Raw genomic sequence first — 230,686 nt, 5'->3', positions numbered from 1 at the left:
GCAGATCCATGAAAGCTTCTTTGTCTCTATGAATGGATGATTTGCTAGGGCTCCAGCGATTGGGCCTGGTTTTGATTGAGGTGACCCGAAGTCACTCCTGGTGGAGGTAGCGCTGCGCAGTCTCAACGGTCATTTCAGCCCCGTTGCCAGGAGCGGTTGGTGCTTGATACATGCCCTGGCTGATACGCACGGGGTTTACGAAATATTCGTGCTGGTTGTCCACGTATTCGATCATTCGGCCCTGCGTGGTGCAGGAGACGGCTGCGTAGTCGAACATGGCGAAGTGACAGACCATCTCGCACAGTCCGACCCCGCCAGCGTGGGGGCAGACTATCTTGTGGAACTTGCGAGCCAGCAGGTATTCCAGAACTATCTCCTGGGGGCCCGCCACTCTGGTGGCGTCGATCTGCATGATACCGAAGGCATTGGCCTGTAGGAATTGCTTGAACATGATGCGGTTCTGCATCTGTTCGCCGGTTGCCACGGGGATGGGATTGATGGCCCTGGCAATGGTTGCGTGGCCGATGATGTCGTCGGGGCTGGTGGGCTCTTCGACCCATGCCAGGTCGAAGTCATGGAAATGGTTGATCCAATCAATGGCTTGCGGGACGTCCCAGACCTGGTTGGCATCGATGGCCAGACGCACGTCGGGGCCGATGGCATCCCTGGCCAATCCCAGACGGCGTATGTCATCATCGAGGTTCTGGCCTACCTTGAGCTTGATTTGCTTAAAGCCCTTTTCCTTTGTCTCTCGTTTGGCAATCTCCACCATCTTTTCGTCGCTGTAGCCGAGCCAGCCTGGTGCTGTCGAATAACCGGGATATCCGTGCTGGCGAATGTCCTCGATGCGCTCCTGCTTGCCGGATTGCCCATCCTTGAGGATGTCTATGGCCTCCTCGGGACGCAGGGCATCGGAGAGGTATCTGAAGTCCAGGGTGCTGACCAGGTCTTCAGGGTCCATTTCAGCCAGCAGCAACCACAAAGGTTTCCTCGCTCTTTTGGCCTTCATGTCCCAAAGGGCGCTCAGCAGTGCGCCGATGGCCATATGCTCGACTCCCTTTTCGGGTCCCAGCCAGCGCAGCTGCGAGTCATGGACCAGTAGGTCCCAGGCCAGGCCCATGCTGTCCAGCAGACGTTCAACCTCCAGGCCACACAGAGTCTTTCCTATGGAATCTATGGCTCTGCATACAACATCATTGCCTCGTCCGATGGTGAAGACCAGACCGCACCCTTTGATGCCATCGTCAGCCGAGGTGTGTATTTCCACATAGGCGGCCGAATAGTCCGGGTCCTTGTTCATGGCATCCGATCCTGACAAGGTCAGAGAAGTGGGAAAACGAAAGTCATACGTTTTCACCGCAGTGATAGTACTCATCGTGGCTCCTTTGCCAATCTAGTGAACATAGACGTCAGTATAGGCGCAGAAATAGAAATTTGAAAATTAAAAATGTAAAAATTCTAAACTCGACATGAATGTGATCGCCGCTTCATTGGTTACGATTGTTGGGTACTGGAAAGGATGCACATGGCCAGACAGGAACCCGGCAATCCGCACGTCGGCGCTATAGCCGAGCAGCTCGGCATCTCGGCTTCGACCGTTTCCAAGGTGATCAACGGTCGACCGGGCGTGGCGGCAAAAACCCGTCGGAGGGTCGAAAAGGCTTTGGCTGATCAGGGCTATGCACATCCGCTCGTCAGTACCAAAATCGCCCAGACCATTGAACTGGTGGTGGATTATATCGCCAACAATGGCACCATCGAGATGATACGTTATGCCTCGAAGTGGGCTTTGGATGCCGGTCTGGCTCTGACTGTGACGCAGACCGATCACCAGCGGCGTGCCGAGGAATGTCTGAGGGGGATCATTGATCGCAACCCGCTGGGTGTGATTACCCAGATGTCCTCCATAGACCAGAAGGGCAAGAATGTGCTCAAAGCAAGAGGCATTCCCTTGGTGGCGGTCGATCCGGTGGACCTGGTCAACGATGAGGACATGAGCATAACGCTTGACAATTGGACTGGAGGATACCAGGCCGCCAAATGCCTTCTGGATGCCGGGCATCGGCGCATTGGCGTTATAGCCGGACCGGCGAATGTGCAATCCGCGCAGGCCAGACTAGCTGGATACCGAGCAGCATTGGCAGCCATTGGTGCCAGCCTGCCGTCTAGCATGGTTCTGCAGGGAGACTATTTGCCCGACAGAGGGTACCAAGCCGCCTGTGATCTGCTGGACCGTGCTCATCCTCCGACCGCGATCCTGGCCTGCAATGACTTGACAGCCGTCAATATCTACAGAGCGGCGCGTGAACGTGGACTGGAGCCCGGTCAGGACCTGTCTGTGGTCGGATTCGACAACGTCTATCCATCCTCCTACCTGATGCCTGCCCTTACCACGGTGGATCAGCCATTTGATCTGATGGCCAGGATGGCCGTGGGAATGATTCTCGATGCACGACAGGGCAAGGAGTTCCAGCGGCATGTGGTCATGCCGACCCGTCTGGTCAGCCGACACAGTGTGGTCAATCTGACCCATGCCAGTCATTTGCGATCGAGAAGTCGGGTTCAAGAGGCCGCACAATAGCCCAAACTATTCCCCGATTCGCTCAATGCGTACTCACTTCATGACTGCCTGCTGATGGATACACTCGTACTTCGGCAATCGCAGGGGCGGGTTTCGTCCCTGCCGCACCGGTCGAGAAAGAGGTAGCCACAGTGAGCAGGTACGCGATGGAAACTGCACGTTGGATCCGTCATGCCACCATGGACGACTTTGAGGCGATCATGCCTGTCTACGCCTACGCCAGAAAGCGGATGGCCGAGACCGGTAACCCCCGTCAGTGGGGGGACAAGTACCCTCTGCCTGAACGCATCCGCGAGGACATCGCCGGGGGCCACACCATGCTCTTGGTCGATGATGCAGCTGGTATGGATCAGATTCCTGAGGATCCCGTCTACCCTGAACCGGAGTTGGACGAGCACAAGGGCAGCCATGAGCGCATCATCGGCGTTTTTGCTCTCTTCCATGACCCGGAACCAGATTATAAGGTCATTGATGGCAGCTGGCTGGACGACCGGCCCTATACCACCATCCATCGGGTGGCCGCCTCGGGACTGGGGCGTCACGCGGCCGGGGACCTGCTCGATTGGAGCATGCGCCGGTACGAGAACATCCGCGCCGATACGGGACTGAAGAACTACGCCATGCAGCACATCCTGGAGACCCATGGCTTCACCCGCTGCGGCAACATCATCATGCCTGAAAACAAGGAGATCGAGAACGTGCGGGTGGCCTATCAGCTGCACAATCGTCCCCTTGACCTGGCTGAGCGCGAAAGGGCCGCTAAGCGCTTGGTTGCCGTCTGAGGGCGGGTTCCGACCGTCGCAGCGCCGTCGCACAATGGAGCCATGACATTGAGTGCAGCACCTGCATGGCAGTTCTCCGGGCCTGAGGGCCAAAAGCATTACGAACAAGCTCTTCGGGCCTATCCAGGCCAGATCATCGTCGACTTGAGGACCTTGAAGGCCAATATGGCCACTCTGGTGAATCTGGTTCATTCCACGAACCCTGGTGCTGCAGTCATGGGTGTGGTCAAGGCCGATGCCTACGGCCACGGGCTCATCCCCGCCGCTCTGGCGGCCTTGTCCGGCGGGGCCACCTGGCTGGGCACTGCCCAGCCCAGCGAGGCCCTGCGTCTGCGGCGAGCAGGCATCGGCCCCGACCGCTGCCGGATACTGTCCTGGATGTTCAATGGGGACTGCGCGCCCTTCGACCAGCTGATCCAAGCTGACATCGATCTGGGCGTCGGTTCCTTGGAGACTATGGACAAGGTGGCGCAGGCGGCAGACCAGTTCGGCAGACCTGCCCGCGTCCACATCAAGGTGGACACCGGCTTCGGACGCAACGGCTTCACTCCTGAAACCTTCGGAGACGCCCTGCACGAGCTCTCCCGTCTTGCCGCCCAGGGTCTGTTGGAGCCTGTGGGGCTTTTCAGCCATCTGGCTGTGGCCGACATGCCTGGGGTGGACGAGTTCGTGTCGTCCACTGACGAGCAAATCGCCCTCTTCGAAGAGTTCTATGACAGGATGACGACCGCAGGCATGAAGCCTGAAATCCGGCATCTTGCCAACACCGCTGCCACGCTCAGCCGCCCGGGGATACGTTATGACCTGACCCGTCCTGGCATCGGCCTGTATGGGTACGAGCCTGATCCTTCCATGGGGATTTCGGCGGATTATGGTCTGCGTCCGGCAATGACCCTTCAAGCACAGCTGGGCACTGTCAAGGATATGCCGGCCGGTCACGGCATCTCCTACGGGCGCACTTATCTGACGAAGAACCCGACAAGCACGGCCATCATGCCCTTGGGATATGCCGACGGGATCCATCGGTCAGCCTCGGGCTTTGACCGCGAGGGCGCTATGGGCCGAGAGCATCTGGGAGGTCCCGTCCGTCTGATGACTCGCCAAGGGCCCAGGTTGGTTCGTGTCGCTGGAAGAGTCTGCATGGACCAGTGTGTACTGGATCTAGAAGGCATGGCTTCCGACTTGGGAGTGGACGAGGGCGATACCGTTGTTCTCTTTGGGCCAGGCCAAGGGGAGGAACAGGCTGAGCCAACCGCTGATGACTGGGCCCGGGCCGCCGACACCATCAGCTATGAGATTTTCACCTGCCTGCGTAGTAGGATTCCACGGCTCTACTTGGGTGTGCATGAGGTGGTCGAACCCTCCGACCTGCACCTGATTGCCCCTGAATCCATTCTTTGAGACCACTATCACAGGTAGAACCTGGGCTTGGGGCCTTGTCAAGGGGCAATATAAGTGGTGAGATGAGGTTATGACTACATATACAGGAAATGAACCCAGCAATATCTCATACACAGCCGTAGCTGACATCACCGGAGGCCGCGAGGGCCATGCGGACAGCCAGGAGCCCGATCTTTCCCTGGACTTGGATACACCCAAGGCTATGGGAGGCAAGGGCCAGGGCACCAACCCCGAGCAACTCTTCGCCATCGGCTGGGGTGCCTGCTTCCAGGGAGCCATGGGACTGGCCGGAAAGGAGCTGCGCGTGCCAGCCACCAAGCTGGCCCAGAGCAAGGTGCGCACTCACATCTCCCTTGGCGACCAGGGCGAGTCCTTTGGCATCAAGGCTCTGATCGAGGTCTGCCTGCCCGGCGTCGATCGTGATCTGGCCACCCGTCTGGTGGAGCGGACCCAGGAGCTTTGCCCCTATTCCAAGGCCACAGCGGGCAATGTGCCCACTGAAGTGGTGGTCGTGGATAATCTGGACTGAACGGAGCGGGCGCGCCAGATGGGCACTGATGAGGAGGGCGGATCCCGCCTGCTGGCCGAGGGCTATTCCGCCCGGGATCAGGAACGGTGGGCGCCAGAGCCTCCAAAGACCAGCAGCAGGACCGCCTTTGAACGTGACCGGGCGCGTCTGGTCCATTCTTCGGCGTTGCGTCGACTGGGGGCCAAGACGCAGATTCTGGTGGCCGGCACTGACGACTTTGCCCGTACGCGCCTGACCCACACCTTGGAGGTGGCCCAGATCGGCCGGCAGATCGGTACCATGTTGGGTTGCGACCCCGACGTGGTGGACTGTGCCTGTCTGGCCCATGACCTGGGTCATCCGCCCTTCGGCCACAACGGCGAACGTGCCCTGTCCTCGCTGGCCTCAGACATAGGGGGATTCGAGGGCAATGCGCAGACCCTTCGACTGCTGACCAGGCTGGAGCCCAAGGTTTTCCACCCGGACGGACGCTCGGCAGGGGTCAACCTGACCAGGGCCGCCCTGGACGCTGCGGTCAAATATCCATGGACCCTGGCTGAGGCCTCGGCTCATCCCAAGGGGGAGAGGACTGCCAAGTTCTGCGTCTACCCGGACGACCAGGAAGTCTTTCGCTGGCTCAAGCAGGGAGCACCGCAGGCCAGCACGCCTATGGAGTGCCAGGTTATGGACTTGGCTGATGACATCGCCTACAGCGTTCACGACGTGGAGGATGCCATAGTGGTTGGCTCCTTCGTGCCTGAGCGGCTGGCTGAGCCCAGGATCATCGATGGCGTGGTCCGAGCCGCCCGATCCTGGTATGGCGACCGCTGGGATGCTGACCAGCTGGTCCGAGCCTTGGAGACCGTCCGTGGCATGTTGCCGACAGGCTTCGATGGGTCACGCCGGGCCTTGGCTACTTTGAAGAACACCACCAGTTACCTGATCGGCCGTTTTGCCGACTCTGTGGAGGCGGCCACCCGAAGCCGCCACGGCCAAGGTCCGCTGACCAGGTACTCGGCTGGGCTGGTCATTCCTCCTCGGACCTCCTATGAGATTGTGGCCTTGAAGGGGATTGCTGTCTACTTCGTCATGGCTCCCCGTGAGAAGGAGCCCTTCCATGCAGAGCAGCTGAAAATCGTGACCGACCTGGTTGAGGTCATGATGGCCGACTCGCCAGACCCCTCTGATGCCTTGGAGGACGTCTTCCTGGAGGATTGGCGCCAGGCGGGTTCGGATGGGGAGCGCCTGCGGGTGGCTATCGACCAGGTGGCCTCCCTGACCGACGGTTCGGCGCTGGCCCTGCATTCCTTGGTCTGCCCATAGGCCTGCCGTATTTATGCCGGGCGCAACACATCCCCCTGGGCCGGTAGGCTGGGTGTCATGTCCGGAATGATCAAGAAGGAAGACATCGAGAAGGTCAGAGCCAAGGCCGATCTGTATGAGATCGTATCTGAAAGCGTGACTCTGAAGCCTTCAGGTTCCGGCACTTACATGGGTCTGTGCCCCTTCCACGACGAGAAGTCTCCTTCTTTTTCAGTGCGTCCCTCCATGGGGGTCTGGCACTGCTTCGGCTGCGGACTGGGTGGCGACGTCTTCACCTACGTGGAGCAGGAGGAGAACGTCGAGTTCGGCGATGCCGTCGAGATTCTGGCAGACAAGTATCAGATCGAGCTGCATTACGAGAACTCCCGCCAGGACAAGCGTCGCGGGTCCAAACGTTCCCGCTTGCTGGAGGCCAACGAGGAGGCCCAGCGTTTCTTCGTTTCGCAGATCATGAGCAAGGAGGCGCTGGCGGCGCGCAAGCTCTTGGCAGGCAGGACCTTCTCCCAGGCTGACAGCGCGCATTTCGGCTGCGGATACGCCCCACGAGGATGGGACAACCTGGTTCGTCACCTGTCCACCAAGGGTTTCACCCAGCAGGAGATGCTGGATGCCGGACTGGCCAGGCAGGGGCAGAGGGGAGTATACGACTACTTCCGGGGCAGGGTCACCTGGCCCATCAGGGATTCCACTGGCCGTACCCTGGGCTTCGGCGCTCGCAAGCTCTACGAGGACGACGGCATCAACGCCAAGTACATCAACACACCGGACACTCAGCTCTACCGCAAGAACCAGGTGCTCTACGGCATCGACCTGGCCAAGGACGCCATCGTCAAAAAGCGGCAGGTGGTCATTGTGGAGGGCTATACCGACGTCATGGCCTGCCACCTTGCCGGTGTCGATACGGCTGTAGCCACCTGCGGAACTGCTTTCGGCGAGGACCATGCCAAGATCGTCCGTCGGCTCATCTCCGACGATGCCTTAGGGGCTATCCAGCTGGTAGGACCGGTCCAAGGCTCCCGGGTGGTCTTCACTTTCGACGGGGATGCAGCCGGGCAGAAGGCCGCCCTGCATGCTTTCGGCCTTGACGGGAGCTTTCTGACGCAGACCTTCGTGGCGGTGGCCCGGGAGAATTTGGATCCCTGTGATCTGCGCATCCAGTATGGTGATGAGGCTGTGCGTTCTCTGGTCGAGCATGCCCGGCCGCTGTACGATTTCGTCATCGACACGGCCGTAGCCATGTTCGATACCCAGTACACCACCGGGCAGATGGGCGCGGTCAAGGCTGTGGCGCCCATCCTGGCCCAGATCAGGGATCGCTCCCTGGTAGGGGCCTATACCCGCAAGACCGCCAGAAAAATCGGCGTGGATTTGGATCTGCTGCGCCAGGAGGTCAACAGGGCCCGCCGCAAGCTGCATGTGAAAGACCAGGACGCCTATGCGGTCCGCACTCCTCACCGCGGTGCGGGTGAATCGGAGGGTCGCGCGGGCCATGGCAGTGACAATGCCATGCAACGTCGTAGGATACAGCGTGAGGATGCTCTCCGACAGGGTTATCATCACATCGATGATTCTGTTTTCATTTGCGAGCAGCAGTTCATGGGCGTGCTTATCCAGATTCCCAGAGCAATCGGTTCAGATGCCTTTGCTCAGCTGAGTCCGGACAGTTTCGAGGTTCCGATTTTCCGCTCGCTCTATCGGGCTGTGCAGGCCGCCGGAGGACTGCCTGACATGAAGACGCCCCAAGGACTGTGGATGCATAATTTGACCAAGGCGGGCGGGCCCATGCTGGAGTCGGCCATCAACGAGCTGGCTGTCATGCCTTTGCCGCTGAATTTGGATAAGCAGGAGGATAGGCGACCGGGCAATAAGGAAGGCGATCAGGGCGCAGACTCCGATGACGCGGATGTTCAGCTGAAGCAACCCAGCCCGGAGGAACGTCAGTACGCCTCCGAGCTGCTGGCAAGGTTGCTGGATGCCACTTACATGCGGCTGATTGCCTCGGCCAGGCACCGGATGAATCAGTTGCCAGACGGTCAGGAGAAGTTCGACCTTCTTGGTCAGCTCACCCAGTACGAGACCCAGCGCAGCGAATTGCGCACCCAGGTCTTCGGCAACACCGAGTGAACTGGTGGTCAGATAAGTTGGTCCTCCATGTCCTTGTCGAAGTTTCAGTTGTAGACAGGGATGAGGAGGACTTGGGGTAGGTGTGGCTCCCTGTTAGGCGGGGAAGGAGATCTGGGAGTTGATGCAGGTCATCACAGTGACAATGATCGCGGTAATGATGCCACCCAGATATGGATTTCTGGTGTGTCGGTAGATCGCCCGTGTCACCAGAGGCATGACGGCTAGTGGAACCAAGGGTGTCAGCATCCAGTCGGGTATCTGCGTGTTGTTGCCAAAAAGACCATTGACCTCAGTGATGAAGAAATACCCATATCCAACTACTGCTATCAGTAGTGCTGGCAGCATGTTGAAGAACGCCAGCAGACCTATGTTGGCTGCTGAGTTCCTCCCGAACGAGGTGGAGTAATTCAGACTATTGATGAAGACCGATGTGGTTCCGTAAGCTACAAGGAAGAATGGCAGTAGCTAGAACTATGACGAACTCATTTTTGGCGTGAGGCAGAGCTAGGAAAGCGTCTCCCGTTCAAATAACCGGTAATGCCCTACTGATATAGTATTACTGGTAAGGCATGACAATGTGTTTCTTGTATTTACCTTGGCTCTGTGGCACATTCTCAAGTACCGAGTGGATGGGCGGAATACGCCGTAGTATTAGGCTTGAATATACAACGTCGAAGGACGGCTTTGCATTACAGCCAAGAGTTCGTCGCCTATAATGCCAACCTTTCCCGGTTCGCATACCAACAGTTGGAGCATGGCCAGTCGCGACCCGGGAGTCCAGCCAATCCCAGTTTGATCAACATCATGGCAGTTGCCCAAGTGCTTAATGTGAGTCTGGATGAGCTGTTGCCTGATCCGTGGCCTGATCTTCATGCCAAGTAATTTGGGTGGCACCATTGTCTAGACAAGCCCTGCCGATAGGGTGAATGCATGAACATGGAGCATCAAATGGAAGAAAGTCGTGCCGGGTCGACTGACAAAGCCCGGTCTGCTGTGAGTGGCCGACCGCTCGCGGTCTTTTGGGACATGGACGGAACCTTGATCGATTCAGAGCCCTACTGGCATCAGGCGGAGGTTGATCTAGTGCGCGAGCATGGGGGAGACTGGAATGCCGACATGGGTTGGCAGGTTTCCGGCAAACCTCTGCCCACCGTGGCAAGGTTGATGCGGGAGCGTGGTCTTGACCTTCCTGAGGATCAGATTCCAGATTTGTTGATTGATGGGGTCATTGCCATGGAGGAGCGTCACATGCCTTGGATTGAAGGTGTTCGCACTATCCTGACAGACCTGGTTGGGGCCGGCATTCCCTCGATTCTGGTCACTACTTCGCCACGCCGCATGGCCCAGGCAGTGGTTGCCAAGGCGCCCGAGGGGGCTTTTGCCGACTATGTTTGCGGGGACGATGGGCTGGCGCAGAAGCCCGACCCTGCGCCCTATCTGCATGCGGCCAGTCTGGTTGGCATCAACAGCCCTGATTTGATGACCTCCTGCTTGGCTTTCGAGGATACCTTGACCGGCATCACTTCGGCTGTGGCATCAGGAGCCACCACTGTGGCCTATACCGGCACCAACCCGGTCGACACCTCATCAGGCCCTCAGTTCGCTTCCATGAAGAGCTATGTTGGAGTCACCCTGGATGATCTGTCTGCACTAATCGCCAAGCGACTCGGACGATTGGGGTCGTCGGCTGCGCAGACCTGCTGACTCGATCTGACTACTGCAGGGGGCGGTATTTTCGGCTGGAGCCGCGTGAAGTGGCTACCGGATACCTTTCGGCCGTCCTCTGCAGTTTATCCATGATAATTTGATCCATGTCCAGATTCAGTCGATCCGCCAGCTGGATGCAATAGGTGAGCACGTCAGCCAGCTCGTCGGTTACGTGGCCTTCATCTCCGTCCCTGGGATCGTCCCCCCACTGATAGCATTCCAAGAGCTCGGCAGCTTCGATGCAAATTGATTTGGCCAGGTTGGCGGGCGTGTGGAATTGATCCCAGTCGCGCTCGTGTACAAAATTCATCACCGCTGTTTCTGTATCCTTGCTGATCATGATTTCGAGCCTATCAGCCGGCCCTCCTGCCATTAGATTGGTATGGGTTCGTGGCATAGTGAAAAACATGGATTCATCAAGCGCGCCGCAGCCTGTTGTGATGACTCTGCCCTATGGCGATTTCAGAGATGAGGATTTTTCCAAGGCTATTGCAGAGTACAAGCAGGCGAAAGCTGTTGGCAGTCAGGGCAGTCATTTGGAGGAGAGGCTGCTTGAGGAGCTGTTCCTACGCTATCCCACTGTATATATTGTCTCTGCTGATGAAAGGGACAGCAGCAAAAAGCATGGCGGTGGACCCCCTTACGTGGTTTACGTCGGGGAAACCAATGACATTCGTTCTCGGACCAGGCAGCACATCGAGCTGGATCCACGAACCCGCACGGATTGGGAACGCCTGGTGCGATTCATGCGCAATCACCAAGACAGGGTCTGCCAGTACATCATCGGTGATCGCCACTTCAACAAGTCCCTGACCCTGGATATGGAAAATCGGTTGATGGGGTATATGCAGAGCGTCGATGCAGTCAAGCTGGTTATGAACCGTAGAACTAACGCTCAAGACATGTATTACACCAGCGATGAATTCGACAGCATCTTTTCCAAGGCTTGGCAGATCCTGCATGAAATGGAGCCTGATCTGTTTCCGGAAGAGAAGGCAATCTTGGACTCTGCCCTGTTCAAGGCCTCGCCCTTCCGCAAGCTCACCGACGAACAACGGCGAGCTGAAGAAGCTGTTCTGCATGTGCTGGAGTCGGTCATTATTCAAAACCCCGGCGAGGGTTTCCACTCGATGACAGAATCGATAGGCCCGGTTCGGATCGACGATAAAGCCCATACTCGAGTCATAGTCGTTCAGGGCATGTCAGGAACTGGCAAGACCGTTTTGCTTAGCCATCTCTTCTATCAGATATGTGCCAGATATGGCATCTATGGGAACTTGGACGGTAAGGACGATAACCGTTCGGCAAATGCCAGACAGCGTTCCTACATCATTGTCAACCAGGCCGAGCAGGCCAATGTCTACAACCAAATGGCTCTGAAGCTGGGACTGCAGAAGAAGCGCGGCCAGTGCGTTGTTGGCGCTGTCCAGTTCATCAACCGGTTCAGCAAGCACACCCATAGAAATGGCCGGTCCACAGGCAGGGCGGCAGACCCCATGAATAGCGTCGAGGCGAAGGCGGATGTGGTGCTGGTTGACGAGGCGCACCTGCTGCTGACGCAAGGGTCGCAGAGCTACTCCGGAAGCAACCAGCTTTACGACATTCTGCGGCGGGCAAAAGTAGCCATCGTGGTCTTCGACCCGGAACAGGTCTTGCGCGGATCCCAGTTCGTAGATGCTCAGGAAAGTCGGCTTCTGGGATTGACGGGTTCTGAGCATGACAAGACCTTCTCGCAACCCATGGTTATCCGCGAAAAGTCAAGGGACGGTCAGCATGCACGCGAGGATATCTTCCAGGTCAGTCATGTTCATTTGGATCACCAGATGCGTATCCAAGCTGATCCCGCAACCTGCGCCTGGCTGGATCGGATGACAGCCAGGGATGGCACCATTGGCCCACTGCATCCGGATCCTTGGGAGCATCCTTATGAGATCAAGGTTTTCACTTCGCCTAAGGCTTTGAGAAAGTTCATTCGCCGAAAGGACCAGGAGCAAAGAGGCGAGGGCTCCTTGGGGCTTTGCCGACTCCTAGCCACCTATGACTGGCCTTACAGCAGCCAGAATCACCCGGACCCACAGGATCCCTCCCGTTATTGGCAGGTTGTACTACACCAGCAGGATTCGGGCCGATGGGTGTGGGCCGAAGAGGGTCAGGACGGGGATGGTGAATTTGCCATGCCTTGGAATTACGAACTGTATGAGGAGCAGGGAAACTCTGCTGCAAATCACCGGATCGCCTGGGCCGAACTGCCCTTCACCATTGATGAGGTCGGCTCCATCTTCACCATCCAAGGTTTTGACCTCAACTATGCGGGAGTCATCATCGGGCCCTCGGTCACCTACAGGAATGGAAAGGTCGAATTCGAACCGAAGCTCAGTTGCAACACACTGGCGACCAATCGGCGGTCGGAGCAGGAGATGGACCCTGTGGATAATCTTCGGCACGAGTTCAACGTGTTGCTCAAACGAGGGGTGCACGGATTGGGGTTATTCGCGGTGGACCCCGAGCTTCGGGATCGACTGGCCTGGGCAGTGGGTGGATTCGCCACCTCCGGTCCCGACCCAGCCTAACGCGCCTACATCGTTTCAAGGCCAATCAGGGGTATCATGTCCTGGGCCATGGTCCATGGCCCAGGACATATCCATGAGAAAGGCGTAGGCGAGTATATGACGACGCGCAAGATCATCCTGGACTGCGATCCAGGTCATGACGATGCGGTGGCTATCCTTCTGGCAGTAGGTGATCCGCGGATCGACCTGATCGGAGTGACTACGGTTGGCGGCAACCAGAGTCTGGACAAGGTTACCTACAATGCGAGGGCTGTGCTGGAGAAGGCTCATGCGCGCCAGGTGCCGGTCCACGCCGGATGTGATAGGCCGCTGGTGCGTCCACAGGAGGTGGCCGCCTCCATCCATGGCCAGACTGGTCTGGACGGTGTCGAGCTGCCTGAACCTACCAGGCCCCTGGATCCTGGCCACGCCGTCGATTGGATCATCGAGACCATCATGCGCGAGGAGCCAGGCACAGTGACCCTGGTCCCCACCGGACCCCTGACCAACATCGCCATGGCCGTCCGCAAGGAACCCCGCATTGTCGACCGCGTCCGTGAGGTCGTGCTCATGGGTGGCGGCTACCATGTGGGCAACTGGAGTGCTGTCGCTGAATTCAACATCAAGGTGGATCCCGAGGCCGCGCACATAGTCTTCAACGAGCCCTGGCCGGTCACCATGGTGGGGCTGGATCTGACTCATCAGGCCCTGTGCACCCCCGAGGTCCAGCAGCGCATCGAGGGCATCGGCACCGATCTGGCCCACTTTGTAAGCGGGCTGATGGACTTCTTCCGCAAGTCCTACCAGGATAACCAGGACTTCGTGGACCCGCCTGTGCATGATCCATGCACTGTGGCCTATCTGATCGACCCCTCTATTGTGAGCACCCGTCGTTGCCCGGTTGATGTCGAGCTGCGCGGGGACCTGACCTGCGGGATGACCGTGGCTGATCTGCGCGGCCCTGAACCGTCAGCTGAGGACTGCCACACCCAGGTGGCTGTCAAACTGGACTTCCAGGGATTCTGGGACCTGGTGGTCAAGGCCATCACAGCGATTGGATGAGATCAATGAAGACTTCGAACACGGCCGCACCCAAGACTGACAAGCCCACCACCACAACCGCTGGCGGTTCAGGCTCTTCCATCGTCGCCTTGATGACTGCTTTGATGGCCGCCGTCTTCGCCTTCCAGCTCAACGCCTCCATGCTCTCGCCGGCTCTGACGACCATGGGGAACGAGCTCAACGCCAGTAGCTCCAGCATCGGCCTGACCCAGACGGTGTTCTTCACCTCCTGCGCGGTCTTCTCCCTCTTCCTGCCTCGGCTGGGCGATCTTACCGGCCGCAAGAAGGTGCTGCTGGGCATGCTGAGCCTGACGGCGCTGGGATGCTTGGTCTCCGCTCTGGCGCCGAATGTGACGGTGCTCATGATTGGTCGTGTCATTCAGGGAGTGGCCGGTCCGGTCGTGCCTATGACCCTGATCATGCTGCACGCCGAGGTGACTGATGAGGCCCGATACGCCAGGCTCATGGCCGTTTTGACGGCGGTCAACGGCGGCATCGGCGGCGTGGATGCCATCTTAGGCGGGTGGCTGGCTGGCACTTTCGGTTTCCGCTCAGTCTTCTGGTTCATGGTGGCCATTGCTGTGGTCGCCGTACTCCTGGTGGCCCTCTTCGCCCGCGAGAGCTATGCAGACGATCGCCCCCGCATGGACTGGGCAGGTGTGGTCTTCCTCTGCATCGCCTTCCTGGCCGCATACCTGGCTATCAATGAGGTCGAGAAGCTTGCCCAGGCGCGCTGGCTACTGGTGGTTGTCGAGATCCTGGTGGCCGCGGTCTTCTTCGCGATCTTCTGGAAAGTTGAAAGCACAACGTCAGCACCCATGGTCACCACCACCTATCTCAGACAGCGGCGCACCTGGGGACTTCTGCTGACGACTCTCACCACCATGGTCGGTGTCTTCGCCATCATGAACGGGATCGTTCCGGCCCTTGCCCAGGATGGCGAGGTAGGTGTCGGCTTGAAGGCCAGCATCGTCTCCTTTGCGACGCTGACCCCCTATGCCTTGGTCGGTCTGGTCTTTGGTCCGGTTGCCGGGATGCTGGCCTCACGCTTTGGCTACATCAAGGTCCTGAGAGTCGGTCAGCTAGTAAGCGTGCTGGGACTGGTCTTCGGCATCTACGTCTGTCTGGTTCCCAGCATCTGGAGTCTGGTGCTCCTCTCCCTGATCCTGGGTGTCTCCTATGCAGGGACGGCCAATATCATGCTCAATGGGTTGGGCGTGGTCCTGTCTCCTGCGGACAATACCGGGTACCTGCCGGGACTCAACGCCGGAGCCTTCAATCTGGGCTCAGGCCTAAGCTATGCGGTCCTCTACGCATTCATGAGCGGCCTGGCGGCGTCTGGGGGAGCCCGCGCTGGATATGTTGCCGCCATGATCGGAGGCGGAGTGCTGGTGCTGATCGCCCTGGCCCTGTCCTACCTGATTCCCGATCCGGAACGAATGGATGACAAGTAATATTGCCATCTGACAGGGGTCCTGCGGGTGCAACCTATTCGCAGGACCCCTGTTCATGTTTAATGGGCATCCGACTCTGTGACTATCCGACAAGGGTCAAAAGTCGGGGCCAGACAGACTAGCCGTCAGTAGCGCCGAGTGTCCCGACCCCGGGTTCAGGAGCGGAAAATAGCGTCAGCAGAGGCCCTGTAAGCCATGGGCGGGCGCGTAAACTAAGTGGGGAATTCGTTCGCCGGAGGTGACCATGCAACATCGGGTGATCGGACTGCTGAAAAACGAGACCGTCCTGGTCGTCGCGGCAGTCATCGCTCTCGTATCCTGCATTCTCATTCCTCCCGACCGACAGTATCTGGGCTACATCCACGTCAATACCCTTACCCAGCTGGGTTCCCTGATGATGGTGGTCTGCGGATTTCAGCGGATTGGGGTCTTCCATGCCATTGGTGCCGGCCTGCTGAGTCGCGTCCGCTCGGTGCGGGGCCTGGCCTTGGTCCTGGTTTCCCTGCCTTTCTTCTCCAGTATGTTCATCACGAACGATGTAGCCCTGGTTACTTTCGTGCCCTTCGCCGTTGCTGTGCTCATCATGGCCGGTCTGGAAAGCCATGCCCTGCTGATCGTCACCCTGATGACCCTGGGCGCCAATGTGGGCAGCATGCTGACGCCGATTGGCAATGCTCACAACTTATACCTCAAGGCCCGCTCCGAGATGCCTACTGGGGAGTTTCTCCTCCTTATGGCGCCTTATGCTCTGGTGGCGGCCCTGATGCTCTTCCTGTGCTGCTGGTTCGCTTTCAGGAATCAGCATTTGGACAAGTTCGAGGGCATGGATGCACAAGAGATTCGTCACAGCATACTAGCGCCGAGGGAGGAGGGGATACAGCCCCAGGTCAAGGAGATGCAGCGGTCCAGCGGATGGCGCATCGCCATCTACCTTCTTCTCTTTCTTGTCTGTCTGCTCGGTGTGGCCAAGCTTATTCCCCAGTGGACCATGGTCCTGGTGGTGGCGGTGACCTTCTTGATCTGCGATAGGCGGGTATTTCTGCATGTGGATTGGGGGCTGCTGCTGACCTTCGTGGCTTTCTTCATTTTCATAGGCAATGCCAGGAGGATTCCCCAGTTTTATAACCTGGTCAGCGGCCTGGTCAATATCCACCCTTTGATTACCTCGGTCCTGTGCAGCCAGGTCATCAGCAATGTGCCCACAGCCCTCCTGGTCTCAGGTTTTTCGACAGCCTGGCGCTCAATCATTCTGGGCACCAACCTGGGCGGACTCGGAACCCTGGTCGCTTCAATGGCCTCGCTGATCTCCTACAAAGCTGTGGTCAAGCAGTACCCTGACAAGAAAGGCGATTACCTGAAGATCTATACATCACTTAATCTGCTTTTCCTGGTTGTTTTGGTTGGCATGGCCCTGCTGCTGGAGTAGACTACCCACCATCAACCAGGAATGGTGCCGCTGACATTGAGAGGGAGGCAGCAACGGTGGAACCGGACCCGTGCGCGTCTAAGTCCAAGGACTCAGGGATATTGACCAGACGGAACCTTGGGATTCTGGTCGGAATCATGGCTTTGGCTATCATGTCGCGGTTTGACTCCATCATCTCTCCTTCCGTGGCGGCCATTCAGGCATCCTTTCCTCGCGCTGATCCTTCCACCGTTGAGTCGGTGGTTTCCATTGGCTCTTCGGCGGCCATAGTTTCTGCCCTTTTATTTGGTCAGCTCTTGACCAGAATGAGTTTCAGAACCGCTGCCTGTATCAGTTGTCTGTGTGTCGCCCTGGGCGGCTTGATGCCCCTTTTGGTGCATAGCAGTGTAAGCCAGCTGCTCTTGTTTGCCTTGGTTGTCGGATTCGGCGTGGGCATCGCCACTACAGTTCTTCCGAGCCTGTCGGCCAGGTTCTTCCGCGGGAAGCAGTTGGCGGCGCTGATGGGGCTGGTCCTGGCTGTTCAGGACGGCTCTTCCATGCTGGTCCTTGCCTTGGGCGGTGTCCTGGCCAAGGGAGGGTGGCTGCACAACTATTGGCTTTATTTCCTGGCCTTGCCTGCCCTGGTTTTGGTCATCTTCATGGTCCCCGGAGTCGGTGCCGTCGAGGAGGAGTCGGAAAAGGCCACAGAGCCTCAAACATCCCCCTTGCAGAAGGGCAGACAATGCTGGTGGGCTACCATTTCTTGCATTCTCATCGGTTTTCTGAGCATTTTCCTGGTCGCGGTCCTGTACAACAAGCTCGCAGTCTACATAGCCAAGTACGGTTTGGGCGGCACCAGTGCAGCAGGGGTGGCCTTGATGTTCAACACGGGTTCCTCGGTCGTGATCGGGCTTAGTATCAACGGCATCAAGCGGGTCTGCCGGCAATGGACGATTCCGGTCGCCTTCCTGCTGATGGCCCTGGGCGCCCTGCTCTTCCTGACCACCCGCTCCTTCACGCTGGTCTGCCTATCGGCCTTCTTGGTCGGTTCGGGCAGTGCCATCAATATGGCCACCTGCCCCTTCCTCCTGTCCAACCTGACCCCGCACAGACGCTATCCCTTGGTCATGGGGGTTTTCTCGGCCACCACCAGCCTTGGTTTTACGGCATCCACCTGGGCTTTCAAGGCTTTCTCATCAGCCTTTGGACTGGACCCGGTAACCGGCAGTTTCATGGGCATGCTGATCATCGCTCTGCTGGCCGCTGTCATTCTCTCGCTTGTTCGCTTCCAGAGCTGTGTCGAATCCCGCTTCATTGAGCAATAAGTCACCCCGTAAGCTATACAAGTCAGAAGTGTAGGTTCTTCGCCTAATCATCGCGACAGGTAGGGGTTGCCGGTGATGACGAACCTCCGTAGGGTCTCCTTGGCGTGGGATATGCCAATTCGGGGGGTTGCCGTGATGGTCTCGTCCCGGTCCAGACTGGCGGCTGCCAGGCGGATGGGCGGTTTTCTGAGGTCATGGCCGTAGTTTCGCTTGTCGATGTCCAAGGCCTGACAGAGCTTGGCAGGACCGTTGGTCAGTTCCCGGTCCGGGTGATGGCCGTGCCTGTGGCTGCGCAGAAGGTCCAGACCCTGCACTGGCTGGCAGGCTCGAATCAGCACGCCGGCACCGAATCCGTCCTCCTGGCAGGAGATGTTCATGCAGTAGTGCATTCCATAAGTGAAGTAGACATACATGTGTCCGCTGGGCCCGAAGAGGGCAGCATTGCGAGCTGACTGCCCGTGATAGGCATGGCTGGCCGGATCATTCTGGTCGTAGGCTTCAGTCTCCACGATCCGAACCCTGGCTTGTTCACCTTCCGACTCATAGTCCCGGATGATCAGGCAACCCAGAAGCATCCGGGCGGCCTCATCCACAGGGCGGCCCAAAAAGTCAGGGAAGATCAGGTGATCGTCCTGGCTCGAACCGGCCTTCATTCTGTTTGGTCCTTACGGACCCAGACCGCGCGCTGACCGCGTGATTCTGGCTGAATGCAGACGAAATTGTCCTGGTGGGGCAGGGCGGCGACCTGTGGATGGTCGTGATCGTAGGGCCCCTGGGCTTGGGCGCCGCCGGCATCTCCGACCTGGGCAAAGAAATCTTCGGAGGCATCCTTGAACCAGGTCCACTCCTCCGGCAGGTCCTCCTCGTAGAAGATCGCCTCCACAGGGCAGACAGGCTCGCAGGCACCACAGTCGATGCATTCATTGGGGTTGATGTACAGGTTCCTGGGGCCCTCGTAGATGCAGTCCACCGGGCACTCGTCCACGCAGGCCTTGTCTTTGACATCCACGCAGGGCTGGGCAATCACGTATGTCATTGCTTCATTCTCCTTTTTGAATTGTTGTCCGCTTTCGATACTTTCAGGAAGCATCCTTTTGGCGAGGTCAGAGGTTTCAGCAGTACACGGGCCTTTCTATCCCTGGTCGCGCTGTTGCTGCTCTCCACGAATCCCTGGACCATGCCCCGATGGATTGTGCAGATAATTGGATGGCTGCTGACGCTGTCCAGGAAGGGGCATGAGGTCAGATACAGACTTGCTGAATCCGACCCCGTCCTTACCGGTGCAAAACCCAAGGTGTTCAGAACATCCAACAGCGTCTGAGTCATGCTCGACGGCACACTCTTTTCTGCATGCTCCCGCCTCTGCTGGGCCAGGGTCCGACCCCAGGCCAGACCTGCTTTCAGAGCAGCCGCATTCCTGCTCCGAGTATCGGGGCAGGCAGTCTCGAGAGCAGTGCAAAGCGAGGAGATCATATCCTCCCTGGCGTGGTTCATGGATGTGGGGGAGTAGATGACAGCCGGTCTGCCTCGACCGACTGATTGACCATCACCGTCTCTTGTTTGGCGGACTGCCTCGCCCTGTTTGACCAGATGCTCAAGATGGAAACGAGCAGTCGTCGGATGGATGCCGAAGGCTGCTCCGATTTGCTGGGCGGTTAGACCTGTACCGGTCCGTTCGGCTGACGTATGCAGGTAATCCAAGATTGTGGAGCGAATCTCTTCCCCGCTTCTTCGCCTGGAGGGGGTTTGGTCCCGTCGCTTGCGGGCTTGAATTTCCTGACTCATCGATTAAATTGTATAACTATCAAATCAATTATCAACCCAGGACAAGGCGGACAGATCCATGCAGAGCGACCAGAAGATGCGCAAGTCCGGAGGCAAAACAGCCTTACCCAGGTCCAGGATGGCCCTTCTCATAGGCGCAGGTCTGGCTGCACTGCTTGGCCTTATAGCGGCGCTGATTCGTGCGGATCTGATCCACCCTTCAGACAGGGTGCCCTTGGCTGATCTGCATGGTGGGCTCATGGTCTATGGGTTTTTGGGCGCTGCCATCGGTCTTGAGAGGGCAGTGGCTTATCGCAGTGGCGGATCCAAAAAACCCTCCTGGGGATTTCTTGCTCCCGCCTTGGGCTTGCTGGGGTCCCTGCTCTGCCTGCTTTCGCTGATGGTTTCAAGCCCCGCTGCTGCCCCGGCATGGGTCAGAGTGGAGCTTTTTGGCGGCATTCCGTGGACTTTGTCCATGTTTGTTCTGACAGCCATGTATCTGGCTATCTGGCGGCGGCAACCTTCTGCAGAGGTGCTCATACAGGTCCTCGGATCCCTGGTTGGCCTGGTCGGAGCTTTTGGATGGGTTGCAGGATTGGATGCCTCGGTTCTGGCTCCAACCTGGCTCTTTTTCCTGATTCTGACCATCGTCGGGGAGCGGGTGGAGCTGGCCAGGGCGGTCTTCTCGGATGTCCGCCTCGAATCGGGAATTCTGGGTCTGAGCCTCCTGACCGTCCTGATGCTGCCTGTTCAAGCCATGGCACCTTCGGTCGGTTATCCGCTTCTGGGATTGTCCCTGGGCCTGCTCCTCCTGGTTATGGCCAGTCACGACGTAGCCAAGGGCACCTTCCGTCACGGCGGTCTGCCAGGATTCATGGGCACCTGCATGCTGTCGGCCTACGCCTGGGGACTTCTGGCTGCCCTCATCTGGATGGTGGCACCTCTGGATTCCAGCAACTACTGCGGCGATATGGCGCTGCATGCTTTGGCTGTGGGATTCATCATGACCATGGTCATCGCCCATGTCTGCATGATCGTCCCCTCGGTCATTCGCAGGCCTCTGCCTTTTCATCCCCTCCTCTGGGGTGCTTGGGCGCTCATGCAGGTTGGCTTGCTAATCAGGCTCCTTGGAGCCATCCGGCTCTACACGCCCTTATGGAAGGCGGGGAACCTGCTGAATGTCTTGGGAATCCTCTCCATGATGCTGACCGTGGTTTACCTGGCTGCTCGTGGCAAGCAGGTCCTGGCTTCCAAACGCTACCGTCGTCGCCAGCCCAAGGATTCGCATACCGAACTTGTTGGGACCTTGGCCCTGCGGGCGGACCTTGTTGCCACCTCGGCTACTGTGCTGATCTTGGTGGCAGCGGTGGTCTTGATGGCTCTGCGGCCGGCGCTGGCTGTCTCCGTCGGGGCAACGCCCAACACTGGAGAGGTTCAGGACGCATCTGCGAAGAGCATCCAGCCGACGGGACACACTAGAAGAGCTTCAATCAGGGTAAAGGGGATGGCCTTTGTGCCGGATACCATCGCCATCGATGCAGGCGACCGGCTGGTTGTAGATTTTCGGAACACCGGAGATCAGCGGCACGACTTGGTTTTCGCCAATGGCAAGAGCACAGGATCCGTGCCTGTAGGCCAGAGCGTCTCGGTCGATGTGGGAGTCCTGGGCGGCGACACATTAGGATGGTGCTCGCTGGCAGGACACCGTCAGATGGGCATGGAGCTCAAGGTCAAGACCAAGGGTGGAACGACTACCGAGCAAATGCAGTCCTCCGCTCGGAAGATGACCAGCAACCAGGCCCCTTCAGCAGCCAAACTCAAGGCGCAGGCTGAGAAGAGCGAACCTGCCAAGGCCACTCTTCCACCCTTGGATGACCAGGGGAGGGCTGGAACAAGAAAATACACTTTGAATGTCAAGGAACGCAGGGAGCAGGTTGCAGCAGGGCTTGAGCGCACGGTCTGGAGCTTCGATGACGCGGGCGATCCGCGGGATAAGGGATCGAGGCCCTTGGCTCAGGGTCCGGTGCTCAGAGGCCGGGTGGGAGACACCTTTGAAGTAACCATCAGAAACAAGGGAAGCATGAGCCATTCCATTGACTTTCATGCCGGCCCGGCTGTTCCCCAGACCATGATGCGCAACATAGAACCAGGCAAGGAACTCCTGTACACCTTTACCGCTGATCGGGCTGGCATATGGATGTACCACTGCAGCAGCGACCCCATGTCAAACCATATAGCCAACGGCATGTATGGAGCTGTGGTCGTGGATGATGGCACCCTGTCACCAGTGGCTGCGGAATATGTTCTGGTCCAGTCCGAGATTTATCTGGGGTCCAATGGAGGGACTGCCGATGCTGAAAAAGTGGCGGCCATGACCCCGGATATCATGACCTTCAACGGACGGGCCTTTCAATATGATGCACACCCTCTCAAGCTGGAGAAGGGGCAAAGGGTCCGCATCTGGGTTCTGGATGCCGGCCCCAACCAGCCGCTGTCCTTCCATATCGTGGGAACCCAGTTCGATACGGTCTGGACTGAAGGCCGTTATCTGATAGGCGGAGGTTCAGGAGGGAATTCCGCTGACTCATCAGCCGGAGCACAGGTCCTGCCCTTGCTGCCGGCCCAAGGCGGCTTCGTAGAGCTCAAGGTCGATCAGCCTGGCGACTATTCCATAGTCAACCACGTCATGAGTCTGGCCGAAAAGGGCGCCCACGGCATCCTGCGGGTGTCGTGAAGCGATCAAGCGACGTGCATTGCTTTTAGCCAGATGGTTGCCAAGTTTCGGAACTGATCCGATCCTTGGACTAATTGGAGAGGTAGTTCCTGCCTGGTCGCCTGTGCTGTGCCTTTCTGATTGTCTGCCGTCTCCAAGCAGGAAGGTTGAGACGCAAAAGCATCCATGGAATCGCAGGCGGATAGGAAAGTTGTGGACTGGGTCCGAGCGATCAATCCTGCAGCTGGAGGCCCTTGCCGTCCATCTGGTAAGTTGTGTATGCCGATGCCACCCAAGAAGAAAGTAAAGATGGCTGCTGTGACCTTCTGTTTGTTCGACATGCCCGGTCCGCTGACATACTGGGTCTGAAGTTGCCAAGGCTGAATTTGGGTCGGTCCATTGGCGCCGTTGGGTTGAGGTGTATATGCGGTTTGCCCGTAGGAGTTTTGTGGTCCTCGTTGAGTGCTCGAAGCCTGCCAGGGTTGATCCGCATTCGGGTACCCGTTGGCAGCTGTTGAATGATTCCCCTGCGGGGAAGCAGTCTCGTAGCTTTGACTGGAAGGCTCTTGGCCCTATCCCTTATAGTCGGAGTAATTCTGGCTCGCCTGAGCTTGGTCTTGATTGTCGCTTGGTTGCTGATCCATTGGTTGATGCCGATCGTTCATGGCTGTCTTTCTTGTCCATATTGCTTCTGCAACTGCGATCGTCGCGAGCCGTACATGGGTAACGCATGCTGCTATGGCAAGATGGACAAGAACACGAAGAACCCTTGCTCCTTAGGTAGAAGCAGGGAGGGCTAGTGGTGACCCCGGAGAGATTCGAACTCTCGACCTACAGATTAGAAGTCAGTTGCTCTATCCAGCTGAGCTACGGGGCCAAACCCTTTCATTGTACCCGCTTTGATCCACCGGCGGGTCAAATCTATGAAGCCTGGTCGGCGAGGGCATCCGAGATGGTCTGAGCCATAGCAGGAACGGTCATGCCATACCTTTCCATCAGGGTGGCTTGGGGAACCCGGTCGTTGAACTCCTTGGTCGCTCCGAAGGCCAGGGTGCGAACGTGAGCAGGTCCGTAATATGCAGCCACTGCCTGTCCCCAGCCGCCGTCCAGCTGACCGTCCTCGATGGTGGCCACCAGGGAGTGGGTGCTGGCCAGAGCATTTAGGGTCTGCTCATCCAAGCGGTCATAGCGATGTGGGTCCACCAGTGTGGGCTTTAGCCCCATGGACTTTTCCAAGGAATCTGCAAGGTCGCGGCCTAGTGGCAACGCATCGCCGAGAGCCAGCACGGCTACGGTCTTACCCTCTTGCAGGATGCGATAGCGATCCCAGGGAGCAGGGTCCGACCCGCATTCAGCATCGGTCTTCGAGGGATCTGAAACCGGCGCTGTCGGCTTCCCGGCCCGTTCTGTAGCCAGTGTGCGCTCGCCGGGCACCCTGATTACCACCGGCTGCCGAGCCGGGCCAGTGGCCCAGGCCAGCATGTCCAGAAACTCGGCCCCGCTGGTCGGAGCCAGGCAGGTCAGTCCGGGGATGCCCCGCATCATGACCATGTCGGCCGTGCCTGAATGCGTGGCATCGGTTTTGGCAATGCCGGTGGAAAAGACCAGCAGGGTCACAGCGCTGCCGTTCAAGGCCATCTCCTGTTCGATCTGGTCGTAGGCCCTCTGGAAGAAGGTGGCCGAGGTGGCGACAATGGGAGTGCCTCCGGCCTTGGCGATGCCCGCGGCATAGGCTATCGCGTGGGATTCGGTGATGCCCACGTCCCGGTAGTGGTTCCCAGCCCGCTTGCGGAAGTCAGGATCGATGCCATTGGACAGCGGCGTGGCAGGGGAGATGACCGTTAGACCTGGCTCTTGTGGGAACCTGGACTCCAAGGCCTGCATGGCCATTCTTCCGTAAGTCTTTCGTGAATTGGGCAGGCGGTCCAAGGAGTCCAAGCCGTCCTGCCAGTGGTTGGCCTCCACCGGGCCTTCGGCGGGCAAATCGGGCAGGGAAGTCATATGAGCTGTGTGCCTATCGCCCTGTGCCACGGAAGTCGGGCCAATCTGCCCCTGACTGCCCTGTCCCAGCCCCAAGCCCTTGCGGGTGTGAATATGGACCACCACCGGATGATCGATGTCCTTGACCCGACGGAAGGCTTCGATTAGGTCCTCAATACGGTTGCCCTCCTCCACGTAGCAGTAGTCCAGTCCAAGGGCACGGAAGGGATTGTCTGAGCTGCGTCCCCCGCTGGCACGGAGGGCTGCCAGGCTCTTGTAGAGTCCTCCGTGGTTCTCGGCGATGGACATTTCGTTGTCATTGACCACGATAATCAGGTTGCCGCCCTGTTCAGCAGCCCAGTCCAGCCCTTCGAAGGCCGGCCCGCTGCTCAGGGAGCCGTCCCCGATGAAGGCGATGATGTTGGCCTTGCCACCGGTCGCATCCCGCTGGGCGGCCATCCCACAGGCCAGGCCGATCGAGGTGCCGGTGTGCCCCAGCATGAAATCGTCGTAGGGGCTCTCCTTGGGCGAGGTGAATCCGGACAAATCCTCCTGAGACTCAGGGTCCGTGTAGGCCTGGCGCCGACCGGTCAGGATCTTGTGGGTATAGGCCTGGTGAGATACATCGAAGATCAGATGATCATGAGGCATATCGAAGACGTAGTGCAGGGCGATGATGGGCTCAATGGTGGCCAGGTTGGAACCCAGGTGGCCGCCGTGACGTCGACAGAAGCGGATCAGCAGCTGACGGATCTCGTCGGCCAGTTGATTCAGCTCTTCCAAGGAGAGAACCTTCAGATCCTTTGGGGAGTCGATGCTGTCCAGAAGCTTGCCCATAACCCTCCTGTCTGTTTCTGTCATGCAATCCAATGATTCTAGGTCTGGAGCGGCGGTTTGGAGACGCTGAGAACACGATGTTCACCAGGCCCGGCCCTTACATCCATAGGACCGTCACGATTGGCTGGCTTCTCCCCTGCCTTGCGTAGTATCAAATATGCATGAACATTGGAGGGCCGATGGCTGACAATACACATGAAGGGGCACGCGTCGCAGTGATCATGGGATCATCGAGCGACTGGGAGACGATGAAGGAAGCCTGCCGGATGCTGGACCGGTTCGCTATCGTCTACACCAAGGAGGTAATCTCCGCCCATCGCACACCTGGGCGCATGGCGGAGTTCGCGCATCAGGCCCGAGGCCAGGGCATTGGGGTCATCATTGCCGGCGCCGGTGGAGCAGCCCATCTGCCGGGTATGGTGGCGGCCCAGACCACGCTGCCTGTCATCGGGGTGCCGGTGAAGTCCCACGCTTTGAGCGGGGTTGATTCGCTCCTGTCCATCGTGCAGATGCCTGCCGGAATTCCTGTGGCGACCACGGCCATAGGGGCATCCGGGGCTACCAATGCCGGCCTGCTGGCGGCTTCAATTCTCTCCATTAATGATTCAAGACTGGCCCAGGCCCTGGATGACTACCGTGCCGAGCTGGCCCGATCCGTGGAGGCGTCCAATGCCCAGCTTGTCTGAAGAGACCAAGGGGAGGATTGATCACCTGGAGCCGGGGTCCGTCATCGGGATCGTGGGCGGCGGCCAGCTGGGGCGGATGATGGCCCTGAGCGCCCGCTACCACGGATTCCGCATCGGTGTGTTGGATCCCACGCCTGATGCTCCCGCGGCTCAGGTTGCTGACTTCCAGGAGACAGCCGACTATGGCGACCTGGATGCCCTCAAGCGGCTTGCTGAACGCAGCGATGTGCTCACCTACGAGTTCGAGAATGTGGATGCCGATGCGCTGGACCAGGTGAGGGATCGTGTGGCCATCCCTCAGGGGACTGATTTGCTCAGGGTCACCCAGGACCGGGTTCACGAGAAGACCTTCATAAACCGCCATGGCATTGATACCGCCCCCTGGAGGCAGGTTGACAGTCTTGACCAGCTGGATTCAGCCTTGGAGGAGTTGGGAATGCCCGCTGTGCTCAAGACGCGAACCGGTGGCTATGACGGCCACGGCCAGGCGGTCCTGCGCACCAAGGAGGATCTTCAGGCCTTGCAGGCGCGGATGAAGGGCCGGGACTTCCCGCCCTCCGTGCTGGAGGGGTTCGTGGACTTTGCTTTCGAGGCCTCCATACTGGTCTCAGGCAACGGGAAGGACTATGTCACTTTCCCCATGGTGCGCAACGAGCACCGTCACAACATCCTGCACATGACTCTGGCACCGGCACAGGTCGAGCCTGAAATGGCCGACCGTGCGCGTGACATGGCTCTGACTTTGGCTGACGGCTTCAAGCTGGCCGGCACCTTGGCCCTTGAGCTTTTTGTCATGCCCGATGGCGGTCTGGTAGTCAATGAGTTGGCCCCGCGCCCCCATAACTCCGGTCATTACACCATTGAGGCCTGCTCCATGGACCAGTTCGATGCCCACGTCCGGGGCATCGCCGGGTGGCCCCTGCCCAATCCTCGCCTGCTCAGCCCGGCGGTCATGGTCAATGTTCTGGGCCAGCATGTGGCCCCAGTCAGGAGGTTGCTTGGTGAGCACCCCGAATGGTACCTGCATGATTATGGCAAGGCCGAAGTGCGCACCGACCGCAAGATGGGGCATCTGACGGTGCTGACCGACGATCTGGAGAAGACGGCCAAGGATCTGGAGGCCACAGGCTGCTGGTCCGACCTGGACTGAACCGAATCCTCACATCTGTCCCGGCAATCCGGATGTAGGCTTGGTGGAGCCCAAGGAGTGTGTCTAATCATGAACGCTGGCTCATCCGTCGGCCGCCGGACGCGGCAGAAGAATGCTATCTGGAGAATTCTTCAGTCCCAGAACGACTTCGTATCAGCCAAGGAGCTGCACAGGCTTCTTCGCGATTCGGGCCAGCGAATCGGCTTGGCCACTGTTTATCGGCAGCTGGGCTCTCTGCATATGTCCGGCAGCCTGGACTGCATTGAGCATGGGGGCATTCGCCTTTACCGGGTCTGCCTGGCCCAACGGAAACACCATCACCATCTGGTTTGTGAACGCTGCGGCAGGACCGTGGAGATTAGCCCGCCGGACGATGGCTGGCTGAAGGCAGTGGCAGCTGAGCATGGCTTTACGGTCTCCTCGCACACCTTGGAGGTCTATGGCCTGTGCAGCAGCTGTCAGGGCCACTCTGGTCAGGCGGACGTCAGTGATCCTCCCGGCCCTTGGGCATGATGGTCTTGATGGCATCCCAGGCCTGCGAAGCCTTGAGATTGGGCAGGTAGGCCTGGACTACAGCCAGTCCGATTTGGGCCAGCTGAGCCGGGTCGGGATAGCAGATATAGACCGGGTGCTCGCTGGGCTGGAACTTCTTCTTGAAGAAGAAGAGCGAACGGAAGCCATAGGCCGGTTCCATCAGGTCGGCCACCATATGCAGGGCATGTTGCAGGAAGGCGGTCTGATCTTCACTGCTGTCCATGCCGGCCAGGGGAGCGGCCGACAGGCTCATGAATTCCGCCGTGCCCTGGTCGCGCAGCCGTTCGGCCATCCGTGCGATCAGGAACTCCATGATTCCATTGGGGCTGTCGGTTCTGTGCCTCATGAAGTCCAGGGTCCAGCCGATCACCTGGCCCTGGCGATAGGTAGGCATCCAGCTGGTCACGGCCAGTACTTTGCCTTGGTCGTCCACGGCGTAGAGGATGGCCATGCGCGGGTCCCTCAGCTCATCCAGGCCACCCAGGGTGAACTTCATCTCAGGAAGCGCCTTGAGCTCGGCCCACTGCTCCGAGATGTCCACAATCTGCGACTGGACGTCCCAGGAGGCGTCGTTGAATGTGGTCAGCACGTCGGTGATCTTGTCGCGCTTGGCCTTGTTGATGGCTGTGCGAATGTCCTGCCATTTCTTGCCCTTGGTCTGCCAAAGGCTGGGGGTGACCACCATCTCCGAGCCGACTGTCAGGGTGGACCAGCCCCTGGCTGCCAGCAGATCACGCTGGGGCTTGTGGACGCTGTAGAAGACCGGTGACCAGGAATGGGCGTTGCAGAAACGGGTGAATTCGTCCAGATCATCCGCATACTCCTCAGGATCGCCGAAGGGACCAGTGGTGGTCAGGGCTATGCTGTGCAGGAGTCGGTAGGCGATGGCTGAACGGCCGCTCTGGGAGAACCAGTAGCTGTTGCCCTCCCAAGTGGTCATGAAGGACATGCTCTCGCCTCCGTACTCGACCAGTCGATCGGCCTCCTGGCGTTCGCTGCCGTTCTGGATGACCGAGCTGCGCATCCAGGAGAGCAGGACTACCAGGACCACCAGCCAGAAGATCAGCCCGACTCCGTGGCTAACGATTATCCCCGTCGGAGTACGTGGTACCAGGGCCGGACGGAAGCGCGAGGCCACACCATTGGGCAGGTAAAGCTCGGGCAGTTGGGAGAGCGCCCTGCTGGTGGTGGGCCAGGGATGGAAGGAGCCGGGACTGACTGCGGTGAAGGCCAGATAGCCCACGGCTGTGGCCAGGAAGGCCAGACCGATGGCTGCCCAGCCTGCCTGTAGGCGTGAGGCCTTGGTCCGTACCAGGAAGATGCGCAGGTTGCGCGCCAAGAAACAGTTGAGAATCAGCGGAGGAAGAGTGATGATCAGCAGAGAGGGAATAGCACCGTGACGGATGGCCTGGGGCAGGCCGTCGCCGATGGTCAGCGGGAAAACCAGGTAGTAGAGCACAGCCAGGACGATGGTCAAGCCGTTCAGGACCAGACTGGTGACAGCGGCAACCCGGCGGCCATGGTAGATGCCCCAGGCCACCACCAGCAAGACCAGGGTGGGCATGATCAAGGACGAGACGCTGGTGGGTGCTCGACCGGCGACCAGGCCATACTGGGCATAGCAGCTGGCCTGGTTGTTCTTGGCCAGGCAGCGGGACAGGGCGGCGCTGCCGCCAGGGTCCGAACCCAGGAACATACCCAGCGGGGTGAAGAATCCTGCACGGATTTTGGAGGAGACGGTGACCAGTGGGCCAAGAGCCAGAACCGTGGAGACGGCTCCCAGCAGGTGGCGGGTCTCGTATGAGCCGCTATGGCCATGCGGATTGGCGTCCTTGACCGGTCCGTGCCAGAGGTGGCCGGTCAGGTGGCCGATGAGCGCTGCCGCCAGGGCGCAGTAGTAGCCGGGGTTGCCGGTATATAAAACCATCAGTATCAAGGCCGTGTAGCCTATGGTGGCGATCCTGCGCCGCCAGAGGAAGTCGCTGAAGGGGATGGATGCCATCAGGGATCCGACCACCAGGATGATGGGGCTGAGTGTCATGGGCACCCGGATGAACCAGGCCCAATGGTCCTGAAGGGCATTGATCAGGGTGCAGATGACCAGCCCGATAGCCGCGCCGCCTACAGCGCTGATGACTGAGGTGATCACGGTGCGTCTGCGACCCAGTCGGGTCTCGGCGATGCATAGCATAACTAGGACCAGGGCCACATCTATAACCAGTTGCAGAGGACCGGGGGTGATGACTAGGGATACCAGCAGCCGTGCGAACTGGACCAGGAGCGAGGGACGCCCCTGGCCATGAACGGGATGTGGTGCCTGGTGAATGATCAGCTCGGACAAGGGCAGGCCCAGCCGTGTCCTGCCGGGGATGCGCAACAGCCAGATCAGCAGCCAGCTGATCAGGTTGAGCAGGACCAGTCCGAGGCTGAAAGCCAGCGCAAAGGCGTGACGTCTGATCCATCGGGTCAGGTCCCGCAAAAGTACGGTCTTGGCCGAAGGCTCCATCAGTCCGGATCCCTTATTCGTTGTCTCCATGATTGCGGCGGCTCTTTCTGCTTATATGCTTGAACGCTTTGGTCTGTCGGCGGTTCAGTCGATGCTGGTTTCGATAATGTTCGGAAAATCTGCAAGCGGCCGGGACATTGGCCCTAGTCCCATGGCTTCGCCCATCCACTCCAGCCCGGGTTCCCAGGCGGTCTTGACTGTGTGCCAGTCATGGCCCGAGCCCTGGGTGACGACGGCCTGCACCTTCATGCCTGCCTGGGTGGCGGCCTTGGCAATGACCATCATATTGTGCTGGGACTCCTTATCGTTGGATCCGGCTGCAGTGAACAGGCGCTGGCGGGAGGGTGCCCGCTCCAGCATGGCCCTGGCTGGGACCTGGGCCAGAAAGCGTCTTTTGTCGCCGCCGAAGTAGTCGCGGATCATCTGCTCTTGCCGACCCTGGGTCGGTTCTAGCTCTCCGTCGGCCGGGAGCATGTTCCCGTAGACGTCGGGATGCCGTGCCCCAAGCTGGGTAGAGCAGGTCCCGCCCTGGGAGAATCCGCCTATGGCCCATTGTTGGGGCTGGTCGGCGACGGGCAGCTCTGTGCGGATCCAGGCAGGTACGTCCTTGCTTAGGTAGGTTTCCGCCTTCCCGTAGACCGGGGAGTCCACGCACAGGCTGTTGTGGGAGGAGGACCCGTTCTGGTCGGGGGAGACCACCACTGGCGCCAGGCCCTCGTGCCGGGCAGCATAGGCATCCATCATGGCCGGAATGGCTCCAGCCGTGAAGAGCCGGTCGGGGCTGCCGGGCTGGCCGGCCAGAAGAACGAATACAGGTAGTGCAGGCGGTCTGTCGCTCAAGGCGGCGGGCGGCAGGTAGACATCAGCTGGCCGGGCCGCGAACCGGGAGCGCCCGTTGGGGATGAGCATGCTGTAGGAGCGGCCGGCACTCGGATGCGAGGGCAGTTCGCCCTTAGATGCCAGGGATCGCCACTGGGCCACGCTCATGGCCGGTCTGGCTGCCTTGTGGTCTCGGTAATCAGGGTAGAGGGAGACGCTGAACAGGGACCCCAGGGTGGTGAATTCGCCGTAGATGATATCCACGCGAAGCCCGGTGGAAAGCAGACAAAGCAGGACGGTCAGTGCGGCCAGGATCCGGCGCCACCCCCGGGCGGTGATCAGGATGCAGACGGCGAACCCCACGGCAAGAAAGCCCAAGGCCACGCTGATGATAACCATCCAACCCAGGGAGACACCGAAGAGCATGAAGACATCGGAGACCAGCCAGGTGGCCAGCAGTCCCAAGGCTCCTATGCCCAGGGCAATGGCCGCCTGCCGCAGCAGGGTCCGCCAGCGTCCGTGTGTCAGTCCGGTCAGCGTCAGCACGATCAGGGCCAAGGCCGTCAATGCAAACAGTGACGCAGGCAGCCACCCCTGGGTCAGATGGACCTTTGCCAGCCATGCACCCATGCCATTCCTTCCAAGGAAAATACATCCGCAGTTCAGTATAAGGAGTGTTCGGGCTCACGGAGACTATTTAGGCAGGCATTCATTCTTGACAGGACCGAATCCCCGGATCCCGGTCACGGGTTCGTCTATGGTAGATTTATTGATAATCAATCTCAGTAATGTTCGGCAGGTACGGCAACAGGCCCATATCGCGCCGCCGCCAGGAAGGAATCCCCATCCATGCACACCAGCTGTACACGCTTCCGTCGGACTCGAACCTTGGCCGCAGGCCTGCTGGTCGGACTGACCCTGCTGACATGTCTGACTGGCTGCGGGAAGAGCGAATCATCCTCGTCAGCTGCAAAGTCCAGCACTCTGCAAGTGGTGACCAGCATCAATCAGTGGCAGTCCCTGGCCGTGGACCTGGGAGGCGACCAGGCTCGGGTGGATACTATTCTGAGCAACACCTCCACTGATGCCCATGACTATGAGCCGACAACGGCAGACATCGCCCGGATCAGCCGCGCAGATCTGGTCATAGTCAACGGGGCCGGAATTGACGACTGGGCAGCCAAGGCCGCTGAAACCGGGCAGGCCCGGCTGGTGGACATATCCAAGGCATCAGGGCACAAGGCCGGAGACAATCCCCATCTCTGGTTTTCCTCCCAGAGCAGGAGAGCGGCTGCCAAGGCTGTGCATGAGGCCTACCGGCAGCTGCGCCCAGGTCGCGGGACCGACTTTGACAAGGCCTACCAGGACTGGCAGGGTCGACAGGCCCGGCTGGACGATCTGATTGTCAAAGCGCGCAAGCAGACCCAGGGCCGGCACTATGCGGCCACGGAATCGGCTGCCTACTATCTCTGTCATGATCTGGGCATGGAGGATCTGACCCCAGAGGGGTACCTGCGGGCGGCCGCCAACGAAAGCGAACCCTCGCCGGAGGACCTGGTGGCCTTCCGCCATTTGCTGGTATCCAGCCAGTTGGACATGTTGGTGCTCAACACCCAGGAAGTCAACCGAACATCCAAGGATCTGGCCATTGAGGCCCGTAAAGTCCATGTGCCGGTGTTCGAAGTCAGCGAGCAGCGCCCCGATAAGTACCGGAACCTGGAGGATTGGATCAGCGCCCTGGTCCAGCAGGTGCCGGGCGCCAAGGCCTGACGGGTCCACTTCCTCTTCATGTTCGCTAAGGGGTGTTTTCACGGGGCTTGTCGCCCTTGATGGGAACAATGGCACAGGTATCGGTAAAGGCCCATGGGGCCCAGTCGCCAAAGTCAGGAGTAAGCGGTGAAGGATCGTAAGCGTCAGCCCGGCCGGTGGACATCCTGGGTGCAGAACATGACCGGACGTCTTCGGGTGCGTGGGTGGATCTACCTGCTCGCCTTCATCCTGATTGACTTCCTGTCAGTGGGCATCCTGCAGTGGGGGGTCTCCCTGAACAGCTCCCGGGTAGAGCTTTCCAACCCGCTGATCGGCTTCTGGGGCTTCATCTCGGCCATGTGGACCCAGCGTCGGTTCGTCCTGGTGCTCAACATGCTGGCTGTGGGCCTGGTCTATCTGGCTCTGGCCTACCTGACCAATCGATTCTGGGCGGCATCAGGGCTGATCCTGGCCATCTGCGCGGTCATTGCAGTCATCGAACGTTTCAAGGTGCGTGCACGGTATGAGGCCGTTCTGCCCTCGGATTTGGATTTCCTCCATGCCGATGCGGCCAACCTGCTCACCTTCCTGCCGGCACGGTCCCTGCTTATGATCGGGTTGGGAGTCGTGGCCCTGGTCATTCTCGGAGTGCTCTGCTGGTTGGTGACACGGATGGATGCCCGTCGCGGCCGTCCGGTGGCCACTGGCAACAAGCCCCTGGGCGCAGGACTGCGCACGGTGGGGGTCCTGGTCCCGATCCTGGTGGTGGCACTGTTCATGTCCACTGTGGGCACCTATGGCAGCCCCGCCTATCGCTTCTCGCAGTTCATGGGCGACATACCCTCCATGTGGGACTCGGTCTATGACGCCCAGCGTAACGGGGTCTTCGTGTCCTTCTCTCGGCAACTGCGGCCCAAGGTCATGGACCAGCCCGCAGGATACAGCCGTGCCACCATGCAGTCTCTAGCCCGCCGCTACCAGCGTTCTGCGGACCGCATCAACCGTGACCGCAAGTCCTATATGAATGAGTCGAGCCTGGTCTACATCCTCTCTGAGTCGTTCTCTGATCCCACGCGGGTGCCAGGCGTCGCACTCAACCAGGACCCCATGCCCCACATCAGATCCATCAAGGAGGGCACAACCAGCGGACTCATGCTCTCCTCAGGCTACGGCGGCGGCACGGCCAATCTGGAGTTCCAGGCCATGACTGGCTTGTCCATGGCCAACTTCGATCCCTCGCTGACATCCCCCTATCAGCAGGTCATCCCTCACTTGAGCTGGATACCCACGGTCAACCAGGCCTGGGGATCGCCATCCAAGTCTCTGGCCTTCCATCCCTATGAGTCCTCCATGTATTCCAGGGCCGAAAACTATAAGAAGTTCGGCTTCTCGCACTTCTACTCGCTGACCGGCCCTGACCAGATAGCCCACCAGGACCGCATCGACCGCAGCCAGTATGTGGGGGATCGCTCCGCCTATGATTCCGCCCTGGAGCAGATGGGTGACGACAAGGGCAACCAGTTCGTCGAGGTCATCACCATGCAGAACCACATGCCCTACAACGACTGGTATGACGACAACAACTTCTCGGTCGACTCCTCCGACCCCGACAGGCCTCTAGGCGACGATGAGATGCAATCCATCCGCACCTACGCCAAGGGGGTCAGTCTGACCGATCAGGCCACTGCCGATTTCCTGAACAGTCTGGACTCCCAGAGCAAGCCGGTCACTGTGGTCTTCTACGGGGATCACCTGCCAGGCATCTATGGCACGGCCAGCTGGGACGAGCGCAACTCCCTGGCCCTGCATCTGACCGACTACTTCATCTGGTCCAACAAGGCCTCGGATTCCTCGGGAGCACAGGTCAGCAACAGCGCCTACTCCTCGCCCAACTTCTTCCAGGCCCAGGCGGCCGAGCACATGGGTGCCAAGGTTTCGCCTTTCACAGCCTTCCTGACCGAGCTGCATGAAAAGATCAGCGCCATTGAGCCTCCGGTGGCCAACCAGATCCAGGACTGGAACAGGATCCCGGCAGGGCAGACCAACTATCTGGATGCCCAGGGCCAGCCCATGAACGCCCGTGATTTCGACCGGGCCACCCGGCAGCTCCTGAACGACTACAAACTGATTCAGTACGACATCATGGCAGGCAAGCACTACCTGCAGGGAACCGGCTTCACCACCACGCCGACCCGCCGTTCGGATGCCGCCCGGCAGAAGGCCAAGGAGCAAGCCCGCCAGAAGGAGCAAAACCAGGATAAGGACAGCGAGGGCTCGACCAGTTCGGCCAATTAGGCTTCCAGGCCGTGGTGGCCGATGTCGTGCCGATAGAAGAGGCCGGGCATCGACAATCCATCCAGCCGGTCATAGACTCGGCGGGCTGCCTGGGCCAGGTCGTCGCCTTGGGCCACAACCAGGGCGGTCCTTCCCGAAGAGGATGTCAGACCAGTTGAAGCCGAGCCGGACACTCCGGCATAGTAGGCTCTGAGGTCAGGCTCCGGAGCAATCAAGGGCACGGGCACCCCTGTCTTGGGATTGCTGGGATAGCCCTGGGCTGCCAGGACCACACCCAGGCGGCTGTGGGAGCTGTCCCAGGTGAATTGAGGCTCTCCGCCCTCCATCAGCGTGCGGATGGCCGTGCCCAAATCGCTGGTCAGGGCAGGCAGGACTACCTCTGTTTCCGGGTCTCCCAGTCGTGCGTTGAATTCGATGACCTGAGGGCCCTGGTCGGTGACCATCAATCCCGTGTAGAGAACCCCGGTGAAAGGACTGCCTTCCTGGGCCAGGGCACGGACGGTGGGGGCGACGATGGCATCCAAAGCCTTTTGGGTCAGTTCCGGTCCGAACTGGGGCAGAGGGGAGTAGGCTCCCATGCCGCCGGTGTTGGGGCCCCGATCCCCGTCATAGGCGGGCTTGTGGTCCTGGGACAGTGGCATGGGCCAGAACCGCTCGCCCCGGACGAAGCACATGAGCGAGCACTCCTGACCCACCAGCTGATCCTCGATGACCACCTGGGCTCCGGCCTGCCCGAATTTATGATCGATGAAGATGGCATCCAGGGCCTGCATGGCCTGGTCAAGGTCGGCGGCCACCGTCACGCCCTTGCCGGCTGCCAGCCCGTCAGCTTTGATGACCACCGGTGCGCCGTGCGAGCGCACATAGGCCTTGGCTGTTTCCAGGTCATGGAAGACCGCATAGTCGGCGGTGGGGATCCCATGCCTGCGCATCAGGTCCTTGGCAAAGCCCTTGGATCCCTCGATGCGGGCCGCAGCCTTGGTGGGTCCAAAGGCGGGGATGCCGGCAGCTTGCAGTTCGTCGACCAACCCAGCCGTCAAAGGAGCCTCGGGTCCGACGAAGACCCAGTCGATTCCCAGTTCGCGTATTGCGGCGATCAGTTTTTCAGGCTGCGAGGAATCCTCTTGCAACAGGCTGATGCCGTCCGGCTCCATGCCCGGGTTGCCCGGGGCACACCAGACCCGATCCACTCCTGGCCCAGCCAGCAGGGTGGTGGCGATGACGTGCTCCCTGGCTCCCGACCCGATGACCAGTACCTTGTCCGCCATGATGGGCTCCTCTCGTTATTACTGACGACCGTCTTCGTTAAGGATGACCTGCTGGCCGTTTTGAGCACGTGTCACCCGTCCGATCAGGGTGTAGGACTCCTGCTCCTCATCCAGGACTGCACGGGCCTGGTCCAGCTGGTCAGGGGAGACGACCAGAACCATTCCAATGCCCATGTTGAAGATGTTGTACATCTCCAGATGGTCGACCCTGCCCATCTCCTCGATCATCGTAAAGATGGGCGGCACCTTCCAGGCATTCAGGTTGAAGCTGGCCGCCAGCCCCTCGGGCAGAATCCGGGGCACCTTCTCCACGAAGCCGCCTCCGGTGATGTGTGCAGCGCCCCTGAGCAGGCTGGAGGTGAAGAGCGGGCGCAGGGCCTTAACGTAGATTCGGGTGGGTGTCAGCAGTTCCTCTCCCAGGGTCCGTCCGGCAAGCTGGTAGGGCCGATCCTCCAGCTTCATGCCTCCCTGGTCCAGCAGGGCCTGGCGAATCAGGGAGAATCCGTTGGAGTGGACTCCTGAGGAGGGCAGGCCGATCAGCTGGTCGCCCTCTTTGATGGCCGAACCGTCCACCAGGGACTCCCGTTCGACCACACCCACGGTGAATCCGGCCAGGTCGTACTCGTCAGGCTGGTACATGTCAGGCATCTCTGCGGTCTCCCCGCCTACCAGGGCGGCCCCGGCCTGGACACAGCCGTCGGCCACGCCCTTGACCACCTGCTCCAGCAGAGCCGGGTCGTTGTGTCCGCAGGCGATGTAGTCCAGGAAGATCAGCGGTTCGGCCCCCTGGGCGATGATGTCATTGACGCACATGGCCACGCAGTCCTGACCGATGGTGTCATGGCGGCCGGCTTCCCGGGCCACCATCAGCTTGGTACCCACGCCGTCAGTGCCCGAAACCAGAACCGGATGGCGGTAATTGAGCGCAGACAGGTCGAAGTCGCCGCCGAAGCCGCCAATGTCTCCGGCGCCCGGCCTATGGGTTCTGGCCGTGTGGGAACGGATTCTGTCGATCAGTTCATATCCGGCCTCCACCGATACCCCGGCCTGCTCATATGCCTTCGGCATGGATGCCCCTTTCTCTGCGCTGCCTGTTCTGCTCTTCGCTAATGCTCATTGGTCTGTTTTCTGCCCCGACCCTGCAGGCATGTCAAGCCCGTAGGATCCCTTGGAGGCCTCCAGACGGGCCCGGTCCTCTGGGGTCAGCGAGGCCAGGAAACCCTGCTCATAGTCGTCAAGTCGCGTGGGATAATCACCGTTGAAGTAGGCTACGCAGAGCCCTTGGTAGGGTGCGTCACGGCCCAGACCGATGGAATCCACCAGACCGTCCAGACTCAGATAGGCCAGGGAGTCGGCCCCGATGGCTTCCCTGATTTGCTCCACGGACTTCTTGGCGGCGATCAGTTCGGAGGTCCGTTGGATGTCGATGCCGTAGTAGCAGGGATACCGCAGGGGCGGGGAGGCAATGCGCATGTGCACCTCGCTCGCCCCGGCCTCCCGAAGTAGACGGACGATTCTGCGCGAGGTGGTGCCTCGAACTATGGAATCGTCGATGACCACCACCCGTTTGCCGGCTACGACGCCTCGTACAGCGGCCAGTTTCATCCTGACACCCTGTTCGCGCATGGCCTGGCTGGGCTGGATGAAGGTGCGTGCCACATACTGGTTCTTGATCAGCCCCATCTCGTTGGGCAGTCCGGCCGTCTCGGCATAGCCTGAGGCTGCGGACAAGGAGGAATTGGGCACTCCGATGACCATATCGGCGTCCACCGGGGCTTCGCGGGCCAGCCTGGCACCCATCCGCTTGCGGGCCGAGTGGACGTTGACTCCATAAATATTGGAGTCGGGCCTGGCGAAGTAGATGAATTCCATGGAGCAGATGGACAGGCAGGTCTGATCGGTATAGCGCTCGATGCTGTAACCCGAGTCGTCCACTCGGACGATTTCGCCGGGGCCGATGTCACGCACCAGCGTGGCGCCGACCAAATCCAGTGCGCAGGTCTCCGAAGCCAGGACGTAGGCCCCTCCTGGCAGCTGGCCCAACGAGAGGGGACGGAAGCCGTTGGGATCCATGGCTCCAATCATGGCATCCTCGGTCATGAGCAGATAGGCGAAGCCGCCATGGACCTGGCGCAGGGCCTGTTTGAGCGCTGCCATGAAGTCCTTTTCAGGACTGCGCCGGATCAGGTGCATGAGCACCTCGGTGTCGGAGTTGGAGTGGAAGATGGCCCCTTGATCCTCCAACTCCGCCTTGAGGCTGTCGCAGTTGGTCAGGTTGCCGTTGTGTGCCAGGGCTATGTCCCCGTCATGAAAGCGGAAGACGAAGGGCTGGATGTTCTCGATGGACCCTGAGCCGGTCGTGGCGTAGCGGACATGGCCAATGGCCCGGTCTCCGGTCAGCGGCGTCAGGCTGGACTCGTCCGGGAAGACCTGAGTCAGTAGGCCCAGGCCCCGCCGTCCGATCAGATGTCCCTGGTCGTTGGAAACGATGCCGGCACCCTCCTGGCCGCGGTGCTGCAGGGCGTGCAGGCCGAAGTAGGTCAGCCGGGCGGCATCGGGGTGGCCCCAGACTCCGAAGATACCGCACTCCTCGTGAATGCCTTCAAGCTCCAACGACATGGTCTATGTCCTTTCCCCTAGGCGGCAAAGTAGTCTACTCCCGACTGGAAGAGCGGCTGCGGGCGGCCTCCGGGCACGTTGAGATACAGGTCGGGGCCGCTGCGTTCCGTGTGGCCCATCTTGCCCAGCACCCGGCCGTCCGGACTGGTGATGGCCTCGACGGCCATGTCGGATCCATTGGGGTTGACCAGCGGGTCCATGGAGGGACGGCCCTGCTCATCTACATACTGGGCGGCCACCTGCCCCCGGTCGATCAGGGTACGCAGGAGGCCAGGCTCGGCCACGAACCGCCCTTCGCCATGGCTGATGGGCATGGTGTGGATGTCGCCCACCCGGCAGGCGCTCAGCCAAGGGGAGCGTGTGGAGCTGATCCGAGTATGGACAAGACGGCTCTGATGGCGGCCGATGGTGTTGGCGGTCAGGGTGGGATCTTCGGGCGACCCAGTGACGATTTTGCCATAAGGGACCAGACCCAGTTTGATCAGCGCCTGGAAGCCGTTGCAGACGCCCAGAACCAGCCCGTCCCGGTCCTGCAAAAGCTCTTGGAGGGCATCGGCGACCTGGTCCGAACGCAGGAAGGATGCCACCAGTTTGGCCGAACCGTCGGGCTCGTCGCCACCGGAGAAGCCTCCGGGCAGCATCAGTATCTGGCTGCTGTGGATGGCCTGGGCCAGGCGGCGGGAACTTTCGGTTACGTCCTCGGCGTTCAGGTTGCGGATGACCACAGTCTCCACCTGGGCTCCAGCGTCCCGGAAGGCCCGTGCAGAGTCGAACTCGCAGTTGGTGCCGGGGAAGACGGGCATGACCACTCTGGGTCGGGCGGTCTTGGCGGTCCCTTTGGTTCTACGCGTTGCTGGCCTGCCATGCTCACGGTCGGTGCGGCCGATGGTCGGCACCGGGCCGCCTTGGCCTCGGTATGGGAAGATGGATTCCAGACCCCTGGCACGGATTTCCTCAAGCTCAGCCAGGTCCAGATCCTCACTGCCACAGCGCAGGTGGTAATCCTCCCGTGTGCGCCCCAGCAGCTGCAAATGCAGACCGGAATCCTGAATGAACAGGGGCTCTGGGCCTGAGGTCTCCAGGATGAAGCTCCCATAGGCCGGACGGAAGAGCGCAGATATGGCAGTGTTTGATGCCAGATTCAGCCCGATTCTGTTGCCCAGGCACATCTCCATCAATGACTGGGCGATGCATCCGTAGCCCGGAGTGGCTGCAGCATCCACCAGGCCCTGGCTGATCAGCGCCTCCACCTGGTCCATGACGGCCCTCAGGTTCTCCGGATCGGGCAGCAATCCGTCCTCCTGATATTCGGGCGTCAAAAGGTAGACCTGCCGGTTCGGAGCCTTGAACTCGGGAGAGACCGCATCCTTGGCTCGCCCCAGGGCCACGGCAAAGCTGATCAGGGTGGGAGGCACGTCCAGGTCCTCGAAGCTGCCGGACATGGAGTCCTTGCCGCCTATGGCACCCACGGAAAGATCCAGCTGGGCCTGGAGGGCACCCAGGACGCCGGCCACTGGCAGGCCCCAGCGTCGGGGGTCGTCGCCGGGCTTGGGGTAGTACTCCTGCAGACTCAGGTGAGCCCGGGAACGGCTGAAGCCAGAGGCCACCAGCTTGGCCAGGCTCTCGACCACTGCCAGATAGGCGCCGGTGTAAGGGTCCTGACTGCTGATCCAGGGGTTGAATCCCCAGGCCATGGCTGAGGCGGTGGTGGTGTGTCCATCCACCGGCAGCTTGGCCACCATGGCCTGGGCCGGAGTCAGCTGTCGGGTTCCGCCGAAGGGCATGAGGACGGTGCCTGCGCCGATGGTGGAGTCGAACTGCTCGGCCAGACCCTGCTGGGAGCAGACGTTGATGTCTGCAAGCAGGGCCCTCATGCGCGCGTCCAGGCTGCCCTGGACCTCGAATGGGGCATGGTAGGGGGCTGGAACCGCCACCTGGGCATCGGCCTCGTGAGGGGCGCCGTTGGAAGCCAGGAAGGATCGGGGGATGTCCACGATGGTCTCTGATCGCCAGGTCATCCGCAGACGGGGTTCTTCGGTGACTTCGGCGATGACGGTGGCCTCGAGGTCCTCCTGCCGGGCGTAGTCGATGAAGGCGGGCGCGTCTTCGGCGGCCAGGGCCACGGCCATGCGCTCCTGGCTCTCGGAGATGGCGATTTCGGTTCCATCCAACCCCTTGTACTTGAGCGGCACCCGGTCCAGGTCCACGTTCAGTCCGTCGGCAAGCTCGCCTACGGCCACGGCGACGCCGCCGGCTCCGAAGTCGTTGCAGCGTTCAATCAGCCTGGCTGCCTCCGGGCGGCGGAAGAGGCGCTGAAGCTTGCGCTCCTCAGGGGCATCGCCCTTCTGCACCTCGGCCCCGCAACGTTCCAGGCTCTCTTCGTTCTGGGACTTGGATGCTCCGGTGGCACCGCCGATTCCATCGCGGCCGGTTCTTCCGCCCACCAGGATGATCAGATCGCCGGGTGCAGGCCGACGGCGGATCACATGGTCGGCCGGGGTGGCTGCCACCACTGCGCCCACCTCCATCCGCTTGGCTGCATAGCCGGGGTGGTAGATCTCCCGAACCTGTCCGGTGGCCAGCCCGATCTGATTGCCATAAGAGGAGTAGCCGTCGGCCGCCTGACGGACTATCCGGCTCTGGGGTAGCTTGCCCGGCAGGGTCTGATTCAGGGGCTGGCGGGGATCCGCTGCCCCGCTGACCCTCATGGCCTGGTAGACGTAACCTCTTCCGGAAAGAGGATCGCGGATGGCTCCGCCGATGCAGGTGGCGGCACCGCCGAAAGGCTCGATCTCGGTGGGGTGATTATGCGTTTCGTTTTTGAAGAGAAAGAGCCAGTCCTGATCCTGGCCGTCCACGTCGACCTTGGTCCGGATAGTGCAGGCGTTGACCTCTTCGGACTGGTCCACATCGTTCAGGATGCCTCGCTTCTGTAAGTACTTGGCTCCGATGGTGGCCATGTCCATCAGGCATTCCGGTCGGTCCTGGCGGCCCAGCTCTTCGCGGATTGCCCGGTAACGTTCCAGCGTGGCGCGGGCTCGGGGATTGTCTGCCTTAATTCGCTCCAGCTTGGTATTGAAGGTGGTGTGCCGGCAGTGGTCGGACCAGTAGGTGTCGATCACTTTGAGCTCGGTCAGCGTGGGGTCTCGCTTTTCCTGACGGTAGTGGTCCTGGCAGAAGCGGACATCCGGCAGATCCATGGCCAGATCCAGCTTGTCGATCAGCGCTTCGAGTCCAGGATTGGCCAAATCGCGAAATCCGTCCAACACGGGCACTGGATCAGGATCCTCGTCAGGCATGGCCAGGGTCTTGGGCTGCTCCAGCCCTACCACCCGTGAGTCGACTGGATTGACCAGGTAATTGCGGACGGCTTTGATCTGCTCGGCATCCAAATCGCCTTCTAGCAGATAGACGGTGGCCGTGGCAACCAAGGGGCGGGCGCCCTGCCCGACCAGCTGAACACATTGGGCTGCGGAATCGGCTCGCTGATCGAACTGACCAGGCAGGGGGGCCACGGCGAAAAGCTTGGGGGAATCCAGCGGCGGCAGGTTCTCGTCACCCTTCATACGCAGGGCCTGCTCCAGTCGGGTGGCCACCAGATCGGTCTGGGGCTGGGCGAAGACCGTGGGCAGGCAACGTTTGAAGAGGTCTTCGTCGATTCCCTCCAGATCGTAACGGTTGATTATGCGCAGGCCGGTCAGCCCTTGCACGCCCGGCAGGGTGCGCAGCTGTTCGGCAAGCCTGTCGGCGGCCTGGTCGAAGCCACGCTTTTTCTCGGTATAGACACGGAAGAGCACAATGGATCCTTTCGCGATGGACTGGTTGGGGACCAATGAAAAACCCGGAGGCGATATGCTCGCTTCCGGGTCGACCGATTCAGCTGTTCGATTGGCTTTCGCGCTCCTCCAATTCGGTAAGCCCATCCAGAATGGTTTGATAAGCCGGAATGATGCTGCCCAGGTCCCTGCGGAAGATGTCCTTGTCCAAGTGGGTGACATGGCCGTCATGATTGTTGCCAATCGCCCAGAGCCTGCAGGTGTCGGGGGTGATCTCGTCGCCGAGAAGGATGATGCCCGAACTGGTCTTGCCCATTTCGATCTTGAAGTCCACCAGCTCCACGTTGATGGCGCGGAAGATGCCGGTCAGCGCCCCGTTGATCTCCCGGGTCTTAGCGGCGATGATGTCCAGATCCTGCTCAGTGGCCAATCCCAGGGCCAGAATGTCGTCCCTGTTGATAAACGGATCATCCAGAGGATCGGACTTGTAGAAGAATTCCAGCACAGGCTGCTTTAAGGCGGTGCCTTCCGCAACCCCGTACCGTTGGGCGAAGGAGCCAGCGGCCCGGTTGCGCATGACAATCTCCAGGGGGAACATGTCCAGCCGACGGTTGAGCTGTTCGGTGTCCGAGATGCTGCGTACGAAGTGGCTGGGTATGCCCCGGCGGGCCAACAGGGAGAATATCACCGTGGTGATCCTGTTGTTCAGTCTGGCCTTGCCTTCGATATTGGCCTTCTTGGCCCCGTTCCCCGCGGTGGCCTGGTCAGTGTACTCAACCCAGAGTATGTCTGGATCATCCGTCTCGTACAGTTTCTTGGCTTTGCCTTGATAGCGCATTCCCAACTTTTCCACTGTTCGCCTTCCTCGAGTTTGTTGCGAATTGGAAACTTCTGCACTGCTTGGGACACGACCACCATAGCAAGCCCGGGTTACATCCCCGCGCCCACCCGGGGTTTCAGATCTTTGACCACGGCTTCGGCACGTTCGGTGGCGGTCTGCAGGTCAGGACCCAGGGCCAGGACCACGCCCATGCGACGCTGACCATGTACTTCCGGCTTGGAGAAGATGCGCAGATCAGTGCCTGGGTGATCCAGGGCCTGCGGCAAACCTTGGAAGCTGACCGGTCCCTGGCCCTTGACCAGGATGGGACGGCTGACCGCGCATGTCCCCTCCGGCAGACTCAGGGCCAGATCCTCCTGGTGGACTGGAACGCCCAGGACGGCTCGGGCGTGAAGGTCGAACTCGGTCAGCCGCTGGGAGATCATGGTCACCATGCCGGTGTCGTGGGGGCGCGGCGCTACCTCGTTGAAGAGCAGCGAACCGTCGCGCAGAACAAAGATCTCCACTCCGTAAATACCCCAACCGGTCTCGCCGCTTTGGCGGGCCAGGGAGGTCATGGCCTCAACCAGCCGGGTGGCCATGTTCCTGGCCTGCTGCAAGATCTCGGGATTGAGCTCCGCCGGTTGCCAGGAGAGCCGGTAGTCCCCGTCCTCCTGCCGTTGGCCTATGGGCGTGCAGGTGGCAACGCCGGCAGAGGAAGCCACGGTCAGAACGGTCAGCTCATGGGCCAGGGGGGCCAGAGCCTCCACGATGACTTCGGCTTTGCCTTGATGTTTGGTGGCTGCCCGGCCCTGGGTCAACGCAGAATTCCAGGCTTGCGGCAAGTCCTCCTTGTTCCGTACCAGGGTCTGTCCGTGGCCGGAGGAGCTCATCAGTGGTTTGACCATGCATGGGTAGCCAACCTGGTCCGCCGCGCTGGCCAGTTCTTCGGGGGAGTCGGCGAATCGGTAGGGGGTAGTAGGCAGGCCCACCTGCTCGTGAGCGAAGACGCGCAGAGCCCGGCGGTCCATGCACATGGCCGCCAGGGGGGCGGCAGGCACCACCTGGATGCCCCGGGCCGCGGCACCGACCAGGCGGTCTGTGGCGATGGCCTCCACTTCAGGCACGATCAAATCGGGCTGGACCTTGTCGATCAGGTCCTCCAGGGCCTGCGGATCGCTCATCTTCACCTGATAGCCGGCATGAGCCACCTGGGTGGCCGGTGCGCCGGGATATGAGTCCGCCGCACCCACCCAAGCTCCCAGCCGCATAAGGCTGATGGCAATCTCGCGGCCGAGTTCGCCGGCCCCTAAGAGAAGGACTCGTGTGGGTCTTGGACCCAGAGGAGAGCCGAACGGTCGCTCCCCAGGATTGATAGTATTGATAATCCGCTGCTGACCGGATGCGCTCATACCCATATTCTGCCACCGACCCGTAGACCAAGCAGGTGAATTATCGATACATGCCTATAAACGACATCTATAGAGGCCTGCTTGTCCACTGGCCGCCGGGACGATTACCATGTCATCCAGTCGACCAGGGAAGGCGGGAACGTGAGCGAGCGGACACCGGCGGTGCGGATGGAGCACCTGACCAAGACCTATCACAGCGACGACGACGAAGACAAGACGGCCCTGGCCGATATCGATCTGACCGTCGAGACTGGGGATATTTTTGGCATCATCGGACTGAGCGGGGCGGGCAAGTCCACCCTGGTCCGCTGCATCAACGGGCTGGAGGATTATGACTCAGGCAGCGTCAAGGTTCGTGGCCGCGAGGTCAAGGATCTGGCTCCGGCCGAGCTGAGGGACTTGAGGCGTCGTACGGGCATGATCTTCCAGCACTTCAACCTGATGCCCTCCAGGACGGTGGCTGACAATGTCGGCCTTCCTTTGCGGGGGAGCGGTCGCGACCGTGCATCTCGACGGGTCCGGGTGTCCGAGCTTCTGGAATTGGTGGGACTGACCGAGCTGGCTGACCATTATCCCGCTGAGCTCTCCGGCGGCCAGCAGCAACGGGTGGCCATCGCCCGAGCCCTGGCCAACGAGCCGGATATCCTGCTCAGCGACGAGGCCACCAGCGCACTGGACCCGACCACCACGCGCTCCATTCTTCAACTGCTGCGTGATTTGCATGACCAACTGGACATCACTGTGGTCATGATCACCCACGAGATGTCGGTCATCAGGCAGATCTGCAACCGGGTGGCGGTCATCGATAAGGGCGTCATCGTGGAGCAGGGCAGGGTCTTCGACGTCTTTGCAGACCCCAAGGCCCAGCTGACCAAGTCCTTCGTTGCCACCACCTCCAACCTGGACAAGGTCAAGGATCTGATGGCCGCCGATTCGCCTCTGGTGGCCCTTGAACCCGGGCAGATCCTCATGCGCATGTCCTATGTCTCCAAGGAGGTCTCCGAGGCCCTGGTCTCCACCATCAGCCGTCGCTACAACCTGGACGTCAACATCATCTTCGGCGACATCGATGTGGTGGAGGGAGCGCCCCTGGGCGGACTGGTGGTCAGGATGGGCGGCGACCCTGAAAACATCCGCCAGGCCATGGAATACCTGCGCTCTCGCAACATCGGAATCGAGGTTCTCAAGTCATGACGTCCCTGCTTACCACCTGGTTCCCCAATGTCATGAGCCGGCTGCCGGAGTTCTTCAGCAGCATGGTTCAGACCCTGGTCATGGTCGGCGTCTCCGGGGTGATTTCCTTCCTGTTTGCTCTGGTCATCGGGGTGGGGCTGATCATCAGCCGACGTGACGGCATCCGCCACAACGGCCTGGTCTTCACCATCCTGGACAAACTGATCGACCTCTTCCGCTCCATCCCCTTCATCATTCTGGCTGCGGCCCTGGTGCCGGTGACCAGGATGCTCATGGGCACGGCCATCGGGCCCAAGGGGGCGATTTTCCCGCTGGTTGTAGGCATCACTCCCTTCTTCTCCCGGCAGATCGAGTCGGCCCTTGCTGGTCTGGACCCCGGGTATGTTGAGGCGGCGGAATCCATGGGCATGACCACCTGGCAGATCATCTGGCACGTCTACCTGCGTGAGGGCATCCCCTCAATCATCAGGGTGACCACCATCACCATCGTCAGCTTGGTGGGCGAGACCGCCACCGTGGGCATCGTGGGCGGCGGCGGTCTAGGTGACTTTGCCATCCGTCTGGGCTACCAGCGATCCATGAACGACGTGACCATCGCCACCATCATCGTGCTGGTCATCTTCATAGCCCTGATCGAACTGTTCGGCCGGCTTCTGGCCGAGGTCGTCGAACACTGAGCAACCGGGGAAAGGTCAGATTATCGTGGTCGGTCGTAGTCGCGTCGGCAAAAAGAACAGAGCCAAGATCCAGCTGGCGGCGCTCAGTCTGGTCATCGTCCTCCTGCTGGCGCTGGTGGTCGGTACCGATGTCCGTCTGAACCAAGTCGGCGCCGATGTCAAGGTCGTCAAGGTCGGCGTCATCGGCAGTTCGGACGATCAGATATGGAAGGCCGTCCAGGCAGAGCTGAATCGGCGGGGCGAGCATATCAGGATCGAACTCAAGCCCTTCCAGGATGCCATCTACGTCAACCAGGCCACAGCTAACCGCGAGGTGGACTTCAACGCCGCCCAGCATTACGCCTACCTGGAGGACGATGTGAAAACCAACCACTACCAGCTGGCCGTGCTTGGTAATACTTACATCTCGCCCATGAACCTCTACTCGCAGCGCTATGCCAAGCCCTCGCAGTTCCAGGACGGCGACAGGGTGGCCATCCCCAACAATGCCACCAACATGGGCCGGGCACTGAAGGTCCTGGCCGATGCCAAGCTGATCGGTCTGCGCGACCCCAAGGCCACCAACCCGTTGCCCGAGGACGTAGTGGACAATCCCAAGCATCTGCACATCGAACAGGTGGACCCGGCCGGTATCCTCAACCTGCTGCCCGACTACGCAGGTGGGGTCACCAATGCCAACTTTGTGGTCGATGCAGGTCGCAGCGTGCACGATGCCATTCACGAGGTTCCCTACGATCTGCAGAACCCGGCCAACAAGCCTTATATCAACATCATCGTCACCACCAAGGATCAGCGGGACAACCCCACCTACGCCGCTGTGGTGCGCGCCTATCATTCCAAGCCCGTAGCCGACACCATCGTCCGTGTCTACAAGGGCGCCTGCCTGCCGGCATTCAAGGTTTCCTGATGCGATAGGTTCCAGCAATGAAGGAGGACGGATATGAGCACCAGAAGAACCAGGGCCAAGCGAGAGCTGGCGGCTGTCTCGGTCGTCATCCTGGTGGTCGCCGTCCTGATGGGCGTGGCCTATGTCAAGGTCAACCAGCCCGAACGTGGCCAGCGAGAGATCAGCATCGGCCTGGTGGGTGATGCCGATGAGGAAATCTGGAAGGCCGTTCAGCACGAACTGGACCAGCGCCGGGCAGGCATAAAAATCAAGCTCCGGTCCTTCCAATACGGGCGTTACGCCAATCAGGCGCTGGCCAATGGGGAGATCGACCTGAACGCCTTCCAGCACTACGCCTTTCTGGAGCAGGAGTCCAAGCAGCACGGGTATCGGTTTGCCGCCATCGGCGACACCTACATTTCACCGCTCAACCTTTACTCAAAGAAATACCGGAGCATCGACCAGATAGGGCATGGTGAGCGGCTGGCCATTCCCAGCGATCCCATCGACCTGGGCCGCTCCCTGAAGGTGCTTGCCAGCGCCGGGCTGATCGGCCTGCGAGACCCCAAGGCCACCACGCCGGTTCCCGAAGACATCGTCGACAACCCGCGTGGGCTGGTCCTGGACCAGGTCGACCCACCGGGAATCGTCAAGGTCCTGCCTGACTATGCGGCCGGCATCACCAACACCAATTTCATCCTGGATGCCGGCATGAAGATCCAGGATGCCATTTACCAGGTGCCCGGCGATCTCAAATCGCCAGCCAATCACCCCTATGTCAACATCATCGTGGCCAGGCAGGCTGACAAGAACGACCCCGCATACAAGGCTCTGGTCTCCGCCTACCACAGCCGATATGTGGCTGACGCCATCAACCGCTACTACCGTGGGGCAGCCGTCCCGGCCTTCTCCTACTAATATTGGGTGCAATTAGTGGGTGCAATCGGGTCGTCGCCCTGTCTTGGTCCGGCCCAAGGCTGCTAATGATGAACAGCGAAGGGAACGCTGATGAGAGGTCATGATCGCCTGACGCTGGCCCTGGTCCTGGACTCTTTTGGCAACAGGGGCAACGGGACATCCAGTTCCGCCATCCAATACGCCCAAGGTCTGGAGGCGCTGGGGCACCGGGTCCGTCTGGTGGGGGTGGGGTCGGCCGACTATCCGGCACGGGTGCATCGCATTCCTTTGGTCTCCGCAGTGGCGGCCAGGCAACAGATGAGCTTCGCTTGTGCTGATCCGGATCTCTTCCGAAGAGCCTTTGCCGGTGTGGATCTGGTTCATATTTACGAACCTTTCGCCTTCGGCCGCGCCGCCCTGTCCCAAGCTAGATCCATGGGCATACCGGTGACAGCCGGCTTTCACATTCAGCCTGAGAACATCACCTATTCCTCTGGCCCATTGCGCTACCTGCCCGGGGTGGATGCGGCCATTTACAGGCTGTTTCGGTTCTGGCTCTACGACCATGTCAGGCACATCCACGTTCCCACCCAGCTGACGGCCGACCTGCTGCGCTCGCATGGGTACAAGGCCTGCCTGCACGTCATATCCAACGGGTACCAGCCCAGGTTCAACCCTGGTGACCGATATGAGCGGGACCGATATGAGCGGCAGCGATCCCGTCGGCTGATCCAAGTCGTGGCCTCTGGCAGGCTGGCCCGGGAAAAGGACCATCTGACTTTGATCCGTGCCTTGGCTCTGTGCAGGAACAGACGCAGGATCCGTCTGACCATAGCTGGTACAGGACCTATGGAGCACCGACTGAAGGCAGAAGCCGCCCGGCAGCTGGACGGCATGCAGGTCTCTATTGGATTCCATCAGAACGCGACCATGCCCGATCTGCTCAGGCAGGCCGACCTGCTGGTTCATCCATCAATAGCGGATCTGGAATCGGTCAGCGTCCTGGAGGGGATGGCCTGCGGCGCAGTCCCGGTTATCGCCCGATCCATCCTGAGCGCCGCCGGTCATTTCGCCTTGACGCAGCATTCGCTCTTCCCGGTCGGCAAGGCTCAGGCGCTAGCTTCGCAAATCGACTGGTGGGTAGACCATCCTGATGCCCTTGCAGTCTGGTCCAGTCGCTATGCCGAACATACCAAGGAACATTACTCACTGGATGCCTCCGTCAAGGCCTTTGCCCATATGGCCGTGCAGGCCGTCAGCGATCAGGAGCCGGGCCGGGTATAGGCTTGACCTGGCTTAGATCTCCTGCTTGGATATGATCAGAGCCGATCCGAAGATGGCCACCAGGACCACGCCTGCGGATACTCCGGCGTAGATCCAGGCCTGATCGGCCTTCAGAGTGTTAAGGATGATCTGTTCGCCGAACCCGACGAAGTCGAGGTATTTCAGCCAGTTCAATTTAAAGGCATACTCCACGAGGCCGATCAGCATGGGCCATATCACGATCACCACCGCTGGGATGACCAGGGATTTGGTAAGGATCAAGAGGATAATGCCTAGGCTGATGATGACGGAGATGCAGAAGCTGACCGATAGGGTCATGACTGCCACATCCTTGCATAGGATGCCCCAACCGGCTCCAGGCTTCCTTCCTAGGGCCAGTCCGGTGATCAGGATGGTGATGAAGTAGCACAGGGTTAGGAGGATGATGTCGATCAGGATAGTTGCGTACTTGCCGAGGATGAACTGTATGCGCGAGATGCCCGATGTCAGCGTGTTCTTCAGAGTGTGCTGGCTGTATTCCGCACCAATGACAATGACGAAGACCGCGATGTAAAAGTAGATTAGAGACGAGGCGGAGGCGACACCTGCTTGCAGGCCTGTCCTAATGGTCCAGCTTTGCCCTGCGATTTCCGACAGTTTATGAGCGTATTCTTCGCCTCCGGTGGTGATTCCCATAGTGCTCTTGCGCCATGTGGTCACTATGCCGAGTGCCATAGTGGCAATGAGCAGAATCAGCATGCCGATGGAACGTCGCTGCCTGTAAAAGTCGGCCCTGATCTGGTTAATCATTGTTTCCTCGACTCTTGAGAATCCTTGTTGAGCAGATCTGTGAAATATTCCTCCAACGATCCCTTCTGCTGGCTGATTTGATTGACCAGGATGCCTTCCTGAACCAGAAGTCTGTTGATGGGGCCCGGCTCCAGGTTCTCCTGCCTGATCAGAATCTGATGGTCGTCAAGGACTTGGAAGGGGCCGATTCCCCGGCGATCCAGGATCATAGCGGCCCTGGAGCTCTGGTCCACGTCTATCAACAGTCCATTTTGATTGATCCGGTCCAGTTCATCCTTGTTTACTTCCTTGATCAGGCGACCGTGGCTGATGAACCCGAACCGGGAGGAGACCAGATAGAGTTCGCTCAGAATGTGACTGGAGATGAGGATGGTCGTCCGGCGCTCCTTGTTGAGCCTGTCCAGGAGTGTTCTGAATTCCATGATTCCTCCCGGGTCCAGGCCGTTGATGGGTTCGTCCAGAATCAGGAAATCGGGTCGGGTGAGGATGGCCATGGCCAACCCCAGGCGCTGACGCTGGCCCAGAGAGAGGTGACCGGCACGAGTCTTGGCCTTTTCGTTCAGGCCGACGAAGTCGATGGTCTGAGCGATGGCCTTGTCGTCGGTCAGCCCGTGCTGGATGGCTGTCAGTTCCATGTTCTGGCTGACGGTGAGTTTTTTAAAGGCGGCCGGAGCCTCAATGATCGAGCCTATTCTGCTTAGTATCCGGCTGTCCTTGCCAATTGTGTGCCCCATCAGCCTTATGGTTCCCTCCTGGATGGGGGAGAGCCCGGTGATCAGACGCATAAGAGTGGTTTTGCCGGCGCCGTTCTCACCAATCAGCCCGTAGACCTCGCCCTTGTTTATGGAAAGGCTGACATCGTCCAGTGCCTGAAAGCGTCCGAACCGTTTGCTGGCATGGCTGATATCCAGAATGGTATCGTCCATGGGGTTCCTTTCTCTATGTCGCTATCAGAGAATCTAAAGTGCCTTTCTTAATTGCATGGCTAAGAAATCATTAAGAATTGCATAAATCCGTTTGGGGCGAGACCGGCCTCGTTAGGTGGCTTCAGTAACATGAGAGTGACCTGCGAAAGGAAGACAGTATGCCGACGATTCTGGTCGTGGAGGATCAGGAGGACATCCAGTCCCTGCTCAAGGATGTGCTGGGCGAGACCTACAGGATTATCCAGGCGACGACGGGCGCCCAGGCCTTGGCCCGCTTTCAGCAGGAGGAACCCGACCTGATCCTTCTGGATCTGATGCTCCCTGTAGTTACCGGGGACAGCGTCCTCAAGGCCATTCGGCATATGTCGTCGGTGCCGGTCATCATCCTCACGGCCATTCAGGATAAGACCAGAACCGTCAGCCTCCTGGAGCAGGGCGCCAATGATTATGTGACCAAGCCTTTCGACATTGACGAGCTCCGCGCTCGTGTCCAGGTCCAGCTGCGCCAATCCGGGGCACTGAAATCCGATGCGGATGCAGCAGGTGAATCCGACGCCAAGATTTGTTTTCAGGGGATCGAGCTGGACCGGATGGAGCACACGGTCAGCGTTGATGGGCACAGGGTCGAACTGGCACGCAAGGAATTCGCCATCCTTGAGCTTCTGATGGACCATCCACATCGGGTCTTCGAGAAGGAGGACCTCTACAGGCAGGTTTGGAACCAGCCATACATCAATGCCGAGAATACTCTCAATGTGCACCTGAGCACCTTGCGGACCAGTCTGAACAGATACGCCGGCAGTCAGCGCTACATCGTGTCAGTCTGGGGCATCGGCGTTCGCCTGGTCTGAATTCGGATGGAAGAAAGAACGATGAATAAGGGTCGTCGGAGGTGAATCCGTGAAGGTGGCCGCACTTGTTTTGGGTCTTGTCGCCCTCGCCCTGGCGATTGGCCTGATAATGCTGATTGTCGACCTCAAACGGATCAGTGACGATCTGGACTTCATCAACCATGCCGACACTAACGCCTTGGTAACCACTGGGTCCAATATCGGGCTCATCCGCACTCTGGCGGATAGGATCAATGCCGTTCTGAACAAGACCAGGCGGCTGCAGATCACCCAGGCTGAGCAGAACAAGCAAGTCCGGCAGATGCTGACCAACCTAACCCATGACATCAAGACCCCGCTGACCGTGGCCAGGGGATACGCCCAGCTGCTCAAGGAGGGATCGGCTGATCAGGAGCAATTGGGTAAGATCCTCAACAACCTGCAATCGGTGGATCACTATCTGCATTACCTGATGGATTTCAATCTGATACAGGAGAAGAGCGTGAGCCTGGATCTGACCAGGGTGAACCTATCGGCATTGGTTCAGCAGGAGCTCTTCAATGCCTTCGATTCTCTGACCGCGCGGTCCGTCACGGTGGAGCCCAGAATTCAAACTGGTGTGGAAATTACGACGGATCAGATCATGATGAGTCGAATAATTCAGAACCTGATCGGCAACTGGCTCAAGTATGCGGAGGAATCAGCCTGGGTGGACCTGCACAAGAGTGAAGATGGACGAATTCATTTGGACTTCGGCAACAAAACTACGGGCGAAGCAGTCGATGTGGACAGGCTCATGGAACGGTTCCAGACCGATGACCAGTCACGTACCAAGATCAGAAGCACAGGTCTGGGTCTGAGCATCGTTGATTCCCTGGTGGATTCGCTCAGCGGCTCCATGAGGCTGGAATCTGCCGACGGTATTTTCCTGGTCCACTTGTTGTTGGGTGATGCTCCGCAATCGAAGGAACTGTAAATAACGTAGGCTTGAGGGAGCTTGGTAAGATGCTGTGGCCGGTCACGGTCTTCACGACAAGACCGTGACCGGCCATCAGCGCATGTAGGCGGAGAATGGGGTCAGCACATGAATCTGACAGCACCTAAATCTGATTGTGCTTAAATCCGGCCGACAGATGAGTCGCTTCTTCGTCTACATTTAAGGGAAAATCAGGCCTTGGTGTGGGGCACTATAACAGCCCTGGCCGACAGCTTGTTGTCGACCAGCTTGTGGTAGGCATCCAGGGCATTGTCCAGTGAGTAGGTTTCGATCTCGGTCTCGATCTGGCCGTTGCGATACATGTTGGCCACATCGTAGAGCTCAGGGATGGAACCCCAGTAAACACCAAGCAGCTCCTGCTCCCAGGGCTTGGAGTACCAGTCGTATTCCGCCTTGCCGCCGGCGATGCCGACCACGGTCACCCGGGATCCCGGGCCGCCCGAAGCCTGTGCGGCAGCAATGGTCGGGGCCACACCCACGAAATCGAAGGCGGCGTCCACGCCCTCCCCGTGGGTGATCTTCCTGATGTTCTCCACCTGGTGCTCGTCGCTGACCACGGGGATGGCACCCTTGGCCTCAGCCTTGGCCAGGGCCTCTGGCTTGGTATCGGTGGCGATCACGGTGGCGCCGGTCAGGGCGTGAAGAATCTGAATGGCGATCTGGCCCAGTCCACCCAGGCCAATGACCAGAGCGTACTTTCCGCCGCCGTTCAGGTGAGGCATGGCAGCCCGGATGGCATGGTAAGGAGTCAGGGCAGCGTCAGCCAGGGGTGCAGCGCCGATTGGATCTGCATCGCCCAGCGGTACCAGGTTGCGGGCCGGAACGGTCATGTATTCAGCCATGCCGCCGTCACGCCCCAGTCCCAGCGCCAGGGATTTATTGGTGGCGGCGCTGGAGCAGTAGTTCTCCTGGCCGGCCACGCAGTGAGGGCAGTGGCCGCATCCGGTGGGTCCATAGACGATGTAGGCATCGCCTTTCTTGAAGCCCGTGACATCGGGTCCTACCTCTTCGACCCAACCAGTGGTCTCATGTCCCAGAATGAATGGCGGCTTGGTGTGGCTGCCGGTTTCTGGGGTGTAGTCCTGGAAGACGGAGACGTCGGAATGGCAGCAACCTGCCCCGGCCACCTTGAGCAGAACCTCGCCGCTCCCAGGTGTCGGCTCCGGCACTTCCTTGAGGGTGGGGAATGTATTGAATTTTTCGAAAACAACAGCTTTCATAAGCTTCCTTTCATCGTTGAATCATTCGCGCCCCTATGCTCAGGACGGGGTGTGCGCATCTACATCGATGCAATAAAAATCTTAACGAAAGATAACTATGTACTCACCTTGAAAGGGTGTGATATGTCCGACAAAGTGGGATTGGCAATGTTCATATGCATAAACGCCCCTCCCCCAAGGATGACCGGTAGGGGAGGGGCGGCAGGATGATTCTTGTCTTGCCTTCGTTTAGCGTGAGCGACTTTTACAGCAGATTGATCAGGGCTTGGGTGTCCTCGACTGTCGTCGCCCAGGAGGTGGCCAGCCGGATCACGGTGTGGGTGGCATCGCTGCGTTCCCAGAAGTCGAAGGCGACCTGCTTGGACAGCTCCTCCATGCGTTCATTGTCCAGGCGGACGAAGGTCTGGTTGGTGGGGGAGTCCATGACAATCTGATACCCCTTCTCCTGCAGGGCCTTTTTGATCATCGCTGCCGTCTGGATGGCGTTGCGGCTGATTCGTGAATAGAGGTCATCGGTAAAGAGGGCATCGAACTGCACTCCCAGGAGTCTTCCCTTGGCAAGAAGGGCACCTCTTCTTTTGATCATGGTGCTGAAATGCTCGGGGGCATTCCCTCTGGGGAAGACCACCGCTTCACCGCAGAGTGCGCCGACCTTGGTTCCGCCGATGTAGAAAACGTCGCAGAGACGGGCTATGTCCGTCAGATCGACGTCGGTTCCGGGAGCCACCAGTCCGTATCCCAGCCTGGCCCCGTCCAGATAGAGGGGAATCTTGTATTCCCGACAGGTCTGCGAGAGGTCTTCCAGCTCCTGTCGAGTGTAGAGGGTCCCATACTCGGTGGGATGTGAGATGTAGACCATGCCGGGGAAGACCATCTGCTCATGGTTTCCGTCGGCATAGAAGCCTTCCAGAAAAGCGTTAAGGTCCTCTGCGCGAATCTTGCCCTGTTCGCCGCGAATTGTCAGAACCTTGTGACCTACGGCTTCGATGGCGCCGGCCTCATGGACATTGACATGGCCAGTATCCGCAGCGACCACTCCTTGATATGACTTCAGCAGGCAGGAAGTGACGACCTGGTTGGTCTGGGTTCCTCCGGCCATGAAATAGACCTGGGCCTGGGGGCAGCCACAAGCTTGGGCAATTTTCTGAGCAGCGGAGGAGCAGTACCGATCCTTGCCGTACCCGGGAAGGTGCTCCATGTTGGTGTCGATCAGCCGCTGCAGGACTGCGGGATGTGCGCCCTCGGAATAGTCGTTGACGAATGACAGCATGTGGGTCCTTCCTGTTCGATGATAATTGGCTCCGGACCAGTCAAGCCGATCCGGAGCCATGGTTCTCACTACAGCATATGCTCAGGCGATGAGTTCCTTGACCGATGCAATGATCGCCTGAAGGCTGACCTTGGCGTCATTGAAGAGCATCTGCGTATTTGGGTTGAAGTAGAGCTCGTTCTCAATACCGGCGTACCCCTTGCCTCTGCCTCGCTTGAGGACGACAACATGCTGGGCCTTGTCAACGTCCAGGATGGGCATGCCTGAGACTGCAGTCCCCGGCCGGCGTGCAGCCGGGTTGGTCACGTCATTGGCACCGACCACCAGGGCGACATTGGCTGAGGGGAACTGGGGATTGATGTCGTCTAGGTCAATCAATTCCTCATAGGGGACGTTGGCTTCGGCCAAGAGGACGTTCATATGTCCGGGCATGCGGCCGGCCACGGGATGGATGGCATAGGAGACCTCCACGCCACGGCTCTTGAGCAGTTCGCCCAGGTCGGCCAGTTCGCGTTGGGCCTGGGCCTGGGCCAGACCAAAGCCGGGGACGAAGATGACCTTGTCGGCGTAGACCAGCTGGACAGCCACATCGTCGGGCGTGGTCTCCTTCATGGTCCCCTGGGCACCCTGATCCTGGCTGGCGCTGACAGAGGAACCGCCGAACCCGCCGGCCAGCACGCTCAGGAGCGGCCTGTTCATGGCCTGGGCCATCAGGACGGATAGGGTGGCACCTGCTGCGCCGACCAAAGCCCCTGCCACGATCAGAGCCACGTTATTGATGGCCAGGCCGTTCATGGCCACAGCTGTACCAGTGCAGGCATTCAAGACGGAGATGACCACGGGCATGTCGGCGCCGCCGATGGGAATGACGAAGACAAGTCCGTAACCTAGGGCGAATATGGCCGTGAGGAGGGCCCATAGGGTCCGATTGCCCGGATTCAGGCAGAGCATGACCAGGCTGAGGACCGTCAACAGGGCGAAGAGCACATTCCAGACGGCCTTGGCCGGCAGCTTCATGTTTTTGATCAGGCCGATGCCCTGGAGTTTGCCGGCAGCGACCAGGGAGCCGGTGAAGGTGATGGAACCGATGACTACGCCCAGGCCGGCGGTGATCAGCACCACCAGAGTCGGGGTGCCCTCGGAAGTCAGTATGTCGTTCAGAGCGACCAGGGCTGCAGCGCCGCCGCCGACCGTGTTGAAGACGGAAACCAGCTGAGGCATGTCCGTCATTTTCACCTTCTTGGCCGAGTAGACCCCTGCAGCGGCTCCAATCAGAATGCCGAGCACGAGCAGAACGATGGCCAGGGAAGATGTGAAACCCGTGGCGAACAGGTGAATGAAAGCCATGGCAACGGCGATGACCATGCCTACCGCAGAAATCCTATTGCCTGTACGGGCGGTTTTGGGGGAGTTCATGTAGTGCAGGCCCATGACGAACATGACTGAGGAAAGGAGATAGACGAACCAGGTGATGATGTCGAGGGTGTTCACTTCTCGGCTCCCTCGTTCTTAGCGGTCTGGGTCGTAACGGTCGAAGCCTGTTCGTCCTGACTGGTCTTACTCTTCCCCGTGTCGGGTTTGGAGGACTTGAACATCTCCAGCATTCTGTCGGTCACCACGTAGCCGCCCACTACATTCATGGCGCCAAGGACGGCAGCCAGGAATATAAGTATGTAGGAAAGCGGGGAGTGAGACTCTGCCGCGATGATGATCACACCGACGATCACAATGCCATGAATGGAGTTGGCGCCCGACATGAGCGGTGTGTGAAGCGTGGCCGGAACCTTGCCGATCACCTCCACGCCGATCAGCAGGGCCAGAATGAAGAGCGTAATTGCTATGACCAAAGAATTCATTGCTCCTGACCTTTCTCTTCGGTCTTTTCAACATCCGGAGCATCCGCGCTTCCATGCGCGCTGGATTTGGTTGCTCCTGACACAACAAGTGCTTGATCGATCTCGTCGTCCGTTTTGATGCTGAGCGCACCGTCACGAAGGAAATGCACCAGCACGTCCGCCACATTTCTGGACAGAAGATTCGATGCCGTCGTGGCTACGCCGCTGGCCAGGTATGGGGCCCCGATCATGATGACTCCCTTGTCGGTGGTCCTGGTTCCCACCTGTGATCCCTCGACATTGCCGCCTAGGTCGCTGGCAGCGCAGTCCACGACCACAGCTCCGGGATGCAGGTTGGCCACGCCCTTGGCGCTGAGGAGGCGAGGAGGCTTTCCGCCTGGAACCTTGGCTGTGGTGATGACCACATCGAAGCCTGCCGCTTTGGCATCCACCGCAGCCTGCTGCTGGGCCTGCTCCTGATCGGTCAGCTGGCGCGCATAGCCGCCCTGGCCCTGCCCCTTGGAGAAGTCCAGTCCCAGGTCGAGGAACTTGGCTCCCAAGGATTCCACCTCCTGCCTGGAAGCGGGTCTGACATCATAGGCGGTGACCACGGCTCCCAAGCGTTTTGCGGTCCCGATGGCCTGCAGACCTGCGATGCCGGCACCCAAGACCAGGACATTGGCTGGTCGGATGGTTCCTGCGGCAGTGGTCATCATGGGGAAGAAGGAGCCATAGGCATTGGCAGCCACCAGAGCCGCCTTGTATCCCATGACCGAGTTCTGCGAGGTCATCTCGTCCATGGACTGGGCCGAGCTGACCTGTCGGGGGAGTCGCTCCATAGCGATCCCTGTAAGCCCGGACGCTTCCAGGGATTTGATGTAGTCCTTGTCGCTCAGGGACCCCAGCATGCCGATGATCCATGTTCCGGCTGGGATCCCCTTCAGCAAGGATTCATTTGGTCTGTTGACGAAGCCCAGAACTTGTGACTTGGATAGGACGGTATTCCTGTCGGTGACTGTTGCTCCCGTCCGCCGGTAGTCCTCATCTCGGAAGCCGGCTCGAGCCCCGGCTCCGGACTCCAATAGGCAGGTAATGCCCTGCCTGGTCAGCCGGGTCACGATGTCAGGCGTTAGGGCCACTCGGGACTCTTCATCGTCAGTCTCTTTGAGGACCCCGAAGGCTACGTGGGTTTGTTCTGGTCCACTCATGTCTTTCCTTTTCCAAACACAACTGTGTGTGAGTAATTTCATCAATGATTCTAGTTGCTGGTCTTTACTGTTGGCAGGTCAACACAATTTGTAAGTGACTAAGTAACAGCTGAGAAGAGACTAAGCTCAAGATAGTTTGCATGGTGTCTTGCCGAAGAGGATGAGAAATAAAAAGAGCAAAGGGCCATGCTCGCCCGGTTGTGTCCATGTAGCTCATGGATTGCTTGAAGCGATTTCGCGGTTTTGATGCGGATTTTTGTGAACCGGCCGGCAAAGTGCAGGACCTTGCCATCCATGTCAAGCTGCAGTAGGGGAGATGATCAAGTAAAGGGTGCCACACATCTTCAAGAATGATGAGTGGCACCCTGAGGCGGAAGGCCTTGGCTACGGAATGCTGTGGGAAGGCAATTTCACATCCACGGTCGGCCAGCCGGCCTTTCCGGTCTGCTATGTCGTTTCAGATCCATGTTCGCTGCAGTGCTTTATTCATTCCCCTCGAGTTTTTCGTTCGCCGCAGGGTCCTTGGGCTTGGACTGCAAGGGATTGTGATGGTAGATAAGGGCGAAGGCAGCCAGGGTCTCGATCATGCTGGCGATGATCCAGGCGATGACGATGGCGTTCTGATGTTTGCCGACGGTTCCCATACGGGTGAAGATGAACACATCCATGATGAAGGTCTGCAGAACCAGAAGGACCGTCGCTACAACTACCGTCCTGGTGTGCCTGTCTGCATCTGTTCCCTCTCCCTCCGGTTTGCCGGGAGACTTGAAGCTGGCATAGGAGAGGAGCCAGATGCCGATTCCGAAGAGAACGGCGGCAAGAGGCAGGGAGAAGAAGATCGGCATGGTGCTCAGGCTGAGGCCCAGAGCTGCAACCAGGACTGCCGAGGCAAGGCCTAGATAGAAGGAATCGTGGTTTTTGGCCTTGCGCGGTTTGGCGGGCTTGCCTTCCTTGGTTGGTTGAGACGGTTTATCGACAGGTCCGGGCATATCCTTTGCAACAGGCTTACCGGGTTGGCTTGGCTTGTCGTCATGGGAGGAGCCATCATGCTCTCTGTCTACCTGGCCGGCCTGCGAGCGGTCGGCGGTTAGGGCCTGGTCCTGCTTATTTTGTGCTCCAGGTCTGCCGTGGGCAGCGTCCTTGCTGGATGAATCCCCGCCTTCCTTCTTCGGCATGGGGGCATTTTCCGCTTGGCTTTCTCTTCTGTCGTTCGCGTTCTCCACTGGTCTTGGCATGCGGTCCTTGTCGTTCATTGGTGATTGTTCGGGACTTTCATGCCTGCCTTGGTTCTTATTCGCACGTTCGTTTCGATTGTTGCTCATCTGACCCTCCAGGCTTGTTCTTCCCCATTGCTTGTGGCAGGTCATCTGGAAGCCTGCCCGTTTTCAGGAAGCAACATCCGTTGAGGCTAGTGTATGTGTCTTTTTCTCATAAAAGTGGCATTGACCGGCACCAGATTCATACCATTCCGATATTGACCCTTATGGGTGAAGCACCAATAGCTTGAAGAGAAGAATGTCCTGCAAAAAGAGCTGGGTTCATTGCAGCGTATCCGACTATGGATGCTGTCTCTGCCTGGTTGGTGCCGGCGGCCGTTAACGGGGTCTACCAGATAGATGATCTGGATGAATGGCTGCATGGGGGCATCGACCCTCGATGCCATCAACCGACTGATCGATGCGACCTGCGCGCAAAGATCAACCTCCGTAAGGCCGGCCATGAAGATTGACTTCAAGGTGGACAGGCCTGTGCCCGGCTTGGCTGACTTGTGTCTGCTTGTTCGGGATTCGTTGGATGATGTGGTTGCCGCGCTTCGTAAGCGTCATGTGGACTATTGTGGTCCGGTCAGCAGGACTGGCGCGCTTGGGGCTATTACCTCGGTATACGTCAGGGATCCTGACAGGAATCTGATCGAGCTTTCCAGATACGACCAGGACTGATACCAAACAAGAACAGGTCATATCAGTCGGCAATAACAGGAATGCAAATACAGTTTTGGGAAAGTTATAAGTAACAGATGATCTTAAACGGCATCCTATTCGGATACCGATGGTTTAGTTTATTACAGCTACAAGGAGTTGTTTAATTTAGTCTCGTAATAATTCACACGCGGTTAGGCTTAGCTCTACGCCTAAGTAATTATCTTTTCAGGATTCGTTAATTGTTTTATTGGCAAAACATGTTCGATCATGGCGATCGAATCAATACTGGCGAAGTGTAACGTAGGATACGTTTGGCCAAAGGACAGCACCTTATCACCAGAGAAACTGGCGACCGGCCACGGTATCGAATTCAACCATCCCATAGCCTCTCGTTTTTTTTCCTCCCCATTCACTGAAGGGGTCTTGGAAAACATCTGTGTCTAGTGAGATGACCAGTTCTATTGTTTCAGGGCCTGCTGTTCATAGGATTGTGGGGTGGCTCCGTTGTGTTGGGGGATTGGCGGGGCCACCCTGGTTGGCCGGGCCGTCTTGGGATGCGGCCCGGCTGCTTACTCGGATAAAGATTCTAGACGCGCAGGCTGCGGGTTTCCCGCCGGTGGCGTCCGGCCGCGGCTACGCCGGCCGTGGCGAGCAGCCCGGCGGCGAGCAGGAGGATCATGCTGCCGTTGCCTCCCGTCAGGGGCAGGGTGCCTTCGTAGGTGTAGGCCAGGTGCGCCTGGGCCTGGCCGGCGCCACCCAGGCTCCAGTCCACAATCACGTCGGCCTGTCCTGGATTATGAGCAGGCGTGGCAAAAGAGACGGATCCGTCAGGGTGCTGTTGCAGGGATCCGACCGCTGTCTTGTCGAACTTGACGCCGGTGATCAGCAACGAGTTGAGGGCCACCAGGGTCGGCGTGCCGCTCTGCGTCAGACTCCCGTTGCCGAGCTGGCCGTACTGGTTGTCGCCCCACGCGTAGGCGTTGCCGTCACGCCCTATGGCCATGGAATGATAGTATCCTCCGTTGATTCGTGCGGCTGCGAGCCCGGTGCCGGCGCTCCCCTGGCCTGCGGGCGGCAATACGCGTGTGGGGGTGTACCGGTTGCTGGTGGTGTTGTCGCCCAGCTGCCTGTGGGAGTTGTCGCCCCATGCCCAGGCTGTGCCGTTCCGGTCGACGGCCAGAGAGTGGAGCCAACCGGTGCTGATCTGCGCGACTTGGAATGCCTGGCCGGGGCTTGCGGGATCCTGGATCTGTCTGGGTCTGGGCCTGCTGGTTGTCGACCCGTCGCCCAGCTGCTCGAAGTCGTTGTCCCCCCAGGCCCAGAGGGTGCCGTCCTGGCCGATGGCTAGGGCGTGGAAGCCTCCGGCGCTGATCTGCGTGGCTTTGAAGGCCTTGCTCGTGTCCTTGGGGTCGGGCACGCGTGCCGGGTCGGCGGCGTACATGGTGCTGCCGGCTCCCGTGGCTGTGCCGTTGCCGAACTGCCCGTACTCGTTGTACCCCCACGTGTAGAGGTTGCCGTCCGCGTCCATGGCCATGACGAAGCTCCAGCCCAGGCTTACTCGCACCGCCTGCAGCCCCTGGCCGGAGCCATTGGGATCCTTGGCCAAGGTGGGCGTCAATTTGGACGTGCTGTATGTTAAGTAGTTGTTTGCCTCGCTGCCCCAGGTGTAGACGCGCCCATCCGGGCTGATGGCCGCCGAGTCGGCGTAGCCGGCGCTCACCTGGACGGCCTTGAAGGGCTGGCCGTCCGCGCCCTTGACAGGCAACGGCTTGGAACGGTCGCTGGTGGTGCCGTCGCCCAGCTGACCGCGGTTGTTGGCCCCCCAGCTGTAGACGATGCCGTCGCTGCCGACGGCCAGCACGTGAGCCGCGCCTGCCGCGACCTGCGTGTAGGTGAACCCGGAGGCCACGCCGTCCGGCAGAGGAACCATGGTCGGCGTCTTCTGCGTAGGCGTCTTGTCTGGATCCTGGCCCAGCTGGCCGCGGTCGTTGTCGCCCCAGGCGTAGGCGTTCCCGTCACTGGCCACACCCACGGAGAAGCCTTGGAAGTACCCGGACGGGTAGCCGCCGGCGCTGATCTGGTTGAAGCGGATGCCGCGGCTCAGCTTGGGCGGGGTGATGGTCGCCTGCTGGCCGCCCAGCACATTGCCCTTGCTCGGGCTGATCGACCAGCCGCCGGTGTCTGCAGGGCTCCAATGCGCGACCAGGGTGATGTCAGCGGTGACCGGCTGGCTGAAATCATACGCCACCCTGGATTCACCCTTGGCGTCCTTGAGGAACCAGCCATCAAACAGGAAGCCGTCCCTGGCCGGGCTGATGGTCGGGCGTGTGGCCTGCCGGCCTTCGGTGATCTGCTGCTGGCCTGGGGCCGGCTTGCCGCCGGCGCTGTCGAAGGCGACCGTGTAGGAGCTGATGTAGGTGTAGTCCAGGTGCGCGTCGGGCTGCTGGCCGTTCCTGCTCCAGGAGACGGCCACGTCCGTCTTGCCTCCTGCATGTGGGGGCGTGATCACGCTCCAGGTGCCGCCCTTGTTATCGGCTAGGCTCATGCCAGGCGTATCGCCGAACTTGACACCGGTCGGCTTCGGCTTCGCAGGGAAGTCGACCATGCCGGGATTGCCGTCGAATTTCCCGCTGGTGTTGCGTCCCAGCCGGCCGTAGGTGGCGTCTCCCCAGCTGTAGAGGTTGCCGTCCGATCCCAGGGCCAGGGAGAAATCCCCACTAATGGTGCCTGGCGCGCTGGCTTGGGTGATTGTGACGCCCGTCGGCATGGCCACTTTGCCTGGCGTGCCGTCTTGCGTGCCGCTGGTGACGCGTCCCAGCTGGCCCTTGCTGTTGTCTCCCCAGCTGTAGAGGTTGCCGTCCGATCCCAGGGCCAGGGAATGATAGCCGCCTGCGATGACCTGGGTGAATCGGCTGACGCCTGCAGGCAGGTTCACTTTGCGCGGCGTGCCGTCGTTCACCCCGCTGATGCTGCGTCCCAGCTGTCCATAGGCGTTGTCTCCCCAGCTGTAGAGGTTGCCGTCCGATCCCAGGGCCAGGGAATGATTGTATCCTGTGCTGATCTGGGTGAATTTCGTGCCGTCTGTCGGCATGATCCTTTTGCTCGGCGTGGGCAGTGGTACAACAGAACCGCTATTGCCGTTACCCAGCTCACCATGGTAGTTGTATCCCCAGCTGTAGAGGTTGCCGTCCGATCCCAGGGCCAGGGAGTGATTAGTGCCTGCGCTGATCTGGGTGAATTTTGGGACCCCTGTCGGCAGGCTCACCTTGCTCGGCGTGCCAAGGGAATCGGTGGTGCCGTTGCCCAGTTGTCCGGAGCTGTTGTCTCCCCAGCTGTAGAGGTTGCCGTCCGAGCCGATGGCCAAGGAATGTGTAAATCCTGCGCTGATCCGGGTGAATTTCGTGCCGTCTGCCGGCATGATCACCTTTCTTAGCGCGCCAGAAGAAGAAGTAGTGGTGCCGTCGCCCAGCTGTCCGGAGCTGTTGTATCCCACGCTGTAGAGGTTGCCGTCCGAGCCCAAGGCCAGGGAGAAACTTAGTCCTGCGCTGAACTGGGTGAAGCGGACGCTTTCTTCAGGCGGCGTGACGATGCCTGGCCGGTCGGCTGGCGTTGTGATTAAGTCGAAGTCGCGTCCCAAACCGCTTGTGCTTCCCCAGCTGTAGAGGTTGCCGTCGGAGCCCATGGCCAGGGACAGGTTTAATCCTGTTTCGATGTGGCTGAAGCGTATGTCGGATGTGGTGGGCGTGGTCAGGGTGATCCGGGTGCCTCCTTCTGCTGGCCCGGAGGCGGGTTTGAGGCTCCAGGAGCTGGTTATCCTGGTCCATTTGGCGGTCAGGGTGATGTTGCCGGTGACGGGCTGGGTGAAGTCGTAGGCGGTGTTGCCGGTGAACCATCCGTTGAACAGGTAGCCGTCCCTGGCCGGGTCCTTGGGCCTGGAGGCTTGTCCGCCGCTGGGGACGCTCTGGGAGGGCGTTCTGGTTCTGCCGTCGGGGTCGTTGAAGGCGACGGTGTAGGCTGCGCGTGTCTGGGGCTGGCTGTCGGCCGTCTTGCTTTGGATGCCGGTGTCGCCGGGCTTCTTGGGCGCGGGCTGGGATGTGGTGAGGGGGGATGCGGTGTTCAGGGGCGAGGGTGAGGGCAGCGGCGACTGGGGGCCGGCCGGGGTGGCAGGCAGGATTGGTGCACTGGCTGATGGGTCGGCCTGTTGGCCTGCAGCCGTCTGTTCCAGCTTGGTCGGCTCGGGCACACTGGATTCGCCGGAGGCTGTGCCGGCCATGGCCAGGCCGCCCATGATCAGGCTGGCTGGCAGGATAATAGCCAGCAGAACGCCAACCATGGTTGTTGATCGGCCGCGTGCGGACTTATGCCGAAGCGTAATATGCATAATCCCTTCCCGAACACATGTAGTTCAATGACGAAATTCCCCTCGTTTCTGATGAACTACGTACCGGGAACACCCCCGGCAGATAAAACCATGCTATCACCCGCATATCTGTGGGCCAACTCGAATGTAAGTAATATGTTTCGCTCTTTTTATCTTTTTAAATATTGTAAAAATATTCATTGAACCGACCAGCCTGATGTGGTCTATAAGGAAGGCGGTTCCACTAAATATGAATATATGTCAACTATGCTATTGTTGATTACGGTTTTGCTCGGTTTGGTTATTGCCTTTGGCTTCGTATACGGCTCTGACCCTAAGGGCTTGTAGGTCATTCTGTCATTTGTGTTACTGGCGCTCGTTTTTTGGGGAGTGAAGTCATTTGTCGATTTTGAGCCACACATGGTTACAACGGTCACGTATGAGGATGCTGGGGGCGTTTGATCGCATATAACAAAACCCCTGCTTTTTAATCAGAGGCATAGCTTTAAGGTGGGGTGGCGAACGCGGCTTGAATGCGCGACCTTCTGAACCACTATTGTGGGCATTGAACCAGATCAAATGGCTGCATGTGCGGCTTTAGAAGATACAATGACTGGCATCACTTCTGCGGTCGTCTCTCGTGTCACCATCCTAGCTTTCACTGGTTCTAACTCTGATGACAGGTCATCTGGCCCCTAGCTCGCCTCGTTCGATTCCTACCGAAGTGTGACCCCCCCCCCAACCATTGGGCGAGTAAATTCCAACGTCGCTGCACTCAGCAGTAGTTTTGCTGCCGTGTGTTGGCAGCATAGACGAGTGCTATATATTGCTTTGTAATAGATAAATTAATGAGTAGAGCTCAATATTGGTATAGACCAATATTGAGCTCTGTTTTCTTTGCAGTATATGCTTTGAGTGTTGATTTGTATAAGGAATATTGCTCTTTTGGTGCAAATGTCGTTACACCACCAAGCGAGCAGCAGAAACTATGATGTCCCTGATGTGAGTAACAAAACAGCGCGAAACCGTCATTGAGGAGTAACTATGTCGGGAAAAGCTTATCGATCATTTGTTTTTTCCACTGTGGCCCTTACATCTGTTGCTTTCTGTCTACTTGTTGCGATATCTCCCGCTAGGGCTCAAAGCATGTCCAGCGAGCAATCGACAGGGTACCCCAAGCCAGAGGCGGTTGGCTTTCATCATGCGGCGCTGGTATATGCTGATGACCAGTTGGACGAGCGAGCAGTTCTGCCTCTATTTAATCGTCTTGATAACACAGGTAAGCTCATTCCCAGAGCGTCCATGTTCGATGCGGCAGTTCTATTGCGTTTTACGATCAATGGGAAACAAACTGATTACGGTGCAACAACATTGTCGGATTGGCAGACGCTTATCAACCAGTGGTTTAGCACGGGTGGCCCTATTGATACTTTTGAAAAAGCTGCCGAACAAGCAGACTTGGCTGCACAAAATGCTGGACCTCCTCAGCAATCTCGACGCTCGATTATAGTTATGATGCCGTGGATGAATCCCAGCGTCAACTCTTTCGGCCAAGTAAACGGCTCTGACCGCGATTTGTCGAGTGCCCAAGATCGGCAGGCTGTGGCCCAGTGGTTTGCCAGTACAGTGAGCCAACGATTTAGCCAAAAGCACTATGCACATCTTGTTCTGTGGGGCTTATACAGGATGCGTGAAGACGTTCCTCCTTATGAGCAGCACATAATTGCCAGCGATGCGCAAGGAGTCCATAACAGCGGTCTTAAATATTTGTTTATCCCCTATTACAAAGGATTGGGCTGGCAGTCTTGGAAAGAGTATGGTTTCGACGTTGCTATCATGCAGCCCTCCTATGCCTTCCGCTCACCGCTGGATGGTGGTGAAGTCAACGCATCGAGGTTGCAAGAAACAGCAGTGGCTGCTCAAAAATACGGTTTAGGGGTTGAACTTGAATTCCGCGGGTGCAGCCGGTTAGCAACTGAACAAGTTATGGCTATGCAGTACCTAGCAAGCGGTTCTACCTACGGTTACCAGGATGGAGTATCTGCTGCTTTTTTGGGAGAGGGCTTTGGCACTTGCGGTATCACGACCAGCAGCAATCCATCGCAGCGTTCAGTCTATGATGCATTGGCTGACTACGTCTCTGGCAAGCGCATCCCTTCTCCAGATGTAGACATCAAAGCTGTGGAAGCGAAACGATCAGTCGGGCAGAGCGACAATCAAAGAATGTACGTTGCGCGCGAAGTGGATCTGAAAAAGTTCAATAGCATACGCATTGATTTTGCTGAACACCAGCAGTATTGGCAGGGCGAGGTACAACTGCAAGTTCAGACTGCCAACGGTGGATGGAAACAGCTGGCATGGGCCACAAGGCCAAGGGGTGACAGCTTGGCAGACGACATCCAAGGTGTGGTTGTGAGTTTTGATAATACCCGAGTCAACTCCGGTAAGCAGACGATCGGGCTAATACTGACTACGGCCCAGCGCTCCCCAGTGAGTAAGCCTCCGATTGTGAGGATAGTAGGCGATCGTTCGCTCGATCCTGTGACTCAGAACGGGCTAGCCAACGCGTATACGGTGGTGGAGTCAGGTAAGCCTAAGCCTGCATCGTATCCAGATAAGACTTCTCATATGCTTCATGATGGTGAAATATCGACTGCAGGCTGGTCTTCTGGGCGAAATGTGGGCTGGAACTCTAATCCGGGAAAAGCAGTAATCAATATCGATTTAGGTAGTGTACACCGGGTAGGAGCCGTAAAAGTCTATACACAGGGTGGAAGTGATGCAGCTGTCAATTGGCCGCTAAATCCTGTAGCTACTTTTTCAAATACTCCTACGCTGATGGGTAGCGGTACGGGCACGTCTCCATTATTGGCGAGCTGGCCTTTTTCGGCTCCGCATGTTATCGCAAAGCATGCGCCAGTCGGAGGAGAATCTTCGCCAACAGTACCTGGCATCTCTTGTTTAACAGCTACCGAGATTACATGTACAAACCAAGATGGATATATCGAAGCCACTGGTACCCCAGTCGAGGCACGTTATATCAATATTGGGTTCTCTACGAATTCTTGGGCTATGCTCTCTGAACTGCAAGTTGTCGATAGCGCTGGCAATCCCATCGATTTTAGCTACCGGTTAGCACGAGCTCCAGGTGATTTAGACAATTATTCGGACGATGGGCTACGTCTTACGGACGGAAGATACACTGATGACTTTGCTTGGAAAGAGATCTCGGGTTGGCCGGCAAACGAAGCTGTTGCACTTCGATTTGATGCCGCTGAACCGATAGATGTTAATACCATTTCTGTCTATACTCTCAATGCTGGGTCCTACGGGATTGTGGCACCCACTAGGTTCACGGCTCAGGTAAAAATTGCGGATCAGTGGGTGGACGTGCAGGGGCGCCGGGAACAAACGTCATTCGGTTCTGGTGGAGTCCGTCTTGACATTGCCGATTTGCGCTACCATCAAGTTACTGCTGTGCGGATTCTATTACCAGGTGACGGGGCTGGCTGGGCTTGGACGATGATCTCTGAAGTTAAGGTGGAATAAGTGTCTCATGCTTGTAAAGCTCAATCCCTTTATAACTGCGTTATAAGCGCCAAACTGTTTCGCATGGCTGTGGGCGGTGTGGCGCCGTTCTGGGAAAGAGGGCGAACAGATGAAGGTAACTGCTGAGGAGCTGTTTTTGGGCAAGAGCGGTTTGTATGGTTCTGATCGGCCTATGGATGACCAAACGTTCAGCGATGATGAAGACAGGCGTGACCAGGAAGATACACGGCCCAAATATATGAAGATACGCGATGCTATTTATCGCAAATATATAGCGGGCCGCCCTTCAAACTCGGTGATTCCACCTGAACGCAAGTTGGCCGAAGAGTTCAAGGCTAGTCGCGTTACGATTCGCAAGGCCATAGGAAAACTCGAAGCAGACAACGTTGTCTACAAGGTGCAAGGTGGCGGTACATATACTGTCGAGCCAGGAATTGTAAAGTCGCTGAAGCTCACTTCGTTTTCTGAAGATATTCGAGCGAGGGGCATGGTTCCATCTTCCCGGGTGCTTTTGCATGAGCGGGCGCAGGCAGATCGGGAGGCTTCTTGGCGTCTCAAAGTCTCGCCTGGGGCTGACGTGTACATCTTACGACGCCTGCGCTTGGCTGATGGCGAGCCTATGTGCCTGGAAGAGGTGACCGTCCCGCTTGAATATGTACCGGATATTGAGAAGCAGAATATCACTGGTTCCTTTTATGATGTGCTGCATCACAAATATGGACTGCTGCCGGTATGGGCAGATCAGGTAGTTTCTCCTGTGGTGCTTGAGCCAGGTGACGTTAAGCTGTTGCAAGTAGCGCCCTATTCACCGGCTTTGAAAATCGTCCGCGTAACCTTTGATGCCAAGGGAAGACGCATCGAGACGACCACATCTCTCTATCGGGGAGATAAATACATGCTTCATTATGCGGTCAAGCGAGACTGAAGCGACTCCGTAGCGCAATTGTTGCAGACAAATAATTGGTAGATACCAATATTGCATTCCATAGACGACCCCTCTAGCATAAAAACTGATGGTTACGGAAAGTCAGTTGGTTGAAAGTGTGGTGCTTGCTCTGTGTATCGCAGGGTTAAGGTTTCCGTGCTTTCAGGCCGTCTGACCGGTCATTTATAAGGTATAACCGGCAAGGGTGCCAAAGTAGTAGTCAGAGAGGATTGATGAATCTTCCGTCTGGTCGAAGGCGGCAATGTCAGTAAACGATACAAATTGACTCCAACGAAGATGTTGAAAAAAGCGAAGAAAGGTATATACCAATGAAACACGTACACCATATAGCAAGGAAGCTAGCAGTGGCTGCTGTGGCTACCTTGGCGAGTGTCTCCCTAGCAGGATGCGCTGGCTTTGGGCCTACCAACACGACCGGCACAGACAAGGAGGGAAAAGTCACCGTACGATTCTCGTACCTGTGGACGGGCGACGAAGCGAAAGCCGTTGAGAAGATCATCAAGGATTTCAACGCTTCTCAGAGCAAGATATCAGTCAAAGGAACTTCGTCTGCAGATCAGCAGGCACAGGTGCTGTCGATGCAGGGCAAAAACCCTCAGTTTGATATTTCCAACACAGGCAATTCGCAGATTGTCGATTGGGCAAACAGCGGCGTGCTCTTGGGGCTGGACGACTATATTAAAGCTGACAAGTACGATACTTCCGACTTCCTTCCAGCCGCAATCAAAAATAATTCCTTTGATTCCAAGCTCTACGCTCTACCCGTGGCAGCGAATATCTATCAGTTGCTGTACAACAAGGATGAGCTCAAAGAGGCCGGCATTACCAACCCTCCCGAGACATTCGACGATTTTGCTAAGGTCATCGACACAGTTAGTAAGCTCAACGGAGACAAGGTCGAGCGGTTGGGCACCAACTCTTCGGTGGACCTGCAGCTGCTCGTCCAGGCCTACGGGGGCAGTTGGTACACCGAGGACGGCAAGGCTTCACCAACCAACCCACGCAATATAGAGGCGTTGAACTGGTGGGTTGAGCATGTAATCAAGAAGTTCGGTGCTAAAAACCTGCAAGACTTCCAGTCGGGTTTCGGTGAGTACGGCACGGCTCAATACCCCTTCTACACCGGGCAAATCGCAACTCTGATTGACGGCAACTGGCAGTCGGCGTTCATCCGTCGCCTGGCACCGAAGCTCAACTGGGGGGCCGCAGCTCTGCCATATCCTGCAGATAAGCCAGAGCTCAAGGGCACTACACGTTTGGACCTGTCCAACTTGTTCATCCCGAAGAACTCCGCTCACCCCAAGGAAGCTTGGGAGTTCATGAAGTATTTCCTAGGCAAAAAGCCGATGCTTGAGTTTACACATACGTTGGCTAACTTGCCTGGACGTACTTCGTTACTCAGCGACACAACATATTCTGATCTGCCGAACTTCGACGTGTTCTTGGCGGCTGCTAAGTCAAAGTTAGCCGTGCCGAGTTATTCCACTAAGTTCAGCACTCAATATGGGCAGGATCTCTCTGCGGCCTTTACACAGATTCAGGCCGGACAGGCGAGCCCAGAGCAGGCTATGCAGTCGGTGGCGGAAAAGGCTAAAGCCTACAAGCAATAGGAAACAGACGGGTGGAATGGTCCCATCAACTATTTTGCTCTAGATCGACTCCGCAAGCTGTTCAAACAGTGATCTTGCAGCCTGCGGAGTCTCACACGAGGAGGTGTGATATTCGTGTCAGACGCACAGATTTCAGCGGGTGTAGCCCACAACGCTCAGGCGCAGCGCAACTCCAGTGCGATTACCCGGAAAGGCCGACAAGGCAAGGCCGGCAAACCAAAAGGGAGCAGCAAGAATGAGAGGCGCTACGGTTTGGGCTTCGCTATGCCTTTCCTCATCGGTTTAGTGCTGTTTACTATCGGACCGATGATTGCGTCGCTGTACTATTCGTTTACCGATTTCAATATCATGACGGCGCCCAAATGGGTGGGTATGCACAACTACCAATCGGTTTTTGCCGATCCTCGTTTTTATAAGTCCCTGGAAAACACGGCTTACCTGACGTTCATCGGCGTGCCCCTGGGCCTCGCATTTGCACTGGGTGTGGCCCTGATACTGAACCTGAAGGAGGCACCGGCCCGAGGACTCGCCCGTGCTCTCTCGTACATCCCGGCCATCATTCCTTCCGCCGTAGTGGCCTACCTGTGGCGCTGGATGTTCAATGGCAAGTATGGCCTGATCAATGTGGTGTTGACCAAACTAGGCATACCGGCACCCAACTGGCTGCTCGATCCGGCTTGGACACGACCCGCTGTTATTTTGATCTCCTTGTGGACCGTAGGTGGCACCACGGTGATTTATCTGGCTGCCCTGCGTGATGTGCCTCGTGAGCTGATGGAGGCCGCGGCGTTGGATGGTTGCGGCGTACTGCGGCGTTTTCGTTACGTCACGCTACCGGCTATAGCACCCGTCACGGTCTTTCAGCTGATTGCGGGCTTGCTGGGAGGTCTGCAGAACTTCACTATCCCATATTTACTGGGTTCGGGTGGTTTCAACATGTCTACCGGAGGGCCAGATGAAACCTGGCTCACGTACGCGGTCTACCTGTATCAGAACGCGTTCTCCTACTTCAAGATGGGGTATGCTTCGGCGCTGGCGTGGATCCTCTTCATTATTGCTTTGATTCTCACCGCCGTTATTCTCCGACTGTCGAAAGGTGTAGATGAAGATGCTGCACACTAAATCAAGTATGGCGGTTCCTCGGACGGTGTTGTTCCGCTCAACGCCCTCGAGCAAGACCAGCAAACAACGGGTAGAGCTGCCCGGCGTGCACCACAAGGATTGGAACAGTCGGAGCTTGCGCTCCTACCGCACACGGTTCCTCAGTTTGGTGGGGATCGTCGGTGTGCTTCTGCTCTTCGGTATTCCACTGGTGGTCATGGTGGCGACTTCGTTGACCCCAGCCCGTGAAGTAGGGGCGTCGGTCTTCCCCAAGACGCTCGATTTCTCTAACTATGGCGCTGCCTTCGCTCAGGCTCCCTTGCTGAAGTACTTCGGTAATACGCTTATTTTGGTGGCTTTCAATGTGGGCGCGACGTTGCTCACCTGCCCGATTGTGGCCTATTCGCTCTCGAAGTTGCGTTGGAGAGGGCGCAATCTAGTGCTCCTGCTGGTGCTTTCCACGATGATGCTGCCCTCGCAGGTCACGCTGGTACCGGTCTATATTATGTGGGATCAGCTCAACTTAGTGGGTACCTTCTGGCCGCTCATTATCCCGCAGTTCTTCGGCTCCTCCTTCTATATTTACATGCTCCGCCAGTTCTTCCTCGGCATTCCTATGGAATATATCGAGGCGGCCCGTGTGGATGGGGCAGGGGAGTTTAGGATTCTCTTCCGTATCGTCATGCCGATGGCGAAGCCGGCACTGATTACAGTAGGGCTCTTCCAATTCGTGGGCACTTGGACCGACTTTATGGGGCCGCTCATCTACCTGCGCGATCAAGACCTCTACACCATTTCCATGGGTATGTATTCGTTCTTCTCCTCGCACGGTACCGACTGGGCTCCGCTCATGGCGGCCTGCACAATGTTCACTATTCCGACGTTTATTATCTTCCTCATTGGCCAGCGCTACTTTGTTGAAGGCGCTTCGTTGGGAGGTCTCAAATAGTTTAGACATCATACTTGCCGGATCTTTTTACCGAAATAAAGCACAGTAATCAATAATTCTATTTATATGGGAGTTTCTCATGACAGAACCGCTACGTATCACCGGAACATTCCTAGATGAGGTGACGGCAGACATTGCAGGTCACAACTGGGGAGTCAAAGAGTGGACGCAGGAGTTTGACACCTATGTCGAAGCGGGTATCGACACGGTTATTCTCATCCGCTCGGGTTGGGGTCCTCGGCTCTCGCATCCCTCGAAGGTTATCTCGGCTCAAGTGAAGACCATACCGGTGTATATGGATATGCCCGAGCTCTTTTTGAGATTGGCCGACGAGCGCAACATCAAGTTTTACTTCGGTCTGTACGACTCTGGAGTGTACTGGAATCGCAACGACTGGAAGGGTGAAGTAGAGGTCAATCGCGACTATATTCCCGAAGTGTGGCATCGCTATGGTTCCCACAAGTCATTTGCTGGCTGGTATCTACCTCATGAGACCTACGACTCGGGTCAGCGCATTATTGAGCTCAATACATCGCTTGCTAAACTCTGCCGGCAGGCGCAGGACCTGCCTATTCTCTCGTCGCCGTATTGGCTGGGCAGGTATGACATGAGCTTAGGATACTCTCTGCCTGCGCCCTCGCCACGGTCGCTCAAGGAAATCGTGACCCAGTGGGATGAGATTTTCAAGGCATACTCGGGCCTTATTGATGTAGCCGCTTTCCAGGACGGTACGGTATACGAGCTTGAGCTGCCAGAGACACTGAGTGCCATGCGGGAGCTGACGGATAAATACGGTCTCTCCCTGTGGTCGAATGTGGAGACGTTCGATCGCGATATGCCTATCAAATTCCCTCCGATTGAGTGGCGCAAGCTGGTGCACAAGTTAACTTCGGCAGAGGGAATAGTCGACAAAGCAATTACGTTTGAATTCTCCCACTTCTTGTCGCCTCACTCCATGTGGCCGTCGGCAAGACATCTGTTCGACCGTTACCAGGAGTATTTGCACGGTGAGCACCGTGCATTGGATCAGTGAGTCTTATTGCTGGTTTGGACGTAGTCGATAGGAAGGCAAGCGTGGTTCAAGCTGTTGTGAGCAAAGGAGTCACCGCAGACATGGACGAACTTCATCGAGTAGTAGTTGCGGTCGATATTGGAGGTACTAAAATTGCTTCGGCTCTTGTCGAAGTCAATGAGTCGAAACCTGTGATACTGCCTGACACCCAGCACTCCATACCTACGCAAGCCGCGCAGGGTGGTGAGCATGTACTCAATCTGGTAGCCCAGGAAGTGCGGACTTTATGTGACAGAGCTCATAGCTGGCCAAATGGTGAATTGGTAGTAGTGGGTTTGGCTGTGGCGAGCCCCGGCTGTGTGGATTTCTCTGGGCGCATCGTGTCGGCGACCGATATCCTACCAGGCTGGGCAGGCCTGGCGCTGAGGTCTCGGCTGGAGCAGTTGAGCGGGCTACACGTCTATGTCTTGGGTGATGCTCTTGCGCACACGTTTGGAGAAGTGCGATGGGGGGCCGCGCAAGGGTATGACTCGGCTTTGCTTGTAGCTATCGGGACGGGTATTGGCGGTGGTGTCAGCATTGATGGCAAATTGCTACACGGCTCTCACTCTGCGGGAGGCCACGTGGGTCACATCGGTCACCCGGCAGCTGCTGATATAGTGTGCTCTTGCGGACACCGCGGCCACATTGAGCCTCTTGCCTCAGGGCCAGGTCTTGAACACGTATATGTTCAGCTGGGCGGTGCTCCGGCAGAAAATCCTTGTGACGGAGCACAGATTGCGGCTCGAGCTCGGCAAGGTGACCCTCTGGCTTGCCAAGCCCTTGAACAAATCGGGCAATACTTAGGCAGTGCTTTAGGCAATCTCGCGAATGTGCTCGACCCGGCTGTCATTGTGTTATCTGGATCGGTCGCCCAAGCAGGAACACTCTGGCTGAAAGCTGTGCGGAAAGGTTATGCCGAGCAAGCGATAGTACCGGTTGCCTCAACCCAGCTCGTGCTTGGAGATCTCGGTGATGACGCACCGCTGATAGGAGCGGCAGAAGCCTTTTTGGAAGGCTTCGGTATGTGCGGCAGGGCACGCGGCGTGTGGATTGACGCTGACGATGACAGGAGAATCCCATGAAAAAAGTAGTAGAACGATTGCACCATCAACTTATTGTGAGCTGCCAAGCGTATCCAGGTGAAGCTATGCGGCACCCAGAGACTATGGCTCAAATCGCGTTTTCTGCTCAAGCTGGGGGAGCCGGCGGCATTCGCTGTCAGGGGCTTTCGGATATTTCCGCTATCAAAGGAACGGTCAGTGTGCCCGTGATAGGTCTGTGGAAGGAGGGCGATACCGGCGTATATATCACGCCCACGTTGCGGCATGCGAGGTGCTGCATGGCCGCGGGAGCCGATATTGTGGCTCTCGATGCCACTGATAGGCCACGACCGGATGGGCTGAGCCTGGCGGAAACAGTGCGAATACTGCATTCAGAAGGTGCAGTGCTGATGGCTGACTGCAGCTGTTTGGACGATGCTCGACGGGCGAGGGATCTGGGTTTCGATATCGTATCTCCTACGCTCGCTGGGTACACTGAGGCGCGGCAGAAGACCGATGGGCCAGACTATGAGCTTATTGAGGCGATGGTCTCCAATATTAGCGATATCCCTGTGATCTGTGAGGGGAGGGTACATACGCCAGAGCAGGCTCAGCGTGTTAAGAGCTTAGGTGTGTGGGCAGTAGTAGTGGGCACGGCCATCACTCACCCGCAGACGATCACCTCATGGTTCGTTCAAGCTTTGCAAGAATAGGCTTGCTTGGAGTAGGTGAGGGCCCAGACCAACGCAGGTGAATCGGGCCCTCAATAGAGCGGCGATTGGCGTATCATTACAGCTCCTTGCGGCTGATGAGGGGGGCGTAGCCTGGCGTGGTGAGCGCCAGGATAACCGGGGAGACGCAGATATAGGGCAGGTCGCTAGATTTTTGCCGACTTAGGCACACAAATGGCACACAAGATTCGGCTATTAAACGGATTCCGCATATATGATAAAACCTCTGCTTCCCAGTCGGGAGTAGGGGTTTGAGGTGGGGTGGCTAACGCGGCTCGAACGCGCGACCTCCTGAACCACAATCAGGTGCTCTACCGACTGAGCTATAGCCACCATGGTGAACCGACCCGTATCGCGGATCAATGCAACAGATGAAACTATACACGATGGCATGACATGGCACGCCGGTGAGGTGTGCCCCATGCGGTAATGGCCATCTTTGTCTTTGGACCTTTAGTTTACGACTATGGCATCTACATGGAAGGTTTCCAGCACCACCAGAGTCTGGTCATCGACGGTGAAGTCCGGATCATCCAGCGCCTGTCGCATATTCTCTGAGGTCCAGAAGGACTCATGGGCCTCACGCCACTCCGCAAGACTTTTATAGCCTTCTCCCTCGTTCAGAACATGCTGCCATGTGACCACGCCCAGTCGGATCACGCTCACCGAGGCATATCTAAGGACGGCAACTGGCTGGTTATCTGAGTTCACCAGAATCGTTCGTCGGCCGGAGGAGGGGAGTGGTTCATGATCGTGGATGAACTCTGTCATCAAACTGGTCGTAGCAGTTTTGCCCCCATCGAGAATTGCTTTCACTAGGCGATCGCGTTCTGGACCAGGGAAGGCGAATTCGTCCCTGGGAAGATTCCCAACATCTTGGGCTTTGACTGTCGGTATTTGTCTATTTGCCATAATCGATGTGATTGCTTGGTGTTCTTGGGTCTGCTTCGTCGAGCGCTTTTCTTATGGGAAGGTAGGCCTTGATCAGATCAGCCAGGCTCATAGCGGCGTTGGCGGGGCTGGTGGACGGCAGATTGATCATCGTCGGTCGATGCCCTTTCTTCTCCAGATTCGGCAGGCAGTAGCGACGGTAAAGCTGACCGGCCTTGCGTCCTGTAGTGAATATGGTGCTGATGGGCGCACGGGCCAACAGACCGGCGATGTCGGTCGAAACGACATTGGTGATTGAAGCGTCGGAGGCACCGTGAATGTCGCACTCTTGGATTACGTCCCAGAGTGCGACGCGGTGATCGAGGGCGAACCGGGCGCGGACAGTCGGATCGGGCTCTGGAACAGGCTGGTCGAACAGCGCGGCCAGCACGGGCCAGAAGCGGTTGCGCGGAAACATGTAGTAGAAGCCAGCCTTTCGCGAACTCGGGCTGGGAATGGATCCAAGGATCAACACACGGGATCGGTCATTCCAGACTGGCCCGAATCCGTGGGTGACATGTGTGGTCGAAGCTGCAGTCATGCGCCGAGCAGGCTAGTCAGAGACGCAGTCATCACGTCAGCCTGCGCAATCACCAGAATGAAAACCAACAGGCTGGTTGCGCATTCAACCAGGCCCACATACAGAATGGGAATGCGGCGCCGATGAGAGATGACAGGCAGCAGGGCCGCACGCACCAGCAGAACCAGGGCCGTCAACAGGGGCCACCATCCTGCGGTGCGTACCATGGCGACTCCCATCAGGCAGAGGGCCAGGTTCCAAGCCAGCGAAAGCAGGTAGCACCAGGTCTTGCCGCGCTCGCGGATCATGGTTTTGACGAAGATGACCGACCCGAACTGGGTCACAGCGAAGACAGCCGCGCTGACTACTCCGATCGATGGCAGGGCGGCGCTTGGGAAAAATCCGCCGGCGAAGCAGTCCACAGCAGGATTCGGCTGGCATCCGAAGTAGCCGGCACCGGAGCTTTCCAGACCTGGTTCCGGCTTCTGGAATCGTGATCCTAGGGAGACAGCGATCAGACAGAGCGTGCAGGCCGCGATCACGACTACCGTATCGTTCCACCAGGAGCGTTCCATGCGCATCCAGGCGGCTGCAAAATTCAACACGCCCAACACCAGGTAGAGTGGAGCCCATCGCAGGAGCCCAGGCGTGCCGACCAACAGAATCAGCCCGGTCACGGCCGTAAGCAGGGCGTATCCCAAAGCTGGTGGCGCGAACCTGGCAGCTCGGTGCGAAACCATCCACCGCGAGCCGGTGAACTCAAAGCAGTAGCAGAAGGCCCAGGCGACCATGAGCAGCAGGCTTCTCCAGGTCGGGCCTCCGATTAGTAGACCGGCCAGACCCGGCATCAAGGCCATGGCCCAGCCGCCAATCTGGTCGGGTATCCATAAGCGTCGCCACTGTCGTCCCTTGGGCCCTGAACCGGTCGATTTTGCCGGTTTGCTGCCGTTTGACACGGCGGCCTTGCCCCTGTCTGCGTCTGTAAGCATACTCATCAGCCTACGCCCCTGTACGGCTGTCACTGCCTCTTCCGTAATGCGGATTTGGTCAATATCATGGTTGAAGGAGTGGTGAATCATACGGGTCCCTGGTTTCAGGAGGCAGATGATGGGTCAGGTGGATATCAAACGCGTATATGAGCAGGCCGCTGACGGGGACGGGGTCCGCATCCTGGTCGACAGGCTCTGGCCGCGCGGTGTCAGCAAGGAGCGGGTAGCCTTGTCCGGGTGGCTCAAGGATGTGGCACCCAGTCCGGACCTGCGGCGCTGGTGGCACCATGATCCGGACCGCTTTGATGACTTCGCACGCTGCTACCGCACTGAGCTGGACGACAACCCCGCCTTGGGGGATCTGCTAAGCATCGTGCGCGAACATGATCGGACGACACTGGTCTATGCGGCCAAGGATCCAGCTGTCAACCATGCCCTGATCCTGCGCGACTACATCCGCCAGGCTCTTGAGAAAGAAGACAAGTAGACGCTGGCTTTGATGTTTCTGGCGTTAATATTTACGGGTCGGGATATGTATTTCTGATACCTCTATATGCATATATGTAGGAATCGGTTATAGGTGGGTACCGCATTGTAGGTATCTGTAAATATAAGGTTTGCGCAAGGGCCTTCCCATTAACGGAACCGGTGCGCTATCGCAGTAGGCAAAGCCTAGAGCATACTTCCAAGTGGTAGACGTGGCCATGTCTGCCCTGGTGATATACTTTTCATCGTGTGTGCCGGCAGCACGCCTTATGTCACAGGTGAGCTTGTCGGGATATCCCCGAATCCGAAGAATGCAGGCAGCAATGCCCTGCAGGAGGATCAGGGGCCATCGGGCCGGTGGACAGTGGCTGATCTCTCCTCCTGGGAGCGACTGCGGCTGCGGTGCGGCGGTCTCGCAGTGCAAACCAAGACAAGTTCATCGAAGGAATCGGAGAGAGTCAGTTGCCAACAATTGAACAGCTCGTCCGCAAAGGGCGCAAGGCCAAGCCTCGCAAGTCGAAGACTTTGGCACTCAAGGGCAGCCCGCTGCGTCGCGGCGTGTGCACCCGTGTTTACACCACCACCCCCAAGAAGCCGAATTCGGCTCTGCGTAAGGTTGCCCGTGTCCGTCTGAGCTCCGGCATCGAGGTTTCCGCCTACATCCCCGGCGAGGGCCACAACCTGCAGGAGCATTCCATCGTGCTGGTGCGCGGCGGACGTGTCAAGGACCTGCCCGGCGTGCGCTACCACATCGTGCGCGGTGCGCTGGATACCCAGGGAGTCAAGGATCGCAAGCAGGGCCGTTCCCTGTACGGAGCAAAGAAGGCCAAGTAACACATGTCACGCAAAGGACCAGCTAAAAAGCACCAGCTCCTGCCCGATCCCATCTACGGTTCCACCGTGGTGGCCCAGCTGATCAACAAGATCCTGCTGGACGGCAAGAAGTCCATCGCCGAGAACATCGTCTACACCGCCCTGGAGCAGGTCAAGGAGAAGACCGACCAGGAGCCTGTGGCCGTGCTCAAGCGCGCCCTGGACAACATTCGTCCCAGCCTGGAGGTTCGCAGCCGTCGTGTCGGCGGCGCCACCTATCAGGTCCCCGTCGAGGTCAAGCCGAACCGCGCCAATACGCTCTCGTTGCGGTGGCTGACCGATTACAGCCGCGCCCGTCGTGAGAAGACCATGTCGGAGCGACTGGCCAACGAGATCCTTGATGCCTCCAACGGCCTGGGTGCTGCGGTCAAGCGCCGCGAGGACACCCACAAGATGGCCGAGGCCAACAAGGCGTTCGCCCACTATCGCTGGTAATCCCAAGAGAGCGAGAACAAGGAATTATGGCACAAGACGTGCTCACGGACCTGACCAAGGTCCGCAACATCGGCATCATGGCCCACATCGATGCCGGCAAGACAACGACGACCGAGCGTATCCTCTACTACACCGGCGTCAACTACAAGATTGGCGAGACTCACGACGGCGCCTCCACCATGGACTGGATGGACCAGGAGAAGGAACGTGGCATCACGATCACCTCCGCCGCCATCACGGCCTTCTGGAACCGTCAGTCCCACGATCCTGAGGATCGCTACCAGATCAACATCATCGACACCCCCGGCCACGTGGACTTCACCGCCGAGGTGGAGCGCTCCCTGCGTGTGCTCGATGGCGCTGTGGCGGTGTTCGACGGCAAGGAGGGCGTGGAGCCCCAGTCCGAGACCGTCTGGCGTCAGGCCGACAAGTACAGCGTGCCCCGCATCTGCTTCATCAACAAGATGGACAAGCTGGGCGCCGACTTCTACTACTCGGTGGACACCATCAAGGACAAGCTGGGCGTCAAGCCGCTGGTCATGCAGTTGCCCATCGGCGCTGAGAGCGACTTCCACGGCGTGGTCGACCTGGTGCGCATGGTGGCCTACTACTGGAAGGACGAGGCCGACCTGGGCGCCAAGTACGACACCATCGACATCCCCGACGACCTTAAGGACAAGGCTGAGCAGTACCACACCGAGCTGCTTGAGGCCGTGGCCGAGTCGGATGAGGATCTGCTGGAGAAGTATCTGGGCGGTGAGGAGATCTCCCAGCAGGAGATCCGCACCGCTGTGCGCAAGATGACCATCGAGCAGTCGGCCTTCCCGGTCTTCTGCGGATCCGCCTTCAAGGACAAGGGCGTGCAGCCCATGCTGGACGCGGTCGTGGACTACCTGCCCAGCCCCGAGGACGTGCCGGCCATCAAGGGCTACAAGATCGGCGACGAGTCCGTCGAGATCGACCGCAAGCCCACCGTGGACGAGCCCTTCTCGGCCCTGGCCTTCAAGGTGGCCACCCACCCCTTCTACGGCAAGCTGATCTACGTGCGCGTCTACTCCGGCAAGGTGGCCCAGGGCGAAACGGTCCTGGACTCCACCAAGGACAAGAAGGAGCGCGTCGGCAAGCTCTTCCAGATGCACTCCAACAAGGAGAATCCGGTCGACGAGGCCATCGCCGGCAACATCTACGCCTTCGTCGGGCTCAAGAACGTCACCACGGGTGACACCCTGTGTGACGAGAAGGCACCGCTGGTGCTGGAATCCATGACCTTCCCCGATCCTGTGATCGAGGTGGCCGTGGAGCCCAAGACCAAGGCTGACCAGGAGAAGATGGGCATCGCCCTGCAGAAGCTCTCCGAGGAGGATCCCACCTTCCAGGTCAAGACCGACGAAGAATCCGGCCAGACCCTGATCTCCGGCATGGGCGAGCTCCAGCTGGACATCCTGGTGGATCGCATGCGCCGCGAGTTCCATGTGGAATGCAACGTGGGCAAGCCCCAGGTGGCTTACCGCGAGACCATCCGCAAGCCCGTCATGAACCAGGAGTACACCCACAAGAAGCAGACCGGCGGTTCCGGCCAGTTCGCCAAGGTGCTCATGAACTTCGAGCCCCTGGACACTTCCGAGGGCGAGTCCTACATCTTCGAAAACAAGGTCACCGGCGGCCACATCACCAAGGAGTTCATCCCCTCGGTCGATGCGGGCGTGCAGGAGGCCATGGAGTCCGGCGTGCTGGCAGGCTTCCCGGTCGTGGGCGTCAAAGCCACCCTGACCGATGGCCAGATCCACGAGGTCGACTCTTCGGAGATGGCCTTCAAGATCGCCGGCTCCATGTGCTTCAAGGAGGCCGCTCCCAAGGCCAAGCCCGTCATCCTCGAGCCCATCATGGCCGTCGAGGTCCGTACTCCCGAGGAGTACATGGGCGACGTCATGGGCGACATCAACTCCCGTCGTGGCTCCATCCAGTCCATGACCGACGCCACCGGCGTCAAGGTCATCGACGCCAAGGTGCCCCTGTCGGAGATGTTCGGCTACATCGGCGACCTCAGGTCCAAGACCCAGGGCCGCGCCATGTTCACCATGCAGATGGACTCCTATGCTGAGGTTCCCAAGACTGTCAGCGACGAGATCATCAAGGCCCAGCGAGGCGAGTAATGCCGGTCCGGTCCGCCGCCACGGCGGGCCGCCGCCAAAATGCTCTTCTGTCACAAGTCGGCGTTACACTCTTGTAGCGCTGACTGGGCGGAGGGCAAAAGTGGCAAAGAACCCGATAACCCAGTAATATGTAGCGAGTGCTCTGTGCGTGGTTCGCGCAGGCAACCTACGAGACGTCCAGGAGGACAAAACACAATGGCAAAGGAAAAGTACGAGCGGACCAAGCCGCACGTTAACATTGGCACCATCGGCCACGTCGATCACGGCAAGACTACCCTGACCGCGGCCATCTCCAAGGTGCTGCATGAGGAGTACCCGGACGTCAACCCCGAGTACGATTTCGCTCAGATCGACGCTGCTCCTGAGGAGAAGGAGCGCGGCATCACCATCAACATCGCGCACATCGAGTACCAGACTGCCAAGCGCCATTACGCACACGTGGACTGCCCTGGACACGCCGACTTCGTCAAGAACATGATCACCGGCGCTGCTCAGATGGATGGCGCCATCCTGGTGGTCGCCGCAACCGACGGCCCCATGGCCCAGACTCGTGAGCACGTGCTGCTGGCCCGCCAGGTCGGCGTGCCGAAGATCCTGGTCGCCCTGAACAAGTGCGACATGGTCGACGACGAAGAGCTGATCGAGCTGGTCGAGGAGGAAGTCCGCGATCTGCTGGACGAGAACGGCTTCGACCGCGACTGCCCCGTCATCCGCACCTCCGCCTACGGCGCCCTGCATGACGATGCCCCTGACCACGACAAGTGGGTCCAGACCATCAAGGACCTCATGGATGCCGTCGACGACTACATCCCCACCCCGGTCCACGACCTGGACAAGCCCTTCCTGATGCCCATCGAGGATGTCTTCACCATCTCCGGCCGCGGCACCGTGGTGACCGGCCGTGTCGAGCGTGGCAAGCTGCCCGTGAACACCAACGTGGAGATCGTCGGCCTGCGTGACACCCAGTCCACCACCGTCACCTCCATCGAGACCTTCCACAAGCAGATGGACGAGGCCGAGGCCGGTGACAACACCGGTCTGCTGCTGCGCGGCATCGGCCGTGAGGACGTCGAGCGTGGCCAGGTCGTGGCTGCTCCCGGCACCGTGACCCCTCACCACAAGTTCGAGGGCGAGGTCTACGTGCTGACCAAGGACGAGGGTGGCCGCCACTCGCCGTTCTTCTCCAACTACCGTCCGCAGTTCTACTTCCGGACCACCGACGTCACCGGCGTCATCACCCTGCCCGAGGGCGTGGAGATGGTTCAGCCCGGCGATCACGCCACCTTCTCCGTCGAGCTGATCCAGCCCGTCGCCATGGAGGAGGGCCTGACCTTCGCTGTTCGTGAAGGCGGCCACACGGTCGGCTCAGGTCGAGTCACCAAGATCATCGAGTAGGATTGCCTGTCGCTTATCGACACGATCCAATGACGGGGCCCGGAATCCTTCCTGTGATTCCGGGCCCCGCCCATTTCCGGCAGGCCTCGCCGCCGGACCAGCCGCGGTGTTCATGCGCCGTGGCATAATAGGCGAGGATTTATCGCGAGCGGGCCGGATCCTGTAAGGCCCGGTGCTTTCGGCAGATGGCCAGGAGCCCTCCGAAGGAACGTTCATCAGAATGAGGTGGTATCAAGGTGGCACAGACTTCCAATGACATCAAGAACGGATCGGTCATCAACCTGGACGGCAAGCTTTGGACCGTCATCAAGTTCCAGCACGTCAAGCCCGGCAAGGGACCGGCCTTTGTGCGCACGACCATCAAGGACGTCCTCACAGGTAAGATTGTGGACCGCACTTTTAACGCGGGTATGAAGATGGACTTCGAGACCGTGGACAACCGGACCATGCAGTACTCCTACCGCGACGGGGACTCCTTCGTCTTCATGGACATGAATACCTACGAGCAGGTCAACATCCCCGAGGCCCTGGTCGGCGATCAGGAGCGCTTCCTGCTTGAGGGCACCGACTGCATCATCAGCTTCCATGACGGCAACCCTCTGTCCGTGGAACTGCCTGCATCCGTGGTGCTGACCGTGACGGCAACCGAGCCCGGCGTGCAGGGCAACCGCTCCAATGCCGGCACCAAGCCCGCTACTGTGGAGACCGGGGCCGAGATTCAGGTGCCCCTCTTCGTAGGCGAGGGTGAGAAGGTCAAGGTGGACACCCGCGACGGCTCCTACCTGGGCCGCGAGAACTGAGTCAGGCAGAAACCACACATCCATGGCACGTTCCACAGCCCGCAAGCGGGCCTTGAATACCCTGTATGAGGCCGATGAGAAGAGCCAGGATTTCCTTTCCCTGCTGGAAGAGCGCAAGGTTCGGCCGGGGGCTCAGACACCTCTGCCTGCTTATGCGGTGACCATTGTCGAGGGTGTGGCAGAGCATCGTCGAGATATCGATGAGGCTTTGCAAACCCATTCCACCCGATGGCCGCTGAGCCGGATGCATGCCATTGACCGCAACATTCTGCGTATCGCCGCCTGGGAGATGCTCTACAACCCCGAGGTTCCTGACAAGGTGGCCATAGATGAGGCCCTTTCTTTGGCCAAGACACTTTCGGATGCCGATGCTCCCTCCTTCATCCACGGCGTTCTCAGCGCCCTGGAGCAGGAGAAGGATGAGCATCAGGCTCGTCGTGAGCAAGCCGATCGAATCGCTGCCCTGGCTGATGCCGAGGCCGATGCAGATGTTTCAGATGATGAATCCGACAAGGCAAAGCCAGGGGTTGCAGCCTCCGAGCCTGTTCCCTTCGAGGATGCCCATGCTGACAGCGAGTCGGATTCGGCAGCGAGTGGATCCGAAGGAGGGGACTCCGACCAGGTTCTTGACCATACTGTCGACCAGTCGGCCCCCAGCTTGGACCAGCTGAAACTGACCTTGCCGGAGGAACTGACCCCCGATGCGGATCGTCCTTCAGACAACTGACAATGATTCGGATAAAGGCCGGCCGATGCCCGCTAACTATCTGGGCATCAGGTCGGCCTTTTGCCCTATTCGGACTGGTTGACCGGCGGTCTATCCTGGAAGATTTGACCAACCATTTTTTTGGCAGGGTCTGCCGGCATAATCCATGGGGGTCATTAATATGGGTGCGAATATCCGCGGTAATCAAGGGGGTTCGGTGAACCTGAAAGACACCAACACCATCACCTCCGATAGCCGTTTCTCCAATCGTGCCTTGCTCATCCTTGAGGATGGGGAAGTGTATGTGGGGAGAGCCTTCGGAGCGGTGGGCACTACCATAGGTGAAATTGTTTTCTCGACCGGAATGACTGGGTATCAAGAAACCCTGACGGATCCTAGCTATGCTCGGCAGATTGTTGTGCAGACCTTCCCCCACATCGGTAATACCGGCGTCAATGACCAGGATGGGGAGTCAGACAGGATCTGGGTGGCAGGGTATGTAGTCCGGGAACCCAGCCCCAACGTCAGCAACTGGCGGGCCCGGGGCAGTCTCCATGACCAGCTGGTCGATCAGGGCATCGTCGGTATCAGTCACATAGACACCCGCCGGCTCGTGCGACACTTGCGTTCTGCAGGTGTCATGCGGGCCGGTATTTTTTCAGGCCCGGACCCAATGCTCAACGACGGCGGCGGGCCCAGGACCATGCAGGAACTCCTTGACCAGGTCCGTTTGGCCCCCAAGATGAGCGGGTCCCATCTGACCGGCGAGGTCAGCACGCACAGGTCCTATATCGTCGAACCTGTCGGAGACCGTCAGGCGAAAGAGCCTGTCTGCACGGTGGCGGCGGTGGATTTGGGAATCAAGTCCATGACCCCTCACAGGCTGGCTGAGCGAGGGTGCAGGGTCCACGTACTTCCCGTCGACACCACCATCGAGCAGATAAGGGCCCTGCGGCCTGACGGGGTTTTCTTCTCAAACGGTCCAGGCGACCCATCGTCCGCAGACGAGGAGGTGTCGCTCCTCAGGCAAGTTTTGGATGCCGGACTGCCATTCTTCGGCATCTGCCTGGGCAACCAGCTTCTGGGCCGTGCCCTGGGCTTCGAGACCTATAAGCTGAAATTCGGTCATCGCGGCATCAATCAGCCGGTCATGGATCTCAGCACTGGCAAGGTTGAGATTACCGCCCATAATCACGGATTCGCAGTCAAGGCACCCAAGGGGGACCCAGTGCCCTCACCCTATGGTGAAGGCCGATATGGCCGTGTCCGGGTCTCTCATGTCGATCTCAACGACGGAGTGGTCGAAGGCCTCGAGTGTCTGGACATTCCGGCCTTCTCCGTTCAGTACCATCCGGAGGCGGCGGCTGGTCCGCACGATGCCTCCTATCTGTTTGACAGGTTCGTCACTTTGATGCAGGACGCCAGGGAAGGGAAGGCACATGCCTAAGCGGCAGGACATCCATTCAGTCATGGTTATCGGCTCGGGGCCCATTGTCATCGGGCAAGCGGCCGAGTTCGACTATTCGGGGACCCAGGCCTGCCGGGTGCTGCGCGAAGAGGGGATTCGTGTCATCCTGGTCAATTCCAATCCCGCCACCATCATGACGGACCCCGAGATGGCCGATGCCACCTACATCGAGCCCATTGCCCTGCCCTTCCTGGAGCGGATCATCGCCAAGGAGCGGCCTGATGCACTGCTGCCCACCCTGGGCGGCCAGACCGCTCTGAACGCTGCCGTGGAGCTGGGCAAGGCTGGCGTGCTGGAGCGCTATGGGGTTGAGCTGATCGGCGCTTCGCTGGAGGCCATCGACAGGGGAGAGGATCGCGAGCTCTTCAAGCAGGTGGTGGACCAGGCCGGTGCCGAGTCGGCCAAGTCCCGCATCGCCCACAGTCTGGATGAGGCCGAGGCAGTGGCCGCCGAACTGGGTTACCCTCTCGTGGTTCGTCCCTCCTTCACCATGGGCGGCCTGGGCTCGGGCATCGCGCACGATCGCGAGGAGTTGAGGCGGATCGCTGGCGCCGGCATCCATTATTCGCCCACCGATGAGATCCTTCTGGAGGAGGGCATCGAGGGGTGGAAGGAGTATGAGCTGGAGCTCATGCGCGACCGCCTGGACAATGTGGTTGTGGTCTGCCCCATCGAGAACGTGGACCCGGTCGGCGTGCACACCGGTGACTCCATCACCGTGGCCCCGGTTTTCACCCTGACCGACCGGGAGTATCAGCGCATGCGCGACATCGGCATCGCCATCATCCGCGGCGTTGGGGTGGATACGGGTGGCTGCAACATCCAGTTCGCCGTCAACCCGAAGAACGGCCGGATCATCGTCATCGAAATGAATCCGCGTGTTTCGCGCTCCTCGGCTCTGGCATCCAAGGCCACTGGCTTCCCCATCGCCAAGATCGCGGTCAAGCTTGCCCTGGGATACACCCTGGATGAGATCGAGAACGACATCACCCGCTCAACGCCTGCCTCCTTCGAACCGACCATTGATTATGTGGTCACCAAGATTCCGCGTTTCACCTTTGAGAAGTTCCCCGGGGCGGACACTACCCTGACCACTTCGATGAAGTCCGTGGGCGAGGCCATGGCACTGGGCGGAAACTTCCGCGAATCCTTGGGCAAGGCCATGCGCTCCATCGACAAACGGCACATGACCTTCTCCTGGGACGGCCCACGGCCCGACCAGGCCGAGACTGACCAGCTGCTGGAGGCCATGCACACCCCCACCGAGCACCGTTACCTGCAGATCCAGCGGGCCTTCTGGGGAGGGGCTACCGTGGAGCAGGTCCATCAGGCCACCAGGATCGATCCCTGGTTCCTGGAGCAGATCAGCATGATCAATGACCTGGCTCTTCAGGTGCGCGAATCCGAGGTCCTGGACGATGACCTGCTGCGCCGGGCTAAGCAATCAGGACTGAGCGATCTGCAGATCGCCCACCTGCGCGGTATGGGCGACCAGGGCGAGGCAGTCGTCAGGGAGCTGCGCTGGGCCTTCGGTCTTCACCCTGTCTACAAGACTGTGGACACCTGTGCAGCCGAATTCGATGCCGTCACGCCCTACTACTACTCCTGCTACGCCGACGAGTCCGAGCTGCGACCCCGTGAACGCGAGGCGGTCATCATCCTGGGTTCGGGGCCCAACCGGATAGGCCAGGGGGTCGAGTTCGACTACACATGCGTGCACGCCGTCCAGGAGTTGGGCAAGGACTATGACACCATCATGGTCAATTGCAATCCCGAGACGGTCTCCACCGACTATGACATGTCAGACAGGCTCTATTTCGAGCCGTTGACCTTCGAGGACGTTCTGGAGATCTACCGGGCTGAGAAGGCCATGGGACCTGTCAAGGGCGTCATCGTCCAGCTGGGCGGTCAGACGCCCCTGTCTCTGGCGGCCAGGCTCAAGGCAGCTGGGGTGCCCATTCTGGGAACCAGCCCCGAGTCCATCGACCTGGCCGAGAACCGTGAGCTCTTCGGCCAGGTGCTCAGCAAGGAGCATCTGAACGCCCCCCGGTACGGCACCGCTCTTTCCCTGGATGAGGCCAGGGATGCGGCACATGCCATCGGCTATCCGGTTCTGGTCAGGCCCTCTTACGTACTGGGCGGACGAGGCATGGAGATTGTCTATGACGACCAGCAGCTGGGCACCTACGTGGATCGAGCCCTGGAGGAAGCCAAGGCCGATACAGTGGTCTCCGGCCGGCTGCCTTCGCCCCTGTTGATTGACAAGTTCCTTCAGGATGCCATCGAGATCGATGTGGATGCCCTTTATGACGGGCAGGAGCTCTACATCGGCGGAATCATGGAGCATGTTGAGGAGGCTGGGGTCCATTCCGGTGATGCAGCCTGCACCCTGCCGCCATCGACACTCTCCGACGACCAGATCAATCGGCTGCGGCAGGCCACCCTGGCAATAGCCCAAGGTTGCGGGGTTCAGGGGCTGATCAATGTTCAGTATGCCTTCATGGCCAACACCCTCTATGTGATCGAGGCCAATCCACGCGCCTCCCGGACGGTTCCTTTCGCTTCCAAAGCCACAGGTACGGCACTGGCCAAGGCTGCGGCGCGAATCATGGTGGGGGAGACTATCGAACAGCAACGAGCCAATGGCCTGCTCCTGCCTATCGGCGACGGCGGCATGGTCCGTGTCGGCCAGCCTGTGGCGGTCAAGGAGTCAGTATTGCCCTTCAAGCGCTTCCGCACTCCGGTTGGCCGGACCGTGGACATTCTGCTGGGCCCGGAGATGCGCTCCACCGGAGAGGTCATGGGCTTCGATCGGGACTTCCCCCACGCCTTCGCCAAGAGCCAGCTGGCCGCCTACCAAGGCGGATTGCCCTCCGGCGGGGTCGCCTTCCTGTCGGTCAATGATGCGGACAAGCGTCAGTTGCCTATGCTGGCCGCTCGTCTGCTGGAGCAGGGCTTCAGCATCTGCGCCACCAGTGGCACGGCCTCCGTCCTGCGCCGGTACGGCTTTGACGTGGCTGTTGTCGACAAGATCAGCGACGAGGAGGAGCAAGGTCGGCCCTTCACTGATGCTGATGGGGTCAGGCACATGGGCCGTAATCCAGTCCAGTTAATTGAGGATGGGGCCATCGACATGATCCTCAATACCCCCAGTTCCAGGGGTTCGCGCTCTGACGGCTATCTGATCCGGGTGGCTGCTATAGCTGCCGATCTGCCGCAGTTCACCACCATCACCGAATTCTCGGCCGCCCTTATGGCCATTGACGTGGTCAAAAAGGACGACTACGAGGTCATGAGCATCCAGGAACACGCGGCCCGGTTGCTTGAGCTGGAGAAGGCCAGGTAGGTTCTGGCTATATGATTGACCCATGTTCCGGTCCAGATATGCCGGAGGATGACCTTTAGGAAAGGAAGTGGCTGTGTCAGCGATCAGCGGTGCCGATATGTCGAGTCAGGACCCTTCGGGAGAACAGACCGGGGGGACGGGGAAGACGGGCGGCCGGCTGATCGTGTTGACAGGGCCCACGGCCGTAGGCAAAGGTACAGTGGAAGCAGCCCTGCGTCATGCCCACCCGGAAGTTTGGGTCTCCGTCTCGGCCACCACCCGGGCGCCGCGTCCGGGCGAGAAGGACGGCATCACCTACTGGTTCATGGACGAGCAGGAATTTGCCCGCAGGGAAGCCGCCGGAGACTTTCTGGAGACCGCCTTGGTTCATGGCATGTCCCACTATGGCACCCCGCTGCAGCCTGTCCTGGACCATCTGGCGGCAGGGGTGCCCACAATTCTGGAGATCGACCTGCAGGGGGCGCACCGAGTTCGCGAACGTGCCAAGGAGCTGGGCCTGGAAGTCTTCTATGTGTTCCTGGCGCCGCCCTCATTCCAGGACCTGGTCACCAGGCTGAACATGCGGGGAACCGAAAATGAGGAGCAACGGGCCCGAAGGCTGGAGACCGCCAAGGTGGAGCTGGCCTCAGAGGATCAGTTCGACCAGGTCATAGTCAACGACAACGTGGATAAAGCCGCCCAGGCTCTCTGGGCGATAATCGCCAAGGAATACGGTCTCTGAGCATCAGGCCTTTACTTGGCCTTACTCCAGAAGAGTCGAAAATCCCCCAATCGGGTAAGAGCCCGATTGGGGGATTTTCGATCTATCAGTCCAGACCGGACAACCGGTTGATCAGATCCGGGTCGCGTGTGGCGCCCTTGTCTGCAGAGCGGGCGAAAGCGGCGTATGCCTTCAGCGCCAGTGAGACTTTGCGGTCCCTGTGGGCCACATAGCCTTCGCCGGCCTCCAGTTCTGCGCGGCGCTGGGCGAGTTCCTCATCGCTCAGCTCGACGTCTACACGCCGGTTGGGGATGTCGATGCGGATCATGTCGCCGTTGCGAATCAGGGCGATGGGGCCCTTGTTGGCTGCTTCAGGAGCGATATGGCCAATGGCCAGGCCTGATGAGCCGCCGGAGTAGCGGCCGTCGGTCAGCAGGGCAACGTCCTTGCCGATTCCCTTGCCTTTGACGAATGAGGTCGGATAGAGCATCTCCTGCATGCCTGGGCCGCCCTTGGGTCCTTCGTAACGGATGACCAGGGCCTGACCCTTGTGCAGGGTGCCGTTCAGTATGACCTCAACGGCCTGCTCCTGTGATTCGACCACCAGGGCCGGTCCGCGGAAGTTCCAGATTTCCTTGGGCACGCCTGCAGTCTTGACCACGCAGCCATCGGGGGCCAGGTTGCCGCGCAGTATAGCCAAGCCGCCTTCAGAGACGGCCGGGTGGTCCAGGTCGTGAATGGCGCCGTTGACGCGGTCGGTGTCCAGGTCCTCCCACTCCTTGGACTGGTTGAAAGGCTCAGGGGAGGTGATGTGCCCGGGCGCTGCGTGGTAGAGCTCCTTGGCCTGATCCAGACAGGTGGGGCGCATGATGTCCCAGTCGTTGAGCTTGGACTCCAGATCAGGGTAGTCGATGGAATGCGTGTCCTGGTGAAGGACACCGCCACGGTCCAGCTCGCCCAGGATGCCGCAGATGCCGCCGGCGCGGTGAACGTCCGATATCTCCCAGTCTCCGGAGGGAGAGGCCTTGCAGATGCAGGGGACCGTGTGGGAGATGCGCTCGATGTCGTCCAGGGTGAAGTCCACATCCGCCGACTGCGCGGCAGCCAGGATGTGCAGGACGGTGTTGGTGGATCCGCCCATGGCCACATCCATGGTCATCGCATTTTCGAAGGCTTTCTTGGTAGCGATGGAACGCGGCAGGACCGAGTCGTCGTCATCCTGGTAGTATCGGTTGGCAATCTCGACGACCAGCTTGCCGGCACGCTCGAAGAGCATCTTCCGGGCTGTGTGTGAGGCCAGGGTGGTACCGTTGCCGGGCAGGGCCAGACCCATGGCTTCGGTCAGACAGTTCATGGAGTTGGCGGTGAACATGCCGGCGCAGGACCCGCAGGTGGGGCAGACCGTCTTCTCCAAGGCCAGCAGGCCCGCATCGTCGATGCTGTCATCCGCCGAGGCGTACATGACGTCAATCAGATCCGTGCTCTCCTGGACCGTCCCGTCTGGCATGACGGTACGTCCGGCTTCCATGGGGCCACCGGAGACGAAGACTGTAGGAATGTTCAGACGCAGAGCGGCCATGAGCATGCCGGGGGTGATCTTGTCACAGTTGGAAATGCAGATCAGGGCGTCGGCGCAGTGGGCGTTGACCGAGTATTCCACAGCGTCAGCAATCAGGTCACGGCTGGGCAGAGAATAAAGCATGCCGGTATGGCCCATGGCGATGCCGTCGTCCACAGCAATGGTGTTGAACTCGCGGGGGATGCCACCCGCTTCCTTGACGGCCTTGGAGACCAGACGCCCCACCTTGTTCAGGTGAACGTGCCCAGGCACGAACTCGGAGAAGGAATTAGCGATGGCCACGATGGGCTTGCCGAAGTCCTCGCCCTTGACGCCAGCGGCACGATAGAGAGCACGGGCGCCCGCGAACTCTCGTTCCTTCATTAATTTGGCTGATCGCATCTGCATAGTTTCATTCAAGTGAACGTGGACGGTGACGGCTCGAACATGACCACATGTTGGAATTTCCGGCGTGTTCACACTGCTTTTCCCGGCAGAGAAGCCTTCAGGGCTAAAATCGAGCCCGGGCGGTAAAATCATACAGATTGAATGAATGGTTCATCCAGTTGAATTGGAGAAACATCTTATGGCATTCGGTACCGAGCCCCATCCGCAGGGATTTGCGAATCCACCCATCGACGACCTCATGAAGCACGCCGATTCGAAGTATGCACTGTCCATTTTCGCGGCCAAGCGGGCCCGTCAAATCAATTCCTATTTCACGCAGCTCAATGAGGGCCTGCTGCAGAACGTTGGTCCCCTGGTCGAATACCAGAACCAGGAGAAGCCTTTGTCCATCGCCTTCCGCGAGATCAACGAGGGCCTGCTTGAAGAGACCCTGGGCGAGGACGATCTGAGCGAAGGCAACTGAGCCTTTCGACTCTTGGTACAGGGTCCTCGGGCGGTGACGGTTTCTAGACAAAGGTGAATGAAATGACAGAGCGACGGCTGATTTCGGCTGAATCAGTGACCGAGGGCCATCCAGACAAGGTCTGCGACCAGATTTCCGATGCCATTCTGGACGATCTGATCGCCCAGGATCCGCACTCGCATGTGGCTGTGGAGACCTCGGCGGCTACTGGCCTCTTCTTCGTTTTCGGAGAGGTATCGTCTCAGGGCTACACGGATATCCAGTCCCAGGTCCGGTCCGTGCTGCGTAGAATCGGCTACACCTCCTCAGATATTGGATTGGATGCGGATTCCTGCGGCGTGACCGTGGCTCTGAGCGAGCAGAGCAAGGAAATCAACCAGGGTGTGGAACGGCTGTCGGCCAGCCAGGAGAGCGCCGCCACCCGTGAGGAGCGTTACCAGTCCCAGGGGGCCGGCGATCAGGGAGTCATGTTTGGGTACGCATGCGATGAAACCGACACACTCATGCCTCTGCCCATATACCTGGCCCATCAGCTGGCCTTCCGGCTGGCACAGGTGCGCAAGGAGGGGATCATTCCCCACCTGCGGCCTGACGGCAAAACTCAGGTCACCATCGAATACGATGAGGATGACCGTCCTCGTCGGGTGGACACGGTCCTCATCTCCACCCAGCACGATCCCGAGGTTGGGCGCGACTGGCTGCAGGAGCAGTTGATGGAGCACGTCATTACGCCCGTGCTGGATCGCGTCTGCGGCAAGGCCGTCGAGCACCAGGGCTATCGGGTGCTGGTCAATCCGACCGGTTCCTTTATTCTGGGTGGTCCTGCGGCTGACGCAGGACTGACCGGACGTAAGATCATCGTGGACACCTATGGTGGTGCGGCCCATCATGGAGGCGGTGCCTTCTCCGGCAAGGATCCCAGCAAGGTAGACCGGTCCGCGGCCTACGCAGCGCGTTGGGTGGCTAAGAACATCGTGGCCGCTGGACTGGCGCACAAGGTCGAGGTCCAGGTGGCCTATGCCATTGGCGTGGCCGATCCGGTCAGCGTCAACGTTGAGACCTACGGCACCGAGCAGGGGGTCACTCGGGAGCAGATCCAGGAGGCCGTGCGCAAGGTCTTCGACCTGCGGCCTGCCGCCATCATCGATGAGCTGGATTTGTTGAGGCCCATTTACGCCAAGACTGCAGCTTACGGGCACTTCGGCCGGGAGGACCCCGACTTCACCTGGGAGCAGGTGGACAAGGTTGGCGAGCTCAAGGCTGCCATCGGCATGACCAGGTAGCAGCTGTTCATCAAGAGCCACGGCGGGTTCCCGGGTCATCAACTGGGGAATCCGCCGTGGCTCTCTTAATCGTGAAAGCGAGAGGATCAGCCATGGATTCGCAGGCCGTCAGTCAGCCCGCCCTGGATGGTCTTGCCCCGCGTCGTCGTACGAGCAGCAGTCGAAAGAGGCCCCCGCGCCGACCAGCCGATGAACTTCCTGTGGCACGGGTGGTGCTGGACGTCCAGGCCACTCATCTGGGCGGGACCTTCGATTATCTGGTGGACGCCGATCAGGCCGATCATGCACAGCCGGGATGTCTGGTTCGCGTCCGGTTCGGGGCGCGCAGGGTCAACGGCATCATCTGGGAACGCGTCTCAGATAGCCAGGTTCCCCGCGCATCCCTGCGCTATCTGGAGCGGGTGGTGTTGGATCGCAGCCTGATCTCACCTTCCCTGCGCGCGGACATCACTGCTATCGCCAGAGCCTATGGCGGCACTGAAGCCAACATTCTGCGTCTGGCCCTGCCCCCTCGCGTCGCCCGGATCGACAAGGAGCAGCAGCTGGTTCCCGGTCAACCCCGGTTGGCATCCGACCCCAGCTGGGTGGCCGGGCTGGCCCAGCGACAAAAGGACCTGAAACAAAGACTTGATCCGGGCTATCAGGGGCTGGAGAAACTGGATCACTCGCTGGAAGAGGATGCCTTCGCTGCTTTTCTGACTGACATTCTGCCTGGCGTGGACCAGGCCGCCCTGTTGGCTGCCAGGGTATTGATTGGCGCACTGCTTGCCGGCCGAGCGGCGGTTATGGTGCTGCCGGGCACCCGTCAGGTGGCTCACCTGTCTGCGGTTCTCCAGCAACTGGGACTGCGTCCCTTTGGACCTTCTGCCGAAGCAGGTCCGGGCCAACAGAAGGCACGCGGCTGGTCGGGTGATTTCGCCATTCTGGACAGCGGCATGGCTCCCGCCGAGCGCTACAGGGCCTATCTTGCTCTTGCTTCCGGTCAGGTCCGCTGCGCCATCGGGCTGCGGGCCGCCATGTACGCGCCGGTGGAGGGTCCTGCCCTCTTCGCTCTTATGGATGATGCCAGTTACCAGTACGCCGACGGGATGATGCCATACGCCAACGCCCGCGGAGTGTTGAGATTGCGAGCGCGTGCCCACGGCGGTGTCTTCCTGGCCATGGCCCGTGCCAGAAGCGTGCGTTCCCACTGGGAGAGTCTGCCCGAGGCCACCGAGGCGGACTCTGGCGTGACTGGTCCAGGAACCTCCTTGACGCTTGACCGGTCCGCGGTGACGACCCTGCTTCCTTGGATTCGCTGGCTGAACCGGGAGGAACTGAGCCATATGGCCGACCCGACCGTGGGCGCCCGGGTTCCGCATACCGCCGTCGCCGTTATAAACAAAGCCTTGGAGCGTGGTCCGGTTCTGCTGTCCATCCCTCAGGACGGCATATTCGAAAGCCTGAGTTGCGCTCGCTGCCATCATCAGGCTCGTTGCCCGCGCTGTACCGGACCCCTGCGGGCACGGCGGCCTGGTGCGCCCCGATGCGCCTGGTGCGGTGCTGCGGCTACGGACTGGTCCTGTCCGGATTGCGGGGGTTCACGGCTTCGGGTCGTCAGGGTAGGCGCCGCTGGGACGGCGCAGGAGCTGCGCATGCTCTTCAGAAATGTGCCCATCGTCATCTCTTCGCCCAGCCAGCCCCGCGGGGTAGTAGAGAGCGTGTGGGATCGTCCCAGTCTGGTCATTGCCACTCCGGGCGCCGAGCCCAGGGTGGTCGGTTCGGGCGTCGATGGCAACAAAGCAGATACAGACGATCCTGATCTGCCCCGGCTGTCACGAGGATACCGGGCCGTAGCCATTCTGGACGCCTGGACCAGCCTGTATGCCCCTGGCATCGATGCGCGCATGGACACCCTGGGAGCCTGGATGCGCGTGGCATCCTTCTGTCGCCCCCGGGCCCAGGGAGGTCAAGTGCTCCTGCTGGGGGAGTGCGATCCCCAGCTGGCCCAGGCGCTGATGACCTGGCAGGGGCCGGTATTGGCCGCTGCGGATCTGGAGGATCGTCGGCTGACTGCCATGCCCCCTGCGGTCGGCATGGCTGCGATCTGGGGTGAAAGGGAGGCCGTCGTCTGGATGCTTGACGCAGTCGGGATTGCGCCGGGTCAGGAGGCTGTCACAGATGCTGGCACTGAACCTGTTCCTGCCCTGCTTGGGCCTGTGCCCATACCTGCGCCCTCCACGCTGAAAGCCGGTTATCTGGAGGGAACCCAGGACAGGGTCCGAGCCTTGGTGCGGGTACCCACCAGCCGCCGGGACAAGTTGGCTGACGATCTCAAGCAGGCTCAGGCCAAGTACGTGGCCGGTCGCGGGCGAGGAGAGCTGCGCTTCCGGATGGATCCCAAGGATCTGACATGACTGTCGCTTCAGGCGGATATGTACAGGGTCTATGCGGCGTGGTTTCATGAGGGGGCGCAGGCAGAGGCGCATATGGACGAATTCACGGAAGGCGGAGAGTCATGAAGGGATGGCCGGGCGAGATCCGGGTTGAGGCAGATGTGATCCAGGCAGAGCAGGAAGCGGCTCAGGCCCAAGGTCAACCCATTGAACAGGTCATCTTTGACTTCGGCAACGTCCTGATTCGTTGGCAACCCGAGATGGCCATGGTGGCCCGATACGGGCGCAGGAGTATCGAGGCCATGTTGGATGACAGCCGTTCCGGCTTCTACCGGGCCAACAACATGATGGACGGCGGAGCCACCTGTGCCCAGGCTCGTGACTGGGTGGCCGCCAACTGCGGAGCCCCCTGGGATGCCATGTTCGCGTACTACTGTGACCACTTCGTCGATTCACTGACCGGCCCTGTGCCCGGCGCCCGCATGCTGGTGGAGGATCTGAAAGCAGCAGGCCTGGGCGTCTGGGGGTTGACCAACTGGAGCTCCGAGCTCTTCCACCACGCCTGGGACGGCGACTCCTTCCTGCATAGGCTGGACGGAGTGGTGGTCTCCGGGCCCATCCACATGCTCAAGCCTGACCCGGCCATCTACCGGTATGCTCTGGATCAGTTCGGAATCCAAGCTGACAGGGCCCTCTTCGTGGATGACAAGGGTATGAATGTAGTTGGTGCAAACAAGGCCGGCATCCGCAGCCTAAGATTCAGTGACCCCTACGGGCTGCGTACCGCCCTGATCGAGGCAGGAGTGAACATTCCTCAGGTGCAGTGAAAGTGTAGTGGTCCAAAGCCGTCAGATGAAAAGGAGATTGCCGATATGGTCATGACATTGCTGTTTGCGGGCACACCCCAGGTCGCCTTGCCATCTCTGAGATTGCTGGCGGCCGACCAGGAGCATTTCCGGGTTGCTGCCGTGCTTACCAGGCCCGACGCTCCCCAGGGGCGTGGAAGGCATCTGCGTCCCAGTCCGGTCAAGGCTGAAGCCCTGAAGCTGGGGATTCCCGTTCTCGAGAACAACCCATCCGATCCGGATTTTCCGGCGCGGCTGCAGGATACGGGTGCCAGCTGTGCGGCCGTCGTGGCTTACGGACGGATCCTGCGTCAGCCGGTCCTGGATGCCTTTGAAGGTGGTTGGTATAACCTGCACTTTTCTCTGCTGCCGCAGTGGCGAGGGGCAGCGCCGGTCCAGCGGGCCATTTGGGCCGGGGATACCATCACTGGGGCCACGGTCTTCAGGCTGACGGCCGGCATGGATGAAGGGCCCATCCTGGCTCAGTCCACAGTGGAGATTGGACCGCACGAGACCTCGGGCGAGCTGCTGGATCGGCTGGCCGAGGATGGATCCCACCTGCTGGCTGCCAGCCTGGAGGCCCTTGCTGAAGGTCGGATTCAACCCAAGGAGCAGACGCAAGGCGCCTATCAGGTGGCCGCCAAAATCACCCACCAGGATGCTCGCATGCGCTTCGATGTGCCTGTCTTTGCCTTGGATCGGCAGGTTCGAGCATGCAGCCCAGAGCCCGGAGCTTGGTGTTTGTATCGGCAAGGCGATGACCCGCAGGACAAGCAGACAAGGCTGACCGTGCTCAGGGCGGCACCAGCCCGAGGGGACGAGCCCGGGCTTCCTGAGCATCTGGAGCCTGGGCGGCTCGCCATGGACCGTCGCCACCTCTGGGTGGGCACCAAGACCTTGCCTCTGGAGCTGCAGATGGTCAAGGCCGCCGGCAAGCGTGCCATGAAGGCTATGGACTGGGCCCGTGGAGCTCGTTTGGAAGAAGGAGCCCACTGCAGCTGAGTCCTTCCGTCCGGCCGGCTGTCCAGGCCGAGCGGGAATTCCAGGGACGGACGAAGGAGAGAAGCCATGCAGTCCGATGATGTTGACCAGGCCGACGATGCAAATGGCCAGGACCAGGCCGGGGATCGCCGCAACCGGGCCCTGGCTGCGGCGCTTACCAGGGCTGCCAAGGAGCTGGCCAAGGCCAAGAGCCAGTTGGCCCAGCTGGGTCAGCCGCCCTTGACGGTTGCCCTGGCCTTGGGAGTTGATTCTGTCGCCTATGACAGCCAGGGGGTACAACAGGCCCGCCTGCTGATTCTGAGCGGTTCCAGGCGGATGGTGGTGCCCCTGGCGCCTGATATCCACGCCGAGCGGATCAGGGCTGGCCAGGAGGTTCTGCTCAACGCCGATATGGTGGTGGTGCGTGTGGGCGATCAGCCGGTGACTGGGCAGGTCCGCACGCTGCGCGAGACCTTGGAATCCGGTGCCTTGCTGGTGGAAGACCCCTCCGGGCAGACCCGCATCGCCGCACGTGCAGGATCTCTGCAGGACCAGCCTATCGAGGCGGGCAGCGCCTTGCTCATGGACGAAAGCTGTTCAATGGCCCTGACTGTTCTGCCTGAGTCGGACCAATCTGACATGCTACTGGAGGAGACTCCTGACGTGGACTTCTCTGATATTGGCGGCTTGGACAGGCAGATTGAGCGTATCCGTGATGCTGTCCAGTTGCCCTTCCAGCATGCCGATCTGATGCGTCGTTATGGGCTTCAGGCCCCCAAGGGTGTTCTGCTCTATGGGCCGCCCGGCAATGGCAAGACCATGATTGCCAAGGCCCTGGCCCGCGCCCTGGCTCAGGAGAGCGACGGCCATGGGGTTTTTCTGTCGGTCAAGGGCCCCGAGGTGCTCAACAAGTTCGTGGGCGAGTCCGAACGGCTGATCCGCCGTCTCTTCGCCCGGGCCCGCAGCCTGGCAGGCCAGGGTGGACCAGTGGTGGTCTTCATCGACGAGATGGATGCTCTGTTACGCACTCGGGGGTCAGGCATCTCATCGGATGTGGAGACCACCATCGTCCCCCAGTTCCTGACCGAGCTGGACGGTGTCGAGTCCTTGGACCAGGTCATGGTCATCGGCGCCTCCAACCGCATCGACATGATCGACCCGGCGGTTCTGCGCCCGGGACGGTTGGATGTCAAGATCCGCATCGATCGGCCCGACAGAACCAGGTCAGCCGCCATCCTGGGTAAGTATCTGGGCTCAGACATGCCCATGGAGGATGATGCCGGGACGGAGGAGCTGATCCAGGTGCTGGTCGACGGGCTCTTCGCCAGGGATGATGACCATCTGCTGGGCAAAATCATGGATGCCACGGGCCGCTGGCAGCCCCTCTACCTGGAGTCTGTGGTCTCCGGCGCCATGCTGCATAACCTGGTTGATCGGGTCAAGACCATGGCGGTCAAGGCCTCAATCGAACAGGGTCGACAGGTGGGTCTTGACCCTGGGCTCTGCATGAGGGCTGTCCGTGGGCAGTATGAGGACACTCTTGAGGAGCTCCGCGGCCAGGACCCGAACCGTTGGGCCGATCTGGCCGGACTGCGTCCAGGGCAGGTCCAGGAGGTTCGTCCCGTCGATAGGCCAGGGGAGCGGTCATGAGTGCCGGGCGGGTTATGGGTACCGAGACGGAGTACGCCATTGCCGACCCCCAGGATTCTGGCGCTGATCCACGTGCTCTGGCCCTGCGTCTGGTAAGGGCCGCCGCCCATCCGGACCTGGCCCACATTCGCTGGGACTACGGGGGTGAGGATCCGGTCAATGATGCCAGGGGAGGTCGGTTGCCGCGTTCCGCTGCCGCTCCGAGTATGCTCACGGATGCGCCCGGTGCACGGCTGATCGATGTGGCAGCCCCCAATGGCGCTCGCATTTACGTGGATCATGCCCATCCCGAGTATGCTTCGGCCGAAACGGTGAATGCTTTCGATGCGCTGGTCCAGGACCGTGCGGGTGATCGGATGATGGCCCAGGCAGCAGAAAGGGCAGGAAGCCTGGCGCTCTACAAGAACAACGTGGACGGCAAGGGTGCTGCCTGGGGATCCCATGAGAACTATTTGATGGACAGGGCGGTGCCCTTTGCCAGGGTAGCGGCCCTAATGACCATTCATTTCGTCACCCGGCAGATTTATACCGGTTCGGGCAGAGTGGGCCTGGGACCTAGGAGCGAGGAGGCCGGCTTCCAGCTCAGCCAGCGCGCCGACTATCTGACCAGCCGCATTGGACTGCAGACCACCTTCGGGCGGCCAATCATCAATACCAGGGACGAGTCGCATGCAGGGCCGGACAGTCGCCGTCTCCATGTGATTGTGGGCGATGCCAACCGGCTGGATGTCCCCCTGGTTCTCAAGCTGGGGACCACCGATCTGCTGCTGGGACTCTTGGAATCCGAGGGCGATTCGACCCGCCAAATCGATGAGCTGTTGGATCGCTGGACCCTGGATGATCCGGTGTCTGCACTGCACACGGTTTCCCGTGATGTCACTTTGGCCAAGCCGCTTGCTCTGGCAAACGGAGGATGCGCCGATGCGCTGACCATCCAAAGGGCACTCCTGGATGCGGCCCGCCAGGCCAGACGGGATGCCGACCAGCCAGGTTGTGCCGACGACCGGGTTTTGAACCTTTGGGGCCAGGTGCTCGAGGATCTGACTGTGGTGCGTTCGGGCGACGACGAGGACCGTCTTGCTATGACCGATCAGGCAGGAAGATTGGAATGGTTGCTCAAATGGCAGCTTTTGGAGCGCCTGCGCCGCCGCCGGGCCATACCGGACTGGTCGGATCCCCGTCTGGCGGCCCTGGATTTGGCCTGGGCACGGGTGGATCCCGGTCGTGATCTGCCCTGGCGACTCAGAGGATCCATCTTGAGACTGGCAGATCCCGACCAGATCACCAAGGCCATGGACCAGGGGCCGGAGCAGACACGGGCCTGGTGCCGTTCCCAGTTGCTCCACCGCTGCCCTGAGGCGGTCAGGGGCGTCTCCTGGAGTCGTGTCATTCTTGAGGAGCAGGGACCGGAGGGAGAGCCTAGGACCAGGGTTGTGGATTTGTCCGATCCTCTGAGCCACACACGGTCTTCCTGCCGGGATGACCGCGACATATACTGCTCGTAGCGCAGACAATAGTCCGATATCCGACCGGACGACCACCGGTGGACCACGGTCGGCAATGCCTCGACCACCCGTTTGAAAGAGAAGAGAAGTATGGAATTGCGCGATTTGGCCATGCAGGCCGCCACCATTGCCGTGGAGGCCGGCCGTCATGCCCTTCAGGACCAGATCAACCCCCACGATCCCCGCTCTACCTCAGCCATCGGCCAGGGCACCCAGTTTTCGCCGGGCATCGACACACGTCTGATTCGCTACTGCCGAACCAAGATCGCCGCTCTCGACCCCATGGACGGCTTCTGGGAAGAGGAGGCCGGCAACCGGCGTCCAGGCGGCCGTTACTGGTGCCTAGGCCACATCGACGGTCCGGTCAACTATGTGCGCAACATGGCCGAATGGACGCTTACCATCTCCCTGTTCGCCGTGGACGAGAAGGGCCATGCTTCACCGGTTCTGGGCATCGTGCATGCGCCGGTACTGGGCCTGACCTATCTGGCTGCCAAGGGCCAGGGCGCCATTAGGATCCGACGGACCATTGTGGGTGACAAACGGGAGAAAATCATCCCTTCCACTATGACCACCCTGACCGGATCAGTAATCAGCTTCGGTATGTCATACTTCCCCAACGAGTCCGAAAAGGTCCTGCAGATTGTCTCGCGCATGGCCGGCAAGCCTGCCGACATCAAGCGCGTCGGTCCAGTCTCGCTGGATTTGTGCCGGGTGGCGGACGGCAGTTACGATGCGTATTTTGAACCGGCCCTGCACTCCTGGGACATCCCTGCTGTTTCTGCGGCGGCTGTCGTGGTCCGAGAGGCCAAGGGTACCCTCTGGCGCTGGGACGGCGGGCATGTGCGCTGGGAGGGCAGCAACGACGTGGTAGCCACCAACGGGCTCATCGCGGAGGATTTGAATACGTATCTGAGCGGGCGCTGATCCGCGCAGGGAAGGAGAGCGACCATGGCTGAGGCATCCCAGCAGGGGCGGCGCATGGCAGCCGGGCAGCAGCAGGAGCAGGAAGAGGATCTGCCGCAGACTGGGGCACAGGAACAGGTCCAGGCGGCTGGATCCGACCTGGATGCCGTCCTGGATGACATTGAGACCACCCTGGAGACCAATGCCAAGGAGTATGTACAGGGCTTCGTCCAGAAGGGCGGCCAGTGATCCATGGCGGACGGGCAGGGGACTGACTCGGACTTTCGCAGGATATTCGGCATCGAGACCGAGTATGGACTGAGCCTGACCGGCACCAGTGGCCCATATGCTGCCGGAAGGGTAGCCATGGCCATGTTCCGCCCTCTGATTGAGAAGCACGGGTCAACCAACATCTATTTGCCCAACGGCGCCCGACTCTACCTGGACGTAGGCTCCCACCCGGAGTATGCCACGGCAGAGGCCCGTGATCCACTGACAGCCCTGACTCAGGTGCTGGCCGGGGAACGAATCATGACCGACCTTGCGGAGCACGCCGCGAGGTACCTGTCGGAGAACCTGGGCAGGCCTGTAGAGGTTCATGTATTTGCCAACAATGTGGATGCCCAGGGCCATGCCTTTGGCTGCCATGAGAATTACCTGCTGGACCGAAGGGTCCCCTTGGACATGATTGGAGCCTGTCTGGTTCCTTTTCTTGTCACGCGGCAGCTGATCACCGGGGCGGGTCGTCTCAGCCCCGATGGGTTCCAGCTCAGCCAGCGGGCCGACTTTCTTGATGAAGCGGTATCCTCGGCCACTACCCGCGCCCGTCCCATGGTCAACACCCGTGACGAGCCTCTGGCCGATCCTGAACGATGGCGGCGTCTGCATGTGATCGTAGGGGATACCAACCGGTCGCCGCTGGCTGCCTGGTTCAAGATGGCCAGCACTCACCTGGTCCTCAACCTGGTTGAGCAAGCCTGCCGTCAAGGCCGCAGGCCAGACCTGGCCGACTGGGCCCTGGCCGATCCTGGCGCAGCCGTCCGAGCCGTCAGCCGGGATCGGACCGGCCGGGTCAACCTGGAGCTGGAGGCTTCGACGAAGACCGGCGGCATCAGTGCTCTGGGTCTGCAAGAGGCCTATTGGTCAGCCTGCAAGGCCTTGGTGGACCAACAGGAGGATATAGGCATCGACCGGTCCCAGGCTCTGCATGCCCTGCAACTTTGGAGGATTGCCTTGGATGCGTTGGACGCGGGGCGTTGGCAGGACCTGGCCGACTGGGTGGACTGGGCCGCCAAACTGCGGCTGCTCCAGGGGCTGAGTCGACGTGGCGCCGGGCGCGATCTGGCCCAGGCTTTGGACTTGGACTATCACGATTTGAGCGCGGGAAGATCCTACCCTGGCTTGGTCAGGCATGGGCTCATGCGCTCACCGGTCGACGACTCCGAGGTAGAGCGCGCCATGGATCAACCTCCAGAGGATACCCGGGCCCGTCTGCGTGGCGACTTCGTCCGCGCCGCAGACCGGGGGACACGCACATGGTCATGCGACTGGAGCCACCTGGTCCTGGGTGGTTCTCGCCGAGTCGAGGTGGACCTGCCCGACCCCTTCGACCACCTGGGCCCGTCCCGATACCGCTCCCTGATGGATTTCCTGAAGAGTGCCTCAGAACCGCGTGCCTAAGGTTTTGTCTGCAGTGAGAGGCTTCGTCAGGCCTCATATAACAAGAAGGGCCCCGGTATCCGTGGATGGATACCAGGGCCCTTGCAGAAAGGCTGATTTCACTTCTTGTTGGTGACGGCCTTCTTCAGCAGCGAGCCGGCAGAGATACGCACGCCATAGCTGGCCGGAATCTTGATGGTCTCACCGGTGCGGGGGTTGCGGCCGGTGCGGGCGGCGCGCTTGACACGCTCAGCCGAGAACAGACCGGTCAGCTTCAGACCCTCGCCGGACTTCATGGCCTCGACGAAGACATCCTGGAAGGCGTTGACAGCAGCTTCTGCCTGAGCCTTGGTCAGGTTGGACTTCTGCGCAATCTTCGAAACGAGATCAGACTTGTTGTATGCCATAGAACATCCTTCTTTCGGGGGCCTCCCATTGCTTGATTTGGGGAAAGCCCAACGGTCAATGACTGATATTACCGCAGATTAGGCCCAAACACCGCATTTTCCGGGGGTTTCCGACATTTCATCACGCGATTTTTGAGGCCGTCGGGATTGGGCCTGTTCGAGGGGCTCTTCAGATGCGATTATGGCTGCTCAGCCAGCGCATGGCCAGGGCTCCAAGGGGGATGCGCAGCCAGTAGGTGACCACTCGGAAGACCAGAGTGGCCGAGATGGCCACGCCCGAGGGAACGCCGGCCAGACGGAAGGCCGAGAACAGCACCGCCTCTATGGCTCCCAGGCCACCAGGGGTGGGGACAGCCGAGCCTAGCGTGTTGGCCAGGAGGAAGACGAAGGTGGTCTCGAAAACGTTGGTCCTGCAACCGAAGGCCATCAGGGCGGCCCAGAAACTCATGCCCAGGGCGGCTGACTGCAGCACGGCCCCAAGCACGGCCACCACAAGCTGCCTGGGCTGAGTCAGAATCTCTACAAGGTGGCGGGCGTAGGAGGCCACGATGGGCATCAGTCGCTCCATGACCAGCCGCCTCGTGTAAGGCACGGCCATGATCAGGGCCGCGATGATGGCTACCGTTCCGATGACGATGACCAGGGTGTTGGTGGGGATCATACCGGATAGGGTGTTGCGGCCGGTAAAGAGGCCGATGACGATCAGCAGGCAGAAAGTCGTTGCGAACTGGACGGCCACCACAGCGCTCATGATGGCTGTGGCCATGGTGTTGTCATAACCGTCCCGCCGCAGGAACTGCAAATTGACGAAGGCCGGTCCTACCCCGGCGGGCATGGAGACCGAGGTGAACGAGGAGGCGACCTGGGACAGGAAGATGCCTCTGAAGTCGCGCTTGGCAGGGTCGATGAAGACTCCCAGAGTGATGGCACAGCCTACCCATGACAGCGACCCCAGCAGGAAGGACAGCCCGGCCATCCAAGGGTTGGCGTTGCGGACGGCACTGATGACTTGGGGCAGGTTGAACTGGGTGACGATGACCGCCACCGCTACTACCAACAGGGCCAGGGCTACGAAGCTGCGCAGGCTGAAACGCGAGAGGGTCACCTGACCGGTCTCCGCCACCGACTCAGGAGGAGCCAGGGCCTGCAACTGTTTGCGCAGGTCAGTCAGAATCTGTCGATCCCAGCCGGGCAGGGCCTGGGTCTGCGAGGGAATGGCCACCATCTGGCAGAAGGGCGACAGGCTCACCAGGGTCTTGACCCCCCAGGAGGCACGGGCCGCCTCGATGGCTTGATCTACGCCGATCAGCGTGGCAATCAAGGTCAGAAGCTGGATCCGGTCCAGGGCGATGTTGGCCTGTGAGCTGGCGCTGTCGCCGTTCTCCCAGCCGGCGATGACCATGGAGCCTGACTGGTCTATGGCCAGAGTCTCCGGGCGTATGCGGCGGTGTGTAAAGCCGCGCTCGTTGGCCCGGCGAAGGTAGTCCATCAGCTGCTCGGCCCTGTCTGTGTCCAAGCTCCCGGGTTCCAAGGGCCGAAGGTGGACATCATCCTCCAGGACCAGGATTGAGGATTCCGCGCTCTCAGCCAGGCCATAGGGATGCAGTGTCGTCAGACCCAGGTCCCGCAATTCAGCCAGCATAGCCATGTGGTGTTGCATGGAGTTTCTGACCGACCTGTCCCGGCGCATGGAGACTCCGGACAGCTTGATCCACTGCCATAGCTGCATCAGATAGCCCATGGTGTGCAGCTGGCCGTCCATGACCGACACCGTGTAGTTGCGGCCATCCCTGTCTTGGGCCCTGTAGATGCGGGAGGCTTCGATAAGGTCGTCGTCGAGGGCGGGCAAGGGCTGGCCATCAGAGTCCAGACTGGGATCCTGACGTTCCAGGCTGGCGGCGTGGATGCCGATGGAGGCTATGGCCTGTACCACTCCCTGCCCCCAGGCGCCCTTGTTCTGCGTGCCCGCCAGGTATCGGATGACCATGCCCACGATCCGTCCCAGAATCAGCGAGGCCAGGACGCCGCTGGCCGAATTGGAGGATATGGCGACCATGATGACGGCCACGACGTATAGAGCGTTCCATCCCCATTTGACCGAGCTGCGCAGTCGACGGGGTCCTGCTGCGCTCAGGAAGGCTGCCAGACCGGCATAGAAGTCAGGCAGCAGAACGGGCGATCCTATGGCGTTTTGGGAGCTGAATGAGGCGATCAGGGTGGGGTTGCCCGCTTTCAGGATCAGGTTGGAGGTCAGCATGACCAGCCCGAACCCTAAGAACATGGCCAAGGGGGCAGTGATGGCCTGGACCCACTCCCTGTTGACCAGCAGGTGGATAAGCACGGCCAGGACCACGGTCACCGTGACTGCCTGCTGCAGGAAGGCGGTGGGTACGTCCATGAGCCAGTCCATGGCATTGCCGGCCTGGCGCATGTCGGACTCGACCCCTGCGGCTATGCCTTTCAAGTAGATGGCTGCCAGGGTGACAAGAATTCCCAGGATCAGAGCTGCCAGGGCTCGAAGCAGGTCCTCAGCGTCATGGACCCGTTGGGGCGGGGTATCCCGGATGACGACCTGATCTGCCTGTACAGGGTCAGCGGAATCGGTGTCCTCGGGAGTAATGGTCGACTGGGACGGTGTCATGGTCAGTCGCGATCGAAGTCCACCAAGGTTCCGGCTGCGCCGGTGTAGGTTGCCGGTGTCAAGGCCTTGAGCCGACTTGCCGTGTCCTGGTCCAGGTCCAGGCCATCGATGAAGCGTTCGACATCCTCTCTGCCGATCCTCTTGCCCCGCATCAGCTCCTTGACCTGCTCATAGGGATGATCCATGCCTGTACGTCCAGCCAATCCAGCGGCTCGCATTGCCGTCTGTATGGGCTCGCCCAGGACCTCCCAGTTGCTGTCCAGCTCGCGGGCCATCAGGGCCTTGTCAGGATGGATGGTCTGCAGGCCGCCGTCCAGGTTGTCCAGAGCCAGCAGGCTGTAGCCCAGGGCCGAACCGATGTTGCGCTGGGTGGTGGAGTCGGTCAGGTCCCGCTGCCAGCGGGTTTCGGTCAGGGTGGTGGCCAGGGTGTCCAGCAGGGCTCCTGAGATCTCCAGATTGGCTTCGGCGTTTTCGAAGCGTATGGGGTTGACCTTGTGGGGCATGGTGCTGGACCCTGTCGCGCCTTTGACGGGTTCCTGGGCGAAGACGCCGCGGGAGATATACATCCAGACATCTACAGCCAGGTTGTGCAGGATCCGGCCCAGGTGAGCAATGTTGCTGAAGAGCTCGGCCTGCCAGTCGTGGGACTCTATCTGGGTGGTCAGTGGGTTCCAGACCAGGCCCATTCGTTCCACGATGAAAGTCCGAGTCAGATCGATCCAATCCACCTGCGGTAGGGCGGCCAGATGGGCGCCAAAGGTTCCAGTGGCGCCATTCATCTTGCCCATGTAGTCCTGATTGCGGATCCGGTCCAACTGCCGGTGCAGTCGGTGGACGTAGACCGCCATCTCCTTGCCCAGGGTAGTGGGTGTGGCCGGCTGGCCATGGGTCAGGGCGAGCATGGGTAAATCCCGGTATTGTTCCGCCATGGTAGCCAGATGGTCCTCGATCCGGGTGGCCTTGGGGAGCCAGACCTGTTCGACCCCGCCTCGGATGCAGCGGGCATAGGCCAGGTTGTTGATGTCCTCGCTGGTGCAGGCGAAATGGACCAGGGGTGTCAGCCTCGGCAGTTGGGACTCGCGGCCAAGTGCTGTGGCTGCTGCCTCCAGACGGCGGTCGATGTAGTATTCCACAGCTTTGACATCGTGGTGCGTCTGGGCTTCGATGCCCGCCAGTTCGGCGATGCCGTCGGCATCGAAATCCTCGGGTATGGCTCGTAGATAGGCCTGTTCTGCCTCGGTCAGAGGCTCTACGCCCGGTAGAACCGGATGCTGGCCGTTGCCCTGGTAGCCGCTGGCCAGCATGATCATCCATTCGACCTCGACCCGCATGCGCTCGCGGTTCAAGGCAGGTTCGCTCAGATATTCCACCAGATCGGCAGTCTGTCTGCGGTAACGTCCGTCCAAGGGATTGAGGGGGATGACTGGGGTGATTCGGCTCAGGTTCATGCCTCCAGCCTAGACGACCGGGTCAACCAGCAGGAACGGCATGGACACTCCTGGTGGCGCGCGTGTCCGGCTCATTGCCGCAGCCTGCCTCGGTAGTAGCGAGTCTCCTGCAGATCGCCCTCGATGGCATGGGCGAAATGGTCGTCCTGACGTTCTACTGCCGGTGAATTCTGATCTCGGGCATCGGCCCAGGCCGCCTGCTGGTAGGCCATACCGTGGGTGGATTCCTTGCCGGGTCCGGCAGTGGTCACTGTCCTGCCAGTCTGATGGCTGCCTGGAGGGGGAGGTCCGCCCGCTCTTCCCCTGACTGTCAGCTGGTTGGGTCGGGAGGAGTTGTCTGCTCCATCAAGGCTGGAGACCAGTTCTTCGCGCATCTCCACGCTGGTGACCCAGGTGTCTGATTCTATCTGGCGATGGGCAATGGGCGATCCGACGGTCACGATGTGATCAAAGCGGTAGCGGTCCGAAAGATCCGAGGCCATGGTGGCGGCCACGATGCCGCCCTGGGAATGGCCCACCAGGCTGACCGGATCGTGCGGGCGCACCCCTGCATCCTGCATGGCCTGGTCTACTAGACGCAGGGATGCCGCCCTGTCGCGCACTGAGGCCTTGTCACTCATGAGCTGGATGTTCTGGGCCCATCCGATGGGGGAGTCCAGATGGGAGCTGGTGCCGGGTATGTAGACCAGCCAGTGGTCTTTGCCGTCGGCCTTTCGATAGCGCTGTACGGCGATGGTGGAATAGGGAATGCCGTCCCGGCAGGATCCCAGGGTCTCCAGGTTGTGTAAAGCACCGGCTATGTCATTGGCCTCGCCTAATCCTTTGCCCTGTGGCTGAACAGGATCCATCGCAATCTGGTCACCCTGAAAATGAGCGAGTATCAAAGGCATCAGCAGGCCAGGGCCGGTGACCAATCCGCCAATGGGATCATGATGGTCCGAGGACAGGCCGGATGCGACGGCGTTCAGTAGGGGCTGTTGGATGCTGGCCGTGGTTTCCAGGAATTCCTGGAGTTGCGATGCGTCCAGGTGATCGGTCAGTTTGGCTGCTCCCAGGCCCAAGCCGATGGATCCCAGCATGAACGGGGCAATGGGTTGAAAGACGGTCAAGGCTTTGGACATCAGGGAGTTCATCAGCCTGTCCATGAATGATTCAGCCTGCGAATACAGCCCGTAGGCCTTGGTCAGCTTGTCGGCCACAGACTGGAGCTGGGTGCGCAGATCTCTGCAGGCTTCGGCCTGGTTATTGCAGAAGGTCACCATCAGATCCAGGGGCAGATGGGCATGATCCGGCAGCGGCATGGCAGCCTGGGCGCAGGGGAGAGTCGGCAGTCCCGGCATGGTTCTGCGGATGGCCTGATTGGTCAGAACCCATTGGGACTGCAAGGTGGCCAGGGCACCACCTGCCTGGTTGAGTCGGTCTGCCATGCCGGTCAGATGGTCCAGTTCGGCGCGTGTATAGCCATTGGCATCGGGGGCAGCGGTTATCGTCCGCTTCATGGCCGGCTCTCTTGATCAATCAGGCTTAGGGTACGCCCTGCCTGGACGCGCTGGTCCTGGCAGAGGGCATCCATGGCCCGCACCTGGGCCCGATAGGCTTCAGCGGCCCGCCCTTGCCAGTCGACCCTCAGAGCCTGGTCGGCCAATTCACTCAGATGGACCAGAGTGGCTCGCGACTGCCGGGCCATGTCGGACAGCAAGGTCCGACAGCGGGCTGCCTGTGCATGACAGGGGCAGGATCCAGCTGAGTCCGGATCAGCCAGGTAGGAGGATTGTTCTAGGAAGGGGCTCAGAGCGGGCAGTGATGAGGATGACCTATACATGCCTCTACTACAACATAGCGATCATCCTGAAATGATCCCCATAGGGCCATGTGGCCGAATGAGGTCCGATTCATCTGGCTGTGGACGGATTTACCGCTCATTCTTGATTCTGTCAGTCAGATAGTTGAGAGAGGTTTGTCTGCATGAGGATCGATTTGCTGGAAAGGAGAGTTTGGAACGACTCACGCGAAAGGCTGTGTGCGGCCGGTCACCAGGGTTTGACGTTCTTCCCCTGACCCTTATCGTCACTCGCCTGACCTGACGGCGTGGGGGAAGCAGACGGCTGGCTCTGCTGCTGGTTGCGTCTGAGCAGATCCTCCACCTCGGCCTCCTGCTGCTTGGTCAGCTCTGAGTGGGAGCTCTTGTTGGATCCGTTCTGTCTGTCCTGGGCCTTATTGGCTTTCTGCTTCTTGAACAGACGCTCCGTGCGGCTGGTCAGCGCAGCGTTGGCGGATCGGTTGGCCTGGGCAGCCTGCCTGGTCTGTGGCAGAATCAGGGGTCCAGGCCGTTCGACCTGGGCAAAGAGATGCTCGGCCTGGTCCTGCAAAGCCTTGATGGATGCTGGATCGGCCTGGGGGTTTTGGACCTGTCGAACGTTGGTGCTCAGCGTGCGCGTGCCCTCGTTATAGGTGGCGATGGCTTTGACGTTGATCAGGCCCCAGGCTCCGGCCAGGGCTGCAACCAAGGCTAAGCCACCCAAAATCAGGCGCACTCGCAGGCGGCGGCCGCTCCTTGCGTCTTGCTGGGACTTCCTGCTCATAACAGTCTCCTCGAAGTGTGAATCCAGAGCCCCGCCTCAATCAGGATCAGGACCAGCTCCACCAGTGCCAGCGGCCAGACCAGCGGGGTGACATGCTGGCGGACCTGGTCTACCTTGGTCACCCGGTAGCGCTTGGAAGCTGCAGCCGTACTCCCCTCACGCAAGGTCGTCCCCTTGGTCAAGGCCTGATAGTGGCCGCTCATCTCGTCGGCCATGGTCTTGAGGGTTTTCGGATCCATGACGGAGATGCCCGGCTGGCCGGTCTTTGGGTCCGTCACCCAGCCGTCGGCATCGCTTCCGCCGACATCGGAGCTCAAGGGCACCATGCCGCCCTTGGTCGAGCCGGTTCCCAGCACAAAGGCATCGTCCAGACCTTCCCTGAGGACGCTGAAGGATCGTCGTTCATCAGATCCGGTCTGTTCGCCGTCGCTGATCAGGTAGAGCAGGATTCGGTCGTCCGGATGCCGGTCCTTGGTCTGTTTCAAGACCAGGCTCAGGCGATCCAGCGGAGCATCGAGGCTGGAGCCGGAGGATCGGGATGTGGGCTCTGTAGCCAGCCCCCTGGCCCAGTTGTCCACAGCCCGTACGTCGGGTGTCAGGGGCAGATCGACGCTGGCCGAAGCGCCGAAGCTCAGGGCCGAGAAAGAGGCATCGGGGTAGGTGCGTGTCAGTTCGTGGACAGCTGCCCGGGCCGCATCCAGTCGGCTGATTCCTTCCTGGTTGCCATATCCAGCATCCTTGACCGCCATGGATCCGGTTACGTCAACCGCGATGAAAACATCAGTGGCGTTGATGGCTTTATTAGTGGTCTTGCTGACTGTGCTGGGGGTCAGGACCATGAGGGCCAGGATCAGGACCATGGCGGTGCGCCGGGTCAGGGCCCAGCGATCGGCGTCCGTATCCTGCCCCTTGCGCAGTCCATGGATGACCAGCGCGATGGCCAGGAGTAACAGCAGACCCGCCAGAAGGCCGCCGGCCACCCAGCCCAAGGCAGGCTCAAAGGTCAGGGACTTGAGTATATTCATCGCTTCAGCCTCCAGGCCAGGAGCAGATATCCCGATAGTGCCAGGGCCAGGACCAAGGTCCACCAGCCGGGTGCATCCACCAGGCTGGACTGCTCTTGTTGACGTGGGTCGGCTCCGTGTCGGTGCTCAATCTGGCGGACAAGCGCGTTGATGGAGTTGCCATCCTGCCGTCGCAGGAAGATGCCGCCCTGCGCTTCGATCAGCCGCTGCATCTGCCGGGTGCTTTCATCCTTGGTGCCCTGGTCCGGTCCCGAATAGAGACCGTCCACTGCGATTCCTGCGGCCGAGGTCAGCTTGAGCGCCTCCTCTAGGGTGTATGTGGGTTTGCCGGAGACCACGTTATCGGTGGCCAGTACCAGGGAGCTCGACCGTTGGTCGGCCTTTGCCGGTCTGATCTGGTCCCTGGGTGCGAATTGCGGCAGGAGCGCGGCGCAGCCCACCAGTCCGTCACCAATCAGGGATGTGGTGTCCCGGCGGTTCTGCGTACCCTCCAGCCAGTCGCTGATGTCCTGGTACTGTCGTCCGCTCATGGCATCGATGCGGTCCTGGGACTGCACCCCGTCCAGGATCCGCCGCGCCTTGCTCAATTCGGCTGTGATCATGTCATAGTCGTCGGTCAGAGGGAAGACGGTGCGTGAGGTGGAGTTGAATATGCTCAGAGCCATGCGTTCGCCCCGGAAGTTGCGGACCAAATCAAGGTAGGAGGCGATAACCTGCCGGTCGTAGGGCAGGGTGGACCCGGACACGTCCAGGCATAGAACAATATCGCGGTTATGGCCTTGCTCCAAGGTTCGATCGACCCGGGCGGGCCTTGCGGCAAGGCTCAGAGCCATCAGCAGGGCCAAAGAGAGCAGGACCGCAGCGCAACGGTTCAATCGCCGCCAGCGCCGAAGGGCCTCATGGCCCTCCTCGGTGTCCAGGTCGCTGTTCAAGGTCCAGACCCGAGCTTCCGGTTCCTGATCTAGCTTGCCATGACGCGCCATAGGGTAAGCCAGCAGGCCGAACGCCAGGACCAGGACCAAGGCCAGAACCGGCAGCCAGGGCCACCTCCAGGACAGATTGCCTATACTCATCGCGGCCACCGTTCGATCAGATCCCTTACCCAATCGGCTGCCTGATTCACCGTGGCGCTGGTTCCTGTGCTGTCCCGGGGGAGTGCAAATTCAGGCGGGTAAAGGGCATCTATGGTCTGCCGAAGCAGGTCGAGGCCCTGTCGGGTGCTCGGCGTGCGGGGCTGAGCCTTGATCTCAGCTAGAGTCTTGGCTTTCATATCGCTGTTCCAGGAACGGGATGCGAATCCACGAGCGATGGTGGCCAGTGCCGTCATGGCTTGGTCACGGTCCAGTCGGCCACTGTCGTACTGGGCCACCACCTGATCGATCCGCTGACGCCACGCATTGCGGGAGTCAAAGTTCGCTTGGACCGTATGTTCCCCCTTCTGACGACGGTACTTGGGCAGGAGAAGGGCCGTTGTGATCAGGGCCAAGGCCAGTATGACGGCGGTCGCCGTCAGAGCCAGCAGCCAGGTGGGTTGGGTCATGGTAGGCATGACCCTGATTCGGACATGACTGGACGTAAGAGGGATCAGGACGACAGCATTCATGCCGCCATCACCGTCCGCCGCATGGGGATGCCCGGCCGGCCGGCTGAAAGCAGGTGGATGAACCTGTTAAACATGGTTGTACTGGAGTCGGCCCGGATCAGCGAGGCTCCGATTCTGGACAATTCCCTCCCAAAGGCCTCGATCTGGTAGCGCCTGTGCAGGTCTACAGCCCGTGTCCCGTTCGCAGTGCGCAGGAAGGCCGGAATCTGCCTTCCGCTGGGTGCATCCGTTACCGAGTCCATAGCGGGCTGCTGGCGCAGAGGATTCATGGTCTCCACTCCGATGAGATTCAAGGGGTGTGTGGTGGCCAACTGGCGGATGGTCGGCATCAGGTCAACGTTCAATGCCGACTGGTCGGTGGCGATGACCAGCATGGCCTGCCGGTCCTGGATGCCAGCGGCGTAGCCCAGCAGGGCTTCAAGGTTGCGCGGCTGATCCAGCGGTGACTCCAGAGCTCGGTCCAGGGTCTGCTCGAATCGAGCGAAGCCGCCCTGGCAGGGTATGCGGCGGATAGCGGATGAATCGACCAGGACCAGGTCCACCTCATCGCTGCGGCGCAGGCAGAGGGAGGCGAACATGCACAGGGCATTGGCGGCCACCTGGATGGCCTGCTCCCCGTCAGGGCATGTTCCGGACATCTCTCGGCCGACATCCAGCAGCAGCCAGACCTTGCTCGTGACCAGGCGCTCGCGCTCCACCACCATGGGGCGACCCAACCGTGCGCTGGCGTGCCAGTCGATCATGCGGGTTTCGTCTCCGAATTCATAGGCGCGTAAGTCGGCACGCTCATCTCCGCCGCCGCGACGGCCAGAGGAGTGCTCGCCCTCTAACAGGCCCAAGGCCCTGCGTACCGTGGGAAGCCGCAGACTGGTGTCCAAGGACTCGATCCGTCTGCGGACCGGGTCGCGATACGGGCGTCGACGGCTCATGGCACTGGCACCCTGTCGACGATCTGGTCGATGATATCGTCGCTGCTGATGCCGTCTGCCTGGGCCTCGAAGGTCAAGAGGATCCGGTGACGGAGCACCGAATGGGCCCAGTCTTTCAGATCCTCGGGAATGACGTAATCCCTGCCTGTCAGCAGGGCTCTGGCCTGGCCGATGCGCACCAGGGCGATGGAGGCGCGTGGACTGGCTCCCAGTCTCACCTGCTCGGCCAGCCCTTGGATGGGCCGCGAACCAGCACCCCTGCTGGTGGCTGCCAGATCGACTGCATATCGCATGATGGGCTGTGCCACGTGAACCTGCCGGGCCTTCTGCCTCAGGAAGTCCACATCGGCGATGGTCAGTGCATCCCGATCGTCCTTGCCGGGCATGTCGGTGCCACGGGTGGTCAGCATCTGCAGCATTCGGGTTTCCTGGTCGGCATCGGGATAGGTCATGACTGCCTTGAGCATGAACCGGTCCATCTGGGCTTCGGGCAGGTTGTATGTGCCCTCTTCTTCGATGGGGTTCTGGGTGGCGATCACCATGAAGGGCTGGGGCAGGGCCATGCGTTCGCCGCCGATGGTGGTCGCGCCCTCGGCCATGGCTTCCAGCATGGCCGACTGGGTCTTGGCGTTGGAGCGGTTGATCTCGTCCAAAAGGACGAAGTTGGCATGAATTGGTCCCAGCTGTGTGGAGAAGCGCTGTGTGGAGAAGTCGTAGACCTGGGTGCCTACCAGATCCGAGGGCATCAGGTCGGGTGTGCACTGGATCCGTTTGAAGCTGCCGGAGACCGAGGTGGCCAGGGTCTGGGCGGCAGTGGTCTTGGCCAGGCCAGGCACGGATTCGATCAGGATGTGTCCAGAGGCCACCAGCGTCAGGATCAGGGCCTCGCGCAGGTTCTCCTGACCTACCAGAGTCCTTGAAAAGCGGGTCCGGATCCGGTCGGCCAACTGACGGCAACGTTGCAGGTCATCCTGGCTGATTGGCGGAACCTGCCGGTCTTTACCGGGCTGAACAGATGGGGACTGACTGGGTCGAGGTGGGAATAATGGCATAGCAGACATGGTAACGGCATTTCCTGACGACTCAGCCAGCAGGGCTCAGGTCAGGGACCAGTCCACCGGCTGGGCGCCCATGGCCTCCAGCGCTTGGTTGGCCTTGGAGAATGGACGGGATCCAAAGAAGCCGTACCGGGCCGATAGGGGGCTGGGATGCGGGGATTTGATGATGGCTGCGTTGGTCAGCAGGGGCTCTAGGCTCTGGGCCTGCCGTCCCCAAAGAATGGCCACCAGGGGCCGGACCTTGCCCTCCTGGTCGCGTCTGTCGTTCAAGGCGCGGATGGCTGCATCGGTGATCTCTTCCCAGCCCTTGTTCCGGTGGCTGGCCGGCTTGCCAACCCGTACAGTCAGGCAGCGGTTGAGCAGCATGACCCCTCGCCTGGTCCAAGGCGTCAGATCGCCATTGGAAGGCGTGGGCAGGCCCAGGTCGGAGCTCAGCTCGGCGTAGATATTGCGCAGGGAGCCGGGGATGGGGCTGACCGCAGGGTCCACGCAGAAGCTCAGTCCCACCGGATGCCCGGGGGTCGGATATGGGTCCTGGCCCACGATCAGGACCTTGATGGAGTCGAAGGGGATGGTAAAGGCACGCAGGATGTTCTTGCTGGCAGGCAGATAGCGGTGGCCCTGAGCCAGCTCGGATCTGAGGAAGTCGCCCATCCGGTGAATGTTGGGCTCGACGGGTGCCAGAGCACGGGCCCAGCCGGGATCCACCAGGGCGCTCAGAGGTTTGCGGTGGGGCCGGCCCTGGCCTCCTGCTATGGTCGGAGGGTTGGTACCGGTTCGGTTCGTCGGCTCAGGGGAGGTTGCGGCAATAGGCTGGCTGCTGTTCATAAGGTCACTATATCGCTTGGCGATATAGGCTGGTCATGACTGCTTCGGCCATTTCAGGGTTGGCGGAGGACGTCGAATGGTCAGTTGAATGTTGACCCGACGACGCATTACTTATAATGGTTCAGGATCCGGTGGAGCAGAGGAGAGTTCATGGCTAGCACGCGCGACAATGGGACGCAGGCGCGCCCTCAGGTTCATGATGCGTTCGACAACCCTCCCAAGGGGCCGGTCGGCGTACATCGCGGGCCTCGTTCCCTGACGATCAGGGTTCTGCCCTACCTGCTGGTGGTTGTCTTGGCGGTGCTGTGCGGCCTGGGCGTATGGGCTGCGGTCAGCGGTTCCCTGCCCTGGCAGCAGACGCATACCGAAGCATCCCGGGTCATCAGCAGCCATCTGCCGAAGCGTTCAGCATCTTCTTCTGCTTCAAGCAGTGCGACCGCTACTGATCAAGCCTCCCAAGAACAAACTTCTGAGCCTTCATCCCAGTCGCCGTCAGCGAGCGCTTCCAGCAGCAGCCCGGCTCCCGTGGTCAACCGGGGCACGCAGGTCACCGTCATCAATGGAACCAGGGTCAACGGGTATGCCGGCAAGAAGCGCCAGGTTCTGGTCAATGCCGGTTACACTGCGGTGACGGCATCCAACCCGCAGGATGCACTGCCTGGCGTAAGCACGGTCCGCTACCGTGACGAGGCCGACAAGGCCACTGCCCAAGAGGTGGCCAATCTGCTGGGTATCACTCAGGTGGAACAGTCCTCTGTAGCTTCCACTCCGGTGGAAGCCATCCTCATGCAGTGAGTCCGGTCAGCCGGACGGCGGAGCAAATATGATGGAAAAACATTCAGAATTTCGGCTCGGCGTTTTGCAATTGCCTCATAAATAGGCCTAAACTGACCTTGCCGACCAGGCAGATGCGGTCAGTCTCGTATCTGTTGTGACGCGGCACCTATGTTAAGGAAGTTAGTTATGGCACAAGGCACTGTGAAATTCTTCAGCGCTGGCAAGGGTTACGGATTCATCAATCCTGACGATGGCGGCGAGGACGTGTTCGTGCACTACTCAGCCATTCAGTCCGATGGTTTCAAGACCCTTGATGAGGGAGATAAGGTCGAATATCAGGTGGAGCAGGGCCCCAAGGGCCTGCAGGCAACCAAGGTCACCAAGCTCTGATTGTCTCTTCTGTATTCGTCATGGAACCCCGGATTATTCCGGGGTTCTTTTTTATAGCTCCTTAGCCCATATCCAGACGTTGGGCCAGGATTACGCGGGGTGCGGATTGTCTGCAGGCGTGGCCGGTACGTTAAGTCTGATATGACATACAGCCTGTAGCGTATTTTCCCTTCGGGTTGGCACTCGGCCTCATCGAGTGCTAATCTGCTGAATTAGCACTCGAGGTGCGGGAGTGATAACGCGACAGCTGACGGTCGGGTTCCGTTCCACGCCGACGGTGGGTCATGAAACCTCAAGCCATGACGGAGGAAGCAACAATGGCAAAAATCATCGAGTATGACGAGGAAGCTCGTCAGGGCATGCTTGCCGGCCTGGACAAGCTGGCCGACACGGTCAAGGTCACGCTGGGCCCCAAGGGCCGCAATGTGGTGCTGGACAAGTCCTACGGCGCACCGACCATCACCAACGATGGCGTCTCCATCGCCAAGGAGATCGACCTGGAGGATCCTTACGAGCGCATCGGCGCCGAGCTGGTCAAGGAAGTCGCCAAGAAGACTGACGACGTCGCCGGAGACGGCACCACCACCGCTACCGTGCTGGCCCAGTCCCTGGTGCATGAGGGTCTGAAGAACGTGGCCGCCGGATCCAACCCCATCGCCCTGCGCCGCGGCATCGAGAAGGCTGCTGACGCCATCGTCAAGGAACTCGTGGCCCAGTCCAAGGAAGTCGAGACCAAGGACCAGATCGCTGCCACCGCCACCATTTCTGCAGGCGACCCCGAGATCGGCAATGAGATCGCCGAGGCTCTGGACAAGGTCGGCCAGGATGGCGTGGTCACCGTCGAGGACAACAACCGCTTCGGACTGGATCTGGAGTTCACCGAGGGCATGCGCTTCGACAAGGGCTACATCGCTCCTTACTTCGTCACCAACAACGACGATCAGACCGCCGTTCTGGATGATCCCTACATTCTGCTGACCTCGGGCAAGGTTTCCAGCCAGCAGGACGTGGTCCACATCGCCGAGCTGGTCATGAAGACCGGCAAGCCCTTGCTGATCGTGGCCGAGGACGTGGACGGCGAAGCGCTGCCCACTCTGATCCTCAACAAGATCCGCGGCACCTTCAACTCCTGCGCTGTCAAGGCTCCTGGCTTCGGCGACCGCCGCAAGGCCATGCTGCAGGATATGGCCATCCTGACCGGCGCACAGGTCGTGTCCGATGAGCTCGGTCTCAAACTGGACTCCATCGACATGAGCGTGCTGGGTACCGCCAAGAAGGTCATCGTCTCCAAGGACGAGACCACCATCGTTTCCGGTGGCGGTTCCAAGGACGAGGTCTCCGCACGTGTGGGCCAGATTCGCACCGAGATCGAGAACACCGATTCGGACTATGACCGTGAGAAGCTGCAGGAGCGGCTGGCCAAGCTGGCCGGCGGCGTGGCCGTCATCAAGGTCGGCGCAGCCACCGAGGTCGAGGCCAAGGAGCGTAAGCACCGCATCGAGGATGCTGTCCGTAACGCCAAGGCTGCCATTGAAGAGGGCCTGCTGCCCGGAGGTGGCGTGGCTCTGGTTCAGGCCGCAGCCAAGGCTGAGAAGGAAGTCAAGCTGGATGGCGACGAGTCCACCGGCGCTTCCATCGTCTTCCGTGCCATCGAAGCCCCCATCAAGCAGATCGCCGAGAACAGCGGTGTCTCTGGTGACGTGGTCATCAACAAGGTCCGTTCGCTGCCTGCTGGCCAAGGCTTCAACGCCGCCAACAATGAGTACCAGGACCTGCTGGAGGCCGGCGTGGCCGACCCCGTCAAGGTGACCCGTTCCGCGCTGCAGAACGCAGCCTCCATTGCTGGGCTCTTCCTGACCACCGAGGCTGTCGTGGCCAACAAGCCTGAGCCTCCGGCACCTGCCGCCGCTCAGCCTCAGGGCGACATGGGCTACTGATCCTTGAGGTTCGGCTGGGCTTTTCGGCTGAACCTAGTGATCACCAAGGACAGGGGCCTGCGCACCGGGAATGGTGCGCAGGCCCCTGTCTCTTTTATGGTCTGTCTTTCCATATGCTTGCCAGATCTGGACCCGATATGCCGTGGTCAAATAGTTTTGAGCTGCCAGCACATAGGTCCGGTGCTCAGGCTCCGGCGAAGAGGCGTGTGGCCTGGGCTTCGGTATCTGCATAAAGAGCAGAAGCTTGGGTTAATGCCGCCTGGATGCCTTCAAGTGCTTGTTCCATCTGGGCTTGCGAGGCGCGCCACTGCTGGGCCACTGTGGCGAATTGGCTGGCCGCCGAGCCCTGCCAGACGCTTTGAAGATTGTCCAGGTTGGTGTACATTCCCGCCACGGCATCTCTGATGGCCCCTATCGAGCCGCTGACTGCGCCGGAGGCTGTCTGTATCTGATCTGAATCAACTTGGAACCGTGTCATGGTTGTCCTTTCCGTGAATGGCGGTGATGGTGGGGGAGTCCGATGCCGTCAGCCGCTACTGTGGACACTATGACAGTGTTCACGCGGTTGCCCCGTCCACGGACCCATGTGGTCGAACGAGTCTTCCTCCACAAGGCGAGTCCAGGCTGCGCTCCGGCCATGAGGCGGGTTTTGGCTTTCCTTCTCTTGACGGTTTTGATGACAGGCGCCCTTGGACCGACCAGGGTCTTTGCCGATGAGCCTCAGACCGGGGCCGGAACCATGACCGACACGATCACTGATCCACAGAATCTGCTGGGTTCGGATGTGGGATCCGTCAAGGATGCGATCGAGGAGACCGCAGAGCAAACAGGAGTATCGGTCCGACTTCTCTACTTGCCGCATTTCTACGAGGGCGTCAAGCCGGAGATCTGGGCATCCCGGGCGCTCGAATCGATGAAGCCTGCCCAAGACACGGTTATGCTGGCAGTGGCCTCTCAGGACGGCAAATTGGTCGTGGCGGTCTCCAGCAACTCGCAGGCCTGGCTCAAGGACCAATCCAGCGTGGATCAGCTCTCGCAGGCTGCTCTGGAGCCGGTCGCCAAAAGCCGCAATCCTGATTGGGTGGGCTCGGCTAAAGCCATGATGACCCAAGTGGAGACTCTTGAGCAGAACCACCGGCATCACCGGATCATGATCATCGCTCTTTCGGTAACGTTTGTGGTCCTGGTTATTCTGGGCGTAGCCGTTACGATTTGGTGGCGTCGCAGCAGCCGAAGCGGGGCTCATCATCGCAGGTCCAGTTCGGTGAAGGAGCAATCACGCCCAACAGAGACGATCAGCGAACTTTCAGATAATACCCAGAAAGAGGCGGCAAGCTGAAGCCATGAGCAAACCGACGCAAGCACAACTGGTCGTGGTCGACGACGAACCGTCCATCAGGGATCTGCTGGTGGCTTCCCTACATTTTGCGGGCTTTGCGGTTGAGACCGCGGCGTCCGGCTCTGAGGCCATTCAGGTCATTGAGCGCATCCAGCCCGATTTGATTGTCCTGGATGTCATGCTGCCTGACATCGATGGGTTCACAGTCACCTCCCGTATCCGCCAGGAGGGAATCGAAGCGCCGGTGCTCTTTCTGACCGCCAGGGATGACACCCAGGACAAGGTCATGGGGCTGACTGTGGGCGGCGACGATTATGTGACCAAACCCTTCAGCCTGGAGGAGGTTGTGGCCAGAATCAAGGCTATACTGCGCAGAACCCGCGAGCACCAGGAGGATGACCCGATCATCCGCGTTGGTGATCTGGAGATCAACGAGGATTCCCACGATGTCACCAGGGCTGGCCGACCCATCGACCTGAGCCCAACCGAATACAAGCTGCTGCGCTACCTGATGGATAATGAGGGTCGCGTGCTCAGTAAGGCCCAGATTCTGGACCATGTCTGGCAGTACGACTGGGGCGGTGATGCGGCCATCGTGGAATCCTATATTTCCTACCTGCGCAAGAAGGTGGATGGCATCACTGTCAGCGATGGGCACGGCGGTGAGCGCAAGGCCACCCCGCTGATCGAGACCAAGCGAGGAATCGGTTACATGATTCGGGCCCCTAGGCAGAACGCATCGGACGGCGGCGATGGCGACTAGTCCCCAGAGTCCGACCCCTGAGACAGGACAATCGGCTGTTCCCGATCCGAGGTCGGCCGACAGGTTCAGGTCGTTCAAGGGTTCGGACTCCGGCAGGGGAGCCGATTCCGGCAAGCCGAGGGGCAGGTCCATGCCCAGGTCGCCTCTGGCTGCGATTCCCCTAAGTACCAAACTTGTGGCCAGCATGCTCATCCTGCTCATCGTGGGTACGGTAGGCGTCTCTGTAGCCATCTGCCAGATGGCTGACGACTATCTGATGAAGCGTACGGACTCCCAGCTGATCCGCCAGGCCAACCTGGGCATCCGCAACGCCACGCTTTTGCGCCAGGAGGATCTGAGCAAGAATGGCCTGGGTCCCACCGACTACTTCCTACAGATTCGAGACGACGACCTGCACATCATTTCGGACGATCTGAATCCCATGCAGGTCAACGGGGTCATCTCCCGCCCGCGTCTGCCCGCCGACGGCAGCCTGGGTTCGATACCCCTTGGCCAGCCGACCACGGTACCTGCATATGTGCGGGTCTCTAAACAGGCCTCGCCCGACCGCGACACCATGAAGCGAGCCCGGGCCTCATGGCGTGTGGTGGCCATGCAGTGGAAGCTGCGCAATGATCTGGACGGTTCTGAAATCAGTGGTGTGCTCTTCATCGGTCTGTCCATGAGCGACCAGGATGAGGCCGTGCATGATTTGACGGCTTTCTGCATGATCATTTCCGTCGTAGTGGTCCTTCTGGGAGGAGTCATCTCGGTCCTGCTGATTCAGTCCACTCTGGTTCCCCTCAAGCGCATCGAGAAGACTGCTGCAAAGATAGCGGCCGGCGACCTTTCCCAACGCATTCCCAGCTTCCCGGAGAATACCGAAGTGGGCTCCCTGGCGGCATCCCTCAATGCCATGCTGGCGCGAATCGAGCATTCCTTCGACGAGCAGCGCCAGACCACTGAAAAGATGAAGCAGTTCGTTTCGGACGCCAGTCACGAGCTGCGCACTCCTCTGGCCGCCATCCACGGCTATGCAGAGCTCTACAGGATGCAGCGCGATTATCCAGGGGCTTTGGAGCGTGCAGACAAATCCATCCAGCACATCGAGGACTCTTCCACCAGGATGACGGTCCTGGTCACGGATCTGCTTTCGCTTGCTCGCCTGGATGAGGGCAGGGGAATCGACCCGACCCTGGCGGTCGATTTGACCGGTCTGGTGCGAGACGGAGTGGACGACTTGCATGCTCTGGATCTGGGAAGAGAGGTTGCTACCGGAAGGGTTTGCCTGCATACCGAGGATCAGCCTGCTCCCCAGGAGATGCCAGCCACAGCCAGTAAGGGACTGTCAGGCCTCAAGGGACGCAACAAGGAGAAAATCACCGTGGGCGGGCACCTGGGTCCATCGGTCAGCTTGGATATCCAGGAAGGACCCTTGCCCTCGGTGCAGGTGACTGGCGACCCCAGCCGTCTGCGTCAGGTGATTACCAATATCGTGGGTAATATCCACCGCTACACCCCATCTGATTCGCCGGTCCAGGTGGGGTTGGGTCTGGTCAAAGCGACCATCGCTCCAGCGGATCTGACAAGGTTGGAGGCCACTGAGTCCTCGCTGGGCCGCCTGACCGAAGCGATCCAGGTGGCAAAGAATAGCCATGTGGGCACAGACTATGCCATCATCCGGATGGTTGACCACGGCCCAGGTGTCCCGGAGGAATCCAGGTCCAGGCTCTTCGAGCGCTTCTACACGGCTGACCCGTCCAGAGCTCGGGAGAAAGGCGGCACGGGGCTTGGACTGGCCATTGTCCAGTCTATTGTCAAGGCCCATCAGGGATTCATCTGCGCGTCGCAGACCCCGGGGGGCGGCTTGACTTTCACCATCGTCATACCCCAGGGTGTCAGGCGGGATCAGGAGGGCGCCGAGAATCAAGCCAATCCTGCTGTCAGCCGTCCCGTACGCCTATGACAAGATGGGTCGTCCTGCCCTCTCCATTCAGGTAGACTGATTTCGGATATATCTGTTCAAGAAGCAACGTAAGGAAGTGGCAGAGCATGCCCAGCGGGAGAGTACGGTGGTACGACGCCAAGCGGGGGTTCGGGTTCATCACGGATGAACAAGGTGGAGATGTCTTCCTGCCCTCATCAGCACTACCTGCTGGAGTATCCACTATACGCAAGGGATCCCGGGTGGAGTTCTCGGTGGCTGAGGGCCGCAAGGGCCCCCAGGCCCTGGATCTGAAGCTGGTGGGGCCGACCCCCTCCATCCTGCGCGCCAAACGACCCGATCCGGACGATATGGCCGCCATCGTGGAGGATTTGATCAAGCTGCTCGACTCGGCTGGCAATGGCCTGCGTCGGCACCACTATCCAGGTCGGGCCGAATCCACCAAGCTGGCCACCCTTCTGAGGGCTGTGGCCGATGACTTTGATGTGCCGGACTGAGTGGACGGCGAGAAGAATCCGATGTGGATCGGTCTTGTCCGGTCCCACTGATGATGAAGGTGTGATAGATGGTTCAAGAGGACCTGGATCCTGAGGAACTGGCCAGGCGAGTGGCCCTGAGCGTGGCTGCCGACAGCGATGAGGTCGGTGAACTGGTCGGCCGTACCCCGATTGGGGATGGAGTCTGGGACTACCGGTTCGCCTCGGCCATCAAGGGATACGAGGGCTGGCAGTGGTCGGTCACCCTTTACCGCGATGAGGATGCCGATACCTGGACTGTGGATGAATCGTCGCTGGTGCCTACTGATGCGGCCCTGCAACCCCCGGCATGGGTTCCCTGGAAGGATCGCCTGTTGCCCTCGGATCTGAGCGTAACCGACGTCATGGGAACGGATCCCGACGATCCCAGGCTGACAGCCGGATACAAACCTGCGCAGGCAGTGCCTCAGAATTCTGAAGTAGAGCAGACCTCAGAGGACAATAAAGAAGGTCAGAAAGCATCAGCCTCGGTTGATGCTGATGGTGCCGGTCAGGGGACTGACGGTGCGGTCTTCCGCCTGGTAGACCGCTCAGGTGGCGAAAAAGACGTTCACAAGCAAGAACCGAATGATCAGGTTTCCTTCGATGCACAGACCTCTGCCGCCGACCTGGATGAGGCTGTCGATCGCTTCGCTCTGAGCCGCCGGCACGTGATGACTGCCGAGGCTAGGACGGCCACCGCCAAGCGCTGGTACGAGGGTCAGCACGGTCCCAAGTCCCTATCGACCCGGACGGCCAAGGGCAAGGCATGCGAGACCTGCGGTTTCATGATTCCACTGGCTGGCGATCTGGGGACTATGTTCGGCGTGTGCGCGAATCGTTGGAGCCCGGACGACGGGCGTGTGGTCTCCCTGGATCATGGCTGCGGTGAGCATTCTGAGATCGAGCCCCAGGAGGAGTCCCATCTTTGGGTTCAGTCCCAGCCGGCTTATGACGATCTTCATATTGATGTGGTCAGGCAGAAGCCACGCGAGGAGCGCCCTGAGGTGGAACTGATGGAGCAGATGGAGTCAGAAGACGGCTCAGAGGACTGATTCCAAGGCCTCGTTGCGTTCAGAGCGCAATCACCGGCGGGCCGAGAATAAACGTCACCGTAAATCTGTAGAGTGAATTACGGATCAAAGGGAAGGACAAGTATGTTCGAACGGTTTACCGACCGTGCGCGGCGGGTGATTGTGCTGGCGCAGGAAGAGGCCCGCACCCTGCAGCACAACTACATCGGCACCGAGCACCTCCTCCTGGGCCTGATCAGGGAAGGTGACGGTGTTGCCGCCAAGGCCCTGGCCTCCAAGGGCGTGGAACTGGATGCCACACGCAAGCAGGTTGAGGAGATGATCGGTAAGGGCAATGCGGTCCCCAATGGGCACATCCCATTCACGCCGCACGCCCGTCAGGTCTTGGAGCTGTCGCTGCGCGAAGCTCTTCAATTGGGTCACTCATACATTGGCACTGAGCACATCCTCCTCGGCCTCATTCGTGAGGGTGAGGGCGTCGGCACCCAGGTGTTGATCAAGATGGGTGTGGATCTGGGTGATCTGCGGACCGCCACAATCGACATGATTCGCGGCAACCATGAAGGCGGCGACGCTGGCAAGGGCGATCTGGCAAATGCTGGCGGCGTTTCCAACAAGGGCGGACAAACCGGTTCGGCCATCCTGGACCAGTTCGGCAGGAACCTGACCCAGGAAGCCGCTGAAGGCAAGCTGGACCCGGTCATCGGGCGAGCCAACGAGATTGAGCGGGTCATGGTCGTTCTGTCCAGGAGGACCAAGAACAACCCAGTGCTGATCGGCGAGCCTGGCGTGGGCAAGACCGCCGTGGTCGAGGGCCTGGCGCAGAAGATTCATGAGGGCGATGTTCCGGAGACGCTCAAGGGCAAGCAGGTCTACTCGCTGGACCTGGGCTCCATGGTGGCCGGTTCACGATATCGTGGCGATTTCGAGGAGCGTCTGAAGAAGGTGCTCAAGGAGATCAAGACCCGGGGCGACATCATTCTCTTCATTGATGAGATTCACACCATCGTCGGAGCGGGTTCGGCCGACGGGGCCCTGGGCGCTTCTGACATGCTTAAGCCCCTGCTGGCCCGCGGCGAGCTGCAGACCATCGGTGCCACCACTACCGACGAGTATCGCAAGTACATCGAGAAGGACGCAGCACTTGAGAGGCGCTTCCAGCCTATTCAGGTCTCCGAGCCCACAATCGCCCAGACCATCGAGATCCTCAAGGGTCTGCGCGGTCGCTACGAGCATCATCACCACGTCACCATCACGGACAAGGCCCTGCAATCGGCGGCTGAGCTCTCTGCACGCTACATTCAGGACAGGAACCTGCCTGACAAGGCTATAGACCTGATCGATGAGGCTGGTGCACGTCTGCGCATCAAGAGGCTGACTGCCCCGCCAGAGCTCAAAGAGCTGGATGCCAAGGTGGATCGTATCTCCGCCCAGAAGGACCAGGCCATCAAGGACCAGGACTTCGAGAAGGCCGCTCAGCTGCGTGACAGCCAGGAGAAGCTGGAGGCCGAGCGCAAGGAGAAGGAGCAGGCCTGGCACGAGGGCGAGTCCGACGTGAAGATGGTTGTCGACGAGGATGTGATCGCTGAGGTGGTCTCTTCGACCACCGGCATCCCGGTCTTCAAGCTGACCCAGGCCGAGTCCAAGAAGCTCCTGGGTATGGAGAAGGAGCTGCACAAGCGGATCATCGGCCAGGATGAGGCCGTCTCCGCCCTGTCCCGCTCCATCCGCCGTACCCGTGTGGGCCTCAAGGATCCCAAGCGTCCTGCAGGTTCCTTCATCTTCGCTGGACCCACCGGTGTGGGCAAGACCGAGCTGGCCAAGGCTCTGGCCCAGTTCCTCTTTGATGATGAGAATGCCCTGATCCGGGTGGATATGTCCGAGTTCTCGGAGAAGTATTCCACTTCTCGTCTCTTCGGTGCCCCTCCGGGGTACGTGGGATACGAAGAGGGCGGCGAGCTGACCGAGAAGGTCAGGCGCAAGCCATTCTCCGTGGTCCTCTTCGACGAGATCGAGAAGGCCCATCCGGACATCTTCAACACCCTGCTGCAGGTGCTGGACGACGGCCATCTGACTGATGGGCAGGGTCGCATGGTGGACTTCAAGAACACCATTATCATCCTGACCACCAACCTGGGAACCCGCGACATCGCCAAGGCTGCAAACACCGGCTTCAACGTGAGTGGCAACACCGAGACCTCCTATCAAAGGATGAAGGACCAGGTGACCAGTGAGCTCAAGCAGCAGTTCAGGCCCGAGTTCCTGAACCGACTGGATGACATCATTGTCTTCCAGCAGCTGACCGAGCCCCAGGTCCGTCAGATCGTCGATCTGGACATCGCTCAGCTCAATGATCGTCTCTTCGAACGCCACATGTCCCTGGATCTGACCGACAAGGCCAAGGACCTGCTGGCCGAGAAGGGCTTCGATCCGCTCCTGGGTGCCCGGCCTCTGCGCCGCGTCATCCAGCGGGATATCGAGGATGCGGTCTCCGAGAAGATTCTCATGGGCGACCTTACGGACAACGAGTCCGTTCAGGTTGACGCAGAAGGTGAGGGCATCCTAGGCGAGTTCACCTTCACGGGCAAGCCCTTCGAGGGACCCCGTCATGCGGCTAGCTCTGCCGATGGACAGAACCAGGAGCCTGAACTGGTTGGAGCCCCAGTGTCTGCCACCCCAGATGCCGATCTCTCTGAGGACGCCTCTCAGGTAGAGCGGGCAGAACGTCCCTTGGGCGATGAACCAGCAGAAGGTTCAGCTGAATAAATAAAAAGGTCAAGGACGTACTCTCTGGTTATTTAGCAGAGGGTCCAAGGTGTAAAACGCAATGATGGGGTGGGGAACGCGAAAGGTGTTCCCCACCCCATCATTGATATTTCCAGGTTTCTGCCCAGCAATAGGTTGGACCTGGAGAGGGTGAAACTTACAGGTAAAGCTTCTGCTCCTTGGTGCGTACCTCCTCATAGGCCTGGTGGGCCTGCTTGCTGGAATCTATATGGGCCACCTGGGGTGTCGCTACATCCCACCAGGCCTGGGATGAGTTGTCGCGGACAACAGGGTCTACCGTCACGTAGATGGCGGCTATGGTCTCGCCATCGACGGCCTTCTTGACTGCGTCCTTGAGCTCCTCGGCGTCAGTGGGGCAATAGGTGGGTACGCCATACCCCTCCAATATCTTCGGGAAATCGATGGGCAGGTAGTGGTCCTTGTCCTCCAGTCCCTGCTCATTCTTCATGTAGAAGCGGGTTTCAAACCCCTGTGATCCAACCTGATGGGAGAGGGTGTTGATGGAACCGAACCCGTGATTGTCGACCAGAATAATGATGATTTTTTCATGTTCCTGAATGGCAGTGAGGACATCCTGGTGGTACATGAGGAAGGAGGCGTCTCCGATGAAGGTGAAGATCTCCCGATCTGGTGCAGCCATACGCATCCCTAGGCCAGCTGGTATTTCGTAGCCCATGCAGGAGTATCCGTATTCGACTGAATAGCCTAGAGGGGATCCTGGTCTCCAGAGCTTCTGCAGGTCACTAGGCATGGATCCGGCGGCGTTAACCACCACATCCTGAGGCTTGGCGAAACTGTTGACAATGCCGATCACCTCCTTTTGACCGAGCTTGTTGTCTCCGGGAATATGCTGGGTCTGCCGAACGACTTCCGCCCTTGCTTCATCTGCAGCCTCCTCCGCCTGCCTGCGGTAGTCAGAAGGTACTTGCCAGTCTTTCAGGGCTCGGCTCAGTTCACGAATTGCCTCCCTGGCATCCCCGACGACCGCGATGGCTGCTTCCTTGTTGGCATCAAAGGAAGCTACGTTGATATTGACAAAGTGCACCGAGGGGTCCTGGAACATGGTATTCGATGCTGAAGTAAAGTCGGTGTACCTGGTTCCGATGCCGATGATCAGGTCGGCTTGGCGTGCTAGCTGATTGGCATATTTGAGTCCGATGGAGCCGAGGGGTCCGACGTTCAATGGATGCTCATAGGCTACAGCCCCCTTGGCGGCCTGAGTGCTGCCAACGGGGATGCCGGTATGTTCAATGAAGTCGGTCAAGTCCTGGCTGGCTGAAGAGTAGACTGTACCGCCGCCGGCAATAATGAAGGGCCGTTTACTGGCACGTATGGCTTCGGCGGCTGCAGCCAAAGCGTCCGCATCCGCTCGGGGCCGGCCGATTCTCCAGATGCGTTCCTTGAAGAGGGAAGTGGGGAAGTCGTAGGCTTCAGCCTGAACATCCTGGGGCAGGCAGAGGGTCACCGCCCCCGTCTTGGCTGGGTTCGTCAGCGTTTCCATGGCTGCCAAGAGCGCTGCCGGGAGCTGTTCAGGGCGGTTGATCCTATCCCAGTAGCGACTGACGGGGCGCAGGGAGTCGTTGCCGGAAACATCATAGGAGCGTTCATCCTCTATCTGTTGCAGGACTGAACCGGCACGACGGGTGGAGAAGATATCGCTGGGCAGCAGGAGGACGGGAAGATGGTTGACCGTTGCCGTGCCAGCAGCGGTCACTAGGTTGGCGGCTCCTGGACCGATAGAGGTGGTCACGACCATGGCTCCCATGCGGTTTTTGAGCCGTGCGTAGCCAACGGCTATGTGGCCCATGCCTTGTTCATTGCGCCCTTGGATGAAGCGCATTCGTTCTTTCTCTTCTAAAAAGGCCTGCCCAACGCCACCGACATTGCCATGGCCCATGATGCCCAGGGCACCTCCGAAGAAGGTGTTGGTCTGCCCGTCGCGGGTGACTTGCTGCGCCTCTAAGAACCGCACAATGGCCTGTCCGACTGTCAATCGTATCGTTGATACCATTTCGCTTTATCCTTCGCTTTCTTGTATACATACCCTCAAATAGCCACCGGCTCATGCCTGCAGGCGTCCTTGCCCTGCCTGCCTCCTGTCTGGGACCGGATTGGGTCATGGCTGTCGAATCAAATACTACTGACTACATATGCAAAAAATATCATTAAATGGACAAAATGTCTAAAATTTAGTATGTTGTAGTTGCTTATCCGCGCAGAGGAATGTAATTGCTGCAAAGAAGCGGCGAAAGTGAGGAGTAGACGGTATGTGGAAATACAAGGTCGAGTCAGTGCTTCCCCAGTCGGGAAAGAGTTTGTTCATCGACGGGCAGTGGAGGGCTGCCGATAGTGGCAAGATGTTTACAGTAGAAAACCCTGCCGATGGCTCTACGCTTTACCAGGCATCAGACGGGGACAAGCAGGAGGCGTTGGCGGCTCTGGACAGTGCTGACCGGGCACAGGAGTCCTGGGGCCAGTCAACGCCCGAAGAACGAAGGAACATTCTGCAAACTGCCTATGAGGCCCTGATGGACAACAAGGAGATTTTTGCAGAGCTGATGACCCGGGAAATGGGCAAGAGTTTCAAGCAGGCGCTGGGGGAGGTGGACTACGGTGGCGGCTTCCTCAAGTGGTTCTCAGAGGAGGCCATGCGTGAATATGGCAGGACTTTCCACCTGCCAGACGGCCGCAAGGGTCTGGTCACCCACGATCCGGTGGGCCCCTGCTACCTGATTACCCCCTGGAACTTCCCGCTGGCCATGGGAACAAGGAAGATTGGCCCAGCCCTGGCTGCCGGCGATACCGTGGTGGTCAAGCCTGCCGAGCTGACCCCTCTTACCACCTTGGCGCTGGTGGAGATTCTTCGACAGGCAGGGGTGCCTAAGGGTGTGGTCAATGTCATCACAACCTCCCATTCCTCCCACATTTCAGATGCCCTCTTTGCCGACCAGCGGTTGCGTAAGGTGAGTTTTACAGGTTCCACCCCTGTGGGTGTCAAGCTGATGAAGCAGGCGGCCGACAATGTGCTGCGCACCTCCATGGAGTTGGGCGGTAACGCCCCCTTTGTGGTCTTTGATGATGCCGACATTGACGCGGCTGTTGACGGGGTCATGCTGGCCAAATTCCGCAACTATGGGGAGGCCTGCACCTCAGCCAACAGGATTCTGGTCCAGGATGGGGTTGCCGATGAGTTTGTGGCCAAGGTGAAGGATCGCATTGAGGCCCTGGTCGTGGGTGACGGCATGGATGAGGCGACTGATATCGGTCCCCTGATTGATGTCAAGGCCGTAGAGCGCATTAGCAGCCTAGTCGATGAGGCAGTCAGCCAAGGGGCAGAGCTGATTGTCGGCGGTCACAGGGATGAGCATGGAGAACGCTACTTCCAGCCGACGCTCCTGGACCGGGTTCCTCGCAAGGCTCGGGTATATGCCGAGGAAATCTTCGGGCCTGTCCTTGCTGTGAGCCGTTTTGGCAGCGACGAGGAGGGCATCGAGGCTGCTAACGACACGCCGTACGGGCTGGCGGCATATGCCTATACCAGTTCGATCAAGCGCAGTGAACTCATGCAGCGCCGTAGTGAGTCCGGTGTCCTGGCCATCAATTCCGGCGTGCTCTCCGATGCCACGGTTCCCTTTGGCGGAGTCAAGCAATCGGGTGTCGGCAGAGAGGGAGGAGCCGAAGGCATCTTTGAATATATGACCACCAAGTACACCCTGCTGGTGCCCTGATGCTCTGAGCCTTTCGATTTGCAAACCCGGGAGGTCGGGTGCAGGTTGGCACGGCTCAGTGCCAATCGGGAGTGGGCCCTGTTGTGAGGAAGATAGCCTGCTGACACCATATAATGTGCACTGGGCATGGATAGTTTACTTAGGACAAGAAGGAGGGTGCCTTGAGGCAAGGTACCGAATCTGACTCGGGACACAGCGTTGGCACCCTGACTAAGGCCAAGGCAGTGCTTGACGCTCTGGAACAACTTGGCCCCTCCAGCATCCATGAGATCAGCGCCTATGTGCACGAACCTGCCAGCTCCACCTATCGCCTGCTCTCCAATCTCGTGACCTTGGGCTGGGTGGATCATGGCCTGCATCGCGGCGAATACCGATTGGGCATCGCCTGTGTGCGCATTGGCGGCCGTATTGAGGCGAGGCTGGATGTGCAAAGCATCGCCAGGCATGTCTTTAAAAGGCAGGAGGGCTCGAACGGCAGCTGGAGCCTTTTTGTCCGCCACTATGTGCGCTCGGTCTGCGTGCAGATGACCTTCCTGGGGCAGAGTCGATTGCGCTCGCCTCAGATCGGTTATTCGTTGCCGATCAGTCTTGGTGCCCCTTCAGACGTGCTTCTGGCCTTTTTGGATCAAGCGCGTTTTGAGCGCCTGATCGAACACTATCGCTACAACGCTGACCTGGGTGGGCTGCTGTCCACCTTCCGTGAGCGCTCGATGCAGATGGCTGAAAAGGTGGTCCAACGAGGGTATGCCTACGATGTTGACAAAACAGTGCCAGGGGCGCTAACCCTGGCCGCCCCGATCTTCGATCATGCTGGTCACATCAGGGCTGCGGCCTGTTATAGCGGGCTGTCTCGATCCAGTAGGGCTTTGGTTGAATCAGGTGCCGATTTGCGTGAGGTGACCAGCCTGCTCCAAGCTGCCGGGGAGATATCGCAGGGACTGGGCTATGTGGTTGATGGCGAAGAGGGAAGGTTCGATGGTAAGAGCGAGCAGTAAGGCCAACAATCAGGAGCCGACCGGAGCCCTTTCCAAGGCTGGGAAGATCATCGACGTCCTGGCTGACAACAACGGTATCGGGCCTGCAGAAGTGGCGGCTGCCTCTGGCATTCCCCGCTCGTCCGCCTATAGGATCCTGGATGGATTGGTCCAAGTCGGTCTGGTCAAGGCCAATCAGGACGATACTTATTCATTGAGTTTAAGCTGGCTCAATCTCTCTGATGTGGCGCGCAGCTCCTTGACTGAATGGCCCAATGCCTATGAACTCTTGGCTGAGTTGACGACTCTTACCGGGCAGACGACTTTCCTGACCGTCATCAGTGGCTTCGAAACCGTCTGCGTGGAATGCGCACAGGGGCCCAGCATTGACGCGCTGATCCTGCGGCCGGGTGGTACCTTGCCCTTCTTCGCCGGTGCTGCTGGCCGGGTTTGCCTGGCCTATTCCGATGAGCAGATCCAGAATGACTACCTGAAACAGGCGCCCTTTGCGGGCTATAATGAGAACTCATTGGTCACTGCCAGCGCTCTGCGTACCGATATCAAGCAGATTCGGGAGAGAGGATTCGCTATTTCTAATGAGGACATCACCATCGGTGTGGCCTCGATTGGTGTCCCTATCTTTTCTCAACAGGATGGCATGGTGGTCGGAGCCCTATCAACCGGAGGATTCGCGGACGCGATGATGCCGCGCTGTGAAGAACTGGCAGGACAGCTCACGGCCTATGTAGACCGACTGGGATCAAGTCAGCTTTTGGGAAACTCGTCCCATTCTCAGGCTTGATGCCCAGCCCTGAAGGAGGCAGTGGCGTTCGAAGGCTGGCTCAGGCTGTCTGCGGTTAATTTTCCGTTAAAAACGTCCCAACAAGCCCACTGTCTAGGCCATATTCCTATTTCTTGGATAGTTTTCTGAAAAAACATAAGTTTTTTGCCTTTTTAATTTTCTTTTTTGTATTTTATTTCGTATACTGAACATGTTGACCGTAATTTGATAACGGTGTCAAATTTGGTGTCAATGGGAAGCAGGAATAAACATGGGAACATTTCAAGAGGCCTCCCAAGACATGGATGTCGAAGCCTTGGCCCGCAACCGCAAACGTTATGTCACCATGATGGTCGTGGTGGGAATTTTCGGCGGGGGACTGTATGGCTATACGCTAACCTTCCTGTCTGGGGCGCTCGTAACGATGAATTTTGGCGGGTCGAATAATCAGCTCAGCGCTTGGAATCAGAGCATCATCACTGCGGTCATGCTCCTGGGGTGTGCTGTTGGTTCCTTCTGCGGCGGCAACTTGGCAGACCGCTTGGGGCGCAAGCGACTGATCCTTTATGGGGCTCTTCTCGCTCTGGTCGGGGCGCTAATGTGCGCTCTGGCAACCAACATCGCCTTCTTTGCCTTCTCCCGGATGATCGTAGGCTTTGCAGTGGGGACGACCTCCTGTGTGATCCCCATATATCTTGGTGAGATGGCGCCATCCGCGCAGCGTGGCCGACTGGTTTCGGTCAATTCGGTCATGATCAATATTTCCCAGCTGCTCGCCTCACTGGTCAACGCTGTCCTGGCAGTCAAGGCAGATTGGCATGCCATGGTTTGGGCGGCTGTGGTTCCAGCCGTCCTACTGGTCATAACGGCAATTTTTGTCCATGAAACGCCAAGCTTCCTTGCCAGGCATGGTATGGAAACCGAGGCAGTCAAGCTCCTGCTGGAAACTCGTCCAAAGTCCGAGGCGGAGGAGACTTTCACCTCCTTCCAGGCGGCGGAAAAGAATGAGACGAAGGGGGCCAAGGAGAATTTCTCTACCCCCTGGCTGCGTAGGGTCTTGATCGCAGGAGTTGGTGCAGCCCTGATAAACCAGCTGGTCGGCTCCAACGCCATCAACTTCTTCGCTCCTACCATGTTCTCTTCCACATTGGGCATCGACCCTGATAACTCGATTATCGCCATGGTTCCGGTCATGATTGTTTCGTCTGTTGCTGCCGTCATCGGTGGCCTCGGCTTTATCGACAAGATAAACCGCCGCACTGCACTGATGATCGGCCTGGGCGGGGTCTCTGTCTTCCTGGCCCTGGTAGGGGTCTGCTATCTCTTTATCGACCCCAACCATCCATCCACCAGCATGTCCTGGCTCCTCATCGGTCTGGTCATGTTTGATCTCGCCTTCGCCCAGGGCATGGTCTCGCCGGTGACCTGGCTGCTCATTGCTGAGGTATTCCCGGCAAAGGTCCGCGGCAAGGGCGTGGGATATGCCAATGTGGCCATGAATGCGGCAAACTTTATCATCTCCCTCCTCTTCCTTCCCTTGCTCAACGCGGTCGGGGGAGCGGTCACCTTCTTCATTTTCGCACTCATCAATGTAGGAGCCGTCTTCTTTACCAAGGCCTTCATTCCGGAGACCAGGGGGAAGAGCCTGGAGAAGATTGAACAGGAGGCGAGGGCCCGTACTGCAAAAGCGGAAGCCTGAACAGGAACTCTGAATGAACAGGACTGCCTGCCGGCAGGTGGGCGGTCATAAGGAAAGGAAATAGTACGATGGCACACAATCAATTGACGATTTGCGCTGAAATGGTCTATCTGGATCTTCCTATCGAGGAGAGAATCAAGCGGATTGACCAGATGGGCTTCGGAGTGGATATCTGGACTCACTACAGTCATGATCTGAACAAGCTGAAGGCTACCGGGGTGCCCATCAACTGTGCTCAGGGCTACGTGCATGGCAACCTTGCCTATCCCGATGACAGCGAAGAGATGCTGCGGACCGCCAAAGAGATCCTGCCGGAATTGAAGGATCTTGGCATCGACAAGCTTGTAATCCACGGTGCTGAGTTGGTCGATGGCAAGGCAGCCAAGTGGATTGACCGGGTCACTCCCGATATGTGGCTCAACGCCTATGACACCCTGTCGAGGTTCGCCGAGCTGGGCCAGGAGAATCAGGTGACCTACCTGCTGGAAAATCTCAACTCGAGGGTTGACCATCCGCATGTCCCCTTCTGCCATAGCTACGAAACGCTGACCCTGGTCAAGCGTGTCGACAGCCCCAACCTCAAACTGATGCTGGACCTCTACCATGCCCAGGAGGATGATGGCCATCTCATCGAGACCGTCAAGGAGGCCAACACCTATATCGGTGAGCTCCAGGCGGCCGATGTCCCTGGCCGGTGCGAGCCGGGCACCGGGGAGGTGCGCTGGGAACAGGTGGCGGCAGCCGTCAATGAGACTGATTTCACTGGCCCAATCGGGATGGAGGGGTATGCATCAGGCGACAGCGATAAGGCCCTCCAAGCCTTTGGGCAGGCCTTCGCCCAGTGCAGGGGATGAGACCTCATAAGTAGTAGGTCTCGCACTGCACGATAAGAATTTTCGTAATTCCAATAAGGATTGGAATATAACTCAGATGAATACAAAGGAGTCATGATGAAACAGATTTCAGTTGATGCCGTAGTGAAAAGGTATAACGAGTACAAGGCAATATTCGATGCCAACGAGGGCAAGCTTGCCGAGCGTAAACAGTTTATCGAGTCTCAGGAGAAGGAACTGCGATTCAGCGACTTTAGCGTGGATGATGCCTGGGAGGTAGGCAGCGCCATCTACGCTGCAGCCCACCGCCTGCAGTTGCCGGTCGCCATCGATATACGCCTGGGTTTGCAGAGGGCTTTCCATGCGGCCATTCCCGGGGCTGCAGAAGACAATGACGCCTGGGCTGAGCGCAAGGGGAATGTGGTGCTTGCCTATGGCCATGCCTCACTCTATGTAGGCACCGACTTTCAGCAGAAGGAGGAGGATTTTGACGTGAGCTCACGAAGGAATGCACACGACTTTGCGGCGCATGGCGGAGCTTTCCCGCTTCTTTTGCCCAGTGGCCTGGTGTTTGGGGTTACAGCCGTCTCCGGGCTGCCCTCGATCTATGACCACTCTCTGGTCACAGCTACCTTGAAGGAGTTCGTCTCAGCCCAATAGAACCGGGCAGGTCAGGCAAAAGTCAAGCACGCAGCCGATATAGGCGAAAAGACAATGGAGGGATGAATATGACACGATGGGTATACCCCAAGGGAAGTGCATCACAGGGAGACTGGGAAGTTTCTCTGGGTGCTCAGGACAGCCAGGCGGTATCGGGCTGGCAATATGCGGGTCTGCAGGTTGCTAGGCTGAACCAGGGGGAGCAGGTGAGTCTGCCTGCCGGAGCCTGGGAACGTATGGTGGTGCCCTTGAGCGGTTCCTATGATGTGACCTCTCCCAGGGGTACCTATCACCTTCGTGGTCGTCATGACGTGTTTAGCACCCCCACAGATACGGTCTATATCGGCTGTGACAGCCCCTTGACCATTCGAGCAGTCCAGGCTGGCCGGGTGGCGGTTGCCTCGGCGCCTGCCACAACCCATTTCCCGGACCAGCTTGTTCCAGCGCAGGATGTTGACGTCGCCCTGCGCGGCAATGGGCCTATCTCCCGCGAAGCCAGGAACTTTGGAATGATGGATAATATCCAGGCCGAACGCCTTCTGGTCTGTGAAGTCATCACCCCAAGCGGGTCCTGGTCCTCCTACCCGGTGCATAAGCATGATCAGGCCGGTCCGGATGAGACTGCTTTGGAGGAAATATACTACTTCGACATGCAGCCCCTGCCGGGGGCTCCAGAGGGGGTGAGGCCCTTTGGCTATCAGGGTGCGTCTGCCTCGGACGACAGGCCACTTGATATCCTCACTCAGATACAGCCGGGTGACACGGTCTTGATACCGTACGGCTGGCACGGCCCCTCCATTGCAGCCCCTGGCTTCGACCTCTACTATCTCAATGTCATGGCGGGAGGTGGAGAGCGTGACTGGAAGGTCACCATTGACCCGGGACAGGACTGGGTCTACCGGGCGGTAGAATCGCTCCCCCTTGATCCGCGTCTCCCTATGGAGGAACAAAAGTAAATTCTGAGAATAAGGATTCACTATATGAAATTATCTCATAGAATTCTTCAGGATTCTCACAGTTTACTTATGAATATTGATTAGTTAGACTAGAAAATGATAATGATAGGTTGAGCATATGGCGGACAATGACGTACGGAAGACAATCAATATAGCTGTTATCCCGGGAGACGGCATCGGCAAAGAGGTTACCCCGCAGACACAGGCGGTCATGGGCAAGGCTGTCGGCAACCAGGTAAGGCTGAATTATGTGGACTATGACCTGGGAGCTGAACGCTACCTGCGCGATGGCACCCTGCTCAATGATGAAGATCTGGAATCCATCGGGCAGCAGGATGCCATCCTGCTGGGGGCTGTGGGCGACCCGCGTGTGCGTTCAGGGATTCTGGAGCGCGGCCTCCTGCTCAAACTCAGGTTCAGCTTCGACCAGGCTGTCAACCTGAGACCGACCAAACTCTATCCAGGGGTGAACTCGCCGCTGAAGAATCCAGGACGGATCGACTTCGCCGTGGTCAGGGAGGGGACTGAAGGCCTCTACTCCGGAATGGGAGGATATATTCGTCGGGGCACCGACCAGGCCATTGCGACCGAGACCTCGCTTAACACGGCTTTCGGTGTCGAGCGTGCGGTACGCTATGCCTTTGATCTGGCCCGCAAGCGTGGGGGCAAGCGCAATGTGACCATGGTCAACAAGACCAATGTCCTGCCCCACGCCGGCGCCCTCTGGCTCGACATTATGGATAAGGTGGCGCAGGATTACCCCGATGTGACCTGGGACTATCTGCATGCGGACGCCTGCACAATCTTTCTGGTGACGGATCCTTCGCGATTCGACGTCATCGTCACCGACAACCTCTTTGGCGACGTGCTCACCGATGAGGCGGGGGCCGTGGTTGGCGGCATTGGATACTCGGCCTCAGCCAATATCAACGTCACTGACGAACACCCCTCGATGTTCGAGCCCATTCACGGTTCAGCGCCTGACATCGCTGGCAAGGGGATTGCCAATCCGACAGCCTCGATCCTGTCTGGAGCCATGCTGCTGGAGCACTTCGGGTATGACCAGGCTGCTGAACGCATCCAGCGGGCCGTGGAAGAAGACGTTGCTGCCAATGCAAGCAGGTCAAGGTCCACGCAAGAAGTTGCTCAGGATATTATCGCCCGCCTGTAAGCGGGCAAAAGGAAGAAGCTGATACTTATGAAGATTGCACTTGACCCCACCCCCTTCTATTACGACTACAAACTGCTGGAACTGCCGCAGGCTGTGGCTGATGCAGGCTACCGGTACATGCAGTTGGCCCCGCATAATGACTTCCTGCCCTTCTACACCCACCCTAAGGCTGATGACGAACTGGTCCACGATCTGGCTAAGGCCTGCAAGAACGCCGGCGTCGAACTGGTCTCCCTGCTGCCCGTCTACCGGACCTCATGGCCGGACGAGCGGGAACGTCAGTGGGCTGTGCGGAATTGGAAGCGGGCAATCGAGATTGCGGCCATCTTGTGCATCCATACCATCAACAGCGAGTTCAGCGGCATCCCCGAGCGCTATGAGGAGTCGGAGGCTGGCTTCTACTCGACCATGGAGGAGATCCTGCCCTTGCTTGAGCGTGAGGGGATTGTGATCAACTTTGACCCCCATCCATATGACTTTGTGGAAAATGGCATGGATGCGCATCGCGTACTGCGCGGCCTCAACTCAGACCTGGTCGGTTCCGTCTACGTGTCCTCGCACACCTTCCATTACGGGAACGCAGTGCACGAGATTACCCAGGCGGAATCTACCAAGCTGCGTTCGGTCTACATTTCCGATGCCTATGATCACAACCGTTCACACGGCCTGCGCTATATCTCCAATCCTCCAGGGACCAATGCCCGGGTCCACCAGCATCTGAAGGTGGGGGACGGGGATGTGGATTTCAAGGACCTCTTCCAGGCACTTAAGACCAACGGTTTCCTGGACAGGGAGGATTCCCTGATCGTCTCCAACGTCTTCGCCGAGGACGAGACCGCCCATGATACTTCCGTGTATCAACGTCAGACCATCGAACAATTAATCAAGGAAGCGTAGGTTTCCAGAACTTCAATGGAAGCCTCACGGTTGCAGGACAAGCCTGCGCCGAGCCACCACAACAAAGGAGTCAATGATGGCAAGATTATCAATGAACGTAACCACCACCTTCTACGGCAATGTCTATGATGACGTACGCTTTGCCAAGGAGGCCGGTTTTGACGGTATAGAGATGCAGAGCCCCAAGCTCTACCGTTTTCTCGATCAGGGCTATACCGCCCAGGATGTAGCTGAAATCCTGGATGGTTTTCCGGTCAGCGGACTGGGAGCTATTCAGGCAATCACCAGGCGTACTGAAGAAGACAGGGCAGAGTACCTCAAAGAGGTTGAAAGGATGTGCCAGATTGCTCAGGTCATCGGTGCTCCAGCCGTCCAGATGTGCACGGATCCAGTGGATTGGAACGTGGTCATGGATTACAACGCCGGCAAATTGGCTGCAGATGATCCGCGTTGGCGGGGCCCCCTAGGTTTAAGCGAGCAGGAGGCCATTGATGTAACAGCGCACAATGTTCAGCTGGCCTGCGACATCGCCAAGCAGTACGGGCTGGGCATCTACCTGGAGCCTCTCTGCTGGGCGCCGATCAGCCGGTGTTCTCAGTTGCTGCAGATTGTCGATAAGGTCAACCGGGACAACTTCGGCATCACCGTGGATACCTGGCACTTCTGGACCGCCGGTGACACCCTGGAGGACGTAGCCAAGATACCGCCGGAGATCATCACCGCTGTCCATGTCTCTGACGGATTGGAAATCGACAGGGGCCGAGAGGTCCCCAACCAGGATGTGCACCGCAATGTGGTCAATGGTGGCGGGTGCATCCCTCTGCAGGAGTGGATTGATGCGATCAAGGCCACAGGCTATGACGGCTGGTATTGCTCCGAGATGTTTTCCGACAGGGCCAACGAGCACGAAATGGGCATGGTGGCCCAGACCATGAAAAACCTGCTGACCATCATGATCAAGTAGCTTCAGGCAGACGAATGATTGGGTGAAATGATGACAAACAAGAATACGGCAATTCGCGTGGGCATGGCTCCGATCAGTTGGACCAATGACGACATGCCCGAACTAGGTGCCGAGACTCCCTACCAGCAGATCTTGAGCGAAGTCGCTCTGGCTGGGTTTGAGGGCACTGAGATTGGCAACAAGTACCCCAAGGATCCCGAGGTTTTGAAAGAGCAGCTTCAGATGCGTGGGATCGGCATTGCCAGTGCCTGGTTTGGCGCCTATCTGACTACGCAAACCTGGGAGGAGAACGAACGCAGTTTCATCGCTTTCCGCGACTATCTCCACGCCTTGGGTGCCAAGATGATCAATGTAGCTGAACAGGGCAATACCATTCAGGGCCAAATGCATACGCCGATCTTCGATGGTAAGCCAGAATATACAAACCAACAGTGGGATCAACTGACCCGTGGCCTTGACCGTTTCGGAGATCTGGCCCATGACGTCGGTATGGAAATCTCCTACCACCACCACATGGGTACGGGTGTGCAGACCACCAGCGAGATTGACCGCCTGATGGAAGGGACTGACCCTGACAAGGTGAAGCTCTTGGTCGATGTGGGCCATCTGCTCTTTTCGGGGGAGGATCCGGTTGACATCGTGAAGCGCTACGCTTCGAGGGTCGGGCACGTCCACCTGAAGGATATTCGGCCCGATGTCCTCCAGCGCGTCAAGGACGAGAAGCTGAGCTTCCTCCAGGCCATCTTGGAGGGTGTGTTCACCGTGCCAGGGGATGGGAATACCGACTTTAAGAAGGTTCTTCAGCCCCTGCTTGATGGGGGTTACCACGGTTGGTTCATGGTAGAGGCCGAGCAGGACCCAGCCAAGGCTGACCCGCTGAAGAGCGCCCTGACTGCACGTCGGTACTTAAGAGAGCATCTCGGTGTATAAGTCCCTTCTGCCTCATGGCAATCATGGGAGGGTGTGGAAGGAGTAAATAATGGGACAAGAGCAAAATCACAATCTCAAGATTGCCCTCATAGGCTTTGGCTTTGTAGGGCGGGTCTTTCATGCCAACATGATCGATCAGACTGAGGGACTGGAACTGTCGGCTGTAGTGACACATAACGAGCGAGCTACAGCCCAGGTTCACCACCTCTACCCGCGGGCCCGGGTCTATGACAATAACGAGGATTTTTTCAAGGATATCGATCGTTACGATGCTGTCAGCATAGGCACCCCCGACGATACCCACCTGGAGTTTGCCACCCGGGTCATGCAGGCCGGCAAGCCTGTGGTCATTGACAAGCCGGTGGCCGGCTCCAGTCAGGAGGCGAACAAGATCCTTGATGTGGCTCAGGCTACTGGTACACCTGCGGCGGCCTTCCAGAACCGACGCCATGATGCAGAAATTCTGACAGCCAGCAAGTACCTGAAGGAATTGGACCTGGGCCGTATCATACGTGTCGAATCCAGGTACGGTTCTTTCCGCCCCAATGTAGAAACCGGCTGGCGCGAGCAGAAGACGCATGACCAACCCAGAGGAGCGCTCTTTGATCTTGGCGCCCACACTCTGGATCAGGTTGTTCAGCTCTTTGGCCCGGTCACCTCGATCTATGGTGAAGTGTCCACCCAGAGAGAGGATGCAGTTGTGCCTGATGATTTCTTCATCGCTGCTACCCATCAGCAGGGCATCATCTCGCATATTGTCGGTGGCCTGGTGCAATCCACCCGGCAACCCCGACTGACTATTCAGGGGACACTGGGATCCTTGCAGATCAACGATCAGGACCCTGAGGAAGACCAGCTCAAGGCAGGCATGCGGATTGATGATCCGCACTTCGGTGTCATGTCCGACCCCACTGCCTGCTATATCGACAGGGAGGGTGAGGAGCATATACTCCCGGCCGTTCGGGGCTGGCAGCCGGCATTCTACGAAGGTTGGCGTGACTTCCTCCAAGGCAAGGCCGACAACCCGGTTCCCCTGGCTGAGAGCGTCCATGTTCTGGAACTCCTGGATCAGGCCATGCTTTCCAGCCAGGACAGGAGGATCATACAGGAATAGGGTAGATGCAATCAATACCTGGCCTTCGGGCCTACTGATAACAGGTTAGGTCCCCGCTGATCGCATGGATGGCTGATCAGCGGGGACCCAATCTGTTCGGTGGCATAATTTGTCCGGTTGGCAGAGTCTGGAACCATGGCATGTGCTTCTGCTCACGAGGCCGGACTGCTCAGAACAGGGGATGCAGCAGCAGGGCCAGCAGATAGACGGCCATGAGAGCGATAAAGAGGAAGTCCATCCTGCCCAATCGCAGCAGGCGGTAGTGGGTGCGCTCTTGACGGCTGCCCTCATAGCATCGGGCATCCAAGGCCCGGCTCAGGTTATCGGCGTGGCGCAGAGCTCCGGCGAAGACAGGAACCGTGATAGCTATGGCAGCATGCAGGCGTTGCGAGAGCGAGCCGGACTCGATGGATCCACCACGGGCGGCCTGGGCTTCCACGATGGCCTGAACCTCACGTCCCAATGTGGGGATGAAGCGCAGAGCTAGTGAGAGGACTAGGGCGATCTCATTGGTGTGGATGCCCAGTCTGGACAGCGGGCTCAGCAGCGATTCACAGGCATCGGTCATCTGCGTCGGCGTGGTGGTCTCTACCAGGAGCGCGCCCAGAAAGATGATCAGCATGAAGCGGCAGGCATAGAGTACAGCTACCCAGATCCCTCCTGTGGTCAGTACGAATGGACCCCAGGCAGCCAATCTGCGGCCGGTCTGAGTGACCAAAAGGTTGAATAGTGCCAGCAGAAGCATGAGGAACAGAAAGCCCTTGACTGATTTAACAATGGAACGCAGTGGGGCTCGGGCGGCGGCAAAGAGGCCGACAGTGACCATCAGTGCCAGAACAAGTTGCGCCGGTGTAGAGATGGCGAAGGCGGTGAACATGGCTAGGAGGAAGGTCACCAGTTTGGCTCGCGGGTCCAGCCTCGCCAGCATGGATAGGGGCTTCTGGTCGTCCTGAGTACGATCCGCTTTCTTTTCAGTAGTCTCCTTCTCCGCCGTATCTGTTGCGAGCAGTTGGTGATAGCGTTCCACGACTTCGGCAGTAGTCCCATAGGCTAGTGTTTCCCCATGCTCCAGGAGCAGGGTCTGGTCGGCCAAGTCCAGGGCCTCCCGATCGGCGTGGGTGCTCATGATGATGGTGACTCCACGTTGGTGGAGCACTCGAAGCAGCGTCATGATGCGTGCGCAGGCCTGGGGGTCGAGGCTGGCGGTGGCCTCGTCCAAAACCAGCAATTGCGGGCTGCAGGCTACAACTCCGGCAATTGCTACCAGGCGCCGCTGACCCCCCGAGAGGTCGAAGGGGGAGCGGTCGGCCAGATCGCCGATTCCCAGAAGTTTCATGGCATCATCCACCCGATGCTGCACCTGCTCAGGCCCATAGCCCAGGTTGTGTGGACCATAGGCGATGTCCTGGGAAACGGTATCAGCAAAAAGCTGATGCTCGGGGTATTGCATGACATAGCCGACCCTTTGGCGCAGAAGCTTCAGATTCTGACGTCGCAGATGCTTGGCCTTGGGTTGATCGGGTCCGGCCAAGGGCAGGCCGGCCACCTGTATGGATCCGCTGTCTGGAGCGGCCAAGGCACAGATGAGCCTGGCCAGGGTGGACTTGCCGGATCCGTTGCGCCCGATAATGGCCAGGGTCTGTCCTGCCGCAAGCTCCAGATTCACATGGCTAAGGGCTTTGCTGTCGGCATCCGGGAAACTGTAGGAGACATCCGATAACTTGACCATGGGAATAGCTTGGTTGCCGACCGCGGTCTTGGGACCCATATTTGACGCCCCACTTTGGGTCAGCGGAATTGGGCCAGGTTCGCCAACAAGGGCAGGCAGATCCTGTCTGTTCAGAATCTGGTTCGGACTTCCGCATGCGACGATGCACCCATGGTCAAGCACGAGGACTCGATCAGCCTGCCTGGCCTGCTCGAGCAGGTGGGTGATGTGGACGACGGCCGTGCCCTGGGCTGTCAGCCGGCAGAGGATTGATTGAATCTCCTGTCGGCCGGCAGCATCAAGCATGGCACCAGGTTCGTCCAGCACCATCATGCCAGGATTCATGGCCAAGCTGCCGGCCAGGGCCAGTCGTTGCTGTTGCCCGCCTGACATGCGGGTGGGATCATCATTCATCCGCGTCTGCATATCCACCTGCTTCAAGGCAGCTGGCACGCAGGAGAGCATCTTTTGTCGAGGCATGCCCAGATTCTCGGGTCCGAAGGCCACGTCGTCCTGGACGACTGTGGTCACGATCTGGTCCTCAGGATTCTGGAAGACCATGCCGATGCTCCGCCGTGCCTGTCGGTAGGCCTCAGTGTCGATCTGTCGGCCCTGGTCCGGGGTATCGGAGCAGACTGCTCGACCCATAAGCTCGACCTGGCCATGGTCAGGTGCCGTCGCACCCGAGAGGATGCTTCCCAGCGTGGATTTGCCGGAACCATTCGCTCCCAGGATGCACAGATGCTCGCCTGCATGCACTTCCATGGACAGATGGTCCAAGGCCCAGTTCTGGCCTCCGTCATAGGAGAAGGAGACCTGGCTGAGACGGGCGACCGTCGCCTTCGAATCCGCTGAATCCGGGATTGCGGATTGGGTCATGGATGCTGCCATGACACTCCGAACCGCCGTGTCCTACTTGTTGATCAGCGTGGAGATGGGCTTGTAGATCAGGAAGGTGACCACGCCGTGGATGGCGAACTTCATCAGGTTGAAGGGCAGGAGGATCGGCACGATCATGGCGACTACCTTGGCCATGGACATGTGGGCGTAGAAGGGGGTGATCACCACGTTGCACAGAATGGCTGCTATCACGCCCAGAATGGCGCCGGAGACAATCCCGATGACTGCTCCCTTACGGCTGTGCATCCTGCGGTAGACAAGGGCCGCCGGCACGCTCAGGGCCAGGGCCACGATCATCGAGATCAGAGCGCCGAAGGGGTTGGTGAACAGGTGCGGGACGAATCCCAGTATGGAGATGATTGCTGCAGCCGCCGGACCGAAGGCGAAGCCGCACACCAGGACGACGATGCCTGAAGGGTCGTATTTGAGCCAAGGGGCGGCAGGAAAGATCGGGAAGGAGAAGAAGCTCAAAACCATGGCCAGGGCTACGAAGAGCGCGTAGACCGCGATCCGCTTGGTTGACCAGCGTCCTGAACCGCCTGCACCTGTGGAGTGGACATCGTTGAAACGCGTGTCCTTGTTTGCAGTGGTGTGTGAATGAGAATTGGGCATGCTCATAGAGGGCCTCGTTTCTTCCATCCGGACTGTAACCGTTGGCTTCGGACTTGAACCGATATCCACCGCTTGCGCGGGTCGCGGGCTCCCGGCATTCAGCCGGATACCGCCAGTAAGGACTTTCACCTTCCCTGAAACTGACGATTTCAATATAGCTGCGGTCCTTGGAATGGTCAATTTTTTCTCGCTGCCAGTGCATTTTTGAAACACACCAGGGATGAGCGACCATCTGCAGCTCGTGAAACTAAGCAAGGCGGTTATGACCCCAGGAGCAAAGTTGCGGGGCAGTGTCAGAATGGAGGGCATGGGAAAGACCTTGAATAAGGCGGCCATAGTCGTCGTAACCTATAAGCGTCAGGAATTGCTGACAGGCCTGTTCGACTCGATTCTCAAACTTACCCAGGCTCCTTGGCGGATTGTTGTGGTGGATAACGAGAATTCGCCAGACACGAGAACCATAGTCGAGCAGTTCTCTGAACGTGTGACAGGCCGTTGGGGCAGGACCATCATCGACGGCTCCGGCAATCAGGATCGTGTCGTTTATCTGCCACAGGACCACAATGGCGGCGGCGCGGGAGGCTTCTCCGCTGGCGTGCGCAAGGCATACGAGCTTGGTGCCAAATGGTTCTGGGTCATGGATGATGACGTTGCAGTGGAACCTGAAGGACTTGACCTGCTGGCTAAGTGGAGTGACCGCCATCAGGTGGTGCAGGGTTCCCGGCTGGATTATGATGGTGGCCCCTTCTATTGGCAGTATCATTTTCTTACCGCCTTGGGCATTCCAGACCCGATAGCACCGGGGGAGTTCGGCCCATCGGGCTGTCGTCCCATGAACACCATGTGCTTTGAAGGAGGGTTCTTCTCCCGGCAGGTTGTGGAGCAAATCGGTCTGCCTGATCCGCGCTTCTTTATCTATTGGGATGACACCATCTATGGGTATTTGGCATCCAAGGTTACACAGCCTGTGGTCGTCTCAGATGTAGTCATGCGTCGGACTCGCAACATCGCCAATTGGAACATCGCTGGTGTGCGCCAGCTCAATTCCACATCGGATATGAATCGTTACCACATCATGCGCAACCGGGGCTTTATGGCCAGGTATTTCATGGTTCATGGGGACTATCGGCCCCTGGCCTTCGCCCTAGGGACCCTGGCAACAGCTCTCAAGGAAGTCATTCGCCTTCTGGCTGTTGATCGCAGTCACATCATGACTGGCATTCCTGCCATCCTGAAGGGATGGGTGGATTCGCGACAGATATTGCATGATCCCGACTGGAGACCCATGGAGCCCCTCAAGGGCCAGTCAGCCGGGGGAACGCAGCGAGCTTGAATAAATTCGCCTGCTACTTTTCCTGACTTCCTGCCTGGAAGTACTCCATGGAACTGACTGGTCCCGCCAGGTGGAAGCCGTCATCCCCATAGACGACCTTGGTCACCGCGGTGTTGTCCATGTCAGGGATGGTGCAGTGGTCGTCGATGGCCGTCAGGAACTGTTGCAGGCACATGCCTGATGAGACCACCAGAACAGGCCCGCCGCCCTCTTCGAGGGCGGACTGGGCGATGCGCGTCAATACCGCAATCATTCTGCTGCGGACCTGGGCCGTGGTCTCAGCCCGATCCTGTTCCTCCAGACCGGCGGACAGGATGTCCTGGGCATCCAGCCGGTGGAAGGTGTCCTGCATATGGACGGCGATGTTCCTGCCATAGGTTGCCTTGGCCGCAGCGAAGTTCTCGAACCCCATGGCTGCGCAGACTTGATCCAGAGTAGTGCGCTCGTCCCGGCCTTCGAAACTTCCGAAATTGTCCTCGCGCAGGTCAGGGTCCACGCCCACGCGCAGATCTCCATTGCCGGACATGTCAAGGGCCAGGCGGGCCGTTTCATACTGGCGGCTCAGATTGCCACTCCAGGCTGCACGGAAACGAATGGGACGCAGACCCCGACCGAACTGGCGCACGTCCTCGCGACCTTGCCTGGTCAGGGGGAAATCGGACCAGCCCTGCATCAGATGCATGACATTGGCCGTCGTTCTGCCGTGCCGGGTCAGGTACAGCGTTGTCGAACCTGTGTCAGTGCTCGGTTCGGTGGTGGACTGGGATGATGATGCTCCATTGTTCATAGTCCATCACCCTACACGTCCCCCTTGCCGGGGCACTGGGATACAGCCCCGGTCAGGACCTGATGAAACGGCCTCCATCGCCCCAGGTCCATGTGCCGCCGCCGGATCCGATCTGGAAATTCATTTTGGCTATGCCCAGATCCACTGCGGAGCCGTAGGCGACTGAGGGGTCCAGAGTGGCGATTGCATCGCCCGTGTTCTTGTCCCAGGCAAAAACCACGGGCTGTCCGTTCATGGCCGAAGGCGCCCTGGCGGCGGCAGCCACGCCGGCCTTGAACCATTCCGGAGCCTCCTGCCGGTCCTGCGCGCTCATGGAAGAAGTCAGTTCCTCATAGCTCTTGGAGGTTCGATGCTCGCTCTGACGTTGGCAAAGCTTGTCGAAGTCCTGGTTGCCGTAGCCGATCTGGTCGGCCGGATAGCCGATGGTGACCACCAGATAGAGCGATTGGCTAGGGGTGATCCGGCAGTGGCGCTCGGCTGCCTGACGGTCCCAGCTGCCTGACACCCATCCTGTCCCCAGTCCGTACAGTGTGGCTGCAAGAACCATGCGCTCGCCATAAAAGCCGGCTTTTTCCAGGCTCTCCTGATCATCCTTGGGTCCGACCAGGGCAAGGTAGTTGGCCGCATTGGCCAGGTGGCCGGAGGCATTGTCGGCAGCGAAGGCGTCCGGTTTGCCTAGGACCAGTTGCATGTCCAGACCGCTGAGCGTATTCAGAGCGTTCAAGGTGCTGCCGAGCTGCCTGGCGAGGTCGGGATCGATGGGCTTAGGATCGTATTCTCTGGTGGTGATGCGCACGTTGACTGCATCAATGAGCTGTGTGTGTTCGGTCATAACCTTATTATTCCACTCAATTCTTCTTCCTGCAGTTTGTAGCACAGTGCCAGCGAAACAGCCTGACCCTGGTCCGGCTTATGCCGTTCCTACGAGTTGCAGAGGCATGGCTTGGGGTACAATCGCTACCGTGCCGGTTCGGACCCTCATCTTTGATCAGCTAAGGAGCAGCAATGATTGAAACAGCGCAGGCTTTCGGAGTGGATATTGGTGGATCCGGCATTAAGGCTGCCCCTGTTGACCTGACGATCGGAGATTTTGCAGAGCCCCGCAAGAAGATTCTGACTCCTGAGCATTCCACGCCAGAGGCTGTGGGAGTTGTTGTCAAGGAGCTCTTGGACCGCTTCGAGGTTCCTTCGGATGTGCCTGTGGGCATCGCCTTCCCGGCCCCTGTCAAGCCTGACAAGCCGCTGGATTTTATGGCTAATTTAGACCAGGCTTGGGTCGGTACCAATGTTCAGGAGGTTCTTTCCAAGGCCTGCGGTAGACCCGTCAGCGTTGTCAACGACGCGGATGCGGCCGGGCTTGCCGAGGTGCAGTACGGGGCTGCCAAGGGCCAGAAGGGTCTGGTCATCGCCACCACACTGGGCACCGGCATCGGCACGGCGCTGATTTATAACGGCGTTCTGATTCCCAACAGCGAGCTGGGCCATCTGACGCTGGACGGCAAGGACGCAGAGAAGTACGCAGCCTCATCGGTGCGTGACCGCAAGAAGCTGAGCTATAAGAAGTGGGCCAATCGTCTGACCAAGTACTACCGCTTGCTTGAGCACTACTTCAACCCTGACTTCTTCGTTGTCGGTGGCGGAGTCAGCAGGATGAGCGAGAAGTTCCTGCCCCACATCGATATCAAGACCCCCATTGTGGCTGCCAAGCTGCGCAATCAGGCCGGCATCGTGGGTGCCGCTTATTTGGCTGACCTCCGGCAAAAGCACCTGGGGTGAAGCAGGGCGTTTAGGCGGCTGCTGGATCGGATGAGGAGCTGAAAAATCATGCATTTTTCTCACCGTACCGGGTCTGACCGCCCCAATCGCATAGCTCTGGCCGAGTCTGAAGCACGAGCCCATGGTCTCAAGCTGGGCAGGCTGAATGATTCCAATCCCACCCGTTTCGGACTGGCCCCGGCATTTCTGCCTCAGGTCTACGAGGCCGAACCGAGGGGGCCTCGTAAGGCTCGGCAGGCTCTGGCTGAGTTTCTGACCAGGCGTCAGAGTTTGTACGGCAAGGATCGTGGTATTGCGGTTGATCCTGATAACCTCTACCTGCTCTCTTCCACATCTCAGGCCTATTCCTGGCTGATGAAGCTCCTCTGCGACCCGGGTGATGCCATTCTGGAGCCCCGGCCCGGATATCCCCTGATCGAATCCATCGCTGGTCTGGAATGTGTCCGAACAATTCCATACCGCCTGGCCTACGACGGGTCCTGGGTCCTTGACCTGGCCACGGTCAGGCAGGCCCTGGAGGGGCCTGAGGGCGACCGTATCCGTGCCCTGGTCCTTATCAACCCCAACAATCCCACGGGGTCCTACATTCATCCAGAAGAACGCCAGTCGCTGCTGGAACTCTGCCAGCGGCATGGGGTGGCCATCATTGCTGATGAGGTCTTTTTTGACTATCCCTTGGATCCTCTGCCGGGCCGCGCACGACTGGCTGGGGAGGATAGGATGTTGACCTTCGCCCTGGACGGGTTCTCGAAGAGCCTGGCAGCTCCCCATGCCAAGGTGGGCTGGATTCAGGTTTCCGGGCCAGCCGACCAGGTTGCCGAGGCCAAACGCCATCTTGACATGATAGCCGACGATTACTTGCCCATGAGTCTTCTTATCACCAGGGACATGGAGGCCATGCTATCGGATATTCCCAGCCAGACCAGCCGAGTGGGGGAACGAGTCAGGGGCAATCTCGAAATCCTTAGACAGGCATTGAACCAAAAGGAGTCCTGCGTCTCCCTGCTCAGGCCTGAGGGAGGCTGGAACGTTCTGTTGCGTTTTCCTCAGGTCATCGACGAGGAGGAACTGATTCTTCGGCTAATTGGGTCCTACGGGTTGACTGGCCAGCCCGGATATTTTTTCGACATGCCAGGCAACGGATATCTGGCCCTGTCGCTCCTTCCAGAATCCTTGGAATTCCGCCGAAATGTGAACTCAGTCGTCTCAGCTATCGGGAAAATAATGTGTTTATAGCCCACGTAACGCCCTGTTCACTCCGATAATAAGTTCTGAACAATTGTCGGTTATGGAAGGGGGAGATTGGCACGGCTCAATGATGAGCCACTGATTGCAAGGCTGCACACGAAGGAGTGATAACGATGTTAGACGAAAATAAGGATCGAAGGGGAAATCCAGCCAAGGGGGTTGGTGCCCGAATCGGGGAGGACATCAAGGCCATGGCCTCTGCAGATGAGACTGGAGGTGCTGTGGCGAATCAAGGCGTGGACCCAAGCCTGGCTCCGGATACGGGCAGAAGGCTCAACAATGCGGAGAAGGTCCGCTTTGCCATTGGCTTCGTCCTGGTATCCCTGCTCTGGGCTGCGCCCTTTACCATGGGGTCCGGGGTTCTCCTGCCACAGATTTTCAATTCCCTGCATGGAGTTAGCCCTGAAGCGGCTCTGGGGACAATGAATTCGATTGGCTGTGTGTTCGCCTTGGTGGCCAACGTTGTATTCGGTGCTCTTTCAGACATGTCCAGGTTCCGAGTCGGCAAGCGCACTCCTTGGATCGTACTGGGTGGCATTATTGGTGCCCTTGGCTTCCTGTTGGTTATCCAGTCCCATACACTTCCCATGATCATCTTCGGCTGGTGCATTGTGCAGGTTGGCATCAACTGCCTGATAGCCCCGGCCGTGGCGGTCCTCTCCGACAGGATACCTGAGTCGACCAGGGGAACTTATTCGGCGCTGTATGGAGCTAGCCAGGTTGTCGGCCAGCAGTTGGGGACTATTATCGGTAGCTCGTTCATAGCCAACATCCATACCGGCCTGGTAGTCGCCATGATCATCTTCCTCTTCTCCGGTATTCTCACCGTGCTGATCTGGCCCCGGGAGAAGTCGGCTGCCAACACGGTCGTGGAACGAACCTGGGCAGATGTCGGCCGGTCCTTCATACCTCCCACTAAGAATTGCCGCGACTTCTATCTGGCGCTTCTGGGCAGGTTCACTTTCGTTGTCGGCTGCTTCATGATTCAGGGCTACCAGCTTTACATACTGCAGAAGTACTGCCACCTGAGCGATGCCCAGGCCGCAGCCACACTCAAAATCATGGCCTTGATCTCGGTGGTGACAACCATTCTGGCCTCCGTGGTCTCAGGCCCGCTCTCGGACTTCCTGCACAGGCGGAAGGTGATCGTAGCCACCAGCTGCCTGATTCTCGCCGTCGGCATACTCTTCCCCTTCCTGATGCCAACCGCCACGGGCATGTACTTCTATGCTGCTCTGGCTGGAATCGGCAACGGTTGCTATATGTCAGTCGACCAGGCGCTGAACGTCGATGTGCTGCCGAATGCCAAGGAAGCCGGCAAGGACCTGGGCATCCTCAACCTGGCCAATACAATCGGCCAGGTGATCGCCCCCGGGTGCACGACTTTGGTCATTGGCCTCTTCGGAGGCTACAGGATGATCTTCCCGGTCGCTATCGTTTGTCTGCTGGTGGGAACCGTATTCATCATGATGATCCGCAAGGTCAAGTGAGTCTGAAAACCTGTAATCCGGAGCTGTGCTGAGCAGCGGTCCGGTCAATCGAACCCGAAAGAAAAAGACATGAAAGGGAAAAAGACATGACAGAAGAATCACATACCAAAGCCAAGGATCTGGAGCTGCAAGAGGAGGCCTCACTGACCTCGGGGTCGGACTCCTGGCACCTGCAGGGGCTGCCTGACAAGGGCTATGAAGGCTATATGATCACAGACGGTCCATATGGCTTGCGCAAAGCCACTGGCTCCGACGTCTACGGATCGGTCCCGGCCACCTGCTTTCCCCCGACTGCGGGGCTGGCCTCCTCCTGGAACCCCGATCTGACCTACCAGGTGGGCCAAGCCATGGGCGAGGAGTGCATCCAGGAGAAGGTGGCCGTGATTTTGGGCCCCGGCATCAACATCAAGCGCAGCCCTCTGGGTGGCCGCAACTTCGAGTTTTACTCGGAGGATCCTGTGCTGGCCGGGCATGAAGCCGCAGGTTTGGTCGAGGGGGTCCAGTCAAAGGGAGTGGGAACCTCTCTGAAGCATTTTGCAGCAAACAACCAGGAGACCGACCGGCTCAGGGTCAGCTCTGACGTGGACGCACGCACCCTGCGCGAGATCTACCTGCCGGCCTTTGAATACGTGGTCAGGAATGCCAAGCCCTGGACCATTATGTGCGCTTACAACAAGATCAATGGGGTCTTCAGCTCAGAGAATCGCTGGCTCCTGACGGACGTTCTGCGCGGCGAGTGGGGCTATCAGGGCATGGTCATGTCCGATTGGGGGGCCGTCCACAACAGGGTCAACGCTCTGCAGGCCGGACTCAACCTGGAGATGCCGCCCTCCCGCACTGATGACCAGGTGGTCCAGGCTGTGCAGGCCGGCCAGCTTGACAAGGAGCAGCTGGACCGGATGGCACAGGGGATTCTGGATCTGATTGACAAGGCACGTCCGGCCATGTCTCACCAGGGATATCGTTACGATGTTCAGGAGCACAACAACATGGCTCGTCGGGCTGCCCAGGAGTCCATTGTCCTCTTGCGCAACGAGGACCGGATTCTGCCCCTTGATCCGAAAGAGAAGGTCGCTGTCATTGGTGAATTTGCACGGACTCCGCGCTATCAGGGTGGGGGTTCCTCGCACATCACGCCGACCGAGGTCTCCTCGGCTCTGGATGGCTTCAAAGAGGTTGGCACGAATGTGGACTTCGCTCCCGGGTTCACCTTTGATGACAAGGAGCAGGATCCTGCTCTGACCCAGCAGGCGCTTGATGTTGCGCGCGGAGCCGATACTGTTGTGCTCTTCCTGGGGTTGCCTGAAGATGCCGAGTCCGAGGGCTTTGACCGCACCAGCATGGATCTTCCTGACAAGCAGGTGGCTCTGCTCAAGGCTGTCTCCGAGGTCAACGACCGGGTGGTCGCCGTCCTCTCCAATGGAGCAGTGGTGACGGTTGCCGACTGGATGGACAAGACCAAGGGCCTGCTGGAGACCTGGCTGCTGGGCCAGGAGGGTGGACGCGCGGTGGTGGACGTGCTGACTGGTGCTGCCAACCCGTCGGGCCATCTGCCTGAAACCATTCCGGTTAGGCTGGAGGACAACCCCACCATTACATCCTTCCCCGGCGAGGAGGGTCACTCCCGTTATGGCGAGGGTGTCTACGTGGGATACCGATACTACGACACCTTCCAGCGCCCGGTGGCCTTCCCCTTCGGATTCGGGCTGTCCTATGCCGACTTTGACCTGGATCAGGTAACGGTGACCAAAACCGGCGCCAACTCGGCTCGGGTGGAGGTGACTGTGACCAACACCTCGCAGGTGGACGGCGCTCAGACCGTGCAGGTTTACGTGGCCCCCTGCGCCAGCCGGGTGAATCGGCCCAGCCATGAGCTCAAGGCCTTCACCAAGGTCTTCCTGAAAGCCGGACAGTCCAGCCGGGTGAGCATGGACCTGACCGAGCGCGACTTCGCCTACTGGTCCACGGCTATGGATGCCTGGCATGTGGAGGCGGGCACTTACCGCATCCAGGTGGGTACTTCTAGCCGAGATCTGGTTGCAGAAGAGGACCTGCAGGTGGATGGCGACGGCAGGTTCATTCCGCTGAATGCCGAATCGACTATGGCCGAGTGGCGCGAGAATTCGATTGGCGGGCCCATCTTGCGCGATCGTATCGATAAGGATGGCATACCGCTGCCTGACGATCCCAACACGGCTCAGCTTTTCGATACCATGCCTCTGGCATCGGTCATCACCTTGTCAGGCGGCGATGGCAATGGCATCGTGGCTGACATGGTCGACCGGTATCACCAAGTCCTCAAGCAGCAGGGCCTGGACTCCTGACATCACTGTCGGCTGTGCTCAGGGTGCTAGGAACCAGACGGCTACTTTCATGGCCTGACTGGGGTCGAAGTGCTCCAGCAGGACCATGGCGTTGATCAAGGTCAGGACCAGGCCAGCCAGACAGGTTAGTGTCAGTAGGCTCATGACGGCCGCTCCCGCTCTGAAGCGGCCGCCTTCGTATGCCGAGGATGCGGCAGCCATGATTACAACGGCAGCCAGGCAGATCAGCCAGGCGAAGTCGATGGTGTAGCGCACCGAGAACCCGCCAACATAGGAGTCTGCAGCCATAACCAGAGCCGCTAAGGCCAGGGCCAGGATCAAGGCGGGCATCCATCCTCGGCGCTGCAGTTCTTTTCGCACCCGGGGCAGGACGATAAGGACAAGGGCCAGTACGAGTACCGGGGTGGTGACTAACAGCCCGCCCAGGCCAGGTTCGGTGAAGTGCCAGACCCGCATGGGAGCGGGGGAGAATTGCAGGTAGGGGAAGACCGGCAGGGTGGTCAACGGCTGCAGAAGGTAGTAGCCAAAAATCTGAAGCAGACCTTGGGTACCAGGATGATAGTTGGTCAGGTCCAGGACGGTCATTTGATATCTGTTGCCGAAGTCCAGCAGGGACCCGAAGCGCCAGCGGTTGTACCAGAGCAGGGGAGTGGCTACCAGGATGACTGGCAACAGGCCACAGACCAGCAGCGACAGCGCCCGTTTCCTAGACAGGTCGGCAGGATGGCTCCTGCGAGCGAACAGGGTGTTGATGACTGCCCTTATTTCTTTGGCAAACAGGGGTAGCGCCAGTAGTCCGGCAGCCAAGAAGGTGGGTCGGCAGCCCAGGGTGGCAGCTATTGAAAGCGAACCCAAAAAAAGTCGAGGTCTGGAAAGTTGCCATGGTTGCTCCCCGTCCTCCACGGTCCACATCCGCGTTGATCCACGATCCGAATGCTTACCGGCATCTGCAGGCTGTCGATGGACCCGTCTGGCCCCCATCCAGAGCCAGAGTCCAGTCATGACCGCCAATATGGAGGCATCGAAGGGAATCGTATAGAAGTTGCGGCGGCACCAGAGGTAGACCATGCCGGATCCTTCCAGCATGGTTATAAGAGCCATGCCGACCACGGCCAGGCTGACCCGGGGGAACCATCGGACCAGCAGGCGGATGGTGGCCAGGGCGGTCATGATGGTGGCCGCCGTGACCAGCAGGGCGGCAGCCGAACTGGTGGGCAGGGCATACCCGCCCGGATGCGCCAGGCTGGTCACCGCCCTATAAGGCAGGAAGAGCAGCAGTACCGGCAGGACACCGAAGTATGAGTACCAGTGGCCATTGTGATAGACGTAGTCCCAAAATATGGGTTGCTGGTCCTGGGCCAGCAGTGCGTTGCGGGTGGCTATGTCAAAGGGGTTGGCTGCCTTGGACAGACCCGGCGCCTGGCCCAGATCCAGCCAAGGGCGTCCATGCAGAAGGGCCTGCGCCACATGATCGTACTGGTTGAAGTCGTAGACGTAGGCCTGCGGGTGATGGTAGGCCACGGGGGTAAAGGTGGACAGATCATACTGGATGCTCCAGCAGGACCAGACTGCCAGCGGAGCCAAAATCAGGGCCAGGGCCAGGCGCTGGCTTATCGAACCCGTATCCAGCCGGGTTCGCCAGAGGACCGAGCCGGGCAGGTAGCCTAGTATCAGTGCCGCCAGACAGGCCAGCATCAGTATCCGCGCCGGGTTGAGTTCCAGGGGTACCACATCGGCCGGAGTCATTCCGGTCAGCTCCAGCTGAGATCCGACGGGCTCCTGTATCCACAGTCGCATGGCCTGGATCCGACCGCCGTTGGGATTGCCTCTGATGCGTAGATAGTGGCTACGGGCCTGACCGGGGCAGATCAGCCCTCGGGTGCCCTGAATCCAGCCCTTGTCGCCGGCCAGGTGCAGGTCCAGACGTACATGAATCTGCGACAAGGGTGAACCCTTGATGTCTTCTGCCAGCTGAGCCTGAAGGAAGGATGCCCGTCCATTGGCGACAGGGACGTCCATCCAGGCACCAGCTGGATCGGTGACCTTCAGTCCTCCGCCCGGCAACGGGGACAGCCCTGGTCCCAGCTGGTGCGATTGTGAGGCGACATCGCCAGCAGTCCTTGTCGGAGAGTTTGAGGATGAACCCGACAGCGACTGCCAATGGGCCAGATTGAAGACCCCCAGTTCCAGGGTGAGCACAACAAAAAGTGCCAGCAGCAGGCGGATGGCTGCGCCCCTGGCCGGGGTGGGGCGTCTCAGGGCTGGCAGAGTCATCACGGTTTTATTCTAACGGCGACATGTCGGGCTGGATTGGGACAATCAAAGGTATGTCCAAGAACGCGAAGAAGTCCCGGGGGTTCGGGGATCTGTCCGGCCTGGGCCGTTCCATTCTTTCCTCACTGGAGGGACTGGTCGGCTCCTCTCGTCCGACTACTGGGAGTCGCGGGGATCGTCCCCTGGATTCTTCGGTGGCCGACTTGGTCGATCTGATCAACCGGACGGGGCACCACCCAGATGATCGGCAGATGCGCGAATTTCTGGCCTCCCACAGCCGTGTTCTGGGCATCGCAGTCAAGCGTCGGCTTTTTCCGCGCCTGCAGGGCGTTCCCGATGGTCTGACACTTGGCTGGGTCCAATGGCCTGATGCACCAGGCCGCGGCTTTGCGCTAGGTATCTTCACCGATCGTCGTCACTTCGCCCAGATTGCTCTGGCCGACGACCATGGCCGGGTCTTCATCGGCGAGCAGAGCCGGATGGACTTACAGAACATGGAGCCTGCCTTCTTGCTGGGCCGGGAGGAGGAGGTGACCCTGGCCGACGGTCGTCGGCTGGGCCGCGATCCGGGTCAGGATTCGGGCCCGGTCCGCGCCCTGCAGGGTGCTGTAGCAGGCCGTGACGATGCCGGCCACATGCGTTGGCTGGCCTCCTGGCTGCGAGCCGATGGTCGCTATTCACTTGAGCAGCTGCGTCCGCTCCTGCCTCCTGAGATGCGCCTGGACCTGGAGTATAGGGATGCCGTGGCCATTGCCTTCTTCGCTGCTTACCTGCTGCCGCGCATCCAGGGAACCTTCACTGGGTTCGGCTCGGGCAACATCTTCTACCGGCTCAACCGGGAGGCGCCCATGGGAGCCATCCGACGCAGCGTGGGTGACATGATCCAGGCACGCTCCCATGGACAGCGGGTCTCCGGTCTGGAGGATCTGTTCGCCGACCTGATGCGCGAGGCTGGGGCCCTATCGCCCGTCTCAGGCCTTGAGGCCGTTCATGGGGCGGAGCCCCTGCATCTGTATGCTTCCTCTTATTCGGGCGCCTACTTCCTGAGCTGGGACAATGGGCTGGAGTTCACTGCCGCCCTTGCAGCCCTGCGCATTGAGGGCAATCTCAATAGGTTCGCCGCTGTCAGCGCCTGGCTGGAACGCAATGCGCGCCTGGGAACGCTGCCCACCGAGGACTCGATCAACCGTGTCCAGGCAACCCGGCTGGACCAGGCACTTTTGGATGATCCTGCCATTGTCGCCTTGCTGCGCCCGGGGGACTATCCGATTCGCTTCGATCCACTGGAGGACGACGGGCGGACTGCCATCAATGCCATGGTCGACAAGGCTGCGGCGACCGCCGTTATGGTGAGTCAACAGGCTCCCCAGGCGCTGCCTGTGCGAGCGGACGGCCAGGGTCAGGAGCCGGTGCGATCCGAATGGGTCTACCGGCAGACGCTGTCCATGCTGATGCGATCCCTCCGGCTGCCCTTCCGCTTCGATGTGGAGTTCAGGTCCAATCTCGCCCAAGGACAGGTGGCCCTGGCCTTCACTGCGGCAGGACGCACCATGATGCCCTCCAGCCGCTATGAGGACCAGTCGCGGGCCTGGCGGGATCTGGACGACGGCGAGCGATCCGCCATGAGCGCTGACTACAACCTGCGCGTCGGGCTGATGATGGCTGCCCTGGCCTTTGGGGTGGATCCGTCCGTGCGCGAGGTCAGCCTGCAGATCGACTCCATCGGTCTGGAAGAGGCTGTCGACCAGCAGAACTCGGCTATCAGGGCCATGATGGGACAGGCCCTGGAGGCCTTTGAGCGCATGCGTTCAGGCGAGGTGGCCCCCACCGGGTCCAAGGCTGATCCCAAGGATGGCGACGTGCACGGTGATCCCACCAAGCCCATTGCCTCCCGGATGGCTCCGGAGCAGCAAGAGGGGAACGAGGAGGACAAGGCCGAGGATCAGGGTGACAAGGAATCTGTGGACCGTGAGTTCAAGGATCTCATGCAGGGCGTGGACCTTGACTCTGCCGCCTTTGCGCCGCCGTCGTCAGCCAATGAATCCGACGCGGATGAGTCGACTGCTGATGATGCATCGAAGGAGGATGTCTCGAATGATGATGCCTCTGCAGACAAGACTGACGACGACGCATCGCAGAATCCGCTCAGCGCCCTGCAGAGCAATCCGACCATCCGCACCCTGGTCTCGGTGGTATTCAGCAGGGAGCTCTTCCTCTCCCGCATCCGTTCACAGGGTTTGAAGGATCCACGTGCCATCTACCGCTTCTTCGACGCGGCCATGCAGGTGGATCTCCAAGGCGGGCTCAAGCCTACTGAGGCTGAGTTTGACATGCGCGATGACCGCTTCAGCCCCCATGGCAGTCAGGAGGAACCCGAGTTCTCCGAGGTGGCCTTTGCTGACAAGTCTGCCAAGGCCCTGGGCGCACATAAGGCCGTGGATCTGTCCATCCAGCGTGCCGACCTGTTGCAGAGGGCTGTAGGCGGTTTCCACCAGCTGGCCTCGGACCGGACCATGACATCAGCGGCCAAGGCCCAGGCGGCCACAGGCATCATCCAGAGTATTGGCGACCCGGAGCTGGAACAGCTGGCCCCCCAGGTTGCCAGTGCCATGATCGATGGCACCCCTGTTCCAGACTTTGACTTCTCCCTGTCCTCCCAGCTGGACAAGGAGCGCGTCAAAGCCCGTGATCTGCTCTTCTCCGGTGGGGCAGCCCAGGGCATACAGGTTGAACAAGACGCTATCGCTCATCTGGATGCCGTCTTTGCGGCCGAAGGCCAGGTACCCCGCTACTTCAACTCCTATGCCGAGCGGGTGGTCTACAACCGCCTCTTCGCCACACCGGGAGAGCGGACCCTGCTCATTCCTGACAACCTCTTCTATGCCCACTTGGAGATAGCCGACCTGCTGGCTCAGATCAAGGAGGACCAGGCGGCCCTCAAGCATCTGAACGCCATGGTGGCCTATGCGCCCGCCTATCCGCTTTCCCACCTGAAGCTGGCGGTCATGCTGGCTAACCGGGAGGACTGGGATTCGGCACGGGCTGCCACGCTCAACGCCCTGCGGGTGGCCCTGGACCGGGACGATGCCTCTTTCGCCTACTATCGCCTGGCCTATGCCTCATGGATGCGCGACGAATTCGACGTGGCTGCAGCGGCCTACCTGATGAGCGAGCACATCAGTCCCGACCGGATACCAGCCCTCAAGAGTGAGCTGGCCGAGCTGCAGGCCAGGGCCCGCTCCCAGTGCGTGGTTCTGCCTGAAGACCACAGGCAGGCCCGACGGGTGCTGGCAGAACACGGCCTGCCGGTCTGGCCTCACACCGAAGTGGCTTCGATAGTGCGCCAGGCCGCGCGCATCTGTGTGGATGGTGGGCTCTTCGTCCCGGCCCGAACACTGACAATGGCGGCCGCAAGGATGAACGACGACGATAATGAAGGTGTTGATGTGGTACAGGCACAGTTCATGAGGTCGCTCAATGCATGACAAAACAGCTCAGGAAGATATTCAGCAAACCCGTGATGAGGGCGGGAATGCCGAGTCCAGGCCCAGGCCGGGCACTGACCGATGGATAGCCTCCCTGCAGCCCGACGATGCTGATGCCATGCGACTGGGGGAGTTGGATTTTGACTCTCTGGGAGCCCAGCAGGCCCAGCGTCTCTGGTCCAGACTGGCTGCCTGGGTGGAGTCCGACCAGGTCGCCTACTACATAGACGATGCGCCGGTCTCCTCTGATGCGGCCTATGATGCCCGGATGCGCTGCCTACAGGAGCTGGAGTCCCGCTTCCCCAGCTTGGACACACCCCAGTCGCCGACGCACCGGGTCGGAGGGACTTTCTCCAACGACTTCGCTTCCGTCCGTCACCCCTCCCAGATGCTCAGCTTGGATGACGTCTTCAGCGTCGCAGAGCTGCGTCAGTGGTATGACGGACTTCGTAACGAGCTCGACTGGCCAGAGGGCAAGGCCCTGCCCATGACCAGCGAGGTCAAGATAGACGGTCTGGCCCTCAACCTCCTCTACCGTAACGGGGTCCTGGAGCAGGGCCTGACAAGGGGGGACGGCGTTACCGGGGAGGACATCACCCTGAACGTCAGGACCATTTCGAGCATTCCGCAGAACCTGTCTGGGCCTGCCAGTGATATTCCCGAGTTCGTGGAGGTCCGTGGCGAGGTCTTCATGCGGTTCGATGACTTCAATGCCTTGAACGAGCAGCAGGAGCAGGAGGGCAAGGCGCCCTTCGCCAACCCCCGAAACGCCGCCGCGGGGTCACTGAGGCAGAAGGATCCACGCATCACGGCCAGCCGCCGTCTGAGCTTCTACGCCCATGGCCTTGGTTCATTGAGGTGGGGACCGGCCCATCCCAGGGGGACACACGACGAGGTCATCGACCAGTCCCAGGCTTATGACCTCTATAAGCAGTGGGGAATCCCGGTCTCCCCCCACAATCGGGTCGTCACGTCCTTCGGCCAGATCCTGAACATGATCGACTATTACGGCCAGCACCGCAATGACATCGAACATGCCCTGGACGGCATCGTGGTCAAGCTGCAGGACCGGGATCTTCAGCGCAGGCTGGGTGCTACTTCACGTGCGCCCCGTTGGGCCGTGGCCTACAAATACCCCCCGGAGGAGGTCAATACCCGGCTTTTGGACATCTCCGTCCAAGTGGGCCGGACCGGGCGAATCACCCCGGTGGCTGTTCTCACTCCGGTCACTGTGGCAGGATCCACGGTCTCCAGGACCACCCTTCACAACGCCTCCGAGGTCAAGCGCAAGGGCATTCTGATCGGGGACACGGTCGTGGTTCGCAAGGCAGGCGATGTGATCCCTGAGCTGGTCGGACCGGTTATCGAGGCCAGGAAGGGGCGCGAAAAGGAACTGAGACCCTTCATCATGCCCGAGACCTGCCCCAGCTGCGGTGCCCGGCTGGCCCCGGCCAAGGAGGGCGATGTGGACATCCGTTGCCCCAATGTGGAGTCCTGCCCGGCCCAGCTGACCGAGCGGATCATCCACATGGCCTCGCGAAAGGCTCTGGACATCGAGCATCTGGGGGAGCAGAGCGCCATAGCCCTGACCAACCCTGATGAGAACCGGCCCGATTCCGTGGAGGTCTACGCTCCCGGACTGCGTGAGGTCCTGGTCGACCAAGGCGGCCAGGCAGCCCAGTATCAGCCGGACCCGGACCTGAAGCTTCCGCCTCGTCAGGAACCTGTCCTGACCAGCGAGGCGGGTCTCTTCGACTTGAAGGTGGAGGATTTGCGCCAGGTCTATGTCTGGCGTGAGGTTCCCCTGATGGAGCAGGCGGAGGTCGAAGGCCGGCAGGGACGTGCCACAACCAAGCGCCGGACTGGCGGCAGCGGTCTCTGGTACCGGGTGCCTGCCTTCTACAACCTGCCCAAGGGCGCCCAGGCTGGCCAGGGCGAGCGGGCTATGAACAGCCATGAGACCCAGGTCCAGGAGGCCGCCCTGGGCAGTGCCGACGCCCAACCCTCCAGGAACACCCTGCAGATGCTTGAAGAGATCGACAAGGCCAAGCATGCCGACCTGTGGAGGGTCCTGGTGGCCCTGTCCATCCGACACCTGGGACCGACCTCGGCCCGGGCCATCGCCACCCGCTTCCCGTCGCTCAAGGCCGTGGAGGAAGCCAGCGTGGAGGATCTGTCCGAGCTGGACGGTGTGGGCCCCGAGATCGCGCACTCCATCCACGACTGGTTCCAGGGTGCTCGGCAGCCCGACGACTGGCGTGGACGCATCCTGGATGCCTGGCAGGCAGCTGGCGTCGGCGCTCATGTCGAGCGCAGCACTAAGCCACAGACTCTAAAGGGCATGACCGTGGTGGTCACTGGCAGCCTGGAGGACTTCTCCAGGGACTCCGCCAAGGAGGCCATCGTGGAGCGCGGCGGCAAGGCTTCAGGATCCGTAAGTAAAAAGACCACCTATGTGGTGGTGGGCGCCAACCCGGGCTCTAAGGCCGAAAAGGCTGAGAGCCTGGGCCTGCCAATCCTGGACGAGGCGGCCTTCCACCGCCTGCTTGACACTGGCGATCCCAGCCCAGCCCAAGGTTGATTGTGACATTCGCAATATCCGACCAGCCGCGCCCTAGCAGCCGATGGCTGGGCGCGATATGGTGACGGCATGGAACAAGTAGAGCATCGCAAGGAAGGGACCCGGGATCTGGAGGAGCTGCCTCGAAGAATCAAGGGGGAGGTCTATGAGCGGCTCAGTCGGGTCATCGATCCAGAGCTGGGACGGTCCATTACCGATTTGGGCATGATCACCGACATCATTGTCGAGCCAGCCAGGGATGCCCAGGCCGACTATGAGGTGACCGTGCGGGTGGAACTGACCATCAAGGGATGCCCGTTGTCGACCACCATCACCAACCAGATCAACGGCACCGTGACCTCCTACCCGCGAGCCCGGCTGCGCCCCCATATCGATGTTTCCTCCATGAGCCGGGAGAAGCTGGACAACCTGGTAGCCGACCTCAAGGCCGCCCGGCGCAGCAACCCCTTCTCCAAGCCCGGCGTGGGCACCCGCATCTTCGCCATTGCCTCGGGCAAGGGCGGCGTGGGCAAGTCCTCGGTGACAGTCAATCTTGCGGCCACGCTGGCTGCCCTAGGCTATGACACGGCTGCCATCGACGCGGACATCTACGGATTCTCCCTGCCTGGGCTCTTCGGCGTACACAGCCGGCCCACCAACTTGCACGGCATGCTGATGCCGGTCACCGCATGGGGGGTCAAGCTGATTTCCATCGGCATGTTCGCCGGGTCGGACCGGGCCATTCTCTGGAGGGGTCCGCGCCTGCAGCGCTCGCTTGAGCAGTTCCTATCCGATGTCTGGTGGGGTGACCCCGATGTGCTCCTGCTGGATCTGGCCCCAGGCACCGGGGACATGGCCCTGTCCGTGGCGCAGGCCCTGCCCAACAGCCGTCTGATCGTGGTCACCACCCCCCAGCCGTCGGCCTCACAGGTGGCCGTGCGTTCAGGGCTGGTGGCCCTTCAGCTGCCCACCAAGGTCCAGGGTGTAATTGAAAACATGTCCTGGTACGAGCACAATGGCGAGCGGCTGCGCATCTTCGGTCAGGGAGGCGGCCAGCGTGTGGCCGACCAGCTGACCCGTGACTTGGGGTATCAGGTACCCCTGCTGGAGCAGCTACCCCTGCAGACTGACCTGCGCGAATCGGGGGAGTCCGGCCGGCCGGCTGTGCTCAGATCAGACGGCTCCCTGGATGATTCGCCGCTGACCAAACGATTCGTGGACCTGGCCAAGACCCTGATGGCAGGTTCGGAACCTGGCGATGCCCGTCGGGCCGCCGGTGAAGACTGACTCTACGTTTTTAATCCGGTGCCGTACCTTGTCTGAGATTAGATGGCGGCTGGGCTCTTTTGGCTGGTGATCTGCCGCGAGGGAATGGCCAGGAACCAGGGGACTGCCAGCACGACCAGCCCGATGGCGCACATGGCCAGGAAGGGAATGACCTCATGCCCGGCCAGGACGTAGGAGGCGAACATGGGTCCCACGATGTAGCCCAGGGAGGCGGCCGTGTTGAGTAGCCCGAACATGCGTCCACTGAACGATGGCCCGGCCAGCTCGGCGGCCACCACCGGCTGGGAGATGCCCATCATGACCTCGCCCAGTCCGAAGATGGTGATGCCCAGAGAGGCCACGCTCAGGGCGCCTGGGGTGGAATCCAGGCGCAGGCCCAGGACGATGATCACCCAGGCTGCGGCCCAGAAGACCGGCACGGTGCGCAACAGGCGCACATGGTTGGCGTCCTTGAGCCGTGGCAGCAGCACGATGTTCATGATGACCACCGAGAAGGTGTTGACTACATCCACCACTGACAGGGACCAACGGGGGATGTGTGGATCAGAGATCAGGGTGGTGACCAGGCCGGCATCGAACTGGGAGTAGCCGAACAGGTCCATGAAGAAGGTTCCTAAGGTCAGCAGAACCATGGAGGCCAGCACCCTGGTCAGGGAGCTGGTCCGCCCGCCGAAGGTACCGTTGATGGTCATGCTTTTATTGCCGTCTGACTGTTTGTTCTGCAGGACATGGGTTGCCCCTGCGGATTCCTGGACGGCCTCCCGCTCCGCCTGAGCCTTGAGCTCAGCCGTCAAGCGGCGTAGCTGCCAGTGTCGTTCGATGACCAGCAGGGACAGGCTGAGCAGAGCGAACCCCAGGGCCCTACCGCCGAAGCCGAGCCGATAGAGGAAGTCCTGACCACCAGCGGCCAGCAGCCCGCCAACGGCCGCTCCAAGGCCGATGCCCAGGTTGAGCTCGGCCTGGTTGATGCCGTAGACGATTCGGTGCTGCTCCCTGGTGGAGATCTGCGTCAGAATGCTGGCCCAGGAGGTCTGCATGCCCATCCCCAGGCCCGAGACGAAGGCTCCCGCCACTGCTGCCCGGTAGTCGTGGGCCACAGTGAAGATCAGGGGGCCGATGACCGAGAAGATCATGGCCGTATGCATGGCCAGCCAGGAGGAACGCCGGTCCGAGACCCATCCGATGATGGGGTTGGAGATTAGCGATCCTACCGAGCTGATGGTCACCAGGAGGGCGGCCTCGCTCATGGTGGCGCCCAGAGAATGGGTGGCGAAGAGCAGCTCGATGGGCATGACCAGGCCGATGCCGAAGTTGCACATAAGGTCCACGATGAGCATGGCTCGCAGGTATACGGGCAACTCCATGAACTCACGTAGCCAGCGCATCGGTCTCCACCTCCATCGAATCTGTTTTCATGCCTCTCCTCATTCTGGCCTGACCGCCAGCCGGGATGCCGGGACTGGCGTGTTGCCGTCAATGGGCGGATGCCGATGGTCGTGATAATGCAAAGAGGCCCGACCCTTCAGCAGGAAGGATCGGGCCTTATGTGACCTGGCCGGCTAGTCGGCGTCAGTCGTTATGCGAACTCAGATGTGGAAGTAGAGCTCGTACTCCAGGGGGGTGGGGGCCAGACGGGTCTGGTCCAGCTCGCCGCGCTTCAAGTCCAGCCAGGTCTGAATCAGGTCGTCGGTGAAGACATCGCCTTCGCTCAGGAAGTCGTGATCCTCCTCCAGAGCGTTCAGAGCCTCCTCCAGGGAGCCGGGTACCTGCTTGATCTGGGCATGCTCTTCTGGGGGCAGCTCATAGAGGTCCTTGTCGATGGGGGCCGGTGGCTCGGTATGGTTGAGGATGCCGTCCAGTCCTGCCATCAGCTGGGCCGAGAAGGCCAGGAAGGGGTTGCAGGAGGGGTCGGGGGCGCGGAACTCGATCCTCTTGGCAGCCGGTGAAGTGCCGGCCAGGGGGATGCGGATGGCTGCCGATCGGTTCCGGGCCGAGTAGACCAGGTTGACCGGGGCCTCATACCCGGGAACCAGCCGCTTGTAGGAGTTGGTGGAGGGGTTGGTAAAGGCCAGGACGGACGAGGCATGCTCAATCAGGCCGCCGACATACCAGCGGGCGATGTCGGAGAGTCCGCCGTAGCCATTCTCGTCATAGAAGAGGGGCTTGCCATCCTTCCAGAGGGACTGGTGGCAGTGCATGCCGGTCCCGTTGTCCCCAGCGATGGGCTTGGGCATGAAGGTGGCCGCCTTGCCGGCCAGGGCAGCGGTCTCGTGGACCACGTACTTATACTTCATCAGATCGTCGCCAGCGTGCAGCAGGGTGTTGAAACGGTAGTTGATCTCCTGCTGGCCGGCGCCGCCCACCTCGTGATGGGAACGCTCCAGAATCAGGCCCACCTTCTGCAGGTTGGCAACCATGTCGTCGCGCAGATCTTGGTAGTGGTCGATGGGTGGTACGGGGAAGTAGCCCCTCTTGACACGATTCTTGAAGCCGATGTTGTCGGAGCCATCCTCCTCGACATCCACGCCTGAATTCCATGGGGCCTCGATCGAGTCGACCTCATAGAAAGAGCGCTGCATGCTGTTCTCGAAACGGACCTTGTCGAAGATGAAGAACTCAGCCTCAGGAGCGAAGGAGGCCGTGTCGGCGATTCCGGTGGAGCGCAGGTAGGCCTCGGCCTTGGAAGCGATCTGCCGGGGATCACGCGAGTAGGGCTCGTCGGTCACCGGGTCCACGATGGAGAAAGCCACATTCATAGTGCGATGACGGCGGAAGGGATCCAGATAGGCGGTTTCAGGGTCCGGAATCAGCTTCATGTCGGACTCATTGATGGCTTGGAATCCCTGTACTGAGGAGCCGTCGAAGGCCATGCCGTCCGTGAAGGCGTCCTTGAGAAATTCGCTGGCAGGTACGGTGAAGTGCTGCTGGACGCCGATCAGATCCGTGAACCTGACTGAGACGTATTCCACGCCCTCCTGGTTGATCACAGCTTCGCAATCGGCCTTTGATTTCAGTTCTCTCACTGAACTGCTCCTTTCCTGGAAAACCGTAACGGTCACCCAGTCTAGGGGACCGCTTTTTTCGGTAATGCGCCGCTGAGGTTACGGGGGTGTTTCATGCGAAGGTCCCGGCGCCTCCCTTGGGGAGAGACCGGGACCTTCAAAAACATCAGCGTCCGCGCATGGCCTTGCGGCTGACGTGTATCTTGGTCGGATCGATGCCCTTGGGCATCCCCAAGGCGCTCTGCCGCTTTTGCAGGGTGACCAGCCGGTCGTTGAGGGTCTCCAGCTCAGTGGGTGTCAGCTTGATCTTCTTCTTGATCACGGTGCGCTGGAGCTTGTTGAGCGGGACCTGGTCAGGGCCGTGGCCCACGCTGATGCGGTAGATGGGGATGGCCGATCCGCGGGTGATGCGGCGGATCTTCTCCTCTTCGCGATTCATGGCCTTGTTGACGCGGTTGTAATCGCCCTCGGCTATCAGATAGACCCCGGTGCGGCCGGTGCCCCTCCAGACGGCATCCTTGGTCTTGGCATCAATCCAGACGGGTTCCTGGGGGAAGGAGAAGCCTGCCTTGGAGATGCTGCTCAGGACGGCGGCGGCAGCACCTGGGCGGCCCTCCATCTTGGCATAGCCGACTCTGTCGGAGCGCCTGGTCAGGGTCATGGTGGCCAGGAGCAGGCCGACCATGATGCCCAGAAGCACAGTCAGGATCCAGGACAACCAGCCGAAGTGGGCCAGCAGGCAGATCACGACTGCTATCAGTGTGGGCACCAGGATGGCCGCGGCCAGCAGCCAGGGAAGGGCCTTGTCCTCTGCGTGAGTAAATTGATAGATTTTGACGATCTGACTGATCGTGCTGTTCTTCTTTTTTGCCTTTTTGCCCTTGGTGTCCTCTGTAGCCATGCCATCCTCACTCGGAAACGTTCACTGGTTGACCAGTCTACCGCATGCCTAACGCATATTCAGGGGTCTGCCGTCAGCCTTGAGCAGGGCCTCTCCAATGGCTTCCGAGAAGGTGGGATGGGGGTGGATGAGCCCGGCTGCCCGGTGCAGGGGAATCTGGTTGCCCACCAGCTGCTGGGCCTCGGCAATATTCTCGGAGGCTTGGGGAGATACCATCTCCAGACCGACCACTATCTGCTTCTCCATGTCGGTGGCTTGGCAGGCGGTGATCAGGCTGAGGGTGCCCTGCATGCCGCTCATGCGCATGCGCGAGTTGGACATCATAGGGTAGATGGTCTCCCTGACCTGGTTCAGCGATGGATCGTCCTCGGCTTCCTGACGGCTGAAGCCCACAGCTGCGGCCTGGGGGGAGGAGAAGACCACGCGGGGAATGGTGGCCTCGTTGACCGGCTCGGGGTCCAGACCGGAGGCGGCATCAGCCAGGGTGATGCCCTGTTGGAAGGCCCTGTGGGCCAGATGGTGACCCGGGGTGATGTCCCCCAGGGCCCAGACCCGATCACGGCTGGTGCGCCCCTGAGAGTCGGTCAGGACCTGGCCATGTTCGTCCAGGTCAATGCCCAGCTCCTTCATGTGCTCGGGGTCAGTATTGGGATCCCTGCCGATGGCCACCAAGACCAGATCAGTTTCGATTGCTCCCGCCTGGCCCTTGTCATCCGTTGGCTGGTAGTCGACCTGAATGCCTCCATCAGCGGGTAGACGGTGCCCGCCCGAACAGCGGGCATGGGTGATGATCTGAATTCCCTGACGCTCCAGCTCCCGGGTCATGATCTGACCGGTCCGCCGACCCCAGTGGGAGAGCACCCGGTCCCGTCTGACCATCAGGGTCACCTGGCAGCCGGCTTGATTCCAAATGGTGGCGAATTCCAGGGCTACAGCCCCTGATCCAATAATCAAGGCGCGTCGGGGGAAAGGCTTGAGGGTCAGGGCCCGGTCAGTGTCAATGACCAGATCATCGAAGGGGAGTTCTTCCAGGACCCTGGCATGAGAACCGGTGGCCAGGATGGTATCGCAGGTGGTCAGGCGTGTTCGATTGCCGTCATCGTCAGTCACTTCTACCAGACCGTCGCCGACGATGGTGCCATGGCCATGCACCACAGTGATGCCGCGTTGCTTCAAAAGACTCGACAGGCCCCCGGTCATGGCATCCACCATCCGGTCCTGATAATCCTGGAGCTTCTGGTAGTCGATATTGGCCGACTCGACATTGATGCCCATGGCGGCCCCAAGGTCGGCCTGTTCGAGAACCTGTGTGGCGGTCAGCAGGGCCTTGGTGGGGATGCATCCTCGGTTCAGGCAGACGCCGCCAACCACAGGGTCCTGTTCGACCAGGGCCACCCGTCCGCCCAGCTCTGCCGTGCGAAGGGCCGTGGCATAGCCGCCCGGGCCGGATCCGATGATGATGGTGTCGTACTGGCGGCTGTTGGCATCCCATGGGTCGAGAGACTCTGTACCGGGTTGGTTGATCGATTGCTGCATAGCAATCCATGCTAGCCGTACAGGCTGGGAGAATGAAGACCATTCGCAGAATGTGGAGCGAATACGAAAACCGCCCGGAACCTCAAGAGGAACCGGGCGGTGTGACCGACCGCAGGCAGGGACATCAAAAATAATCGATTGTCACTTGGGCCAGTGCCCACGCTTGCTCTGGTTGGGCTTGGGGACCCGCCAGCGCCGGACCATCATGGCCCGCTGCCAGGCATAGGAGGCCGAGCGTGAGCCCTTGGCCACCGAGCGCTCGCCGAATTTGTCGATCAACAGGCGCTTGAGTTTGCGCCACATCAGCCAGGTATCGACCAGGGCCACGATCAGATAGCCGTATAGAAGAATGGTCACCACCATGGTGAATGTGGCATAATATTTCGGACCTACGAACATGCCCATCAGGGTGGCCACGAACATGAGGATGATGGCCGGGAAGATCCATTCCAGCAGATTGAAGCGGGCGTCCACATAGTCGCGGATGTAGATTCTCCAGGGCAGGCGCTCCGACTTGGGCATGTGGTCGATGTCGCCGGTCCTCATGGCCTCATACTGGGCATCCTCACGGGCTCGGATCCGGGCCTTGGCGGCCTTGCGTGAGGCCTTGCGGTCCTTGGGGACCAGCGGACGCAGGTTCCTTGCCTCGGCCTGCTTGCGCTTGGGTGTGGGGCGTCCCTTACCTCGTACCTCTGCAGCAGAGGCGACCTGGTCCGCCTCAGCCTCTTTGTCCCGTCGATCCTTGCGTGAGAAGGGGTTCCATGTCATGCGAACAGGTTACGGTGACGCCTAGACTCGCAAGCATTGATTCACAAGCAATTACAGGAGGTAGCGATGGCAAAGCTGGGCCTGGAAACGATCCGCACACGTGTTCAGGACGATGAGAGCCGGGTCGTCGATCTGCTCAAGGACAAGATCTCCCTGGCCTCAGTTTCAGCCAAGGGAATCACCGGGGATCACATGCGGCGCTCAGCCGACTATGTGGCCGGACAGCTGCGGCAGGTGGGTGTGGACGCCCATGTGGTCCAGGCAACCAATCCTGACGGGACCCCTGGTGCCTTCGAGGTCATCGGATCCCGTCAAGTGGATCCCAATGCTCCGACTGTTCTGCTCTATGCTCATCACGATGTGCAGCCGGTGCCCGATCCCTCCCAGTGGTCCACTGATCCCTTTACCGGTGTGGAGAAGGAGGGACGGCTCTACGGACGTGGGTCGGCCGACGACGGAGGCGGTATTGCCATCCACTCGGGTGCCTTGCATGCCTTGGGCAAGGACCTGCGCGTCAACGTCAAGGTCTTTATTGAGGGGGAGGAGGAGATGGGCTCGCAAAGCTTCATCCCCTTCCTTCAGGCTCATCGGGACGACTTCGCCTCGGATCTGATCATCGTGGCTGACTCGGGCAACTGGTCGGCGGACACCCCAAGCCTGACCACCTCTCTGCGAGGGAATGCGGACCTGGATGTCACGGTCACAGCCCTGGAGCATCCGGTCCACTCCGGCCAGTTCGGCGGGCCTATTTTGGATGCCAACACTTTGGCTGCCATGCTGATCGCCTCCATGTATGACGACCAGGGTCAGCTTGCGGTGCCCGGCCTGGAGAGCGGCCAGCCTATCGGCGGCCTGCAGCGTGACCTGGACCAGGCCCAGCTGCGTTCAGATGCCGGTGTGGTGGACTCCTACCGGCTGGCCGGAACCGACTCCCTGGCATCCCGTCTCTGGACCAAGCCGGCAGCGGCGGTGATTGGCTTCGATGCCCACCCGGTGGAGGGCTCCTTCAACGTGCTGGCCGACAAGACCCGCTTCCGCATTTCCCTGCGCACCGCGCCCACCCAGCGGCCCGAACAGGCCGTACAAGCCCTAACTGATTTTCTGGTCGCCCATGCACCTCAAGGGGCCAGGGTGGAGGTCACCCCTAGCGGCTTGGGCATGGGATGGGCCATGGATGCCGAAAGCCCGGTAGTCAAGCAGGCTGAGGATGCCATGCGGCAGGCCTTTGGACGCGACCCGGTCAACAAGGGCGAGGGCGGATCCATCCCCTTCATTCCCGAGCTCAAGCGGCTATTCCCTGAGGCCCAGGTCCTGGTGACCGGCCCCGAGGATCCCCAGTCCAACGCCCACAGCCCAAATGAGTCCATCTCCCTGCAGGGGCTGGTCGACAACATCATCACCGAGGCCCTTTTGTTGGATTCCCTAGGCGAGGGTCAGAACTGACTTTTTTGACCACGGCGTGTTCTAAGGTAATAGGTGACACGGGGGCCGTATGCCTGAGGGCGTGCGGCTGAGAGGAGGCTCAGCCTCAACCGGACGAACGTTTACCGGGTAATGCCGGCGCACGGATGTCACTGGACCCGTGCCTGAACGGGATGGCGCTCATAGGGAGCGCCCCGAGGAAAGGCACAAGATCATGACCGATGGTCATTTCATAAACAACACTGCTTCTGGATCAGAGCCGGAGTCTGAAGGAACTCCATCCCAGGTCAGAATCCCCTCCAAACGGTGGAGGGTGGTGGATATCGCCGTAGCCTCGGTCATCGGGGTGGCCTCCGCCGTCATCTACTGGGTGGTCGCCATGGTAACCACCATTCCCTGGTCCTTCCTGGACGGGGTTGTGCCCGGTCTGGGCGGCATTCTCAACGGCCTCTACCTGTTCGCCGGGCCCCTGGCATCGGTCATCGTGCGCAAACCGGGTGCTGCCGTCTATGCCGAGCTGGTCGCCGCCATCCTGGAGTCGCTGCTGGGCAGCCTTTGGGTGCCTGTGGAGACCATACTGATCGGCCTGCTTCAGGGCTTCATGGCCGAACTGGTCTTTATGCTGCTGCGTTACCGGCGTTGGAACATGTCCACGGTGGCACTGTCGGGTGCTGCCGCTGGTTTCGGCTGCTGGCTGTACTCCTTCTGCACGCACTTGCAGGCCATCAACCTCACCGGCCCCTATGGTGTGATCTATCTGATAGCCACCCTGATTTCGGGCGCTCTGATCGCCGGAGTACTGGTTTGGTACCTCTACAAGGCCATTGCCGCCACCGGGGCTCTGGACCGCTTCGCCTCCGGCCGTGATATTCGTATGGCCGGGAAGTAGAGGCTCGGGCGTGGATCAGAGCATCCAAGACAATCCCTATCGACCCGCAGCCTTGGAACTGCGTGGCTGGGGTTATCGGCATGCCTACAGGAACCACTTCGCCGTCAGGGATTTGTCCCTGAGCATTCCTGCAGGTCAGCGGGTGCTTCTGCTGGGAGCCTCCGGCATTGGCAAATCGACCATCCTTGAGGGTGTGGCCGGGTTGCTGGGCGATCATGCCCCGCAGAGTGGCCAGGACCAGGTTGAGGACGATGAAGGCGGAGTGACCCAGGGCCAGGTCTTGATTGACGGCAATCCTGCCGTATCCAGCCGGGGGCGTGTGGGCCTGGTCCTGCAGGATCCGGATGCGCAGGCCATCTTTCAGCGACTGGGCGACAATGTGGCTTTCGGGCCCGAGAACATGGGGCTGCCTCCTGAAGAGATCTGGCCAAGGGTGCGGAAGGCCATGGCCGAGGTGGGTTTGGCTGACCTGCAGCTGACTCGGTCCACCATGCATCTGAGCGGAGGGCAGATGCAGCGTCTGGCCCTGGCGGGTGCTCTGGCCATGCAGCCTGGGCTGCTCCTGCTGGACGAGCCCACGGCCAATCTGGACCCGGTCGGTGTCGAGCAGATAGTCGATGCTGTCAGAAAGGTCCTGGATCGGCAGGGCTCTACCATGATTCTGGTCGAACACCGGGCAGGGCCATGGATGGACATGATCGACCGGGTCATCGTGCTTGGGCTGGGTGAGGTTGAAGACAATACCGGCGGATCGGGCGCTGCGGCCTATCGCAAGACCGTGATCATGGCCGACGGCAGCCCCGAGGAGGTCTTCACTGATCCTGGCCTGGATCTTGCCGCCTTGGGCATATGGGTTCCCGAGGCTTATAGGAGTGTACGGGATTCGCTGCCTGAGCTTGGATGTGACCGGGGCCAGGCTGGGCAATCCGGCCCCAGTCAGGATGATCATCCCGTCTTGCTGGCTGCAAATGATCTGGCGGTGGGCCGTCAGGGCCGGGCGGTTGCCGAACACATCAATCTGGAATTCAGGGCTGGGCAGGTCACTGCCCTGGTCGGAGCCAACGGGGCTGGCAAATCCACGCTGGCTATGACTCTGGCTGGTCTGCTGGAGCCAGTGGCTGGTTCGGTCCTTGCCCAGGATCGTCTGCTTCAGGGACCTCAGGGGCATACGCCTGCGGAGTCCGAGCCCATACGATGGACCTCATCCCAGCTGGCGGCGCGCATCGCCTATGTCTTTCAGAATCCCGAGCATCAGTTCGCCCGAGGCACGGTCCTGGATGAGGTCAAGCTGGCCCCCATCCGCACCGGCATGACCGAGGACCAGGCCCAGGCCCGCGCCCTGGGATTGTTGGGGCGCTTCAGGTTGAGGCAGTACGCGCGTGCCAACCCTTACACGCTCTCTGGCGGCGAGAAGCGGCGGCTCACCGTGGCCTCAGCTCTGGCCGCTGCACCCCAGGTGCTGATCCTTGACGAGCCCACCTTCGGCCAGGACAGGAACACCTGGGTCAGCATGGCCCAGCTGATTGCAGACCTGCGCGATCAAGGAGCCTGCATCATCCTGGTCACCCACGACCGGGAACTTGTCCAGGCCCTGGATGCCCGCCTGGTGGAAATGACGCCTCCGGGAGTCCAGAAGGCCGTCTGGCCTGTAGCCGGGTCAGATTTGCAGGCTCATCAGGAGACTGTTGCTGCCAGATTGACCGTCACGCCCATGGATCAGCGGGACGAGCCGATCAAGCCGGCCAGCAGGTCGCCATACATAGCATCCATCAATCCGGCCTTCCGTCTGATCGGGGCCTTTCTGGCGGCTCTGCCCCTGTTGATCAGCCTGGACCCGGTCTCGGCCACGACGGCCCTGATCCTGGAGTTCCTGCTGCTGGGTACTGCAGGCTTCACGCCCCTGCGCGTGGTCAGATCCACCTGGCCCATCTTCCTGGGGGCGCCAGGTTCGGCCCTGGCGATCATCCTCTATGGCAAGAGCGGCGGTGCCACCTTCTGGCAGTGGGGGATGATCCACATCACCCAGCGCTCGCTGGACCTGGCCCTGGCTACTGCACTGCGAATCCTGGCCATAGGAATCCCCGCCATCATCACTGTTCTGGGCATCGATGCCACCGACCTGGCCGACGCCTTCAGCCAGGTGCTCCATCTGCCTGACCGCTTCGTCTACGGGGGACTGGCAGGTATGCGGCTTTTTACTGTTCTTAAGGATGATTGGTCGGCGCTGACCGCCTCTCGCCGCAGTCGTGGACTGGGCGATGAAAACCGCTTTAAGGCCTTTATGCCCCAAGCCTTCGCCCTGCTGGTTCTGTCGATCAGGCGTTCGACGACATTGGCTACAGCCATGGAGGCTCGAGGCTTCGGTGGCAGCACACCGCGCACCCATGCCAGGGTCTCCCAGGTCAGACCACGTGATGTGGGCTTCCTGCTCATATGTCTATCTGTGCCTGCAATCTCACTGACCGTGGCTGCGCTGACCGGCTCCATCGCCTTCTTCGGCAACTGACTGTCAGGGTTTTCCGCAGCAGACTCCAGATATGGAGGGACCCCGGTCCTTTCCACCTCCCGCAGAGAGGGGAAAGGACCGGGGTCCGCCTGTGGTTGGAAGCGCCGGTCTTTTACCTGGCCAGAGTGGTGTTGATGTTGCGCACCTCGTCGAACCGCTTGGAGGCGTCCTCCCAGTTGACGATGTGCCACCAGGCCTTGACGTAGCTGGCCCGGTCGTTCAGGTACTCCAGGTAGTAGGCGTGCTCCCAGAGGTCCAGCAGGACCAGCGGGAAGATGGTGACTGGCAGGTTGCCCTGGTGGTCGTACATCTGCAGGGTGACCAGGCGCTCACCCAGCGTATCCCAGGCAAGGACGGCCCAGCCGGAGCCCTGGATGCCTGCGCACATGGACTCGAAGTAGGTCTGGAAGCCCTGGAAGGACCCGAACTGGTCCTCGATGGCGGCCTTGAGTTCGCCAGTGGGCTCCTGGCCGATGGCCGGGGCCATGTTCTTCCAGAAGATGGAGTGGTTCTTGTGCCCGGCCAGGTTGAAGGCCAGGTTCTTCTCCAGCAGGTTGGACTGGGCCACGTTGCCGGACTCGGCCGCGTCATGAATCTGCTCCAGGGCCTTGTTGGCCCCGTTCACATAAGCCTGATGGTGCTTGTCATGGTGCAGCTCCATGATCTTGCCGGACACGTACGGCTCCAGTGCCGAGTAGTCGTAGGGCAGATCGGGAAGTGTGTATACGGGCATATTGTCTCCTCACAATGATTCTGGTCAAGCCAGATGTGCCATGGTCGGTCTGCACCATACCAATGACGGACGTGGTCGACCCGACCAGTTCTTTTACCCTAGCCCCTTGTCCGGGGAGCACAAGGGGTGCAGGCCTTTCTTTCAGTGAACTTTCCCACAGATGTAGGCTGATTGAGGTCCGATCGCAGAGCTCTCGTCTGTCGAGGCTAGAGTTATGCCCATGCCCTTTGATGATTCCATTCTCGACAATCCCCATGCTCAACGAATTCGTCGCCTGGCTGAACTGCAGGATCGGCGGGCACGGCAGCGTCATGGCCGCTTCCTGATAGAGGGGCCGCAGAGTGTGCGCGAGGCGGTCCGCTGGCGTTCTGACCTGCTGACTGACCTCTATATTCAGTCGGACGAATCCTCTCCTGCAGCCCGGGGCGGTCATCCACGGCCGTTCAACGAGACTGTGGGCGCCATCATGGAGCAGGCTCGGGAGCTGCCTGACTGCTACGGACATTTCGTCTCCGCCAGGGTCATGCGTGCCATCAGCGGCAATGCGCAGGGGATCTTGGCCCAGGCGCGTGCGGACGGATTTCTGACACAATCGATGGACTTCGAAGATCCCCAGCGCCTAACGAAAGAGGAGCCCGACCTGGTGGCAGCTTTCTGGCAGATTCGCGACCCGGGCAATGCTGGCACTGTGATCCGCACTGCCGATGCTGCTGGCTGCAAGGCAGTCATCCTTGTGGACCAGTGCGTGGAACTCACCAATCCTAAGGTCATTCGCTCTACGGCTGGATCGGCCTTTCACATACCCCTGATGACCATGGGCACCGAGGACTTCCTGGCCCTGTGCAGACGGCAGGGTCGGACCATGGTGGCGGCCGATGTCTATGGAACACCGGACAAACCCGTCCGCTCCCTGGCTGATCTGATGGCGAGCGGAGCCCTGACCAGGCCAGACTCGCCGGGTCGGCCCATGGTTCTGCTCTTCGGCAATGAGGCACGCGGCCTGCCCAAGGAGTTGCTGCAGGCCATGGATCAGATCGTCCGCATCCCTATATACGGGCGGGCTGAATCCCTCAACCTGGCCACCTCTGCTGCGGTGCTGCTCTACGCCATGGCCATGTCGAGTCGTATTGAAAGAATGTGAAGGCGTCAACGACCGGGATTTCCGCTGATTTGCGGCCCGGATACGGCATTGGGAACAGTGGAAAGGTCCATGGTGGCACAGGAAGAATTCGACCCCGCGGCGATGACCGACGAGGTCAACGAGGGCATCGGCAGGATTCGCGAGGCCTCTGATCTAGAGGAGCTCAAGGCGATCAAGGCCCGGTATGCGGGGACGGGTTCAGCCCTGGCCGGATCCGGTCGGATTATCGGTACGTTGCCAGCGGATCAGAAGAAGACCGCCGGGCGTCTAGCGGGCAAGCTCAAGGCTGACTTCGGCCGTGCCTACGGGCTCAAGGAGCGGCAGCTGCGCCAGGAGGAGGAGTCCCGCCGCCTGGCTGCCGAGCAGGTGGACATGACCCTGCCGGTCAACCGCCGTCCCCAGGGCGCCCGGCATCCGCTCTCCAAGCTCATGGAGGACGTGGAGGACTTCTTCGTCTCCATGGGTTGGAGCATCGCCCAGGGCCCCGAGCTGGAAGCCGAATGGTACAACTTCGATGCCCTTAACTTCGGCCCTGACCATCCTGCCCGCCAGATGCAGGATACCTTCTATGTCAAGGGCAGCCAGGCCAGGGACGCCGCCGGTTTCGTCGGCTCCAACATGGTCATGCGCACCCATACTTCGCCCGACCAGGCCCGTTCTCTGATAACCCGCGGCGTGCCGCTCTATGTGGCTTGCACGGGCAGGGTCTTCCGCACCGACGAACTGGATGCCACCCACACCCCGGTCTTTCACCAGTGCGAGGCCATCGCCGTCGACGAGCACCTGACCATGGCCGACCTCAAGGGCACCCTGGACAAGCTCGCCGTTGCCATGTTCGGTCCCGAGGCCCGGACCAGACTGCGTCCCTCATACTTCCCCTTCACCGAGCCCAGCGCCGAGATGGACCTCTGGTTCCCCGACAAGAAGGGCGGCCCTGGATGGATCGAATGGGGAGGCTGCGGCATGGTCAATCCCAACGTTCTGAGGTCGGCCGGTGTGGACCCGCAGCGATACTCAGGCTTCGCCTTCGGCGTGGGCATGGAACGCACCCTGCTCCTGCGTCACGACATCAACGATATGCACGACCTGGTCGAGGGTGACGTGCGGTTCAGCCAGCAGTTCGAGATGGGGGAGTGACCGTCAGATGCCAATGGTAGATATCGACTGGCTCAAGGAGCATGTGCAGGTCCCCGAGGATCTGACCTATGAACGGCTGGCCAAGGATCTGGTCCGGGTCGGTCTGGAGGAAGAGGACATTCATGAGTCCACGGTGACCGGCCCTATTGTGGTCGGCTATGTGGTGGATGCCGAGCCTGAGCCTCAGAAGAACGGCAAGACCATCAACTGGTGCCATGTGGATGTGGGCGAGCAGTACAACGCGGTGGATGACCAGGGTCACAAGGTGCCTAGGGGCATAGTCTGCGGGGCCCCAAACATGGCTGCGGGCGAAAAGGTGGTGGTGACCCTGCCAGGGGCCGTCCTGCCTGGGGACTTCCGTATCGAACCGCGCAAGACCTATGGCCACATCTCGGACGGCATGTGCGCCTCAGAGCGTGAGCTGGGGCTGGGCTCGGACCATCAGGGCATCATCCTGCTGCGCAATTACGGGTTCACCCCCGAGCAGTACGAGCAGCTCAAGCCAGGTGACGATGCCATAGCTCTGCTCCATATGAACAGGCCTGTTCTTGAGATCAACATCACACCCGACCGCGGCTATGCCTTCTCCTACCGGGGGGTTGCCAGGGAATACCACCACTCCACGGGTGCTGAGTACACGGATCCGGTGATTGAGCTGAACAAGACAGTGCCGGCCCCCGCAGCTCAGGAGGATCAGGCTCCGCTGGCCGTGCGCATTCAGGACGAGAACCCTATTCACGGTCAGCCAGGCTGTGATCGGTACTACCTGCGTGCCTTGACCGGGTGTGACCCCAAGGCGGCCACTCCCAGCTGGATGCGTCGGCGGTTGGTACGTGCCGGCATGCGCTCCATCAGTCTGCCGGTAGACATCACCAACTATGTCATGCTGGATCTGGGCCAGCCCCTGCACGCCTATGATCTGGACAAGCTCAGCGGGCCCATCGTAGTCCGTAGGGCCAGGCAGGGTGAGCACCTGACCACTCTGGATGGCAAGGATCGCGAGCTCAGCACCGAGGATCTGCTCATTACCGACTCGCCCGAGGGGCAAGAGGGATCCCGTATCTTAGGTCTGGCCGGAGTCATGGGCGGTCTGTATGGAGAGGTGACCGATCAGACGCGGAATATTCTGATTGAGTCCGCCCACTTCGACCAGGTGACCATCGCCAGGACCGCACGTCGCCACAAGCTGCCCTCCGAGGCTTCCAAGCGCTTTGAGCGCGGGGTCGATCCGCAGATGCAGCCGGCTGCCGCGGCTATGGCCGCTGACCTGCTGCATCGCCTTGCCGGTGGCCAGGACCTGGATGCTCCGCTGGATATGAACCAGACCAAGCCCATGTCAGTCATCGACTTTGCTGTAAGCGAGGTGGCCAGGCTGACTGGACTGGATGTGGAACCCCAGCGCATTGTGGCCATTCTGCGCGACATAGGCTGCACGGTCCAAGGCGATCCTCAGGACCGGCTGTCCGTGACTCCGCCAACCTGGAGGCCCGACCTGGGCGAGGGCTGCGATCTGGTCGAAGAGGTGGCTCGCCTGGTGGGCTACGACCGTATCCCCGTCACCGTGCCATCACCCAAGGTTTCCGGAGCAATTGGTCTGACCGATCGCCAGCAGCGTCGCCGTTGGGTGGCTGACACCCTGGCCGAGTATGGGCTGACCGAGGTTCTGGACTATCCATTTGTCGGTGACAATGATTTCAAGGCCTTCGGCATGGATCCTGATGAGGTCCATATCAACAGCGTGGAGCTGGCCAACCCCATGGCCGCTGATAGGCCCTATCTGAGGCAGAGCCTGCTGCTGCCGCTGGCCAACACCGTGGAGCGCAACCTGCGACGTGGCAACACTGATGTGCGTCTCTTTGAGATCGGCTATGTCTTCCGTCGCGACCCCAAGGCTCCTGCGGTGCCTACACTTCCGGGCGGCGTGCGGCCCAGCGACGAGGATTTGGCCCGCCTGGACCAGGGTCTGCCAGAGCAACGGCTGCATGTGGCGGCCTTGCTGACCGGCCGGGCCCAGGAAGACGGCTGGCTTAAGGACAGCAGGGATGTGGACTGGACTGATGCAGTTGAATCGGCTCGCCGGGTTTTGGACAGGCTGGGTGCCGATTATCGGCTGGAGCAACCCTCAGCCGAGCAGGTGCCTGACCAGTGGCATCCGGGCCGTACCGCCAGGCTGGTCCTGGATGACGGCACGCTCGTTGGCATGGTGGGCGAGCTGCATCCTCGGGTTGATCAGGCTCTGGGTTTCCCTGCCCATTCTGCCGCTTTCGAGCTGAGCCTGGACATGGTGCTGGACCACCTGGACTACACACCCCTGCAGGCCAAGCCGGTCTCGACCTTCCCGCCGGTCCGTCAGGATCTGGCCTTCACTGTGCCGGACACGGTCTCGGCAGCTGATCTGACTTCCGCCATCAGAGAAGCGGCTGGGTCTAGTCTTGAATCCATCGAGCTGTTCGACGTTTTCACTGGCGATCAGATCGGTGAGCATGCAAAATCACTGGCCTTCGCAGTCACCTTCCGCGCCCCGGACCGCACCTTGACGTCCGAGGACAGCGAATCCCTGCGTCAGGCCATCGTTGACAAGACTGCGGGTCTGGGCGCCGTACTGCGCGCTTGACCGGGCATCACAAGGGGGCCGAGGGGCATGACGGATTCTCAAGAACAGGGCACAGCCGGTGGACCTGACCGCCAGGATCATGATGGAGGCGACCAGCCCTTGTACGGCGCACGCGCCGATCGTTATCCAGGGTGGAATCCGTACATATACGGTCGCCCAGACCCCGAACCTAAGGCCAAGGAATCCGATTCGTCACAAGGCAACCCCGCCAACCGTCCTATGCATATGGCGGGGCAGCCGGGTCCCGGTCGTAGCGAAAACCCTGGGAATCCTCAAGCCCGTCCCGGCGCTCCGGTCTGGCCTCCCCAGGGCATGCCCGATCTGAACGATCCCTCCCAAAATCCGGCCTACGGCCACTGGGATCCCTGCGCCATCATCGCCTTCCTTATGGCCCTCTTCTTGCCCATGCCTGTGATTCCCGCTCTGCTGGGTGGCGTTTCCATGTATCGGACCCGTCGACTGCATATGAAGGGCTATGGATTGGCCATGGCTGCCCTGATCATCAACCTGCTCTTCACGCTTGCCTGGATCTGGCTGCTGGTCAACGGCATCTCCCTAAATGATTTCTACCAGCAGATGATGCCATCGCCCTCGACGGGCGGCGGATCCGGCTCAGGTGGCGTCAGTGCCTGAAAACTCAAGGCGCTGGCTCCTTCTGGATGCCTGGATGCGATTATGAATTTGCATTAGCCGGAATCCATGTTTGTGCATATGCTGTCAGCCTTGACATATAGAGATCTACGAGGGGGATGTTCAATCAGATGGGTTTGGATATCAATATCGTCGTATTCGACGGGTTTGAACCCTTGGATGTTTTTGGCCCCTTTGAGGTTTTCATCAATACTGATGGTGCCCGAGTGCGGCTTTTCTCTCTTGACGGGCCCGGTATGAAAGTCGGTGAGGGCGGTGTCAGGGTCGAAACTGTAGGGCCAGAAGATATCAATTCCCAAGGGGTTCTGCTGATACCCGGCGGGTCCGGTACTCGAACTCTGGTTGGGGACGACCAATGGACAGGGCAGCTGGCAAGCTTGGCCGCCAGGTCGCCGCAGGTAATGACGGTCTGCACAGGCTCGGCTCTCTTGGCTGCCGCTGGTGTGCTCGACGGTCGGCGTGCGACCTCAAATGACTTGGCCTTTGACTGGGTCGTCAGCACAGGGGAGCGTGTGGACTGGATCAAGGATGCGCGCTGGGTGGTCGATGGCAAGTTTCGTACATCTTCGGGTATCTCGGCCGGCATCGATATGGCCTTGGCCTTTGTGGAGGGCGCGTGCGGGTCCCAGGCTGCGGAAAAGGCCAGCATGCAAATGGAATATATCCGCAACAGAGACTCCGATTATGACCCCTTCGCATAGTTGAAAGCGTTGCAAAGCTAGAGCAGATATATAGCGACACGCCGAATTGCATAAATATGCGTTTTACTGCATGAGTATGTATGATGGTTCCCGATGAAGGGAGCACTCATGCGGCAATACACGGTGGCTGTAGCGGGAGCTTCTGGGTATGCCGGCTCGGAGATGATCCGTCTATTGGCGGCCCATCCAGCCTTTCAGGTTTGCACGGTCACCGGTCATGGCTCGGCTGGCCGGCTGCTGGGGGAGTTCTCGCCCAACCTCCCGGAGTCGATAGCCTCGCTGCAGATTCAGGATACCGATCCAAAGATCTTGGCCGGCCACGATCTGGTGGTTCTGGCACTGCCTCACGGGGCTTCAGGTCCCCTGGCAGAGCAGCTGGATCCGCAATCGCTGATGGTCGATCTGGGTGCTGATCACCGGCTGGAGGATCCGGGCGACTGGCAAGACTACTACGGCGGGCCTTTCTCAAGCCCGTGGACCTACGGGATGCCTGAGCTGCTCAATCCGGGTGGCGGTCGCCAGCGTCAGCTGCTTGGACAGACTCGGCGGATCGCTGGTCCTGGCTGCAATGTCACGGCAGTCACCCTGGCCTTCCAGCCTGCTTTAGCCGCCGGACTGGTGCAGACCGATGATCTGGTTGCTGACCTGGCGGTCGGCTACTCGGGCGCCGGACGCTCAGGCGGCAGAATGGATCTGCTGGCAGCCCAGGCCATCAATTCAGCCCATCCCTACTCGGTCGGAGGCACCCACCGGCATATCCCTGAGATTCTGCAAAATCTGCGTAAGGCCGCAGCTGCGAACCCGAGCATAGGGGGTCTTGGGAAACAACCCATCCGCATGGGGCTGACCCCTATACTGGTCCCCATGTCGAGGGGGGTTCTGGCAGTGGTCTCAGCCAAGCTGAGCACGCGTGGACGGAGCATGGGGGTGTCTGATGTTCGCGGAATCTGGAAAGAGGTCTATGCCGGGGAGCAGTTTGTCGATCTGCTCCCCGAGGGCAGGCTTCCCTCCACGGCCGATGTCTACGGCTCCAACCGGGCCCAGGTCCAGGTAGCTGTGGACCAGCGCGCTGACCGCCTCTACGCTTTTGCAGCTATCGACAACCTGACCCGGGGCACCGCAGGCCAGGCTCTCCAGGCCGTAAATCTGGCCTTGGGCCTACCTGAGGAGACCGGACTGACAACTATAGGAGTGGCACCATGAGCATCACCTACCCTGCAGGCTTCCGGACCGGCACCGCCATCGCCCACCGTCCGGGAGGCTCACAGCGCCGCAATCTGGCCCTGGTCGTCAACAGCGGACCCATGGACACGGCTGTGGGGGTCTTCACACCTAATCGTTTCCGGGCCGCTCCGGTTATCTGGACCAGCAAGATCCTTGAAGAAGGCCGTGCCGGAGCCGTGGTCATCAACTCTGGTAATGCCAACGCCTGTACGGGTCCTGAGGGCCTGGACCAGGCCAGAGCCATGGCCGAGCGGACAGGAGAGAAACTAGGCCTGCCGAGCAATCGGGTCGCTGTCTGCTCCACCGGGATTATCGGTCATCTGCTCCATCTGGATTCCATATTGACTGGCATCGACCAAGCTGCCCAGGGGATGTCGTCCAGTCAGGAGGCTGGTGAAGAGGCCGCCAAGGCCATATTGACCACCGACACTTGCACCAAGACAGTGGCCGTGGACGGGTCTGGCTGGCGGCTGGGGGGCATGGTCAAGGGTTCCGGGATGATTGCCCCGCAGCTGGCCACCATGATCTGTGTAATCACCACTGACGCCATTCTGGAGCCGGAACAGGCACGTCAAGCCCTATCCGAGGCTTGCCGGCTCAGCTTCAACCGAATCGACGTGGACGGGTGTATGTCTACCAACGACACCGTCCTGCTGATGGCCTCCGGGGCCTCTGGTGTACGGCCTGACTCCGAGCAGTTCCAGGAAAAGCTCGGTCAGGCATGCACGGATCTAGCTCATCGGATCGTGGCTGACGGCGAGGGCAGCAGGCATCGGATCCGCATCCGTGTGGACGGTGCCGAGAGCGAGAATGCAGCCCTTGCCTGCGCCCGCGCGGTCTCCGGCTCCACGCTGCTCAAATGCGCTGTGGCCGGGGAAGACCCTAACTGGGGTCGAGTGGTATCTTCCCTGGGCACTGTGCCTGTTTCTACGGCGGCCTATGATCCGGCCCATGTTGATGTCAGCTTCAACGGCATCAAGGTCTGCCAAGGAGGTCGTCCCGGCCAGGACCCAGAGCTGGTCGACCTGCACGTTCCCGAGGTCCATATAGACATCGACCTTGGCCAGGGCGACAACCAAGCCACGGTATGGACCGATGATCTGACCCACGAATACGTGACCATCAATGCCGACTACCACACCTGACAGCAGGCCTGATCGGACGCAGTGCCGAGAGCCGCAGCAATCGGAAGATGGTCATAAGGAAGGGGAAGAGGATGGCGGATGACGAGCAGGATGCCGAAGCTGAAAAGGCTTTGGACGACGCCCGCAAGGCCCAGGTGCTCATCGAAGCCCTGCCATGGCTGGAGGAGTTCGCCGGCCAACGAATCGTAGTCAAATACGGCGGCCATGCCATGGTGGACGACCATCTGCGGCAGTGCTTCGCCCAGGACATGGTCTTCCTGAGGCAGGTGGGCATGCATCCGGTGGTGGTGCACGGTGGCGGCCCGCAAATATCCCACATGCTTCAGGCCTTGGGGATTCCATCAGTCTTTCGTGGCGGCCTGCGGGTAACCACTCCGGAAACCATGAAGGTGGTTCGCATGGTGCTGACCGGACAGGTGGGCAGGGATCTGGTCGGCGCCATCAATGCTCACGGTCCCATGGCTGTCGGTCTGTCAGGGGAAGATGCCGGTCTATTCAGTGCGGCCCGCCGTACCGGCATGGCGGATGGTCAGCCGGTCGATCTGGGCCTGGTGGGCGAGGTCGTGGGCGTGGATGCCTCGGCCGTCGAAGACCTGATCGATGCCGGGCGGATCCCTGTCGTCTCCTCCGTGGCTCCTGACGAGCAGGATCCCACCCAGGTGCTCAACGTGAATGCCGACGCAGCCGCATCTGCTCTGGCAGTAGCTCTGGGTGCCCGGAAACTGGTCATTCTTACCGATGTAGAGGGACTGTATGCCAACTGGCCACAAGCCGATTCCCTGGTCTCCAGCATCGGCGTGGATCAGCTCGAGGATATGTTGGAGGACATGCATGAGGGGATGCGCCCCAAGATGGAGGCCTGCCTGCAGGCTGTACGCTCCGGGGTGGGCGAGGCGCACGTCATCGACGGACGGCGACCGCATTCCATGCTCAACGAGATATTCACCCGCAACGGCATCGGCACGGTGGTCGTGCCGGGCCGGGACATGATCATGAGGAGGAGCCATGACGAAGGCTGATGCGCCCACTGCCAAAACTGCTGAGCCCAAGAGGACTCCCGAAGGGCCGCAGAGCAGTCAATGGGCAGACCGCTATGACCGCGTCCATATGCAGGTCTTCGGACGCCCAGGCAGAGTCATGGACCATGGCCGAGGCGCCTGGATCTGGGACCTGGATGGCAACCGCTATCTGGACATGATGGCCGGAATCGCGGTCAATGCTCTGGGTTACGCCCATCCTGCCTGGAACAAGGCCCTGGCTGAGCAGGCCGGAAAGATGGCCCATATCAGCAACTTCTTCGCCTCCAAGCCTCAGATCGAGCTGGCCGAACGGCTGCTGGACCTGGCTCAGGCTCCGGAGGGGTCCCGCGTCTTCTTCGCCAACTCGGGAACCGAAGCCAATGAGGCGGCCATCAAGCTTGCCCGGCTGCATGGTGCTCGCATGGGCGGTCACCCTGGCCGGATCCTGGCTCTGACCCATAGTTTCCACGGCCGTAGCATGGGCTCCTTGAGCCTGACATGGAAGCCGGCCATCCGTGAGCCCTTCCAACCCCTGGTCCCGGGTATGGGCTTCCTGCCGGCAGAAGACGGCGATGCTATAGAAAAGGCCTTTGCACAGGGGGAGACCTCAGGAGAGCCGGTGGCTGCCGTCATCCTGGAGCTCATCCAGGGAGAGGCCGGGGTGCTACCGCTGAATCCTGACTACGTTCGGCAGGTGCGTGAGCTCTGTAGCCGGCATGGGGCCCTGATGATTTTGGACGAGGTGCAGACCGGAATGGGCAGGACCGGTCACTGGTTCGCCTTTCAGGACCATAGCCTGTCCGGAGGAGCCTGTCCTGACGTGCTCACCTTCGCCAAGGGGGTCGCAGGCGGATTCCCCATGGGCGGGATGATCACCTTCGGTCCTGGGCCATCGGGCCTGCTGACTCCCGGCATGCACGGATCCACCTTTGGAGGCAATCCTCTGGGATCGGCCCTGGCACTGACCACCTTGGAGACCATCCAGCGGGAGGGCCTGCTGGAACGGGCACGGCAGATGGGGGAGAGGCTGCGCGCTGGCCTTACTGATTGCGGGAATCCCCTTTATAACGAGGTCAGAGGCAGGGGGCTGCTGGATGCGGTCCAGCTAAGCGCTCCTTGTGCCGGGGATCTGGCTTCCTGGGCTTTGGACCATGGGGTGATCGTCAATGCAGTGGCCCCTGATGCCCTGCGTCTGGCTCCGCCTTTGATCATTCAAGCCGACCAGATCGACCTGGCCGTGGATATCCTGTCTAAGGCTCCGGTCAGTCTCGGGAAGGGCTTGCGGCAGGATGGTCAGTGAGATCAGCCATCAATGACGTGCGTAATCATAGCGATAGGGAGGCAGAGATGAGCAACGGTTTGCGGCACATGCTGCGTGACGACGACCTCAACCACGAGGAGCAGCTGGAGGTGCTTCGACTAGGCATGGCCTTCAGGACTAATCCCTATTTATCCCAGCCTTACCATGGGCCTCAGTCCGTGGCGATCATTTTCGACAAGCCCAGCACTCGCACCAGGACAAGCTTCTGCGTGGGCGTTGCCCAGCTGGGTGGCTATCCCATGGTCATTGACAGTTCAGGCTCGCAGCTGGGCCGTGGCGAGCCTGTGGCGGACACCGCTAACGTGTTGACACGGATGACATCCACCATAGTCTGGCGCACCTTTGGGCAGGATCGGGTGGAGACCATGGCTGCCCATGCTACCGTACCCGTCATCAACGCGCTGACTGATTCCTTCCATCCCTGCCAGGTTCTGGCCGACTTCCTGACCCTGGCACAGCATCGGGGTGGGGTCGATGCCCTGGCTGGTATGACCATCGCCTACCTGGGAGACGCAGCCAACAACATGGCCAACTCCTATCTGCTGGGCGGGGCAGTGGCCGGCATGAACGTGCGGATTGCCGGCCCCCACGGCTTCCTGCCCGATCCAAGACTGGTGGATCAGGCGCGGATCCTGGCCGCTGAAAACGGCGGATCCATTCTGGTCACCACGGATCCGGTTCAGGCTGTCGAGGACGCCGACTGCGTCTTCACCGACACCTGGGTCTCCATGGGCGAGGAGGCCCAGTATGAAATCCGCTCCCATCCCTTCCAGCCCTATCAGGTCAATGCCGCACTTATGGCCCATGCCCGTCCGGATGCCCTCTTCCAGCACTGCCTGCCCGCCTACAGGGGTCGGGAGGTTACGGCCGAGGTTATCGATGGTCCACAGTCCGTGGTCTGGGACGAGGCGGAAAACCGGTTGCACGCCCAGAAGGCCCTGATGACCTGGCTGGTGGCCCGTTCCTGGGGCGATGAATCCCTTTTGCAAGGGGTGTGCTGATGCGTCCGACGACCAAGGTGGCCCGGCTGGATGCCATCCGCCAGGCCCTGAACCGACATCGGGTCAATTCCCAGCAGCAGTTATCGGCCTTGCTGGCGGAGCAAGGCATCGAGGTGACCCAGGCCACCCTGAGCCGGGACCTGGACGACCTGCATGCCACCAAGCTGCGGTATGCAGACGGGAGCATGGCCTACTGGATTCCCGCCACCACCGATCAGCAGGCTATGGAGGCCGCTGCCGCCGAAGGGCCTGAGGTCGAAGGGGAGAACAAGACCGATGCTTACCTGGCCAAGATTCTGACCGGGCTGATCACCTCAGTGGCCAGGGCCCGCAACCTGCTGGTGGTCAGAACCCCGGCCGGCGCCGCCCAATATGCAGCTTCCGCACTGGACCGTCAGCCCATCGATGGAATCCTAGGCACCATAGCTGGGGACGACACAATTCTGATCATCGCTGCAGACGATGAATCGGCTTCATCCCGGGCCGACTGGCTGATGACCATCGTCTCCGGCCAGGAGGATGCCAAGGCCCGATGATCGCTGAAAGCACGAACTGAATATCTAAAAGTGTGAAATTAGAAGAAAAGAGGATCGCCATGACCGAAAACAATCGCATCGTGCTGGCTTACTCGGGCGGCCTGGACACCTCGGTGTCCATTCCCTACCTCAAGGAGCGCACCGGCAAGGATGTGGTGGCCGTCTCCCTGGATGTAGGCCAGGGCGGCGAGCGTCTGCAGACCATCCGCCAGCGTGCCTTGGACTGCGGGGCCGTCGAGTCCGTCGTGGTGGATGCCCGGGACGAGTTCGCCAGGGACTACTGCATGCTGGCGCTTAAGGCCAATGCCATGTACGAGGGCGTCTACCCGCTGGTATCAGCCATTTCAAGGCCGCTGATCACCAAGCATCTGGTTCAGGCGGCCCACAAGTACGGGGCCGACACCATAGCCCACGGCTGCACCGGCAAGGGGAACGACCAGGTCCGTTTCGAGGTCTCCATCATGTCTATCGACCCCTCGCTGAAGGCCATCAGCCCCATCCGTGATCTGGGATTGATGCGGGATGTGGAGATCGCCTACGCCAAGGAGCACCATCTGCCCATCGAGCAGACCGAGGAGAGCCCCTATTCCATCGACCAGAATGTCTGGGGACGGGCCATCGAGACCGGCTACCTGGAGGATCCCTGGAATGGGCCCACAAAGGATGTCTACTCCTACACCGACGATCCTGCCTTCCCACCGGTCGAGGATGAGGTGACCATCGACTTCGAGCAGGGCATCCCAGTGCGCATCGACGGCAGGGCCGTCACCCCTCTGGAGGCCATCGAAGAGATGAACCGGCGCGCCGGAGCCCAAGGGATCGGACGCGTGGATCTGATCGAGGACAGGTTGGTGGGCATCAAGTCCCGCGAGCTCTATGAGGCTCCTGGCGCCGTGGCCCTGATCACCGCCCACCAGGAGCTGGAGAACTGCTGCTTGGAGCGCGAACAGCACCGGATCAAGCGCGACATCGACAAGCGCTGGGGAGAGCTGGTCTACGATGCCCAGTGGTATTCGCCGGCCGTCCGCTCGCTGAACGCCTTCATCGAGGAGACCCAGCGCTATGTCTCCGGCCGCATCCGCATGGTCATGCACGGGGGACGGGCCGTGGTCACGGGTCGGCACTCCGACAGCTCCCTTTACGACTACAGCCTGGCCACCTACGAGTCCGGTGACAGCTTCGACCAGAATGCCTCCAACGGGTTCATCGCCATCTATGGCCTGGCCGACAAGGTGGCCGCCGCCCGTGATATGCGCTTCGGCAACGGCATCGCACAGGACGGACTAGAGCAGTGAGCACCGGCGACAAGCCTATGGCTCTCTGGGGCGGGCGCTTCAGCGGTGGTCCCTCGCCGGCGCTGGTCGAGCTGAGCCGGTCCACCCAGTTTGATTGGCGACTGGCCGATGACGACCTGGCCGGTTCCCGGGCCCATGCTCGGGCTCTCAACCGTGCTGGGTTGCTGGATGATGACGAACTGGCACGCATGGAGAAGGCACTGGATGAACTCCAGGACCAGGTGGATTCCGGCGCCTTTGCCCCTGAACCTGGTGATGAGGATGAGGCCACTGCTCTGGAGCGTGGTCTGATCGACATAGCGGGGGATCAGCTGGGCGGCAAGCTGCGGGCCGGGCGTTCGCGCAACGATCAGATCGCCACCCTGATTCGGATCTGGCTGCGCCGTCACGCCCGGGTGCTGGCCAAGGACCTGCTGCGTACAGCACAGGCTCTGATGGATCAGGCCCGTGCGGCGGGAACCACGGTCATGCCTGGCCGCACACACATGCAGCACGCTCAGCCTGTTCTGCTGTCCCACCAGCTCATGGCCCATGTCTGGCCTCTCATCCGTGACCTGGAACGCCTGAGGGACTGGGACCAGCGTGCCGATGCCAGTCCATATGGATCCGGCGCGCTCGCCGGCACCACCCTGGGTCTGGACCCACTGCCAGTGGCACGGGATTTGGGCTTTAGCCGAGTCTGTGCCAACTCCATCGATGGGACTGCAGCAAGGGATGTGGTGGCCGAGTTCGCCTTTGTTGCTGCAATGATCGGCGTGGATCTGTCCCGGCTGGCCGAGGAGATCATCATCTGGAACACCCAGGAGTTCGCCTTTGTCCGCCTGGACGACGGCTACTCGACTGGGTCCTCCATCATGCCTCAAAAGAAGAATCCGGACGTGGCTGAGCTGGCTCGCGGCAAGGCCGGTCGGCTGGTCGGGGATCTGGCTGGCCTGCTGACCACCCTCAAGGGGCTGCCGACAGCCTATGCACGTGACCTGCAGGAGGACAAGGAGGCGGTCTTCGACCAGGTGGACACCCTGGAGGTCCTGCTGCCCGCCTTTGCCGGCATGATTGCCACCCTGACCTTCAACAAGGATCGCCTGGAGGAGCAGGCCCCCACAGGCTTCGCTCTTGCCACCGACCTGGCGGAGTGGCTGGTTAGGGAAGGAGTGCCATTCCGGCATGCCCATGAGCTTTCCGGGGCCTGCGTCAAGTTGGCCGAGGGGCGAGGTTGCGAGCTGGCTGATCTGGAGGATGACGATTTCGTCAGGGTCTTCGCTGACTGGGTGCCCGCCGAGAGGGCTCCTGAAGTCCGTTCGGTCCTGACCGCCGGGGGAGCCGTGCGCGCTCGCCAGGGCCAGGGGGGCACCGCACCGGAGAGGGTCAAGGAGCAGATGGATCAGGCTGCACATGCGCTGGAGGAACTGAAGACCTTCGCCGACTCGCAGTCTGATGGGCCTGCCTACCGTTCGCCCAGGTGAGCTTTCTGGTTTCCGCCAGGCCGGTGTTCGCGTTAAAATTCCGAACGGCAATTCCCCAAGAGGGACGGCAAACGGCGAAAGGCGGCGGCGGACATGAATCCGGTGGCACTGGTCCAGGCTTGGTGGGCCAAGGAGCACATCACTCTGGCAAAAGAGCCGCCCGGCTCACGCCGAGGACTGTGTTCACCTCCGGACCAAGGCCGTGACCTGGAGCCGCTGACCATGCTGGTGGTGGGCGACTCCATGGCGGTCGGCTGCGGGGTGAAGGACCAGAGCCAGGGCCTCGTCCCTGACATAGCCGCCTACCTGGCCACCCGGCTGGGTCGTCCTGTATCCTGGTCGACCCAGGGTCGGCTGGGGGCCACCATTCGCAGGGTGCGCTACAGGTTCCTGCCCGCTCTGCAGGATCATCCTGATCTGCTGGTCCTGTGTGCAGGATCCAACGACATCATGGCCAACCGCACCGATGAGCAGTGGCGGGATGACCTGGCTGCCAGCATCGAGCTGGCCAAAAACAAGGGTCGTCAGATCCTGGTCCTGAGCTCAGGTCAGCTCTATCGGGATCCTGCCCTGGGCAGGGCGCTCAGGGCTGAGGTGGAGCGTCGGATAGCCTGCCAGACGCAAACCAGCCAGCAGGTCTGTCAAGAGGCCTCGGTGCCCTTCGTGGATGCCACCCGCGACGACGTCGGTACCGACCGACCCGACTTCTGGGGCATCGATCACTTCCATCCCGGAGTAGAGGGTTACCGGCGCATGGCCGCCTGCGTGGTTGACCACATTCCCCAAGACTTAATTGATCAGTTGTCCGTGAATGCGCATTCCTGATTTGAATGCAACGATTACTCTGAGAAGTTCCCGCTGGTCGTTCTGCCTTAGCGAGACGGTTAGCGGTCAATAGTCAATCAACAGCGGCTGATTGGCAATGAATAATCAGTCCGGCTTGGTCAGGCCTTGTTTGCGGCGGTCTGCGGGTCTGCCGTGTCGGTATCTGTTGCAAGAATAGTAGGGTTTAGCATACATTCATCAAATATTCGATAGGGAGTAGCCTCTCATGTCGCAGGTCACCGATTTCAGGCAGGCGGGTTTCGACTCGCTTTTCGACGAACTCAAGTGGCGCGGTCTCATTGCCCAGTGCACGGACGAGTCCGAGCTCAGGAAGGTGCTGGCCGACCCCTCGGTGACCTATTATTGCGGATTTGACCCCACGGCCCCATCATTGCACGTGGGCAATCTGGTCCAGCTGCTCAACATGCGCCACCTGCAGGCGGCCGGTCTGCATCCCATCGCCGTTGTGGGCGGGGCCACCGGGCTGATTGGCGACCCTCGTCAGTCGGGGGAGCGCACCCTGAATCCCAAGCAGACCGTGGCCGAGTGGACCGATCGCCTTCGTGGGCAAATCGGTCGCTTCCTGGATACCGAGGGAGACAACCCCGTCCGGTTCGTCAACAACTACGAGTGGACCGGCTCCATGAGCACCATCGACTTCCTGCGCGATGTGGGCAAGAACTTCCGCATGGGCACCATGCTGGCCAAGGACACGGTGGCCCGCCGTCTGGACTCCGACGAAGGCATCTCCTTTACTGAGTTCAGCTATCAAGTGCTCCAGGGCAACGATTTTCTGGAGCTCTTTGACCGCTACGGATGCAGTCTGCAGCTTGGCGGCAGCGACCAGTGGGGGAATCTGACCAGCGGTCTGGATTTGATTCGCAAGGTGCGCAATGCATCTGTCAATGTTATGACCAGCCCGTTAATCACCGACTCCCAGGGCAAAAAGTTTGGCAAGTCGGAGGGCAATGCAGTCTGGCTGGATCCCACCATGTTCAGCCCCTACCGCTTCTACCAGTTCTGGTTCAACCAGCCTGACGACCAGGTGGTCAAGCTGCTGAAGACCTTCACCTTCCTGCCCAAGGCCGAGATTGAGCGTCTGGAGGAGAAGACCGCCCAGGATCCGGGCGCTCGCGAGGCCCAGAAGGTCCTGGCCTGGCAGGTGACCTCCTATGTGCACGGCGAGCATGCCGCTCAGGGGGCCATTGATGCCTCTGGTGCCCTCTTCGGTCGTGGCAAGACCCTGGAGGAGCTGGACGAGGATGTGCTGGATTCTGCTCTGGACGGGCTCAAGGTCGATGATGGTCAAGGCGGGCGAGCCCTGCCCGCAGCGAGCGAGGGCCAGCGTCTGGTGGAGGCCGGGGTTGCGGCCGGACTCTTCCGTTCGGTCTCCGAGGCTCGTAAGACTGTGGCATCGGGTGGTTTCTACCTGAATAACCAACGGGTCGAGGATCCGGATCAGGTATTGGGGAACAAGGACTTTCTGCATGGGCGCTTCGCCCTGGTTCGCAGAGGAAAGAAGGCCCTGGGCGCACTTGAGCGTCGGGCCGGCAAGTAGGAACGTAGGAATTAAGGACACTGATGGCAGAAGAACACAATCATTCCCGGGGCGATCGCGGACGGGGCCGGGGCGGTTCGCGTCCGGGCGGATTCCGGTCGGGCGGTCGTCGCTCTTCGGGCTTCCACAAGGGCGGTTCGCATTCGGGCGGATACCGCTCCGGAGGCTATCGTTCGGGAGGTCACCGTTCCGGCAACTTCCACAACCATGACGGCGAGGGCGGCGAAGAGCGTCGTTCCGAGAACAGGAATGGCCAAAGGCCCTTCCGCGGACGCGGACACGACCGGTTCGACCGCGACAATCGCGGATACAGACATGACCGTCAGGATGGTCACGGCGGCTTCCGCAGGGATTCCGACCGTGACCGCCACGGCCGTCGGCAGGATGGCGACCGTCCACGTCGCGACTTTCATGCCAACGGGAATGGCGGATATGGGCATCGTGATCGTGACAACAACCGCGGTCGGTCGGGGTATGGCTACCAGCGGCATGACCGTGACCGTGATCGTAGCCAGGGTTTCCACGGGGACCGCCGTCGGGATGACAACCGGAGGTTTGACCGTCGGCAGGATGAGCGGTCCGGTGGGGATCGCCCCTGGAACAACCGCTCCCGTGATGACCGTCCACGCCAGGACCGTTCACATGGGGATCGTCCCTACGGCAACCACTCTTATGGCGATCGTTCCCGTGATGATCATCGTCAAGGCGGCTATCGGGGCGACCGTTCCCGTGGCGACAGGTATCAGGGCCAGCATGGCCGTGATGACCGTCGTCGTGACGCTTATCGCCATGACGACCGCCGGGGGGCCTATCAGCGTGACCGCCAGAATGGCTATGACCGTGGTCGTCGTAACTCTGACGGGACCATCTCCTACCCCTCGCAGAACCCCTATACGGATCGTCGGCCTGGCGAGCCCAAGATGCCCAAGGGTTTGGAATGGTCCATGCTTTCCAAGGATGATCGTCTACGCCTGCGTGGACTGAGCAAGGAGCATGCCGAGAACATCGGCCTACACATTTTGGCCGCCTATGCCTTGGAAGAGACTGATCCCCAAGGTGCTCTGGCCCATGCTAAGTGGGCTGCTCGGCAGGCTTCGCGGATCGATCTTGCCCGTGAGACGTTGGCGCTGGTGGCCTACCGTCAGGGCGATTACAAGCTGGCCTTGAAGGAGTTCCGCACTGCACACCGCATGAACGGCTATTCTGATTACCTGCCTTTCATCGCCGACTGTGAACGTGGTCTGGGCAATCCTCGCAAGGCCATTGAGGAGGCTACCTCCGAGGAGGGCAGCCAGCTGCAGGGCGAGTCCAAGGCGGAGATGTTCTTGGTTTATGCCGGAGCACTGGGCGATTTGGACTTGTGGGATAAGGCCATCGAGACCGTTCAGGCCCTGGTCAAGGCCCGCGGGCTCAGCGGTGACTACCGGATGCGTGCCGTGCAGGCCGAGCAGAACTTCCTTGAACAGGCTGGTCGCAGCCAGGAGGCTCTGGAGTTGGAACCTCTGCTGGATCGACTGGAAGCGGAGTATGCCGACGAGGATGAAGACGAGGATGGTCAGAAGGACGGACAGTCCGAGGAGATCCTGATTGACTATGACCTGGAGCACCTGGATTCGGCCATGATGGAGGATCTCTCCATTGACCCGGATGGCGGTGACAATGATTCGGAGGAGGCTGAAGTCACTGATGCATCCGATCAGGGTGCCGATGACAGTAAGGTTGAGGAATCTCCTGAATCAGTAGCTTCAAACGATTCAGCGGGCTCAACTGACACAGGTGACTCAGCTGATTCGACTGAATCTTCCGATCCAGCCGTTACCTTCGACACGGTTGGTTCAACTGGTTCGTCTGACTCAACTGGTTCGTCTGACTCAACTGGTTCATCCGAAATGCCGGAATCTGAAATGCAGGAATTATCAGATGCCGTGGAGCGATTCGGGGGAGAGCCAACCCACCTTGATGCGCAAACTTCAGACGATGGTTCTCAAAGTGACAAAGCTGGTGACGAAACTTGCGTGGCTGTTACCGGTGAATCGGCTGCTGACGACGGTGGTGACACGACGGTCCAGGCTGCAGAATCTGAAGCAGACACTATCGATGTTCAAAATGAGCAGGTCAGGGATGATCGGGTCAAGGAGTCCGATACTTCTAATGAAGACAAGGCTGAATCGTGACCGTCTTCCTCAAAGGAACTGCTGACGCTCCGGCAAAGATCTACCGTCTGGCTCTACTGGACTTGGACGGTGTGGTCTACCGGGGCGCTGACCCTGTAGAGCATGCGGCCGAGGGCATCGACCGCGCTCAGTCGCTCGGCATGCGCATGGCTTACACCACCAACAATGCATCTCGGTTCCCGCATGTGGTGGCCGATCAGCTGCGCGGTTTCGGTCTGACTCTGGACGATGGTCAGGTCATCACCTCGGCCGTCGTTGCCGCACGAATGCTGCGCCGACACCTGCAGGAGGGAGCCAGGGTACTGGTCATCGGATCCGATCATCTACGAGATCAGATCCGCCTCAACGGGTTGGTACCCGTGGACAAGGCTGCAGATCAGCCAGTGGCTGTTATTCAGGCTTGGTATCCCGAACTGGGCTGGCAGGACCTGGCCCAGGCCGCCTTTGCCATCGAAAACGGTGCACGTTACTTCACCACCAACAAGGATCGGACCCTGCCCCGCGAAGGAGGTATGGCACCCGGCAACGGAGCCATGCTCCAACCGGTGATTCTGGCTACTGGCAAGCAGCCGGAGGACTCGGCCGGCAAGCCGGAATCGGCCATGTACGACGAGGCTCGGCAGCTGTTGGCCGATAGCCAGGAGAAGAACTTGGACGTTGACCAATGCCTGCCTGTAGGTGATCGTCTGGACACCGACATCGAGGCAGCCAACCGGGGTGGGTACGACTCCATGGTCGTGCTGACAGGCGTGGCCCGAACCCCCGCCATTCTGACTGCACCTGCCAAGTTGCGGCCGACCTATCTGGCTGAAGACCTGCGCGGCCTGACTATGCCACAACCCCAACCCAGTAAGGAAGCAGACCAGACCTGGCACTGCGGCGGTCAAGCCGCAAGAGTAGATGATGACGGGTATGTCACCCTGCGTGCTCTTGAGGGCGGCGGCGATCCCCTGTCAGATCTGGATGCTGTGCGAGCCTGCGCCTGTGCGCTCTGGGAGTACCAGGATCGTGGTGGAGACATGGACTCGCTGGATCTGCCCGCCTTCGTCGTAGGGGCATAGCGGCCATGTCGGAAGAGGCCAATTCCGGACAGTTCGGAGCGAATGCATCATCCCAGGAATCAAATCACTACGGGCTACCTGAGCAGTCCGGCCAGACTGGGCAGCCTGTAGGGTCTGAGTATTCTGGACGGTTCTCACAGGCAGATGATGAGGATACGACTGCATCAGCATCTGAAAAGCCCATGGATAAGCAAGCCATGGCCCCCCTCTTGGAGCGTTTCCCTGAATTGGCTGAATTGGACAATCTGGACGATGCACAACAGGTCGAGCTGCTCGGCAAGGTGCTGACGGGGCTCCAGCAGGACCTGAACCGGGAGGGCAAGTGAACGATGAGGACATGGTCGTCAGCGCTTGGGTCGGTGTGCGAAGAACCGTGGCTCTCACCCGCGACCGGCTTGACCGCATCCTGCCTGCACAGGGGTTGACGGATTCACGAGCCAGAGCCCAGGCGCTGATTCGTCAGGGTCGGGTTATGGTCAACGATCATCTGGTATCAAAACCTGCTCAGAGCGTCCAGCCAGGCGATGTGATTCTTCTGGACCCGGGCGATGACTATGCCTCACGGGGAGCGTTGAAGCTGGAGGGGGCCCTGACGGCTTTTGCGGCGCAGGGGATGCCTGGTCCGCGTGACAGGCTCTGCCTCGATATCGGGGCATCTACGGGCGGTTTCACTGATGTTCTGCTCAGGCATGGCGCACGGCGAGTTATCGCCCTTGATGTGGGCCACGGACAGCTGCTGAAAAGGATTGCCACTGATCCTAGGGTGGTTGACATGAGCGGTGTCAACATACGCGAAGTCCAGACGGGGGATCTGCCTTATTGTCCGGAATATGTGGTCTCGGATGTGTCATTTATTTCGCTGACCTATGTTATTCCTGTCCTGCCTAGGCTGCTCGCGCCTGCTGCCAACTGCTTGCTGCTGGTCAAACCCCAGTTCGAGGTCGGACGTAGCCAGCTGGGCCATCATGGCATTGTGACGGACGAGGACCGCAGGCAAGAGGCTCTGGAACGTGTCTTGGCCTGTGCAAGTGAGCATGGATTTGCTGTCCGAGCTACTATGCCATCGCCCATAACCGGAGCTCATGGCAACGTTGAATATCTGCTCTGGCTGTCTTGGCCACAGTCGGCCTAAAGCCTATGGTTTCTCGCTTCCTGTGCGACACACCAGGCTGGACAGAATCCACAATTGCGGTAATATAAATGAGTTGTCAAAAACGAATTCCTCGTCAAGATGACATGCGCCAGTAGCCCAACGGATTAGAGCAGCTGACTACGGATCAGCAGGTTGCAGGTTCGAATCCTGTCTGGCGCACCACACAGAAGCCCTACAGCCGCAACGGCTGTGGGGCTTTTCCTTTATCCGGACCAAGGCATGCAGGCCCCAAAATGTATACTCAATGTATACTAAATTGCATCGGATTATTCCGACACTCCCGACGCATAGAAAAAGCCCCGCCGGATCGGGGCTGCTGATTCGCCTCATTTGAACAGGTCCCAGATGCTGACCGTGGTCTTCCGGTAGATCTTGTTGTACATGGCTTTCCTGGGGTTTCGTATCCATCCCATGCCCTTCCTCCCGTATCCGGGAATCAGGGCCTTCTTCGCCTGCCTCTTCCACTTGCCGGTGGTTCGTGCTTTGAGGGAGCGTCTGGGGCTGGGGGTGCGCATGCCGATTTTCATTGCCTTCACTTCTCTTGGTCTTCTATGGTAAGCATGACATTTTGCCCGGTAGACGATATGCCTATGCTGTATCCGTTCTTCTCCAGATATCCGCTGCCGTCGTCTTGCACTCGATCGTTCAGCTCATCAGCGGTAACGCCAACTGTTTTCGTGATGCACGATAGACTGGGCAAAGCCTCAGAGCTTGTGTCCGAGTCCAATTCAGACATGTACAGTATGCTGTTCTCTTTTTTGTTGTACTGAATAGCATCAGATGCTTTGCTGCATTTGGCGTTGAGTCGTTTTTACCGCATCGGAGCTCTGTTCTCCGCATGCAGCCTGCGAGACTGATGCGCATATCACCAGGAGCAACGAGGCCAATTTCTTGACCATGTGATTCCTTGCATCGTCTGGGACTATCAGCACTACCAGCAAGATTAGAGCTGTATTGGGATGCCCTAAGCGCACGGGAAAGGCCGACCTGTGCAGCCAGGTGGAGGATACCCTTCAGGGTGCGCCCGGCGATATCGGCCTCTGGGGACGCAGAGCGCCCCAGCTGCTCGCCAAGCTGACAGTCCGGGTGGGCAGGCTCGCCGACGCTCCCAACCACGGACGCGACTACCGGCACCTGACCAATGCTCTCCAATGGGTCAGGATGCGCACCACGCCATCGCGGACCGGATCATCCATGGACGGATGCCTCAACCCCAAGCGCGGAGCGGATATCCTAGGCCCTCTGACGACCAGATGGCCACCTGCCCTGTATGTGGCAGATTGTGGAGCATAACAGCCATCAGACAATCCAGGATGGAGGAGTTCAAAGGCAGGACCATCACCTGCACGCCCAGGGATGCCGTCGACCGGACTCGAGGCAGACCACGTGGAAAATCAATCGCAAGCAGGTGACCCTGTGGATCAAACACGGGAAACTGCCCTCAGCAGTGAAAACGGAAGAGTCTGGTAAGTGTGTGTTCGACATCGGCGATCCCACGGTCTGCGCATACGCAACAGGAGTTGACAAAACTGGTCCGTTGACGTGTGATTGCCACGCAGGTTTTTATTGTAAGGGGCGAGCAGAGATGCCCGGATCTTTCGTATGATGTGGCTGCTTGTAGAAACGTATTTCCGGATTTTGTTGTATTCTTTACCCAGCTAAACTTGTACGAAGGAGCAAGGTTATGGCTGGGAAAAGAAGGACCGTATATTTTTACACCGGTGAAGAGACAGATAATAAGGGCAATGTCAAGGAATGGGATCCAGCTGAGTGGGAGCGATTCTTCAATGAATATAATAAACCATGGAAGTCATACTTTTTAGGGAAAAATTATTATGAAGGAGAAGTTGGCGAAAGCTCAACTCCGGTAGCAAGATATTTTCATCTTTTGAAGCCTAGGTCGCTTCACGATTGGCCGGAAGGCAAAGATGCACGGGGGAATACGAAAAGCCTGGGTGTCCATAGAAAGGCACTCGGGTTGAGCGAGATTGACGAATACACGTATTTGCTGCCGGTGGAAGGCACCAATTATGTGGCAATGTTTCGCTCTTCGGTCGGCCCGACATCCGTAGCAGCCGCTGAATGGATGACACTTTACTTGAAGCGGAAGCAAAAAAGCCGAAGCTTTGTGTTTAAGCCCGTCCCTCGCAAGAATGCCAAGGAAAAACTCCAATCTGCAGTAGGCGTAAGATCCTTGTATATCCAGTTCGAGGGACAACCGCATGGCAAGTCGGAAAGTCAGATTGAAAAGGGGGTAGCGGTCGCAGCATCGGGAAAAGGGTTGGCTGGCAGTGATAACATGAAGATTAATTTAAATATCACCCTCGATCGCACGCAGAAAGAGGGCCTTGCCGTTGACTGGCTACTTAAAGAAGCCGGGATACTCGCGAAAGGTGTAAACGGCGGATTACCTGGGGCACACGTTTCGCGGTTAAAGGTCAAGACACTCCAGCCTGGCAAAGATGGCAAAATCAAGGTCGAGCAGGTTGACTTTTTCAAAGAGAGAATGACAGTGCGAACCGAGTTCGGCGACGCTGATGAAGCCATGGATCCGAACCAGATTATTGCTGGAATGTATGATGCAATTCGTAAATTCCGGAAGAAGTCAGGACGGTAATGATACTGAGTAGGACACAAGCAGGGTGTTAATACGAGTCTTAAACTGAAATCTCTTCTACGGAGAGTTAAAGACCACTCGACAATAGTGAATACCGTATTATTGTCGTACTCCAATTTCACTTATGCTGACTAATATATCCGCTATATCCTCGACTCCCAATTTTGCGAAAATGATAGGCAACTTCAATACAGGGAATCTGTACATAGCCATGTCAACTGTCGCAGCACCGCCGGTAAGCGTCGCTGACGTAGTGGTCGTTCCGTCTTGCCTACGAGCGGGAATCTTTCAGGGGACTGGGAATAAGCGCAGGGGATGCCATGGTTAGCAACTGGCTTTCCATAAGCTACCGCAGGTTCATCAGTGCAGCATCATTACCGGAGGCATTATCGATTGATATTTTAGGCAACACGAAGCTAGCGCCGTGGTTTTTCGGGCTTTCCGTGCTATTTTGCGCTCACCTAGCCGTCGGACTGCTTTGCTGCTTCTATGTTTGATTAGGATCGTCCAGCATGACGACGTGCACGATGCACAGCATGAACTCGAACGCAGATGAACTTGGCGTAGCCTGTTAACGTGCAAGGGTCGGAACCCGAAAGAGGCTCCGGCCTCTTCTTATACCTGCCCGCAGGTGCTGTTTGCCTTCCTTCGTCTTCCTGCCGGCATGCCCCCTGCCTGGCCGCGCCACTGGCTCCAACCATTGGATGCGAGCCAGGCGGGCCTTACATCTGCTTGCGTGGTCTGCCGCCGCCTGCTCCCTGGCCTGGCCTGGCGGCGTTCCACTCGTCGATGGTCTGCTCGCTCCAGCCGCGTGTGCTCCCCACGTATACGTCGGGTTCCGGCAGCTTGTATCGTGCGAGCGCGCCTTTGGTGATGTTCAGGCGTTCTGCCACCTCGGTGAGGCTGAGGTATCTGCAGGTCACTGCTTGTGTCCTGCTGCAAGTCCGAACCCGCCGGCGGCCAGCCCGAATACCCGCGGGGATCGGTTGCCAGAAGGCGAGAGCGAGACTGCAGGTGCCGAGCGCCAATGCAACCCATCCGAATGTATTGAATTTGTCCATGTTGATTTGCCTTTGGTCTAGTCTGGAAGACGGAGGTTCCGCTTTCTATGGGCAACCGGAACCCCTTTGTCCGGTCATCGTTTCCTGTTCTGGATGATGGCGACAACTGCGGCTATCGCCTACACCGCTGAAGCGATGGAGCTGATGGCCGCCCAGATTTTTTATGGGTTGCCCTCTTTCTATCGACAATTACTATAATAACAAAGTATGTAAAGTTATCAAGAGGGGATACACCATGCATGTCTGGATCCAAGAAGCAGTGTCCCGTGCCGTACTTACAGGGGTTGTTATCAGGCGCCCAGACCGCCTGGTTGATATATGGACCACGCCAGCTCAGGCGGACCCCGCCGCGGTCGCTGCACCCACGCCCGGGCCGAGCTCCTGTCCGACAGCCGACAGCTGAGCGACGCTGCGGGCAAGCCGGCCGATCGAATTGCTTGCCCGCAGGCATTCTCCCTCCTTCTTCACCGCGGGCATTAACCTTACCTGGCCGCGCCACAACCCCTACCTCTGGACGCGAGCTAAGGCTACACATCCATATCTCTCCAGGAATGGCTATGCCAAGCAGCCACTGCAGATGGCAGACCTCGCGCAGGCGCGACAGGCTGCCCGGCGACTTGCAGCGGATCAGAGCCAAGGCCAAAGCCGGGGCAGGCGGCAAATGCCAAGCCAAACACCATGCGGAAGGTTGCAACGGAATAGGAACCGATAGCGACCATAGCGTCTCAGGGGACAGCAACAGTTGGGCAACCTTCAATGGCTTTCAAACGCTTGCCATAAAACATAGACAGAAAGAGAGGCAACGGCGCGCAATGCATGGTATCGTGAAGTCCGGCTCCATCCCGCCGAGACAAATCCGGGATCGATCCAACCTGTCCATAGTTCGGCGATTCCGGCAAAAGCACGATTTTGTGTGACACTTGGGCGGCAAAAGTCCTAACACGATAAAAGCACCTCTGAAGAGCAAGTCATCATCTACATTACTTGAACGGGTCCCGGAGGTTAATTATGGTCATCCAATAGATTTTGTTGTAGGAGGTTTTCGCGGAGTTCTGTATCCCCCCCCCCCCCCCATGCTTTTCGTTCCACATCCGGGAGTTAGGGCTTTCTTAGTCTGCCATTTTCGCCGGCTCAGATTCTCGCCTTGGGGGAGGGTCTGGGGTAAACGTGCGGATGCCGAACTTCATTGCTGCGGATACTCCTATCCGTGGCTTTCGTTCATTCGTGGGTAGCAAAGGGTTCAATTTAAGGAAGGTACGTCATATGACCCGGTCCTGCTTTTTATCCTGATTCAATGTGCACGGAAGCCAATTGTTTTCTGCCATGCCGGATTCCGAGGATTGGTGCATCTCGTTACACTGTGTGTCGTCTCTATGGATGAGTTGCCACCGTTTTGCAGCCACGATATTCAAAGAGCTGTCAATATGTCAGGATCGTAATTTCTGGTTCTTGTGGGTTGATGTCGAATTCGGTAAATAGCTGTGTATTGGATGCTCATGTCCTGGACTTGAGCAGGTCGGGTCAAGGAAAATTCTGGACACTATCCAGGATGCAGAATAATTAAGCACCGGCTCTAATATGTAAGATTTTCCATTTATCACACGTATCTGTCTATGTCCCATTTTGCAACGGACGACTGTTTAGTAGTGCGTTGTTGAGGATGATCAATCTGTTTTAGACGAAATATTCCGCACAGAACCGCGGTAGACCACCGTTGGTTCGAGAACATGCGTGACAGGCGATTCCAACCAGGTCTTATTCCTAGCGTCTTTTTGCAATTCAGAGATTCTACGCATCATTTGCGAGGAGCATGTTTTGGCCATTTCGGCGATCCCTTGATCGAAGGTTGTCAGGTTCTGCCCAACCCCTAAATGATTCAAAGTATTATCGTACCCGATGAGAGAACAGTCATCGGGTATTTTCATTCCACGTTCATTTAATCTGTTAACAAAACCAAGAGCCATCAGGTCGTTGCAGCAGAATACGGCGGTTGCACCCTTGTCGATCAGTGAATCCGCTGCTTCATAGCCGCTGCCGAAGCGATAATCTCCATTGACATCGAGCTCTGGATTAATGGGAAACCCTGCTTCTGAAAGACCGTCCAGAAAGCCCGCCTTGCGGGCCTCCGAGGTATCGGATTCCCTGTCACCGGATATGCATGCTATGCGTGTATGACCGTGACGTACCAGTATTTCAGCAGCTTGTCTTCCACCTGAATAGTTATTTGAACCCACGCTGTCGCACCAGTCCATCCCAAGAAGTCTGTCGGTGAGGATCACTGGGCAACTCATCCGAGTAACTTCTGCTTTAAGATCAGCGCTATTCCTTACGGATTCTTGAGACGGGATCAAAAACAGTCCATCGATATCCTGTGAGTCGAGTTGAATTAACAACTCATGCTCTATTTTCTCCTTGTCGTCGGAGTTGGCCACTATCAGTGAATATCCATATGACCGGCAGGTGTCTTCAATACGTTTCGCCAGCGAGGCGAAGAAGTAGTTTTCTATATCGGGGACCAGCAGGGCTAACAGCATTGAGGTATTTGTTACAAGACTGCGAGCATTCTGATTGGGAACATATTTTAACTTCTTTGCAGTCTCAATGATGAGCTTCCGTTTGTTCTTGGACATGCGGATAGGTCTATCATTGAGAACCAAAGACGCGGCGGCCACCGATACGCCAGCGGCCGAAGCAACATCCTTCAACCTTACTCGTACGCTCATAGCCGCTCCTTTTGTTTTATCCAAGTACTGTCTTATAAGACAATTCGTTGTCGACTCTTGCTGTAAACCTACAATAACAAGCAATTCGCTTTTGGACCGGGGCTGCTAAGGGAAGTGTGAACATATGTTGTTCCCCCGAGTGGTAAGGGCCCTATTGCTTTAGAAAAGTGCTTTCTACAGAGGGAAACATTGGTAGGTCATTGGGAAGGCCCGGTGACGATTGTCTTTTGATGATCGCCACCAGGCCTTACTCATTCTGTTTCTTTACAAATATGATTGTCGCCACGATTGGGCTATAAACTACTGATCATCACCGCTCATTCTGGAGGTCGGTACGAGAGCCATATAGCTTGTGACGAAGAATGAGTACCAGAACGACACCTACAATCAGGGTACCAACCGAAATGAGAGCCAGGTTGGAGTAAGTGGCACCCGCTCCGGTTTTCCCGATCAAGCTGCCTTTCGACAATGCCGGATTGGCCATCAGACTACCGAATACAGAGATTCCGATAGAACCGGTGGTGTTCATAATCAGATCATTCAGGCCAACACCACGTCCGGATTCGTCCTTATGCAGAGTTCCTAGAACCGTATCAACCAAAGGCGAATAAAGGAAGGCCTGGCCGCCGTTGAAGAAGATGGGGGCAATTGCCATGAAAATCGTGTTCTTCTGGGCTAGGAATGCAACCATCAACATGCCGATGGCCATTGAAGTCGCAGCGCAGATAATTGATGCCCCGCGACCGATCTTGTCGACAATGAAGCCGGAGCAGCATCCCACGATGACTGCAACGACAGGTCCCCATACGATGAGCAGGGACACCTTGGCGGAATTGATGGAATAAACATCGCGGCCAATGGCGTTGAGCATGGGCGAGAACCAGTTCGGCGTGAAATCAATGACGAAGACCAACAGGCATCCCAGAAGCCAGGGGACATTACGGAAGAAGCCGGGCGTGATGAAGGGCTCCTCCACCTTGTGGATGTACACCGCAAGGGCTGCAAACAGCAGAATGGAGACGATCAGCATCCACCACGCATTGAATGAGAAGAAGAGTGTGAGGAATGCAGCACCGCCACCGAAGAGTATGAAGCCTGGTACATCAATCTTTTTCCCATTACCGCTATCGCTGGGGAGGTTGTGCATCAGGATTGGGATAAAGAAGATGGTCACCACGGGAATGAGGAAGAGGAATTGCCAATGCAAGGTGGCCAGCCACCCACCTGCCAGAATTCCAATGACGTTGGAAAGTTGGAAGGCTGCAGTGAAGACGCCGAAGAATATGACTTTTAACGACGGTTTCAGATACTTCGTAGCCACCACCAGGTAGACGGAACCAGCGACCTGTTCGCCTGCCGTTTGAACTGAGCGGGCGATTATGACCACCCACAGATTGCCGGTGATGAAAAATGTGGCTAAGAATCCGAGAATCGAACCCGTCAAAAGGAAGGCCATGCCCACCATGACCATCTTTTTCAGCGAAACGAAATCTCCGAGAGATCCGTAAATGAAACAGACAATGCCGAGAATGATACCCGGTATTGCCGTGATGAGCGAAGCATGTGCGGGATCACCCACGTCTTGGCCAACTTGTTCGAAGACCAGATTAAATGCCTGCATGCACAATGTGCCCAGCACGAAGGTAATGAGCAGGGGAATCAAGGCTTTGACGGCAGCCCTGTTCGTAACTTCTGGATCTTGTCTGGGATCGAATTTATCAAGAGCTTCAGTTTGAGTATTTTGTGATGACAAAGTAGTTTCCTAACCAACCGATGCCGGGCGGCTATTGCCCGGCAAAGTTTGACGATTGTTTTCAGCGGCAGGCGGCACTTGTGCGGGACATGAATTCTCTCAGGAACCGGGGAACGTCGACCTGTACCGCGACCTCCATGGTCTTTCGTGGATCATTCAAGCGCGTGTTGTCACCGATGGTACGGCCTCGGGTAGGCCCATCCACGTCTACTTGCATGTTCATAGGCAGTGTTTTTACGAAGGTGGGATCAATGGCCACTGCGGCAGCGAGAGGATCATGCAGACCGCATCCATGAAGGTGAGGGTGGAATTTCGCATAGGCGCCGATGTAGAAATCAGTCATGTCAGCCAGGAATCTGGAGCCAGGAGTATCCATGTCGCGCCATTGCTGAGTTTCCTTCTTGGTCAGCAGCGTCTGGAGGGTGACATCCAGCCCGATCATTTTTGCGGGGATACCAGACCGAAATACTCTGTTTGCCGCTTCCGGATCCTGGGAGATATTTGCTTCCTCCCAAGGATTGACATTGCCGCAGACCGTCAAGGCTCCACCCATCAACACCACTTGACCAATTTGGTCGACGATTTCAGGTGCACGCTTAATGGCGGCATCCAAATTGGTCAATGGGCCAGTGGGAACGTAGACCAGATCCTTGCCATAGGTCTTTACGGAATCGATAATGAAATCGACAGCGCTGGTTGTTTCAGGTTCCTTATTGGAGTCGGGAATTACTACTTCGCCGATGCCGTTCTTGCCGTGAATATCCGCAGATGGAGTCAGAAACTCGTCTTTGTCGCTTGGATGGTCGATGCCGGGATAGACCGGGATTTCGGGATGGCCCAGCAGACTCAAAACGGCCAGCGAATTCCGCAAGCCCTGCTTGAGCACCACATTTCCGTAAGTGCCTGAGATTCCCAACAAATCAATGTCAGGGCTCCCAAGGGTGTAGCTCAGGGCCAAGGTGTCATCCACGCCTGTGTCCAAATCGAGAATCATCTTTTTCGCCATTGTGAAGCTCCTTCTACTCTGACTGGCTTTAATAGCGATTTCTCAACAAGCTCAGGCTTTCTCCCTGACTTGAACTTGCGTCAAAACACTACATTGTATTGATAAACCGTTATATCAACGCAACAAATTCATGATAAAACGTTAAATCTAACTTGTCAAAGCAACGTCTGTTCGAACATATATCGCGCGATACATTTATTAAATGAAATATGTAGAGCACTCAGCAAAAGAATCTTATGGGCCAAGAATGGTGTTCCGCCCAAGGGCCAGATCGTGAACCAGCGCTTGCCCAAAGGAGTGTGTAACGGGTAGAGATTCACATGGATGGGTCCATGGCGAAAAGTTGTTCTGGCTGGAAAATACTTGTGAGGACCTACCTGTTCCCACGGCTTGATGACCTGCTGATTAAGGGCATTGAGAGCAAGAGGATAATAATATAGGAACGCTAAGGGTTGGATGCTAGAAAGCTTGTCTTGATATTTGGGGCGGGAAGATGAACTGGACGGTGCTGCTGTCCAGGATGCCACAACCGGTTTTCTGGAGCGGTTGCTTATGAAGCCGACCCGAATTGTGTTGGTGTCCTGCGATTTCCTCCTGAATTCGACTTCCATGGAGGACACCTCGGCGTACTCTGAGGCATTCGGAATATCTGGCGAAAACGATGAAATACGCTGCTGTGATGATCTTGGGACCCAAGGAGCCTGTGTCGGGCAAATAGAACAGTACCGTTCCCGGTCGGGGTTTCCGAGTGCCATGGCGTTGAGTATCTGGTTGTCCAGTCCGAAGCAGCCGTTGTTTCCCACCCACTCCATGGCAGGCTCATAGTGGTTCTGAGCTCACGTATTGCATTGTCTCATGTCGGTGTCATGACGCGGTATGTAAGCCACTTATCCGAGCTGCCTTTCTTAGGATTGCTTTCGCAGATGGCCACCATTTCCAGGAGAAGACCTTTGGAATCTACGGCGATGGTTATCCATGAACCGGCTCCATTGATTATTGATGCGCAGCACATAGTAGATTTCCGTGCGTGAACCACCTCCGCCGTCATAATCTCCCGATGTAACTCGCGGATCCTGGGGGGGGGTATGACTGGGTCTTCTCCCACCGACTGCATGTCCTTATCCTTGTATCACGTAATTGCATGACGATACTCAGGGCTTGGCAATGGGCGCCGGGAGGCGGGTGTGGTTGGTGTGGTGCTGATAACCCGTCCGGGGTGTTTCCCTCCAACCTGTGTTTAGGCTGAGCCATGCCGATAATCCTTGAAAAACAAGGGTGTCAAAGACTTTAGACAGGGGAATTTTTGGTATGGAGGGGATGTGTTGATAACTTGAAGGGGTCGGGCGTGCGCAGGCCTCGATGATGCAGGCACACAGTCGTCAACCAACGATCGGCCGGCGGACGACGGCCAGGGGAAGGCGGGTGGCAGGGGTATGGAACTGGGCAGTCAGATTCGCCGGTATCGCTCGGAGCGAGGCATGTCCCAGGACGATCTTGCGGGGAGGATATTCGTGTCCCGCCAGACCATATCCAACTGGGAGAATGATCGTACCTACCCGGACGTGCAGAACCTGCTCCTTTTGTCCAACCTCTTCGACGTGACCATCGATCAGCTGATTAAAGGAGACCTCGACATCATGAAGCAGGCATTCGATAAAGACGTACGAAGCATGAAGATCCTGAATATGATCCTCTATGGCTTGGCCGCGGCCATCTTCATCGTGGATGGGCTGACGCTGTATGGGGTTGCAGTTGCCAAGCGGGAGTGGCCGTGGCCGCTTTCGCTCATGGGGCTCCTCGCCCTCCTGGTCCTGTTGGGAATGATTATCGGCCTTGAGGAGAACATTAAACGACGAAACGACATCCGGACCTACAGGGAGATCAAGGCTTTCCTGGCGGGTGAAAAGGTGGACCGGTCTGATCGTGGCCGTCTGCCCAGCCTTCGGAAGAGGCTGTTGTTGCTGCTGCTCGTAATGGTGGTCTGCGCTGTTGCCGGGTATGCTCTTGCGGCCCTGCTCTGGTGACAGCCCTCCTCGGCTGGCAATAGGAAACGGGGCTTTACCTGTACCAACTGGCCTGATGAAGCCACAACAAGAAAGCGGCATTTTCTGTGCCTTCCAGGCGCTCAGGGTGCTCACCGGTATCACCAGGATTCCGGCAGTCCCTGCGTGTATCAGTGGCTTGGTCGGCGTCGTGGCCGTGTTTTTTCTATTCGTTGTTTCTTGTGTTTGGCTTATACCTGTTCCTACGAGTTAGTGTGCGCCACCGTGAGTTCGTGCTGGTTATCGCAAAGTGAATTGAATTGATATCTGACACTTGGATGCCGGTATGGCAAAGGCATTATACATGACAAGTGGTCGAAGTCCGCTCAGGTCACAACGGCGGGCGGGTATGACGGGAAGCTAGGGCTTCTTCGTCCATGAAGTGCTTGCTGGCCATGCATGCCGAAGAGCCAGGGAAGGAGAAAGTGCCCGATGAATTCATATCTAAGGGCTTCAAGCAAAGGTACATGCTGGCAGGCGTGCCGGAGGATTGCAGTCACCGCCCGGCGCGAGCATTTCCGCTACCACGCAGACGATGAAGTGTTCATGGGAGATTGAGGACCGTATACGGTCGAACCGATACACGGCCTCCGGAACTCCTGCAGGCTCTTCAGCAAGGTCGCACACCTATGGCAGCGTGGTCTGATTGGCACGGTCAAGGGTTCAACCAAGGGATCGTTAATTGCAATCCTGCATTGGATAAAAGTTCGCTTTCCAGAAACTTCGAAATTGATATACAAATTATTCATCAATTTTTTGATGAAGGTTTGTTGCTTTTGTACTCCGAAGCGATCCTATTATTGTTGCCAACTTCAAAACTGTAGATCAGAAGTTATCCGAGCTATAGCATTTTAACAATTTTACTTCTTCGTATGGCAGCTGTTCCTTTGTGCGAAACCGGGGAGAACGCGAGGGCTTTTCGTGTTGCTCAGATAAGCAAACAGTCTGATTTTTTGTGAATGCAAATAAGGATAGATGATAGGTGGCATATGACAATTGTCTCTAATCTGAGATAAAAACGGTTAACAAAAGTTGATCATTTAGAGCAACTATTCTGGTCTCGCCCCAGGGATTAAATCAATTCATCGTCTTCAGGTGAAACCTTGAAATTCTATACAAAGCATGTTCGGCAGACCTAAACCGTCAATTCTAATGAGCAGTTATGCCCCCCCCCCCCTCCCCTCGCCGGGTACTACTGCATACGGGGGAGTGGTAGCGACTGATAGGAAACTTTCACTCATTCCCCAATCATGCCCTACTTGCGGAATTGGTTCGGTGCAAGAGGATAATAATGATTTTGTTAGTCATCCAAATCCGTTTTTTAAATAAATTCTGACGTATACAATTACTACTATTTGATTGAGTCGAATGAGATCATGGGCGAATTAACGGTGGAGAAACAAGGAGAGCAGTAACAATCTGCACAGATGTAGTTGCTCTAGAACGAGACGTTCACTCAGATCGAGTAATCCTAATTGGAGATAAAGGCCTCGGATATTGACATGGACAATTTGCTAAAGGACAGGAACAACAGATTATATCTTTCCTCGGTAGTTACAGATAACTGTGGGAGCTCTTTAATGATGTTTGCATTACCTCTCATAGTGCTGGATATAACAGGTAGCGGAATACATCTATCGTTCATCTCTGCAATCGAAACAATACCGTTCCTTATTTTGGGTCTTCCGATAGGTGCGATAATAGACAGATTAGATGTAAAGAAGATCATGATCTTTAGTGACTTGATCAGACTGCTGAGTTATTCGGTTCTTGCTATCGCTTTGGCATTGAAAGTATCGTCGGCATTTATGATTTTTATCATTTACACAGTTTCGCTTGCAGTAAGTGTGATGAATATCTTAAGCACGGTGTCGGAAATTACTTTTGTTTCATTCTTGGTTGAAAAAGAAAATTTTTCGAAATTAAACAGTACAGTGTACGGAATGCAGTACGGTGTGAATTTCGCGCTACCCATACTAGGGGGAGTGCTGTATAAATTCATTCCTCAAAGTTTGTTGACTGGCATATCTGTTGTTTTCTATTTAATCAGTCTATTGCTGGTGAATAATATAATCCTCATATCTCAGAGCGACTCTTCTGCAAGGTTTTCCTCTATTAAGCACGGTGTAAATGCAGTATTCACAGATATAAAGGATGGGGTGCGATACACGGCTAAAATCCGTGCTGTTCTGTACCCTCTTGTGCTTGCTGCCTTGGTTAATATAGCATCGGCTAACTTCCAGAACGATAGTCTGATAATCTTACGTCAACAAATGGGTCTTTCTTCTGATCAAATTGGTTTGATTTTGTCAATCGCGGCAGTCAGTGCTTTGATTGGAACGGTTGTAGTAAATTGGTTAAATAAAAAGATCGAGTTTGGCCAGCTTTTGGTACTGTCGATTATTGCCGGTTCTCTTTTTCGGGCGGTATTCGCATTAAGCGCTAATTTAGTAATTTTAGTTTCTTCAATTGCATGCATTGCGATTAATGAGTCGATTCTTAATATCAGTATAATCACGAATCGACAGAATGAAGTTGGGCAAGAGTACCTTGGTAGGGTCACGGGTATATACAAGGCAGTTCTAATCGGGGTGAATTCTATAGGCTATTTACTTGGCGGATTTGTTGCCAATAAGATAGGTTCAAGATTAGGTATCGGAATATCGGCGGTTGAACTTTTTGTAGTCTCAATGATAAGTCTATTCTTGATGACTTTTGTGAGGGTGCGTAATGATTAGTTTCACCATAAAGGGTATCCATGAGGACTTTATCGATGAAGAAAATGGGTATATCTGAGATAGGCGGCGGGATACTGCAATTTTGAGCTTGACTCGGTGAAGTAATGAGAGTTCCGTCTGGTTTGTCCATTGCTGTTTGGTGCCGGCGCACTGCCTTTTCAGCCACGCTGCATGGAGAAGATGAGACTCAATGAAGGAGTCCGAAGTGACCATGTCCGGTACCGTTCTGGAGTCTCATCGATATCCGCAATATGCTCTGTACCATGCAACTTTCACACAAACCTAAAAGCGAAAGGCGGCCACTTGGTCGTATTTTGCGCCACTAGAGTGTCGAACACAGAAGGTGAAGTCTGCTGTTGCGATGATCCTTCCACCCAGAGTGCCACTGTCGATGAAGTGGAGCGGACCAGATTTTGATCAAACTTCTCCGGTCGTGCGTTCATCATGAAAAGTGCGAAAGCCTGGCAGGGGCTGCGTTCGGTTATCGTGGATAAACGCTAAGAAGAATATCATGTTACTCGAAGGCCCATCCAGTTTCTTCGACACTGCCAATGTCTATCCGCGTGGGAATACCGAACGATACCTGGCCCAGGGCCTGAAGAAGTATGCGAAGTAGAACGGAATTGCCTCTGCCCCCAAGTCTTCTTCATGCCCGCAAGCCCACCATGCAGCAAATCGACCATAGCCTGGAACGTCCGGGAATGGACTACGTAGACCTCTATATCAATCACCGCTGGGAATGCCTTGCATCCTCGAAGAGGATATGGATGCTCTGCACAATCTGGTGAAAGCGGGAAAAGTACGTTACCTGGATGCAATCGCCATGTACGCCTGAAAGTTCCAGAAATAACGATTCGCAGCGGCAAGCCACGGATAGGCTCCTTCGTTTCGATGCAGAGCCATATGGACCTGATCGATATGTGAGGAGGAGCGTGAGATGGTTCCCATCTGCCAGGACGGGAACATCCGCAACTGCGGAAGCTTCGATTGCGGCGAGACTAACGAACACGGTTGCAGTGCTCGCGCCAAGTGATTGGGGCAACCCCGGTTTCTCTGGTGAAAGCCGCGCTGAATGAACTGGGATGCATATATCCGACCTGCCTGCCAATCCAGGCAATGTCCTCACCAGTGGACGAGAGAAGACGGCGGGCCCGGTCCATTCTTTGCTCTCTGATGTACCGGGCCAGGCTTACTCCGGTCTGATGCCTGAAGGCGAGGCATAAACGGGTGCGTCCCACATACAGGGATTGGGCTATCCGATCGATGGAAAGATCGCCGCCCAGGTTGGATTGGATATGGGTTTTGACCTGCTGGACCAGGTCGTGGTCGTGTGAGGATTCGTGTCTTTGCACAAGTGCAGAGGAAGCCTGGGCCAACATTGCCATGAGGAGGTCGATGTGTGCTTTTATGAGGAACTCCGTCTGGTCCGGCCTTCCTGGGGAAAACTTTGACATGGCGGTTAAAGCGGCCAGGGCGATATCGGATGGCCAGGGTTGGCAGAAGGCGTCAAAGAGTCCCCCGACCTGACCGGGCCATTGGTTTTCCAGCTCCATGAAATAGCCGGGCAGGATGCAGATGCTCCGGGTCCGAGAGCGAGAGCCTGCCGGTATGCGGTTGGTGACCGATCCCGCCTGCTGGATCAGGGAGACCATATTGCCTTTCTGCATGGTAAATGGCTGCACCCCATAAGGAACCGGGTTGGATACCGGGCTTTCATCCAGGGTCAGGCAGGCGTAGTCGGTCATGGCGTACTCACTGAAGCTCATCTCGCGCAGGAAGGTGATGTCGTGCCATATGACCAGGCAATAAGGACCCGCCAAATTGGCCTGGAACCTTCCCCGGCAAATGTCGCCATCGACCTGCCCTTCCAGTCCTTCTGATCGATAATGGAGTTCCATGCCGAGTTGCTCCACCTGGGGGCGATACAGGGTCTGTATCTCGCGGGATTCGGAGCGTATCGCGTGCTCTGTCATTGCTCACCTGGTTTCATCCTGCCGGCTTTGTGGCGATCTCGGCAGACTTTCGTTTTCGTTCGCACCTTTTATGGATTTATTCGTCCCTTTGTGACGGTCTTCCAGCCGTTGGCTTCTCAGATTACGTTCGATGGCAGCGGACGACAAGAGTTTTGGATGAACCTGGAGGAAAGAGATGGCCACAGACCAGACGGATTCGGGTAGCAAGCCGGATTTTGTAGAAGGTAAAGCACAGGGCGGGGGAGGCCGACCTGGCCAGGAGAGGCCACCTGCACGCAGTTCCCTAATGCGGCTGCTCGATTTCGCTGGCCCTCGCAAGGTGTTCTCCTATCTCGGCTGTGGTCTGTCCGCGCTCTCCACGATTGCCGGCCTTGGACCTTATATCTGCATATGGCTGGCGGTGAAAGACCTCCTCGCCGTAGCGCCGAAGTGGTCCCAGGCCACGGGAATCGCCACATACGGATGGGTTGGATTGGGGTTTGCGGTGGCATCCGTCATTCTGTACTGTGCAGGACTGTTGATGGCGCATCTGGCAGCTTTCCGGAGTGCCTCCAACATGCGTAAAGAGGCCATGAGCCACCTGATGAGCCTGCCCCTGGGGTATTTTGACCTCCACGCTTCAGGCGAGTTGCGTCGCACGATTGATGGCTCGGCCGGCGATACCGAGAATCTGCTTGCCCATATCCTCCCTGATGCAACCGGCTCCTTCGCCATGATTCTTGGTATGCCGATATTGATGCTGGCTTTCGACTGGCGTATGGGCCTGGCCTGTCTCTTCCCCATCCTGATCGCCCTGGTCTGCATCCGTGTCATGATGAACGATCAGGGACAGTCCTTTGTGAAGAAGTACCAGGATGCCCTGGTGCGAATGTCCAAGACCGGAACCGAATATGTCCGTGGCATTCCTGTGGTCAAGGTCTTCCAGCAGACGGTCTATTCCTTCAAGGCCTTCCACGAGGCCATCGAGCACTACAGCCGAATAGCCAGGAACTATGCCATGCAAATCTGCCACCTGCCCCAGACCATTCAGATGACGGCCCTGAACGGGACTGTAATTTTCCTTGTTCCTGTAGCCATCCTGCTGGCTTCGGGGCATGGCGACTTCACCTCTTTCCTGACTGATTTCGCCTTCTACGCCGTCTTCTCGGGCATGGTTCCCACAGCCATGACCCGTCTGCAGTTCTCCAATGAGTCCTTCAGCAAGGCCGACGATGCCTTGAACAGAATCACCGGCGTGCTCAGCATCGATCCCCTGACGGTAGTTGCCGAACCGGAACACCCGAAGTCGGCGGATGCATCCATGGAACAGGTGTCCTATAGCTATCCAGGTGCCAATCGTCCGGCACTCGATCGGATTGACTTCAAGGTGCCGGAGGGCGCAATGGTGGCTCTGGTTGGTCCCTCGGGAGGAGGAAAATCGACCTGTGCCAGTCTGGTGCCGCGTTTCTGGGATGTGGATTCGGGCAGGGTCGCTTTGGGTGGCATTGATGTCAGATCCATGGATCCCCACGATCTGATGGGGCAGGTCGCCTTCGTTTTCCAGGCCAACAGGCTCTTTTCGACGACCCTGCTCGAAAACGTCCGCGCAGCCAGGCCAGAAGCGACTCCCGAGCAGGTACTGGACGCATTGAGGGCGGCTCAGTGCGTGGACATTGTCGACAAGCTTCCCAATGGGCTGGATACCGTGCTCGGTTCGGGTGGAACCTATCTTTCCGGGGGAGAGGTCCAACGCGTGGCTCTGGCCAGGGCAATCCTCAAAAAGTCTCCCATTGTGGTTCTGGATGAGGCGACTGCTTTTGCCGATCCTGAGAACGAGGTCCTGATACAGAAGGCGCTGACCAAACTGACCCAGGCTGAAGGGGGCCGACGGCGAACCGTTCTTATGATTGCCCACCGCCTGTCGACTGTGGTCCACGTCGATCGAATTCTGGTGCTGGACGGGGGCCGTCTGGTTGAGCAGGGTACACATCGCCAGCTTCTTGATGCGCAGGGTACCTATGCCCGTCTCTGGTCTGATTACAAGCGGGCGGTTTCATGGAAGGTCAACAACTCTTCGAAGGCTGCCGGCAAAGCGGATCACAACCTCGCAGGCTCCACTGTGGGTGAGGAGTACGCCGCTTCCGGTGCCGGGCCATACGCTGCGGACTCGTCGACTGGTGATTCCGACATTCAGAGAGAAGGAGGTGAGGCATAAGTGCTCGCCTCATTCAAGAAGAAGTACGCCCTGTCCGATCAGGGCGTGAGAATCGTGGTTCTGGGAACGTTGTGGACTACACTGACCAATCTGATCATCATGGCGGGAACGGCCTCTCTTCTGCTGGTCATGAACGCTTTTGTCGGACACCTGACAGCGGGGGCGCCCCTGCCGGAGATCTTGCCCTATCTAGCTGGTCTCCTGGTCTTTGCCCTCATTCTCTTCGGCTCCTCCTGGTTCCAGTACAGTTACTTCTACGGTGCGGTCTTCAGCCAGACCGGAACTCAGCGGATCAACTTGGCCGAGAGACTGCGCAAACTGCCACTCTCATTTTTTGGGCGGCGTGACCTAGCTGATCTGACCGATACCATTCTGGGTGACGTGGCCACCATGGAACATGCCTATGCCCATGCCTTGAGCCAGCTCTACGGTGCGGTCGTCTCATCCGTCCTGATATTCCTGTCGCTTCTGCCTATCAATTGGGCTCTTGACCTGGCTGCCTTCTGGAGTGTGCCGGTGGCCTTCGCTATCATCTTTGCCACTCGACGATTTGTTGAAGCCTCGTCACGGCGCACGAGGCAGGCCCAGGTGCGGGTCAGTGACGGCATTCAGGAGGCGCTTGACTGCGTTCGGGAGATTCACGCCACCAACCAGGAAGACAGGTATCTGGACAGGCTATTCTCGACCATTGACGACACCGAAGCCACTACAGTCCGAACCGAGATGACCAATGGTCTTATAATGAACTCCGCCATGGTGGTTTTGAGGTTGGGTGTGGCAACGACCTTCCTGGTGGCTGCCGGATTGATTATCCAGGGCAGGATCGACTTCATGGTCATGTTCCTATTCCTCCTGATGGTCTCACGGATCTACTCGCCCTTTGATCAGGCGCTGATGCTGGTTTCGGAGCTCTTCCAATCCCAAGGCTCGGCCCGGCGGATCCGCTCCATCACCGAGGAACCTGTAGCCGGGGGTAGTACGGAATTCCATCCCGATGGGCACGATATCGTCTTCGACCACGTTGCCTTCTCCTATCCCGGTCTTGCGGGTAAGGCGGCAGGTGAGCCGGTTCTTGAGGATGTCGGTTTCACTGCCAAGGAGGGGGAGATTACGGCCCTGGTCGGTCCTTCGGGGTCCGGTAAATCGACCTGCGCCCGCCTTGCGGCTCGCTTCTGGGATGCCGCTTCAGGTTCCATCACCGTAGGAGGGGTGGATGTGAGCCAAGTAAATCCGGAGGTTCTCCTGCGAGACTATGCCGTGGTTTTTCAGGACGTGATGCTCTTTGATGACACGGTCTTGGGCAATATTCGGATGGGTCGGAGCGGTGCCAGTGACGAGGAGGTGTTGGCTGCAGCCAGCGCTGCCAACTGCGACCAGTTCGTCTCGCGCCTGCCACAGGGGTATGAGACGATGATTGGTGAAAACGGCTCCAGGCTTTCCGGGGGCGAGCGGCAACGAATCTCCATTGCCAGAGCCATCCTCAAGAATGCCCCGATTGTTTTGCTCGACGAGGCTACCGCCTCCCTGGATGTGGAGAACGAGACGCAGGTGCAGGAAGCCCTGTCGCAATTACTGGTGGGGAAGACCGTCATGGTCATCGCCCACCGGATGCGCACTGTCGAGCAGGCCGACAAGATTGTCGTTCTTGACCATGGGCATGTGGTCGAGCAGGGCTCTCCCCAGGAGCTTATGTCCGCAGATGGTGAGTTTGCGCGGATGGTTCGCTTGCAGGGGGAGAGCGCAGGATGGTCCTTATAGAACGAGCTTGAATCGGCTGCATGGAGGAGCCAGGAAATCAGGTCCGTTCTGCAGGAATCAAGGCTCATCAGGTCCTTGAGCATCGCGAACAACATCAAGCTGTACCTGCTCTAGGCAGGGACGCCAGGCAAGGTGCATTCGGGAAGATTCGGCCAGGTGGTGGACTCTCTGGGCATTGGGTCTATACTTGACAAAACCGCTTAAATGCTCCGGTGGGAGAAAAGCAGGAACAGTTTTCGTGCGGGCCGTCATTATGAATTCCGAGGCTGTTCTTGCTGATGAGCCCGCTGCCGCTCTCGATTCAGCGAACAGGTCGAGGATCATCGCTCTGCTCTTTGGCCTGAACCAAGATTCGGGATCCACAATCGTCACCGTTATGCATGACGCCTCACTGGCTGACCAGCATGATCGAATCATCAAACTTCAACGAAAGGCCTAGAACATGGGTTTCTGGATTATGGTATTCGCGGCTTTGCTCGGCTTGGCACTGATTGTTCGGGGATTTGTATTGGGCAAGAAAGACAAGCGCTGGTTCGCGATGTGCATATTGGGCGCAGCAAGCCTGGCATTCGCCGTTTGGCTTGCTATATGAGCACCCGGTGAAACAATGCCGACCGCCAGCATCGGGTGAGTATAAGTACAAATCGCTGTCAGGTAGGACTGAGTGTGCCCAGTATGTGGCTGGACATACTGCGCATGGGGGGAAACCTGATAGGTTCAAGCAACTTGTAGTTCTGCTTTGGGTGCTTCGTGGGAGGGATCGATCCTTCCCAGTATAAAAAGAGTCTGACAGGGCCTCTTCCATCTGTAGAAGTCGGATAAGGGTTCTCGTTGCGGTAAAAGCAACGCCCAACAACCTGCGAGACGCATTGTTTCCGCTCGGGGAACTCCGGCATTTGAGATTCAGGCATTTGAGCAAATCGCTTGCTGAAGCCATGGATGAGGAAACCAGGTTCTAGGAGATAGTTTTTTGTTTTGCCAGAGAGGCTGCAGGGGGGGGGGCTGCAGATGTCTTATTAGGAGAACCGCAGAGATTCCGTATTGCCGATGGCTGATCGAATTAATAAGTGAGTTCTTTCTTCTTTCTATGAACGTGTGGCAGATACTCATGGCTCACTTGATTCGCCAATGAGTAGAGTTGCATGTTTCTCTTTAGATTTATAGACAGGTGCTTGAGCATTCGGTCCTAACAGCCAGCGGTTCTTATGCTGATGTATTTCAATCACCATTGGTGGTAATCTTTTCAAAGAGTGTGTGGCAGGTTTGGCCGCTCAATGCAATGAAACTTTAACGAACCGCTGTACCTACCATAAAGGGTGGCACCAATGAATGCTGCTATAGAACTTGGCAATCTAGTTAAAGAGTATGAAACGCCAGCAGGGGTTATCAAGGCCCTGGATCACCTCGATTTAACCGTCCCTGAAGGGGGCATCTTTGGTCTGCTGGGCCCTAACGGTGCCGGAAAATCAACAACGCTCGAAATAGCTGTCGGCTTGAGAAAACCGACTTCCGGAACTGTCAACATATTCGATAGGAATCCGCAGACTGATTCGCAGTGGATTCATCAGAGGGTGAGTATTCAACCACAGGAGTCCACTGTCTTTCCCCAGGAAAGAGTGGGGGAGATACTGTCATTTTGGGCCAGTCTTTATGATCACCCGCGCGACGTGGACAAGGTCGCGAAATGGATGGGCTTGGACGAATTGCTGCTCCGCAAGGTGGCGAAATTATCAGGTGGACAAAAACAACGTCTGAACGTTGGTTTATCCATCATCGGACGGACGAAACTAGCCATACTTGACGAACCTTCCACTGGTCTTGACGTAATGGCTCGAGACGACCTTTGGAAGGTGCTTCGTTTTTTGGCCGAAGAAGGTACGACAATTGTCTTATCGACACATGATTTGGATGAGGCGAGAGTTCTGTGCCAAGAAGTTGCGGTGATAGATCATGGTCGGTCTGTAGCTCAAGGCAGTCCGGAGGAACTCATAAGGAAATATGCCGAGGGGACGTTGATATCTTGCCAAGTAAGCCCAGATGGAATATTGGATCTGGTGAGCATGCTTCGAACTTTCGGCGAACCGAAAGTTATTGATAAGACAACCATCTCGATACGTGCCGACGATACGGATCCGGTTATTGCTGTGCTGTCAAGCAATCCTGCGGTTTCCCAATTACGTATGAACGAACCAAGCCTTTATGATGCCTTCGTAAGGCTGACCGGGCATGATTTTGAATAGTTGACGATACTCATTTTTGATAGGACTCCAGATGACACAAAAACGGGACCTTCGCCCCCTGTTGGCGCTACAGACTCGTGAACTAATCAGGAACACTTCATACTTTATTTTTGTCATAATTTTCCCTTTTGCCATGGCTGGTATGTTCCTTCTCATGTCCGAGATGATGAAAGGGCAGGCTGATGCTCCGGACTTCAGCCCCTTTGTCATGCCCATGGCCCTCTTTCTGGCAGTGACCGGTACAGCTTTGACAATGACTGCAGGCCCTTTGGCCGAGGTCAGGCAATCAGGAGCTCTTCGGGTACTTTCAACTACGCCCATCCGCAAAGCTGACTATTTGATGACGTATCTGGTTGTAAGGTTCATTATGGCGACCGTGCAGATCATTGCCATAGTCGGCGCTTCAGTATTGCTTAATCTGCTTCCGCTCAGGGATGTTGGTCGAGTTTTTGTCGTGTCCTTATTGGGCCTGGTCATGTTCCTTGCTCTGGGTTATTTAATGGGCGGGTGTCTTTCCTCATCGCAGTTGGCAACCAACTTGGGAACTCTCGTGCAATTGTTGGCTTTGTTCCTCAGCGGTCTGGCCATACCCTTCGCCATCCTTCCAGATTGGTTGACGAATGTTATCAGATGGATTCCTTCGACTCTATTTGGAGATCTTATTTTCTGGGCGTCAAAAAATCCTCTGCAACAAACGGGCGCTATGCTTTCAACCTCCATCGTGCTTGCTGTTACTGTATTGCTTGTGTTTTTGGCGGTTCGTAGTTTCAAATGGGATGTGGAGTGAATTTAGAACACCGATTCTTACTAATATTAAGAGAGTACAGGAAAGTTGAACCGTTGAATACGAAACATAAGTTAATTATGGCACTGGTCAATAAGAGAGTTTGAGGGTTGAGCTAGGCTTCTTTTCTCAATTACTGTCATGTCTGGGATTATCGGCACATACTCAGTGGAACCGATTCAGCCTGTTTATACTTCTGCCGATGGTCAACGGCATCATCTGTTTCAGGAGGATTGTTCAGATGGACCTGATCCCCGTCATTTAAGCCGAGGTTGTTCCATTTGACAATTCATGCTATTGGCAAGGTTTCTTAATCTTCTGTTCTTTTCCTGTGAAGCACTGTACTGCGACTGTCGGTCGTGTGCTGCTATCCCGCTGGCAGTATTGTCATGAAAGTTTCTTTTAGCGCGACAGATACTTGGTCATGCCGAAGACATGGCATGACCTGCATTTGGTCTGTTTCGGATGTCTATTGTTTAATAGTCCTCCTGTCTGTCGCGACTATGGTCACCAATGGAACACGTATATCATCGTCGTTTCGGATTTTTAGAGGGACTTCGTCGATTCACGTTGCAACAGTTGATAGTGGGCTGTAAGTCTTTGGGGCTGTTGCCTGGTTTTGGTTTGAGCCTTCCCGGAGGCTTCGTCTAAGCGCATCACCAGGGTGTCAACAGCCTGCCGGGCCATATCGTCGAAGTCGAAGGCCACAGTACTCAGACTGGGAGCGATGAAGGCTCCCTGGGAGATACCGTCGAAGCCAATGACGGATACTTGATCAGGAATGCTGATATTCCTATCGATTAACGCTCTGATGACGCCAAGCGCTGCAGCATCGTTGATGCAGACCACAGCGTCAAAGCTTACCTCATTGCCGCATCGGCTCCTCGGTAAACTTTCGCAATTGGAGGCAAGATCATAGTCGATATAATCCAGCATGGTTTGGCGACTGGTGCTGGGGCTCCAATCCGGAGGATTGATGAACTGTTGAGGTCCTGGTTTCATGCCGCGGTTTACCAGTGAGGATTCATAGCCGGCGACTCGGGTCGTGGCTGAGTTCAGTGGATTTACGCATTTGGTTAAGGGTATGTAGGGCATGCCAAAGAAAACAGGCTTTCGGCAACCAGAGGCAAATAGATAATCGGTGGCTTCGCGCATTGCTCTTTTGCCTGGGGTTTGCAGAACATCATATTCGGGATTTTCATCTTGAGCGGAAAGGAGTAAAGCGGGTTTGCCGTGTAATTGCGCCTTGATCTGCCGGCTTGTCAACTTACTGGGGCTGAAAATGACTGCATCGCAGAAAGCGCTGATCACATGCTCCAGAATTGTGGTTTCGCTCTCGCGACGGTAGAGGGTTTGTTGGATAACTGTTTGTAGCCCCTTGCCTAAGGCATATTCTGAAATAGCGTCAGCTAGCTGGCTGACATATGGATTGGCAATTTCCTGGACGACCAAGCCGATAGCCCCACTTTTACCAGACTTGAGGTTTCTGGCGGAAAGGTTAACGGCGTAGTCGAGTTCTTGTGCCGCTGCCATGACTCGTGAACGTGTGGCCTCGGAAATCATAGGGTCCCCGTTCAAAGCATAGGATACTGTGGCCTGTGATACACCAGCCAAAGCGGCGACATCACGCATTGTGACCATGAATTCTACCTTCGTCTTTCTTCTGTTTATGCTGTCGATGCCGAACCATAGGAAATTGATTGCCGTCTCCAACCAACGAACAATGCAGCTGGATTCGCCAATCCAACAATTCAGTACATATAGTTCATTACCTATCGTTCTTCTGACTTAAACCATGCTATGACTTCTTCAGCTTATATAAGCAGGCCATAGTAAATAAAAACAATATTTGACACGTATAAGTTATGCGCGATATATTGTTACTGGCGATTAGCTGATTCGATTCAGTAAGCATCTCTGCTGAGTCGAAATCCTGTCGGATGGTTGGTACGTTGAAGCCCAGACATCCGGCAATATATGAGAATCAAGGATTCCTTGAACCAAGGAGGTTTCAATGAGGTCCTGGAAGAAGAAAGGCCTGACCGCGATCCTGGCGGTACTTGCTTCAGTGTCCATGGTGTCTTCACTGGCGGCTTGTGGGGGCAGCAATGGCGCCAGCAAGGATGAATTGGTCCTAACGATTTGGGGTGGTGATATCGACAAACGCGTCATGCAGAAACGCCTGAGCCTGGCTAAGAAGAAATATCCCAATATCCCCGTCAAACTTCAGTATATAGCCAAGGATTACGATACCAAGATCCAGACTATGTTTTCAGGCGGAACACCACCCGATATTTTGGAAATGGCTGATAATATCAACGCATATTCCAGTCGTGGTCAGCTAGCTGATTTGACATCAGATTTCCCGAACGTCGCTCGAGACTATGGCAAAACCAATCAGAAGATCTATACATATAAAGGCAAGCTCTATGGGGCTCCTGACAGGGCGGCACCAGCGGTGATCTTCTATAACAAGGACATTTTCGATGCTGCTGGTGTGGAATACCCCAGCGAAAAGTGGGATTGGAATACCTTCTTGACCAACGCCCAGAAATTGGTCAAGCGTGAGAATGGCAAGACCACTCAGTGGGCCTACTGCGAAGGTGATTGGTGGGCCTGGTATATGACCTGGATCTATCAAAACGGCGGCCGTATTCTCGACAAAGATGGCAAGCCAGTGGTGAATTCGCCTGAGAATGTTGAAGCCATGCAGTTCTATCAAGATCTTATGTACAAGTATGAGGTCATTCCCAAGCCGCAGGAGATCACGGATTCAGGCGCTGACCCCCTGTTCGCGCAAGGTAAGACAGCCATGAATGTGACTGGTTTCTGGGACATCTCCTCACTTAAGGATGCCAAATTCAACTGGGGAGTTGCACCCCTGTGGCATGGCAAGAAGACTGCTGTACCCATGTTCTTCAACGCCCTTACGGTCTCTTCTCAGAGCAAGCATAAGGATGATGCAATCAAGATTGTGAAATATCTGACCTCGAAAGAGGGACAGCGGCCTATCGCCGAGAGCGGGCTCGACATGCCAGCGAACCTTGCTGCGGCCAAGGACAAGTCCTTTACCCAGGCATCTTGGAATAAGAATGGATTGGATCTGACTGCTTTCACCAGATCTACCTCGATGACCTATGCTCCGCCGTTGACGCCAGAATGGTCACAGATCACCAAAGCCATGTCCGATGGTATGTCCCAAACCTGGAACGGCAAGCAGGATGTCAAAACTGGCTTGGATAAAGCTCAAAAGACATTGGAGCAGGCTCTGAACAAGTAGCAGGGTCAGTCCAGTTCCAGGCAGCTGGCGGATCCGGCGCATAATGGCCGGATCCGCAGCGCCTTTTTACCCGCAGTGCTCTGTTGCGCCAAGTCAGATGCGCCTGCCGTCGTGTTTTTACATCGTCAAGAGGTGATTTGTATGAGTATATCCGCATCCATAGGTCGTCGTCATCGTGGTTCGCGTCGAGGAATGAAACGGAGCACTAGGGAGACCCTGTTCTTTTACGTATGTATATCTCCGTGGATTATCGGCTTTGTAGTTTTCACTGCGGTGCCTATGTTTTCTTCGCTGTATCTGTCGTTTACCGATTGGGATTCATTTCAGAAACCCAACTGGGTGGGTCTTGGCAACTATGCCAAGGCTCTTACTGCTGATCCTCTTTTTTGGAAAGTGCTCAGAAACACTTTCTATTACGCTATAGTCTCTGTACCTGTCTCCCTGCTCATCGCCCTGTACTTGTCCAATCTGCTTTCTCATGACTTTCGTGGTAAACGCATTTACCGCACCATCATTTATCTGCCTTCATTGGTGCCGCTTGTGGCAGCAGGATTGATTTTTAAATGGTTGCTCAAGCCTGAAGATGGACCAGTCAATGCCTTGCTGGGCCTGTTCAGCATCAAGGGTCCTGCCTGGCTGTTGGATGCCAACTGGGTTATTCCTGCCATAATCCTTCTGTCCATCTGGCAGGTTGGAGGGGGAACGATCCTGCTTATTTCGGCCATTAATGGCGTACCAAAAGAACTGTACGAAGCGGCTGAAATTGATGGGGCAGGTCACTACAGATTGTTTTGGAGCATAACGTTCCCAATGATCACACCTATTTTATTCTTCAATCTGGTCACAGGGATCATCGGCGCTTTCCAGGTCTTTGACCAGGTTTACATCCTGACCCAGGGTGGTCCAGACAATGCCAGCCAGATGATGGTGCCTTATATCTATACGTCCGCGTTCAAGGATTTTCATATGGGTTATGCATCAGCCCTGGCTTGGATACTCTTTGTCATCATCATGGTAATTTCGGCAGCGGTGCTTAAGTCCTCGGATGCCTGGGTGTTTTATGAGTCGGAGGTAAAGAAGTGAATACCCGTTCTGATTTTGGCGGCAAGGCCAGGCGTTACGCCATTCTCACCGTAGTCTCCGCTATTCTTTGTGCCCCACTGGTCTTCGTCGTGTCCATTGCTTTAAGCTCTGACGCAACGACCAAAGCCATGAAGTTTACTTTTCTGCCAGGGGAGTGGCACTGGGAGAATTTCATCCGCGTCTTCAGCTCTGGACTTCCTATTGGCAGATTCATTCTCAATTCTCTGATAATCGTCATCCCTGCCTGCATTTTTATGACGTTTTCTTCGGCATTGGTCGCATACGGGTTTGCCAGGCTGCATGCACCAGGCAAGAACATCCTGTTCATCCTGGTTCTATCGACGATGATGATACCCGGCCAGGTGCTTATGATTCCTCAGTTCATTCTCTTCAGAACGCTCGGATGGATCAACACGCTCCTGCCTATGATCGTTCCGAATCTCTTCGCCAACGCTTACAACGTTTTTCTTATGCGTCAGTTCATCACTCGTATCCCTACGGAACTTGATGAGGCAGCGGAGATTGACGGCCTGGGATACTTTAGGATTTTCACCAGAATTATCCTGCCTATGATGGTCCCTGTCCTGGCGGCAGTGTGCGTCTTCACATTTTCATCCAACTGGGGGAGTTTCTTTGGGCCCCTGCTCTACATCAATGATGAGGATAAAATGCCTCTGGCGTTAGGCTTGCAGGTGCTTTCGAGCCAGAGTTCCAGCGTGCAGACACCGCCTTGGAACATGATCATGGTAGGAGCGCTGATCCTTATCCTGCCTGTGCTTATCGTCTACTACTTTGCCCAGAGATATCTGTACGAGTCGGGGATGTTCGCCGGATCAGCAGGAATCAAGTAAACACCAAGGTTTGTCTTGTTTTGCAACAAGGCGAAAGGCATAGGAATGATGAGAAGAACAGCGATGACTTCGAATGCCTCTGGAGCACCTGTAGGTCCGATCATGAATCAGGAGTCGGACGGTCGATTCGGTTATGTTGCGCCGGACTTGGCGGTCTCAAATGCCAGGAAGGGCTCACCCGATCCAGTAGCTTTGACTCAAGGGCGTTTGTGGATTGACGGAAAAGCAAGGGTTCTGCTGTGTGCCTCGGTCTTTCCCTTTCGTATACCCCGAAGTCAGTGGGAGCAGCGTCTGAATGCGGTTAAACGGCTGGGTTATCAGGTCATAGATGTCTATACGCCTTGGAACCTGCATATGAGGGAACCGGGCAAAGCTGACTTTTCAGGTCGTTTGGACATCGAGGAGTTTCTACGCATGACCAAACGTGCCGGTCTCTATGCTTTGATCCGGCCAGGCCCCTATATCTGTGCAGAATGGGATGGCGGGGGTCTGCCAGCCTGGGTGCTTACCGATCCTAAGATTCGAGCCCGGCAGCACGATGAGGCCTTCCTGGAGGCTGTCAGAACCTGGTATCAGCAAATTATCCCCATTATTTCGCGCCAACAATATGCTGGACACGGCCTTGGAGGACCCGTGATCATGGTCCAGGCGGATAACGAACTGGACTTTTTCGACTGTGAGGATCCAACTGGATACATTGGCTCACTGGCCTCCATGATGCGGGAAATGGGGGTGCGTGTGCCCATTGTCGTCTGTGCTGGTCAGGGGGATATGACTCGTGCCGGCGCTGACGCTGCAACGGTGGCGCCCGCTGTCAACCTCTATCCTGATGATGACGATCCGGATTTTGATCGTCAGGTGCGTTATTACCGTCATGCCGCCAGTAGGCGTGGAGCACCCCTGATTGTGACGGAGACTAACCGCGTGCATCGCACGCTGAGGCGTTTGGTTGGATCGGGAGCGGCCTTCATAGGACCTTACCTGCAGGTGTCTGGCTGGGATTTCGATTACGGAACCTCCGTCAACAGTTGGGGTTCGTTAGAGGCCTTTATGACAGCCGACTACGACTTCGGCGGAGCTGTCGACCCTGCCGGCGGCGAGCGACCCGAGGCCGATCAGGCACGTCGATTGAGTGCAATCATCAATGCATTGGGAGACCGGCTGAGCATGGCTCAAGTGGCGGATGAGGAGGCAATCGCCAGCTTTGCCAGTACAATTCGAGTTGAAGGTCGTCCGCTCAGCCTGGATGATCCGCAGTTGGGATTGGGTCTCCTGAATTTGGCCGGTGGCGGCAAATTGCTGACCTTGACCAATGTGAGTGAGCAGAATTTGGAGCTGGAGGCCGAAAGAGGCAATGGTTCACCTGACAGATGGCCCCTGCCGGCGAAGACCGGAGTGATGCTGGTACGAGATCTCCCTCTGGGGTCAGGCTGTTTTTTGGAAGCCACTAGTGGTGAATTGACAGGACTTGAATTCGACGAGAAGACCGGGGTACGAGTGCAAGTGGATGCTCCCGATATGATACCTGGTCCCCTTTGGTTGCGTTTAGCGTTTCCTGCCGATACGTCGCTGGATAAGATGCGGATTGACGGGGACTTGATCTGGCATCCCCTGGCTGACGCCTGTGAGGATTCCGTCCAGGATACCGGGTTGGGAGATAAACCTGTCAACGGATTGGTCCTTTCTGGAAAGCATGGAATTTTCCAAATTATGATGACTACTCCAGAAGGCCAGAAGTCAATTACTGTACAGTTGGGTCAGCCGGTTACGAGGGTGCAGTCCTCGCATGCACCCATCGTTCGGTTGGAATCGGTGGGCAAGGCTGAATGTGACCAGGTATGGTCTTCCCCGTCTGCGTCGATTCCAGGCAGCAGGCTACCTATGCTGGAAGAGCAAGGTCTGTGGTCTGGCAGTGGTCTGTATAGTACGCGTTGCAGTCCCGACGGAATTCGCGGGATGGTCCTGCGGCAGGCAGCAGATGTGGTTGGCCTGCAATGGGGGGATCTGGTGATGCCCTGGGTAGCAAACGGCGGCGGTGATTACTGGATGCCATTGGACGGCTCAGCTATCCAACGAACTGATGATGGGGATCCGCTCTTGTCCATAAGAGTAGGCATCTGGGGGCACTCCAATTTCGATGACACGAGATTGCAAGCCCTTAGGTTGTCAGCTGGGCGGGGTTTATCCGGCGTGTTGGCCGTGCATGACATCTTGCCCCTGAATTCAGGATGGCAAGTAACTGAGATTAAACGCTGGTCGTCGCCAGGAGGAAAAGCCGATGTGGTCCTTCCGGGGCGAGATCCGGTTTCCCGAATGGGCTTTGGGGGCTGGTCGGCGTCTTATTGGCCCAGGGTGGTGACATATACCCGTTCCCTGCCAAGTTTGTCGGTTTCATACCCGGCAGAGGCTGGTACAAGGTCTCGGTCGAGAATTAAGAATGCATCTTCGGGTCGAATGCTGGATGAAGAGAGCTTGTTGTCGGTCGGAGCCTTGCACTTCAAGGGCTGCCAGTGCAAGTGCGAAGTTGAACTTAACGGCTGCCAGATAGGAACAATCACCCCTTATGAGTCCACGCTTTGGCTGGGGCCCTTACAGGCAACGGATCGGTTGACTATCAGAACATGGCAGACTTGGGGTGAGCCGACTGGAACGATTGAACTACTGGTAGGCGAACCCATTGCAGACTGGACTTTGCGCACGCAAGATCTGACGATGCTGCGAAAGAGCGCAAGTCGGGCGATTTTCGAAGACCAGCGGCTGCCCGTAACCTGCCCGCCCGGCAGCTGCCTCTGGCTACGCATTTCTCGGTCAGCTCTAGCGCAAGCTCAGCAACGTGGATCAACGATAGTCCGCATGCAGGGTCAGGGTCTGCAGGTGACTGCTTTCGGGGAGCATACCAATCTGGGTCGGTTGGTGTTGGGTGGTTTGCCTGGAACGATATTTGCTGGAGGACGCGGCGATCTGCTCATAGTTCCTCAAGAAGAGGGGGATCTTTCGCTGCTCATTGAGTCCACTGGCAAAGAAGCAGGTCGGTTGGACTCAATTCAGCTGGGAGGCGCTGTTGACTTGAATTCAGAGAGTGGAGATCGGTAAATAAACATTCCTGGAACGTTGATTGTTGTTTCTTGAGAATGCAAATAGCGACAAAGTCAAAAGTTTACCGTGTGGTTCAATAATCATTGTCGGAAGCAAACGAGTGTTTCGAGACTGATTTGTCGAGCGCTGGCAAAGCGGCAGGGGCGATTATAGGCATATCCATTGGGTTTGTACGGTCTTGTCGTTCATCTTAAATGCGCTGGACGGATTGCTTTATCGTGCCCGCTGGCCACTTTCACACGCTGGTCTTGCCGTCAGCCGGGCGGCGGGGGCCGCTATCATGAAAGCCGGAACAGGATCGAGCGGGTCCTTCGGATCGGGGCCCGATGAAGGAATGCGTACATGGCGGATATGGTTGACAATCACAATGACGAT

Annotated in this window: 181 protein-coding genes, 3 tRNA genes, 4 pseudogenes and 2 riboswitches (2 of these 190 running past the window's edge); of the genes and pseudogenes, 124 read left to right on the top strand and 64 right to left on the bottom strand. The window is 58.7% G+C overall.

Annotated elements, in window-relative coordinates; all coding sequences use genetic code 11:
* Together H3V09_RS04165 and H3V09_RS04160 are read right to left on the bottom strand one after the other, a co-directional pair.
* On the bottom strand, window positions 1-10 hold the beginning of the coding sequence (locus H3V09_RS04165) for an SDR family oxidoreductase (RefSeq protein ID WP_110425563.1). Its footprint begins 782 nt before the window's first position; only the first 10 of its 792 coding nucleotides appear in the window; it begins with the start codon at window positions 8-10; its stop codon lies beyond the left edge, outside the window.
* 81 nt (window positions 11-91) lie between these two features.
* Complete coding sequence (locus tag H3V09_RS04160) at window positions 92-1,375, bottom strand: enolase C-terminal domain-like protein (protein ID WP_198191038.1); 1,284 nt, start codon at window positions 1,373-1,375, stop codon at window positions 92-94.
* A 150-nt stretch (window positions 1,376-1,525) separates the two neighbouring features.
* On the opposite strand from H3V09_RS04160, the gene H3V09_RS04155 reads away from it, so the two are divergent.
* From H3V09_RS04155 to dnaG, 6 genes are all read left to right on the top strand, one after another.
* Window positions 1,526-2,581: a LacI family DNA-binding transcriptional regulator gene (locus tag H3V09_RS04155; RefSeq protein WP_198191037.1), complete on the top strand. Its 1,056-nt coding sequence runs from the start codon at window positions 1,526-1,528 to the stop codon at window positions 2,579-2,581.
* A gap of 146 nt (window positions 2,582-2,727) precedes the next feature.
* A complete protein-coding gene (locus tag H3V09_RS04150) occupies window positions 2,728-3,363 on the top strand; it encodes an N-acetyltransferase (protein ID WP_121913162.1) in 636 nt (211 codons plus the stop codon).
* Between the two features lie 42 nt (window positions 3,364-3,405).
* Window positions 3,406-4,764, top strand: a complete 1,359-nt coding sequence (gene alr, locus H3V09_RS04145) for an alanine racemase (protein WP_198191036.1) — start codon at window positions 3,406-3,408, stop codon at window positions 4,762-4,764.
* 70 nt (window positions 4,765-4,834) lie between these two features.
* Window positions 4,835-5,293, top strand: a complete 459-nt coding sequence (locus H3V09_RS04140) for an Ohr family peroxiredoxin (RefSeq protein WP_144177469.1) — start codon at window positions 4,835-4,837, stop codon at window positions 5,291-5,293.
* Window positions 5,294-5,311: 18 nt separating this feature from the next.
* On the top strand, window positions 5,312-6,595 hold the full coding sequence (locus H3V09_RS04135; RefSeq protein ID WP_198191035.1) for a deoxyguanosinetriphosphate triphosphohydrolase: 1,284 nt from the start codon (window positions 5,312-5,314) through the stop codon (window positions 6,593-6,595).
* A gap of 57 nt (window positions 6,596-6,652) precedes the next feature.
* Window positions 6,653-8,719: a DNA primase gene (gene dnaG / locus H3V09_RS04130; protein ID WP_198191034.1), complete on the top strand. Its 2,067-nt coding sequence runs from the start codon at window positions 6,653-6,655 to the stop codon at window positions 8,717-8,719.
* A gap of 93 nt (window positions 8,720-8,812) precedes the next feature.
* Here dnaG and H3V09_RS04125 read toward each other — a convergent pair whose 3' ends face one another.
* Window positions 8,813-9,064, bottom strand: a complete 252-nt coding sequence (locus H3V09_RS04125; RefSeq protein ID WP_198191033.1) for a hypothetical protein — start codon at window positions 9,062-9,064, stop codon at window positions 8,813-8,815.
* Window positions 9,065-9,322: 258 nt separating this feature from the next.
* Between H3V09_RS04125 and H3V09_RS04120 the strand changes: the two genes are divergently transcribed.
* Together H3V09_RS04120 and H3V09_RS04115 are read left to right on the top strand one after the other, a co-directional pair.
* Window positions 9,323-9,601: a helix-turn-helix domain-containing protein gene (locus H3V09_RS04120; protein WP_198191032.1), complete on the top strand. Its 279-nt coding sequence runs from the start codon at window positions 9,323-9,325 to the stop codon at window positions 9,599-9,601.
* A 66-nt stretch (window positions 9,602-9,667) separates the two neighbouring features.
* Window positions 9,668-10,423, top strand: coding sequence for an HAD family hydrolase (locus H3V09_RS04115; RefSeq protein ID WP_232339359.1), 756 nt, complete (start codon window positions 9,668-9,670; stop codon window positions 10,421-10,423).
* A 10-nt stretch (window positions 10,424-10,433) separates the two neighbouring features.
* Here H3V09_RS04115 and H3V09_RS04110 read toward each other — a convergent pair whose 3' ends face one another.
* Window positions 10,434-10,766 carry a nucleotide pyrophosphohydrolase gene (locus tag H3V09_RS04110; RefSeq protein ID WP_198191030.1) on the bottom strand — a complete coding sequence of 111 codons (333 nt, stop codon included), beginning with the start codon at window positions 10,764-10,766 and terminating at the stop codon, window positions 10,434-10,436.
* A 67-nt stretch (window positions 10,767-10,833) separates the two neighbouring features.
* On the opposite strand from H3V09_RS04110, the gene H3V09_RS04105 reads away from it, so the two are divergent.
* The 5 genes from H3V09_RS04105 to H3V09_RS04085 all read left to right on the top strand — a co-directional run bounded on the left by H3V09_RS04105 (window position 10,834) and on the right by H3V09_RS04085 (window position 18,221).
* Window positions 10,834-12,996: a DUF2075 domain-containing protein gene (locus H3V09_RS04105; protein WP_198199033.1), complete on the top strand. Its 2,163-nt coding sequence runs from the start codon at window positions 10,834-10,836 to the stop codon at window positions 12,994-12,996.
* A 96-nt stretch (window positions 12,997-13,092) separates the two neighbouring features.
* Window positions 13,093-14,037, top strand: a complete 945-nt coding sequence (uriH, locus tag H3V09_RS04100) for a uridine-preferring nucleoside hydrolase UriH (RefSeq protein WP_046323844.1) — start codon at window positions 13,093-13,095, stop codon at window positions 14,035-14,037.
* Window positions 14,038-14,042: 5 nt separating this feature from the next.
* Window positions 14,043-15,491 (top strand): uridine transporter UriT, encoded by a 1,449-nt coding sequence (uriT, locus tag H3V09_RS04095; protein WP_442859364.1) that lies wholly within the window; start codon window positions 14,043-14,045, stop codon window positions 15,489-15,491.
* A 244-nt stretch (window positions 15,492-15,735) separates the two neighbouring features.
* Entirely contained in the window at window positions 15,736-16,917 is a 1,182-nt protein-coding gene (locus H3V09_RS04090) for an SLC13 family permease (protein WP_198191028.1), read from the top strand.
* Window positions 16,918-17,054: 137 nt separating this feature from the next.
* Window positions 17,055-18,221 (top strand): MFS transporter, encoded by a 1,167-nt coding sequence (locus H3V09_RS04085; protein ID WP_332460986.1) that lies wholly within the window; start codon window positions 17,055-17,057, stop codon window positions 18,219-18,221.
* Window positions 18,222-18,268: 47 nt separating this feature from the next.
* On the opposite strand, the gene H3V09_RS04080 is transcribed toward H3V09_RS04085, so the two are convergent.
* From H3V09_RS04080 to H3V09_RS04070, 3 genes are read right to left on the bottom strand one after another with little or no spacing between them, the layout of a single operon-like run.
* On the bottom strand, window positions 18,269-18,874 hold the full coding sequence (locus H3V09_RS04080; protein WP_198191026.1) for a DNA-3-methyladenine glycosylase: 606 nt from the start codon (window positions 18,872-18,874) through the stop codon (window positions 18,269-18,271).
* Window positions 18,871-19,257: a ferredoxin gene (fdxA, locus tag H3V09_RS04075; RefSeq protein WP_029678651.1), complete on the bottom strand. Its 387-nt coding sequence runs from the start codon at window positions 19,255-19,257 to the stop codon at window positions 18,871-18,873. Before fdxA ends, H3V09_RS04080 begins: the two co-directional genes overlap by 4 nt.
* Complete coding sequence (locus H3V09_RS04070; protein ID WP_198191025.1) at window positions 19,254-20,006, bottom strand: helix-turn-helix transcriptional regulator; 753 nt, start codon at window positions 20,004-20,006, stop codon at window positions 19,254-19,256. The genes fdxA and H3V09_RS04070 overlap by 4 nt, the downstream gene beginning before the upstream one ends.
* A 58-nt stretch (window positions 20,007-20,064) precedes the next feature.
* On the opposite strand from H3V09_RS04070, the gene H3V09_RS04065 reads away from it, so the two are divergent.
* Window positions 20,065-22,719 carry a multicopper oxidase domain-containing protein gene (locus H3V09_RS04065; RefSeq protein WP_198191024.1) on the top strand — a complete coding sequence of 885 codons (2,655 nt, stop codon included), beginning with the start codon at window positions 20,065-20,067 and terminating at the stop codon, window positions 22,717-22,719.
* Between the two features lie 779 nt (window positions 22,720-23,498).
* Here H3V09_RS04065 and H3V09_RS04060 read toward each other — a convergent pair.
* Window positions 23,499-23,575, bottom strand: a tRNA-Arg gene (locus H3V09_RS04060).
* A 44-nt stretch (window positions 23,576-23,619) separates the two neighbouring features.
* Window positions 23,620-25,515: a 1-deoxy-D-xylulose-5-phosphate synthase gene (locus tag H3V09_RS04055; protein WP_198191139.1), complete on the bottom strand. Its 1,896-nt coding sequence runs from the start codon at window positions 25,513-25,515 to the stop codon at window positions 23,620-23,622.
* A 179-nt stretch (window positions 25,516-25,694) separates the two neighbouring features.
* Here H3V09_RS04055 and purE point away from each other — a divergent pair, with 179 nt between their 5' ends.
* From purE to H3V09_RS04040, 3 genes are all read left to right on the top strand, one after another.
* Complete coding sequence (gene purE, locus H3V09_RS04050; RefSeq protein ID WP_046323170.1) at window positions 25,695-26,201, top strand: 5-(carboxyamino)imidazole ribonucleotide mutase; 507 nt, start codon at window positions 25,695-25,697, stop codon at window positions 26,199-26,201.
* Window positions 26,185-27,351, top strand: coding sequence for a 5-(carboxyamino)imidazole ribonucleotide synthase (purK, locus tag H3V09_RS04045; protein ID WP_046323169.1), 1,167 nt, complete (start codon window positions 26,185-26,187; stop codon window positions 27,349-27,351). The genes purE and purK overlap by 17 nt, the downstream gene beginning before the upstream one ends.
* A 69-nt stretch (window positions 27,352-27,420) precedes the next feature.
* Window positions 27,421-27,864 (top strand): Fur family transcriptional regulator, encoded by a 444-nt coding sequence (locus tag H3V09_RS04040; RefSeq protein ID WP_046323168.1) that lies wholly within the window; start codon window positions 27,421-27,423, stop codon window positions 27,862-27,864.
* Here the strand turns inward: H3V09_RS04040 and H3V09_RS04035 are convergent.
* Window positions 27,836-30,421 carry a bifunctional lysylphosphatidylglycerol flippase/synthetase MprF gene (locus H3V09_RS04035; protein WP_232339357.1) on the bottom strand — a complete coding sequence of 862 codons (2,586 nt, stop codon included), beginning with the start codon at window positions 30,419-30,421 and terminating at the stop codon, window positions 27,836-27,838. The two genes, H3V09_RS04040 and H3V09_RS04035, sit on opposite strands and share 29 nt — an antisense overlap.
* A gap of 54 nt (window positions 30,422-30,475) precedes the next feature.
* A complete protein-coding gene (locus tag H3V09_RS04030; RefSeq protein ID WP_198191023.1) occupies window positions 30,476-31,840 on the bottom strand; it encodes an alpha/beta hydrolase in 1,365 nt (454 codons plus the stop codon).
* Window positions 31,841-32,059: 219 nt separating this feature from the next.
* On the opposite strand from H3V09_RS04030, the gene H3V09_RS04025 reads away from it, so the two are divergent.
* Window positions 32,060-32,980, top strand: coding sequence for a metal ABC transporter solute-binding protein, Zn/Mn family (locus tag H3V09_RS04025; protein WP_198191022.1), 921 nt, complete (start codon window positions 32,060-32,062; stop codon window positions 32,978-32,980).
* Between the two features lie 126 nt (window positions 32,981-33,106).
* Window positions 33,107-35,254, top strand: coding sequence for a sulfatase-like hydrolase/transferase (locus H3V09_RS04020; RefSeq protein ID WP_198191021.1), 2,148 nt, complete (start codon window positions 33,107-33,109; stop codon window positions 35,252-35,254).
* Here the strand turns inward: H3V09_RS04020 and purD are convergent.
* From purD to purT, 6 genes are all read right to left on the bottom strand, one after another.
* Window positions 35,251-36,522, bottom strand: a complete 1,272-nt coding sequence (purD, locus tag H3V09_RS04015) for a phosphoribosylamine--glycine ligase (RefSeq protein WP_198191020.1) — start codon at window positions 36,520-36,522, stop codon at window positions 35,251-35,253. The genes H3V09_RS04020 and purD overlap by 4 nt on opposite strands.
* An 18-nt stretch (window positions 36,523-36,540) precedes the next feature.
* Complete coding sequence (purM, locus tag H3V09_RS04010; protein WP_198191019.1) at window positions 36,541-37,590, bottom strand: phosphoribosylformylglycinamidine cyclo-ligase; 1,050 nt, start codon at window positions 37,588-37,590, stop codon at window positions 36,541-36,543.
* 45 nt (window positions 37,591-37,635) lie between these two features.
* On the bottom strand, window positions 37,636-39,141 hold the full coding sequence (purF, locus tag H3V09_RS04005) for an amidophosphoribosyltransferase (RefSeq protein WP_198191018.1): 1,506 nt from the start codon (window positions 39,139-39,141) through the stop codon (window positions 37,636-37,638).
* A gap of 17 nt (window positions 39,142-39,158) precedes the next feature.
* Window positions 39,159-42,938 (bottom strand): phosphoribosylformylglycinamidine synthase, encoded by a 3,780-nt coding sequence (locus H3V09_RS04000; protein ID WP_198191137.1) that lies wholly within the window; start codon window positions 42,936-42,938, stop codon window positions 39,159-39,161.
* A 79-nt stretch (window positions 42,939-43,017) separates the two neighbouring features.
* Window positions 43,018-43,770, bottom strand: coding sequence for a phosphoribosylaminoimidazolesuccinocarboxamide synthase (purC, locus tag H3V09_RS03995; RefSeq protein WP_198191017.1), 753 nt, complete (start codon window positions 43,768-43,770; stop codon window positions 43,018-43,020).
* A 77-nt stretch (window positions 43,771-43,847) separates the two neighbouring features.
* Entirely contained in the window at window positions 43,848-45,155 is a 1,308-nt protein-coding gene (gene purT / locus H3V09_RS03990) for a formate-dependent phosphoribosylglycinamide formyltransferase (RefSeq protein WP_415873496.1), read from the bottom strand.
* Window positions 45,156-45,290: 135 nt separating this feature from the next.
* Here purT and H3V09_RS03985 point away from each other — a divergent pair, with 135 nt between their 5' ends.
* From H3V09_RS03985 to H3V09_RS03965, 5 genes are all read left to right on the top strand, one after another.
* Complete coding sequence (locus H3V09_RS03985) at window positions 45,291-46,343, top strand: methionine ABC transporter ATP-binding protein (RefSeq protein ID WP_198191015.1); 1,053 nt, start codon at window positions 45,291-45,293, stop codon at window positions 46,341-46,343.
* Complete coding sequence (locus H3V09_RS03980) at window positions 46,340-47,020, top strand: methionine ABC transporter permease (protein ID WP_045935580.1); 681 nt, start codon at window positions 46,340-46,342, stop codon at window positions 47,018-47,020. The genes H3V09_RS03985 and H3V09_RS03980 overlap by 4 nt, the downstream gene beginning before the upstream one ends.
* A 25-nt stretch (window positions 47,021-47,045) precedes the next feature.
* Window positions 47,046-47,927: a MetQ/NlpA family ABC transporter substrate-binding protein gene (locus H3V09_RS03975; RefSeq protein WP_198191014.1), complete on the top strand. Its 882-nt coding sequence runs from the start codon at window positions 47,046-47,048 to the stop codon at window positions 47,925-47,927.
* Window positions 47,928-47,960: 33 nt separating this feature from the next.
* Window positions 47,961-48,824 carry a MetQ/NlpA family ABC transporter substrate-binding protein gene (locus H3V09_RS03970; protein ID WP_198191013.1) on the top strand — a complete coding sequence of 288 codons (864 nt, stop codon included), beginning with the start codon at window positions 47,961-47,963 and terminating at the stop codon, window positions 48,822-48,824.
* Between the two features lie 90 nt (window positions 48,825-48,914).
* Window positions 48,915-50,087 carry a glycosyltransferase gene (locus tag H3V09_RS03965; protein WP_198191012.1) on the top strand — a complete coding sequence of 391 codons (1,173 nt, stop codon included), beginning with the start codon at window positions 48,915-48,917 and terminating at the stop codon, window positions 50,085-50,087.
* Between the two features lie 12 nt (window positions 50,088-50,099).
* Here H3V09_RS03965 and H3V09_RS03960 read toward each other — a convergent pair whose 3' ends face one another.
* Window positions 50,100-50,876, bottom strand: coding sequence for an ABC transporter permease (locus H3V09_RS03960; RefSeq protein ID WP_198191011.1), 777 nt, complete (start codon window positions 50,874-50,876; stop codon window positions 50,100-50,102).
* Entirely contained in the window at window positions 50,873-51,802 is a 930-nt protein-coding gene (locus tag H3V09_RS03955) for an ABC transporter ATP-binding protein (protein WP_198191010.1), read from the bottom strand. The genes H3V09_RS03960 and H3V09_RS03955 overlap by 4 nt, the downstream gene beginning before the upstream one ends.
* Window positions 51,803-51,960: 158 nt before the next feature.
* On the opposite strand from H3V09_RS03955, the gene H3V09_RS03950 reads away from it, so the two are divergent.
* Window positions 51,961-52,653, top strand: a complete 693-nt coding sequence (locus tag H3V09_RS03950; protein ID WP_198191009.1) for a response regulator transcription factor — start codon at window positions 51,961-51,963, stop codon at window positions 52,651-52,653.
* Between the two features lie 55 nt (window positions 52,654-52,708).
* Window positions 52,709-53,608: a sensor histidine kinase gene (locus tag H3V09_RS03945; protein ID WP_198191008.1), complete on the top strand. Its 900-nt coding sequence runs from the start codon at window positions 52,709-52,711 to the stop codon at window positions 53,606-53,608.
* Between the two features lie 191 nt (window positions 53,609-53,799).
* On the opposite strand, the gene H3V09_RS03940 is transcribed toward H3V09_RS03945, so the two are convergent.
* The 6 genes from H3V09_RS03940 to H3V09_RS03915 form a co-directional block, all read right to left on the bottom strand.
* Entirely contained in the window at window positions 53,800-54,849 is a 1,050-nt protein-coding gene (locus H3V09_RS03940; protein ID WP_198191007.1) for an NAD(P)-dependent alcohol dehydrogenase, read from the bottom strand.
* Window positions 54,850-55,093: 244 nt separating this feature from the next.
* The gene (locus H3V09_RS03935) at window positions 55,094-56,119 is read right to left on the bottom strand and encodes a threonine aldolase family protein (protein ID WP_198191006.1); all 1,026 of its coding nucleotides are present in this window, start codon (window positions 56,117-56,119) and stop codon (window positions 55,094-55,096) included.
* A gap of 81 nt (window positions 56,120-56,200) precedes the next feature.
* A complete protein-coding gene (locus H3V09_RS03930; RefSeq protein ID WP_198191005.1) occupies window positions 56,201-57,610 on the bottom strand; it encodes an NAD(P)(+) transhydrogenase (Re/Si-specific) subunit beta in 1,410 nt (469 codons plus the stop codon).
* On the bottom strand, window positions 57,607-57,975 hold the full coding sequence (locus H3V09_RS03925; protein WP_198191004.1) for an NAD(P) transhydrogenase subunit alpha: 369 nt from the start codon (window positions 57,973-57,975) through the stop codon (window positions 57,607-57,609). Before H3V09_RS03925 ends, H3V09_RS03930 begins: the two co-directional genes overlap by 4 nt.
* Entirely contained in the window at window positions 57,972-59,162 is a 1,191-nt protein-coding gene (locus H3V09_RS03920) for an NAD(P) transhydrogenase subunit alpha (RefSeq protein ID WP_198191003.1), read from the bottom strand. Before H3V09_RS03920 ends, H3V09_RS03925 begins: the two co-directional genes overlap by 4 nt.
* Window positions 59,163-59,644: 482 nt before the next feature.
* Entirely contained in the window at window positions 59,645-60,337 is a 693-nt protein-coding gene (locus H3V09_RS03915; RefSeq protein WP_198191002.1) for a hypothetical protein, read from the bottom strand.
* Between the two features lie 462 nt (window positions 60,338-60,799).
* Between H3V09_RS03915 and H3V09_RS08990 the strand changes: the two genes are divergently transcribed.
* On the top strand, window positions 60,800-61,102 hold the full coding sequence (locus H3V09_RS08990; protein ID WP_232339355.1) for a hypothetical protein: 303 nt from the start codon (window positions 60,800-60,802) through the stop codon (window positions 61,100-61,102).
* A gap of 568 nt (window positions 61,103-61,670) precedes the next feature.
* Here the strand turns inward: H3V09_RS08990 and H3V09_RS03905 are convergent.
* On the bottom strand, window positions 61,671-65,465 hold the full coding sequence (locus tag H3V09_RS03905; protein WP_198191001.1) for an RCC1 domain-containing protein: 3,795 nt from the start codon (window positions 65,463-65,465) through the stop codon (window positions 61,671-61,673).
* Between the two features lie 1,125 nt (window positions 65,466-66,590).
* On the opposite strand from H3V09_RS03905, the gene H3V09_RS03900 reads away from it, so the two are divergent.
* The 8 genes from H3V09_RS03900 to H3V09_RS03865 all read left to right on the top strand — a co-directional run bounded on the left by H3V09_RS03900 (window position 66,591) and on the right by H3V09_RS03865 (window position 76,406).
* Window positions 66,591-68,993: a DUF4855 domain-containing protein gene (locus tag H3V09_RS03900; RefSeq protein WP_198191000.1), complete on the top strand. Its 2,403-nt coding sequence runs from the start codon at window positions 66,591-66,593 to the stop codon at window positions 68,991-68,993.
* 109 nt (window positions 68,994-69,102) lie between these two features.
* Window positions 69,103-69,918: a GntR family transcriptional regulator gene (locus H3V09_RS03895; RefSeq protein WP_198190999.1), complete on the top strand. Its 816-nt coding sequence runs from the start codon at window positions 69,103-69,105 to the stop codon at window positions 69,916-69,918.
* Window positions 69,919-70,283: 365 nt separating this feature from the next.
* Window positions 70,284-71,549, top strand: coding sequence for an ABC transporter substrate-binding protein (locus tag H3V09_RS03890; protein ID WP_198190998.1), 1,266 nt, complete (start codon window positions 70,284-70,286; stop codon window positions 71,547-71,549).
* A 114-nt stretch (window positions 71,550-71,663) separates the two neighbouring features.
* A complete protein-coding gene (locus H3V09_RS03885; RefSeq protein WP_198190997.1) occupies window positions 71,664-72,671 on the top strand; it encodes a carbohydrate ABC transporter permease in 1,008 nt (335 codons plus the stop codon).
* Entirely contained in the window at window positions 72,652-73,599 is a 948-nt protein-coding gene (locus H3V09_RS03880) for a carbohydrate ABC transporter permease (protein ID WP_121913841.1), read from the top strand. The genes H3V09_RS03885 and H3V09_RS03880 overlap by 20 nt, the downstream gene beginning before the upstream one ends.
* A gap of 79 nt (window positions 73,600-73,678) precedes the next feature.
* A complete protein-coding gene (locus H3V09_RS03875; protein ID WP_198190996.1) occupies window positions 73,679-74,632 on the top strand; it encodes a DUF4434 domain-containing protein in 954 nt (317 codons plus the stop codon).
* Window positions 74,633-74,712: 80 nt separating this feature from the next.
* A complete protein-coding gene (locus H3V09_RS03870; protein ID WP_198199032.1) occupies window positions 74,713-75,735 on the top strand; it encodes an ROK family protein in 1,023 nt (340 codons plus the stop codon).
* Entirely contained in the window at window positions 75,732-76,406 is a 675-nt protein-coding gene (locus H3V09_RS03865; RefSeq protein ID WP_198190994.1) for an N-acetylmannosamine-6-phosphate 2-epimerase, read from the top strand. The genes H3V09_RS03870 and H3V09_RS03865 overlap by 4 nt, the downstream gene beginning before the upstream one ends.
* A gap of 275 nt (window positions 76,407-76,681) precedes the next feature.
* Here the strand turns inward: H3V09_RS03865 and H3V09_RS03860 are convergent.
* The 4 genes from H3V09_RS03860 to H3V09_RS03845 all read right to left on the bottom strand — a co-directional run bounded on the left by H3V09_RS03860 (window position 76,682) and on the right by H3V09_RS03845 (window position 78,869).
* Window positions 76,682-76,757: transfer RNA gene (locus H3V09_RS03860), tRNA-His, on the bottom strand.
* 120 nt (window positions 76,758-76,877) lie between these two features.
* Complete coding sequence (locus tag H3V09_RS03855; protein ID WP_198190993.1) at window positions 76,878-77,336, bottom strand: ASCH domain-containing protein; 459 nt, start codon at window positions 77,334-77,336, stop codon at window positions 76,878-76,880.
* On the bottom strand, window positions 77,326-77,895 hold the full coding sequence (locus H3V09_RS03850; protein ID WP_198190992.1) for a DNA-deoxyinosine glycosylase: 570 nt from the start codon (window positions 77,893-77,895) through the stop codon (window positions 77,326-77,328). The genes H3V09_RS03855 and H3V09_RS03850 overlap by 11 nt, the downstream gene beginning before the upstream one ends.
* Window positions 77,892-78,869: a YwiC-like family protein gene (locus H3V09_RS03845; protein WP_198190991.1), complete on the bottom strand. Its 978-nt coding sequence runs from the start codon at window positions 78,867-78,869 to the stop codon at window positions 77,892-77,894. Before H3V09_RS03845 ends, H3V09_RS03850 begins: the two co-directional genes overlap by 4 nt.
* A gap of 112 nt (window positions 78,870-78,981) precedes the next feature.
* Between H3V09_RS03845 and H3V09_RS03840 the strand changes: the two genes are divergently transcribed.
* From H3V09_RS03840 to gmk, 10 genes and pseudogenes are all read left to right on the top strand, one after another.
* Complete coding sequence (locus tag H3V09_RS03840) at window positions 78,982-79,350, top strand: DUF488 domain-containing protein (protein ID WP_198190990.1); 369 nt, start codon at window positions 78,982-78,984, stop codon at window positions 79,348-79,350.
* 461 nt (window positions 79,351-79,811) lie between these two features.
* Complete coding sequence (gene rpsL / locus H3V09_RS03835; protein WP_015022141.1) at window positions 79,812-80,183, top strand: 30S ribosomal protein S12; 372 nt, start codon at window positions 79,812-79,814, stop codon at window positions 80,181-80,183.
* A gap of 3 nt (window positions 80,184-80,186) precedes the next feature.
* Entirely contained in the window at window positions 80,187-80,657 is a 471-nt protein-coding gene (gene rpsG, locus H3V09_RS03830) for a 30S ribosomal protein S7 (RefSeq protein WP_015022140.1), read from the top strand.
* 26 nt (window positions 80,658-80,683) lie between these two features.
* Window positions 80,684-82,810 (top strand): elongation factor G, encoded by a 2,127-nt coding sequence (fusA, locus tag H3V09_RS03825; RefSeq protein ID WP_198190989.1) that lies wholly within the window; start codon window positions 80,684-80,686, stop codon window positions 82,808-82,810.
* Window positions 82,811-83,005: 195 nt separating this feature from the next.
* Window positions 83,006-84,205 (top strand): elongation factor Tu, encoded by a 1,200-nt coding sequence (gene tuf / locus H3V09_RS03820; RefSeq protein ID WP_015022138.1) that lies wholly within the window; start codon window positions 83,006-83,008, stop codon window positions 84,203-84,205.
* A 236-nt stretch (window positions 84,206-84,441) separates the two neighbouring features.
* Window positions 84,442-85,005, top strand: a complete 564-nt coding sequence (gene efp, locus H3V09_RS03815; RefSeq protein ID WP_045935559.1) for an elongation factor P — start codon at window positions 84,442-84,444, stop codon at window positions 85,003-85,005.
* Between the two features lie 22 nt (window positions 85,006-85,027).
* Window positions 85,028-85,504: pseudogene (nusB, locus tag H3V09_RS03810) on the top strand (transcription antitermination factor NusB); the annotation flags it as partial.
* 424 nt (window positions 85,505-85,928) lie between these two features.
* Complete coding sequence (gene carA / locus H3V09_RS03805; RefSeq protein ID WP_198190987.1) at window positions 85,929-87,158, top strand: glutamine-hydrolyzing carbamoyl-phosphate synthase small subunit; 1,230 nt, start codon at window positions 85,929-85,931, stop codon at window positions 87,156-87,158.
* On the top strand, window positions 87,151-90,525 hold the full coding sequence (gene carB / locus H3V09_RS03800) for a carbamoyl-phosphate synthase large subunit (RefSeq protein ID WP_198190986.1): 3,375 nt from the start codon (window positions 87,151-87,153) through the stop codon (window positions 90,523-90,525). Before carA ends, carB begins: the two co-directional genes overlap by 8 nt.
* A gap of 97 nt (window positions 90,526-90,622) precedes the next feature.
* The gene (gmk, locus tag H3V09_RS03795; protein ID WP_144177617.1) at window positions 90,623-91,246 is read left to right on the top strand and encodes a guanylate kinase; all 624 of its coding nucleotides are present in this window, start codon (window positions 90,623-90,625) and stop codon (window positions 91,244-91,246) included.
* 85 nt (window positions 91,247-91,331) lie between these two features.
* Here the strand turns inward: gmk and ilvD are convergent, their stop codons facing one another.
* A complete protein-coding gene (gene ilvD / locus H3V09_RS03790; protein ID WP_029678603.1) occupies window positions 91,332-93,191 on the bottom strand; it encodes a dihydroxy-acid dehydratase in 1,860 nt (619 codons plus the stop codon).
* Between the two features lie 178 nt (window positions 93,192-93,369).
* Between ilvD and rpoZ the strand changes: the two genes are divergently transcribed.
* The 10 genes from rpoZ (at window position 93,370) to H3V09_RS03740 (ending at window position 104,879) form a co-directional block, all read left to right on the top strand.
* On the top strand, window positions 93,370-93,654 hold the full coding sequence (gene rpoZ / locus H3V09_RS03785) for a DNA-directed RNA polymerase subunit omega (RefSeq protein ID WP_015022131.1): 285 nt from the start codon (window positions 93,370-93,372) through the stop codon (window positions 93,652-93,654).
* A gap of 62 nt (window positions 93,655-93,716) precedes the next feature.
* Window positions 93,717-94,937 (top strand): methionine adenosyltransferase, encoded by a 1,221-nt coding sequence (metK, locus tag H3V09_RS03780; protein ID WP_046323134.1) that lies wholly within the window; start codon window positions 93,717-93,719, stop codon window positions 94,935-94,937.
* Between the two features lie 92 nt (window positions 94,938-95,029).
* A complete protein-coding gene (locus H3V09_RS03775) occupies window positions 95,030-97,333 on the top strand; it encodes a primosomal protein N' (RefSeq protein ID WP_198190985.1) in 2,304 nt (767 codons plus the stop codon).
* A gap of 101 nt (window positions 97,334-97,434) precedes the next feature.
* Window positions 97,435-98,139 carry an HAD family hydrolase gene (locus tag H3V09_RS03770; RefSeq protein WP_198190984.1) on the top strand — a complete coding sequence of 235 codons (705 nt, stop codon included), beginning with the start codon at window positions 97,435-97,437 and terminating at the stop codon, window positions 98,137-98,139.
* A gap of 45 nt (window positions 98,140-98,184) precedes the next feature.
* A complete protein-coding gene (fmt, locus tag H3V09_RS03765) occupies window positions 98,185-99,159 on the top strand; it encodes a methionyl-tRNA formyltransferase (RefSeq protein ID WP_198190983.1) in 975 nt (324 codons plus the stop codon).
* A gap of 66 nt (window positions 99,160-99,225) precedes the next feature.
* Entirely contained in the window at window positions 99,226-100,788 is a 1,563-nt protein-coding gene (gene arc / locus H3V09_RS03760) for a proteasome ATPase (protein ID WP_198190982.1), read from the top strand.
* Entirely contained in the window at window positions 100,785-102,293 is a 1,509-nt protein-coding gene (gene dop / locus H3V09_RS03755; RefSeq protein ID WP_198190981.1) for a depupylase/deamidase Dop, read from the top strand. Before arc ends, dop begins: the two co-directional genes overlap by 4 nt.
* A gap of 90 nt (window positions 102,294-102,383) precedes the next feature.
* On the top strand, window positions 102,384-103,220 hold the full coding sequence (locus tag H3V09_RS03750) for an inositol monophosphatase family protein (RefSeq protein ID WP_045935548.1): 837 nt from the start codon (window positions 102,384-102,386) through the stop codon (window positions 103,218-103,220).
* Between the two features lie 24 nt (window positions 103,221-103,244).
* A complete protein-coding gene (locus tag H3V09_RS03745; RefSeq protein WP_198190980.1) occupies window positions 103,245-103,448 on the top strand; it encodes a ubiquitin-like protein Pup in 204 nt (67 codons plus the stop codon).
* Between the two features lie 3 nt (window positions 103,449-103,451).
* On the top strand, window positions 103,452-104,879 hold the full coding sequence (locus tag H3V09_RS03740) for a proteasome accessory factor PafA2 family protein (protein WP_198190979.1): 1,428 nt from the start codon (window positions 103,452-103,454) through the stop codon (window positions 104,877-104,879).
* 98 nt (window positions 104,880-104,977) lie between these two features.
* Here the strand turns inward: H3V09_RS03740 and H3V09_RS03735 are convergent, their stop codons facing one another.
* The 12 genes from H3V09_RS03735 to H3V09_RS03680 all read right to left on the bottom strand — a co-directional run bounded on the left by H3V09_RS03735 (window position 104,978) and on the right by H3V09_RS03680 (window position 117,379).
* The gene (locus tag H3V09_RS03735) at window positions 104,978-105,265 is read right to left on the bottom strand and encodes an HU family DNA-binding protein (protein ID WP_015022121.1); all 288 of its coding nucleotides are present in this window, start codon (window positions 105,263-105,265) and stop codon (window positions 104,978-104,980) included.
* A gap of 169 nt (window positions 105,266-105,434) precedes the next feature.
* Window positions 105,435-107,906: a lysylphosphatidylglycerol synthase transmembrane domain-containing protein gene (locus H3V09_RS03730; protein ID WP_198190978.1), complete on the bottom strand. Its 2,472-nt coding sequence runs from the start codon at window positions 107,904-107,906 to the stop codon at window positions 105,435-105,437.
* 2 nt (window positions 107,907-107,908) lie between these two features.
* Window positions 107,909-109,354, bottom strand: coding sequence for an adenylosuccinate lyase (purB, locus tag H3V09_RS03725; RefSeq protein ID WP_198190977.1), 1,446 nt, complete (start codon window positions 109,352-109,354; stop codon window positions 107,909-107,911).
* A gap of 71 nt (window positions 109,355-109,425) precedes the next feature.
* Window positions 109,426-110,853, bottom strand: coding sequence for a PGAP1-like alpha/beta domain-containing protein (locus H3V09_RS03720; protein ID WP_144177393.1), 1,428 nt, complete (start codon window positions 110,851-110,853; stop codon window positions 109,426-109,428).
* A complete protein-coding gene (locus H3V09_RS03715) occupies window positions 110,850-111,176 on the bottom strand; it encodes a hypothetical protein (RefSeq protein WP_046323125.1) in 327 nt (108 codons plus the stop codon). Before H3V09_RS03715 ends, H3V09_RS03720 begins: the two co-directional genes overlap by 4 nt.
* A gap of 208 nt (window positions 111,177-111,384) precedes the next feature.
* Window positions 111,385-111,936, bottom strand: coding sequence for a DUF6466 family protein (locus H3V09_RS03710; RefSeq protein WP_198190976.1), 552 nt, complete (start codon window positions 111,934-111,936; stop codon window positions 111,385-111,387).
* Window positions 111,933-112,961, bottom strand: coding sequence for a vWA domain-containing protein (locus H3V09_RS03705; RefSeq protein ID WP_198190975.1), 1,029 nt, complete (start codon window positions 112,959-112,961; stop codon window positions 111,933-111,935). The genes H3V09_RS03710 and H3V09_RS03705 overlap by 4 nt, the downstream gene beginning before the upstream one ends.
* Window positions 112,958-114,034 carry a vWA domain-containing protein gene (locus H3V09_RS03700; protein WP_198190974.1) on the bottom strand — a complete coding sequence of 359 codons (1,077 nt, stop codon included), beginning with the start codon at window positions 114,032-114,034 and terminating at the stop codon, window positions 112,958-112,960. The genes H3V09_RS03705 and H3V09_RS03700 overlap by 4 nt, the downstream gene beginning before the upstream one ends.
* A complete protein-coding gene (locus tag H3V09_RS03695) occupies window positions 114,031-114,564 on the bottom strand; it encodes a hypothetical protein (protein ID WP_198190973.1) in 534 nt (177 codons plus the stop codon). Before H3V09_RS03695 ends, H3V09_RS03700 begins: the two co-directional genes overlap by 4 nt.
* Window positions 114,561-115,493, bottom strand: a complete 933-nt coding sequence (locus H3V09_RS03690; protein ID WP_198190972.1) for a DUF58 domain-containing protein — start codon at window positions 115,491-115,493, stop codon at window positions 114,561-114,563. Before H3V09_RS03690 ends, H3V09_RS03695 begins: the two co-directional genes overlap by 4 nt.
* Complete coding sequence (locus H3V09_RS03685; protein WP_121913817.1) at window positions 115,490-116,554, bottom strand: AAA family ATPase; 1,065 nt, start codon at window positions 116,552-116,554, stop codon at window positions 115,490-115,492. The genes H3V09_RS03690 and H3V09_RS03685 overlap by 4 nt, the downstream gene beginning before the upstream one ends.
* A 36-nt stretch (window positions 116,555-116,590) precedes the next feature.
* Window positions 116,591-117,379: a uracil-DNA glycosylase gene (locus H3V09_RS03680; RefSeq protein ID WP_232339354.1), complete on the bottom strand. Its 789-nt coding sequence runs from the start codon at window positions 117,377-117,379 to the stop codon at window positions 116,591-116,593.
* A 150-nt stretch (window positions 117,380-117,529) separates the two neighbouring features.
* Between H3V09_RS03680 and H3V09_RS03675 the strand changes: the two genes are divergently transcribed.
* The 3 genes from H3V09_RS03675 (at window position 117,530) to groL (ending at window position 120,483) form a co-directional block, all read left to right on the top strand.
* Window positions 117,530-118,174 (top strand): LytR C-terminal domain-containing protein, encoded by a 645-nt coding sequence (locus H3V09_RS03675; RefSeq protein WP_046323121.1) that lies wholly within the window; start codon window positions 117,530-117,532, stop codon window positions 118,172-118,174.
* Between the two features lie 168 nt (window positions 118,175-118,342).
* Window positions 118,343-118,546 carry a cold-shock protein gene (locus tag H3V09_RS03670; RefSeq protein ID WP_015022108.1) on the top strand — a complete coding sequence of 68 codons (204 nt, stop codon included), beginning with the start codon at window positions 118,343-118,345 and terminating at the stop codon, window positions 118,544-118,546.
* A 317-nt stretch (window positions 118,547-118,863) separates the two neighbouring features.
* Window positions 118,864-120,483: a chaperonin GroEL gene (groL, locus tag H3V09_RS03665; protein ID WP_046323120.1), complete on the top strand. Its 1,620-nt coding sequence runs from the start codon at window positions 118,864-118,866 to the stop codon at window positions 120,481-120,483.
* Between the two features lie 184 nt (window positions 120,484-120,667).
* On the opposite strand, the gene H3V09_RS03660 is transcribed toward groL, so the two are convergent.
* Window positions 120,668-120,961 (bottom strand): WXG100 family type VII secretion target, encoded by a 294-nt coding sequence (locus H3V09_RS03660; RefSeq protein ID WP_015022106.1) that lies wholly within the window; start codon window positions 120,959-120,961, stop codon window positions 120,668-120,670.
* Between the two features lie 69 nt (window positions 120,962-121,030).
* Between H3V09_RS03660 and H3V09_RS03655 the strand changes: the two genes are divergently transcribed.
* From H3V09_RS03655 to H3V09_RS03630, 6 genes and pseudogenes are all read left to right on the top strand, one after another.
* Window positions 121,031-121,822 carry a TPM domain-containing protein gene (locus tag H3V09_RS03655; protein ID WP_141650087.1) on the top strand — a complete coding sequence of 264 codons (792 nt, stop codon included), beginning with the start codon at window positions 121,031-121,033 and terminating at the stop codon, window positions 121,820-121,822.
* Window positions 121,823-121,826: 4 nt separating this feature from the next.
* Window positions 121,827-122,585 (top strand): response regulator transcription factor, encoded by a 759-nt coding sequence (locus H3V09_RS03650; RefSeq protein ID WP_046323119.1) that lies wholly within the window; start codon window positions 121,827-121,829, stop codon window positions 122,583-122,585.
* 130 nt (window positions 122,586-122,715) lie between these two features.
* Window positions 122,716-124,530 carry a sensor histidine kinase gene (locus H3V09_RS08985; RefSeq protein WP_269748569.1) on the top strand — a complete coding sequence of 605 codons (1,815 nt, stop codon included), beginning with the start codon at window positions 122,716-122,718 and terminating at the stop codon, window positions 124,528-124,530.
* Window positions 124,531-124,616: 86 nt separating this feature from the next.
* The gene (locus H3V09_RS03640; protein ID WP_198190971.1) at window positions 124,617-125,006 is read left to right on the top strand and encodes a cold-shock protein; all 390 of its coding nucleotides are present in this window, start codon (window positions 124,617-124,619) and stop codon (window positions 125,004-125,006) included.
* 68 nt (window positions 125,007-125,074) lie between these two features.
* A pseudogene (locus tag H3V09_RS03635) lies at window positions 125,075-126,049 on the top strand (DUF3027 domain-containing protein); the annotation flags it as partial.
* 132 nt (window positions 126,050-126,181) lie between these two features.
* Window positions 126,182-128,824 (top strand): ATP-dependent Clp protease ATP-binding subunit, encoded by a 2,643-nt coding sequence (locus H3V09_RS03630; RefSeq protein ID WP_232339353.1) that lies wholly within the window; start codon window positions 126,182-126,184, stop codon window positions 128,822-128,824.
* A gap of 157 nt (window positions 128,825-128,981) precedes the next feature.
* On the opposite strand, the gene iolD is transcribed toward H3V09_RS03630, so the two are convergent.
* Complete coding sequence (gene iolD, locus H3V09_RS03625; RefSeq protein WP_198190969.1) at window positions 128,982-130,856, bottom strand: 3D-(3,5/4)-trihydroxycyclohexane-1,2-dione acylhydrolase (decyclizing); 1,875 nt, start codon at window positions 130,854-130,856, stop codon at window positions 128,982-128,984.
* Window positions 130,857-131,112: 256 nt separating this feature from the next.
* Here iolD and H3V09_RS03620 point away from each other — a divergent pair, with 256 nt between their 5' ends.
* The 12 genes from H3V09_RS03620 (at window position 131,113) to H3V09_RS03565 (ending at window position 143,552) form a co-directional block, all read left to right on the top strand.
* Window positions 131,113-132,573 (top strand): NAD-dependent succinate-semialdehyde dehydrogenase, encoded by a 1,461-nt coding sequence (locus H3V09_RS03620; RefSeq protein WP_198190968.1) that lies wholly within the window; start codon window positions 131,113-131,115, stop codon window positions 132,571-132,573.
* A 161-nt stretch (window positions 132,574-132,734) separates the two neighbouring features.
* On the top strand, window positions 132,735-133,568 hold the full coding sequence (locus tag H3V09_RS03615; protein WP_198190967.1) for an IclR family transcriptional regulator: 834 nt from the start codon (window positions 132,735-132,737) through the stop codon (window positions 133,566-133,568).
* Window positions 133,549-134,349: an IclR family transcriptional regulator gene (locus H3V09_RS03610; protein ID WP_198190966.1), complete on the top strand. Its 801-nt coding sequence runs from the start codon at window positions 133,549-133,551 to the stop codon at window positions 134,347-134,349. The genes H3V09_RS03615 and H3V09_RS03610 overlap by 20 nt, the downstream gene beginning before the upstream one ends.
* A 250-nt stretch (window positions 134,350-134,599) precedes the next feature.
* Window positions 134,600-136,027: a sugar porter family MFS transporter gene (locus H3V09_RS03605; RefSeq protein ID WP_198190965.1), complete on the top strand. Its 1,428-nt coding sequence runs from the start codon at window positions 134,600-134,602 to the stop codon at window positions 136,025-136,027.
* 68 nt (window positions 136,028-136,095) lie between these two features.
* Window positions 136,096-136,881, top strand: coding sequence for a TIM barrel protein (locus tag H3V09_RS03600; RefSeq protein WP_046323111.1), 786 nt, complete (start codon window positions 136,096-136,098; stop codon window positions 136,879-136,881).
* 93 nt (window positions 136,882-136,974) lie between these two features.
* Window positions 136,975-137,520, top strand: a complete 546-nt coding sequence (locus tag H3V09_RS03595; protein ID WP_082097768.1) for a heme-degrading domain-containing protein — start codon at window positions 136,975-136,977, stop codon at window positions 137,518-137,520.
* 68 nt (window positions 137,521-137,588) lie between these two features.
* Window positions 137,589-138,476 carry a 5-deoxy-glucuronate isomerase gene (gene iolB, locus H3V09_RS03590; RefSeq protein ID WP_046323110.1) on the top strand — a complete coding sequence of 296 codons (888 nt, stop codon included), beginning with the start codon at window positions 137,589-137,591 and terminating at the stop codon, window positions 138,474-138,476.
* A 118-nt stretch (window positions 138,477-138,594) separates the two neighbouring features.
* A complete protein-coding gene (locus tag H3V09_RS03585; RefSeq protein ID WP_198190964.1) occupies window positions 138,595-139,647 on the top strand; it encodes a 3-isopropylmalate dehydrogenase in 1,053 nt (350 codons plus the stop codon).
* A 27-nt stretch (window positions 139,648-139,674) separates the two neighbouring features.
* Window positions 139,675-140,544 (top strand): sugar phosphate isomerase/epimerase family protein, encoded by an 870-nt coding sequence (locus H3V09_RS03580; protein ID WP_198190963.1) that lies wholly within the window; start codon window positions 139,675-139,677, stop codon window positions 140,542-140,544.
* Between the two features lie 76 nt (window positions 140,545-140,620).
* Window positions 140,621-141,508 carry a sugar phosphate isomerase/epimerase family protein gene (locus H3V09_RS03575; RefSeq protein ID WP_198190962.1) on the top strand — a complete coding sequence of 296 codons (888 nt, stop codon included), beginning with the start codon at window positions 140,621-140,623 and terminating at the stop codon, window positions 141,506-141,508.
* Window positions 141,509-141,535: 27 nt separating this feature from the next.
* On the top strand, window positions 141,536-142,438 hold the full coding sequence (iolE, locus tag H3V09_RS03570) for a myo-inosose-2 dehydratase (RefSeq protein WP_198190961.1): 903 nt from the start codon (window positions 141,536-141,538) through the stop codon (window positions 142,436-142,438).
* Between the two features lie 49 nt (window positions 142,439-142,487).
* Window positions 142,488-143,552, top strand: coding sequence for a Gfo/Idh/MocA family oxidoreductase (locus tag H3V09_RS03565; protein WP_198190960.1), 1,065 nt, complete (start codon window positions 142,488-142,490; stop codon window positions 143,550-143,552).
* Between the two features lie 169 nt (window positions 143,553-143,721).
* Here the strand turns inward: H3V09_RS03565 and H3V09_RS03560 are convergent, their stop codons facing one another.
* A complete protein-coding gene (locus H3V09_RS03560; RefSeq protein ID WP_198190959.1) occupies window positions 143,722-146,139 on the bottom strand; it encodes an energy-coupling factor transporter ATPase in 2,418 nt (805 codons plus the stop codon).
* A gap of 33 nt (window positions 146,140-146,172) precedes the next feature.
* A complete protein-coding gene (locus tag H3V09_RS03555; RefSeq protein ID WP_045924627.1) occupies window positions 146,173-146,799 on the bottom strand; it encodes an ECF transporter S component in 627 nt (208 codons plus the stop codon).
* A riboswitch (FMN riboswitch) is annotated at window positions 146,784-146,918 on the bottom strand. It overlaps the preceding gene by 16 nt.
* A gap of 161 nt (window positions 146,919-147,079) precedes the next feature.
* Between H3V09_RS03555 and H3V09_RS03550 the strand changes: the two genes are divergently transcribed.
* Entirely contained in the window at window positions 147,080-148,105 is a 1,026-nt protein-coding gene (locus tag H3V09_RS03550; RefSeq protein ID WP_232339352.1) for a glycosyltransferase, read from the top strand.
* Window positions 148,106-148,118: 13 nt separating this feature from the next.
* Here the strand turns inward: H3V09_RS03550 and H3V09_RS03545 are convergent, their stop codons facing one another.
* Window positions 148,119-148,892: a histidine phosphatase family protein gene (locus H3V09_RS03545; protein ID WP_198190958.1), complete on the bottom strand. Its 774-nt coding sequence runs from the start codon at window positions 148,890-148,892 to the stop codon at window positions 148,119-148,121.
* A gap of 52 nt (window positions 148,893-148,944) precedes the next feature.
* Window positions 148,945-149,724: a nitroreductase family protein gene (locus tag H3V09_RS03540; RefSeq protein WP_198190957.1), complete on the bottom strand. Its 780-nt coding sequence runs from the start codon at window positions 149,722-149,724 to the stop codon at window positions 148,945-148,947.
* A 173-nt stretch (window positions 149,725-149,897) separates the two neighbouring features.
* On the opposite strand from H3V09_RS03540, the gene ppgK reads away from it, so the two are divergent.
* The 4 genes from ppgK to H3V09_RS03520 all read left to right on the top strand — a co-directional run bounded on the left by ppgK (window position 149,898) and on the right by H3V09_RS03520 (window position 155,730).
* Window positions 149,898-150,668, top strand: coding sequence for a polyphosphate--glucose phosphotransferase (gene ppgK, locus H3V09_RS03535; protein ID WP_110413135.1), 771 nt, complete (start codon window positions 149,898-149,900; stop codon window positions 150,666-150,668).
* A gap of 48 nt (window positions 150,669-150,716) precedes the next feature.
* Complete coding sequence (locus tag H3V09_RS03530) at window positions 150,717-151,904, top strand: pyridoxal phosphate-dependent aminotransferase (RefSeq protein ID WP_121912679.1); 1,188 nt, start codon at window positions 150,717-150,719, stop codon at window positions 151,902-151,904.
* Between the two features lie 125 nt (window positions 151,905-152,029).
* Window positions 152,030-153,406: an MFS transporter gene (locus H3V09_RS03525; RefSeq protein WP_232339351.1), complete on the top strand. Its 1,377-nt coding sequence runs from the start codon at window positions 152,030-152,032 to the stop codon at window positions 153,404-153,406.
* Window positions 153,407-153,492: 86 nt separating this feature from the next.
* The gene (locus tag H3V09_RS03520) at window positions 153,493-155,730 is read left to right on the top strand and encodes an exo-alpha-(1->6)-L-arabinopyranosidase (RefSeq protein WP_198190956.1); all 2,238 of its coding nucleotides are present in this window, start codon (window positions 153,493-153,495) and stop codon (window positions 155,728-155,730) included.
* Window positions 155,731-155,748: 18 nt separating this feature from the next.
* Here the strand turns inward: H3V09_RS03520 and H3V09_RS03515 are convergent, their stop codons facing one another.
* Complete coding sequence (locus tag H3V09_RS03515; protein ID WP_198190955.1) at window positions 155,749-158,007, bottom strand: hypothetical protein; 2,259 nt, start codon at window positions 158,005-158,007, stop codon at window positions 155,749-155,751.
* Window positions 158,008-158,057: 50 nt separating this feature from the next.
* Here H3V09_RS03515 and H3V09_RS03510 point away from each other — a divergent pair, with 50 nt between their 5' ends.
* The 3 genes from H3V09_RS03510 (at window position 158,058) to H3V09_RS03500 (ending at window position 165,336) form a co-directional block, all read left to right on the top strand.
* Window positions 158,058-161,489: a tetratricopeptide repeat protein gene (locus H3V09_RS03510; RefSeq protein ID WP_232339350.1), complete on the top strand. Its 3,432-nt coding sequence runs from the start codon at window positions 158,058-158,060 to the stop codon at window positions 161,487-161,489.
* Window positions 161,482-164,070, top strand: coding sequence for an NAD-dependent DNA ligase LigA (ligA, locus tag H3V09_RS03505; protein WP_198190954.1), 2,589 nt, complete (start codon window positions 161,482-161,484; stop codon window positions 164,068-164,070). The genes H3V09_RS03510 and ligA overlap by 8 nt, the downstream gene beginning before the upstream one ends.
* A 69-nt stretch (window positions 164,071-164,139) precedes the next feature.
* Window positions 164,140-165,336: an Mrp/NBP35 family ATP-binding protein gene (locus H3V09_RS03500; protein WP_110425465.1), complete on the top strand. Its 1,197-nt coding sequence runs from the start codon at window positions 164,140-164,142 to the stop codon at window positions 165,334-165,336.
* Between the two features lie 38 nt (window positions 165,337-165,374).
* Here the strand turns inward: H3V09_RS03500 and H3V09_RS03495 are convergent, their stop codons facing one another.
* The 5 genes from H3V09_RS03495 to H3V09_RS03475 all read right to left on the bottom strand — a co-directional run bounded on the left by H3V09_RS03495 (window position 165,375) and on the right by H3V09_RS03475 (window position 171,543).
* Window positions 165,375-166,721, bottom strand: coding sequence for an MFS transporter (locus H3V09_RS03495; protein WP_198190953.1), 1,347 nt, complete (start codon window positions 166,719-166,721; stop codon window positions 165,375-165,377).
* Window positions 166,722-166,922: 201 nt separating this feature from the next.
* Entirely contained in the window at window positions 166,923-168,359 is a 1,437-nt protein-coding gene (gene glnA / locus H3V09_RS03490; RefSeq protein WP_198190952.1) for a type I glutamate--ammonia ligase, read from the bottom strand.
* Window positions 168,360-168,504: 145 nt separating this feature from the next.
* Window positions 168,505-169,239: a DUF4191 domain-containing protein gene (locus tag H3V09_RS03485; RefSeq protein ID WP_110425462.1), complete on the bottom strand. Its 735-nt coding sequence runs from the start codon at window positions 169,237-169,239 to the stop codon at window positions 168,505-168,507.
* A gap of 48 nt (window positions 169,240-169,287) precedes the next feature.
* Window positions 169,288-170,775 (bottom strand): dihydrolipoyl dehydrogenase family protein, encoded by a 1,488-nt coding sequence (locus tag H3V09_RS03480; RefSeq protein WP_198190951.1) that lies wholly within the window; start codon window positions 170,773-170,775, stop codon window positions 169,288-169,290.
* Window positions 170,776-170,916: 141 nt separating this feature from the next.
* Complete coding sequence (locus tag H3V09_RS03475) at window positions 170,917-171,543, bottom strand: DUF3043 domain-containing protein (protein WP_198190950.1); 627 nt, start codon at window positions 171,541-171,543, stop codon at window positions 170,917-170,919.
* Window positions 171,544-171,609: 66 nt separating this feature from the next.
* Between H3V09_RS03475 and H3V09_RS03470 the strand changes: the two genes are divergently transcribed.
* The 5 genes and pseudogenes from H3V09_RS03470 (at window position 171,610) to H3V09_RS09160 (ending at window position 176,360) form a co-directional block, all read left to right on the top strand.
* The gene (locus H3V09_RS03470; protein ID WP_198190949.1) at window positions 171,610-172,986 is read left to right on the top strand and encodes a dipeptidase; all 1,377 of its coding nucleotides are present in this window, start codon (window positions 171,610-171,612) and stop codon (window positions 172,984-172,986) included.
* A gap of 28 nt (window positions 172,987-173,014) precedes the next feature.
* Window positions 173,015-173,130, top strand: a riboswitch (TPP riboswitch).
* A gap of 49 nt (window positions 173,131-173,179) precedes the next feature.
* Window positions 173,180-173,854 carry an ECF transporter S component gene (locus tag H3V09_RS03465; RefSeq protein WP_082097765.1) on the top strand — a complete coding sequence of 225 codons (675 nt, stop codon included), beginning with the start codon at window positions 173,180-173,182 and terminating at the stop codon, window positions 173,852-173,854.
* Window positions 173,829-174,425 (top strand): annotated as a pseudogene (locus H3V09_RS09170) (energy-coupling factor ABC transporter ATP-binding protein); the annotation flags it as partial. The gene H3V09_RS03465 and the pseudogene H3V09_RS09170, both read left to right, overlap by 26 nt.
* Window positions 174,399-175,322: pseudogene (locus H3V09_RS09165) on the top strand (ATP-binding cassette domain-containing protein); the annotation flags it as partial. The pseudogenes H3V09_RS09170 and H3V09_RS09165, both read left to right, overlap by 27 nt.
* A 42-nt stretch (window positions 175,323-175,364) precedes the next feature.
* A complete protein-coding gene (locus H3V09_RS09160; protein WP_396177961.1) occupies window positions 175,365-176,360 on the top strand; it encodes an energy-coupling factor transporter transmembrane component T family protein in 996 nt (331 codons plus the stop codon).
* Between the two features lie 112 nt (window positions 176,361-176,472).
* Here H3V09_RS09160 and H3V09_RS03455 read toward each other — a convergent pair whose 3' ends face one another.
* The gene (locus tag H3V09_RS03455) at window positions 176,473-177,093 is read right to left on the bottom strand and encodes a superoxide dismutase (protein ID WP_015022073.1); all 621 of its coding nucleotides are present in this window, start codon (window positions 177,091-177,093) and stop codon (window positions 176,473-176,475) included.
* A 220-nt stretch (window positions 177,094-177,313) separates the two neighbouring features.
* Between H3V09_RS03455 and H3V09_RS03450 the strand changes: the two genes are divergently transcribed.
* The 20 genes from H3V09_RS03450 (at window position 177,314) to H3V09_RS03355 (ending at window position 199,274) form a co-directional block, all read left to right on the top strand.
* Complete coding sequence (locus tag H3V09_RS03450; protein WP_198191134.1) at window positions 177,314-178,234, top strand: TrmH family RNA methyltransferase; 921 nt, start codon at window positions 177,314-177,316, stop codon at window positions 178,232-178,234.
* A 69-nt stretch (window positions 178,235-178,303) separates the two neighbouring features.
* A complete protein-coding gene (gene pheS, locus H3V09_RS03445) occupies window positions 178,304-179,371 on the top strand; it encodes a phenylalanine--tRNA ligase subunit alpha (RefSeq protein WP_198190947.1) in 1,068 nt (355 codons plus the stop codon).
* Window positions 179,372-179,378: 7 nt separating this feature from the next.
* Entirely contained in the window at window positions 179,379-181,985 is a 2,607-nt protein-coding gene (pheT, locus tag H3V09_RS03440) for a phenylalanine--tRNA ligase subunit beta (RefSeq protein WP_198190946.1), read from the top strand.
* 27 nt (window positions 181,986-182,012) lie between these two features.
* On the top strand, window positions 182,013-182,618 hold the full coding sequence (locus H3V09_RS03435; RefSeq protein ID WP_232339349.1) for a DUF4190 domain-containing protein: 606 nt from the start codon (window positions 182,013-182,015) through the stop codon (window positions 182,616-182,618).
* A 128-nt stretch (window positions 182,619-182,746) separates the two neighbouring features.
* The gene (locus H3V09_RS03430) at window positions 182,747-183,337 is read left to right on the top strand and encodes a DJ-1/PfpI family protein (protein ID WP_198190945.1); all 591 of its coding nucleotides are present in this window, start codon (window positions 182,747-182,749) and stop codon (window positions 183,335-183,337) included.
* A gap of 108 nt (window positions 183,338-183,445) precedes the next feature.
* Entirely contained in the window at window positions 183,446-184,540 is a 1,095-nt protein-coding gene (gene argC / locus H3V09_RS03425) for an N-acetyl-gamma-glutamyl-phosphate reductase (RefSeq protein ID WP_198190944.1), read from the top strand.
* Window positions 184,537-185,706: a bifunctional glutamate N-acetyltransferase/amino-acid acetyltransferase ArgJ gene (gene argJ / locus H3V09_RS03420; protein ID WP_198190943.1), complete on the top strand. Its 1,170-nt coding sequence runs from the start codon at window positions 184,537-184,539 to the stop codon at window positions 185,704-185,706. The genes argC and argJ overlap by 4 nt, the downstream gene beginning before the upstream one ends.
* A gap of 71 nt (window positions 185,707-185,777) precedes the next feature.
* Complete coding sequence (argB, locus tag H3V09_RS03415; RefSeq protein WP_198190942.1) at window positions 185,778-186,725, top strand: acetylglutamate kinase; 948 nt, start codon at window positions 185,778-185,780, stop codon at window positions 186,723-186,725.
* Window positions 186,712-188,025 (top strand): acetylornithine transaminase, encoded by a 1,314-nt coding sequence (locus tag H3V09_RS03410; RefSeq protein WP_198190941.1) that lies wholly within the window; start codon window positions 186,712-186,714, stop codon window positions 188,023-188,025. Before argB ends, H3V09_RS03410 begins: the two co-directional genes overlap by 14 nt.
* A gap of 47 nt (window positions 188,026-188,072) precedes the next feature.
* A complete protein-coding gene (argF, locus tag H3V09_RS03405; RefSeq protein ID WP_198190940.1) occupies window positions 188,073-189,047 on the top strand; it encodes an ornithine carbamoyltransferase in 975 nt (324 codons plus the stop codon).
* Window positions 189,047-189,583 (top strand): arginine repressor, encoded by a 537-nt coding sequence (locus tag H3V09_RS03400; RefSeq protein ID WP_198190939.1) that lies wholly within the window; start codon window positions 189,047-189,049, stop codon window positions 189,581-189,583. Before argF ends, H3V09_RS03400 begins: the two co-directional genes overlap by 1 nt.
* 59 nt (window positions 189,584-189,642) lie before the next feature.
* Complete coding sequence (locus tag H3V09_RS03395; RefSeq protein WP_198190938.1) at window positions 189,643-190,878, top strand: argininosuccinate synthase; 1,236 nt, start codon at window positions 189,643-189,645, stop codon at window positions 190,876-190,878.
* A gap of 17 nt (window positions 190,879-190,895) precedes the next feature.
* Entirely contained in the window at window positions 190,896-192,341 is a 1,446-nt protein-coding gene (gene argH, locus H3V09_RS03390) for an argininosuccinate lyase (protein WP_198191132.1), read from the top strand.
* 93 nt (window positions 192,342-192,434) lie between these two features.
* Window positions 192,435-193,166 carry an SGNH/GDSL hydrolase family protein gene (locus tag H3V09_RS03385; RefSeq protein ID WP_198190937.1) on the top strand — a complete coding sequence of 244 codons (732 nt, stop codon included), beginning with the start codon at window positions 192,435-192,437 and terminating at the stop codon, window positions 193,164-193,166.
* Window positions 193,167-193,392: 226 nt separating this feature from the next.
* Window positions 193,393-194,724, top strand: a complete 1,332-nt coding sequence (gene tyrS / locus H3V09_RS03380; RefSeq protein ID WP_198190936.1) for a tyrosine--tRNA ligase — start codon at window positions 193,393-193,395, stop codon at window positions 194,722-194,724.
* A gap of 23 nt (window positions 194,725-194,747) precedes the next feature.
* Window positions 194,748-196,898 (top strand): helicase, encoded by a 2,151-nt coding sequence (locus H3V09_RS03375; RefSeq protein ID WP_198190935.1) that lies wholly within the window; start codon window positions 194,748-194,750, stop codon window positions 196,896-196,898.
* On the top strand, window positions 196,895-197,959 hold the full coding sequence (locus tag H3V09_RS03370) for an HAD-IIA family hydrolase (RefSeq protein WP_198190934.1): 1,065 nt from the start codon (window positions 196,895-196,897) through the stop codon (window positions 197,957-197,959). The genes H3V09_RS03375 and H3V09_RS03370 overlap by 4 nt, the downstream gene beginning before the upstream one ends.
* Before the next feature lie 5 nt (window positions 197,960-197,964).
* Entirely contained in the window at window positions 197,965-198,285 is a 321-nt protein-coding gene (locus tag H3V09_RS03365) for a hypothetical protein (protein ID WP_198190933.1), read from the top strand.
* Window positions 198,286-198,296: 11 nt separating this feature from the next.
* On the top strand, window positions 198,297-199,091 hold the full coding sequence (locus H3V09_RS03360) for a TlyA family RNA methyltransferase (RefSeq protein WP_198191131.1): 795 nt from the start codon (window positions 198,297-198,299) through the stop codon (window positions 199,089-199,091).
* A gap of 106 nt (window positions 199,092-199,197) precedes the next feature.
* A tRNA-Arg gene (locus tag H3V09_RS03355) sits at window positions 199,198-199,274 on the top strand.
* Between the two features lie 164 nt (window positions 199,275-199,438).
* Here the strand turns inward: H3V09_RS03355 and H3V09_RS03350 are convergent.
* Window positions 199,439-199,639 carry a hypothetical protein gene (locus H3V09_RS03350; protein ID WP_110417355.1) on the bottom strand — a complete coding sequence of 67 codons (201 nt, stop codon included), beginning with the start codon at window positions 199,637-199,639 and terminating at the stop codon, window positions 199,439-199,441.
* A 472-nt stretch (window positions 199,640-200,111) separates the two neighbouring features.
* On the opposite strand from H3V09_RS03350, the gene H3V09_RS03345 reads away from it, so the two are divergent.
* Both H3V09_RS03345 and H3V09_RS03340 read left to right on the top strand, forming a co-directional pair.
* The gene (locus H3V09_RS03345) at window positions 200,112-200,405 is read left to right on the top strand and encodes a hypothetical protein (protein WP_198190932.1); all 294 of its coding nucleotides are present in this window, start codon (window positions 200,112-200,114) and stop codon (window positions 200,403-200,405) included.
* A gap of 391 nt (window positions 200,406-200,796) precedes the next feature.
* Window positions 200,797-201,729: a hypothetical protein gene (locus H3V09_RS03340; protein ID WP_198190931.1), complete on the top strand. Its 933-nt coding sequence runs from the start codon at window positions 200,797-200,799 to the stop codon at window positions 201,727-201,729.
* Between the two features lie 722 nt (window positions 201,730-202,451).
* Here the strand turns inward: H3V09_RS03340 and H3V09_RS03335 are convergent.
* The 5 genes from H3V09_RS03335 to H3V09_RS03315 all read right to left on the bottom strand — a co-directional run bounded on the left by H3V09_RS03335 (window position 202,452) and on the right by H3V09_RS03315 (window position 209,075).
* On the bottom strand, window positions 202,452-202,652 hold the full coding sequence (locus H3V09_RS03335; RefSeq protein ID WP_198190930.1) for a helix-turn-helix transcriptional regulator: 201 nt from the start codon (window positions 202,650-202,652) through the stop codon (window positions 202,452-202,454).
* A gap of 1,802 nt (window positions 202,653-204,454) precedes the next feature.
* Entirely contained in the window at window positions 204,455-205,513 is a 1,059-nt protein-coding gene (locus H3V09_RS03330) for a LacI family DNA-binding transcriptional regulator (protein ID WP_198190929.1), read from the bottom strand.
* Between the two features lie 310 nt (window positions 205,514-205,823).
* Window positions 205,824-207,266, bottom strand: coding sequence for an MFS transporter (locus tag H3V09_RS03325; protein WP_015022049.1), 1,443 nt, complete (start codon window positions 207,264-207,266; stop codon window positions 205,824-205,826).
* 61 nt (window positions 207,267-207,327) lie between these two features.
* Window positions 207,328-208,272 (bottom strand): nucleoside hydrolase, encoded by a 945-nt coding sequence (locus H3V09_RS03320; RefSeq protein ID WP_015022048.1) that lies wholly within the window; start codon window positions 208,270-208,272, stop codon window positions 207,328-207,330.
* Between the two features lie 155 nt (window positions 208,273-208,427).
* Window positions 208,428-209,075 carry a hypothetical protein gene (locus H3V09_RS03315; protein ID WP_198190928.1) on the bottom strand — a complete coding sequence of 216 codons (648 nt, stop codon included), beginning with the start codon at window positions 209,073-209,075 and terminating at the stop codon, window positions 208,428-208,430.
* Window positions 209,076-209,705: 630 nt separating this feature from the next.
* Here H3V09_RS03315 and H3V09_RS03310 point away from each other — a divergent pair.
* Window positions 209,706-210,296, top strand: coding sequence for a helix-turn-helix transcriptional regulator (locus H3V09_RS03310; protein ID WP_198190927.1), 591 nt, complete (start codon window positions 209,706-209,708; stop codon window positions 210,294-210,296).
* A gap of 1,520 nt (window positions 210,297-211,816) precedes the next feature.
* Window positions 211,817-213,052: an MFS transporter gene (locus tag H3V09_RS03305; protein WP_269748568.1), complete on the top strand. Its 1,236-nt coding sequence runs from the start codon at window positions 211,817-211,819 to the stop codon at window positions 213,050-213,052.
* Window positions 213,053-214,050: 998 nt separating this feature from the next.
* Here H3V09_RS03305 and H3V09_RS03300 read toward each other — a convergent pair.
* Window positions 214,051-215,025, bottom strand: a complete 975-nt coding sequence (locus H3V09_RS03300; protein ID WP_198190925.1) for a helix-turn-helix domain-containing protein — start codon at window positions 215,023-215,025, stop codon at window positions 214,051-214,053.
* Window positions 215,026-215,200: 175 nt separating this feature from the next.
* Between H3V09_RS03300 and H3V09_RS03295 the strand changes: the two genes are divergently transcribed.
* From H3V09_RS03295 to H3V09_RS03270, 6 genes are all read left to right on the top strand, one after another.
* Entirely contained in the window at window positions 215,201-217,219 is a 2,019-nt protein-coding gene (locus H3V09_RS03295; RefSeq protein WP_198190924.1) for an ABC transporter ATP-binding protein, read from the top strand.
* Window positions 217,220-218,977, top strand: a complete 1,758-nt coding sequence (locus tag H3V09_RS03290; protein ID WP_198190923.1) for an ABC transporter ATP-binding protein — start codon at window positions 217,220-217,222, stop codon at window positions 218,975-218,977.
* 238 nt (window positions 218,978-219,215) lie between these two features.
* Complete coding sequence (locus H3V09_RS03285; RefSeq protein ID WP_052733338.1) at window positions 219,216-219,416, top strand: hypothetical protein; 201 nt, start codon at window positions 219,216-219,218, stop codon at window positions 219,414-219,416.
* Window positions 219,417-219,419: 3 nt separating this feature from the next.
* Window positions 219,420-219,569, top strand: a complete 150-nt coding sequence (locus H3V09_RS03280; RefSeq protein ID WP_176694649.1) for a hypothetical protein — start codon at window positions 219,420-219,422, stop codon at window positions 219,567-219,569.
* Window positions 219,570-220,302: 733 nt separating this feature from the next.
* Window positions 220,303-221,217 (top strand): ABC transporter ATP-binding protein, encoded by a 915-nt coding sequence (locus H3V09_RS03275; protein ID WP_198190922.1) that lies wholly within the window; start codon window positions 220,303-220,305, stop codon window positions 221,215-221,217.
* 31 nt (window positions 221,218-221,248) lie between these two features.
* On the top strand, window positions 221,249-222,004 hold the full coding sequence (locus H3V09_RS03270; protein ID WP_144177275.1) for an ABC transporter permease: 756 nt from the start codon (window positions 221,249-221,251) through the stop codon (window positions 222,002-222,004).
* 543 nt (window positions 222,005-222,547) lie between these two features.
* Here H3V09_RS03270 and H3V09_RS03265 read toward each other — a convergent pair.
* Window positions 222,548-223,642, bottom strand: a complete 1,095-nt coding sequence (locus H3V09_RS03265) for a LacI family DNA-binding transcriptional regulator (RefSeq protein ID WP_198190921.1) — start codon at window positions 223,640-223,642, stop codon at window positions 222,548-222,550.
* Window positions 223,643-224,015: 373 nt separating this feature from the next.
* Here H3V09_RS03265 and H3V09_RS03260 point away from each other — a divergent pair, with 373 nt between their 5' ends.
* From H3V09_RS03260 to H3V09_RS03240, 5 genes are all read left to right on the top strand, one after another.
* Window positions 224,016-225,281: an ABC transporter substrate-binding protein gene (locus H3V09_RS03260; protein WP_198190920.1), complete on the top strand. Its 1,266-nt coding sequence runs from the start codon at window positions 224,016-224,018 to the stop codon at window positions 225,279-225,281.
* A 141-nt stretch (window positions 225,282-225,422) separates the two neighbouring features.
* Window positions 225,423-226,364 carry a carbohydrate ABC transporter permease gene (locus H3V09_RS03255; protein WP_198190919.1) on the top strand — a complete coding sequence of 314 codons (942 nt, stop codon included), beginning with the start codon at window positions 225,423-225,425 and terminating at the stop codon, window positions 226,362-226,364.
* Window positions 226,361-227,215, top strand: coding sequence for a carbohydrate ABC transporter permease (locus H3V09_RS03250; protein ID WP_046323055.1), 855 nt, complete (start codon window positions 226,361-226,363; stop codon window positions 227,213-227,215). Before H3V09_RS03255 ends, H3V09_RS03250 begins: the two co-directional genes overlap by 4 nt.
* A gap of 15 nt (window positions 227,216-227,230) precedes the next feature.
* Window positions 227,231-230,308 carry a beta-galactosidase gene (locus H3V09_RS03245; RefSeq protein WP_198190918.1) on the top strand — a complete coding sequence of 1,026 codons (3,078 nt, stop codon included), beginning with the start codon at window positions 227,231-227,233 and terminating at the stop codon, window positions 230,306-230,308.
* 345 nt (window positions 230,309-230,653) lie between these two features.
* Window positions 230,654-230,686 carry the 5' end (the start) of a TIGR00730 family Rossman fold protein gene (locus H3V09_RS03240; protein WP_198190917.1) on the top strand. It continues 735 nt past the right edge of the window, so 33 of the gene's 768 nt are visible here — the first part of the coding sequence; it begins with the start codon at window positions 230,654-230,656; the stop codon falls past the right edge of the window.

Origin of the sequence: Bifidobacterium sp. M0399 (assembly GCF_016100595.1) — a bacterium.
Taxonomy (GTDB): domain Bacteria; phylum Actinomycetota; class Actinomycetes; order Actinomycetales; family Bifidobacteriaceae; genus Bombiscardovia; species Bombiscardovia polysaccharolytica.
The sequence above is the reverse complement of the archived record's forward strand: the minus strand, read 5'-3'. Positions and strand labels throughout refer to the sequence as shown.

Bases quoted from the DNA above. Each gene is read 5' to 3' on its own strand.
- H3V09_RS03650 (WP_046323119.1), top strand. From the start codon at position 121,827: ATGAGCAAACCGACGCAAGCACAACTGGTCGTGGTCGACGACGAACCG.
- H3V09_RS03275 (WP_198190922.1), top strand. From the start codon at position 220,303: ATGAATGCTGCTATAGAACTTGGCAATCTAGTTAAAGAGTATGAAACG.
- H3V09_RS03870 (WP_198199032.1), top strand. From the start codon at position 74,713: ATGGACGAACTTCATCGAGTAGTAGTTGCGGTCGATATTGGAGGTACT.
- ligA (WP_198190954.1), top strand. From the start codon at position 161,482: ATGCATGACAAAACAGCTCAGGAAGATATTCAGCAAACCCGTGATGAG.
- H3V09_RS03630 (WP_232339353.1), top strand. From the start codon at position 126,182: ATGTTCGAACGGTTTACCGACCGTGCGCGGCGGGTGATTGTGCTGGCG.
- H3V09_RS04105 (WP_198199033.1), top strand. From the start codon at position 10,834: ATGGATTCATCAAGCGCGCCGCAGCCTGTTGTGATGACTCTGCCCTAT.
- H3V09_RS04135 (WP_198191035.1), top strand. From the start codon at position 5,312: ATGGGCACTGATGAGGAGGGCGGATCCCGCCTGCTGGCCGAGGGCTAT.
- purK (WP_046323169.1), top strand. From the start codon at position 26,185: ATGCCCAGCTTGTCTGAAGAGACCAAGGGGAGGATTGATCACCTGGAG.
- H3V09_RS03295 (WP_198190924.1), top strand. From the start codon at position 215,201: ATGGCCACAGACCAGACGGATTCGGGTAGCAAGCCGGATTTTGTAGAA.
- H3V09_RS03605 (WP_198190965.1), top strand. From the start codon at position 134,600: ATGGGAACATTTCAAGAGGCCTCCCAAGACATGGATGTCGAAGCCTTG.
- ppgK (WP_110413135.1), top strand. From the start codon at position 149,898: ATGATTGAAACAGCGCAGGCTTTCGGAGTGGATATTGGTGGATCCGGC.
- H3V09_RS03555 (WP_045924627.1), bottom strand. From the start codon at position 146,799: ATGGAAGAAACGAGGCCCTCTATGAGCATGCCCAATTCTCATTCACAC.
- H3V09_RS03965 (WP_198191012.1), top strand. From the start codon at position 48,915: ATGAGAGGTCATGATCGCCTGACGCTGGCCCTGGTCCTGGACTCTTTT.
- H3V09_RS03580 (WP_198190963.1), top strand. From the start codon at position 139,675: ATGAAGATTGCACTTGACCCCACCCCCTTCTATTACGACTACAAACTG.
- H3V09_RS03320 (WP_015022048.1), bottom strand. From the start codon at position 208,272: ATGGCGAAAAAGATGATTCTCGATTTGGACACAGGCGTGGATGACACC.
- H3V09_RS04040 (WP_046323168.1), top strand. From the start codon at position 27,421: ATGAACGCTGGCTCATCCGTCGGCCGCCGGACGCGGCAGAAGAATGCT.
- H3V09_RS03680 (WP_232339354.1), bottom strand. From the start codon at position 117,379: ATGAACAGCAGCCAGCCTATTGCCGCAACCTCCCCTGAGCCGACGAAC.
- fmt (WP_198190983.1), top strand. From the start codon at position 98,185: ATGGTCATGACATTGCTGTTTGCGGGCACACCCCAGGTCGCCTTGCCA.
- H3V09_RS03715 (WP_046323125.1), bottom strand. From the start codon at position 111,176: ATGTATAGGTCATCCTCATCACTGCCCGCTCTGAGCCCCTTCCTAGAA.
- H3V09_RS04030 (WP_198191023.1), bottom strand. From the start codon at position 31,840: ATGGGTGCATGGCTGGCAAAGGTCCATCTGACCCAGGGGTGGCTGCCT.
- H3V09_RS03850 (WP_198190992.1), bottom strand. From the start codon at position 77,895: ATGACTGCAGCTTCGACCACACATGTCACCCACGGATTCGGGCCAGTC.
- purF (WP_198191018.1), bottom strand. From the start codon at position 39,141: ATGTCGTTGGAGCTTGAAGGCATTCACGAGGAGTGCGGTATCTTCGGA.
- uriH (WP_046323844.1), top strand. From the start codon at position 13,093: ATGACGACGCGCAAGATCATCCTGGACTGCGATCCAGGTCATGACGAT.
- H3V09_RS03980 (WP_045935580.1), top strand. From the start codon at position 46,340: ATGACGTCCCTGCTTACCACCTGGTTCCCCAATGTCATGAGCCGGCTG.
- H3V09_RS03675 (WP_046323121.1), top strand. From the start codon at position 117,530: ATGGCTAGCACGCGCGACAATGGGACGCAGGCGCGCCCTCAGGTTCAT.
- H3V09_RS08990 (WP_232339355.1), top strand. From the start codon at position 60,800: ATGGGGGCATCGACCCTCGATGCCATCAACCGACTGATCGATGCGACC.
- fdxA (WP_029678651.1), bottom strand. From the start codon at position 19,257: ATGACATACGTGATTGCCCAGCCCTGCGTGGATGTCAAAGACAAGGCC.
- purE (WP_046323170.1), top strand. From the start codon at position 25,695: ATGGCTGACAATACACATGAAGGGGCACGCGTCGCAGTGATCATGGGA.
- H3V09_RS03495 (WP_198190953.1), bottom strand. From the start codon at position 166,721: ATGCGCTGGCTACGTGAGTTCATGGAGTTGCCCGTATACCTGCGAGCC.
- argJ (WP_198190943.1), top strand. From the start codon at position 184,537: ATGAGCATCACCTACCCTGCAGGCTTCCGGACCGGCACCGCCATCGCC.
- H3V09_RS03700 (WP_198190974.1), bottom strand. From the start codon at position 114,034: ATGAGTATAGGCAATCTGTCCTGGAGGTGGCCCTGGCTGCCGGTTCTG.
- gmk (WP_144177617.1), top strand. From the start codon at position 90,623: ATGTCGAGTCAGGACCCTTCGGGAGAACAGACCGGGGGGACGGGGAAG.
- H3V09_RS03915 (WP_198191002.1), bottom strand. From the start codon at position 60,337: ATGCCGAAGAAGGAAGGCGGGGATTCATCCAGCAAGGACGCTGCCCAC.
- H3V09_RS03525 (WP_232339351.1), top strand. From the start codon at position 152,030: ATGTTAGACGAAAATAAGGATCGAAGGGGAAATCCAGCCAAGGGGGTT.
- H3V09_RS03685 (WP_121913817.1), bottom strand. From the start codon at position 116,554: ATGTCTGCTATGCCATTATTCCCACCTCGACCCAGTCAGTCCCCATCT.
- H3V09_RS03880 (WP_121913841.1), top strand. From the start codon at position 72,652: ATGAAGATGCTGCACACTAAATCAAGTATGGCGGTTCCTCGGACGGTG.
- ilvD (WP_029678603.1), bottom strand. From the start codon at position 93,191: ATGCAGATGCGATCAGCCAAATTAATGAAGGAACGAGAGTTCGCGGGC.
- H3V09_RS03775 (WP_198190985.1), top strand. From the start codon at position 95,030: ATGGATTCGCAGGCCGTCAGTCAGCCCGCCCTGGATGGTCTTGCCCCG.
- pheS (WP_198190947.1), top strand. From the start codon at position 178,304: ATGGTGGCACAGGAAGAATTCGACCCCGCGGCGATGACCGACGAGGTC.
- H3V09_RS03730 (WP_198190978.1), bottom strand. From the start codon at position 107,906: ATGACACCGTCCCAGTCGACCATTACTCCCGAGGACACCGATTCCGCT.
- H3V09_RS03255 (WP_198190919.1), top strand. From the start codon at position 225,423: ATGAGTATATCCGCATCCATAGGTCGTCGTCATCGTGGTTCGCGTCGA.
- H3V09_RS03305 (WP_269748568.1), top strand. From the start codon at position 211,817: ATGGACAATTTGCTAAAGGACAGGAACAACAGATTATATCTTTCCTCG.
- H3V09_RS04110 (WP_198191030.1), bottom strand. From the start codon at position 10,766: ATGATCAGCAAGGATACAGAAACAGCGGTGATGAATTTTGTACACGAG.
- H3V09_RS03740 (WP_198190979.1), top strand. From the start codon at position 103,452: ATGGCGGACGGGCAGGGGACTGACTCGGACTTTCGCAGGATATTCGGC.
- purM (WP_198191019.1), bottom strand. From the start codon at position 37,590: ATGCCGAAGGCATATGAGCAGGCCGGGGTATCGGTGGAGGCCGGATAT.
- H3V09_RS03620 (WP_198190968.1), top strand. From the start codon at position 131,113: ATGTGGAAATACAAGGTCGAGTCAGTGCTTCCCCAGTCGGGAAAGAGT.
- H3V09_RS03600 (WP_046323111.1), top strand. From the start codon at position 136,096: ATGGCACACAATCAATTGACGATTTGCGCTGAAATGGTCTATCTGGAT.
- H3V09_RS03595 (WP_082097768.1), top strand. From the start codon at position 136,975: ATGATGAAACAGATTTCAGTTGATGCCGTAGTGAAAAGGTATAACGAG.
- tyrS (WP_198190936.1), top strand. From the start codon at position 193,393: ATGTCGCAGGTCACCGATTTCAGGCAGGCGGGTTTCGACTCGCTTTTC.
- H3V09_RS03705 (WP_198190975.1), bottom strand. From the start codon at position 112,961: ATGAATATACTCAAGTCCCTGACCTTTGAGCCTGCCTTGGGCTGGGTG.
- argC (WP_198190944.1), top strand. From the start codon at position 183,446: ATGCGGCAATACACGGTGGCTGTAGCGGGAGCTTCTGGGTATGCCGGC.
- H3V09_RS03350 (WP_110417355.1), bottom strand. From the start codon at position 199,639: ATGAAAATCGGCATGCGCACCCCCAGCCCCAGACGCTCCCTCAAAGCA.
- pheT (WP_198190946.1), top strand. From the start codon at position 179,379: ATGCCAATGGTAGATATCGACTGGCTCAAGGAGCATGTGCAGGTCCCC.
- arc (WP_198190982.1), top strand. From the start codon at position 99,226: ATGCAGTCCGATGATGTTGACCAGGCCGACGATGCAAATGGCCAGGAC.
- H3V09_RS04125 (WP_198191033.1), bottom strand. From the start codon at position 9,064: ATGCTGCCAGCACTACTGATAGCAGTAGTTGGATATGGGTATTTCTTC.
- H3V09_RS03360 (WP_198191131.1), top strand. From the start codon at position 198,297: ATGGTCGTCAGCGCTTGGGTCGGTGTGCGAAGAACCGTGGCTCTCACC.
- H3V09_RS03695 (WP_198190973.1), bottom strand. From the start codon at position 114,564: ATGAATGCTGTCGTCCTGATCCCTCTTACGTCCAGTCATGTCCGAATC.
- H3V09_RS03480 (WP_198190951.1), bottom strand. From the start codon at position 170,775: ATGCAGCAATCGATCAACCAACCCGGTACAGAGTCTCTCGACCCATGG.
- H3V09_RS03575 (WP_198190962.1), top strand. From the start codon at position 140,621: ATGGCAAGATTATCAATGAACGTAACCACCACCTTCTACGGCAATGTC.
- tuf (WP_015022138.1), top strand. From the start codon at position 83,006: ATGGCAAAGGAAAAGTACGAGCGGACCAAGCCGCACGTTAACATTGGC.
- H3V09_RS03470 (WP_198190949.1), top strand. From the start codon at position 171,610: ATGGCAAAGCTGGGCCTGGAAACGATCCGCACACGTGTTCAGGACGAT.
- H3V09_RS04160 (WP_198191038.1), bottom strand. From the start codon at position 1,375: ATGAGTACTATCACTGCGGTGAAAACGTATGACTTTCGTTTTCCCACT.
- H3V09_RS04150 (WP_121913162.1), top strand. From the start codon at position 2,728: ATGGAAACTGCACGTTGGATCCGTCATGCCACCATGGACGACTTTGAG.
- H3V09_RS03435 (WP_232339349.1), top strand. From the start codon at position 182,013: ATGACGGATTCTCAAGAACAGGGCACAGCCGGTGGACCTGACCGCCAG.
- argB (WP_198190942.1), top strand. From the start codon at position 185,778: ATGGCGGATGACGAGCAGGATGCCGAAGCTGAAAAGGCTTTGGACGAC.
- fusA (WP_198190989.1), top strand. From the start codon at position 80,684: ATGGCACAAGACGTGCTCACGGACCTGACCAAGGTCCGCAACATCGGC.
- H3V09_RS03340 (WP_198190931.1), top strand. From the start codon at position 200,797: ATGGCTGGGAAAAGAAGGACCGTATATTTTTACACCGGTGAAGAGACA.
- H3V09_RS03955 (WP_198191010.1), bottom strand. From the start codon at position 51,802: ATGGACGATACCATTCTGGATATCAGCCATGCCAGCAAACGGTTCGGA.
- H3V09_RS03375 (WP_198190935.1), top strand. From the start codon at position 194,748: ATGGCAGAAGAACACAATCATTCCCGGGGCGATCGCGGACGGGGCCGG.
- H3V09_RS03940 (WP_198191007.1), bottom strand. From the start codon at position 54,849: ATGAAAGCTGTTGTTTTCGAAAAATTCAATACATTCCCCACCCTCAAG.
- H3V09_RS03450 (WP_198191134.1), top strand. From the start codon at position 177,314: ATGCCCTTTGATGATTCCATTCTCGACAATCCCCATGCTCAACGAATT.
- H3V09_RS09160 (WP_396177961.1), top strand. From the start codon at position 175,365: ATGGCCCAGCTGATTGCAGACCTGCGCGATCAAGGAGCCTGCATCATC.
- H3V09_RS03655 (WP_141650087.1), top strand. From the start codon at position 121,031: ATGACAGTGTTCACGCGGTTGCCCCGTCCACGGACCCATGTGGTCGAA.
- H3V09_RS03585 (WP_198190964.1), top strand. From the start codon at position 138,595: ATGGCGGACAATGACGTACGGAAGACAATCAATATAGCTGTTATCCCG.
- uriT (WP_442859364.1), top strand. From the start codon at position 14,043: ATGAAGACTTCGAACACGGCCGCACCCAAGACTGACAAGCCCACCACC.
- H3V09_RS03640 (WP_198190971.1), top strand. From the start codon at position 124,617: ATGCCCAGCGGGAGAGTACGGTGGTACGACGCCAAGCGGGGGTTCGGG.
- iolB (WP_046323110.1), top strand. From the start codon at position 137,589: ATGACACGATGGGTATACCCCAAGGGAAGTGCATCACAGGGAGACTGG.
- H3V09_RS03840 (WP_198190990.1), top strand. From the start codon at position 78,982: ATGGGTCAGGTGGATATCAAACGCGTATATGAGCAGGCCGCTGACGGG.
- H3V09_RS03410 (WP_198190941.1), top strand. From the start codon at position 186,712: ATGACGAAGGCTGATGCGCCCACTGCCAAAACTGCTGAGCCCAAGAGG.
- H3V09_RS08985 (WP_269748569.1), top strand. From the start codon at position 122,716: ATGCCCAGGTCGCCTCTGGCTGCGATTCCCCTAAGTACCAAACTTGTG.
- H3V09_RS03265 (WP_198190921.1), bottom strand. From the start codon at position 223,642: ATGGTCACAATGCGTGATGTCGCCGCTTTGGCTGGTGTATCACAGGCC.
- H3V09_RS03750 (WP_045935548.1), top strand. From the start codon at position 102,384: ATGGAATTGCGCGATTTGGCCATGCAGGCCGCCACCATTGCCGTGGAG.
- H3V09_RS03900 (WP_198191000.1), top strand. From the start codon at position 66,591: ATGTCCAGCGAGCAATCGACAGGGTACCCCAAGCCAGAGGCGGTTGGC.
- H3V09_RS03895 (WP_198190999.1), top strand. From the start codon at position 69,103: ATGAAGGTAACTGCTGAGGAGCTGTTTTTGGGCAAGAGCGGTTTGTAT.
- H3V09_RS04085 (WP_332460986.1), top strand. From the start codon at position 17,055: ATGGCTTTGGCTATCATGTCGCGGTTTGACTCCATCATCTCTCCTTCC.
- H3V09_RS03905 (WP_198191001.1), bottom strand. From the start codon at position 65,465: ATGCATATTACGCTTCGGCATAAGTCCGCACGCGGCCGATCAACAACC.
- argF (WP_198190940.1), top strand. From the start codon at position 188,073: ATGAGCAACGGTTTGCGGCACATGCTGCGTGACGACGACCTCAACCAC.
- H3V09_RS03540 (WP_198190957.1), bottom strand. From the start codon at position 149,724: ATGACCGAACACACACAGCTCATTGATGCAGTCAACGTGCGCATCACC.
- H3V09_RS04070 (WP_198191025.1), bottom strand. From the start codon at position 20,006: ATGAGTCAGGAAATTCAAGCCCGCAAGCGACGGGACCAAACCCCCTCC.
- dop (WP_198190981.1), top strand. From the start codon at position 100,785: ATGAGTGCCGGGCGGGTTATGGGTACCGAGACGGAGTACGCCATTGCC.
- H3V09_RS04140 (WP_144177469.1), top strand. From the start codon at position 4,835: ATGACTACATATACAGGAAATGAACCCAGCAATATCTCATACACAGCC.
- H3V09_RS03395 (WP_198190938.1), top strand. From the start codon at position 189,643: ATGACCGAAAACAATCGCATCGTGCTGGCTTACTCGGGCGGCCTGGAC.
- H3V09_RS03550 (WP_232339352.1), top strand. From the start codon at position 147,080: ATGGGAAAGACCTTGAATAAGGCGGCCATAGTCGTCGTAACCTATAAG.
- purB (WP_198190977.1), bottom strand. From the start codon at position 109,354: ATGAACCTGAGCCGAATCACCCCAGTCATCCCCCTCAATCCCTTGGAC.
- H3V09_RS03300 (WP_198190925.1), bottom strand. From the start codon at position 215,025: ATGACAGAGCACGCGATACGCTCCGAATCCCGCGAGATACAGACCCTG.
- H3V09_RS03385 (WP_198190937.1), top strand. From the start codon at position 192,435: ATGAATCCGGTGGCACTGGTCCAGGCTTGGTGGGCCAAGGAGCACATC.
- H3V09_RS04065 (WP_198191024.1), top strand. From the start codon at position 20,065: ATGCAGAGCGACCAGAAGATGCGCAAGTCCGGAGGCAAAACAGCCTTA.
- H3V09_RS03455 (WP_015022073.1), bottom strand. From the start codon at position 177,093: ATGCCCGTATACACACTTCCCGATCTGCCCTACGACTACTCGGCACTG.
- H3V09_RS03260 (WP_198190920.1), top strand. From the start codon at position 224,016: ATGAGGTCCTGGAAGAAGAAAGGCCTGACCGCGATCCTGGCGGTACTT.
- H3V09_RS03690 (WP_198190972.1), bottom strand. From the start codon at position 115,493: ATGAGCCGTCGACGCCCGTATCGCGACCCGGTCCGCAGACGGATCGAG.
- H3V09_RS03280 (WP_176694649.1), top strand. From the start codon at position 219,420: ATGGGTTTCTGGATTATGGTATTCGCGGCTTTGCTCGGCTTGGCACTG.
- H3V09_RS04025 (WP_198191022.1), top strand. From the start codon at position 32,060: ATGCACACCAGCTGTACACGCTTCCGTCGGACTCGAACCTTGGCCGCA.
- H3V09_RS03310 (WP_198190927.1), top strand. From the start codon at position 209,706: ATGGAACTGGGCAGTCAGATTCGCCGGTATCGCTCGGAGCGAGGCATG.
- H3V09_RS03330 (WP_198190929.1), bottom strand. From the start codon at position 205,513: ATGAGCGTACGAGTAAGGTTGAAGGATGTTGCTTCGGCCGCTGGCGTA.
- H3V09_RS03925 (WP_198191004.1), bottom strand. From the start codon at position 57,975: ATGAATTCTTTGGTCATAGCAATTACGCTCTTCATTCTGGCCCTGCTG.
- H3V09_RS03485 (WP_110425462.1), bottom strand. From the start codon at position 169,239: ATGGCTACAGAGGACACCAAGGGCAAAAAGGCAAAAAAGAAGAACAGC.
- H3V09_RS03565 (WP_198190960.1), top strand. From the start codon at position 142,488: ATGGGACAAGAGCAAAATCACAATCTCAAGATTGCCCTCATAGGCTTT.
- H3V09_RS03520 (WP_198190956.1), top strand. From the start codon at position 153,493: ATGACAGAAGAATCACATACCAAAGCCAAGGATCTGGAGCTGCAAGAG.
- H3V09_RS03920 (WP_198191003.1), bottom strand. From the start codon at position 59,162: ATGAGTGGACCAGAACAAACCCACGTAGCCTTCGGGGTCCTCAAAGAG.
- H3V09_RS03670 (WP_015022108.1), top strand. From the start codon at position 118,343: ATGGCACAAGGCACTGTGAAATTCTTCAGCGCTGGCAAGGGTTACGGA.
- H3V09_RS03610 (WP_198190966.1), top strand. From the start codon at position 133,549: ATGGTAAGAGCGAGCAGTAAGGCCAACAATCAGGAGCCGACCGGAGCC.
- H3V09_RS03510 (WP_232339350.1), top strand. From the start codon at position 158,058: ATGTCCAAGAACGCGAAGAAGTCCCGGGGGTTCGGGGATCTGTCCGGC.
- H3V09_RS03475 (WP_198190950.1), bottom strand. From the start codon at position 171,543: ATGACATGGAACCCCTTCTCACGCAAGGATCGACGGGACAAAGAGGCT.
- H3V09_RS03530 (WP_121912679.1), top strand. From the start codon at position 150,717: ATGCATTTTTCTCACCGTACCGGGTCTGACCGCCCCAATCGCATAGCT.
- H3V09_RS03710 (WP_198190976.1), bottom strand. From the start codon at position 111,936: ATGAGCAGGAAGTCCCAGCAAGACGCAAGGAGCGGCCGCCGCCTGCGA.
- H3V09_RS04090 (WP_198191028.1), top strand. From the start codon at position 15,736: ATGCAACATCGGGTGATCGGACTGCTGAAAAACGAGACCGTCCTGGTC.
- H3V09_RS03960 (WP_198191011.1), bottom strand. From the start codon at position 50,876: ATGATTAACCAGATCAGGGCCGACTTTTACAGGCAGCGACGTTCCATC.
- H3V09_RS03855 (WP_198190993.1), bottom strand. From the start codon at position 77,336: ATGGCAAATAGACAAATACCGACAGTCAAAGCCCAAGATGTTGGGAAT.
- argH (WP_198191132.1), top strand. From the start codon at position 190,896: ATGGCTCTCTGGGGCGGGCGCTTCAGCGGTGGTCCCTCGCCGGCGCTG.
- H3V09_RS03500 (WP_110425465.1), top strand. From the start codon at position 164,140: ATGGAACAAGTAGAGCATCGCAAGGAAGGGACCCGGGATCTGGAGGAG.
- H3V09_RS03720 (WP_144177393.1), bottom strand. From the start codon at position 110,853: ATGAAGCGGACGATAACCGCTGCCCCCGATGCCAATGGCTATACACGC.
- H3V09_RS04155 (WP_198191037.1), top strand. From the start codon at position 1,526: ATGGCCAGACAGGAACCCGGCAATCCGCACGTCGGCGCTATAGCCGAG.
- iolE (WP_198190961.1), top strand. From the start codon at position 141,536: ATGATGACAAACAAGAATACGGCAATTCGCGTGGGCATGGCTCCGATC.
- rpoZ (WP_015022131.1), top strand. From the start codon at position 93,370: ATGGCATTCGGTACCGAGCCCCATCCGCAGGGATTTGCGAATCCACCC.
- H3V09_RS03365 (WP_198190933.1), top strand. From the start codon at position 197,965: ATGTCGGAAGAGGCCAATTCCGGACAGTTCGGAGCGAATGCATCATCC.
- H3V09_RS03935 (WP_198191006.1), bottom strand. From the start codon at position 56,119: ATGCTGTCATTCGTCAACGACTATTCCGAGGGCGCACATCCCGCAGTC.
- carB (WP_198190986.1), top strand. From the start codon at position 87,151: ATGCCTAAGCGGCAGGACATCCATTCAGTCATGGTTATCGGCTCGGGG.
- H3V09_RS04035 (WP_232339357.1), bottom strand. From the start codon at position 30,421: ATGGAGACAACGAATAAGGGATCCGGACTGATGGAGCCTTCGGCCAAG.
- H3V09_RS03660 (WP_015022106.1), bottom strand. From the start codon at position 120,961: ATGACACGGTTCCAAGTTGATTCAGATCAGATACAGACAGCCTCCGGC.
- H3V09_RS03845 (WP_198190991.1), bottom strand. From the start codon at position 78,869: ATGAGTATGCTTACAGACGCAGACAGGGGCAAGGCCGCCGTGTCAAAC.
- dnaG (WP_198191034.1), top strand. From the start codon at position 6,653: ATGTCCGGAATGATCAAGAAGGAAGACATCGAGAAGGTCAGAGCCAAG.
- H3V09_RS03400 (WP_198190939.1), top strand. From the start codon at position 189,047: ATGCGTCCGACGACCAAGGTGGCCCGGCTGGATGCCATCCGCCAGGCC.
- groL (WP_046323120.1), top strand. From the start codon at position 118,864: ATGGCAAAAATCATCGAGTATGACGAGGAAGCTCGTCAGGGCATGCTT.
- H3V09_RS03950 (WP_198191009.1), top strand. From the start codon at position 51,961: ATGCCGACGATTCTGGTCGTGGAGGATCAGGAGGACATCCAGTCCCTG.
- H3V09_RS03560 (WP_198190959.1), bottom strand. From the start codon at position 146,139: ATGACCCAATCCGCAATCCCGGATTCAGCGGATTCGAAGGCGACGGTC.
- H3V09_RS03545 (WP_198190958.1), bottom strand. From the start codon at position 148,892: ATGAACAATGGAGCATCATCATCCCAGTCCACCACCGAACCGAGCACT.
- alr (WP_198191036.1), top strand. From the start codon at position 3,406: ATGACATTGAGTGCAGCACCTGCATGGCAGTTCTCCGGGCCTGAGGGC.
- H3V09_RS03865 (WP_198190994.1), top strand. From the start codon at position 75,732: ATGAAAAAAGTAGTAGAACGATTGCACCATCAACTTATTGTGAGCTGC.
- purD (WP_198191020.1), bottom strand. From the start codon at position 36,522: ATGGCGGACAAGGTACTGGTCATCGGGTCGGGAGCCAGGGAGCACGTC.
- H3V09_RS03270 (WP_144177275.1), top strand. From the start codon at position 221,249: ATGACACAAAAACGGGACCTTCGCCCCCTGTTGGCGCTACAGACTCGT.
- H3V09_RS03745 (WP_198190980.1), top strand. From the start codon at position 103,245: ATGGCTGAGGCATCCCAGCAGGGGCGGCGCATGGCAGCCGGGCAGCAG.
- H3V09_RS03770 (WP_198190984.1), top strand. From the start codon at position 97,435: ATGAAGGGATGGCCGGGCGAGATCCGGGTTGAGGCAGATGTGATCCAG.
- H3V09_RS04115 (WP_232339359.1), top strand. From the start codon at position 9,668: ATGGAAGAAAGTCGTGCCGGGTCGACTGACAAAGCCCGGTCTGCTGTG.
- H3V09_RS03430 (WP_198190945.1), top strand. From the start codon at position 182,747: ATGGGTTTGGATATCAATATCGTCGTATTCGACGGGTTTGAACCCTTG.
- iolD (WP_198190969.1), bottom strand. From the start codon at position 130,856: ATGGTATCAACGATACGATTGACAGTCGGACAGGCCATTGTGCGGTTC.
- metK (WP_046323134.1), top strand. From the start codon at position 93,717: ATGACAGAGCGACGGCTGATTTCGGCTGAATCAGTGACCGAGGGCCAT.
- H3V09_RS04055 (WP_198191139.1), bottom strand. From the start codon at position 25,515: ATGGGCAAGCTTCTGGACAGCATCGACTCCCCAAAGGATCTGAAGGTT.
- rpsG (WP_015022140.1), top strand. From the start codon at position 80,187: ATGTCACGCAAAGGACCAGCTAAAAAGCACCAGCTCCTGCCCGATCCC.
- purT (WP_415873496.1), bottom strand. From the start codon at position 45,155: ATGGGTATGAGCGCATCCGGTCAGCAGCGGATTATCAATACTATCAAT.
- H3V09_RS03970 (WP_198191013.1), top strand. From the start codon at position 47,961: ATGAGCACCAGAAGAACCAGGGCCAAGCGAGAGCTGGCGGCTGTCTCG.
- H3V09_RS03465 (WP_082097765.1), top strand. From the start codon at position 173,180: ATGACCGATGGTCATTTCATAAACAACACTGCTTCTGGATCAGAGCCG.
- H3V09_RS03735 (WP_015022121.1), bottom strand. From the start codon at position 105,265: ATGGCATACAACAAGTCTGATCTCGTTTCGAAGATTGCGCAGAAGTCC.
- H3V09_RS03875 (WP_198190996.1), top strand. From the start codon at position 73,679: ATGACAGAACCGCTACGTATCACCGGAACATTCCTAGATGAGGTGACG.
- H3V09_RS04080 (WP_198191026.1), bottom strand. From the start codon at position 18,874: ATGAAGGCCGGTTCGAGCCAGGACGATCACCTGATCTTCCCTGACTTT.